This window comes from Tsukamurella sp. TY48, from assembly GCF_019656655.1.
Taxonomy (GTDB): domain Bacteria; phylum Actinomycetota; class Actinomycetes; order Mycobacteriales; family Mycobacteriaceae; genus Tsukamurella; species Tsukamurella strandjordii.
The window spans coordinates 2551923-2772494 of the sequence record NZ_BPMV01000001.1 but is presented as its reverse complement, the minus strand read 5'-3'; the positions used below and the strand labels follow the sequence as shown (position 1 = coordinate 2772494).

Sequence of the window (220572 nt, the reverse complement as noted above, 5' to 3'; positions counted from 1 at the left end):
GTCGAGCCCACTGCGGATCGACGCGTAGTCGTACTTGATGAAGTCGTCGCTCATTGGTTCTCCCCCTTCGATTCCTGGTTGTCGATCACATGTTCAAGGTGGCGCCGCCGACCGACTGCAGGTCGGCCTCGCTCTGCGCCTCGGTGGTGCCGTAGCTGGTGGTGTTGCCCGCCAGCAGCGAGCTGATCTCGTTGATCGCGTTGTTCAGCTTGGTGCTGCTCTCGTCCCACCGCGTCATCACGGTGCGGAAGGCGATCTGGGCGGTGCCCGCCCAGGCGCTCTGCGTCATCTCGACGTCGGTGCGCAGCTGGCTCAGGACGGCGTTCATCTGCGTACCCAGATCCTCGAGCGAGCTCGCACCGGCCTTCATCGCGGCCAGTTCAGCTGATGTCCCCATAGTTCCTTCTCCTCCCGCCGGCTGGGCCGGCATCGTCGAGCTGCGCCCAGGTGGCGCAGCCGTCCCCCGCTACGGCATCCAGCCGCCCCCGGGAAGTTCTTCGCAGGCGCGTCGCAGCGCCCTGCCGATGCGGTGGGCGGTGCCCTCCGCGATGGCGATCCAGCCCTCGCCCGGACCGTCGGTCGCCGTGAGTGCGACGATCCGGCCGGCCGGGCCGTCGATCACCGCCACCACCACTGCGATGCGCCGATCCCGCTCGTGGAAGGTGAATTCCACGCTGCGGCTCGACCGGGCGAAGGTGCGGCCGATCAGGCGTGCCGCCTCGGATTCGACGCCGATCCGGCGCAGTTCGGCCGCGATCTCGCCCGCGTCGCCGCCGCAGGCGAGGGCCGTACGCCCCGCCGCGGCCGGGAACGATGCGGCCACCGCCGGATCCGCTGCCGGCGCGGTGCCGATCAGCGGTTCGACGAGCCGCGCCAGCGTGCCGACCGAGCCGTCGCAATACGGCAGGTCGACGTCCGCGGTTCCCGCGGCGCGCACCACCCGCGCGGTGAGCTCACCGGCACGGGCCAGACACAGCTTCGAATCGAGATCGCCGGTGGCACGGCCCTCCTGCCGGACCTCCGGCACGGCGAGCACACGCAGTGCGGTGAGCTCGTCGTCGGACAGGTCGGTCTCGGGCCCGGGTGGCGCCGCCTCGATCCGCGGATCGGGCGGCGACCACAGGACCGGCGGAACCTCGGTGCCGAACCGGGATCGGAGGGCGGACACGGTATGGACGCTCACATGGCCTCCTCGACGAGCTCGTCGCCCTGGCCGCCGAGCACCCCGGGCGCGGTGTGCACCACGAAGGCCTCGGGCAGGTCGTCGTCCGATTCCGAGGGCACGGCGCCCGACGGGTGCGACTGAGCGCGATGACTCGCCGCGGCAGCGGCGCCGGCGCCCATCATCCCCGCGGGCATCATCGGGAAGCCCCGGCCCGTACCGCCGTTCGACGTGGTGGCCGCCGCGGGCCGGGTGGTGCTCCCGCCCTGATCGCGCTGCGGTGTGGTGGCCGCGTAACCTCCCAGCGGTGCGGCCGGGACCCCCGCGCTCACCGCGCCGGCGCCACCGCCCTTGCCCGCACCGGTGGACTTGCCCGTGTTCTTCTCCCGCGAACGGTCGGTGGTGGCCAGCTTCGGCGCCGTGGTGAACTGCCACGACTTGCTCAGCGGCTCGGCCGCCTTCTCGAAACCGACCATCACCGCGGCCGCGGTGCCGTGCGCCTGCTGCTCCACCCGTTCGGAATCGGCTGCGGCACCGGCCAGCGCGGCCACCGCGGGATCGGCGCCGCCGGCCGCGGCTGCGGCCTGCGCGTTCTCCCGGTCGCTGCGGAGGCGTTCGGCGTCGGCCACCGAGGGCATGGCCCGCGAGGCCGTCTCGTACGCCGCGGCCTGGCCTGCGAGCTTGGCCGCGTATTCCGCGAGCTCGGCGGCGTGCTTGGCCAACCAGCGGGCGTAATCCGGCAGTGGGCCGGTGCGCCGACGGGCACCGGTGCTGTCCGCCGCCGTGCGTCGCTCGGTCTCGACCGCGCCGTCGAGCTGCACGATGATGCGATCGAGCGCGACCGCGGCGGCGCCGTACGCGGAGGCGAGGCGCGCCGTCTCCTGCGCCGCGGTGGAGAGCGGACGCGCACCGGCGCCGCCGAGGAGATCCTCGGCGAGGCGTTCCGTGGGGCGTGAGTACCAGTCGACACCGGTGAAGCCCGGCGGCTGCGGGGCCTGCGGCGGCTGTGGGGCCTGCGGAGCGGGCACGTCAGATCTCCAGGCGCACCGTGGCTGCGAGTTCGGTGTCCTTCTGCTGCACCGTGTTCGCGTGCTTGTTCAGAGCCTCGCCGAGGGTGCGCAGGTCGTTCACCGCCGTCTCACCGAGGCGCCGCTGCGCGACGCCGATCTCGGAGGTGGTGCGCGCCACCGCGACCGACACCTCGTCGCGGCCGGTCGCGGCGGGTTCCGCGTGGGCGGCGAACCGCTCCTGCGCGCCACGCAGATCCTCGACGATCCTGTCGACCCCGCGCGCGATCTCGCGCACCTCCTGCAGATCCATGCTCAGCATGCCGTCACTCATGGTTCCTCAACTCCCCCCGAAGTCGTTCCTAGTCATTAGACGCACCGGGTGCCGGTGCGGTTCCGTCGGATCGGCGCACCGCTACAGGCGCAGTTCCACATCCGGCAGCTCATCGAATCCCGCGGACTCCGCATCCCCCACCACCTGCGGGCCGACCAGCGGGAGGTCGCCCACAACCTGCTCGCCGTTGTGCCCCGTCACGAGGTAGTCCGGCACGTTGTGGTCGGAGCCCTGGGTGGGCCGGGCGCCCGCCGCGGCCATCGGCATCATGCCGCCGCCGAGGCCGCCGCGGGTGACGACATCGCCGGCCGGGACCGTGCGTGCCCCGGCCTCCACGACCGGGGTGCGCGGCGCGGAGGCCTGCGGGCTCGCCGGGGAGAGCGCGGCATTGACCGCACTCGCCCCACCGAAGCCGCCGACGGCGCCGCCACCGCCACCGGACGCGCCGCCCGTCCCGGCGCCGCCGAGGCCACCCGCGGGATAGGTGCCGGTGGGCGTGGTGTCGGTACCGGTCGTGCCGAGGCCCGTCTCGTCCTTGCCCGCCTGGTTCTCTGCCATACCGCCGATCGCCTCGGCCGCCGAGCTCGCCAGACCCGTGGCGGTCTGCACCGCGCCGCTCACCGTGTCGGTCGCCAGCTTGCCGACCGCCGAGACCGCGCCCGTCGCGGCGGAGACCACGGCCGGGATCACGGTGCTCGCGACCTCCGCAGCCGCGGTCGCCGCGGCGGCCGGGGGCTGCGTGACCGGAACCTTCCGGCCCGCCGCGCCCACCTGAGCGGAGAGGCCGGACAACTGCCCCTTCACCCGGGACACCACGGCCAGAGCATGATCCGTGTGTTCCTGCGCCGCGGTCACCGCGGCGACCTGCCCGGGCGGCAGCCACAGGGACGGCCCCAGGGCCGCGATCACCGACATGAAGGAATCGATGATCGCCTGCAGTTCGGCCTCGCCCTGCCCCACCACGGCGGCCGCCTCGCCCACCGCGGTGGACAGCTCGGCCCCCTGTTCGGCCACCATGCCCGTGCCCGCCGCGGCCTGCATGCCCTTCCCGGTCGCGGCCGTCGCGGCCGGGCCCTGCCACACCTGGCTGAGCGAGCTGATCGCCTGCATCCCCGCGCTCATCCCCTGCTCCAACGCCTTGGAGGCACCGTCGAGCGCCTTCGAGGGGTCGAGACCGGAGAAGCTGCCGGAACCGAAGGTGGACAACAGGTCCGTCATCGGTTTGACCAGGCCGGCCACGTCGAATCCCGGGACCTGCGGCGCCTCCGGGACGCCCTTCGGCGCCTGTGGCAGCTCCTGCTGCGGCGGATTCTCCGGTGGCACCGGCACCGGTGGCAGCCCGAGCGCGGCGAGCACGTCGTTGACCGGGCGGTCCAGCAACGCACGGATCGCCGGATCGAGCTCGACACCCGGCGCCGTGGGGCCGGGTGTCACGGGTTCGGCCATCGCTACACCGCGGCGGACATCAGTCCGGCGGCGCCTGCGGCCTCGGTCGCCGTGTAGGCGGCCACCGTGGCGGTGGAAGAGGCGGCGATACCGGCGTAGACCGTCGCGAGCTCCGCGACCGACGTGGTGTAGCTGGTCTGCGCCGCGGTGAAGGCGGCCAGGAAGTCCTGGCCGATCAGGCCCAGGGCCGGATTGAGCGCCGCCACATTGGCTGCGGCGTTCACCGAACCCGCGGTCGCGACGGTGACCCCGACTCCCGCGTTCGCCGCACCGAATGCGGCGATCGCCGAATTGATGGCCATGAACATGGCATTCCCCCTCGAATCGATTGATCGTCTAGAAGTTGGACGCGCCGACGCGCGGTTCGGATCCCGGTTCGTCGAAATCGGTGTGGAAGCGCTCCATCACCGCGCCCCGCCGGGCCGCGACCTCCCGGGCCGCGACGGCGCAGGTGTCCACGATCCGACGGCCGAGGACCGCACCGCTGGAGCGCAGCGCCGACTCGGTGAGCGTGAGCCCGACGAGTGCGCAGACACCGTCGAGCTCCACTCGGACGGCGCCGTCAGGACTGGAGACCGTGACCCGGACGGCGTCGAGTTCGTCTCGCGCCGTGCGCATCACGCCCAGCTGATGCCGGACCCGGGCCTCGATCCGATCCATTTCCGCAGTCATGGTCAGCCCCTCCGCAGCCAGCTGCCGACATCGTCGTCCGGTTCCGCGGCCGGTGCTCGCGCCGGCGGTTCCGGGAGGCGCAGGGCCCGCAGCACGGGCTCGGCGACGCCCTCCCGTTCCAGCTGGGCGCGCCGCTGCAGTCCCGCGGACGTGGCCGCCTCGGCGCACAGGCGCACGATGGCATTGGCGAGTTCCTGCGGCTCCCGGCGCATTTCACCGGCCTCGATGGTGATGTTCAGCGGTGTGCCCTGATCGTTGGCGCGCACCCGCAGACCACCGTTGGTCGACGTGGCGATACTCATGAATCTCCCCCTGTCCGTGTCTCCCCCAAGACCCGAAGCTCCTTCACCGTAAACCCCGACGCGGCTTCGCGCGCGCCGAATCGGGCTAATCCCATCAATCCGGCCGCACCGATCCCACCGCCCGCTCGCAGGCACCGGCCAGCGGGGCGGCGGTGCGACCCGCCTCGCAACCCACGCTGAGCTGGGCATCCCCGGCAACCACCACGTACCAGTCCACCACCCGGTCCGCCGCGAGGCGCTCGCGGTAGCCGATCACATCGCGGCCCGCGACGGACCCCGCCGGGTCCAGATCGGAGATGCGATGGTCGCCGCGCCGGTCCAGCTCCGACTTCAGTTCCGCGGCCACCGCGGCCTGATCGGTGGACGCGCGCAGACGGGTGCGCACCACCGTGACCCGGCGGCCGTCGCCGGCCTGGGCGATACGCCGCCCCGGCGCGGGCTCGGTGATGTCCCACCCGCGCGGCAGGTCGACGACGGTGCCGTCGAAGGCCACCTGCACGAAGGACTCCGGCGGCGGTGCCGGGCGTTCGGGGGCGCCCGCGCCGCCGGTGCTCGGCAGGCAGGCGATCGCCGCGGCCGCGACGCCGGTCACGCCGGCCGCGGCCACCACGGCCCGTCGGACACCGCGCCGCCGTGGCTGATCGGCGCTGGGCCACGCCTCGAACTCGGACTCGGCCTCGGACTCGGCCTCGGGCGCGGCGGGCCGCGCCAGCGCGGGAAGAAGGTCGCCCGGATCGACCCGCACCACGCGCCAGAGTTTCTGCGCGGCGAGCTCCTCCCGCACCGCGGCCTCCACGTCGGGCGGACCGTCGATCAGGGCCTGGTCGATCCGGTCGTCGAAGACGGCCCGCGCAGCGGCCGCGGGATCGGGATGCGAGGCGGCGGCCACCGGCAGCCAGCTGCCGTCGACGAGGTCGAGCACGTGCGCCTGCGCCACCGGGCCACGACATTCCAGGACCAGCGCTCGGCGGCAGTACAGCAGGCCGCCGCCGCGGACCAGCGCCTCGGCGCGGGACACGACTGTGGCATCGACACCGAGCGCGGCGGCACCCGCGGCGACGATGCCGCGGCGTGGCGCCCCGAAGACGGTGGGCGCGAGGATCGTCCACGCGCGCACCGGCGGCCCGCCCGACACGGCCTCGGAGAGCCACGCCGCCCACCGGCGGGTGGCCTCGGCCGGCGCGACGAAATCCTCCACGTCGCCCGGGGCCGCGACGGTGCGCACGGCACCGTCGGGCCCACAGATGTACCAGTCGTCCCCCGCGCAGTCGATGACGATGCGCTCCGGGTCCCCCAACCCGATCATGCGACGCAGCGTAGCGCGCTAGCCCTCCGCGTGGGCGGCTTCGACACGTTCGCCCGCCGCCTCCGCGCGGCGGCGGGCCCGGCGACGGGTGATCACGGTGATGGCGATGGGCACGATGATGGTGATCGCCGAGCCGATGAACAGCACCTCGAGGTTGTCGCGGAGCAGCGGGATGCCGCCCAGGAAGTAGCCGAGCAGCACGATCCCGTCGCACCACAGCAGCGAGCCGATCACCGAGAACAGCGTGAACTTGCGGTGATCCATCCGCGAGAAACCCGCGAGCACCGGGACCAGGGTGCGCACGATGCCGATGAACCGGGCGAACAGCACGGTGAACGGCCCGTATTTGTCGAAGAACTCGTAGGTCTTGTCCACGGGCCCCTGGCCGATGAAGTTCATCACCCGGCCGCGCATCACCTTCGGTCCGGCGTACCTGCCGATCGCGTACCCGCACTGATCGCCGATGATCGCGGCGAGCGGCAGGAACACCAGCAGTTGCCACAGCTGCGCGAAGGGCTGCGGCTGCGCGGCGAAGATGCCCGCGGTGAACAGGATCGAGTCGCCCGGGAAGATGAAGCCCACCAGCAGGCCGGTCTCGATGAAGATCAGCACGATCAGACCGATCAGGCCCGCGGACCCGAGGAAGCCGGTGACGTCGAAGGGGTTCACGTCACCCGAGTATTCAGGGGCCCGGCTACGGGATCGTGAACTGCGGGAGAACGTCGTCTGCCCGCCGAGGAGATGCGTCAGTCGCCGCAGCAGCCGGCGGAGGGGCCGTCCACCTCGCGCCGCTCCCGAGTGATCAGGTTCCGCTCCGCGAGCTCGTGATCGGCGGGGTAGTCCACCCGCACCAGAGTCAGGCCGCAGGCGGCGGCCACGTTGATCGCGCTGGACCGCTCGCGCTCGTCGAGCAGCCCGGCGACCCACTCCACAGACCGTCTCCCCTCCCCGACGGCCGCGACGGCACCCACCAGGGACCGCACCATCGACCAGCAGAAGGCGTCGGCGGAGACCTCGGCGGTGCACACCCCGTCGGCGTCCCGGCGCCACGCGAAGCGCTGCAGCTCGCGCACCGTGGTCGCGCCCTCGCGGCGACGGCAGAAGGCCGCGAAATCGTGCAGGCCGAGCAGGGCATCGGAGGCGGCCTGCATCCGATCGAGATCGACGGGGCGCCGCCACGGCGCGGTATCGCGGGCCCGCAACGGATTCGCGCCGTACACGGCATCGGTGAGGCGGTACTCGTAGTGCCGGCGCAGCGCCGAGAACCGGGCGTCGAAGGCCTCCGGCGCCTCCGCGATCGCGGTGACCCGCACATCCTCCGGCAGCAACCGCGCCAGCCGGCGCACCAGGCCGTCGGGCAGCGCCACATCGGTATCGAGATGCGCGACCTGCCCGGTGGCGTGCACCCCCGCGTCCGTCCGGCCCGCAACGGTGAGCTGCACCTCGGTGCGCAGGATCGTGCGAAAGGACTCTTCCAGGACACCGCACACGGTGCGCCGCTCCGGCTGGCGGGCCCAGCCGCTGAAGTCGGTTCCGTCGTAGGCGATGTCGAGGCGATAACGAGTCATGACCGCAGCGATGCTACCCGCACCAGCTCGGGCCGCCTATCCGGTGGACGCACCGTCGGCTCCCGCTGCCGCGCGTGCCATCCGCGGCCGGTAATCGGCCGCGGATGAGGCGGGCGGAGGGGAGAATCACCTGCCCGGAATCGGTGCGGCTCCGTGCCCTTCTGCGTAGCGTCGCGATCATGAGCGAAGCCACCTCCCAGACCGTCACCGTGATCGTCGAGGGCGTGCCGCCCGAGGCGCTGTTCGCCGCACTCGCGCGGCCCGCGGCGCACGTGGCGGCCGACGGCTCCGGCATGCTCCGCGGGCTGTCGGAGGGCACGCCCGCGGTGATCACCGCCGCCGGCCAGACCTTCGGCATGGAGATGAGCGACGAGCAGGGCCGCCCCTATTCGGTGGACAACCACGTCTCCGCGTTCGAGCCGGGCCGCCGCATCGCCTGGCTCCCCGCGGGCCGCGGGCGCAGCCCGATCGGCGTCGAATGGTCGTGGGAGTTCACCCCGCAGGGCGATGGCACCCGGATCGACGTGACCTGCGACTGGTCCCGCGTCACCAGCGAGGCCTACCTCGCCAGGTTCACCCTGCCGCGGGTCTCCGCGGAGAAGGTGCGCGCCACCGTCGATGCCATGACGGCGCTCGCCGCCGACGAGCCGCGCTGACAAGCCCCATCGGACGGCCCCGCCCCGGCCCGGCCCGGCCCGGCCCGGAAACGACGAAACCCGCCGGACCTTGCGGCCCGGCGGGTTTCGTGGTGTTGCTGACTTACTCCGAGTCGGCGTCGGTCTGCTGCGACTTCGGCAGCGAGTAACCGGCGGCCTCGGCGGCGGCGTCGTCGGCGAACCAGATCTCGGCCACGGTCGAGTCGAAGAACCGGGTGCCCGGCTTGTGGTAGAGCTTCGAATCGGCGTTGCCCTTGATCGGGAAGCCCTCGGGCGCCTCGTTCGGGTCCTCCAGCGGCGCATGCGCACCGGCGGGGAGATCCGAATCCGACTTCGCGGGAGCGTCGTCGGCCTTGATGTCGTCGGCCTCGACGGCAGCGGCCTTGGCCGCGGCCTGCGAAGCGGCGACGCGAGTCGAGCGCGACGCCTCGGTGGCGGCGAGCTGCTCGGTCACGATCTCGATGACGGCCATGGGGGCGTTGTCGCCCTTGCGGTTCTCCGTCTTGATGATCCGGGTGTAGCCGCCCTGACGGTCGGCGACGGCCGGAGCGATCTCCGCGAACAGCACGTGCACGACGTCCTTGTTGCGGATCTCCTTCATGACCTCGCGGCGGTTGGCCAGCTTGCCGTGCTTGGCATGGCTGATCAGCTTCTCCGCGTAGGGACGCAGGCGCTTGGCGCGGGACTCGGTGGTCTCGATGCGGCCGTGCTCGAAGAGCGCGGTCGCGAGGTTCGCCAGAATGTGCTTCTGGTGCGAGGCCGAGCCGCCCATGCGGGCGCCCTTTGTGGGCCTAGGCATTGTTTCTCCTGTGGGGGTTTACGAGCTCTTCAGCTCAGAGCTGCTCGGTCTCGGCGTAGTCCTGATCGCCATCGGCATCACCCGAGAACGACGGCTCGTCGCTCCAGGTACCGGTGGCCGGGTCGTACCCGTCGACCTGCGACGGGTCGAACGACGCGGGGCTGTCCTTGAGGGCCAGACCCAGCGCGTGCAGCTTGACCTTGACCTCGTCGATCGACTTCTGACCGAAGTTGCGGATGTCGAGAAGGTCGGACTCGGTGCGGGCCACGAGCTCGCCCACGGTGTGCACACCCTCGCGCTTGAGGCAGTTGTACGAGCGCACCGTCAGGTCGAGGTCCTCGATCGGCAGCGAGAACGCCGCGATGTGGTCGGCCTCAGCCGGCGACGGTCCGATCTCGATGCCCTCGGCCTCGACGTTGAGCTCGCGCGCCAGGCCGAACAGCTCGACCAGGGTCTTGCCGGCCGAAGCCAGCGCGTCCCGCGCGGTCATCGAGTTCTTGGTCTCGACGTCCAGGATCAGACGATCGAAGTCGGTGCGCTGCTCGACACGGGTGGCCTCCACCTTGTAGGTCACCTTGAGCACGGGCGAGTAGATCGAGTCGACCGGGATACGGCCGATCTCGGCGCCCGAGGCCTTGTTCTGCACGGCCGGCACGTAGCCGCGGCCCCGCTCGACGACGAGCTCGATCTCGAGCTTGCCCTTGTCGTTCAGGGTGGCGATGTGCAGATCGGGGTTGTGCACGGTGACCGACGCCGGGGGAACGATATCGCCCGCGGTGACGGCGCCCGGGCCCTGCTTGCGCACGTACATGGTGACCGGCTCGTCGTCCTCCGACGAGACGACCAGGCCCTTGAGGTTCAGGATGATGTCGGTGACATCCTCCTTCACGCCGGGGACCGTGGTGAACTCGTGCAGCACGCCGTCGATGCGGATGCTGGTCACGGCCGCGCCCGGGATGGACGACAGCAGCGTGCGGCGGAGCGAGTTGCCCAGCGTGTAACCGAAGCCCGGCTCCAGCGGCTCGATGACGAACTTCGACCGAGCCTCGGAGATGACCTCTTCGCTGAGAGTGGGTCGCTGCGAGATGAGCATTGAGTATTTCCTTCTCTCTGGGCGTCCGCTATTTGACGCCCGTAGAAGGCCGCCGGCGGCGAATCCGCCGGCGACCCTGCACTACTTACTTCGAGTAGTACTCGACGATGAGCTGCTCCTGGAAGGGCACGACGATCTGCTCACGCTCGGGCACGCGGTGCACGAGGATGCGCAGGGTCGACGGGACCACCTGGAGCCAAGCCGGAGCGGTGCGCTCGCCGACGGTCTCACGCGCGATCTGGAACGGCGTGGTGCCGAGCGACTTCGGGCGGACGTCGATGATGTCGTACTGCGAGACGCGGTACGAGGGAACATCCACGCGGACGCCGTTCACCGTGAAGTGACCGTGGGTCACCATCTGGCGAGCCTGACGACGGGTGCGCGCCAGGCCGGCGCGGTACACGACGTTGTCGAGACGGGTCTCGAGGATCTGGAGCAGGGCGTCGCCGGTCTTACCCGAGGCGGTCTTGGCCTCCTGGTAGTACCGCGAGAACTGCTTCTCCATCACGCCGTACAGGAAGCGGGCCTTCTGCTTCTCCTTGAGCTGCAGCAGGTACTCGCTCTCCTTGACCCGGGCGCGGCCGTGCTGGCCGGGCGGGTAAGGACGACGCTCGAACGCCTCGGAGCCGCCGACGAGGTCGACGCCCAGACGACGGGACTTACGGGTGACAGGGCCGGTATAACGAGCCATGGTTTCTCTCTCCTACCTTCCCTAGACCCGGCGCCGCTTGGGCGGACGGCAGCCGTTGTGCGGCTGAGGGGTCACATCGGAAATGGTGCCCACCTCGAGGCCGGCGGCCTGCAGCGAGCGGATGGCGGTCTCACGGCCCGAGCCGGGGCCCTTGACGAAGACGTCGACCTTCTTGACACCGTTCTCCTGCGCCTTGCGGGCAGCGCTCTCGGCAGCGAGCTGCGCGGCGAACGGGGTGCTCTTACGCGAACCCTTGAAGCCGACGTGGCCCGACGACGCCCACGAGATGACGTTGCCGGCGGGATCGGTGATCGAGACGATCGTGTTGTTGAACGTGCTCTTGATGTGGGCGTGGCCGTGCGGGACGTTCTTCTTTTCCCGCCGACGCGAAGCGCCCTTCTTGGCGCCGGAAGCGGCGCGCGACTTCGGAGGCATTACTTCTTCTTTCCGGCGATGGTCTTCTTCGGACCCTTACGGGTGCGAGCGTTGGTCTTGGTGCGCTGGCCACGCACGGGCAGGCCACGACGGTGGCGGATGCCCTGGTAGCACTGGATCTCGATCTTGCGACGGATGTCGGCCTGCACCTCACGGCGCAGGTCACCCTCGACCTTGTAGTCCGTGCCCTCGATGAAGTCACGGAGCTTGGTCAGGTCCTCGTCGCTGAGGTCCTTGCTGCGCAGATCCGGGCTCACGCCGGTGGCGTCCAGAATCTCAGTCGCGCGGGTACGGCCGATGCCGTAGATGTAGGTCAGTGCGATCTCCATGCGCTTCTCGCGCGGGAGATCGATACCCATAAGACGTGCCATGTCTGGCTGTTTCCTTCTTCTTCGTCGGAGGTCTGCTCCCCGTCCGTCCTCGCGGGTTCCGGCGCTTTCACGCCGGCCGAGGCCCCGGCCTCCGAGCCGGGGGTCCTACAGGGGCTCGTATGCCCCCGCTGGTGCGGAGAGTTCATGTACTGCAGTTCAAGCGGCGAACCGCTCAAAGCGCTGACGATCCTGGGCGATTAACCCTGACGCTGCTTGTGACGCAGGTTGTCGCAGATCACCATGACCCGACCGTTACGGCGGATCACCTTGCACTTCTCGCAGATCGGCTTGACGCTGGGGTTGACCTTCACGTCAGTCCTATCCCTTGTGTTCAGTGTTTTCCGGCGCTGCACCGGGTACTCCGGCACAGCGTCACGGCGCACGCGGGAACCCGCGCACGCACGCGATGATCCAGTGTACGCGCCGATGGCCGCGCGCCCAAATCGTCGGAGGTCGGAGCCGTGCTAATCTCGGATTCGCCATCGCACAGCAGGACATTCCTATCCCGCCGCTGTGGCTTGACGACCCGTCGAAGACGTAAAGGACCAGCATGTCGCTCTCCCTTGCCCGCCGCCTCGGGGTCGCCGCCACCGCGACGATCGGTGCCGCGACCTCCGTGCTCATCGCCGCCGGTCCCGTGAACGCCGCCCCGATCGTGATCGGCCCCGGCTCCGAGATCGACGTGGTGCAGAAGGAGACCGCGCAGGGCATCGAGGTGCAGGCCTGCACGCTCGGCGTCATGGCCCTCACCCCGGACGGCCGCCGCGTGGGCGTGACCGCCGGGCACTGCGGCAACGCGGGCCAGACGGTGGCCGTGCCGGTCCCCGGCCGCGACCGCACCATCGCCGAGGTCGGCAAGGTCGAGAAGTCCGCCGCGCCGCGGATCTCCGCCGACGACCGGGTCGTCGACCCGAACGAGCCCGACTGGGCCACCCTCTCGTTCAAGCCGGGCGTTCCGCTGGTGAACCGGCAGGGCACCGTCCAGCCGCGCACCGTGGGCCGCGCCGTGGTCGGCGACAAGGTGTGCCGGCAGGGCCGCACCACCGGCTGGCAGTGCGGATCGGTGATCGACGTGGCCGGCAACCGCATCCTCTCGGACGTGCGCAGCGATCACGGCGACAGCGGCGGCCCGCTCGTGCGCCTGAACGACGGTGCCGTGCTCGGCATCGCCACCAGTTCCTTCAAGGACGGCAGCTCGGCCGGCCAGTCCCAGTACCTGGACCTCGGCTTCATCTTCGGCGCGGCCGGCGGCCTGCGCCTGGCCGTCTGACCGGCCGGGCACCAGGCCCCGGAGACGAGAAAAGGCCCACCCCGCCGGGGTGGGCCTTCGTCGTCTGCGCGACTACCGGATCACTTGTACCGGTAGACGATGCGCCCGCGGGTGAGGTCGTAGGGCGAGAGCTCCACGACGACCCGGTCCTCGGGCAGAATACGAATGTAGTGCTGCCGCATCTTGCCGCTGATGTGGGCGAGAACCTTGTGCCCGTTCTCCAGCTCGATGCGGAACATTGCATTGGGGAGCGGCTCGACGACGCGGCCCTCCACCTCGATGGCTCCGTCCTTCTTCGCCATACCCTCCACGATCCTGTGTCTTCGTCCCGGCGCCGGTTGCGCCCGGGGTGCGGGCTCGATCATCACTGACGAACGCCGCGCTACCTGCCCATTCTACGCGCTCACGACTCGTCGGACGAATCCTGGCCCAAACCCGCGCCGGGCGACGCCCCGTCGGTCACCAGGTGCAGGGCCGTCTGCACCGAATCCGGAACGAAGTCGCCGGGGTCGTCCGCCACGGCCGCGAGGAGCTCGGCGCGGGTCATCCACTCGCCGCCGGACACCTCCTCGGGCTGCCAGACGATGGGCCCGTCGTAGGTGCACACGTACTGGAAACACACGAACCTGGTGACCGCGTCGATGTAATCGGCGGTGCCCACCCGCAGCAGCGGGACGCCGTGCACGCCGAGTTCCTCGAAGGCCTCGCGGGCGGCACCGTCGTCCGGCGACTCCCCCGCCAGCAGCACCCCGCCCGCGCAGAAGTCGCGCAGCCCCGGGTAGACGTCCTTGACGGGGGTGCGCCGGTGCACGTAGATCCGGCCGGCCGGGTCGAAGACCAGGATCGCGGTGGTGGCGTGGCGCAGGTTCTCCGCGCGGACGCGGGCGCGCGTGGCGGACCCGTCCGGGCGCCCCGCGTCGTCGTAGAGCGCCACCACCTCGTCGTCGGCCATTTCCCTACTGTATGAGCCAAAGTCTTTACTCCGGCGGCCGGTTGCATTTGGATCGCACCCATGACCACTCCGGACAGCCCCGCCTGGCACTTCGAGACCACGCAGATCCACGCCGGGCAGACGCCCGACGGTGCGACCAATGCGCGTGCGCTCCCGATCTACCAGACCACCTCGTACACGTTCAACAACACCGATCACGCGGCGGCGCTGTTCGGGCTGGCCGAGCCGGGCAACATCTACACCCGGATCATGAACCCCACGCAGGACGCGGTGGAGCAGCGCATCGCCGCGCTCGAGGGCGGCGTCGCCGCGCTGCTGGTGGCCTCGGGTCAGGCCGCCGAGACGCTCGCGATCCTCAACGTGGCGGAATCGGGCGACCACATCGTCAGCTCGCCGTACCTCTACGGCGGCACCTACAACCTGCTGCACTACACCCTGGCCAAGCTGGGCATCGAGGTCACCTTCGTCGAGAACCCCGACGATCTGGAGCAGTGGCGCGCCGCCGTCCGCCCCAACACCCGCGCCTTCTTCGCGGAGACCATCGCCAACCCCCGCGGCCACGTGCTGGACCTGCCGGGCGTCTCGGGCGTGGCGCACGAGAACGGCGTGCCGCTCATCGTGGACAACACCGTGGCCACCCCGTACCTGCTGCGCCCGCTGGAGCACGGCGCCGACATCGTGGTGCACTCGGCCACCAAGTACCTCGGCGGCCACGGCTCCGCGATCGGCGGCGTGATCGTGGACGGCGGCACCTTCGACTGGACGCAGGGCCGGCACCCTGGTTTCACCACCCCGGACCCGTCGTACCACGGTGTGGTCTTCGCCGACCTGGGCGCGCCCGCCTTCGCGCTCAAGGCCCGCGTGCAGCTGCTGCGCGATCTGGGCCCGGCGATCTCACCCTTCAACGCCTTCCTGCTCAGCCAGGGCATCGAGACGCTGAGCCTGCGGGTGGAGCGGCACATCGAGAACGCGCAGAAGGTGGCCGAGTTCCTCGACGGCCAGGACGGCGTGACCTCGGTGATCTACGCCGGGCTGCCCTCGTCGCCGTACCACGAGCGCGCGAAGGCCTTGCTGCCCAAGGGCGCCGGCGCCATCGTCGCCTTCGAGCTGGCCGGCGGAGTGCCCGCGGGCAAGGCCTTCGTGGACGCCCTGCAGCTGCACAGCCACGTGGCGAACATCGGCGATGTGCGGTCGCTGGTGATCCACCCGGCGTCGACCACGCACAGCCAGCTCACCGAGCAGGAGCAGCTCGAAGCCGGAGTCACCCCCGGCCTGGTGCGCCTGGCCGTGGGCATCGAGCACATCGACGACATCCTGGCCGATCTGCAGCTGGGCCTCGCCGCTGCTGCCGCGGCGCAGGCGCCCGCCACGGCCGGCGTGTCCTAGGGGCTCGCGATGCGCGCACTGCGGTGGTTCCGCCAGGCGGTCCGGTCCGTCCTCACCGACGACGGTGCCTGGACCTCCGCAGTGCGCCGCGGCTGCACCTAGCCGCGGCTAGTTCGAACTCTCCAACGCTGCCCGCACCGCTCGCTCCAAGGCGACGGTGGCGGGCAGCGGCAGGTTGAGCAGCCCGTCGAGTTCCTTGCGGGCCCGCTGATAGGCCTGCTGCCGCTCGGCGCCCGTGGCGCCGCCGTCCAGCGCCACCGCCAGCAGCCGCTGCGCGCGGGAGAGCCGCTCCTGCTCGATCGGATCGAAGTCCCCGCGCCGCCGCCGGTGCGCCTCCTGCTCCGCCACGTCGAACGCGGCGACGTAGGCGTGCACGGCATCGCGGTAGTCGGCCAGTCCGCTCGTCTCGTCCGGCGTCGCGGGGCGCAAGCAGATCGGCCCGCCGCTTGGCCGTGTGGAATTCGACGGTGAGCGGCTCGCGCATGTCGATCATCATCGGGTAGTCGAGGATGGTGGCCAGGTCGGTCTCGTACTCGAACCACCGGGTGTCGACGGTGTCGTGTTCCTTGGTGACTCGGGACATCTCGCGGGCGGCCTGCTCGGCGTCGATCCGGCCCATCCCCTTGGCCTGCGCCAGCGCCACCTTGGTCTCCTGCTTGATGCGGTAGCGCTCCAGGCGGCGGGCGGCGCGGCGCTCGTTCCACGCGCCGATCGCGCGCCCGGTGCCGCCGAGTCCGGCAGCGATCGGGAACACGATCCACCAGTTGTCCAGGAACCACTGCACGTCGCCAGCGTAGCTCGCGGTACTTCGCGCCGCTCAGATGTCGGTGGACACCCGAGCGGCACGAATCCGCTACCGGCCCTCGGCGTTGGCGGCCACGAGGTCGTAGACGTACTGGGCCAGGCCCGGTGCGATGTCCTCGTAGTGCTTGCGGAACCGCGGGTCGTCGATGTACATCCGCGCGACGCACACGTGCATCGCGTGGTCGCAGTCGTACCAGCGGTCGATACCGGCCCGGTGCTGCTCCGCGAGGGCGTTGCCCTCCTCGGAGCCCGGCGCCACGCCGCGGGCCAGACCGTCGGCCAGCGCGGCCTCCAGGGCGTCGCCCTCGGCCTTGAGCTGCTTCCAGTCGTCCTTGCTCAGCTTCGCCGTGCGCTCGGCGCTCTGCTTCCAGGCGTCGGTGTCGCCCCAGCGCTGCTCCGCCTCCTCGGCGTAGCCCTCGCCGAGCCAGTCGTCGCCGAAGATCTCGGCCTGGTCCTGCGCGCTGAGCGTGATGCCACCCTTCTTCCTGTTCATCATTTCCTCCACTGCTGCGACCATGCGGTGCAAACGATCGATCCTCGTCGTCAGCAGCGTGCGCTGCTCCTCCAGATGCGCCATGGCATCGGCCGACGGATCGTCGAGCAGGGTCGCGATCTGCTCGAGAGGAAATCCCAGCTCCCGGTACGTCAGCACCTGGTGCAGCCGCTCGACGTCGGCGTCGGAGTACGCGCGGTACCCCGCGGCGGTGCGGCCCGAGGGCGGCACCAGGCCGATGTCGTCGTAGTGATGCAGCGTGCGGACGCTGACGCCGGTGAGGCGCGCGATCGCGCCCACCGTGTGGAACTGTTGCTTCCCGTCGTTCACACCGATCACCTTCTGGCCTCACGTCGCGTGAGGGTCAAGAGATATTCGTAGCGGGTGTCAGAAGTCGTAGGCGGGTTCATCGTCGACGATTCTCGCGAACAGCGATTCAAGGCCGGAGAGGTCACTGTGCGCACGCGCCTGATGGCACGCATCGTGTAGTTCCGCCATATCGGTTCGGTCCCACGCCAACCCCGCACCACGCTCCGCCAGCAACAGGTTGAAGAATTCTCTCGTGGCCCTGCCGTTTCCCTCGCGAAACGGGTGCGCGAAGTTGACGTAGTCGTACAGGTAGGCGACCTCGCGCGGTAGCTGCTCCCCGGGGATCTTCCGCAGTCGACTCGATTCGGCGATACGCCCCGCGACATGCTGCATCGCCTGCGCAATATTGCCGGGCGGGCAGAAGGACTCGTCGCCCTTCTCGATGCCGACGGTGCGCAGATGGCCCGCCCACTCGTAGACATCGCGGAAAAGGTGGCGATGAATCGCACTGAGGTGGTGCAGATCGTAGCGTCGTGCCGCGAGATCGGGTCGCTCTCGGAGCTCGATCACGCGGACCTCGACGAGGTCGTTCTCAGCGTCCTCCAGCTCGCGGGCAGTGACCGCTCCGACTCGATTCCGCAGCACGGAAGTCCCGGGAACGAAGTATCCGAGCCAATCCGCGTCGTGATCGCCCGTGTCCCACGGGTACTGCGCCACCGGTCACTGCACGTTGTATCGGCGACGAACGCGCTCGCCGAGTTCGGCCACGTCGATCGTGCCCCGGGCATAGGCCACCTGATCTGCGCGCGTAGCGACGGTGCTCTCGGCTCCTTCGAGCTCCGTACTGCGACGGATCGATCGGATCGCCTTCACACGACGACGGGTTCGTTCAATGTCAGTCATGCCACGTCCTCCCTGCTCAGCATCAATTCTAGCGCGATGGAGGACGGCACCGCTCGCGTCAGGGGCGCGGGGTGAGGATGCGGGGACCGTCGGCCGTGACGGCCACGGTGTGCTCCCAGTGGGCGGCGCGGGAACCGTCGTCGGTGACCACGGTCCAGTCGTCCTCCAGCACGGAGGTGTCGGGGGTGCCGAGGGTGAGCATCGGCTCGATCGCGAGGGTGGACCCGACGACGAGCCTCGGGCCCTTGCCCGGATCGCCCTCGTTCGCGAGGAAGGGGTCCATGTGCATCTCGCGGCCGATGCCGTGACCGCCGTAGCCGTCCACGATGAAGAAGTCGCGGCCCAGCCGCGCGGACTGCGCGTAGGTGGCCGTCTCGATGGCGTGCGAGATGTCCGTCAGGCGCGCACCGTCGACCATGGCGGCGATCCCCGCCTCCATGGCGAGCCGGGTGGCCTCGGAGAGGTCCGCATCGTCGTCGGCGAGTTCACCGACTCCGAAGGTCCAGGCGGAGTCGCCGTGCCAGCCGTCGAGGATGGCGCCGCAGTCGATGGACACCAGATCGCCCTGGGCGAGCACCGTGTCCCGGTTCGGGATGCCGTGCACGACCACCTCGTTGACCGAGGAGCAGATCGAGCCCGGGAAGCCGTGGTAGCCCTTGAACGACGGGACCGCGCCGGCCTCGCGGATCACGGTCTCGGCGACCTCGTCGAGTTCGAGGGTGGAGACGCCGACGCGGGCGGCATCGCGGACCGCGACCAGCGCGCGGCCCACGACGGCGCCCGCGGCGGCCATCGCGTCGAGCTCTCCCGCCGAGCGGAAGGGCACGGTCTTGTTGCGGCGGAACCTGCTCACTTATCGAGCGCGGCGGTGACCCGGCCGAGCACCTCGTCGACGGTGCCGACGGCGTCGATGTGGGTCACGAAATCGCCGTAGTAGTCCAGCAGCGGGGCGGTCTGCTTCGCGTAGACCTGCATGCGGTTGCGGATGACCTCTTCGGTGTCGTCCGCGCGACCGCGGGCCAGCATCCGCTCGACCACGGTGTCCTCGGGCACCTCGAAGGAGATCACGGCGTCGAGCTTCTCGTTGCGCGGCACCAGGATCTCGGCCAGCGAATCGGCCTGGTCCGTGGAGCGGGGGAAGCCGTCCAGGATGAAGCCGTTCACGGCGTCGGGCTCGTCGAGGCGCGAGCGCACCATGTCGACGGTGACCGACGACGGCACGAGCTCGCCGGCGTCCATGTACTTCTTGGCCTCGACACCGAGCTGGGTGCCCTCGCTGATGTTCGCGCGGAACAGGTCACCGGTGGAGATGTGAGGGATTCCGTACTTCTCCGACAGCTTCTCCGCCTGCGTGCCCTTGCCCGCCCCGGGAGGGCCGAGAATAACCAGTCTCACTTGAGGAATCCTTCGTAGTTGCGTTGCATCAATTGACTCTCGATCTGCTTCGTCGTGTCGAGGGCCACCACCACGATGATGAGCACCATCGTGCCGCCGAAGGGCAGGTTACTCATGTTCGATCCGCTACCGGTGAGTTCGATGAACAGGTTCGGGAGAATCGCGATGATGCCCAGGTACAGCGAGCCCGGCAGCGTGATCCGCTGCAACACGTAGTTCAAGTAGTCCGCGGTCGGCTTGCCGGGGCGGATGCCCGGGATGAAGCCGCCGAACTTCTTCATTTCGTCGGCGCGCTCCTCCGGGTTGAAGGTGATCGCCACGTAGAAGTACGTGAAGAAGATGATCAGCGCGAAGTAGACGCCGATGTGCACCCAGCTGCCCGGGTTCACCAGGTTGGTCTGGATCCACTGCACCCAGCCGGCGGTCGAGGCGCCGCCGGACACGAGCTGGATCACCAGCTGCGGCAGGTACAGCAGCGAGGACGCGAAGATCACCGGGATCACGCCCGCGGTGTTCACCTTGAGCGGGAGGTAGGTCGACGATCCGCCGTACATCTTGCGGCCGACCATGCGCTTGGCGTACTGCACCGGGATGCGGCGCTGGCCCTGCTCGACGAAGACCACGGCGATGATGATGAGGAACACCGCGAACAGGACGAGGCCGAAGGTGAGGCCGCCCTGGCTCTGCAGGATGTTCTGGCCGTCGGCCGGGAGGCGCGAGGCGATGCCGGCGAAGATCAGCAGCGACATGCCGTTGCCGATGCCGCGCTCGGTGATCAGCTCGCCGAACCACATCACGAGGACGGCGCCGGCGGTCATGGTGATCACGATGACGATCAGCGAGAAGATGTCGGTCTTGTCGAGGATCGGCTTGGCGCAGCCCTGCAGCAGGGCGCCGCGCGAGGCCATCGCCACGATGGCGGTGGCCTGCAGCAGCGCCAGCGCCACCGTGAGGTAGCGGGTGTACTGCGTGATCTTGGCCTGGCCCGCCTGGCCCTCCTTGCGGAGCGTCTCGAAGCGGGGGATCACCACCATCAGCAGCTGCACGATGATCGAGGCCGTGATGTACGGCATGATGCCGATCGCGAACACCGACAGCTGCAGCAGCGCGCCGCCGGAGAACATGTTGATCAGCGAGTAGACATCGGCGTTGGCGCCCTTGGAGACGTTGTCGACGCACTCGCTGACGTTACGGAAGTTGACGCCCGGGGACGGCAGCGTGGCGCCGAACCGATAGAGCACGATGATGCCCAGGACGATCAGGATCTTCCGCCTCAGATCCGGGGTCCGGAAGATCGGGACTAGGGCCGAAAGCACACATCCTCCTGGCAGCCGGGCGGCCCGGACGGGCGGCCCCACGCTCGTGGACACGCGCAACTCCCGCAGGCGGGAGCGGCGTGCCCTCATCGGTAATCCTGCAAACGTTAGAACTCTAACAGCCGCACCCATCGCGGCTGTTCACGGCCGTACCGCCCGACAGAAGTCGGGCCGCGCGACCTGGTGCGAAAGAAGAACCGCGGCAGGCACCGTTTCCGGCGCCTGCCGCGGTCTCCACGCTAGTCGATCGAGACGGTTACGCCTCGGCCGAAGCGGCGAGCTCGGTGACCGAGCCGCCCGCGGCGGTGATCTTCGCCTTGGCGGCGCCGGTGACCTTGGTCGCCGTCACGTCCACCTTGACGCTGATCTCGCCGTCGCCCAGCACCTTGACGACGCGGTTCTTGCGAACCGCACCGGCGGCGACGAGCTCGTCGATGCCGACGGTGCCGCCCTGCGGGAACAGGCGAGCGATGTCGCCCACGTTCACCACCTGGTACTCGACACGGTTGCGGTTCTTGAAGCCCTTGAGCTTCGGCAGCCGCATGTGCAGCGGCATCTGGCCGCCCTCGAACGCCACGGGGACGTTCTTGCGCGCCTTGGTGCCCTTGGTACCGCGACCGGCGGTCTTGCCCTTGGAGCCCTCACCGCGACCCACGCGGGTCTTCTCGGTCTTCGCGCCCTTGGCGGGACGGAGATCGTGCAGCTTGATAGCCATTGGTTACACCTCCTCCACTTCCACGAGATGCGACACGACCTGGATCAGGCCGCGGTTCTGCGGGGTGTCCTCGCGAACGACACTCTTACGAATGCCCTTCAGGCCGAGCGTCCGCAGGCTGTCGCGCTGGTTCTGCTTGGTGCCGATCGTGCCGCGCACCTGAGTGATCTTGAACTGTGCCATGAGTTACGCTCCCTGACCTGCACGCGCACGCAGCATGCCCGCCGGAGCGACGTCCTCGATGGGCAGGCCGCGACGAGCCGCGACCTCCTCCGGACGCTGCAGCTCCTTGAGAGCGGCGACGGTCGCGTGGACCACGTTGATCGCGTTGTCCGAGCCGAGGCTCTTGGCGATGACGTCGTGGACGCCGGCCGCCTCGAGCACGGGGCGCACGGCGCCACCGGCGATCACACCGGTACCGGGGCTGGCGGGACGCAGCAGCACGACGCCGGCCGCGGCCTCACCCTGCACGGGGTGCACGATGGTGTTGCCGATCATGGGGACGCGGAAGAAGTTCTTCCGAGCCTCCTCGACGCCCTTCTGGATGGCCGCAGGAACTTCCTTGGCCTTGCCGTAGCCGACGCCGACCATGCCCTGGCCGTCGCCGACGATCACGAGGGCGGTGAAGCTGAAGCGACGACCACCCTTCACGACCTTCGAGACGCGGTTGATGGTGACAACCTTCTCGATGTAGTTGCTCTTCTCGGCCTCGCGGCCTCCGCGCTGATCGCGGTCACGGCCACCACGGCCGCCGCGGCGGTCGTTGCTGTTGTTATCGGGACCGTTGTTGCCGGCGGGCCCATTGCCGCCGTCACGACGCTGACGTCCGGGCATCAGGCTGCCTTTCCTTCGGTGGAGTACATGGTGGTGGTCTGCATCAGAACGTCAACCCGCCTTCGCGAGCGGCGTCCGCGAGCGCGGCGATGCGGCCGTGGTACTTGTTGCCACCACGGTCGAACACCACGGCATCCACACCAGCGGCCTTGGCGCGGGCGGCGATGAGCTCGCCGACCTTCTTCGCCTGGGCGGACTTGTCGCCACCCGCGGCCTTGACGTCCGCCTCGAGAGTCGACGCCGAGGCCAGCGTGTGGCCCTTGAGGTCGTCGATCAGCTGCACGTGGATGTGCCGGCTGGAGCGCTTGACGGCGAGGCGCGGACGAACCGCGGTGCCCTCGATCTTCTTGCGCAGGCGGAAGTGACGACGGGCCTTCGACGTACGACGACGAGTCGAGACGTCCTTGCCCATCGGAATGCGCTTCTTGTTCTCAGTCTGAGTTGCCATGAGTTACTTACCCGTCTTTCCGACCTTGCGACGGATCTGCTCACCCTCGTAGCGAACGCCCTTGCCCTTGTACGGGTCGGGGCGACGCAGACGACGGATGACCGCCGAGATCTGGCCGACCTGCTGCTTGTCGATGCCGGACACGGAGAACTTCGTGGGGCTCTCCACCGCGAAGGTGATGCCCTCGGGCGCCGTGATCGGCACCGGGTGGCTGAAGCCCAGGGAGAACTCGAGGTCCTTGCCCTTGAGCGCCACGCGGTAACCCACGCCGTAGATCTCCAGCTTCTTGGTGTAACCCTCAGTTACACCGGTCACCATGTTGGCGACCAGGGTCCGCGACAGGCCGTGCAGCGCCTTGTTGCGCCGCTCGTCGTCGGGACGGGCGACCACAATGGCGCCCTCTTCATTCTTCGACACCGAGATCGGGTCCGAGACGGTCAGCGCCAGCTGGCCCTTGGGGCCCTTGACGGTGACATCCTGGCCGGCGATCTGCACGTCGACGCCCGCGGGAACGACCACGGGGTGCTTACCAATACGCGACATTAGTTCTGTCCCCTTACCAGACGTAAGCGAGGACTTCGCCGCCCACGCCCTGCTTGGCTGCCTGACGGTCGGTGAGGAGGCCCGAGGACGTGGAGATGATCGCCACGCCCAGGCCGCCCAGGACCTTCGGCAGATTGGTGGACTTCGCGTACACGCGCAGACCGGGCTTCGACACGCGGCGCAGGCCGGCGATCGAACGCTCACGGCTGGGGCCGTACTTCAGCGAAACGACGAGGTTCTTGCCCACCTCGGCGTCCTCGGTACGGAAGTCGGTGATGTAGCCCTCACGCTTGAGGATCTCGGCGATGTTCGCCTTGATCTTCGAGTGCGGCAGCTTCACCTCGTCGTGGTACGCCGAGTTGGCGTTGCGCAGACGGGTCAAGAAGTCTGCGATCGGATCAGTCATAGTCATGACAGATTCGTCTACCTTTCTCGCAGCGGTTCCCATGCAACGACGGCGCACTGGTGCCTTGAAATCAGGGCCTGATGCGTCCGACGGTGGGCCTACTACGAAGCAAACCGTCCTGCGAAGCCGTTGCCCCGCAGGGATTCCGGACCGTCCGGACGTATCCGTACCGGTTCGGGGAGGTGCGCCGGACGTGCTCACGCACGACAGGCAACCTCTCTAGTGTAGAGAAACTGCCGGTCAGAGTCGAATCGAGTCCGTCTCCCACCCCGTCTCCCCCACACGCCTCGGCCTCCCCCATGCAGGTGCACGGGGGAGGCCGAGGGATCACGGGGAGGCGCGCTCCCGGCGGGGAGCGGGCTGCCGGCTACTTCTGAGCGGGCAGCACGTGCTCGCCGGACTTGTCGCAGGACAGCGCCAGGGAGCTGATGTACTGCTTCTCGCCGTTCGGGCCGGGCACGTTCGAGGCGATCATGTCGGGCCGCTCGAACTCGATGCCGGTCACGCAGCACAGCAGCTTCTCGCCGGACGGGTTGCCGTCCTCGTCGAACATCGGCAGGTCGATGCCGTCATCGGTGCGCCGCAGGTAGTACTTGCCCTTGGTCGCCAGCGCCAGGATCGGCGGCAGCACCAGGGCCAGCACCAGGGCGACCAGCGGCGAGTACGGCTGCAGGGTGGCTCCGAGCAGGCCGAAGAACGCCGCGATCGACAGTCCGGCCGCCACGACCACCGAGACGAAGCCCACGGGGTTCACGTCGTAGAGCATGCCGCGGCGGAACTCAGGCACCTTGGGCGAGATCTTGAGCAGGTACTTGTTGATCGCGATATCGCTCGCGACCACCACGATCCAGGCGATGCCGCAGTTGGCGTAGAAGGCCAGCAGGCTGTTGAGGAAGCTGAACATGTCGGCCAGCATCAGGCCGAGGGCGATCGCCACGTTGAAGATGACGAAGACGAGGCGGCCGGGGTAGGTCTTGGTGACGCGGGTGAAGCTGTTGGTCCAGGCCAGCGAGCCGGAGTAGGCGTTGGTCACGTTGATCTTGATCTGGCTGATCACCACGAGGATCACGGCCAGGGTCATGGCGAGCCAGGCGGGCATGAAGTCCTTGTAGATCTCCAGGAACTGGTGCACGGGCTCGTTGGCGATGCCGGCGTTCTCGGCGGTCTGCGCGATCAGGTACACGGCCAGGAACAGGCCGACGATCTGCTTGATGGCGCCGAAGAACACCCAGCCGGGGCCGGCGGTGATCACGGCGATCCACCACTTGCGGCTGTTCTCGGGGGTCTTGGGCGGCATGAACCGCAGGTAGTCGATCTGCTCGGCGATCTGCGCGATGAGCGACAGGCACACACCGGCGGCCAGCATGGCGCCGGCGAAGGAGACGCCGTGGCCGGCGGGGGTCGCGGAGATCACGGTGCCGGAGGCGTCGCGGACGATGTCGGTGCCGCTGTAGGCGAAGAAGGACTCGATCGCCTCGGGGTGGCTGAAGAGCAGGTAGCCGAAGGGCAGCACCATCATGATCAGCCACAGCGGGGTGGTCCACACCTGCAGCTTGGCGAGACTCTTCATGCCGTAGATCACCAGCGGGATCACGATCACCGAGCTCACCAGGTACCCCAGCCACAGCGGCATGCCCAGGCCCAGCTTGAGGCCCTGCGCCATGATCGAGCCCTCGAGCGCGAAGAAGATGAACGTGAAGCTCGCGAAGATCAGGTTGGTGAGCACCGAGCCGTAGTAGCCGAAGCCGCTGCCGCGGGTGATCAGGTCGAGATCGATGTTGTACCGGGCCGCGTAGTAGGAGAGCGGGTAGCCGGTGAGCACGATGACCAGCGCGAAGAAACCGATGCCGATGAGCGCGTTGCCCGTGCCGCCCGCGATGCCGATGTTGGCGCCGATCGCGAAGTCGGCCAGGTAGGCGATGCCGCCGAGCGCGGAGGTGGCCACCACGGCCGGGCCCCACTTGCGGTAGCTGCGCGGGGCGAATCGCAGGGTGTAGTCCTCGAGCGTCTCCCGCAGTGCGCTCTGCTCCGCCGCGGGCATCGCCGTATCGGCGGTGTCCTTCGGTGTCAGCTGGTCGGTCATCTGTCCTCCGTTTCCGTGCGGCATCGCCGCCTGGCGGAAAACGTAGGAACGCGGTGTTGCGTCTGCGCCGCGCTGATGTTTCCGGCACGCTACGCCGGGTTAACTCCACGCCGAGATCTGTTTACAACCGCGGAGAACCGCAGGTCGGGGCGTATCTATTCGTTGCCCTAGCCATCGGTCCAGGCGGCGGTGACGCCGTCGAGGGGGCTGCGGTGGGTCTCATCGCCCAGGTATCGGGCCACGGCGCCGGGCCGGTCGAGGTCGAGCACGTCGAGCCCGGGCACCGTCGGCGGACGGAAGCCGAGGGCGGTCACGGTGTCGTACACGCGGCGTCCGCCGAGCACACCGGGTTCGGGGGCGTCGCCGCGCACGCGCAGGTCCTCGACGAGCAGGGGCAGCCCATCCTCGGCGACGAATTCGGCGCGCAGCTCGCCGCCGCGTTCGCCGGTGCGGCCCAGCACGCTGGTCTCGCGGAGCACGGCGGTCGCGCCCTCGGCGAGCGTCACGCAGGTTCGACGGTGCACCCGCGCACCGTCGGCCACCACGAGCGGCAGGCCGTCCCACCGCAGCCGCCCACCGGCCTCGACGGTGACGTGCACGGTCCAGCGGGACCAGGGGCCGCCGCCGTCGGCCTCGCCGTAACAGACGGTGCCGCCGATGTCCTCGAGCTCCAGGCTTGCGCCGGCGCCCACGGTGATGTCGATCCGCACCTCGTCGCCGGGCAGGAGCAGGGCGCCGCCGGCGACCAGGGCTATGCGGGCACCGTCGGGCGTGCGGGACACGAGCCGGGGCACGATGGTGCCCCCGACCAGGTCGACGTGCGCGCGCGGCGACGCGGCCCGGACCGCGACTGCTGCTGCGCTCACCTAGTGAGTATGCGGGTGCGCGTGATCGTGGTCGTGCGCGTGCTCGTCGTCCTCGGCGTGGAAGTGCGGGGCCATGGGGCCGGGGTCGACGGCCACGTGGTCGCCGCCGAGGTACTGCGTGCGCAGGCCCAGCAGCCACTCCCCCAGCTGCGTGACCGAGGTGGGATCGGTGCGGGAGAGCGCGAGGACGGGGCCGCCCTCGCGGGCGGCGGTGGCGTCGGCCACCATCTGCGGGACGTCGACGCCGACGTACTGCGCGAGGTCGGTCTTGTTGACCACCAGCAGATCTGCGCGGGCGATACCGGGGCCGCCCTTGCGGGCCACATCGCCACCGCCGGCCACGTCGAGCACGAAGATCTGGGCGTCGACGAGCGCGGGCGAGAAGGTGGCGGTCAGGTTGTCGCCGCCGGACTCGATGATCACCACGTCCAGCGGGCCGTGGTCGGCCTCCAGGTCTTCCACCGCGATGAGGTTGGCGGTCACGTCGTCGCGGATGGCGGTGTGCGGGCAGGCGCCGGTCTCGACGGCGCGGATCCGGTCGGCCTCCAGCACGCCCTCGGAGCGCAGGAAGCGGGCGTCCTCGTCGGTGTAGATGTCGTTGGTGATCACGCCGAGGCGCAGCTGATCGGCCAGGGTGCGGCAGATGGTGGCGATGAGCGAGCTCTTGCCGGTACCGACGGGTCCGGCGACGCCGAGCCGCAGTGCGCGCGTGGGGTTCTGGGTATCAGGCACGGAACAACCTCTTGTTCGTCACGGCGTGGGCCTGCGCCCACTCCTCGGCTTGCGGGGTCGATCCGGCGGGGATGTCCGCCGGATCCGTGAGCGCGGCGACGGCGCTCACCTCGGCTTCGGTGGCGGCGCACACGCGCAGCACCAGTTCGGTGGCGAGCACCGGATCGCCCGGCTCCAGTTTGAGCAGGGCGGCCGCCGCGCACGCGGCCTCGTCGTAGACCACGGTACGCACGAGTTCTTCGGCGCTGGTCGCGGCGGCGGCGGCCATCGCGCCGAGCACCACGGCCCGCGCGGGGGTGCGGGGCAGGGAGCGCAGCGCGGGGTCGTCGGGCCACAGGCGCAGCGCGAGCCTCAGGTAGCCGCGGCCCAGCAGCCGGGCCGCGTCGCGCATCGACGGTGCGGGGGTGCGTGCGGCCCACGCCGCCTCGACGGGGGCGAGGCTCTCGCCGGCGAGGGCGCGGTGTCGTGCGACGACGGCGGTGCCCGCCTCGACCAGTGAGGTGGTGCGGGCCCGGGACAGGGCCAGCGGCTCCGCCTGGGTGGCCGGAAGGCCGCCCAGCAGTGCGGGTTCCATACCCGCGGAGTGGGCGTGCCCACCCGAGGGCAGCCGGGCGTCGGCCAGCGTCATGGCCAGCACGCCGGCGGGGAGGGCGCCGACCATCAGAACATGCTGTAGAGCTGCGCCAGCGGCAGCTCGGTGGCGGGCGCGGGCACGATCTCGTCGCCGTCGACGGTGATCCGGAAGGTGTCGGGTTCCACCCGGATGTCGGGCAGTGCGTCGTTGCCGCCGAGCATCTGCGCCTTGGTCACGGCGCGGGTGGGTGCGAGCGGAAGCAGCCTGCGGCGCAGTTCGAGTCGCTCGGCGAGGCCGTCGTCGAGGGCGGCGGGCGAGACGAAGGTGACGGCGTGATCGGCTCCGGCGTCGGCGCCGAAGGTGGGGCGCATGAGCACCGGCTGCGGCGTGGGGATGGAGGCGTTCGGGTCTCCGAGTGCGGCCCACACCAGTGCGCCGCCCTTGATCACCACTTCGGGCCGGATGCCGAAGAAGCGCGGGTCCCACAGCACCAGGTCGGCCATCTTGCCCGGCTCCACCGAGCCGATCTCGTGGTCGATGCCGTGCGCCACAGCGGGATTGATCGTGTACTTCGCCACGTATCGCTTGGCGCGGATGTTGTCGGCGTCGCCGCCCAGGCTGCCGCGCCGGTGCTTCATCACGTGCGCCACCTGCCAGGTGCGGCTCACCACTTCGCCGATCCGGCCCATGGCCTGCGCATCGGAGCTGGTGATCGACAGCGCGCCCATATCGTGCAGCACGTCTTCGGCGGCGATGGTGGTGGCGCGGATGCGGGACTCGGCGAACGCGAGGTCTTCGGGCACAGCGGGATTGAGGTGGTGGCACACCATGAGCATGTCGAGGTGTTCGGCCACGGTGTTCACGGTGTGCGGCAGGGTGGGGTTGGTGGACCCGGGCAGCACGTGCGGCAGCGAGGCCACGGTGAGGATGTCGGGTGCGTGGCCGCCGCCGGCGCCCTCGGTGTGGAAGGCGTGGATGGAGCGCCCGCCGATCGCATCGATGGTGGACTGCACGAATCCGGCCTCGTTGAGCGAGTCGGAATGCAGCGCCACCTGCAGGCCCCAGTCGTCGGCGGCGCGCAGGGCGGCGTCGATCGCGGCCGGGGTGGAGCCCCAGTCCTCGTGCACCTTGTACCCGGCGGCGCCGCCGAGGGCCTGCTCCTTCAGCGCGTCGGCCGAGACGGTGTTGCCCTTGGCCAGCAGCAGCACGTTGAGCGGGATGCCGTCGAGGGCGCGGTGCATCGCGGACAGGTGCCAGGCGCCGGGGGTCACCGTGGTGGCCTTGGAGCCCTCGGACGGTCCGGTGCCGCCGCCCACCACCGTGGTGATGCCGGTGCACAGGGCCTCGTGCAGCTGCGACGGCGAGATCAGGTGCACGTGCGAGTCGATGGCGCCGGCGGTGAGGATCTTGCCCTCGCCGGAGATCACGTCGGTGGAGGGGCCGATCACGAGGTCGGGGTGCACGCCGTCGGCCACGTCGGGGTTGCCGGACCGCCCGAGCGCCACGATCCGGCCGTCGCGGATGCCCACATCGGCGATCTCGATGCCCCACCAATCCAGGACGATCGCATTGGTGATCACGGTGTCCAGGGCGCCCTGGGCGCGGGTGACGGCGGATTGGGCCATGGATTCGCGGATCGATTTGCCGCCACCGAACACCGCCTCCTCGCCGCCCACGGTGTGGTCCTTCTCGATCTCGATCCACAGGTCGGTGTCGGCGAGCCGCACCTGATCGCCCGCGGTGGGGCCGTAGATCGCGGCGTAGCGTTCGCGGTCGATGCGCATCAGAGGGCTCCCAGTTCGGGGTCACGGCCGATCTGCAGGCCGGGTACGCGGCGCAGGCCCCGGATCGTCACGGCGTCCAGGGTGCGGGAGGCGCCGGGTTCGAACCGCTGCGAGGTGCCCGACGGGATGTCGAGCCGGTAGCCGTGCGCCGCGGCGCGATCGAATTCGAGGGCGCTGTTGGCATCGGGCAGGTGCAGGTGCGAGCCGATCTGCACGGGCCGGTCGCCGGTGTTGACGAAGACCAGGGTGAGCCGCTCGTCGTCGGGCCGGGGATTGAGTTCAAGGGTGCCGGGCCGCACCCGGACGGCGCCGGGGCCGGTGTCGCTCGTGTGTGCCATCAGTGCGCCTCAGTCGATCGGGTGGTGCAGGGTCACGAGCTTGCGGCCGTCGGGGAAGGTGGCCTCCACCTGGACGTCGGCGATCATCTCGGGGACACCGGGCATCACCTGGTCGCGGGTGAGTACGCGGCGCCCCTCCTCCATGAGATCGGGCACGGAGCGGCCCTCGCGGGCGCGTTCGATGACCCAGGTGCTCAGCAGTGCGACGGCCTCGGGGTAGTTGAGTGCGACACCGCGGCTGAGCCGGTCGCGGGCCACCATCCCGGCAACGGACAGCAGCAGCTTCTCCGTATCGCCCGTGGTCAGATGCATGCGGAGATTCTGGCACCGCAACAGTCGAGGAACCCAGCCCGCAACAAGGCCTTAACGCGCGAGTAACACGGGCTGGCCGCGTACGGCTTCAGCCGGGGGCTCGCGGGGAATGTGACGGTTCCATGAAGCCCGGCGGGGCGCGCGGCGGAGCGCGTTACCGTAGCGTGACAACGGTTGTGTGCGCACCGCTATCGCAAACACGCAATCGGATGGACACCGGACTCCCCTCGTGTGAAGGAATCGCATGGCCAGCATCACCGCACCCCGGCCCACTCGCTCCCGCCGACCGCTCGGCATGTCGCTCGCGACGGCGATGATCGTGACCCTTGCGCCCGTCGCCGGTTTCACCTTGGCGCCGGCGGGGGCCACCACATCCACACCGTCGGCGAGCTGGGGTGACTGCCCCGCGGACGTCGCGGTCACCAACAGCGCGGGTGTCGCGGCGAAGTGCACCACCATCACCGTGCCGATGGACTACGCCAACCCCGCCGCGGGCACGTTCAACATCCTGGCCACCGGCTTCTTCCCGGCCGGGACGCCGAAGGGCGTGATCCTCGGCAACCCCGGCGGACCGGGCGGCTCCGCCCTCGACTTCTGGGGCAAGGGCACGGGCACCCCCGCGGAGATGTACCGCGACTACGCCCTCGTCGGCCTGCAACCCCGCGGCCTGAAGAACGCCACCAGTCTCACCTGCACCACTGCCCCCGAGTGCATCCAGCAAGCTGACGCGGCCTACCAGAAGACGCTCACGGCGGAGAACATCGCCCGCGATATGGACGAACTCCGCAAGGCCATGGGCGTGGACAAGATCAGCTATTACGGCGCCTCCTGGGGCACCGAACTCGGCGCCGTGTACGCCACCTTGTTCCCCCAGCGGGTCGACAAGATGGTGCTCGACTCGAATGTGAACCCTGTCAGCCAGGTGGGAGCCGGCAACTTCGCCACGGCTGCCTCGTACGTCACATTCGAACGGCGCCTGTATGACTTCTTCGACTGGGCCGCCGCCAACAACCAGGTGATCGGCCTCGGCGATACGCCCTACAAAGTGTACTCGGCATGGAACACCGCCCGTCTCATCGAAGACCCGAAATCCTGGGTGTACAACTACACCCCACCCGCGCTCCGCGAGGCCGACCTCCCCGAGAACCTGCGGCCCATCGCCGGCACTCTTCTCCCCAAGCTCGACTCCGTGATCCAGACCATGTCCAGGCGCGAGTACGCCGAACGCCTCGCCGCAGCCGCAAGGACCAAGGAAATCGCCAACGTCGGTGCCGCAGTCAGCGAGCCAACGTCGCCGATCATGCTCAACTCCATCACCGCGATGTACTCCCGCTCGGCTTGGTCGCCGTACGCTGGACAGATCGATGCGGTACTCCGGCCGATCGACCTCAAGCAAGTGAGCAAACTGGTCGACATCAGTACGCTCGACCCTGGCACCGTGGCGCTGATCAAGGGCATCGGCGGCACCTCGTCAAAAATCGGCTCCGTGAATGGCACAGACCTTGCCGCCATCCTGGAGAGCATTCAGGGTAGTGCAGTTAGCACGAACGCCGGAGTCCGTGCACGAGAGGGAAACCCCGTGTTCACCGCCGATCCGAGAATCCTGCAACTCAAGGAGATCGCCGAAAAGGACCTGGATCGAGCAATCGCTGCGGGCGAGTCATCCCTTTCGTTACGTGCCAGAGCCGCCATCATTCAAGGACTGACGGAAGTGAGTTGGGGCGGGAAGCCCGCTTCATGGTCCGGCGCAGGCCTCGCGACCGCTCCACTCCTCCTGCAGAGCCTCCTCGACCCCGCCACCACGGCACCCGGCGGCCGGGCCCTCGCAGAACAACTCGGCGGCAAGCTAATCATGGTTGACGGCGGTGACCACGGCGCCTTCCGGCGAGGCAACACCACTGTGGACCAGGCCGTGCTCAAGTACCTCACCACAGGGCAAGTCGACATCACCACCGCACCCGAAACTCCGATCACCCCTGTGAATTACCTCGCCTCAGTCCGGAAACTACTCACCGACAACGGGATCGTCGCGCCCACAGTCGTTGGCCCCACAATCCCCGACACCCCGTTCAATCGGCTCCTGAGTCGGCTCGGCCCGAACGTCGACACCAACTCCATCGTGCCCAAGCCGACTTTCGCCGCACCCAGCACACCGGCCCCGAGCCAAACCAGCACCGCTACCAAGGAACCCGCACCAGCCCTCGCCGCTAGCACGGCGCTCACCAGCGCACTGCCCACGGCGGCAAGCACACCCGACACCACCACCGCCCCGGCGGCAGTCGCGGCACCGGCGACCGCACCCGCGACCTCGAACCCGAAGCCCGACCGGCCCACCGTCACTGCCACCGAAACAGGCTCGCCGACACCGGGAACCGCCACCACCGGCACGCCCTCCACCAGCACGGCCGACACCGCACCGTCGACCACGGACAAGGCCACCACCACTGACTCCGCCCCCGCGGAGAAGACAACCGAGAAGTCAGCCACCACATCGGAGCCCACCGAAAAGGCGAGCACCGCCGACTCGGGAAGCACCACTAGCAAGTAGCCACCACCGGCGCCCCACGGCCCGCCCTCGTGTGAAGGAATCGCATGCCCAGCATCACTGCACCCCGGCCCACTCGCTCTCGCCGACCGCTCGGCATGTCGCTCGCCACGGCGATGATCGTGACCCTCGCACCCGCCGCCGGATTCACCCTGGCACCGGCGGGGGCCACCACCTCCACACCCTCGGCGAGCTGGGGCGACTGCCCCACCGACGTGACCGCCAAGGGCCCCAACGGCGAAGCCCCCAAGTGCACCACCATCACCGTGCCCATGGACTACGCGAACCCCGCCGCCGGCACCTTCAACATCCTGGCCACCGGCTTCTTCCCCACCGGCGCCCCCAAGGGCGTGATCTTCGGTAACCCCGGCGGGCCGGGCAGCTCCGCCCTGGACTTCTGGGGCAAGGGCGTGGGCACCCCCGCGGAGATGTATCGCGATTACGCCCTCATCGGCATGCAACCCCGCGGCCTCGAACACGCCGTCAGCGGCGTGTGCAGTACTGTGGACGAGTGCCGGGCCAAAGCCGACGAGGCGTACCGGAAGACGCTCACCACCGAGAACATCGCCCGCGATATGGACGAGCTCCGCAAGGCCATGGGACTCGACAAGATCAGCTACCTCGGCGTCTCCTGGGGCACCCAACTCGGCGCCACCTACGCCACCCTCTTCCCGCAACGGGTCGACAAAATGGTGCTCGACTCCAATATCAACCCCGCCACCCTCGAGGTGGGTGGTCGGTGGTTCGCCGCGGCCGAGAGCACTCTGGCGTCTGAGCGGCGGCTCTATGACTTCTTCGATTGGGCCGCTGCCAACAACCAGGTGATCGGCCTCGGCGACACCCCGTACAAGGTGTTCTCCGCCTGGAACACCGCTCGCCTGATTGAGAACCCGCAGGCGTGGATCGACAACTACCTGCCGCCCGCGCTCCGCGAGGCCGACCTGCCTCGGGAACTCCGCCCCCTCGCCACCAAGATCCTCCCCGACCTCAACACGGTGATCCAGGGGATGTCGAAGCTCGACTACGCCGAGCGCTTCGCCGCCGCCGTGAAGGCCGGCACGGTGTACAACACGACCCCCGCAACCGGTCAACAGTTCGGGTCGCTCACGGACGCCGCGTCTGCAGTGATGTATTCCAGGAAGGGGTGGTCAGCGTATGCCGCACTCGTCGATATGACCCTGCGCCCCCTTGATGTCGCGGGCCTACAGAGCCTGGTCGCCTCCGGCAAGCTGAGTGAAGCAGTCGTTCAGAGCCTCGTAGCAGAACCCGGTCAGGTGTCGGCAGCGGTCCGCAGCCAAGCAGGATTGGCCGGCTACCAAGGGGAGGCGGTGAACGCGGCCACGAATGCTGCTGCGTTCGACGCTGCCGCCCAACGCAATCCCGATCCCAAACTTATCGAACTGCGGAATGCGGCGGAGAAGTCCTACCGAGACGCCATTGCAGCCGGTGAGTCCAGCGCGACCATTCGATCCGCGTACGAAAATTTCCGAGGCTATTTCTCGATGATCACGGGATTCGTCAAGCCGCTCCAGTTTTCGGGTGCCGGCCTGGCGACCGCGCCGCTGCTCCTCCAGAGTCTCAAAGACCCGGCCACTGTCGCTTCCGGTGGTCGCGTTCTCGCCGAGCAGCTCGGAGGCAAGCTGATCACAGTTGACGGTGGCGACCACGGCGTGTTCCGTGGCGGCAGCACCGCGGTCGATCAGGCCGTCCTCCAATATCTCACCTCCGGCAAAGTCAGCATCACTACCGCCCCGGAGGCCCCCCAGGCTGCCACCAACCCGATCACCGAAGTACGAAATATACTTGCCAACAACGGAATTGTCGGACCACGGGTCACTGGCCCCACCATCCCTGACACCCCGCTCAACCGGATCCTCAGCTGGCTCGGCCCCAACGTGGATGCCAACTCCATCGTCCCCAAGCCGACCTTCGCCAAGCCCAGCACGCCGGCCAGCACTCCCACCACCAGCGAAACCAGCACCGCGACCAAGGAACCCGCACCCGCGCTCGCCGCCAGCACCACACTCGCCGGTGGACTCCCCACGGCGGCAAGCACACCCCACACCACCACCGCCTCGGCAGCAGTCGCGGCACCGGCGACCGCACCCGCGACCTCGACCCCGAAGCCCGACCGCCCCACCGCCGCTGCCACCGAAACAGGCTCGCCGACAACGGGAACAGCCAGCACCGGCACACCCACCACCAGCACGACCGACACCGCACCGTCGACCACCGACAGCACCCCGGCAACCGCCGGGACCGGCGCACCGTCGACCACCGACAAGACGACCGAGAAATCGGCCACCACATCGGAAGCCACCGAGAAGGCGAGCACCGCCGATTCCGGGAGCACCAGCGGCACGTAAACCTGTGCTAGCGAACGGCCGGTCCTGCGATCCACGCGGGGCCGGCCGTTCGCATACCTCCGGACCTGGACACCGGATGTGCAGGGCGGACGCATTTCTCGCCCGGACCGACATCGTTTGCTGCCAACCGGCCATATCGGACCATCCTTGTGCTTAGATCGCTACCGCAACATCGACGGCACACCCGCCATTAGCTTCCCCATGTGAAGGATCCGCATGTCCAGCCCCCGCGTCACCGCGCCCCGTCCCCCTCGCTCACGCCGATCACTCGGGATGTCCCTCGCAACCGCGATGATCGTCACCCTGGTTCCCTCCGTCGGCTTCACCCTGGCACCGGCAGCGGCCACCACCACCGCCTCCACGGCCACCTGGGGTGACTGCCCCGCCGATGTGGTCGTCACCGGACCGGACGGTGCGGCGGCGAAGTGCACCACCATCACCGTGCCCATGGACTACGCCAACCCGTCCGCCGGCACGTTCAACATCCTGGCCACCGGCTTCCTCCCCACCGGCACCCCCAAGGGCGTGATCCTCGGCAACCCCGGCGGACCGGGCGGCTCCGCCCTGGACTTCTGGAGGAAGGACTTCTTCGGCGGGACCCCCACCGAGATGTACCGCGACTACGCCCTCATCGCCCTGCAACCGCGCGGCCTCGAACACGCCACCAGCGACGTGTGCAGCACCAAGACCGAGTGTGAGGAAGTAGCCGATCAGGCCTACCGCCGAACGCTCACCACCGAGAACGTGGCCCGCGATATGGATGAACTCCGTAAGGCCATGGGCGTGGACAAGATCAGTTACTACGGCGCCTCCTGGGGCACCCAACTCGGCGCCGCCTACGCCACCCTGTTCCCGAGCAACGTGGACAAGATGGTGCTCGATTCCAACGTCAACCCCGCCACACTGGGAATCGGGGGTGGCACCTTCAAGATCGCTGCCAGCGCGCTCGCGATGGAACGGCGGCTGTACGACTTCTTCGACTGGGCAGCCGCCAACAACGAGGTCTTCGGCCTCGGCGACACCCCGTACAAGGTGTACTCCGCCTGGAACACGGCACGCCTCATGGAGGACTCGAACTCCTGGGTCTACAACTACCTGCCACCCGCACTCCGCGAGGCCGACCTCCCCGAGAAGCTCCGCCCCTCCGCCGCGGCGATCCTTGCCGACCTCAACACCGTGATCCAGGGCGTGTCCAAGATCGACTACGCCGCGCGCCTGGCCGCCGCCGTGAAATCCGGAGAGGTGTACTCACTCGACGCCGCCCGTGGGTACGGCGACAGCGGCCTGATGACCAACGCGCTCTCCATGGCGTACGACCGCTCCAGCTGGTCGGATTACGCCGCGCAGATCGACTTCGCCATGCGTCCCCTGGCCGAAGCCTCGGTCATGAAGCTCATCGAGGCGAACAAGGTGTCGGTGGAGGAGATCCAGGCCTTCGCGAAGCGACTCGCCCCGAGGTCGGCCATGGTCAGCGACGGCGCCGGACTGTCCGGCTACCAGGGGACCGCGGTGAACGAGAACTCGATTACCGCCGCCAAGAATCCTGCCGGCACCGAACCCGATCCGAAGTACGTCGCGCTTCAGGAGGCCGCCGAAAAGGCCTACCAGGATGCCATCGCGGCCGGCGAGTCCAGCGCCAGCATCCAGGCCAAGTACATGATCTCGGAAGGCTATCGCTTCATGGGCTACGGGTACGTGAAGACGCCGGAGTTCTCCGGCGCCGGCCTCACCACCGCTCCCCTGCTGCTGCAGAGCCTCAAGGACCCCGCCACCGTGGCTGCCGGCGGACGCGTCCTCGCCGACCAGTTGGGCGGCAACCTCATCACCGTCGACGGCGGCGACCACGGCCTGTTCCGCCGAACCGACGGCGTGCTCAACCAGGCCGTGCTGGATTACTTCGCCACCGGCAAGGTCGCGATCACCACCGCGCCCGAGACACCCGTCGTCGCCACCGCGAGCCCGCTCGCGCGATACCGACAGCTGATCGCCGAGATCGAGGGCGCCGCTCCGCCCGTCGTGGGGCCCACCATCCCGGACACCCAGCTGAACCGGCTCCTGAGCCTGTTCGGCCCGAACGTCGACGCCGACTCCGTGATCCCCAAGCCGGTGTTCGCGAGCCCCGTCACGCCGGCGATCGAGCAGCCCGCCACCGAACCCGCGCCTGCCATCGCCGCCGGCGTGACGGCGAACGCGGCGACACCCGAGGTCTCCACCGAGGCGGATTCGACCCCGGCTGCCGCGACCACCGAGCCGTCGGCCCCGGCCGCCACCACCACGCCGGCTCCGGAGGCATCGTCCACCACGCCCGCAACGGCCACCGCGCAACCGGAGACCCCGAGCACCGAGGCGACGCCCGCACCGTCGACCACCGAAACCGGCGCTACCGAAACCGGCGCTACCGCACCGTCGGCCACGCCGGCCGATGCCGGGACCGCCACGACGGCGGAGGCCACCGAGAAGGCGACCTCCTCCGCCGGCGAGGGCTCCGGCAGCTAGCCGACCACCAGCGTGGTGGTGACGGGCGTCGAGTTCTGGGTGAGGTCGAGCACCGGGCAGTGCGCATCGACGGTGTCGGTCAACTCGCGGTAGCGCTCCTCGGAGTCCGGGCCGGAGATGTTCACGGTGACGCGGACAGCGGTGAAACCGGGACGCACGCTCTCGTCGAGGCCGAAGAAGCCGCGCACGTCGAGATCGCCCTCGGCACTGAGCGCCAGCTCGTCGATCGTGACGCCGAGCTTGTCGGCGTAGAAGCGGTAGGTCACCACCTGACAGGCGAGCAGGGCACCGAGGTACGCCTCCACCGGGTTGATCGCGGTGTCCTCGCCGCCGAGGGTGGGCGGCTCATCGACGGCGAGCTTGTGCTGCCGGGCGGTGGTCACACTGCCGACGGTGCCCTGCGGCACCGCCGAGGCCGAGAAGACCACGTGGGCGTTGGCGGTGTTGCGGGTGACGGCGTCGCGGGTGACGTCGATGATGGCGGTGAGCGCGCCGGTGGTCGAAGCGGTCATGGTGGTCTCCTCGTTGGCCCGGGAGCCGGACGGCCCCGATAGCGCGACCGTAAGTTGCCTGCACTTGCGAACACACGCGTTGGGCTCACCCTGATTCGTGCACGACGGCGACGGATACCCTGATCGACGTGGCAGAGGGCGAGTTGACCGCGAAGCAGGCGTCGACGGCCGCCGTGGCGCTGGTGGCGGTGACCACGGTGGGTCTCGTGGGCGCCAGCGTGAGCAGCGGCACCGCGGCCACGATCTGGGCGGTGGGGACCGTGGCGGCGATCGTCGCGCTGGCCTACCGGCTGCGACGGGCACCGTCGGGCACCGTGGCCGTGAGCCTGCTGATCACCGGGATCCTCGTGCTGTCCGCCGGCATTCCCGCCGTCGCCGTGATCTCCGAGGAACGCAGCACCTCCGCGCTCGGGGCAGCGAAGCAGAAGGCCGTCGTCGACCCGTCGATGGAGCTGCGCACCGTGCTCGCGAAGGCGGAGGAGCTCTTTCCGGGCAGCACCAACGCGATCCTCCGCATCGAGATCGACGAGAACTGGACGCAGATCCGGCTGCTGGATCTGGCCAAGGGCCAATCGATCTGGTTCCAGTACTCCCGCCTGGGCACGCCGTCGTGGAACCAGCCGAGCCGCAGCTCCACCACGGATCGGGCCGATGCGGCCTTCCGCGCCGCCGATATCGCCGGCCTCGATCTGGCCGCGGCGGCGACGAAGGCGCGCGCCGCCGCGACCACACTCGGCGTGGATCGGTCCGACGACCGCTCCGACAAGATCGAGATCGGGCGCCGCAGCTCGGACAAGCGCCTCGTGGCCACGATCGCCGTCGCCGACTTCACGGCCGAGGCCGATCCGTCCGGGAACCTGCCCGACAACCTGGCACTCGCGAAGGTCGACGGTGCGCTCCCCGTCGCGCAGCGACTGCTGCGCGACAACGGGATCGACCCGAACCGGCCCGTGATCGACAGCTTCGAGTACAAGTCCTTCGGGAGCAATGTGGGCTCCGTCGGGCCGTCCGGCTCCGCGCGCGGCGTGCTCGAGATCCGCGTGGACGGTCCGGGCCGCAGCGGCACCCTCACGGAGGTCGTGGGCCGGTTCCCCGAGATCGCGCTGCGGCCCGTCGGCTCGACGAGTGCCACTTCGTTCGCGTTGACCGCGGTCGACCCCGCCGGGATCGAGCGGGCGCGGGCCGATGTGGAGCGACGCTTCTCAGTCCCGCCCATCGACGCGCACGCGATCGGACTCGAGATCGACCAGGACCGGGAGGCCCCGTCGTCGCGGGTCGCCGCGCCGATCATGCGGGTCAGCCTCGGGCCGGGGTCGAATGCGTCGGCCTACTACCGGCTCGACGGGGCCTTCGTCCGCACGGGCTGACCCCGATCGCGGCCGACGGCTACTGCGCGGCCGGGGGCGGCTGCTGCGGTGCCGGTGCGGGCGCGGCCTGCTGCTGCGGAGCCACTGCCTGCTGCGGAGCCGGGGCCTGGCCCGGGGCGGCCGGGGCGGCGGGAGCGGCCGGAGCCGCGGGGGCCGGCGGGACGGTGCCGGCCGTGAGCTGCCGGATCGTCGCGATCTCGGCGTCCCGATACGGCTTACCGTCGGGCCAGAGGATGTCGTGGAACCACTCCTGCGGCTGGCGCACGCCCACGTACGGCTGCTTCCACGAGTCCCAGGGGTAGTAGGTCTGGCTGCGGCCGGCCACGAATCCCCACTGCATGGCGTCGATCTTGAGTTCCTTGCAGATCGGCAGGATGGTCTCGATCCGGCTGCCCTGCGGGCGGGCCATGTACTCGGTGAGCAGCAGCGGCCGCCCCTGCTTCGCCAGATCGGCGGCCATGGCGCGGAACTTCTCCGGCGGATCGTAGCTGTGGAAGCTGATCACATCGGATTGCTCCAGCTGGATGGTGCGGATCTCCGGCCGGGTATCGGCCCACACGCCCGAGGTGAGCGGCTGCGAGGGATTGCCCGCCCGCGCCCACTCGAAGGCCTTGGGCAGCAACTGCGCCACGCGGGCCACCTTGTCGGGCGGGCTCAGCGGGTACGAATCGGCGAGGTTCTCCGGCTCGTTCCACACGTCCCAGGCCACCACGCGCGGATCCTGCGCGAACGCGGAGACCACGCCGGTGGCGTAGGCCTGCAGCGCGCTGGTGTCGGCATTGGTGAGTCCGGCCGCGCCGGGGCTCTGCACCCAGGTCGAGTTGTGCACGCCGGGCGTGGGCTCGCGCTGCACACCGGGCTTGGGGTTCGGGTCCCAGCAGGAGTCGAAGAGCACGAACATGGTGCGAATGCCGTTGGCGGCGGCGATCGACAGGAAGGTGTCGAGCCGCTGCTTGAACCCGGCCGGGTCGGCTGTCCACAGCTGATCCTGGAGGAAGACGCGGATCACGCTCATCCCCAGTCCGCGGGCCCAGGCGAGCTCGGTGTTGATCCGGTTGGTGTCGAAGGTCTGCGCCTGGAACATCTCGAACTGGTTCCCGGCGTTGGCGTTGATGAAGTTGCAGCCCACCATCCAGCCGACCTGCTGGCGCCACTGCTGCGCGCGCTCCGGCGTCCAGCGCGTCGCCGCAGCGGCGGGGGCCGCACCGGGAGTACCGGGCACCGTCCCGCCCGAGCCGGGTCCTGATCCGGGGTCGGCGGCCGCCCGCGCGGCGAGCATCGTCGCCGGAACGGTGGCTGCCGCCATGGCGAGCATCGCCCTGCGCGTCATATCCACACCAACACCATACGCAACATCAGTCACATGTGTAACAAACCTTCACACGCGCGTCGCATTCGCACGACGGTCGGTTCGAGGATCGAACGGACTATCCCTCGATGGCCTTGCGGGCGCGGCTCTCCAGTTCCGCGCGCAGAGCCGGGGTGCGGGTGATCACGCCGCGATCCACCAGCCGGTCCACCGTGGACACCACCTGATCGAGGTAGGCGGCACGTTCCTCGGCCTGCGCCGCCTGGGCGTGCCGGTACAGCTTGAGGCCGCGATCCAGATCCCGGGCATCCTCGGGGGCGAGATTGTCGACACCGGTGCTGCGGGCGTAGCGATCCGCGGCGAACCACGCGGCGCGCAGATCGGTGACGGCCTCGGCGTACTCATCGGCGCGGGCCGTATCGCCGGGGAAATCGTCGGTGCGCAGCGCTCCGGCGTGATCGAGTGCGTCGTGGAAGGCCATCACCTTCTCGGCACCGAGGTCCCACATGGCCGGGAAGCGCAGCAGCATCTCGGGATCGAGCTCGTAGGCGCCGTACTCCGAGAGCACCTCGTCGTGCCGGGTGCGGGCGCGGTCCCAGCGCTCGCGCCGGCTCGGCTTCGGTGCGGGCGCGGCTGCGCGCGCCGACGGACGGGGCCGCCCGGTGGGGGCCGCGTGGGGCTGAGCCAGACCCGCCGTCGGGCTCCCGCCGCCGGACACCCCGATGATCAGCGCCAGCGCCGCCACGCCACCGAGCAGCAACAGGGGTATCGGCCCCACCGGGCGCAGCACCATGAGGGCGATGAGGGCGGCGGCCGCGGCCACCGCGATGACCGGTCCCCGCCCGCGTCGCTGCCGATTCCCGCTCACCAGGAGAACCTATCGCGCGGTCAGGCGCGCAGACGAGGCGCCTGCGCCGAATCCGGCAGCACCGCGGGCACGGCACCGTCGACCACCGCGCCGAGGCGGGTCTCCGAGGCCTCCGGGTACGCGACCCGGTAGAAGGCGTAGGCCATCGCGGCGGCGGCACCGAGCAGCAGCATCGCCGCGACCGGGCCGCTCTGCGCCATGGGCACGCTGAGGTAGCGGGTGGCCAGCAGGATCACGGCGAAGGCGCTCGCTCCCCCGGCGATGGTCACCAGGCGCCGGCGATGCCAGCCGTCCTCGGGCCGCACCAGCGCCGTCTCCAGCGTGAGCGCGAAGATGAATCCGGCCACCAGGTCGATGCCGTAGTGGGCGCCGATGCCGAGCGTGGCCGAGATCGTGCACACGAACCAGAAGACACCGAAGGCCTTGAGCAGCCGCGGTCCGCGCAGCGCGTGCAGCAGGATGGCCGTGGCCCACGCGGTGTGCAGGCTGGGCATGCAGTTCCGCGGCGCCAACTGGCTGTAGTACGCGGAGATCGGTTCCAGCGAGCTGGGCACCACGTTGGGCCACACGTCCAGCCAGGCGGCACCGGGCACCTGATTGCCGAAGGCGTAGGCGGGACCGACCACGGGGAACAGGAAGTAGACGATCGGCCCGATGGCGCCGATCAGGATGAACGATCGCACGATGTGATGCCGCGGGAAGCCCTCGGTGGAGCTGCGGCGCAGCTGGAAGTACGCGACCACGGCCGCGCCCACGGGCAGGTAGGTGTACACCTTGGTGATCAGCCACAGGTACCACTGGTGCTCGTTCACGAACCGGCCCATCACCCACGACGGGCTGCCCAGCGCACGGTCGGCCACCTCCACGAACCAATCGGCCACGAAGGGCAGCGCCTGCATGGTGAGTTCGAGCCACACCCCGGCCACCCGGCTGGTCACGATGAGGATGGCGGCGATGCCGACGGCCTTGAGCACCGCCTCCTGCTCGCGGCCGGTGAGCTTCCACAGCGCGTAGATCGCGAGGCCGGCCAGCGCCCACATGACGCCGTTGCCGAAGTGCAGGTGCACGCCCGCGAGGTAGCGCTGGAGGTTGAACAGGACTTCGACGCCGGCGATGGTGCCGAGGAAGGGCCAGCGGAACCGCTGCGGCATGCACATGACGGCGAGCGCGAGGCCCGCGACCTTCACCTCACCCGCAACGGGGCGGCCCACGAAGTCGTCGCCCAGGAGCCGCACCGGCCCGCGGAGTCCGTAGGCCAGGGCGGCGGCTTCCACGGCGAGCACGAAGCCCACCATGACCACGACCACCCAGGTCCACTCACGCCGTCCCCACCGACGGTCGGGCCGCTCCCCACGCGGCTCGCGTGGTAGCGCCTGGTCTGCACGCACCAACATGAGGTGAAATACTAGTTAACCGATCGGTAACGGGGAAAGTCCGTTACCGGATTCGTGACGCATGTCGCCTGTTCGAGGCGCGTTTACGCCGTCCGCGAACCACGCGGGGCGCCCATGACGAAGGGCGCGCCCCCACCGAAGTGGAGGCGCGCCCTCGCGTGAATCGGGTTCCCGTTACCGGGAACTACTCACCAGCTGCTCTTGTGCACACCGGGGAGCTCGCCCGCGTGCGCCATCTCGCGCAGGCAGATACGGCAGAGGCCGAACTTACGGAACACCGAGTGCGGCCGGCCGCACTTGTTGCAACGGGTGTACGCGCGAACGGCGAACTTCGGCTTCTTGTTGGCCTTGTTGACCAGCGCCTTCTTTGCCATGGCTCAGTTCTCCTTGAAGGGGAAGCCGAGGTGCTTGAGCAGCGCGCGGCCTTCCTCATTGTTGGTGGCAGTGGTGACGACGGTGATGTCCATACCGCGCGGGCGGTCGATCTTGTCCACGTCGATCTCGTGGAACATCGACTGCTCGTTCAGGCCGAACGTGTAGTTGCCATTGCCGTCGAACTGGTTGCCGTTGAGGCCGCGGAAGTCGCGGATACGGGGCAGCGCGATCGAGGTGAGGCGATCGAGGAACTCCCACATGCGGTCGCCGCGCAGCGTGACGCGCGCACCGATCGGCATGCCCTCACGCAGCTTGAACTGCGCGATGGACTTGCGGGCCTTGCGGACCTCCGGCTTCTGGCCGGTGATCAGCTCGAGGTCCTTGATGGCGCCGTTGATCAGCTTGGCGTCGCGGGCGGCGTCGCCGACGCCCATGTTGACGACGACCTTGACCACGCCGGGGATCTGCATGACGTTGTCGTAGTTGAACTCGGTGTTCAGCGCGTCCTTGATCTCGGCGCGGTAGCGCGCCTTCAGGCGCGGCTGAGTCTTCTCAGAGGTAGTCATCTCAGATGTCCTTCCCGTTCTTGCGGGAAATCCGCACGCGCTTGCCGGTCTCCTCGTCGGTCCGGTAGCCCACGCGGGTCGGGTTACCGTCCGAGTCGACGACCATCACGTTGGAGACGTGGATCGGGGCTTCCTTGACCTCGATCCCGCCCTGCGCGGTGGCGGAAGTGCTGGTGTGCTTCTTGATCCGGTTGACGCCCTCGACGAGGACCTTGTCGGCCTTCGGGAAGGACTCGACGACCTTGCCCTTAGCGCCCTTGTCGGGTCCCGAGATCACGAGAACGGTGTCGCCCTTGTGCACCTTCATGGTTAGAGCACCTCCGGAGCCAGCGAGACGATCTTCATGAACTTCTTGTCGCGCAGCTCGCGGCCGACCGGGCCGAAGATGCGGGTGCCACGAGGATCGTTGTCGTTCTTGATGATGACGGCGGCGTTCTCATCGAACTTGATGTACGAGCCGTCCGGACGGCGGCGCTCCTTGGCGGTGCGCACGATCACGGCCTTGACGACCTCGCCGCGCTTGACGTTGCCGCCGGGGATCGCGTCCTTGACGGTGGCGACGATGACGTCACCGATGCCGGCGTAGCGGCGCGAGCTGCCACCGAGCACGCGGATGCAAAGGATTTCCTTCGCCCCGGTGTTGTCGGCGACACGCACTCGCGATTCCTGCTGAATCACTAGCTTGTCTCCTCAGACCTGGATTTTCATGCGCGCCGGATTACCGACCCGAACACGCGCGGTCCGTCACCCGACGCGCGAGGCGACAGGCAACCCGTCCATGATAGGCGAAACCGCAGGTCAGTTTCAAATCGTTCCTGGGCGGCACCGCGGCGCGCCCGCGCCCGCCGATCGGCGGACCGTCGACCCGCAATACCGGCCATTCGTCCGATGCCGGTGCACCCCCTGCCGCACCAGGCTCAGGACCATGAAACGCCACCGCTACGTACCGCTGACCCTCGTCGTCCTCGCCTCCCTGCTGGTCGGGCTGACCGCCGGATGCTCCACCATCGACGAACCCGCTCCCGCGCCCCCGCCCGCACGCAGCGACACCGTCGTCCAACCGCGCGCCTTCGATTCGAAGGTCTGGCAGAGCCTCCCCGAGACCGACCGGCAGTTGTTCACCCAGCTCGCGTTCATCACCCGCACCTTCACCGAGCGCGCCGGCGAGATCTGGGCGCCCGCGTTCCGGCCGGACCGGCAACCGCGGGTGCTCGGCGCCCTGCCTGCGGGCGCCAAGAAGCCCACGTACGCCTACGCCATCGGCCACCCGAACCCGACCGCCCTCGGGAAGGCCACCCCCGTCGACCTCCCGAAGGAGCTGGGCCTGCAGCCGGTGTACCGGATCGATTCCGGCCCCGGAATCGACGCCCTCGCCGAGGTCCCCTTCTTCGCCGTCGACAACGGCGTGATCAGCTACAACTACGGTCCCGGCGCCCGGGATACCTGGGACCCGACGAAGTGGCTGTTGTCCCGGGTGGACGTGCACGAGGCCTTCCACACGTACCAGGGCACCTTCGGCCTCGCCCCCGGCCAGGAGGACCCGATGACCTACCCCCGCGATCCCGCCTCCGTGCACGCTCTCGCCCTCGTGGAGGACCGCGTACTGGCGCAGCCCGCGACCACCGCCGACGATGCGCGCGCCACCCTGCGCAGCTTCCTCGCCCTCCGCGCCACCCGCTATCAGCAGCAGCCCGGCGTGCGCGCAGTGGAACGGGAGCAGGAGAGCTACGAGGGAACCGCCCGCTTCGCCGAGGACGCCTTCGTCACCGAGGGCGGCCAGGACGACGACCACCCGAACCGCGTTCCCGACGACTCGCGTGACCTGTTCAACTACCTCACGGGCAACCGCAGTTACCAGGTGGGGGCCGTCCTGGGACGCCTGCTGGAGCGCACGAACGGCACCGCGTGGCGCGACCGGATCGTCGCGGGTGCGAGCCCGTACGAGGCCGTGCAGCAGCTCATCGGCGATCCGGCGCCCGAGGAGCGCGACCGCCTGGTCGCCGCGGCGAAGCAGCAGTACGGCTACGACCAGCTGCTGGACAAGGTGATTCGGGCCGACCTGCCCTCGGTGCGGTGATCCGCTCGCCCGGGGCCCGCCGGACCGCGTAGCGTCGCCGGTGTGGGTCCGGGCGCGGCCGGCCGGGCCACGGACCATACTTTCCGGTGACGGGCGATCACGGGCGGACGCCGCCGAAGGGGGACGAGATGAGCGAGCTCACCGCGGGGCTCACCGGCACGGAGGCGTCGGCGCTGCTGGTGCTGGCCGCGGTGGCCGGCCCCGTCCGCAATCCCGATCTCAAGCAGCTCGGCCCGGCCCTGGAGGCACGCTCACGCGCCAAGCTGGTGCAGCGCGGCCTGCTGGAGGTGACCGACGGTGCGCGCCGGTCCACGGTGCTCGCCCTCACCGACCGCGGCTGGGCCGCCGCCGCCGAGCTGCTGGAGTCCGATCCCCCGGCGGGCAGCGCACCGTCGACCCGGGCACTGTTCACCCTGGCGGGCGGGCTGGGCCGGTACCTGCGCCGCGAATCCCTCGCCCTGGGCGAGGTGCTGTTGCCGGCCACCGGTGCGGGCGGCGCCGTGACCGGCGAGACGATCCGCGCCGCCTACCAGCGCGCGGCGGCCCGGCCCGGGGCCTGGCTCACCCTGCGAGAACTGCGGGCGAACCTGCCCGACCTGCCGCGCGACGCCGTCGATGCGGCGCTGCGCGAGCTGTATCCGGAACCGGGGGTCGACATCGTGGCCGAGGACAATCTCAAGGCGCTCACCGCGGACGATCGCGCCGCCGCGCTGATCCTGGGCGGCCGTGAGCTGCACGCGATCCGAGTGACCCGATGAGCCTCACCGACGACCAGCGCGCGGCGCTGCGTTCCGTCCGGCTGAACTGGGCGCCCACCTACGAGGAGGTGTGGGACTCAGCCACCGATCTGCACGTGGACGGCCTGCACACCGATGTCTGGGACGACCTCGAGGACTCGCTGGGCGACGCGGTGGCCTCCACCGGACCCTGCCCCACCGGCCTGGTGATCACCGGCAACGCGGGCACGGGAAAGACGCACCTGCTCACCCGGTTCCGCGACGAGGTGCAGAGCCACGGCCACTACTTCGTGCTGCTGGAGCTGCTGGACTCGTCGGACTTCTGGCGCGCGGCGCTCACCTCGCTGCGCAGCTCGCTGCTGCGGCCCGCCCGCGATCATCCGACCCAGCTGGCGCAGCTGATCTGGCTGCTGTCCGACGAGGCCGGGCTCTCCCGCGCGCAGCGCCGCGAGTTCTCCGGCGACGCCGCCCCCACCCCGGACACGCTCGACGCGCTCGTCACGGCCATGTCGAACCGGCGGCCGCAGGTGCGCCAGTACCACGGCGTGCTACGCGCCCTGGTGCTGCTGGCCTCCCCGGATTCGCGTCTGGCCGATCTGGGTTCGGCCTTCCTCGACGACATCGAGGTCGAGGAGACGGCGGCGGAGCGGCTGCACTGGGGCCTGCCCGCGCACGGCTTCCCGGCCGTGGAAACAGTGCGCGCGATCTCCGCCTTCCTCGCCGAGACCGGCGCCACCGTGTTCGCGGTCGACCAGATCGACACGCTGCTCGCGCAGTCCGCCGCCACCCTGGGCGCCCCCGGCGCCGAGGGACCGGCCGGGGAGAACGAGGTGGTCGAGCAGATCGGCCACGGCCTGATGGCGCTGCGGCAGGGCCTGTACCGCACCGTGACCGTGGCCTGCATGCTGCCCACCGCCTGGGAGACGCTGCAGACCCGCGCCACCGCCTCGGTGGCCGATCGGTTCCGCGTGGTGGGCCCGCTCAAATCGCTGCCCGACGGTGCCGTGGCCCGCGCCATCGTCGAGCGCCGGCTCACCGCCGCGTACCGGGCGAAGGAGTTCACGCCGCCCCACCCCACCTGGCCGGTGGCGCCCGAGGCCTTCGCGACCGCCGTGCACCACACCCCGCGCGACCTGCTGACCCGCGTCGACGGGCACATCCGCTCCTGTCTCGCCACGCATTCGGTGTTCGAGCTGACCTCCTTCGAGGACGGTGCCGCCCGCCCCGTACCGGCCGCGGCTGCGGTCCGTCCCGTTGAACCGGTGGCGGTGGCCCCCGAGGATCTGCTGACGAAGCTGGACGCCGAATTCGAGGCATTGCGGGTGCGCGCCCGAGTCGGCGAGGTCGCCACCGATCAGGCCGCGGCCGACGGTGCGATGGCCCACCTGCTCAATGCCGGACTGCGGGCGTGGACCCGCGAGGACGGTGGCGAAGGCTTCCAGATCGAGCGCGGCGGAAGGCAACTCGATGCGCGGCTGCGGCGGCGCCTCGCCGGCCGGACCGAGGACGAGCAGCACTGGGCCTTCCGCGCGGTGCCCGCGGCGAACCCGGTGGCGGTGACCAACCGGGTGCAGTCCGCGGCGATCGGCGCGGGCCTGGTGGCCGGGCAGGACCGCCGCCAACTCTTCCTGCTGCGCTCCACGCCGTGGCCCACCAGCCCCAAGGCATCGGCGGTGATCGCGGATGCGATCGAGCGCGGCGCCCAGCAATTACCCTTGGACGAGGGTGATCTCGCGACACTGGAGGCGCTCGGCCGGTTGATCGATCGCGCGCCCGATGGCCTCGACGAGTGGCTCACGGCGCGGCGTCCGGCGCACGGCCTGCGACTGTTCGCCGGGTTGGAGGCGAAACCCGGTGCGGTGCATGATCGGTCGAATGCGGCAACGAACGCCGCCCGCCGGGCCCGCGCACTGGTCCCCGGCGACGCCGTGGGCAAGGTGGGCGGACTGTCCAGCGCGATGGCCGATCTCATGTTCTCCGGCACCCCGGCACCCGCCCGCCCGGAACCCGTCCGCTCCGAACCGGCCCGCCCGGAACCCGCCCGCCCCGAGCCCGCGGCACCGTCGAGCGCCGGACCGGCCGGACCGCTGCCCGCCGCCCCGGAGCAGCCGATCGCGCTGGGCCTCGCCCCGGACGAGCGGGCTATCGCCGTGAACCCGGCCGACCTGCGCAAGCACGTCGCGATCTTCGCGGGCTCCGGCTCGGGCAAGACGGTGCTGATCCGCCGGCTCATCGAGGAGTGCGCGCTGCGTGGTACCTCGGCGATCGTGCTGGACCCCAACAACGACCTCTCCCGCCTCGGTGAGGCCTGGCCGCAGGCACCGTCGGGCTGGTGGCCGGGCGATGCCGACCGGGCCGACGCCTACCTCGGCGACACCGAGGTGGTGGTGTGGACGCCGAACCGCCCGTCCGCCAGACCGCTGGTGCTGCAGCCGATCCCGGACTTCGCCGCGCTGCGCGCCGGGATGGACGGCACCGACCTGGAGGCGCAGGAGGCCCGCGAGGGCTTCGCCATGGCCGTCGAGGCGTGCGCGAGCGCGCTGGAACAGCACGTGGGACTGTCCGGCCAGCGGCGCGAACAGCAGCGCGCGATCCTGCGCGAATCGCTCACCGCGTACGGGCGGCAGGCCGACCGGTCCACCGTGCAGGGATTCATCGCCTTCCTGCGCGACTGGGACGCCGACCGCAGCCAGTTGCCCAGCGCCGACAAGCTGGCACCGGATATGGCGAACAACCTGCAGGCGGCGCTGATCAACAATCCGCTGCTGGGCGGCGAGGGGCAGGCGGTCGACCCATCGGCACTGCTCACCCCGAGTACCGGCAATCGGGCACGGATCTCGGTGATCAGCCTGATCGGGCTGCCGGACGAGACGCAGCGCCAGACCTTCGTCTCGCAGCTGCAACTCGCGCTGTTCTCGTGGATCAAGCGGCACCCCGCGGGCGATCGTCCGCTGGGCTGGCTGCTGGTGATGGACGAGGCGCAGCAGATCGCGCCGTCGGGGGCCGTGAAGCCGTCCACCGAATCGACGCTACTGCTGGCCTCCCAGGCCCGCAAGTACGGGCTCGGGCTGGTCTTCGCGACCCAGTCCCCCACCGGCCTGCACAACAAGATCGTCGGCAACAGCGCCACCCACCTGTACGGGAAACTCAATGCGCCCGTGCAGATCCAGGCGGCGAAGGATCTGGCGGCGGCCCGCGGCGGCCGGATCGACGCCATCGGCGGCCTCGGCCCCGGCGACTTCTACCTGGGCACCGGCAACGACACCATCCGGCTGCACGCACCGATGTGCCTGAGCCATCATCCGGCCACCCCGCCCACCGAGGACGAGGTGCTCCGGATCAGCCGCGAGGGCTGAGTCCCGCACCCGGAAAACGCGAACGCACCCCGCGTACGGGGTGCGTTCGAGTGGAGCGGATGCGATGCGCGCCAGGCGCGTCGGATCAGCCCGCCGGGCGGGTGGCGCGACGACGCTGCTGCTGGCCGCCGCGCGACTGCTGCGCACCGCGGGACTGCTGCGTGCCGCGGGACTGTCCGGCACCGCTGCGCTGCTGGCCGCCGCGGGGCTGACCGTCGCGCGACTGGCCGCCACGGCCACCGGGGTGCGGCTCACCGCGACGCGACCGCGGCGGACGCGCCTGCTGCTGCCCACCGGAGGACCGACGACGCGGCTGCTGCTGCGGCGCGGGCTCGGGTGCGGGCGTGACGAACGGGGCGGGCTCCCCCACCAGATCGGTGACGACCGGCGCCGTGGCGGTCACGGCGACCGGGCGGGCGCTGATATCGGCCTTCTTCAGCAGCGCCACGGTGTCGCGCTTCTGCTCGGAGAGCATCACGGTGACCACGGTGCCGGCGCTGCCGGCGCGGGCGGTGCGGCCGCTGCGGTGCAGGTAGGCCTTGTGCTCGGCCGGCGGGTCGACGTGCACGACCAGCTCGATGTCGTCCACGTGCACGCCGCGGGCGGCGATGTCGGTGGCCACGAGCACGCGGGCGGTGCCGGTGCTGAAGGCCTCCAGGTTGCGGTCGCGCTGCGGCTGGCTGAGGTTGCCGTGCAGATCACGTGCGGGGATGCCCTGCGCGGTGAGCTGCTTGGCCAGCTTCTTGGCCTGGTGCTTGGTGCGGGTGAACAGGATGCGGCGGCCCATGCCGGAGGCGAGCACGCGCACCAGCTCGGTCTTGTCGTCCTTGCCGCTCACCTCGAAGACGTGGTGGGTCATATCGGCCACCGGCGAGTTCTCCGGGTCGACCGAGTGCATCACGGGCTCGGAGAGGAACTTGCGGACCAGCTTGTCGACGCCGTTGTCCAGCGTCGCCGAGAACAGCATGCGCTGGCCGTCGGACGGGGTGGCGGCCAGGATCCGGGTCACCACGGGCAGGAAGCCGAGGTCGGCCATGTGGTCGGCCTCGTCGAGCACGGTGACGGCCACGTCGGACAGGTCGACGATGCGCTGGCGCATCAGGTCCTCGAGGCGGCCCGGGCAGGCCACCACGATGTCGACGCCGTTGCCGAGCGCCTGCTCCTGGCGGGACTGCTTGACGCCGCCGAAGATGGTGGTCACGTTGAGGCCCAGGGCCTTGGCCAGCGGCTCGACGGTGGCGGTGATCTGGGTGGCCAGCTCGCGGGTGGGCGCGAGCACGAGGCCCACGGGGCGGCCGGGACGGCGCCGCGAGCCGCGGGCCTTGTCGACGGCCACGACGAGCGGGATGGCGAAGGCCAGGGTCTTGCCGGAGCCGGTCTTGCCGCGGCCGAGCACATCGCGGCCGGCCAGGGTGTCGGGCAGGGTGTCGGCCTGGATGGGGAAGGGCGTGGGCCGGTCCATCGCGACCAGGGCGTCGACGACGTCGGCGGGCACGCCGAGATCGGTGAAAGAGGGTGCGGACACAGTTGTAGTCAAGGTGCGCTTGTACCTAACGGTGGTGGGTGGCGAAGGCGGCGGTGGCCGCGTCCGTTCGCCGCAAGAAAAGAACCGGGAGGCGTCTTCGAACCGCGGGTGCGGCGAGACGGCTGGGGCCCGGGAGCCCTACGACGGCGCGGAACGTTAGCGTTCCGCATCACCTACCAGCATAGCACCCGTGCGAGCAGGTGCGTGCATCCCGAAAACCGGGAGTGGCAGGGCTCTCGCCTGCGCCGCCACCACCGTGACAATATGTGACGAAGGCGCGGCTTTTCCGCCGCGCCGGGGGAGGAACAACGATGACAACTGTGAAGGGCAGGGCGGCGGGGGCGCTGGCCGTGATCGGTGCGGTGGCCGCGCTGGCGGGGTGTGCGACGGTGCCGGGCACCGGCTCCGCGAATCCCAGCGATGTCGCGGCGTACCAGACCACGCTCGCATCCTCGCGCGCGGCGGCCGCGGATTCCGCGGGTAAGTCGGCGTGCCGGGCCTGGCGCGCGGGTTACGACACCCGCCGGCCCGCATCCGAAGCCACCATCACGTTCACCAAGGGTGATCCGTACTGGACCTGGGAGGGCATCGCCGGCCTGATGTCGGCGAACTTCGCCGCGATCGCCACCGAAACCGGGAAGCTGCCCGCGATCATCACGACCGCGGACCCGAATCCCAGCATCCGCGCGCTGCTCGTCGACTACAAGTCCAAGCTCGACGCCTACGCGGATGCGCTGCGAGCCGATCAGGCGGCACGCGGCGCCGAGGATCAGACCTGGCCCAAGACCAATCCCGCGAACAGTGCGCTCACCGCGGCGGCGAACGCACTCATCGCCTCCTGCGGCTGATGACAACGACGAAACCCCGGTTCTTCCTCGCGGAAGAGCCGGGGTTTCGAGTCTGTGCGGTGTGAAACCGGCCTTACTTGGCCTTCTCCAGCACCTCCACCAGACGCCAGTGCTTGCTGGCGCTCAGCGGACGGGTCTCCATGATCCGGACGCGGTCACCCACGCCGGCGAGGCCCTCTTCGTCATGCGCCTTCACCTTGGAGGTGGTGCGGATGATCTTGCCGTACAGGGCGTGCTTCACACGGTCCTCGAGCTCGACGACGATGGTCTTCTCCATCTTGTCGGACACGACGTACCCGATACGGACCTTGCGGCTGTTGCGCTGCTCGGTGGTCACATTGCTTCCGTTCTCGCTCATGCGGCGTCACCCTCCGGACCCGAGGCCAGGCCGAGCTCCCGCTCGCGCAGGATCGTGTAGATCCGGGCGATATCGGTACGCACGGTGCGCAGGCGACGGTTGTTGCTCATCTGTCCGGTGGCCATCTGGAAGCGCAGGTTGAACAGCTCTTCCTTAGCCTCGCGCAGCTTCTCCACCAGCTCGTCCGCGGTGAGACCGCGGAGATCAGCGGCGACGGTGTTCGACATCAGAACTGCTCCTCTCGGGTCACGATGCGGGTCTTGCAGGGGAGCTTGTGCTGCGCGCGGCGCAGGGCCTCGCGAGCGATCTGCTCATTGGGGTAGGTCATCTCGAACATCACGCGACCGGGCTTGACGTTCGCCACCCACCACTCGGGCGAACCCTTACCGGAACCCATGCGGGTCTCGGCGGGCTTCTTGGTGAGCGGGCGGTCCGGGAAGATGTTGATCCAGACCTTGCCGCCACGCTTGATGTGGCGGTTGATGGCGATACGAGCGGACTCGATCTGACGGTTGGTGATGTAGGCGGGCTCGAGAGCCTGGATGCCGTAGTCACCGAACGCCACAGTGGTGCCACCCTTGGCGGCGCCGGAGCGCTTGGGGTGGTGCTGCTTGCGGTGCTTCACCCGACGGGGGATCAACATGGCGTCAGCCCTCCTGGTTGGTCGTTGCCGGAGCCGCCGTCACAGCCTCGTCACCGGCGCGGCCGGCCTCGGTGCTGGTGGCGGTGGTGCCCGACGCGCCGCTACGACGCGGGCGCTGCGGGCGCTCGCGGCGCGGGCCACGACGGTCATCGTTGTTCGACGGGGCGGCCAGCTCGCGCCGGCCACCGACGACATCGCCCTTGTAGATCCACACCTTGACGCCGATCCGCCCGAAGGTGGTCTTCGCCTCGTGCAGGCCGTAGTCGATGTCGGCGCGCAGCGTGTGCAGGGGCACACGGCCCTCGCGGTAGAACTCGCTGCGGCTCATCTCAGCGCCGCCCAGGCGGCCGGAGCACTGCACCCGGATGCCCTTGACGTTCGGCTGACGCATCGCCGACTGGATCGCCTTGCGCATCGCGCGGCGGAACGCCACGCGGTTGCTCAGCTGCTCCGCGATGCCCTGCGCGACGAGCTGGGCGTCGGCCTCGGAGTTCTTCACCTCGAGGATGTTCAGCTGAACCTGCTTGCCGGTCAGCTTCTCCAGCTCGGAGCGGATGCGGTCGGCCTCCGCGCCGCGGCGGCCGATCACGATGCCGGGACGCGCGGTGTGGATGTCCACACGCACACGGTCGCGGGTGCGCTCGATCTCGATCTTGCTGATGCCGGCGCGCTCGAGGCCGTCGGTCAGCTTCTTACGGATCGCGACGTCTTCCTTGACGTACTCGGCGTACTGCTTGTCGGCGTACCAGCGGGACTTCCAGTCCGTGGTGATGCCAAGGCGGAAGCCGTGGGGGTTGATTTTCTGACCCATGCTTACGCTCCCTTCCGGCTGTTACGGCTGGCGGCGGGCTTCTTCGACTCCTGCGACTCCACCACGATGGTGATGTGGCTGGTGCGCTTGCGGATCCGGTACGCGCGGCCCTGGGCACGCGGCTGGATGCGCTTCATGGTCGGACCCTCGTTGGCGTACGCCTCCGAGACGACCAGGGTGCGCGGGTCGATGCCCAGGTTGTTCTGCGCGTTGGCGATCGCCGAGGCGAGCACCTTGGCGACCGGCTCGCTCGCCGCCTGCGGCGCGAACCGCAGGATGGCCAGCGCCTGCTCGGCGTCCTTACCGCGGACCAGATCGATCACGCGGCGCGCCTTCATCGGCGTGACGCGAACGAACTTGGCGGTCGCGGACGCGGTCGGGTTGGTGGTGGCTGCTTCGTTGCTCATTAGCGGCGCTTCGCCTTCCGGTCGTCCTTGATGTGGCCCTTGAACGTCCGCGTGGGCGCGAACTCGCCCAGCTTGTGACCGACCATGTTGTCCGAGACGAACACCGGCACGTGCTTGCGACCGTCATGGACGGCGAAGGTGTGACCGATGAAGTCGGGGATGATGGTCGAGCGGCGCGACCAGGTCTTGATGACCTGCTTGGTGCCCTTCTCGTTCTGGACGTCGACCTTCGCGAGGAGGTGGTCGTCGACGAACGGGCCCTTCTTGAGGCTGCGTGGCATTCTCTAACTCCCTCCTAGCGCTTGTTCTTGCCGGACTTGCGACGGCGGACGATCATCTTGTCGCTCGCCTTGTTCTTGCGGGTGCGGCCCTCGGGCTTACCCCACGGGCTCACCGGGTGACGGCCACCGGAGGTCTTACCCTCACCACCGCCGTGCGGGTGATCGACCGGGTTCATGACGACACCACGGACGGTCGGGCGCTTGCCCTTCCACCGCATACGGCCGGCCTTGCCCCAGTTGATGTTGCTCTGCTCGGCGTTGCCCACCTCGCCGACGGTGGCGCGGCAGCGCACGTCGACGCGACGGATCTCGCCCGAGGGCATACGCAGGGTCGCGTACGCGCCCTCCTTGCCCAGCAGCTGGATGCTGGCACCGGCCGAGCGGGCCATCTTGGCACCGCCACCGGGACGCAGCTCGACGGCGTGGATCACGGTGCCGGCGGGGATGTTGCGCAGCGGCAGGGCGTTGCCCGGCTTGATGTCGGCGTTCGGGCCCGACTCGACGATGTCGCCCTGCTTCAGGTCCTTGGGGGCGAGGATGTAGCGCTTCTCGCCGTCCAAGTAGTGCAGCAGTGCGATCCGCGAGGTGCGGTTCGGGTCGTACTCGATGTGCGCGACCTTGGCGTTGATGCCGTCCTTGTCGTGACGACGGAAGTCGATCAGACGGTAGGCACGCTTGTGGCCGCCACCCTTGTGCCGGGTGGTGATGCGGCCGTGCGCGTTACGGCCACCACGGCCGTGCAGCGGACGGATCAGCGACTTCTCCGGGGTCGAACGCGTGATCTCGTCGAAGGTCGAGCCCGACGAGCCGCGGCGACCCGGAGTGGTCGGCTTGTACTTGCGGATAGCCATTTAGCTTGCCCCTCCGAAGATATCGATGGGCTTGCTGTCGGCGCTCAGGGTCACGATGGCGCGCTTGGTGCTCTTGCGCTGTCCGTAACCGGCGCGAGTGCGCTTGCGCTTGCCCGGGCGGTTCAGGGTGTTCACGTTGACGACCTTGACGCCGAAGACCTGCTCCACGGCGATCTTGATCTGCGTCTTGTTCGCCTCCGGGTGCACCAGGAAGGTGTACGTGTTGTCCTCGATCAGGCCGTAGGCCTTCTCGGAGATCACCGGAGCGAGCAGGATGTCCCGCGGGTCGGCGGGGATGGTTGCGGTAGCCATCAGGCGTTCGCCTCCTCGGTCTTCGATGCGCTCGCGATGAACGAACCCAGAGCCTCGCGGCTGAACACCAGATCATCGGCGTCGAGGACGTCGTAGGTGTTGAGCTGGTCGGGGTAGATCCACTTCGCGTTCGGCAGGTTCTGCACGCTGCGCTGCGCGGTCAGGTCCTCGCGGCCGACGACCACGAGGAACTTCTTGCGCTCGGACAGCTGAGCGAGGAACTGGCGCGCGGTCTTGGTCGACGCCTCCTGGCCGGCCACCAGCTCGGTGACGACGTGGATGCGATCCTCGCGAACCCGATCGGTGAGGGCACCGCGCAGGGCGGCGGCCTTCATCTTCTTCGGGGTGCGCTGGCTGTAATCACGCGGCTGCGGGCCGTGGACGGTGCCACCACCGGCGAACTGCGGCGCACGGGTCGAGCCCTGACGGGCGCGGCCGGTGCCCTTCTGGCGGTACGGCTTGCGTCCACCGCCGCGGACCTCGCCGCGGGTCTTGGTGGAGTGCGTGCCGGCACGTGCAGCGGCGAGCTGCGCGATGACCACCTGGTGCATCAGAGCGATGTTCGGCTCCACGTCGAAGATCGCGGCGGGAAGCTCGACGGTGCCGTCGGTCTTGCCGTCGGCGGACTTCACATCGAGAGTCAGCTTGCTCATGCGCGAGCACCACCCTTCACAGCGGTACGGACCATCACGAGGCCGCCCTTGCGACCGGGGATGGCGCCCTTGATCAGCAGGACGCCGGCGTCGGCGTCCACCTTGAACACGGTGAGGTTCTGCGTGGTCACCTTGTCGGAGCCCATGCGGCCGGCCATGCGGACGCCCTTGAAGACGCGGCCCGGGGTGGCGCAGCCACCGATGGAACCGGGGGCACGGTGCACGGCCTGTGCGCCGTGGCTGGCGCCGAGACCGGCGAAGCCGTGGCGCTTCATGACGCCGGCGTAGCCCTTGCCCTTGCTGATGCCGGTGACGTCGACGAAGTTGCCGTCCTCGAAGACATCGGCACCCAGCTCCTGGCCGACCTCGTAATCGGAGGTGTCGGCGATCCGGAGCTCAGCGATGTGGCGGCGCGGGGTGACGCCGGCCTTGGCGAACTGGCCCGAGACGGGCTTGTTCACCTTGCGCGGGTCGATGGCGCCGAAGGCGATCTGGACGGCGTCGTAGCCGTCGGTGGCCTCGGTACGGATCTGGGTCACGACGTTCGGCCCGGCCTTGACGACGGTCACCGGGACGACCCGGTTGTTCTCGTCGAAGACCTGGGTCATGCCGAGCTTGGTGCCCAGGATTCCCTTGATCTTGTTCTCAGTCATTATCAGTTCTCCGCAGCCGCTTACTGGATGTTCACGTCGACGCTCGCCGGCAGGTCGATGCGCATGAGCGCGTCGACCGTCTTCGGCGTCGGGTCCAGGATGTCGATAAGCCGCTTGTGGGTACGCATCTCGAAGTGCTCCCGCGAGTCCTTGTACTTGTGCGGCGAGCGGATGACGCAGTACACGTTCTTCTCCGTCGGCAGCGGCACGGGACCGACGACACTGGCGCCGGTGCGGGTCACGGTCTCAACGATCTTCCGAGCAGACGCGTCGATCGCCTCATGGTCATAGGCCTTGAGCCTGATGCGGATCTTCTGTCCCGCCACGCTGTGTCCTCTTCCGTCAAGTGTTCACGTTTTGCCTGCACACTTCACAGCTCTTGCAACCGCCGCCCGTAGGCGGCCCGTCTCGCACTCGGCGAGAACGTTGAGTCGATCGACGCTGTTCATGTGTCAAATTGCTCCGGTCCACGCGGTCGGGCGTGTCGCACTGTCGCTCAAGTTCCACCCCGGGAATTTCCTTCTCAGGGCGGTCCCATCGGACCGGATGGCACCCGCGAGGGGGGCCAAGCGATACCTTCCCGCACACGTCGTAGCCGCAACAGACCACGCCGCCCGCGGAAGGCAACCTGACCAGTATGCACCGGATGCGCCTCAGGTTCAAATCCGCGGCTCTCCCCCGGCCGTGATCCACCGCACGTCGCCACCGCCGGGAGCCGATGCTCTGGAAGAATTCGAGTATGACCAAGCAGCGCGCCGCGCAGAAGCTCGGCGCGCTGATCCTGGTGGGGTCTCTGGGCGCCGGGATGTCCGGCTGCACTATCGGCCCCGTCGACCCGTCGGCGCCCAGCTCCTCCGCGGCGTCGGAGTCGGTCGCGCCGGTGCGCGACGATTCGGTGCGCTACACCTACCCGGCGCCGAACGCCGATCCCGCGCAGAACTACGGCCGGCTCTACCTGCCACCGGGCCGGCACGCCCGGGGCAGCGTGCCCGTGGTGGTGCTGATCCACGGCGGCGGATGGAAGGCCCGCGCCACCGAGCGCTACATGGCCGACGTGGCCCGCGCCCTGCAGTCCTCGGGACTCGCGGTGTGGAACATCGAGTACCGGCGCGTGGGCTCCGGCGGCGGCTGGCCCACCACCTTCACCGATGTGGGCAACGCGGTCGACTTCGTCCCCACGCTCGCGCACCGCGTGCGCGAACTGGATGCGTCGAACGTGATCTTCGTCGGACACTCGGCCGGCGGGCAGCTCGCCGCCTGGGCGGCGACCCGGCGCACCCTCCCCCAGGGCGCACCCGGCGTCACCTGGCCCCCGGGCGGAGCGCCGGCGATGGTGCCCCGCGGTTTCGTCTCCATGGCCGGGGTGCTGGACATGCGCACCTCGTCCCGGATGAACGACCACGTGAAGATGGTGCTGGGCGGCATGCCCGATCAGGTGCCGGACCGGTACGCCCTGGCCAATCCGATCCAGCGGCTCGATCCGGGGATGCCCGCGGTGGCGCTCACCGGCACCAAGGACGGCATCGTCCCGGCGCAGGAGTCGGTGGAGTTCGTCCAGGCCGCCCAGGCCGCCGGGGAGCCGGCGCTGCTGGTCTCGCTCGACGGTGCCACGCACGGCACGCCCGTCAACGTAAAGTCGCAGTGGTGGCCCACGATCCAGGACACCATCGTCCGGCTGGCCACCCGCGGCTTCGACGATCTGGCGGCGAATCCGCCGCGGTGATCAGGTTCCGGCGAACCAGGCCTTCGCCGAAGCGGTCCCCCACAGCAGGATCGGCACCGCGATCGTCGCCACGACCCCCCAGCAGGTGAACAGCATCAGCGCGGCGGCCACCGTCGCGAAGATCGCGGCGGCCTTGCTGCGCTTGAGCAGCAGCAGCGTTCCGCCGGCGATCCCGCCGATGGCGATCACGAGCGTGACGATCGCGGTGACGACCACGATCGTGGAGAGCGTGGACTCGTCGAGGCCCGGTGTCGCGAGGGCACTGCCGCCGATGATCAGGTTGGACACCTGCAGCAGGGTGACGATCACGCCGATGATGATGAGGATCAGTGCCGCCGCGAGCACGGTGCCGGGGCGCGTCATCGGCACCGGGCCGCCGAATCCGGGTGCCTGGGGGTAACCGGGCTGCGGGTAGGACGGGTAGCCGGGTTGCTGGCCGTAGGGGTTCTGCTCGTACGGCTGTCCGGGCTGCTGTCCGTAGGGATTCTGCTGGTAGGGCTGGCCGTACGGGTTCTGCTCGTAGGGCTGTTGCCCGTAGGGGCTCTGGCCGTACGGGTCCTGCCCCTGGGGCTGCTGGCCGTACGGCTGCTGACTGTACTGCGGCTGCCCGTAGTGGGTCGGGCCGTACGGATCGCCGCCCGGCGGAGTCCCGCCGTACTGATTCGGATCGCTCATGCCTGTCTTTCCTCCCCGTGTCGTCGACCAATTGTGCAGTACATCCGCCCGCGGCGCGCGAACTTACCGCAGAGTAAGGTAGGCGCCATGACTGACACCACCGGCACGTACAAGCTGTGGCGCAAGCTGAGCGATAAGCCGCTCGGCAAGCTCGCCTTCTCCGCCGGCGCCTCGCTCAAGGCGCCCTACTTCGCCTCGGTCACGCCCTACGTCTCCGAGCTGGAGTACGGGCACGCCGTGGTGAAGGGGCCGAAGTGGTGGTTCGTGCAGAACCACATCGGCACCTTCCACGCCATCGCCGCCTGCAACCTCGCCGAGGTCGGCATGGGCATGGTGATGGAGGCATCCACCCCGTCCACCCACCGCTGGCTGCCGAAGTCGATGAAGGTGGATTACCTCGCCAAGGCGGAATCGTCGCTCACCGCGACGGCCACCTTCCTGGAGCCGGTCGACTGGGACGCGATCACCGCCGGACAGGACGTGGTGGTCGACATCGCGATCCGCGACAACAAGGGCACCGAGGTGGTGCACGCGCAGATCACCACCTGGGTCACACCGAAGCCTGTGAAGTAGAGATTTTTCTTCACTCACGCAACACTCGCCTCTATAGTTAACAGAGGCAACTCGGTTTACACGCGGTGCGCGCTGTGGCACGCTACCGTCGCACAGCCGTGCCGCCACCGGCCCGATCCCGGGCCACCGCCGCCGAACCGAGGAGAATCATGCGCCGCACCCACGCGCCTCGCGCCCGGAGCGCCGCCGCGTCCCTCGCCGTCGCGGCGGCGGTCGCCGCACTCGTCCCGGCCGCCGCACAGGCCGAGCCGGTCGCCTCGGTCACGCCGGGCAGCTCCGTGCTCACGGTGTCCAAGATGGTCGGCAACGTGGCCGACGGCCGCGGCTGCACCGTGGGATTCATCGGTCAGCGCAGCGACGGCTCCCGGGTGGGTGTCTACGCCGGACACTGCGGCGCGCAAGGCCAGCAGGTGGTGGTCGACGGCCGGATCGCCGGCGTCAACATCGCCTCGTCGGCTCCACGTCTGACCAGCTCCGACACGTTCGTCGTGCCGAACGCTCCCGACTGGGGCGTCTTCGAGCTGGATCCGCGGGTCGCGCGGGCCACCCCGGGCGGCAAGATCCGCCCGACCAGTGTCGGCGTGGCCAAGGCGGGCGATCCCGTGTGCAGCCAGGGCGTGAGCTCGGGCTGGCGCTGCGGCAAGGTGATCAGCGTGGACAACGGCTACATCGCCACCACGATCCCGGTCCAGGTGGGCGACAGCGGCGGGCCGCTGGTCCGCAGCACCGACAACGCCGCCCTCGGGCTGGCCAGCCGCGCCGCCACCTTCAACGGCGCCGCCAAGCCCAATGGATCGCTGTTCTACGACGTCTCGGCCGCGCTCAACGCCGCCGGCCTCGCGCTCGTCGTCGGCTAGCACCCGCTCCCGAAACCGGCGTCATCCGCGGCGATACGACGCCCAGCGCCGTGAGGCCGCGGATTCCGCCGGTTTCAGAATGCGACTAGCGCCAGAGGGTGTCGGCGTCTGCGACATCCACCGACGGTTCCTGCGGCGCCGCGGCGGGCGTGCGGGAGAAGCGGGGTGCGGGAGCCGGAGCGGTCACGCCGCCCACCTGCGGCAGGTTGTTCCGCGCGGCCATGTGCGGATGCTTCGGGGCCTCCTCGAAGGTGAGGATCGGCGCCACACAGGCATCGGAATCGAGGAAGACCTCGGCCCACTCGTCGCGGGACTTGGTCTTGATCGCGGCCTCCAGCGCGGCCCGGAGCTCGGGCCACCGCGCCTGATCCAGCTGGTAGGGCAGGTCCTCCTGCTTGAGGCCCAGCTTGTCCAGCAGCTCGGCGAAGAACTGCGGCTCGATCGCGCCCACGGAGATGTACTTGCCGTCGGAGCACTCGTAGGTGTCGTAGAAGGGCGCGCCGCCGTCGAGGGTGTTCACGCCGCGCTCATCGCTCCAGATGCCCTGGCCGCGGAAGTCCCACTGCATCTGCCCGATGAGGGAGGCACCGTCGACCATCGCGACGTCGATCACCTGCCCCTTGCCCGAGGTGTTGCGCTCGTACAGCGCGGCGAGCACGCCGAAGACGAGGAACATCGAGCCGCCGGCGAAGTCGCCCACCAGGTTCAGCGGCGGCACGGGGCGCTCGCCCTTGCGGCCGATGGCGTGCAGCAGGCCGGTGAGCGAGATGTAGTTCATGTCGTGGCCGGCGCGCTGCGCGAACGGGCCCTCCTGGCCCCAGCCGGTCATCCGGGCGAAGACGAGGCGCGGGTTGCGCTCGAGCACCACGTCGGGGCCGAGGCCGAGGCGCTCCATGACGCCGGGGCGGAAGCCCTCGACGATCACGTCGGCGCGGTCGATCAGGTCGAGGATCTTCGCGATGTCGTCGGGGTTCTTCAGATCGGCCTCGACGATGGTGCGGCCGCGCTTGACGCCCTGTGCCTTGCCGGTGAGTCCGGCCACGCCCACGCCGGGTCGCTGCACCGAGACCACGTCGGCTCCCTGGTCGGCCAGCAGCATGGCCGCGTGCGGTGCGGGGCCCAGGCCCGCGAACTCGATCACCTTCAGGCCCGCGAGGGGGCCCTGCTTCGTCTGCGTCATGAATGCACGTTAACTTGCCCGTAGGCTGGCCGGGTGACCTGGCTCTCCATTCACGATCCCGACGGTCCGGTGCGCGCCACCCTGATCCTGGCGCACGGCGCGGGCGGCAATCGCGATGCGGCGATGTTGCGCCTGCTCGGCGAGGAATTGGCGCCGCGCGGGGTGCGCACCGTCCGCATCGATCTGCCTTATCGACGGTTGCGCCCGAAGGGGCCGCCGTCACCGTCGGGTCAGGCGGCCGATCGGGCCGCCTTCGCGGAGACCGCCGCGCTGCTCGAGATCGACGGTCCGGTGATCTGGGGCGGGCACAGTTACGGCGGCCGGATGGCGTCGATGGCGGTGGCAGAGGGCCCCGTCCGGCCCGATGCACTGCTGCTGTCGTCCTATCCGCTGCACCCGCCGGGGCGGCCGGAGAAGGCGCGCACGGCACACCTGCCCGAGATCGTGATCCCGACGGTGTTCGTGCACGGCAAGCGTGATCCGTTCGCCACTCCCGAGGAACTGGCGGAGGCGGCGGCGCTGGTCGCCGGACCCACCACGATCGTCGAGGTCAGCGCGGCGCACGATCTGGCACCGGCGAAGTCCGGGGCTCCGGCCAAGGCGGCCGAGGCGTTGATCGCCGCGCTCGATCAGTTGAACGCGTAGTCGTCGATCGGGAAGGTGCGGGCGTCGCGCCGCGCGCCGATCACGGAGCTGGGGCGCAGCAGCGTGGCCTCGCCGTGCGGATCGAAGTAGTAGCTGTGGCTGCCCTCGCACGATCCGAGCTGGAACACCGAGCGGCCCAGGCGGTCACTCATCGTGTCGAGGAATTCGGCGTTCGCCCGTTCGGTCACCTCGACGGTGCGTGCATCCCTGCGGCGCGCCTCGTCGAGCACGCGGCGCAGGTGCACCATCTGCGCCTCGATGGTCCAGAAGTACGACAGGCCGGTGTAGCTGTACGGGCTGTGCAGGCTGAAGAAGTTGGGGAACTTGGGGATCGCCATGCCCTCGTAGGCCTGGAACCGCGTGGTGCGCCAGAACTCGCCGAGGTTCACGCCGTCGCGGCCGGTCACATCGATGGCGGGGAAGTTCTTCTCCCACAGCGAGAATCCGGTGGCCAGGACGAGGGTGTCGATCTCGTGGACGGTGCCGTCGGCCATTTCGATGCCGCGGGGCAGCACCCGGCGGATGGCGCCGGGTTCCAGCGTCGTGTTCTCGCGGGCGAAGGTCGGGAAGTACGTGTTGGAGAAGGTGGGGCGCTTGCAGCCGAAGGAGTACTGCGGGGTGAGTGCGGCGCGGGTCCGCTTGTCGCGCACCTGAGCGAACATGTGCGCCTTGGCCAGGAGCGCGGCCACGGAGTTGAACCGGTGCCCGTACTTGTAGTTGAGAACGCCCACGGTGCTGAGGATTTCGAGTGCGGTGGAGTTCGCGAGCCGGGCCGCGCGCTGGGTCATGGGGAGGGCGCCGAACAGGCCGCGCACGGCGGCGGGTACCGCGAAGTCGACCTTGGGCACCACCCAGATCGGGGTGCGCTGGAAGACGGTGAGCCGTCCGGCCACCTTGGCCAGTTCGGGCACCAGCTGCACGCCGGTGGCGCCGGTGCCGATCACGCCGATCCGGCGGCCCGCGAGATCGGCGTCGTCGTCCCACTGGGCGCTGTGGATCACGGTGCCGGCGAAGTCCTCGATACCCTCGATATCGGGCAGTTTGGGCTGGCTGAGGAAGCCGGTGGCGGTGATCAGGTAGCGGGTGCGCAGCTTCTCCTCGAGCCCGCCGTCGCGCACCACGGTGACCTCCCACTCGGCGGCCTCGGCATCCCAGCGGGCGCCCTTAACGTCCACCCCGAAGCGCATCGTCCGGCGCAGGTCGTACTTGTCGGCGACGTGGCTCGCGTAGGCCTTGAGCTCTGCGCCCGGGGCGTACAGGCGCGACCAGTTCGGGTTCGGCTCGAAGGAGTACGAGTAGGTCACGGAGGCGATGTCGACGGCCAGGCCCGGGTAGTGGTTGACGTGCCAGGTTCCGCCCAGATCGTCCTCGCGCTCGAGGATCACCACATCGTCGATGCCCATCCGTCCCAGCTCGATCGCGGCACCCATGCCGCCGAAGCCGGCCCCTACGATGATCACGTCGTGCGTCATGGATACCGATGGTATTCGAATACCGTCGGATTTCAATACCGGACTACCCTGGGCGCATGAGCGAAGACGACCCGGCCACGCGGCTGCGGCGCGGGGCGAAGCTGGGCGGCGCGGTGGCGCGCCAGGCGGTGGACCGCACGGTGACGCGGGCCGCCAATCGGGCCACCACGCCCGAGCAGCGCGCCGCGGCGGAGGAGAAGGCGGCGCTGCGCGCGGCGGACCGGCTGGTCACGGTGCTCGGGTCCATGCGGGGCGCCGCGATGAAGGTCGGCCAGGCCCTGGCCACCGTCGACCTGGGGCTGGTGCCGGAGCACGCCCTGCCCGCCTTCCAGGAGAAGCTCACCGCCCTCACCGACCGGGCGCCCGGCGCCGAGTTCAGCGAGGTCAAGGCCGTGATCGAGGCGGATTGCCCGCGCGGCGCGTTCGCCGAGATCGATCCCGAGCCGATGGCCGCCGCGTCGATCGGGCAGGTGCACCGGGCGGTCACCGCGGACGGCCGCGATGTGGCGGTGAAGGTGCAGTACCCGGGTATCGAGGCCGCGATCCGCGCCGACCTGAAGAACCTCGGCCTGCTGCTCACCATGTGGCGCGGACGCCGCACCACCGCGATCCGCACCGAATCGGTGCTCCTGGAGATCAGCGAGACCATCCTGGCCGAGCTCGACTACCAGGGCGAGTGCGAGGCCCAGGCGACGGTGGCCCGGCGGTACGCGGGCCACCCCTTCATCCGGGTTCCCGCGCCGCTCCCGGAGCTGAGCGGCCCACGGGTCCTGGTGACCGAGTTCGTTCCGGGCGAGCGGTTCGGCTCCCTGGAGACGGCGCCGCAGGCCGACCGCGACCGGGCCGGGGAGATCCTGCACCGGTTCTACGTGGGCGGCGTCTTCGGCGACGGCGAGTTCTGCGGCGACCCGCACGCCGGGAACGTGCTCGTGTGCCCGGACGGCCGGCTCGCCTTCCTGGACTACGGACTCTACAAGACACTGGGCCCGGAATCGGCTGCGTTCGAACGGGATTGCTTCACGGCCGCCGACACCGGCCGAGGTGAGGATCTTGCGGATCTGCTGCGCGCGGTGGGTGCGCTGCGCGGCGAGGGCCCCTCGCCCGAGACTCTGCTGCGGTACTTCCGGCTGTCGGCGCCGTGGCACCTGCGGTCGGGCGTCACCACCATCACCTCCGCCGAGGTGAAGCGGGCGGTGGCCGTGGCGACCACGCCGCCCGAGGCCGATCCCCCGCTGCGCATGCCTGCCGCGCACACCTTCTCCCGCCGCGCGGAGCTGCTCACCTTCGGCATGATCGGCAGCCTGGAGGCCGCGGCCGATTGGCACGCGATCTGCCGTGAGTGGATCTACGGCGAGGCGCCGTCCACGGAGCTGGGCCGCGAGCACGCCGCCTGGCGGGCGATGCAGGTGTGAAACACCTCACGCCGCGCGAGCGATCATCCCCGCAGGAAGGGAGATCACCATGAACATCGCACGCACCATCGGTTCGGCCGGAGCCGCAAGCCTCGTGGCCGCCGGACTCCTCACCGCCCCCGCGCACGCGGAGGACCCCGTCGCCCAGACGGAGGTGTGCCGCGCCTACCCGAACGCCATCCTCGTCACCGCAGGTCAGGCCTGGCGCAGTGGGACCGACGGTAAGCCCGTCCCGGTTCCCGAGCAGATGGCGATGTCGGTGAGCCGCTCGGCCACCCTGGTCCCACCGCCCCCCGGATCGAACCTCGACGTCACCGTCGACTGGCGCAACACCCGCACCGGTGCCACCGGCACGCTGCACCAGGTGGGCGTCCTCGGGTCCGGCGGCGGATCGACCTACTTCCCGTTCGTCGCCACCGGCGCCGGCGCCATCGAGATCAAGGTCCGCGCCACCGCCAACATCGGTTTCCCGCTCCCCGGCTCCTGCCAGGGCACGCGCGCCGTGCGATGACGGAGCCCCGATAACCTGGAGGGCATGAGTCTCACCCCCCATTCGAGTCGTAGCCAGATCGTCACCGTCACGGACGTGATCGAAGAGACGGCGCTGGCGAAGTCCTTCGTCTTCGACGCGGAGTGGGACTACCGGCCTGGGCAGTTCATCACCGTTCGGGTGCCCTCGGAGCAGACCGGCTCGGTGGCCCGGTCGTACTCGCTGTACACCTCGCCCTTCGCCGCCGGCAGGCCCGGCGTCACGGTGAAGCGCACGGAGGGTGGGTACGCCTCGAACTGGCTGTGCGACAACCTCTCCCCCGGCACCGAGCTGGAGGTGCTGCCACCGTCGGGCGTCTTCGTGCCGGAGAGCCTGGACGTGCCCATCCTGCTGCTCGCGGCGGGCAGCGGCATCACGCCGATCATGTCGATCCTGTCGGCGGCGCTCACGGCGGGCACCCAGCCGATCACGCTGCTGTACGCGAACGCCGATCCGGCGGCCACCATCTTCCGGGAGGAGATCGCCCGTCTGGACGCCGAGAACGAGCGGCTCACCGTGATCTGGTGGATGGAGTCCGAGCGCGGCATCCCCGACGCCGATATGCTCGCCGCCCTGCTCACGCCCTATCACTCGCGTCCCACCTACCTGTGCGGCCGCGAGGAGTTCATGGCCGCCTGCAAGGAAGCGGCGAAGGTGATCGGCACCCCGCGTGAGCTGGTGCATCAGGAGATCTACGCCTCGCTGTCGGGCGATGCCTTCGCCGATATCGTGCCGCACGAGGTGGAGGTCACCGCGGATTCACCGCAGGTCACCGTCTACAACCTGGGTGCCACGTTCACCGTGCCGTGGCCCGAGGGCGAATCGCTGGTGGACGTGCTCATCAACAACGGCCACGATGTGCCCTACTCCTGCCAGTCGGGCGAGTGCGCCACCTGTCTGTGCAAGCTCACCAAGGGCACCGTCGAGATGGCCGTGACCGACGGACTCGACCCCGACGACGCCGAAGACGGCTACATTCTGGGGTGCCAGGCGAAGCCGACATCGCCGGAGTTGGAGGTCGAGTACTGATGCGCATCCGCGGGGCCGTGCTGGAGGAGATCGGTAGGGCCAGGCCCTATTCGGAGTCGCACCCGATCACCGTGTCGGAACTCGAGCTCGACGCTCCGGGGCCGGGCGAGGTACTGGTGCGGATCGAGGCCGCGGGCCTGTGCCATTCCGATCTGTCCGTGGTCGACGGCAACCGCGTCCGCCCCGTGCCGATGCTGCTGGGCCACGAGGCGGCGGGCATCATCGAGGAACTCGGCCCCCTGGCGCCGGGAGCGGAGCGAGCGGGCCCGATCGATGCCGCCGCCGACAGTCTCGCCGTGGGCGACCGCGTGGTGATGGCCTTCCTGCCCCGGTGCGGCGAGTGTGCCAATTGCCGTACCGACGGCCAACTTCCGTGCACCCCGGGCAGTGTCGCGAACAATGCCGGGGAGCTGCTGGGCGGCGGCCGGCGACTCTCCCGCGACGGCGAGGCGGTGCAGCACCACCTCGGCGTCTCCGGGTTCGCGACGCACGCCGTGGTGGACGCGCGCTCGGTGACCCGGGTCGACGGTGACGTACCCCCGGACATCGCGGCCGTGCTCGGTTGCGCGGTGCTGACGGGCGGCGGCGCGGTACTCAATGCCGGGGCGCCGTCGAACGGCGACGACGTGATCGTCATCGGCCTCGGGGGCGTGGGCATGGCCGCCGTGCTCACCGCCCTGTCGCTCAAGGCCGACGGTGCCGTCGGCCGCGTGATCGGTGTCGACGCGCAGGCGGCGAAACTGGACCAGGTGCGCGAGCTGGGCGCCGATGCCGCATACACGCCGGAAGAGCTTGCCGCGGAGGGTGTTCGCGCGCCCGTCGTGATCGAGGCGGCCGGACATCCGAAGGCCTTCGAGGCCGCCGTCGCCGCGACCGCGGTGGGCGGGAAGACGGTGACCGTGGGCCTGCCGAATCCCGCTGCGCGGTCCGAGATCAGCCCGCTGGTGCTCACCGCCGAGGCACGCACCATTATCGGTAGCTACCTGGGATCCGCTGTGCCGCAGCGGGACATCCCGCGATATGTGGACATGTGGCGCGCCGGCCGGTTGCCGGTGGAGAAGCTGATCTCCGGTGTGATCACCCTCGATCAGATCAACGAGGGCATGGACGCCCTTGCCGACGGCACAGCCGTCCGCCAGGTGATCCGCTTCTGATCCGCCCGCCTCCGCGTACTGCGGGATTCCTGGAACAATCGCAGAGGCTTCGATAGCATCCAGGAGAACAGGCGGTTCGGGACTGCGGGGAGGCAGGTCCGCCGCCGTACACGCTGGGGGGTGTGTGGATGACCGATGTCGATCCGCAGTGGTACTTCGATGCCGCCCACCTCGGTGCACTCCCCCGACGGCGTGGGACCGATGGGGGTACCAGGTCGATGACTGAAGATGACCTCTTCCACTACGTGCGTATGCCCAAGGGCGATGACTGGAAGAAGATCTTCGACCAGTATCCTCAGACTTACGTTCAGGGCAAAGGCGGTTTCGACCGCCGATTGGTCGACGATCTGGACGCGGTCGGCGTCCGCATGACACGGCTCAGCGATATCTCGGGGCTCCCCACCGTCCCTCCCGCGGTCGACGTCGCGGCAGACTGGCTGACGCACCTCGACGAACGCATTCCCGGTGACGAGACACGGCACCGGGAGGGGATCCGCTACGGTCTGATCAACCTTCTCAACGATCCCGCCGCGAAAGGCAACCGCGTCGCGATCGAGGCCCTCACACGGCAGATCAATCGAGCCGACCCCGCCCTGCCCGAATACGCCCAAATATGGTCCGTCATGAGCCTGGCCCGCATCGCCACCGAAAGCGACTACCAGCGCATGATGGACCTGTTCCACAGACCCGACATCGTGGACGGCGGCCGAGCAGCGATCGTGGCCTACTTCGGGCGATTCCGGCGCCCCGAATCCCGCGAGGCCGCGCTCGCGAGCATCGACCGCCCGGTCGTCCGCGCCGAGGCCATCCGCACCCTCGGCAAGATCGGGAACCCGGATGACATCGCCGTCATCGCCCCGTACGAGGACGACGACGACCCTCACGTCCGCCGGGCCGCCCGCACCGCACTGAAACGGCTCCGCTCATGACCGACGACTTCTTCGCATCCATGACCGAGGACCTGAAGGCGCAGGCAGCGACCTTCCAGACAGTCCGAGCGGAGCTGGAGGCCATGACCGCCGAGGTCAGATCACCGGACCAGGCCGTCACGGTGTGCGTAGCCGGCGACGGGACGGTGCGTCGGGTCACCCTGCACCCCATCAGCCGGCACCTGGAGCCCGCGGCACTCGGCTCGTCGATCGCCCTGACGACGAATCGTGCGTTGGAGCAGGTGCAGGAGAAGATGCACCGCCGCCTGTCCGCGGCGCAGGAGGCCCGCCGGCGCGTCACGGCCGGGCTGAACCGCGACGACATTCGCCTCGGCGACGCGATCGACGAGTTCGTGGCGGCCTCGGAGCGACCACCGTCGCCCGTCGAGCGAGTCGCTCCGGCGCAGCGTGGCGACCGCTACGCGGGCCGGCCTCTGGAAGAACGCCCCGGCGGCTTCTTGTCCCGCTGATGAGGCCACCGGGTACCGCCGTCACGCGCTCGGTGTAGCTCCGCTGGCACGCCAGAGTCGTTGCACACCTTGCGAAACCGTCATCGAATCGGAGTCGATCATGAAGGTGTCTTCGCGATCGACGTACGGCACCACGACGTCGAAGGCTTGCCCGTCGCGGTGCTCGACGATGATCTTGAGCGCGTCGGTGCCCGCCCCGACCACACGCACATCCAGGGTCACGGCGCGGGCACGGAGAAGCTCGCGGTCGTCAGCGAGGGTGAGCCGGCCGATATTGGTGTCCTCGTCGGTAGCGCTGACCGAGGTGTCGAGCTTGCGCATCGAACGACTCCCGTCGACCGCGATCGCCAAGCTGAACGGCGTAAGAGTATCGCCGCGTTCGAGTACCCCCGCGGCCGCTTCCACGCTATCGTTGAGGAGGGAGTCGAGATCGGCTTGAGTGTGCGGGGAGGCATCGTCGCGCCAGCTCATGTCGTTCCACCAATCGGTTGGGGGGCCGAGAATGAACACGAGACTACAGGTGAACCCTGCGGATCTGCGGACGGGCGGCACGAGGTTCGACGCCCAGCAGGCCCGGATCGCATCGATCCTCAACGCGGCCGAACGCGCCCACACGGACCTTCAGGGCACGTGGCAGGGTTCGGCGGCGGAGGTCATGCAGGAGCGCTGGGACGAGCACCTGCCAGGAGTCGGTGAGCACGTGGCGAAACTGACTGAGTACGCGCGGCTACTCACCTCCACGGCTGCCGACTACGCGGACACGGAATCGGGTAGCACCGAAGAGATCCGGGCTGCCGGCGAAGGCGGCGTCCTCGACCTGGAGGCGTAGCTGTGCGGTACAGGTACGACCTCGCCGCCATGGGTGATTTCGTAGACGCCCTGGACAAACAGATCACCGAGATCACCGACCGCTGCGCCGAGGTCCGTTCCGCCACCGGCGAGGTGCTCGCCACCTACAAGGGCACCGCCGCGGAGGCCTTCAACAGCACACAGTCGCAGTGGCAGTCGGATATGGAGGAGCGCATCAAGCAGCTCCAAGCGCTGCGCACCCACGTCGCAACCTGCAAACGCAACTACGAAGAAGCCGATCGCGTGATCTTGAAGATGTTCGGCTCATGAGGCGGATCGTCGGATTCCTGCTCGCGACTGCGCTTCTGGCCACGTCGTGCGGTACGCAGAAGCCCGCGATCAACGGCGGTCCCGAGCGGTCGACGTGCGATGCGACGAAACCGACGGGCGGAGCGGTCATCCTCGAGGCACCGATCACGGTGAAGATCCCGAAGCTGCCGCGGTGGTGGACCGCAGAACGCACCGTGCCCGACAGTCTCTCGGTCATCACCCGGCAGCCGGAAAGACTTCTCAGCGCCTCCCTCACTATCCGCGTCGGCCAGGCGACCCGCCAAGACGACGCCGAAAGCAGCCTCCAATTCCTGGCCGGATTGAGGATGCCGAGTTGGAAGGAGACGAGCCGCGAGGCGATCCGGGTGTGCGGGCTTCGCGGTATCGAGAGCGTCGGAGTGTACGAGGAGCCCCGCACCGTCCACAGCCGTGACTCCGACAAGCGCCCCTATAGCCGCCAGCTCACGAAGGCCTTCTTACTGGTCGGGGATCGGGTCGGCACCACCTTGTACATGATCCAGGCATCGGTCCGGATCTCCGACGAGACCACTGAATTCGACACCGATATCGCCCTCATGCTGGACAACCTGGAAATCGTCCGATCATGACCGACGTCGATCCGCAGTGGTACTTCGACACCGCGGCCGCGATGCGGAAGCTGGGCAAGGACATCGCCACAGAGCTGACCTCGCTCCAGGGGAAACTGTCCGGCATATCGAACTCCGCCGGCAATCACACATCGGCCGGACACACCTGGGCCACGGCCTACGATCAGGCGGCCTCCGACGTCTTCGAGGCCGCGTCCCTCACCGCGATCGCGGCCGACAACCTGGGCGAGATGGTCCACAAGGCCGGTACCGAGCGCCTCCGCGTGCAGAACGAGAACTCACCCGGCCGGCAGGCGGTCTCGGCCCCGGCGCTGCCCGCCGGCAGCGGATTGACCATCTCGATGCACCCGACGGTGCGCTCGACGGGCGGCCTCCACGACCTCCCCGAGGATTGGGACATCATCGAGGGGCGGATCGAGAAGAAGTGGGCCGACTGCGATGTCGGGAAGATCAAGTCTGCCGGCGAGGCGTGGACGAGCAGCGTGGGAAACCTCAACACGGCGATCGAGGCCGTCCCGCCGATGAATACGACGCCCGACCCACCGCCCGAGGTGCCGAAGATCGACAAGGCGGTCAATCGCGTGACCAAGACGCTCGACGAGGTGCGACTGTGGGGTCAGTGCATCGCGAGCTCGTGTGATCACACCCAGAGCAAGTCCGATCTCGAGCGGAAGCAGATCAAGGCCATCCTGCTCAATGCCCGGATCATCATCGCCGTGCTCGAGAACCTCCCCGGCGGACCCGCGGCCGGCGCCGCCGCGGACTACGCGGTGGAAAAGTTCAAAGATCAAGCGGCGAAAGACGTCACGACGCTGCTCACCGAGCTCGACGGCTTCGTCGCGCAGGCGGCGGACAATCTCAAGCTGATCACCAACAAGGGCAACGTGACCAGCCTGATCCAATTCAAACTCGCGCCCCTGCTGGGCCGCTACGCCCGGCCGGACAAACCCGTCGCCGGGAACGGGAACAACCGCCAGCGGGGCGCGGACGGCGAGCGCCGTGCTGGAATCCCGCCCGGCTACAAGAAGCGCCGGGTGTACCCGAGCGCGCCACTCGGAAAGGGCGGCTACCGCTACCCCGACCACATCAATGACGACACCCGCCAGATCACCGAGGTCAAGAACACCAACGACACCCGCGATAGCGACAACCAGATCATCGACGAGGCGAACTGGGCAGCTGAGAACGGCTATACGATGACGCTGATCACCGACCATCGAACGACGCTGTCTCCCGAGGTGGAGAAGCTGCAATCGGAGGGCAAGATCACTGTGCTACGGATGGAGCTGGACGAAAATCTGGGAGGGCAGAAGCCGACGCCCTTCATCCCGACGGACACGTGGGTGCCGCCGCCGTCCGACCCCACAAAGCCGAAGGACTCGATACGGACAGGAGTGCCGACGCCATGAGCTTCGAGTACGACGGTATGCCGCAGGGCGACGACTGGATGGACTTCATCACGCACGCAGGCATGGTCGACGGCAAGGACGGGTTCGAACGCCGCCTGGTCGACGATCTCGCGGCGGTGGGTGTGCGGGCATTCACTGTCGGACGACTGAAGTCAGCGGTGCGCAGTGTGCCGCCGGCGATTCCGGTCTTCATCGACTGGCTGAACAATCTCGATTCGCGGGTACCCGGCGAAGAGACCCGGCATCGGTCGGGTTTGCGCACCTCGCTCATCTTGGCGCTCGACGATCCCGCAGCGAAGGGCGACCGCGCGGCGGTCGACGCGCTGTTCCATCAACTCGATCGTCGATCACCTCCCCTTGCGCGGCCGGTCCAGATCTGGGCGACCGAGGTCCTCGGCCGTATCGCTACGAAGGACGACTACGAGCGCATGCTGGCACTCACCCGGCGGGCCGACCTCGAAGACGGAACCCGAATCGCCTTGGTTCGCTACCTCGGTCGCTTCCGCCGCGTGGAGTCCCGCGATATAGCCCGCAGCTACCTCGAACGTCCCATCGTCCGCCAGGAAGCGATTCACACTCTGGGCAAGGTAGGCACCTCGGACGACATCCCGATCGTCGAGAGCTTCCTGGACGACGAGAACCCCCGCGTGCGCAGGGCGGGCGAGACCGCCCTGAAGAAGCTCCGGGGCTAGCCGGCGCCGCCTACTCGGGCAGGGCAGCCGGACGCGGCCAGTCCTTCGGACGCTGCTGGGCGTCGAGACCACCGTCGGCGAAGATCACCGAGCCCACGATGTAGGCGGAGTCGGGACCGAGGAGAAAGCCTGCCAGGGCGGCGATCTCGTCGGGTCGCCCGGCACGCCCGGCCGGGATGAGCTTGACGTACTCGTCCATCGCCGCCCCCATCTGCGGGTCGGCCCGGCCGGCGCGGGTCATCGGGGTGTCGATGTAGCCCGGCGCCACGGCGTTGATGCGGATGCCGTGCCGCACGTAATCGGCCGCCTCGCAACGCGTGTAGTACGCGAGGGCCGCCTTCGACGCCGGATACGCCAGCACCGAGGCGTACTCGCCGTAGGAGTCCGCCAGACCCCGGGCCACCGCCTCGTCGCCGGCGAGGCAGGCGTCCGCGAGCTCGATCGGCCAACCCGGTTGCGTGGTGGTCGAATTCGAGCTGGCGAGCAGCACCGAAGAGGAGAGGGAGCGGGCCAGCAGGTGCCGAACACCTTCCAGCACCTCCACGGCGCCGAAGTAGTTCACCGAGACCACGGCCGAACCCGCGCGCCCCGCAGCGGGTCCGATACCGGCGAACGCCGCCAGCCCGTCGAGCGGGCAGTCCCCCACCAGCTCGCCGATCCGCGCCACCGCCTCCGCGCGCCCCGCGGGCGTCCCCAGATCCGCGTCGACATCGGCACCCGCGAGATCCACCCCGATCACGCCGTGCCCCTCGGCGTGCAATCGATCGGCAGTGGCGGCGCCCAGCCCCGACGCGGCACCGGTGACAACGTAGGTCCCCATGAATTCTCCTCCTCTGCCGAAAACCCGGTGACATCTTCCCCTGTCCGGTTTAGCGTGATTCCACGCCGACGAGAGGAGACACCATGACGACCGACGGTATCGCCGACAAGTTCAAGGAAGCACTCGAACGAAAGAACGCGTCCAATCGCAAGGGTTCCGCCCACCTGGACGGGGCTGTGAAGCCGCAGACCCCACACGGCTCCGAGAGCCACCAGCAGCAGTTCCGCCGCAAGAGCGGATAGCCGCGTTCTCCCCGACGCCCCGCGACCCCCAGGTTCGCGGGGCGTCGGTCGCTCCGGGTCAGCTCGCCCGGACACCCGCGAGGATCAGATCGACCCCGGCGAGGAACTGCTCGCGGTCGTCGTGATCCCGCAATCGCCCGGCCACACTGCGGGTGAACGGGAATTCGCCGGGATCCAGATCGCCCCAGCGGTCCGCCATCGCGCCCAGATGCTCCTCCCGGCCCGGACCGCCCACGGACGCACGCGCATTGGCGGCGTTCTGCACACCGGCCCCCACGATGTAGTTGAGCAGGGCCGTCGCGGCGTCGAACCGCGCACCGTCGGGCAGCCCGAGCCGCGCGATCCGGCTGCCGAGCGCCTCGAAGACACGCAGCGTGCCGTGCTGTGCGGGATCGCGGTACATGCTCGCCCCCACCCACGGATGCGCGTCCAGGGTGTCGAAGAGGCCGAGCGCCAGCACCCGGATGCCGTCGGCGGGATCGGACTGATCGGAGGCGTCCGCCAGCACCTCGCCGATCATCCGCTCGGCGGCCGCGGTGAGCAGCTCGTCCTTGCCGGCGACGTGGTGGTAGATCGCGCCCGGCCCCGTCGCCAGCCGTGCCGCGAGTGCCCGGAACGTGAGCCCGGCCTCGCCCTCCTCGTCGAGGATGTCGATCGCCGTGGTGACGATCGCGTCCCTGGAGAGCGCACTGCTCCTGCGCGCTGATCCCGCCATGGTCCCATCTTGACACACGTTGGAACGCCGTTCCATACTGGCGCCATTGGAACGTTGTTCCAATGCATCGAAGGGAGTGCACCATGACAGCACCGGTCACCATCATCGGAGCGGGCCTCGGCGGCCTCGCCCTGGCCCGCGTCCTCACCGTCCACGGCATCGAAGCCACCGTCTACGAGGCCGACCCCTCCCCCGAGGCCCGCACCCAGGGCGGGCTGCTGGACATCCACGAGGACGACGGACAGGCGGCCCTGGATGCGGCACGCCTCACCACCGAGTTCCGCTCCCTCATCCACCACGGCGGGCAGGCCTCGCGCATGGTCGACACCCGCGGCACCGTCCTGCTCGACGAACCCGACGACGGCACGGGCGGCCGTCCCGAGGTGCTGCGCGGCGAACTGCGACGGATCCTCCTCGACTCCCTGCCACCCGGCACGGTCCGCTGGGGCGCCAAGGTCACCGCGGTCCGTCCCCTCGGCGAGGGCCGCCACGAGGTGATCTTCGCCGACGGATCGTCGGTCACCACCGCCCTGCTGGTCGGCGCCGACGGCGCCTGGTCCAAGGTCCGTCCCCTCGTCTCCGACGCCGCCCCCGCGTACACCGGGATCACCTTCGTCGAGACGTACCTGACCGATGTGGAGGCGCGGTACCCGGCCACCGCGGCGATGGTCGGCGCCGGCTCACTGTTCGCGCCCACCCCCGGCCGCGGCATCGGCGCCCACCGCGAGCCCGGCGACATCGTGCACGCCTACTTCCAGCTGGCCTGCGACGCCGATCAGGCGGACCGGCTCGCCTCCGCCGCACCGGAATCCGTCCGTCACCAGATCACCGAGGCCTTCTCCGACTGGGCCCCCGCACTGCTGGCGATGATCGGCGACACCGAGACCGATCCCGTGGTCCGGCGGCTGCACGTGCTGCCGGTGGGCCACCGCTGGGATCGCGTTCCCGGCGTCACCCTGCTGGGCGACGCCGCCCACCTCATGCCCCCGGCCGGGGAGGGCGCGAACCTCGCCCTGTTCGACGGTGCCCGCCTCGCCCAGGAGCTCGTAGCGCACCCGGCCGACACCGAGGCCGCGATCGCCGCCTACGAGGCCGAGATGTTCGAGCGCAGCGCCGCGGCCGCCGCGGGCGCCACCGAGATCTTCGAGATGATGCTCGGCGAGGGCGCCCCGGGCACACTGCTCGACTTCTTCAGCACCGTCGCGGCCGCCGACTAGACTGCGATCGCACACACCGGCAGGGGAGGCGATCATCGACATACCGGTGCTCATCCCCGTCCCGATCGTCCGGTACATCGAGCCGGAGGAGAAAGCCACACCGTCACCGGCGGTGCTGCAGGCCCGCGCCGTGATCGCATCGATCCTCGGTTCCCTGCGCGACGGCCCGCACCTCCCGGAATCGGGACTGCACTGGGCGTCCGCGTACCTCTCGCGCCCCGGCGAGAACGTGATCGCGGTATCCACCACCGACGCCGGTTGGCTCCCGCCGGGCGTACTCGTCCCGTCCGGTGTGCGGGTGCTGTGGAACGCGCCCGCGGCCACCGCGTGGGCCACCGTCGACGATCCGGTGCGGCAACTCATCGAATACGCCGCGGGCAACGGCTACGCGATACGCGGGATCGCCACCACCCATCCGTCGCGGGTGCACTACGACCCCGCCGACCCCGGCCGTCTGGTCGGGGAGAACCGGCGCGGCCCCGTCTTCGACGGTGGCGCTGACCGGTTCGAGGTGGTGGCCTCCGCCGATCGCGTGGCCCGCATCCGAGGGCTCGACGACGCCCACGCCGACCGCCAATCCCGGGCGCTGCTGCGGGATCTGGAGCGGCTCACCGTCGGGCCCGGGTACGTGCCCGGCCTCGACGAGACCGTCGCGGAGGCCGGACGGTACCTGCGCGCGGGCCGGAAGGTCCCGGTCGCGGTGCGCGATCACCTCGCCTTCGCCGAGGACGAGCTCGTGGACGCCCTGCGCGCCGACCGGAAATCTCCCCGCGACCTCTCCGCGGACAGCCGCGCCCCGGACGAAAGCCGGCTGCGGCACCTGCTGCTGCAGCGCGCCGCCGTCGCGGCCACGCGCGCCGCGATCGCGCACGATGTGGAATCCGCCGTCTACGCCTGGACCTTCGCCCGCTACCTGATGCGCTGAACGGCCGTCATCCCTGGCCGGGCGTCGGGCGCCAGCCGTTCGGATAGGTCATGTACCGCGACCAGTTGCGGTTGCACAGGTACTGCGCGGCGTAGAACACCAGCTGCTGCCGCTCCCACAGCGGGTAGGCGCGCTCATCGTTGTACAGCGCCCGCGTCGCGGCGACGGTGCTCGACGGATTCCGGTCGAGCGCGGTGCACGCGCTGTAGCCGAACCGGACCATCTGGGCGTCGGTGGTCCGATCGCCGAAGGGCTTGGTGAAGTCGTGGAGGTTCTTCGAGGCCACGACGAACCGGCCCTCGTCGAGCCGACCGTCGGCCTGGGCGGGCGCCTGCACCAGCGCGGCGCACCCGAACGCCACGGCCGCGGCCGCCACCGCCCTCATCAGCTTCGGCATCGTCTCGCTCCTCACCTCCGGTGGGCCCGGCCCACGTGTCGTGGCGATTATCGCCGATGGCACGCACGCCGGGGCGCGAACCCGAGAAGCCAGGAAACGCGAAAACGGCGCCCCTCCCCGAAGGGAGAGACGCCGTTCACGGCTGGTTACCGAAGATCAGGCGATGATCTTGGTGACGCGGCCGGCACCCACGGTGCGGCCACCCTCGCGGATCGCGAAGCGCAGGCCCTCGTCCATGGCGACCGGCTGGATGAGCTTGACGCTCATCTCGGTGTTGTCGCCGGGCATGACCATCTCGGTGCCCTCGGGGAGGGTCACGACGCCGGTCACGTCCGTGGTACGGAAGTAGAACTGCGGACGGTAGTTGTTGAAGAACGGGGTGTGACGACCACCCTCGTCCTTCGACAGGATGTACGCCTGGCCCTCGAACTCCGTGTGGGGAGTGGTGGTACCCGGCTTCACGACGACCTGGCCACGCTCGACGTCCTCACGCTTGAGGCCACGGACCAGCAGGCCGACGTTGTCGCCCGCCTGGCCCGAGTCCAGCAGCTTACGGAACATCTCGATGCCGGTGACGGTGGTCTTCGTCGACTTCTCGCGGATGCCGACGATCTCGACCTCCTCGTTGACGTTGACGATGCCGCGCTCGACACGACCGGTGACGACGGTGCCACGACCGGTGATCGTGAAGACGTCCTCGACGGGCATGAGGAAGGGCTTGTCGGTCTCACGCTCGGGGTCCGGGATGGACTCGTCGACGGCGTTCATGAGCTCGAGGATGGACTCGGTCCACTTCTCGTCGCCCTGCAGCGCCTGGTAGCCCGAGACGCGGACGACGGGGGCGTCCTCGTCGAACTCCTGCGAGGCCAGCAGCTCGCGGACCTCCATCTCGACGAGCTCGAGGATCTCCTCGTCGTCGACCATGTCGCACTTGTTCAGGGCGACAAGGATGTAGGGCACGCCGACCTGACGCGCGAGCAGCACGTGCTCACGGGTCTGCGGCATCGGGCCGTCGGTGGCGGCCACGACGAGGATCGCGCCGTCCATCTGAGCAGCACCGGTGATCATGTTCTTGATGTAGTCGGCGTGACCCGGCGCATCGACGTGAGCGTAGTGGCGCTTCTCGGTCTGGTACTCGACGTGCGAGATGTTGATCGTGATGCCACGAGCCTTCTCCTCGGGCGCCTTATCGATCTGATCGAACGCCGAGGCCTCGTTGAGGTCCGGGTACTTCTCGGCCAGAACCTTGGTGATGGCAGCCGTCAGGGTGGTCTTGCCGTGGTCGACGTGACCGATGGTGCCGATGTTCACGTGCGGCTTCGTCCGCTCGAACTTCGCCTTCGCCACTTGATGTCCTCCTGGACGTAGGTGCTATGTGAGGCCGGTTGCCCCACAAGCGGGTGTATTTACTTCAGTTGTTTCGACGCCGCGGAATTGTTCTGAGGCGTCACGCTCCGGAGAGCGGGGAGAATTACTCCCCGTTCACCTTCGCGATGATCTCCTTCGAGACGTTCGCCGGAACCTCGGCGTACGAATCGAAAACCATGGAGTAGTTCGCTCGGCCCTGGGTCTTCGACCGGAGGTCGCCGATGTAGCCGAACATCTCCGACAGCGGAACCTGTGCCTTGACGACACGGGCACCACTGCGTTCCTCCATGGCCTGGATCTGGCCACGGCGGGAGTTCAGGTCGCCGATCACATCGCCCATGTAATCCTCGGGCGTGGTGACCTCGACAGCCATGATGGGCTCGAGGATGACGGGACCGGCCTTGCGAGCGGCCTCCTTGAAGGCCTGCGCGCCGGCGATCTTGAACGCCATCTCGGAGGAGTCCACGTCGTGGTACGCGCCGTCGAGCAGCGTGACCTTGACGTTCACCATGGGGTAACCGGCGAGCACGCCGTACTGCAGCGCGTCCTGGGCGCCGGCGTCGACCGAGGGGATGTACTCCTTCGGCACGCGGCCACCGGTGACGGCGTTGACGAACTCGTAGGTCGAGCCGTCCTCCGCGTCCTCCAGCGGCTCCAGCTTGATGATGACGCGCGCGAACTGGCCCGAGCCACCCGTCTGCTTCTTGTGGGTGAACTCGTGCTTGTCGACGGTCTTGCGGATCGTCTCACGGTAGGCCACCTGCGGCTTGCCGACGTTGGCCTCGACCTTGAACTCGCGACGCATACGGTCGACGAGGATGTCGAGGTGCAGCTCGCCCATGCCGCCGATGACGGTCTGGCCGGTTTGATCGTCGAGCTCGACGGAGAAGGTGGGATCCTCCTCGGCGAGCTTCTGGATCGCGACGCCCAGCTTCTCCTGGTCCGACTTGGTCTTCGGCTCGATCGAGACGTTGATGACCGGGTCCGGGAAGGTCATCGACTCGAGGACGATGGGATTCGCCGGGTCGCACAGGGTGTCACCGGTGGTGGTGTTCTTGAGACCGATCATCGCGTAAATGTGACCAGCGGTCGCATCCTCGACGGGCATCTCCTTGTTGGCGTGCATCTGGAAGAGCTTGCCGATGCGCTCCTTGTTGCCCTTGGTGGCGTTGAGCACACCGGTGCCCGAGTCGATGTGACCCGAGTACACGCGGACGAAGGTCAGCTTGCCGAAGAAGGGGTGCGCGGCGATCTTGAAGGCCAGGGCCGAGAAGGGCTCGTCCTTGCTGGGCTTGCGCGAGATGATCTTCTCCTCGTCGCCCACGGCGTGACCCTCGATGGAGGGCACGTCGAGCGGGCTGGGGAGGTAGTCGATCACGGCGTCGAGCATGGGCTGCACGCCCTTGTTCTTGAACGCCGAGCCGCACAGCACCGGGTACAGCTCACGGGTGATGGTGAGCTTGCGGATGGCGCCCTTGATCTCCTCGATCGAGAGCTCCTCGCCGGCGAAGTACTTCTCCATCAGAGCCTCGTCGGACTCGGCGACGGTCTCGAGCAGCTTCTCGCGGTACTCGGCGGCCTTGTCGACGAGGTCGGCGGGGATCTCCTCGATGGTCGGCTCAGCGCCGGTCGCGACCACGCCGCGCCAGGTGATGGCCTTCATCTCGAGCAGGTCGACGACACCGTCGAACTCGTCTTCGGCGCCGATCGGCAGCTGCAGGACCAGCGGCTTCGCGCCGAGGCGCTCCTCGATGGTGCGCACGGTGAAGTAGAAGTCGGCGCCCAGCTTGTCCATCTTGTTGACGAAGCAGATACGCGGGACGTCGTACTTCTCGGCCTGACGCCAGACCTGCTCCGACTGGGGCTCGACGCCCTCCTTGCCGTCGAAGACGGCGACGGCGCCGTCGAGCACGCGCAGCGAACGCTCGACCTCGACGGTGAAGTCGACGTGGCCGGGGGTGTCGATGATGTTGATCTGGTTGCCGTTCCAGAAGCAGGTCACGGCGGCGGAGGTGATGGTGATACCACGCTCCTTCTCCTGCTCCATCCAGTCGGTGGTCGAGGCACCGTCGTGGGTCTCACCGATCTTGTAGTTCACACCGGTGTAGAAGAGGATGCGCTCGGTAGTGGTGGTCTTACCGGCATCGATATGCGCCATGATGCCGATGTTGCGGACCTTCGTGAGGTCGGTAAGCACTTCCTGTGCCACGGTGGTAAGCCTCGTTCTCGTTAAAGGATGGTTGGAACTTCCGCCGCGGTAGCGGCAGCAGGTGCTCCGGTGTCCCGCAGGCCGGCCGGTTGCAGCCGGCCCGCGGGATCAGATCACCAGCGGTAGTGCGCGAACGCCCGGTTGGCCTCGGCCATCTTGTGGGTGTCCTCGCGACGCTTCACCGAAGCGCCCAGGCCGTTGCTCGCGTCGAGGATCTCGTTGGCGAGACGCTCGACCATGGTCTTCTCGCGACGCTGCCGCGTGAAGGTCACCAGCCAGCGCAGCGCGAGGGTGTTGGCACGACCGGCCTTCACCTCGATCGGCACCTGGTAGGTGGCGCCACCGACGCGGCGGCTCTTCACCTCGAGCGAGGGCTTGACGTTGTCGAGCGCCTTCTTGAGGGTGAGAACCGGATCGGTGCCGGTCTTCTCACGGGTGGCCTCGAGCGCGCCGTAGACGATGCGCTCGGCGGTCGACTTCTTGCCGTCCAGGAGCACCTTGTTCACGAGCTGCGTCACGACCTGCGAGCCGTACACGGGGTCATTGACGACGGGGCGCTTGGGCGCCGGTCCCTTACGAGGCATCAGCCCTTCTCCTTCTTCGCGCCGTAGCGGCTCCGCGCCTGCTTGCGGTTCTTGACACCCTGGGTGTCGAGCGAACCGCGGATGATCTTGTAGCGAACACCCGGGAGGTCCTTCACACGACCGCCGCGGACGAGCACCATCGAGTGCTCCTGAAGGTTGTGGCCTTCGCCGGGGATGTACGCGGTGACCTCGACCGAGCTGGTGAGACGGACGCGGGCGACCTTACGGAGAGCCGAGTTCGGCTTCTTCGGGGTCGTGGTGTAGACGCGGGTGCACACGCCACGACGCTGCGGCGAGCCCTTGAGGGCGGCCGTCTTCGTCTTAGACGCCTTGTCCCGGCGGCCCTTGCGGACCAGCTGGTTGATTGTTGGCATAGAAGCGCTGTTTCCTTCTTCGTTCGGCTGTCGCCGGCCGCGTGGCCGACGCTGTCCTACTGCTGCGGTTGTAGCTCCGGGCAAGTCCTGCGCCCCCGGTTCAGAGGGCCGGACTTCCGCAGCGCGGCCCCACCTGCGATCTCAACTTTCGCCGTTTTCGCAGGTCAGTCCCGGCTCCGGGAAGTAGCTACCCGCCTCGCACGTACCCCGAGGTCGGGCGTGTCGCGTGCCCGTACGTGGTTCCGGAGGTCCGGCCTGTCGTATGGACACGATGGATCGTCCTGGCTTTCACCAGGCACGGCGACCAAGCTTACCTGGATGAACTCACAGTGGTCAAAAGTGTTCGTCGCAGACCACCGTGGTCCCGCCTCACCACCGCCGATAGTCGCGCACCGAGACCCTCGGGCCACGCCGTTCCCGATCGACTCCGGCGCGGCTGAGCAGGCGGATCACGCGGCCGCGCTGGCCGGCGTACGGAGCGAGCGCTTCGAGCATCCCGGCATCGTCCAACGCTTCACCGACCAGGCCCATTCCCACGACCCGCGGCAGGTGGTAGTCGCCCACCGGGACGGCGTCGGGATCGCCGTGCGCGCGGCCGGTGACCTCGGCCACGGTCCAGGGTCCGATGCCCGGAAGGGCCGCGAGCCGCTCGGCGCGGTGTTCGACGGCGACGGCGCTGGCCCCGATGATGGTGCGCATCCGCACCGGTTCGACGCCGGCGCGATGCCACTCCCAGCTGGGAACGGCCGCCCAGTCCTCGCGGCGCGGCGGGACCCACAGCTCGGGCGCTCCCTGCTCGGGGCCCGGCGCGGGGGTCCCGGCGCGCCGAACGAGGTACCGCCAGGCCCGCCACGCCTCCGCGCCCACCACCTTCTGCTCCAGGACGGCGGGAACGAGCGCCTCCCAGACCCGGTCGGTGCGGGTCAGCCGCAGGCCGGGCGACGCCGCGATCGCGCGGGCGATCACATCGTGCCGCGGGATCAGGGCGGACGGGTCGTCATCGGCCCCCGCGAGTGCGGGCGCGTGGTCGAGCAGCCAGTGCGCGCCGCTCCCCCACGCCTGCGCGGTGACGGTCCCGGCGACCTGGCGGATCCGGATCGTTCCCGGCCCGTCGGGGGTGTGCACGGCGCGCCAGATCGCATCGTCGGGCGTGCGGGCGTACGTGGGATCGCGCGGCCCCCGGCGCAGTACGCCGACGGTGCCGTGCAGATCCAGGAGATGCCCCGGTTGCCAGGTGCGCTCGGACGTCACCCGCGCGAGGGTACCTATGCCGCACGATGCCGGTACTTCGCCGCGTACACCGTCGCGCGGCGCTCGTGTTCACGGAGCTGCGCGCCGCTCTCGATGTGCGGGTCGAGATCGTTGTCCGCCAACAGTTCCTGCAGATAGATGGACCGCATGCCGCCGATGAAAACGATGGCGGGCAGCAGCATCATGGCGACGAGCGCCAGTTTCACCCACAGCGGTGACGGGAGGAGAAGGGCCACCACGACGAAGGGCAGGAACATCATGGCCCCGCGGGTGAAGTAGCGGCGATTGTGCCCGGGGCCCGTGGCGTCCCGGATCACCCAGTCGCGCATCGAATCGGGAAGACGCATCCCCATCAGATACTTCATCCGCTGCACGAGATTCGGCGTGGATCGTTCGGTTGACGTGGACATGCCTCCACGCTACGCCGGTGTGATGCAGGTCACAACGGTCAGCGGGCGGAGCTGCGCCGGTACGCGGCGGTCGCGGCGGCACTGAAGATCGCGAGCCAGGCCACCGCGTTGAGCAGGGCGATGCCGAGCGCAACGTGCTCGCCGCTGAGCTGCAGGCCCGCGGTGAGCGGGTAGCGGGCGAGCGCGGCCACCCCGAACATCGGCGTGAACTCCGCGGCGGTGAGCGCGGCCCCGGAGAGCGGGATGAAGACGCTGCCGGCGAAGGCCAGCACGGTCAGCAGGAGCCCCGGGACGTGCATCACGATCTCCGGGCGCAGCGCCAGGCCGAGCGCGAGCCCGAGCGCCCCGAAGACGGCGGAGCCGAGCCACGCGAGCAGCAGCGATTCTGCCCATACCGCGGGCTCCGCCTGGGCGCCGGTCGCGGCGGCGAGCGCTCCGACCACCACGACGGGCAGCGCGGCCACCACGAGGGCGCCGAGCAGCTTGCTCGCGATGTAGGCCGGGGGACGCAGCGGGGTCAGGCGCAGCGTGCGCACCCAGCCGGTCGACCGTTCGGCGGCGACGGCGGCGGCCGTGGTGGTGGCCGCGGCGCAGGCGCCGTACACGGCCAGGCCGATCATCGTCCAGGCGGCGAAGTCGCCGTGCGCGAACCGCACCTCGACACCGCGTTGCCGCGACAGTGCCAGATAGAGGACCGCGGGCAGCAGGGTGGTGATGAGGAGGGTCTGCCGGTTGCGGAGCTGGCGGCGGATGTCCAGGAGCAGGTAGCGGGCGGTGAGTCCGCCGGTGAGGGTGGTCATCGGATCTCCTTGGTGAGGTGCAGGAAGGCGTCTTCGAGGCCGTGCGCCGCGGCCTCGATGTCGTGGGCGTCGGTGTGGCCGAGCAGGAATCGGAGCGCGTCGTCGGAGGCGTCGGGGTCGGCGGCGAAAACGGTGCGATCGCCGCGGACCTCGGCGACGCGCACCCCGGGGACGGCGGCGACCAGTCCGGCCGCACCGGCGCGGCCGACGGCGGCGGAGATGCGCCGCCCGCCCGAGGCCGCCCGGATGTCGGCGGTGGTGCCGTCGGCCACGATCCGGCCGCCGGCGATCATCACCACCCGGTCGGCGAACTGGTCCGCCTCTTCGAGGTAGTGGGTGGCGAAGACCACGGTGGTGCCGCGCCGCGCATCCTCGCGGACCGCGGCCCAGAACCGCCGCCGGGCTTCGACGTCCATACCGGCGGTCGGCTCGTCGAGGATCAGGAGATCGGGTTCCGCGAGCAGCGCGAGGGCGAAGCGCAGGGCCTGCTGTTGCCCGCCCGAGCACTTCCCGACGGTGCGCCGGCGCAGTTCGTCGAGGCCGGCGCGGGCGATCGCGGCGTCCGGATCGGAGCCCGGGTGCAGGGCGGCGATGAGGTCGACGGTGTCCTGCACGGTGAGGGTGGGCAGGAGCCCGCCGGACTGCTGCACCGCGGCGACGGTGCCCGTGTGGGTGGCGGTCCCGGAGTCGGGCGGGATGAGGCCGAGGATCATGTCGATCGTGGTGCTCTTGCCGGCGCCGTTGGGGCCGAGGAAGGCCACCACTTCGCCGTGCCGGACGGTGAGGTCGATGCCGTCGACGGCGGTGAATCCCTCCCCCGTCGGGGTCGCGAAAGTCTTGGTGAGAGACCTGAGTTCGAGTGCCGTGGATGTCATGCCAGGAACTCTGCTGCGGCGCGGACCCGGTCGGATCCACCCGCGGGTGGAGGCGGGGGTGGAGATCGCCGAACGGGACTGTGATTCACATCACAACAGGAGTAGATTCCCGGTCATGCGCATGCGGATTCCCGTCGGCCTGGCGGCCGCGGTGTGGCTGGTCGCCCCGTCGGTCGTGACCGCGGCGCCGCCGCCGGGCGCCCTGCTGGGGCAGTTCGCACAGAACCAGCTCCAGAACTGCGCGGCGATCTGCCCGTACGCCGCGCAGGGCGTGGTGACGGTGCCGATGGGTGCGGTCACCGCTCCGCTCGCCCTGCTGCAGACCGCCGCCGCCACCGGCGACCCCTTCCGGGCGGTGGGCGCCGCGGCCCGGTCGGTCACCGCGCCCGCCGATGCCGCGATGACGGGGATCATCGGCAACGATCTCAATCAGGTGGTGCCGCGGTTCCAGAACGGCGTGCTGATCGGGATGGTCCACGTCCTGCGGTTCGCGGACGGCACCGGCTCGGTCGACGGGATGCGGTCGGATCTGCTGGCCGCGCTGCAGGAGCCGCTCCCGCCCGTCGCGCCCACGCCGCCGCCGCTCACCACACCACCGCCGTTCGCGATCACTCCCACCCCCAGCGGCCCGCTGCAGGTAGCGGCCGTCGAGGCGGCGAACGCCTTCTTCGCCGCGGCCTTCTACGTCCCGGAGCTGTCGCTGCTCGGCGCGACGCAGACCGCGAACGCCGCCGCATCGACGCTGGCCTCGACCGGTGATCCGGTGGCCGCGGTGCGGGCGGGCGCGAACGCCGCCGGGGGCGTGGTCACGGAGAACGCGGCGATCCTGGAGCGGACGTTGACGCGGGCGTCCGCGGCGAGCATCGAATCTCCCGGCACCGGTGGGCAATCCGAACCGCCGACCGGATCGCCGCGCGAGTCGTCGACCGGATCGTCGGTCTCCGACGACGGCGGGGTGACGGGCGCGGGCGACTGACCGTCAGGCGGTGGTCGCGGCGCGGGCCGCGATGCGGGCCTGCACCTCGGGCCGCCGCAGGGGCGGCACCGTCTTCGGCGGTTGCCGCCGCTCGGGCAGCACGGCGAGCAGGTCGTGCGTGGCCTGCGTGACGGCGGCGACGGCCTTCTCGAAGGGTTCGCGGTTGTTGTCGCTCAGCTTCTGGATGCCCGAGACCTTGCGCACGTACTGACGCGCGGCGGCCTCGATCTCCTCGTCGGTCGCGGCGGGCTCGAGGCCCCGCAGTTCAGTGATGTTTCGGCACATACGTCGACGGTAGTCCCGTCCGGCGGCGGCGTCAGGCGATGAGCGCAGCGACCTCGTCGGCGCAGCCCCAGCTGAGGGTGACGCCGGCGCCGCCGTGCCCGTAGCAGTGGATCACGTCGCCCTCGCGTTCCAGGCGCACCGTCGGCCGGGCGGGCCGCAGGCCCACGTTGTGGCCGATCACGGTCGCGGCGGCGAGCTCGGGGACCAGTGTGCGGGCGCGGGCGAGGATCGCGTCGGCTGTCGCGGTGTCCACGGTGAGCTCCTCCTGCCCGTGGTCCTCGGTGCCGCCCACCACGATGTCGCGGCTGCGCGGCACCACGTAGGTGGTCACGCCCAGGTCGAGGGCGGAATCGTCGATCCACCAGTGCTTCAGGCCCACCTGCTCCAGGTACACCACCTGCCCGCGTACCGGTTCCATCGACTGATCGCGCACGAGTTCGCGTGCGCCGAGGCCGCTGGCGTTCACGACGAGGCCGTCGAGCGAGGCGATCTCCCGTTGCTCGACGGTGCCGCCCAGCTCGCGCACGCGCTCCTGCAGCCAGGGCAGGTACACGGGCATCTCGATGACGGGTGAGACGAAGCTCCAGCCCTCGGCGTAGCCGGCGCGCGGCTCGTCGACACGGCGCACCTCGGGGACGGCGGACGACCACCAGGGTTCGCCGACGGGCTCCCGGAAGATCTCGGTGCCCGCGGTCATCACGACTCCGTCGACGCCGCGGTCCGCGAGTGCGGTGAATTCGGCGAGCGCCGCGGCCGACCAGGCGGTGACGCGGTCGCGCGGTTCGGCGAGGTACGGGTACCAGACCGCGGCCGCGACGGCGGAGGTCAGATCGGGTGCCAGGTCCCGGCCGTGGACCTGCACGGAGTGTCCGGCCTCCAGGAGCCGCACCGCGCACGACAGTCCGATCACACCCGCACCCACCACAGTCACTTGCGCCACGGGAGAGATTCTGCCACTACGCAATCGACGTCGCGTAGGCATCCGCCGCTCGCGCCACCCGCGGTCGATCGGCGGTGGTCAGCAGGTCGAGGAGGAGTCCGCGGAAGGTTGCGATCGCCAGGGTCACGGCGGGATCGTCCGCCTGCCGCCCGGAGCTCTCCGCGAGGGCGAGCCGCCAGTCGTCGACCACCCCGCGCAGGAAGACCTCGAATCGCTCGGGGTGTTGCAGCGCCTGGCCGTAGGCCGCGAAGAAGGTGCGGAAGTAGGCCTCGTTCCGGGGATCCGAGCCGTGCCGCCAGATGCGCTCGAAGGCGATCGGCAGGGGCACCGGACCGTCGAGCGCGTCGAGCCGGAGGCGGTCCCTGATCCGGTCGAGGACGGCGTGCACGAGCCGGTCCTTCGAGCCGAAGTGGTGCGTGAGCGTGCTGGTCGAGACGTCGAGGGCCGCGGCCAGCGGTCGCAGCGACAGGTCGGTGAGACCGTTCGTCACGACCACGTCGACTGCGGCGTCGAGCAGTCGGGCTCGGCGCGCGTGATCCACGGGGCGCCCCATCGGACCTCCTCATCGATCGTCTCCCCGGATCCTCCCATTTCTGTCACGATCGTCATAGGAATTAGGGGAATCAGTGCGAGGAGTACCGGAATGAAGATCACCGAGGACGCGATCTACGCGATGGCGCCGTTCGCGCGCACCCTGGGCGCGCGATTCCCTTCCATCGCCGCCGACGAGGTCCGCGCCGAACTCGATCTCGACCCGAGCCTGTCCACGATGGGCGGCGGCCTGCACGGTGGCGCGATCATGAGCCTGTGCGATCTGGCGGCGGCCGTTCTCGTCGGCCTGAACCTCCCCGAGGGCACCGGCTGGACCACGGTGGAATCGCACACGCATTTCCTGCGCCCCGTGCTCGACCGTGCCGTCGCCGTCGCCGTGCCACTCAAACTGGGCCGCACGGTGCTCAGCGTGGAGGTCACGGTGACCGACGCCGGCGAACGCCTGTGTGCGCGCACATCGCAGCTGCTGATCGCGCGGGCCGCGGCGTAGTCCGCCGGGATCATTCCGGGGCGACTAGGGTCGGCCCCGTGACGAAGCCTGCTGCGACCCCGTCGACCTACGAGTTCCTCCAGGACACCCCGCCCGGACCGTCCTTCGAGCGGACGTGGCCGGTGCGTACGGGCGATGTGAACCCCGAACGCCGAGTACGGCTGGACGGTGTGGCCCGGTACCTGCAGGACATGGCGAACGACGAGATGTTCCACCGCGGTTTCGAGTCGACGGACCCGTACTGGCTGGTGCGGCGCACCATCATCGACGTGCTCGCGCCGCTCACCTGGCCCGCCGATGTCACGCTCACCCGCTGGTGCGAGTCGACCAGCTCGCGGTGGTGCAACATGCGGATCTCGCTGCACGACACCGCCGGCGGCCACGTGGAGACCGAGGGCTTCTGGATCCGGTTCAACGCCGATACCGGGATGCCCACGCACATCAGCGACGGCGGCATGGAGTACCTGAGCAAGTACGTCGCCGAAACCCGGCTGCGCTGGAAGGCGCTCAACACCGAGCCGGCACCCGAACCGTCGGCCTCCGATCACGAGTTCGCCCTCCGGACCACCGATTACGACCCCTTCCAGCACCTCAACAACGCCGCCTACTGGCAGCTCGTGGAGGACGATCTGGATGGCGATCCGATCCTGCTGAGCCCGCACCGCGCGATCATCGAGTACCTGGCCCCGCTCCCCCTCGGCTCGCGGGTGCAGGTGCGCGGCCGCCGCGACGATCAGGGCTACCGCCAGTGGCTGTTCCGCCTGAACGAGGAGGGCGAGCCGGATCCGAAGCCCGCCGCGGCGATCTCGGTGATCCCGCTTCCGGGCGAGCCCTTCGGCGCGCCCGCGCCGTTCCCGCCGGAACAGGGCGAAAAGATCGAATGGCGCGGCTGACCGGGGGCGGCCCTGCACACCCCGATCAGGACACTTAGACTGCCGAGATAAATACGAAGTTCTTCTAAATTAAGGACTGTGTCTTGGTGATCCACGACCTCGAAACCCGCGACGGATACAAGTGGATCGCTTTGTCCAACACCACTCTGGGCATGCTGATCGCCACGATCAACAGCTCGATCGTGCTGATCGCCCTGCCCGACATCTTCAAGGGCATCCACCTCAACCCGCTGGAACCGGGCAACACCAGCTACCTGCTGTGGATGATGATGGGCTTCCTCGTGGTGACCGCGGTGCTGGTGGTGGCGTTCGGGCGGCTCGGCGACATGTTCGGCCGCGCCCGGATGTACAATATGGGCTTCGCGATCTTCACCGTCTCGTCGGTCTTCCTGGCGGTCACCTGGTTCGACGGTGCGCCCGCCGCCCTGTGGCTGATCGGCTGGCGCGTGGTGCAGGGCGTGGGCGGCGCCTTCCTCATGGCGAACAGTTCCGCGATCCTCACCGACGCCTTCCCGCAGAACCAGCGGGGCCTGGCGCTGGGCATCAACGGCGTGGCCGCGATCGCGGGCTCCTTCCTCGGCCTGGTGATCGGCGGCGTGCTGGCGCCGATCAACTGGCACCTGGTGTTCCTGGTCTCGGTGCCCTTCGGCGTGGTGGGCACGATCTGGGCGTACCTCAAGCTGGAGGACCGCGGCGAGCGCGTCCCGGCCACGATGGACTGGTGGGGCAACGCCACGTTCGCGGTCGGACTGATCGCGGTGCTGGTGGGCATCACCTACGGCATCCAGCCCTACGGCGGACACGCCATGGGCTGGACCTCCCCCTTCGTGCTGTCCTGCCTGATCGGCGGCGCGGCGGTGCTCGCGGTGTTCTGCTACATCGAACTGCGGGTCCCCGCACCGCTGTTCGATCTGCACCTGTTCCGCAGCAAGGACTTCCTGTGGGGCAACGTCGCGAACCTGTGCGGCTCGCTGGGCCGCGGCGGCCTGCAGTTCATGCTCATCATCTGGCTACAGGGGATCTGGTTGCCGCAGCACGGTTACGACTACACGCAGACGCCGCTGTGGGCGGGCATCTACATGGTGCCGCTCACCGTCGGCTTCCTGCTCTCGGCGCCCGCGGCGGGCGCCCTGTCCGACCGGATCGGTGGGCGCAGCCTCAGCTCCACCGGACTGCTCATCACCGCGCTCACCTTCCTGGCGCTGATCGCGCTGCCGGTGGACTTCCCGTACTGGGCCTTCGCCCTGATCCTGTTCATCAACGGTGTGGGCATGGGCATGTTCGGCTCGCCCAACCGCGCGGTGGTGATGAACTCGCTTCCCGCCACCTCGCGCGGCTCCGGCTCGGGCATGATGACTACTTTCCAGAACGCGGCCATGGTGCTCTCGATCGGCCTGTTCTTCTCGCTGATGATCGCCGGGCTCTCGAGCTCGCTGCCGGGCGCGATGTCCACGGGGCTACAGGCGAACGGGGTGCCCGCGCAGTACGCGAGCGAGATCGCGGCGCTGCCGCCGGTGGCCGTGCTGTTCGCGGCGTTCCTGGGCTACAACCCGATCCAGGAGCTGCTCGGCCCGCATCTGGCCCAGCTCAACCTCACGGCGGAGCAGTCGCAGCACCTCACCGGTCTGCAGTTCTTCCCGCACCTGATCTCCGAGCCCTTCCGCTCGGGCCTGGAGCTCGCCTTCTCCTTCGCCGCGGTGGTCTGCCTGATCGGCGCGGTCGCCTCGCTGCTCACCGGCCGCAAGGAGCCCGACGGTGCGCCCGACGCCGAGACCCTGTGCGCGGAGGCGGACGAGGTCGACACCGAGGCGCTGTATTAGTCGGAGCTAGCGGCATACCGCCGCGACAGAGAACATTCATTTAACTGACTACGCGGTAAGAAGTTCTCGAAATTCAATCTATAACCAACCTCCTTCGTCGTATCATTGCCCTGTCCTTGCAGTAATGCGCAGATGCGCGAACAGGTTGGCGGAGACACATGCACGTTCCCGAATCGATGTTTGTGCGAAGTTCTGATCGGCCGCGGTCCAGTCGATCGCTCACGCTCGTGGCGCGGATAGCGCTGGTCGCGATCCTTCTCGCGCCGCTGGGGGTGGTCGCGGCGCAGGCCCAGGCGGCCCCCGCTGGATACAACCAATCGGTCGACGTCTGGGACAGGGCCGTCGGCAGGGCTGACTGTCGCGCCGGCGACCGGGCCGAGAAGGGGATTCAGGGCGATGTCCCGCTCGAGGACCGGAAGAGCGGCCGAAGCACCAAGGGCTACAACTGCAACATCGACCTCGTCGGGCAGTACCAGGGCGACGGCGCCGGAATCGTCAGCCCCAGCTACAAGAACTGCTCGTACGTCTCGACCACGTTCCCCACGAACTTCGCCGGTAGTCACGGTCCCGGCGTCCGGGTCATCGACAACTCCGTGCCGGAGAACCCGAAACAGACGGCCACGCTCAACGAGCTCGGTGTGGTCACCGGCACCTGGGAATCGCTCAAGGTCAACGCGAAACGCGGCCTCCTGGTCGGCACCTCGGTGCCGGTCGGTATCGGCTTTGGATATATCGCGATCTACGACATCGCCACGGACTGCACCCGCCCCCGACTACTCAATCCCGGCACCGGAACGGCGCTGGGTATGCCGATCCCGATCACCACCCACGAGGGCGACTTCTCTCCGGACGGGAAGACCTATTGGGCGTCCGGCCCCGTCGCCGGTCACCTCAGCGCGGTCGATATCACCGATCCCGCCAATCCGATGGTCGTGTGGTCCGGCAGCACCGGCATCTTCGGTCACGGCGTGGGCTTCTCACCCGATGGTCGCCAGCTGTACGCCTCGACGGTCGCCGGCATCACCGTGATCGACGTCTCCGCGATCCAGGACCGCAAGCCGCGGACCGTCGTCACCGCACCGGTGCCCCACGTGGGCCGGCAGTTCTGGCTCGACGGGATCATCACCCAGCACAGCATCTACGCCACCTACGGCGGCAAACCCTACGTGTACGTGGTCGACGAGGCCGGCTCCGGCGGGGTCAAGCTGCTGGCGCTCAGCGATCTGTCGAACCTGAAGCTGCGCAATCAGATCAAGTTGGAGATCAACCTGCCCAAGAACGCGAACCGGTGGGCGCAGAGCGCCACGTCGAACGGCGTCTTCGGCTACGACGCCCACTACTGTTCCATCGATCGACCGATCGAGCCGACCGCGATGGCCTGCGGCTGGATCCAATCCGGTATCCGCGTGTTCGACATCCGCGACCCCGACAGGATCCGCGAGATCGCCTATTTCAATCCACCTGCCCAGACCGGCAAGAACCTTCAACTCCCGAACTCCACGCATGCGCTGCTCGGCTCGATCGTGGCGCCGCCCATCCTGAACACCCTGCAAATCGCCCGCTCGATCCTGCAGGGGCAGGCGCCCGTGAACGGGATCATCAACGACCAGAGCCGCCTGCTCGGCGCGGACCTGTCCGCCGACTGGTGCATGTCGCCACCCGAATTCCGCGGCAACGATCTGATGGTGAGCTGCATGGACAACGGCTTCATGCGGCTGCGTATCGACCCGAAGGCTTACTCACCCCGATGAACTCGTCCACCACCGGTAATCGGCTCGCAGTTCTGCTCGTCGCGATGATCGTGGCGGCCCTCGCCGGGCTCACGGTCGGATGCTCGGCGTCCAGCAACGACGGACCGCGCACGCAGGCACCCGGAGGGCCCCAGCAACTGAGCACCTCCGATATCGGCTTCGCGCAGGACATGCTGATGCACCACCAGCAGGCGACGCAGATGATCGAGCTGCTGCGTCCGGACCTTGCGGCCGACGTCCGCGGCATCGCACAACAGATCAAGGACTCGCAGTCGCGGGAATCGGGAATCCTCATGGGCTGGCTGGAAATCCTCGGCCGGCCCCTCCAGAACCCGAACCCGATGGCCTGGATGACGACAACGCCGCCGAACGCCGCGCCCACCACCCACGACATGGCGAACATGCCTGCCGGTCACTCGATGCCGGGGATGGCGACGAGCGAGGACCTCACCACCATGGCGAATGCGTCGGGTGTCCAGCAGGAGATCCTGTTCCTGCAACTGATGACCCGGCACCATCAGGGCGGGATCGACATGGCCGCCGCGGTGCAACGCAGTAGCTCATCGCCCACAGTGCGTCAGCGAGCGATGTCCATGGTCAAAGAACAGACCGACGAAGTACAGGCGATGGCCGTGCAGCTCGGTATCCGCAACGCCGCCACACTGCCCTACCCCTGACGGATCCGAACCTCGGCCCGTCGACCGCTACTGCGCGGCGAGCAGGGCCAGCTGCAGGCGAGTGCTGGAGTCGGTCTTGGCCAGCAGGTTGGTGACGTGCGACTTCACGGTCGTCACGGCCAGGTGCAGTTCGGCCGCGATCTCGGCGTTCGACATCCCCTGCCCGATCAGCGCCAGTACCTCGCGTTCACGCGCGGTCAGCGAGTACTCGGCGGCGGGCACTGCCGGACTCGCCGGGGTGTCGGTACGGGCCACCAGCGCCTGCCCGATCAGTTGTTTGACGGTGGCGGGTGAGAGCGGAACATCGCCGGCCAGGGTGCGCCGCAGCGCATCCAGCAACTCCTCGGGGGCGATGTCCTTCGCGAGGAAGCCCGCCGCCCCAGCCTGCAGCGCGGGGTAGAGGTGATCGTCGTCGTCGAAGGTGGTGAGCACCACGACGGCGGCGTCCGGGTCCTGCGCCTTGATGTGCGTGATTCCCACGATGCCGTCGGCACCGGGCATTCGCAGGTCCATGAGCACCAGATCGGGCCGGGTGCGGGCGAATTCGTCCGCGGCCTGCTGGCCGTCGCGGGCCTCGCCGGCCACCTCGAAGTCCTCGGCACCGTCGAACAGCATGCGCAGGCTGTCGCGGATCAGCCGCTGGTCGTCCACGATCAGGACGCGGATCATCGTCGGGCCTCCTGCGTCGGGACGACGAGCCGGACCGACCAGCCACCGTCCTGCGGCCCGGCGTCGAGCACTCCCCCGGCCAGCCGGGCGCGTTCGGACATGCCGTCGAGTCCGTGCCCGGACCCGCGCTGCGGGGTGCCGGACAGATCGCTGTGCACCTGCGCGATCACCTCGGTGGGGGTCTGCGCGATCCGCAGCTCGACCGCGGATCCCGGTGCGGCGTGCTTCATCACGTTGGTCAGCGCCTCCTGGGTGACGCGCACCAGGGTGAGCGAGCCGATCGCATCCAATGCGTCGTCGTCGAGTTCGATGGAGTCGGTAACGGCGAATCCCGCTGCGCGGGTACGCTCGACGGCCCCCAGTAGTTCGCCGCGCACGTCCGCGATCTCGGTGGGCGAGCCCACCTGATCGGCGCGGATCGCGGTGAGCAGGCTGCGGATGTTGCCCAGCGCCTCGGAGGCGGTGGCGTGCACATCGTCGAGCACGGCCTTGGATTCGCCGTCCGGAGTGCGGGTACGGGCCACGCCCACCCGCATGATGATCGCCGCCATGTGGTGCGCCACCAGATCGTGCAGTTCCCGGGCGAGCGCGGCGCGTTCGGTCTGCTGTGCTCCGGTGAGTTCGGCGGCGATCCGCAGGCGATCCTGGTGCGCGAGCTGGATGCGGCTGCGCAGGTACAGGCCCGCGGCCAGGGGCAGTCCGACGTACGCCAGCACCTGCACCGCCAGCTGGGCGGCGCCGGATCGGCCGTACGGATCGGTCACGGCGTGGAGCACGACCGCCGCCGCCCACACCGCGGTGCCCAACGCGATGGAGCGGCCGTCGCGGCCCCGCGCGGCGAGGTCGAGCAGGGCGATCACAGCGAGGTACGGGACCAGCCCCGACATCCCCCACGCCTCCTGGGCGAGCAGCACGCCGCCGATCACCGACAGTGCCAGCGAGGTGGCGAGCGGGCGGCGCTCACCCACGGCGAAGATCGCCGCGGCGAGCAGCGAGAGCACCCAGTACAGCGGCGACACGTGGAATCGCCCCGGGTAGGTACTGGCCAGCAGCAGCACCGGCGTCACCACCAGCGGCACCCAGCGCACCCACCGCATCCGGCGGATCCCGTCCATGGCATCCATCACCTGACGACCGTACCGGCTCGATAGCAGATCGAGTAGCCGTCCACAAGGGGTCGCGGGGTGGGAATCGGCGGTCCGGGTCGGTACCGCGGGCGGAGGAATCAGGGGCCCCGGAAATCCGACGATGGATGCATGAACGAGATCACCACCGCCGCAGGCCGAACGGTCACGCGGCGCTCCCTGCTCACCGCGCTCGTCGCGGCGCCGGCGCTGGCCGGCGCGTGCTCGTTGGTGCGTTTCCCGTCGTCTTCGGCCAGGGACGGCACCGGGCCGGACGGTCTGCGGCGCCTACCCGTGCCGCCGCTGGCCCCGTCGCGCACCGATGCCGACGGTGCGCGGCTGTTCGAGCTCACCGCGCAGGCCGGCACCGCCGAGCTGACGCCGGGCCGGGCGACCCGCACCTGGGGCTTCAACGGCGCGGTGCTCGGGCCCACGCTGCGGGCCCGGGACGGCGAGAAGGTGCGCGTGCGGGTGCGCAACACCCTCCCGGAGGAGACCACGGTGCACTGGCACGGCATGCACCTGCCCGCGAAGAGCGACGGTGGGCCGCACCAGCCGATCGCGCCCGGCGCCACCTGGACCACCGAGTGGACGATCCGGCAGGACCCGGCCACGCTCTGGTACCACCCGCATCCGCACGGCGCCACGGAGCGGCACGTGTACCGCGGCCTGTCCGGCTTCTTCCTGCTCGACGGCGACGGCCCCGCCGGATTGCCGTCCGAGTACGGGGTGGACGACATCCCCGTGGTGATCCAGGACCGCCGGTTCACCCCGGCGGGGCAGCTCGACGAGACGCTCACGGAGGCCGTGGGGATGACGGGGCCGACGATCATCACCAACGGGATCGCGGGCGCGTACCTCGATGCGCAGCGGAGCCGGATCCGGTTTGCGGCTGCTCAACGGCTCCTCGGGTCGCAGCTACTTCCTCGGCCTCTCGGACGGCCGCGGCTTCACCCTGGTGGGCACCGACGGTGGCCTGCTGGCCGCGCCGGTGCGCATGGACCGGATCTTCCTGAGCCCCGGCGAACGCGCCGAGATCGTGATCGAGATGCGGGCGGACGATGCGGTGCGGCTGCAGTCCTTCCCCGCCGACGCCGCGCACCGCGGGCGGGTCGACCGGGACATCGCGGCCCGCTTCGGCTTCGACGACACGCTCGACGTACTCACGCTCCGTTCCGGCGGTGTCACGGCCTCCCCCGCCCTGCCGTCGACGTTGGCCGCGATCGCTCCACTCACCCCCGCCGCGACCGCGGCGCGCCGTCGGTTCGACCTGCAGTGGCACATGATCAATCGCAAGCAGATGGACATGAACCGCATCGATTTCACCGCCCGTGAGGGCGATACGGAGGTGTGGACGGTGCGCAACGTGGACAACTGGCCGCACAACTTCCACGTGCACGATGTGCAGTTGCAGGTCATCTCCTTCAACGACGGTGCGCCGCCGCCCGAACTACGCGGCTGGAAGGACACGGTGTACCTCGCTCCCGGTGACCGCGCCACGCTCGTCATGCGGTTCGAGGACTACTCGGATCCGCTGTACTCCTACATGTTCCACTGCCACCTGCTCACCCACGAGGACGCCGGAATGATGGGCCAGTTCCTGGTCACGGCGGACGGCACCTCGCCGCGCACCGCCGCCCCCTCCGCGCCCGCATCACACTCGAATTCGAACTGAGAGAAGACATGACCACACTCCTGCACCGCTCGCTCGCGGCCGGCTCGGCCGCCGTCGTCCTCGCCCTGGCCGTCGCGGCCCCGTCGGGCGCGCACGTCACCGTCCGTTCCCCCGACGGGACGCCCGGCCGCACCGGCACCGGCACCGTGATCGTCCGGGTGCCGAACGAATCCGCGACCGGCGCCGCCACCACCGCGCTCACCATGCAGCTCGATCCGAGCCTGAAATCGGTGCGTGCCGCGGTGATCCCCGGCTGGACGTCCACGATCGACCGGCGCGCCGACGGGACGCCGGCAAGCGTCACGTGGACCACCGCGCCCGGGGCCCCGGGCATCGGACCGGGACAGTACGGCGACTTCGCCGTCGCCGTGGCGCCGTACCCCGACCGCACCGTCGCCCTGCCCGCCACCCAGTCGTACTCGGACGGCACGCAGGTGCGGTGGGACCAGCCCACCGCCGCGGACGGGACCGAACCCGAACACCCGAGCCCGGTGCTGACGCCACCCGCGGACACCGCCGCGGCGGCCTCGGGTGCCGCGGATACGGCGCATTCGGCGTGGGTCCTGGCGGGTGTCTCGCTCGCGGTCGCGGCGCTCGCCGCGGCCCTTGCCTTCCGTCGCGGCGGACGGGGGCGCGCATGACCGGCCTCGCCCGCGGCTTCGCCGCGCTGCTGCTCGTGGCCTTCCAGATGAGCCTCGCGCTCCCGTCCGCCTCCGCGCACGCCACCCTGGTCGAGGCGACTCCGGCCGCCGGTTCCTCGGTCGCACAGGCCCCGAGCGCGATCACCCTGCGGTTCAACGAGCCGCTCGTGGACGGTGCGCGCCAGGTGCAGGTGACCGGACCCGATGCCGCCACCGATGTGTGGACCACCGGCTCCACGCAGCTGACCGGCGCGGAACTGCGGGCCGATCTCGTGGGGCTCGGCGGGCCGGGCGAGTACACCGTGACCTACCGGGTGACCTCCGCCGACGGCCACGCCGTGTCCGGCAGTACCTATTTCACGCTGACCACCGACGGCGGCGCCCGCCCCGCGTCCGGCGCCGAGTCCACATCCGGACGGGGCTCGTCGGTGCTCGGCATCGCGGTGGTAGCGGGTGCCGTGGCCGCGCTCGCCGCGGCCGGGGTGCGGTGGCGCCGTCGCCGCGCGGCCTCGTGACCGCCGTCGCCTTCCGGGCGGCCGCCGACCTGTGCGGCATGCTGGCGCTGGGGGTGCTGTTCCTGCGGACCTTCGCGGCCTCCCGCCGCGTGATGCCCGCTGGGTCACCCGGCTCGGGGTCGCCTGGGCGGGGTTCGCCGCGCTCAACCTGCTGGCGACCGCAGCCGGCCGGTCGGGGATCGCGCTGTGGCGGGTGGACCCGGCGGGCCTCGCCGCCGAGGTGCGCACGGTGCCCGCCGCCGCGGTCACGGCGGCCGCCGGGGTGTTGCTCGCCGGTGCCGGGCGCCGCATGCCCGTCGGGATCGCGCTGGGCGTCACCGCGATCGGCCTGGCCGCCGGCCCCGCGACGGGGCACCTCGGCCTCTCGCCGGTCGGTGCCGCCGTGGTCACGGTGCACGTCGTGACAGCGGCGTGGTGGTTCGGCGGACTGGCGGCGATGCCGCTGGTGCTGCGAGGCCGGGCCGAGTGGTCGGCGGCGCTCGCCGAGTTCAGTCGGTGGGCGCTCCCCGCGGTGGCGCTGCTGGGCGGGAGCGGGATCGCGGCGGCGGTGATCCGCTCACCCGCGGTGGATTCACGGTACTTCGTGCTGCTGGTGGTCAAGGCGATCGCCTTCGCGGCCCTGCTCGGCGTGGGATGGTGGCAGCGCCGGACCACCACGGCGCGGGCCCGGACCGCTCCGGTCACCCTGACCCGCCGGGCCATCGCCCTCGAAGCCGGCGCGCTCGCCGCGGTCACGACGCTGGCTGCAGCCCTGAGCTACTCCGCCTGACGGTCCGCGCCCGTCCGGTCGTCGACGGCCCTCTGGTGGGCACGGAGCTCATTGTCGAGTGCGGCGTCCAGGGCGCGGTCGAGCGCGGCGTGCGCGTTCTCCGTGCCGGCGCGCCGCATGGCGCCCAGCAGGCTCACGGCCCAGGCCACATCGTCCTCGGACTCCGGGAGCCAGCCCGGGCCCCGTCGACGGTCCACCTCGTCGTGCGCGGCGGTCATCAGGATCTCCGCCGCCTCGTTGATCTTCCGCGCGAACCGTTCCTGGACGTCGGCGAGCACGGCCAGGTCCATGCCGCGGTGCACCAGCCGGGCGAGGTTGCCGATGATGCCGCTGTCTACTGCCTCGTAGACGCCCGGATCCGTGGTCTCGGTGACGATGCCGGCCCGGATCAGCGTGGCGATGTCGTCGTCACCGAGCGTGCCGAACCGCTCGACGAGCTCGTCGCGCGTGTAGCGGGGGCGCTCCGCGGTGGCCCAGGGCTCGTCGAGGATCTCGTTGAGTTCGAGCGCGTCACCGATTCGGGCAGTGGGATTGGTGAGGAAGGTGGCGATGTGTTTGAGCGTGAACCCGCTGCTGAGCAGTTTGTTGATGGCCCGCAGGTTGCGCAGGTGCTTCTCGGTGTAGATCGCCACCCGGCCGCGCCGCAGCGGCTGGGGCAGCAGGCCGCGCTCCTGATAGCCCCGGATGTTGCGCGTCGTGGTCCCCGAAACGCGGGCCAGGTCGTCGATCCGGTACTCGGTCATCCCTGCACTTTATCCGGCGGCGACCGGCTGTCCGGCGTCCTCGCGCACCAGGATGCGGAAGTCGCGCAGATCCACCCGGCGCAGCTGCCCCACGTACTGGGTGGCGAAGCCCGGGAACATGGTGGCGTTGAAGCCGTCGTCGGTGAGGTACCAGCTCTGGCAACCCGAGTTCCAGGTGGTGGCGGTGAGCCGCCGCTGGATGTCGCGGTTGTACTCGTCCTGCACTTCCGGGCGCACGTCGAGCGCCTTCCAGCCGTTGCCGATGAGCTGCGCGATGGCATCGGTGATGTAGTCGATCTGCGCTTCCATGTACACCAGCGCCGAGCTGTGCCCGGGACCGGAATTGGGCCCGAAGGTGAAGAACAGGTTCGGGTATCCGGACACCGCCACACTGCGGTAGGCGTAGGCGCCGCGGCTCCATTCCTGCGCGAGCACGCGGCCGTCGAGACCGGTGATCGGGATGGGGGTGCCCGCCTTGGAGACGTCGAATCCGGTCGCGAAGACGATGCAGTCGAACTGGTGCTCAATGCCTTCCACGGTGCGGATTCCCTTGGGGGCGATCCGCGCGATGGGCCAGGTGACCAGCGTGCAGTTCTCCCGCTGCAGGGCGGGGTAGTAGTCGCTGGTCATCAGGAGGCGCTTGCATCCGGCGGCGAAGTCGGGGGTCAGCTGGCGGCGCAGCCAGGGGTCCTTGACCTGGGAGCGCAGGTGCAGCTTGCTCACGGCCTCCACCACACGGGTGAGTGGGGTGTTCCACACGACGCCGAGCGCCACGGACTCGTGCCCCCAGAACCACAGGGCGCGGGCCAGCTGCTGGGCGCCGGGGATGGATCGGTAGATCCGCTTGGTGAACTCGCCGGTCTCCGTGTTGATCCGGGGCAGTACCCAGCCGGGTGTGCGCTGGAAGACCTTCACCGACGCGGCCGAGCGCACCACCTCGGGCACGATCTGCACGGCGCTCGCGCCGGTGCCCACCACGGCCACCTTCTTGCCGGTGAAGTCGTAGTCGTGATCCCAGCGGGCGCTGTGGATCGTGTGTCCCTCGTAGTCCTCGATGCCGCGGATGTCGGGGAAGGAGGCGTTCGCGAGGGGGCCGGAGGCCACGATCACGGAGCGGGCCCGGACCGGCGCCCGGCCGCCGTCGAAGGAGACGGTCCACTCCCCCGTGTCGGCGTCGTACTCGACCCCGGTCACGGTGTGCTCGAACCGGATGTGTGGGCGCAGGCCGGCGGATTCGACCATGCTGTCGATGTACGACAGGATCTCCCCGCTCCCGGAGTAGGTGTGGGACCAGTCCGGATTCGGGGCGAAGCTGTAGGAGTACAGGCGCGACGGGATGTCACAGGCGGCACCGGGATAGGTGTTGTCCCGCCAGGTGCCGCCCACGCGGGTATCGCGCTCGAAGATCGCGAAATCGGTGATGCCCTTGTCCTGGAGTCGGATCGCGGCGCCGATGCCCGCGAATCCGGCGCCGATGATGGCTACGGAGATGCTCACGGAGTTCCTCTCAGGCCGTCGGCTCGTAGGTCAGTTCCTGCGACCACGTGGGGGTGCGGTGAACCAGGGGGAAGGGAATCAGGCTGGTAGCCTTCACCAGCGCGTCCGCGGGAACGTGGTACAGCCGGTTGGAGCGCTTGACCACCCAGCCGCCGTGCCAGGCCACCACCCGGAACATGGGGAGACGGCGGACGAACTCGCTGCGCTCGCCGACGCTCTTGTATCGCTTCATCGCTCCGTACAGACGCTCCTCGTCAACGCCCATGTCGACGATGTTGTCGCGCATCTTGTTCAGCAGCGGAACGTAACTGAGGAAGCCGATCAGCAGCGAGGGCTTGATCCACCCGCCCACGAAATCGATGGTGCGCTTGCGCAGGTCGGCGTGGCCCAGCATGTCCATGACTTCGAAATCGACGGCGAGGTGCCGGGATTCGTCGGCGTTGATCCGCTTGAACACCTCCTGCGCGATCGGATCCTTGACCTCATCGGTGATGAACTTGATCAGGGCACCGTCGAGCGCCACCTCGAGCATGGGGATCACCGTGCCCAGGAACGACAGCGACATGCCGTCGGAGTGCTTGTCCAGCCAGTTGATCACCAGCTGCACGTTGACGTTCGGCGAGGGGATCTCGTCGCCGTCGAGCATGCCCCAGCGGCGCATCAGCGCGAGCTCCGCGTTGGCGTGCTTCTGCTCCTCGGCGTGGAAGTGCTCGTAGATGCTCTTGAGCGTGGGTGTGGGGGCCTTCTTCGCCATGGCGGCGAAACCGCGGGCGCCCACGTTCTCGATCCACATCAGGTCGGAGAGGAAGGGCTTGAGTTTGGCGTGCAGCTCCGGGTCGATGAGCTCGGCGCCCGGCGCATCCCAGTCGATGTCGGCGAGGGACCACTGGCGGTCCTTGATCATCTGCAGCATGTTGTCGAGATCCATGGCCATGGTGAGTTCCTTTCGGGCGGAGTGAGTTCAGGAGGCGGGAAGCAGCCGGTTGATCAGGCCGAGACCGCGCGCGTAGGGGACGGGGAAGTGGCGCTTGAGGTGCCAGATCACGTTCGCGTCCAGCTGCGGGAGCACGTACAGGCGGCCCAGATCGTTCGCGTCAAGGGTCGAGGCGGCCACCTGGTCGGGCGAGAAGCCGGTGAGCGCCATCAGCTTCCCGGCGAGGTTCTGGCTGCCCTCGGTGATCCGTCCGTCCTTGGCCACGTTGGTCTTGACGAAGGTCGGGCAGAGCACGGTGACGGCGATCCCGGAACCCGCCAGTTCCGCGGCGAGCGTCTCCGACAGCGACATCACACCGGCCTTGGAGACGTTGTACGGCCCCATCGACGGTGCCGCGGCGAATCCCGCGGCGGAGGCCACATTGATGATGCCGCCCCGTCCGGCCTCGCGGAGCATCGGCGCGAACAGCTCGCAGCCGTGCACCACACCCCACAGGTTGATGCCGAGCGCCCAGCCCCAGTCCTCCAGGCCGATCTCGCCGACCGGCCGGCCGCCGATGCCGACGCCGGCGTTGTTGATCACCAGGGTGGGCGGACCGTCGAAGACGGTGCGCGTGAGGGCCGCCAGCGCCTCGACCTGCGCGCGGTCGGCGACATCGCAGGCGACGGGGTGCGCGGTGCGCCCCGTCTGCGCGGCGATCAGCGCAACGGTCTCCTTCGCGCGGGTCTCGTCGATATCGGCGCAGATCACCTCGCCGCCGCGGCGGGCCAGTTCGAGCGCGAAGGCGCGCCCGATGCCGCTGCCGGCACCGGTGACCACGGCGCGGGCCTCCGCGGAGACCGGGTTGCGCACCAGGCGGTGCAGGAGTCGATCGATGCCCGGGATCATCAGGAGACCGCCTTCGAATCGGTGGAGACCGCGGCGCGGTCGGTGCTGGCGAGGAAGTCGCGGACGCGGAGCAGCGCGGCATCGGCCTCGGGGGCCAGACGGGGCAGCGCCTGGAAGACGTGCATGAGGCCGGGCCACACCTCGAGGGTGCTGCTGCCGCCGTGTGCCCGCAGCTGCTCGTCCAGGTAGCGGGCGTCGGCGGAGAGCATCTCGGCGCCGCCCACCTGAATGAGGAAGGGCGGAAGCCGTTCGGCGAGAGCGAATTCCAGCCGGAGACGCGGGTGGTCCTCGGCGATCCCGGCGGTGTACAGGTCCACGAGCCCGCGCGCGGCCGCCGCCGAGATCGCGGGGTCGCGACGGATCCGTTCCTGCCGGGCCGCGAGCCCGAAGGTGAGATCGATGAGCGGCGAGAAGAGTGCGACCGCGGCGGGTTGTGGCCGCTCATCCGCGGCCCGGTGCAGGAGCAGGTCGCAGGCGAGATGCCCGCCCGCGGAGTCGCCGGCGATCACGATGTCGTCGGCGGCGTATCCCTGCGTGAGGAGCCAGTCGAAGCCCGCGGCCACATCGTCCGCCGCGGCCGGGAACGGGTGCTCGGGCGCGAGCCGGTAGTCCACGACGAACACCGGTAGTCCGGTCACCGTGCTGAGCCGGGCGGCGAGGCTGCGATGGGTGCGCGCCGAGCAGATCGCGTAGGCGCTGCCGTGGATGTAGTAGACGGCGCGGCGGCCGAACCGGACCCCGGGGCCGAGTACCCACTCGCCGGGGACGCTCGGGGTGCGGACGGCGGTGGCGCGGGTTCCCCGGGGCGTGGAGCCCAGGGCGCCCATGATGCTCGCCACCAGTCCGCGGGCCACGCGCACGCCGATCGGGTTCATCGGGATCAGGCCGCTGACCACGCCCAATCCGTATCGCGTGGCCAGTGCGGTCACCTCGGCGCGAGCGGTCGAACCGGTGGGGACCGGCGGAGCCGTTGCCTTGCTGTTCATCGCCTCAGACCACCAGATACCGTGCCAGTTGTCAATGGCACGGTAAGAAATGTACCGTTCGGCGCAGACGACAGAAGGGGTTCATCCGTGGAGTCACGCACCACCCGGGCGCATCCGCTCGAGATCATCGACGTCATCGAAGAGAGCGCCGAGGCGATCTCGATCGTCTTCGCCCGGCCGGAGGGCGATGCCTTCGCCTACCGGCCGGGACAGTTCCTCACCCTGCGGGTCCCCGGCACACCGGACGACGGGCGATCCTGGGCGCCGCGTTGCTATTCGCTCTCCAGCGCCCCCGGGCTCGACGAGCAGCTCCAGGTGACCGTCAAGCGGGTCGACGGTGGCTACGCTTCGAACTGGCTGTGCGACAACGCCAAACCGGGGCTGGTCATGGAGGCGCTCCGCCCCGGCGGCACGTTCACCGTGCGCGATCATTCCGCGGAGCCCGTGCTGTTCGCCGCGGGCAGTGGGATCACGCCGATCATGTCGATCCTGCGGACCGCGCTCGCCTCATCGCCGCTGCGTGTGACGCTCGTGTACGCGAACCGCGATGCCGCGTCGGTCATCTTCCGGGAGGCGCTGGCCGATCTCGCCGCGGCACACGGGGATCGACTCCGCATCGTGCACTGGTTCGAGGCCGACCGCGGCCTCCCCACCGCGGCAGCACTCCGCGACGCGGTTCCGTCGACCGCCGGGGCCGCCTATCTGTGCGGCCCCGCCGGATTCATGGACGCCGCCGCGGCCGCCGCCGAGGCGGCGGGGATCGGCGCGGGGCAGATCCACCGCGAGGCCTTCGCCTCGCTCGCGGTCGATCCGTTCGACGACCCCCTCCCCGCCTCAGCGGCCTCCGCCGACGGCGCGGCCACCGTCACCGTCGACCTCGACGGCGCGACCTCGACCCTGGCGTGGCCCCGCGAGCAGGTACTCCTCGACACGCTCCTGGCGGCGGGTCTGGACGCTCCCTACGTGTGCCGCGAGGGGAACTGCGGCGGTTGCGCGTTCACGCTCCGGCGAGGCGAGGTGCGGATGCTGGTCAACGACACCCTCGACGATTACGAGCTCGGCAACGGAGTCCGCCTCGCCTGCCAGTCCCTCCCGGTGTCCGACGACTGCGCCGCCGAGTTCACCTGACCGCGCGGGCGGCCTGCGCGGCGACCACCAGGGACTCGGACCGCGCGAGGTAGTCCTCGAGATCGGAGGCGGCGCCAGCACTGTCGCCGCTCTCGAACCGCTCGAGAATCCGGGCGTTGTCCGCCAGGAACGGAGCGTGCAGCGCCCGCGCATCGTCGACCACGCCGAAGGCCAGCCGCAACTCGGCGAGGAGCGATTGCAGCACCGCATCGAGTCGCGGACTGTCCGCGAGAGCCACGATCGCCCGGTGGAATTCGAGATCGCCGGTGCCCACCGCGCGCCAGTCATCGCGCGCGGCGGCGGCCATCGCCGTATCGACCGCGGTGCGCATCCGCGCCGCGGCGGGCTGCCCCGGATCGGCCGACCGCAGCGTGTACACCTCCACGGTGCGGCGCACCCGGTAGAGGTCGCGGATCGATTCGACCGTCGGGACGGTCACGGTGGCACCGCGATTCGCCGCATGCACTATGAGTCCCTCATGGGCCAGGACCCGCATCGCCTCACGCAGGGTGTTCCGCGAGACCTGCAACTCCGCCGCCAGCGGTTCCTCGCGCAGCCGTTCGCCGGGCAGCAGATCGCCACCCACGATGGCCGAGCGCAGGGCCTCGGTCGCCCCGATCGCGGCATGTCCGCGCCGTCGCTCGGTGTCCACGACCACCCCCGCTCCAGAAGTTGTTGAACAAATCCGACGATACAGCGCGCGGATTGTTCAACAATCGCCTACGGTGATCCCAACCGCCGACCCGTAGCGGACTCTCCTGGAGGAAGGCCACCCCTCATGACCAGCGTCGAACCCGCACAGAAACGGCCGCCCGGGGCCGTCAAGGCGTACATCGCCAGCCTCACCGGTACCTCGCTCGAGTACTACGACTTCGCGCTGTACTCGGTGGCCTCCGCCGTCGTCTTCCCCGCGGTCTTCTTCCCCTCCGACGACCCGTACATGGGCCTGGTGGCTTCCTTCTCCACCTTCGCGGTCGGCTACTTCGCGCGCCCCATCGGCGGCATCGTCTTCGGCCGCCTCGGCGACAAGATCGGCCGCAAGAACGTACTCGTGGCCACGCTCCTGCTGATCGGCGTCGCAACCGTGCTGATCGGCCTCCTGCCCGGGCACGCCACCCTGGGGATCGTGGCCCCGGTCATCCTGGTGCTGCTCCGCTTCACCCAGGGAGTCGGCGTGGGCGGCGAATGGGGCGGCGCGGTCCTGCTGTCCAGCGAGTTCGCCGATCCCCGCAGTCGCGGCTTCTGGGCCTCCGCGGCCCAGATCGGCGTTCCGGTGGGCAATCTCATGGCCAACGGCGTACTCGCCGCGCTCGCCGCCTTCCTCAGCGACCAAGCCTTCCAGGACTGGGGCTGGCGCGTCGGCTTCCTGGCCTCGGCCGTCCTCGTGGCCTTCGGCCTGATCATCCGCCTCAAACTCGAAGAGACGCCGGTCTTCCAGGCCCTCCTGGCCCGGGAGGAGCCGCCCGCCGCGCCCGTCACCGAGGTGGTCACCACCCATCCCCGCGCGCTCATCGCCGCCGCCTTCTCACGCGTGTGCCCCGACGTCCTGTACTCGCTGCTCACCGTGTTCCTCGCGACCTACGCCACCAAACAGCTGGGCTACCAGACCAGCGAGGTGCTCACCGCCGTGATGCTCGGCTCGGCCACGCAGATCTTCGTGATGCCCTTCGCCGGCTGGCTCACCGACCGGATCAACCGGCGGCTGGTGTACGGCATCGGCGCCGTGCTCACCGCCCTCTGGGTGCCGATCCTGTTCACCCTGATCGGCCAGGACAGCCGGGTACTGCTCACCGTGGGCATCGTGGTGGGCATGATGCTGCACGCACTGATGTACGGCCCGCAAGCCGCGTTCATCACCGAGCAGTTCCCCGCCCGCCTGCGCTACTCCGGCAGCTCACTCGCCTACACCTTCGCCGGAGTGGTCGGCGGCGCGATGGCTCCGCTGCTGTTCACCGTGATCTACAAGAACACCGGGACCTGGGTGTCGATCGCGGCCTATGTGGCCGTGGCCGCCGTGGTCACCGTGGCCGGCATGATCCTGGGCCGCGACCCCGACGAGAAGGAGGACCTCGAACTCATGGCCGGTGCACCGCACACCGATGCGGCCCACTGATATCCGCCGCCTCGGCGGCACCGCCCTCCAGGTCCGGGTACCGGCCGAATCGGTCGAATCCCTTCGCGGCGCACTCGTCGAGGCGCCGCTACCGGGACAGCGCGCGGTAGTCGCGGGCGGCGCCACCGTCACGGTGATGTTCGCGAGCGTCGCCGAGACCACCGCCGCCACCACGGCGCTGCGCGGGGTATCGATCCCGCCGCCCGCGCCACTGTCCGGCCCGGTGATCGACATCGACGTGGTCTACGACGGCGAGGACCTCGACGAGGTGGCCCGCACGACGGGCACCGACATCGACACCGTGATCCGCCGGCACACCGACCAGCAGTGGCACGTGGGCTTCGTCGGCTTCGCCCCCGGGTTCGCCTACCTGCGCGGCGATCTCGACGGTCCGGCGATCCCGCGACGCGCTTCCCCGCGCGTGCGGGTGCCGGCCGGCACCGTCGCGCTGGCCGGGGAGTACTCCGCCGTGTACCCCCGCCCCTCCCCCGGCGGATGGCAACTGATCGGCCGCACCGACGCGCCGTTGTGGGACCTCGATCGCGATCCGCCCGCCCTGCTGGTCCCGGGCACCCGGGTCCGGTTCCGCGCCGTGCGGGAACACCTCGTGGTCCCGCAGGCGACGCTCCCCGCCCCCGAGGCGCCCGACGGTGCGCTGCGCATCCACGCGACGGGAATGCAGACGCTGATCGAGGACCTCGGCCGCGAGGGCTACGCACCGCTGGGCATCACCCGCTCGGGCGCCGCCGACCGCAGCGCCCTGGAGCAGGCCAATCGCCTGGTGGGCAACCCCGCGGGGGCGGCGGCCCTGGAGAACACCGGTGGCCTCGTGCTCTCCTCGGAGGTCGATCAGGTGCTCGCGGTGACCGGCGCCGATGCCGTGGTGGCCGTGACCACCGATCAGGGCTACCGGATCGTGCCCCGCGCCACCGCATTTCCACTCTGGGCCGGCGAAGTACTGGAGATCGACCCGCCCGATGCGGGCCTGCGCACGGTGCTCGCGGTGCGCGGCGGCATCGACGTGCCGGCCGTGCTCGGAAGCCGCGCCACGGACGTCCTGTCCGGCCTCGGACCGCCGCCCGTCGCCACCGGCGACCTCCTCCCAGTGGGACCGCAGCCCCGCACCGCGGTCGGCGCACCCGAGGCCCCGGCCGCCGTCCCGGCGACGGAGGGCACCGTCGTCGACGTGATCCCCGGACCCGACGGCGAATGGTTCCCACCGGAATCCCTGGCCCACTTCACCTCCCACCCCTGGACCGTGACGCCCGACTCGAACCGGATCGGCGTGCGCTTCGCGGGCGAGCCCCTCGCGCGGCGCAACGGCGACCTGGAGAGCCAGGCCTTGGTGACCGGAGCCATCCAGGTACCGCCATCGGGCCTGCCGGTGGCCTTCCTCGCCGATCACCCGACCACGGGTGGCTACCCGGTGATCGGCACCGTTGCCCCGCACCATCTGGACCTGCTCGCCCAGTTGCCGATCGGCGCCGCGGTGCACTTCCGATTCACCGGCTGACGGGGTTCAGGAGGTCTACCGTGGAAGCGGGGGTCGACGGCAGGAGCGTTCCCGTGCAGATCCTCGACCTCGACGGTGTGCGCATCGCGATCGACCGGCGCGGCCCGGCCACGGCGCCCGCACTCCTGCTCGTCGCCGGCGGCGGCCAGTCGATGGACTGGTGGATGCCGCAGTTCTGCGACCTGCTCGCCGACGGCGATCTCCAGGTGATCCGCTACGACCACCGCGACACCGGCGCATCCTCGGCGTCGCCGCCGGGACGCCCCGAGTACACCGGCGACGACCTCGCGCGGGATCCGCTGCGGCTCCTCGATGCGCTCGGGATCGAGCGGGCGCACCTGATGGGGATGTCGATGGGTGGAGGCATCGCCCAGAGTCTCGCCGTCCACGCACCCGAGCGTGTGCTGTCGGTGACGCTGGTCGAGTCGAGCCCCAATGGAGGCGATCCCGGGCCGTTGCCGCCGCCGAGTGCTGCCGTGGCCGCCACCTGGGAGGAACCGCCGCCCGAGGTGGACTGGACCGACGAGGCGGCCGTGATCGACTACCGGGTGGAGGTCGAGCGTCCGTACGCCGCGCCCGGGCGGTTCGACGAGCCGCGCGTGCGGGCCCTTGCGACCGCCGAGGTCCGGCGCACGGCGTCGATGGAATCGTCGATGAACAATCATTTCGTGGCCGAGCAGGGCGCATCGGCCGATCCGTCGGCGATCAGTGCTCCCGCGCTCGTGATCCACAGCGCCGACGATCCGATGTTCCCGCTCGGACACGGGGAGGCTCTGGCCCGGATGATTCCGGGGGCATCGCTGCTCCGGCTCGACGGCGTGGGCCACGAGATCCCGCCGCCGGCGGTGTGGGGGTCGGTCGTGCCCGCGGTACGGCAGCACATCGCCGCAACCCGGCCGTAGAGACAAGAAGACCCCCTGAGAACAGGGGGTCTTGCTTGTGGCCAGAGCCGGGATCGAACCGGCGACCTACCGCTTTTCAGGCGGTCGCTCGTACCAACTGAGCTACCTGGCCGTGCCGGTAAAACCGTCACCGCCGAGTTCATAGAACTCGGATGGCGACCCTGACGGGACTCGAACCCGCGACCTCCGCCGTGACAGGGCGGCGCGCTAACCAACTGCGCCACAGGGCCATATGCAATTTTGCGTCTTGCGACGTACCCCCTACGGGATTCGAACCCGCGCTACCGCCTTGAAAGGGCGGCGTCCTAGGCCACTAAACGAAGGGGGCTCGCTTCGGACGGCTGAAAGCCGTTCTCCGCACCGCTTCCGTGTTCCGTTGGGAGCTGGGATAGCTTATGGCACATCCTAGCAACTTCCCAAATCGCCTGGTCAGGTCCTGGATATCCGCGATCAGCGTGAACCGCCCCGCCCCGCGCGCCCTGCTTCCGACCGTGCCCACTGAACCTGTCAGTGGTAGTCGCAACCATGAGAGGAGAGGCGGTGCCCCCCGTGGGACTCGAACCCACAACCAGCCGATTAAAAGTCGGATGCTCTGCCAATTGAGCTAGGGGGGCGCGAAGCGAGAGTACCAGTGCAGGGAGCCGCCCAGCGGAGACGAGGTCGGGATGGATCAGACACAGGTTTGCATCGACTGCGGGCAGGAACTGCCTCTCGCGAGCTTCTACTGGCGACGCGATCGTCCGAACCCATTCCGCTACTGCCGGCGGTGCCAGACTGCGCGTTCCCGTGAGTACCGCCGCCGCAACCCCGACACCGGAGCTGCCGAACGCGCGCGACAGGCGCGCGAGCGACATCGAGACCGCTACATCGCACGTGATCGGGACCGGAGCAGGACCGAAGAGTTCAAACGTCGCCGACGAACGCGGGCTGCCGCACAATCCGACTATTACAGGCGGTGGTACCGGGACAACCGCGACCACGTGCTCGCATTGCATCGTGCGTATCGCGACGACCCCGAACGACTCGCGGCGCTACAGGCACGCAAGCGTGACTGGTACCGAAACAACCCCGAGAACGGTCGTCGTGAACGCCACCGACGAGCCGCACGGCTCAGGGCCGCGCCGACCATCGAATTCACCGCCGAGCAGCTCAGTGCTCGAATGTCACTGTGGAGCGGGTGCTGGATCTGCGGCGCACCCTTCAGCCCGGAACGTCCGCGCACCGTCGACCACGTGAAGCCCCTGTCCAAGGGCGGTCCGGATTCCCTGAGCAATCTCCGACCAGCGTGCAGACCGTGCAACTCACGCAAGGGTGGCCGCTGGCCGTTCCCTCACACGACGGCGGGCCTCCGGGCCGTCAGCTCGCGGAGGCGTTGACCAACCACTTCACGCCGAACCGATCGACACACATGCCGAAGGTGTCGCCCCACGGAGCCTGCACGAAAGGCACCGTCACCTGGCCGCTGCCGGAGAGCTTCTCCCACCACCCGGTGAGCTTGGCCAGATCGTCTCCCGACAGCGAGACGCTGATGTCGTCACCCACGGTGCGGGGCATCCCGGCCGGGGTATCGGCGGCCATCAGAGTAAGACCGTCGGGTGTGGTGAGCTGGCCGTGCATCACCTTGCCGGTCTCGGACGGGTCGATCATCTCGGGCGGCATGCCCTCGAACGTGGAGATCTCCAGCTCCCCACCCAGCACCTCCCGGTAGAACTCGAGCGCCTCGCGGGCGTTGTCGGCGAAGCTGATGTAGGGATTCAGGCGTACGGTCATGGCCCGATTGTGCGCCTGTCCACCGACAAGTTCGAACAGTTCGCCCAACTGCTCCCGCACGTTCACCCCCGCGCCCGACCCCACGAGCAGCCTGGCGGAATGCACATCGTCCAACTCGCGAACTTCTACGGTCCCCGCTCCGGCGGCCTGCGGACCGCGGTGGATCAGCTGGGCGCCGGCTACGTGACCCACGGGCACCGCGTCACACTGGTGGTCGCGGGCGCACAGCAACGCGATGAGGTGCTCGAATCCGGCGTCCGGCGGATCACCGTGCCGGGCGCGAAGTTCTTCCGCGTCGAGGGCTACCGGGCCGCGAACCCCGTCCGCATCCGCAGACTGCTCCCCCGGCTCGACGCCGACAGCCTCGAGGTGTCCGACCGGCTCACCCTGCGCGGCATGGGCCCGTGGGCGCGCGCCCGCGGCATCGGCTCCGTGATGATCAGCCACGAACGCCTCGACCGGATGATCGCCCTCGGAGCGCCGCGCGTGGCGGTGTGGGCCTCCGACATCGCCAACCTCGGCACCGCACGCAGCTACGACACCGTCGTCTGCACCACACCCTTCGCCGGCGAGGAGTTCGCACGCATCCACGCCCCCAACGTGGCCACGGTGCCCCTCGGCGTGGACCTCGGGACCTTCCACCCCGGTCGGGCGACGGCCGCGGCACGTGCGCGCTGGGCCCAGGGCGCCGACATCCTGCTCACGCAATCCTGCCGGCTGTCGATGGAGAAGCACCCCGCGCGCGGGATCGAGGTACTGCGCGCCCTGCTGGCCGACGGTGCCTCGGCGCGCCTCGTGGTGGCCGGCGGGGGCGCCATGCTCGACGAGCTGCGACGCCAGGCGACCGGTCTGCCCGTCACCTTCACCGGACACCTCACCGACCGCGACGATCTCGCCGACCTCCTCGCCTGCGCGGACGTCGCCGTCTGCCCCGGACCGCACGAGACCTTCGGACTCTCGGCCATGGAGGCGCTCGCCTCCGGCACCCCGATCGTGGTGTCCCGCAACTCCGCTCTCGCCGACATCGCCCGCGCCGACTGCGGCCTCCCCGCAGCGGATACCGCGGCCGCGTTCGCCACCGCGGTCCGGTCCGTCCTCGACGGTGGCGACTACCGGCACGCCACCCGCGCCCGCGCCGAGGAGTTCACCTGGGACCGTGCCGTCCAGACGATGCTGGACCTGCACCGGCGCACCGCGCAGCGACGCGCCTTCCTCCGCGAGCGGCGCTCAGCGCAGCCGGTCGCCCGTCTCCGCGTGGAAGAACAGCGCCTGATCCGGCGCGGGCACGAGACCGGCCTCGTCGCCGGATCGTAGCGAGCTGGCCCGGTCCACCCGCGCCACCAACGGCTTGTCCTGGCCGTCGATCGTCACGTAGACCAGTGCCTCAGCGCCCAGCTCCTCCACCAACTGCACAGTGCCCTTCGCCGCGCCCGGGGCATCCGGGGACACCACATCGAGCGCCTCGGGCCGCAGGCCGACGGTCACCGTCTCACCCTCGACGGTGCGCGGCACCGCCACGGTGGCGCCCGCGAGATGCGCGCCGTCGGTATCGCGCTGCACCGTCACCAGATTCATCCCCGGCGAGCCCAGGAAGCCGGCGACGAAGGTGTTGACCGGATCGTCGTACAGCTCGCGCGGCGGCGCCACCTGCTGCAGCAGACCGTCCTTGAGAACCGCCACGCGGTCACCCATGGTCATGGCCTCGACCTGGTCGTGGGTCACGTACAGCGTGGTCACACCGAGCCGGCGCTGCAACGCGGAGATCTGCGAACGGGTCGAGACCCGCAGGCGCGCATCGAGGTTCGACAGCGGCTCATCCATCGCGAAGACCTTCGGATGCCGCACGATGGCGCGGCCCATGGCCACGCGCTGCCGCTGCCCGCCGGACAGCCGCGCCGGCTTCCGGTCGAGCAGCGGCTCCAGCTCCAGCATGGCCGCTGCCTCCGCGACCTGCTTGTTCGTGTCCTCCTTGGACACACCGGCATTGCGCAGGGCGAAGCCCATGTTCTGCGCCACCGTCATGTTCGGGTAGAGCGCGTAGTTCTGGAACACCATGGCCACGTCGCGCTTCTTCGGCGACACCGTGGTCACGTCCACATCGTCGATGAGGATGCGCCCGTCGGTCACCGCCTCCAGTCCCGCGAGCGCCCGCAGGCTGGTGGACTTCCCGCAACCGGAAGGCCCCACCAGCACCACGAATTCGCCGTCCGCGATGTCGAGGTCGAGCGAGCTGACCGAGGGCCGTTCGGACCCCGGGTACTGGACCGTCGCACCGTCGAAACGCACCGTTGCCATGGTGTTCCCTACTCCTTGTTCGCTACCGCCGGACTACTTCGGCAGCTTCGGCGTGATCTGCGAGTCGATCTTGCCCTGAATCGTGGTCTGCAGCGTGCCGAGCACCGCCGCCGGGTCGCCACCGGTGGCGATCTGCTGCAGGGCCTGGCCGATATCGCGGCCGCCGCCGGGCACGAAGACGCGGGCGTTGTCCTGGCTGCGGGTGTAGGGCAGCTGCTTGACGGCGGTGCCGAAGTTCGGGTTCTTCGCGATGAAGTCCTTCATCGACGGATCGTCGACCGCCGACTTGCGGACCGGCATGTACCCGGTGCCCTGCGAGAAGGTGGACGAGTTCTTCGCGTTGGTGAGGAACTCGATGAACTTCATCGCGGCGGCCTTGCGGTCGTCCGAGATGCCCGCGGCGATCGCGAGGCCGGCACCGCCGGTGGGGCACGACTTGCCCTGGGGGCCGGGCAGGAAGGCGGTGCCCACCTCGAACTTCGCGGTCGTGGTGATGGTCTTGAGCGAGCCCGTGGACTGCAGGGTGACCGCCGCGAGTCCGGCACCGAAGTCGTTCTCCGGCTTGCTGGTGAGACGACCCCACTTGCCGATCACGTCCTTGAGCTGCTGCGCCGCGGCGATGCTCTCGGGAGTGGTGAACTTCAGGTTCCAGCCGTCCGAGTAGGCGCCGCCCTTGGACCAGTTCCAGCCCTCGAAGACCCAGTCGATGTAGTTCGCCGAATCGGCGAGCACGATGGCCTTCTTATCGCCGCCGATGGCCTCCTGGATACGCGGCGCCCAGGCGACGAACTCGTCCCAGTCCTTCGGGCCGCGGTCCTCGAGGCCGGCCTTCTTCCAGGCGTCCTTGTTGTAGTAGAACAGCGGCGTCGAGCGGGCGAACGGGATCGTGTAGTACTTGCCGTCGAACTTGCCGTCGTTGAGCAGCGAGTCCACGTAGTCGGCCGGGTTCAGGCCGGCACCGGCGAACAGCCCGTCGAGCGGCTCGATCTGCTTGTTCAGCGCGAAGTTGAACCAGGTGACGTCCGAGACCACGATGATGTCGGGCTTGGTACCACCGGTCAGCGAGGTCTGGAACTTCTGGGCGACCTCTTCGTAGTCCTTGCCGCCGTCGAGCAGCTCGATCTTGATGCCGGCGTTGGCCTTCTGGAACTCGTCGATGATGCTCTGCTCGATGGCCTTCGAACTGCCCGGGTGGTTGGTGAGGAACTGCAGCTTGATGTCGCCGCCGCTCGATCCCGAGTTCGAACCGCCCCCACCGCTGCCGGAGCCCGAGCAGGCGGCGGCGAAGGCCGCGGTGGCGGCGAGGCTGGTCGCGAGGAATCCGCGTCTGCTGAGGTCGGCCATGAGTGCTCCCTTGGGTTTTCGGTGGATTTCCGGTGGATGAGTGATACGGCCCGGTCAGCCCTTGACGGCGCCGGAGGTGAGTCCCTTGATCATCTGCCGCTGCAGGATCAGGAAGACGATGAGCATGGGCAGGGCGGTGAGCAGGGTGGCCGCCATCACCGGGCCCCAGTTCACGCCCTGCTCGGTGTTCTGCAGCAGGGTGAGCCCCACGGGCAGCGGTGCGACGGCGGCGTTATCCGACATGAGGAAGGGCCACAGGTATTCGTTCCACTCGTTCACCAGGGTGATCACCGCGAAGGCCACCATGGTGGGGATCGAGATGGGCAGGATCACCCGGAACATCAGGCGCAGGTGTCCGGCACCGTCCATCCGCGCGGCCTCCACGATCTCCCGCGGCAGCGAAAGGAAGTGATTGCGCAGCAGGAAGGTTCCGAAGGCCACCCCCGCGAGCGGCAGGATGATGCCGACGAAGGTGTTGCGGTAGTTCGCCATCAGGGCGTAGTTCGAGATCACCGTGATCTGGTTCGGCACCATCAGCGCGGCGATGATCACCACGAACAGCACCTTCTTGAACGGGAAACGCAGGAACACCAGCGCGTACGCGCTGGTGACGCCCAGCACGAACTTGATGCCGCCGGTGACCGCGGTGATGATCACCGAGTTGCGCAGGTAGTCCCAGTACGGGATCTCCTGCGTCACATAGCTGTAGTTGTCCGGGTACCAGGTGGGCGGCCACCACGTGGCGGGCGAGACGAAGATGTCCGGCCGGTCCTTGAACGAGGTGATCACGATGAAGTACACCGGCACCGCGACCAGCGCCAGCGTGGCCAGCATGCCGAGGTAGCCGAGCGCCTTCTTCCCGACGCTGCTCGTGGGGTTCGCGCTCACTTCTCGTTGCCCCGATCCATCATCCGGACCTGCACCACGGTGACGATCAGCAGCACGAGGAACATGATCGTGGCGATCGTGGCGCCGTAGCCGGCCCGCTGGTTGCGGAAGGTCTGCCAGTAGATGTCGAACACCATGGTGGTGGTGCCGCCCTGCGGGCCGCCGTCCGGGAACATGATGTTGACGATGTCGAACACCTGAAGGCTGTTGAGCAGCACCGTGATCGACAGGAAGTACGTGGCCGGCCGCAGCTGCGGGAAGGTGACCCGCCAGAACTTGCGCCACGTGGGCGTCCCGTCGATCGCCGCCGCCTCATCGAGATCCTTGTTCAGGCCCTGCAGTGCGGCCAGGTAGATCACGAAGGTGTAGCCCAGGTTCTTCCAGATGTAGGTGAAGGTGACCAGGAACAGGGCCCAGCCGGGCTCCTGGTAGAAGTCCGGGCTGGTGATGCCGAACCAGCTCAGGATCGACGCGACCGCGCCGAACTGCGGATTGAAGACGAAGTAGAAGGCCGCACCGATCGCGGCACCCGAGATCACGAAGGGCGCGAAGACGGCCGACCGGACCAGGTTGCGGCCCTTGAGGTTCTGATCCAGCAGCATCGCCAGCGCCAGCCCCAGCACCATGGAGATCACCAACGCGCTCACGGTGAACACCAGCGTGACCGTGACCACCTGCCAGCTCTCCGCCTTGGTGAAGAACTCGCGGTAGTTGTCCAGGCCGATCCACTTCGCCGGCTCGGGGCTGGCCAGCGACCAGTCCTTGAAGCTCAGCGCGAAGTTGTCGATCAGCGGCCGGTAGGTGAACGCGGTGAGCAGCGCCAGGTTCGGCACCACGAACAGTAGGAACAGCAGATTGTCCCGCAGCTTGAGATTCGCGCGCACGCCCTTCTCCGCTGAGGGCTCCACGATCTCAGTCGATGCGGCCGTCACAGCGTGTAGGTTCCGGGACTCGTGCGTCGGGGACGCGAACTGGCGGGAACGATTCGGTGACGATGCGGTGTCCGCGCGGGGGCGCACCCCATGACGGATGTCATGGGCACCCCATGACGACCGCGGCGGAACTCATGACATCGCGCACTACTCGCGACCGCCCGGACCCACCAGGCTCGAAGACATGAACGCCACAGACCGTCACTTCGGACCACCTTCCCACGCACCGACACACCCGCCGCGCCACCCGGACGCGACCGGACCCCACGATCTGCTGATGGACGCCGTCCGGCTCGGACCGGCGCCCACCCGCTCCCGCGAGATCTTCGTGATCGTAATCACAGTCGTCGTCCTGGCGGCCGGGTTCGTCGCATTCCAGCCGCCCGCCGCCCTCGCGGCCGTGGTGGCCGCCGTCATCGCCGCCCACATGGCGGTGCGGTGGGTGCTCGGCAGCCGCAAGTGGGGACGCGCGTGACCGCCGTGCGGGCCGAGCCCGCCGTGACCACCGACACCGTCATCGCCGCGACCGGGCTGCGCCGCACCTATGGGACCGGCGGCAACGCCTACGAGGCCGTCCGCGGCGTCGATCTCGACGTCCGGCACGGCGAGGTCTTCGCCCTGCTCGGCACCAACGGCGCCGGCAAGACCTCCACCCTCGACCTCCTGGAGGGCCTGGCCGCCCCCACCTCGGGCGAGGTCACCGTGTTCGGCCGCGACCCGCTGCGCGACCGCCGTGACGTGCGCCCACTGTGCGGGATCATGCTGCAGGCCGGCGGCCTCCCCGCCGAGCTCACCGTGCGCGAGACCCTGCAGATGTGGCGCGGCACCTGCAGCAATCCCACCGACACCGACTCGGTGCTGGCCCGCGTGCACCTCACCGACCGCGCCGATGTGCGGGTGCGCGCACTGTCCGGCGGTGAGCAGCGCCGCGTGGACCTCGCCTGCGCGCTGATCGGGCAACCCCGGCTGCTGTTCCTCGACGAGCCCACCACCGGACTCGACCCGGAGAGCCGCCGATCCACCTGGCGGCTGCTCGCCGAGCTCAAGGCCGACGGCGTCACCATGGTGCTCACCACCCACTACCTCGACGAGGCCGAGGCCCTCGCCGACCGGATCGCGATCATGCACCGCGGCGAGATCGCCCGCCTCGGGACGCTCCGCGACATCGTCGAGGACCACCCGGCCGTGATCGCCTTCGACGATCCCGGGGTCCCGGTGCCGGTGCTGCCCGGCGCACGGGTCGGCACCGGACCCGACGGTGCGCGGCTCACCGTCGAAACCCACCGGCTGCAGGCCGATCTGCACACCCTGCTCGACTGGGCCGCCGACCGCGGCCTCACCCTGAACGGCCTGCAGGCCCACGCACCGTCGCTCGAATCGGTGTTCCTGTCCGTGGCCGACACGACGAACGGAGACCCCCGATGAGTACCGCGACCGCCACCCGTCCCGGCGTCGGCTACGGCCGCCGTCCCCTGCGCGCCCTCGCGCACGCCGAGTACCTGCAGTTCCGGCGCAACAAGACGCTGCTCTTCATGGGCACCGTGTTCCCCGTGGGGACGCCCCTGCTGCTCTTCTTCGCCGCGGGCGACGGTCCGCGGACCGCGCTCGGCGTGGCCAACACGCTGGAGATCTTCGCGCTGTCGGCGCTGCTGATGGTGCAGTACTACTCGGTGCTGTCGATGGTCACCACGCGCCGGTCCGAGGGCGTCCTGAAACGCCTGCGCACCGGCGAGGCCACCGATCTGCAGATCCTCACCGCACCCGCCGTGCCCGGGGCCGTGCTCACCCTGGTGGGCACGGTGATCGTGGCGGGCACCGTCTTCGCCGCGGGTGGCCCGCTGCCGGTGAACCCGCTGCTGCTGCTGGTGGCCCTGATCGGCGGCCTGCTGATCTTCACCCTGCTCGCGCTGGCCACCAGTGCCGTGACCAAGAACGCCGAGGCCGCGCAGATCACCTCCATCCCGGTGATGGTGCTGTCGATGGTGGGCCTGGCGAGCATCCGCCCCGTGCTCCCCGAGCAGCTCGGCCGGATCGCCGACTGGACGCCCTTCGCCGCAGTCGCCGACCTGATCCGGCTGGGCGAGGCGGGACTGGCACCGGGTGCCGCGAACGACGCCGCCGCCCTCGACTTCGCCGCCACCTTCGCCGAAGCCGGGCGACCTCTTGCCACACTGGTCCTATGGACGGCGATCTCAGTGGCTCTGGTTCTCCAGTGGTTCCGCTGGAACGATCGCGGGTGATCCCGGCGCCCCTGCGCCGGGTCGCGGCGTGGTGGGCCGGGATGTCGGGGCCCGACAAGTTCCGGCTGTACACCCGGTTGGTCCTGCAGAGCGCGGTGATCAGCGTGGTCGCGATGCTGGCCGTGACCGGCATCCGCCCGCTGCCCGTGATCGCGACGGTCATCGTGGGCCTCGCCGCGATCGCCGCCGTCGAATCCCAACCCGAACTGTCCATGCGCGCGGACGCCCGCCAGCGCCGTCTGGCCTGGCGCTTCGCGGTGACCTGCCAGGCCCTCGTCTTCGGCGGGGCGGTGGTGATCGCGCTCGCCGCGGGCGACGGACCGGTCCGCAACGGGGCCGCCGTCACCGCCTTCCTCACCCTGCTGATGGCCTCGGGTTCGGTCCTGCCCTTCGTGCGGCACCCGTGGCCGATCCTGATCGCGGGCAGCGTGCTGATCATGCTGCTGATGCGCGACGCCGACACGGCCCTCCGGCTGCTGATCGTCTTCCCCATCGGGGTGTTGCTCATGTGGACCACCCGCGCGACGGTGTGGAGCCTGCACGTCCTGTCCGAGCTCGAGGAAAGCCGCGATATGGCCGCCGAGTTGCAGGTGGCCGAGGAACGGCTGCGATTCGCCCGCGACCTGCACGACGTGGTGGGGCGCGGGTTCTCGGCGATCGCGGTCAAGAGTGAACTGGCCGCGACCCTGGTCCGCGCCGGCGCCGCGGACCGCGCGGCCACCGAGATGGACGAGGTGAAGTCACTGGCCGTGACCTCGATGGAGGAGATGCGCTCGCTGGTGCGCGGCTACCGCGATGTGGACCTCGCCGGCGAGGTGGCCGGGGCCCGCTCCCTGCTCGCCGCCGCGGGCTGCCGGCTCACCGTGACCGGCTCCCCCGACGACGTGCCCACCCGCTTCCACGAGACCGCCGCGTGGGTGGTCCGCGAGGGCACCACCAACATCGTCAAGCATTCGACCGCCTCCGCCGCCGAACTCACCCTGCGCGCCGACGGCCTGGAACTGCGCAACGACGGTGCGCCCGACGCACCGTCCGGCGCACCGTCGGGCCTGGCGGGCCTGGCCGAGCGCGTGCACACCGTGGGCGCGCAGCTGCGCACCACCGGCGAAGCCGGAGACTTCGTCCTGGCCGTGACCTGGGAGGAACGATGATCGACGTGCTGCTCGCCGACGACGAGCACCTGATCCGCACCGCGATGGCGGCCCTGCTGGACCTGGAGGACGATCTGCACGTGGCCGCCGAGGCCGGCTCGGGCGCCGAGCTGGTGGCGCTGTGGCAGCGCCGCGTGGAACAGGGCCTGCCACCCGCGGTCGCCGTCCTGGACCTGCAGATGCCCGGGATGGACGGCATCGACACCGCGGCCCAGCTGCTCGCTCTCACCCCCGACGCCGGCACCCTGATCGTCACCAGCCACGGGCGGCCCGGCTACCTCAAGCGGGCGCTGTCGATCGGCGTGCGCGGCTTCCTCCCCAAGACCGCGCCCGCGGCCACGCTGGCGCAGGTGATCCGCACCGTCCACACCGGCGGCCGGTACGTGGACCCCGAGCTCGCCGCGGAGGCGATCAGTGCCGGGGATTCGCCGCTCACGCCGCGCGAGGCCGACGTCCTGGAGTTCGCCGCCGACGGGGCCTCCGTCGACGAGATCGCCCGGCGCGCGCATCTGAGCCCCGGCACCACCCGCAACTACCTCTCCTCCGCGGTCGCCAAACTGGGCGTCGCGAACCGGTACGAGGCCACCCTCCGGGCGCGGGAACGCGGCTGGATCTGACACCGGTGCAGGATGTGGAACGAGTCACCCACCCCGCGATTCAGTGCGGTGAATCCTCCATCGGAGTTACCTTGGACACAGTCACGGCGCATTTCGGCAGGAAGATTGCCGGGCGCAGTAACACCGAGACCACGGTGTGCGAAATCCAACCGGACGTGTCTCGAGTCGGCCCCGTGCCGAGCGACGGAGGAACATGCAACGCGAACTCACTCACCTGGAGATGCTCACCGAGCTCTCCGGTGTGGCGGAGGCGAATGTCAATCGCCACCTGTCGATGACCAAGGACTGGAACCCGCACGACTACGTGCCGTGGGACGAGGGCAGCAACTACGCCGCCCTCGGCGGTCAGGACTGGGACCCGTCGCAGTCGCAGCTCTCCGATGTGGCGCGGGCCGCGATGATCACCAACCTGCTCACCGAGGACAACCTTCCCAGCTACCACCGGGAGATCTCCGAGAACTTCTCCATGGACCACGCGTGGGGCCACTGGGTGGGCCGCTGGACCGCCGAGGAGAACCGCCACGGCATCGCGATGCGCGACTACCTGCTGGTGACCCGCGCGGTCGACCCGGTCAAGCTCGAGGAGTTCCGGATGACCCACATGGGTAACGGCGTCTCCTCGCAGGGCCATTCCGGCGCCGGCCCCGAGGCCCGCAGCATCCTGCACCTGGTCTCGTACGTGACCTTCCAGGAGCTGGCCACCCGCGTGAGCCACCGCAACACCGGCAAGGCCTGCAACGACGCCACCGCCGACAAGCTGCTCCAGCGCATCGCGGCCGACGAGAACCTGCACATGATCTTCTACCGCAACATCTGCGGTGCGGCGCTCGATCTGGCCCCCGACCAGGCCCTGCGCGCGGTGACCGACATCCTCACCCACTTCGAGATGCCCGGCATCGGCATGCCCGACTTCCGCCGCAACGGCGTGCTCATGGCCAAGCACGGCATCTACGACCTGCGCCAGCACAAGGACGAGGTCGTCATGCCCGTGCTGCGCAAGTGGAAGATCTTCGAGCGCGACGACTTCGGCCCCGAGGGCCAGAAGGCGCGGGAGGAACTGGCCGCCTACATCGACGAGCTCGAACTGCAGGCCGGCCGCTTCGAGGAGATGCGCGACCGCTCGCTGGCCCGCGAGGCCGCCAAGCGCGAACGCGCCCTGGAAAAGGCCGCAGCCAGCGCATAACCCCCGGCTACGTTGAGTCCAGAGTGTGATTTGCGTAGTCTTGTCGGATAGTTCGAAGCAGAAATACGTCGGAAGAGGAATGATGTCGACCCGTCCACTCACTCAGCTCGAGCTCCTGCAGGAGCTGTCGGGCGTCGCCGAGGACAACGTCAACCGCCATCTCTCGATGACCAAGGACTGGAGCCCCCACGAGTACATCCCGTGGGCGGACGGCAGCAACTTCGCAGCGCTCGGCGGTCATGATTACGACCCCGAGGAGAGCCGCCTCGACGAGGTCGCCAAGGCCGCGATGATCACCAACCTCCTCACCGAGGACAACCTGCCCACGTACCACCGGGAGATCGCCGCCAACTTCTCCATGGACGACGCCTGGGGCCACTGGGTGGGCCGCTGGACCGCCGAGGAGAACCGCCACGGCATCGCGATGCGCGACTACCTCGTGGTGACCCGCGGTGTGGACCCGGTGAAGCTCGAGCAGGCCCGCATGATCCACATGACCAACGGCTGGGATCCCCAGGGCAAGGTCGCTCAGCACACCGAGCAGAAGATGACGATGCTGCACTCGGTGGCGTACGTGACCTTCCAGGAGCTGGCCACCCGCGTGAGCCACCGCAACACCGGCAAGGTGTGTGCCGACCCGATCGCCGACAAGATGCTGCAGCGCATCGCGGCGGACGAGAACCTGCACATGATCTTCTACCGCAACATCTCGGCCGCCGGCCTCGACCTGGTGCCCGACCAGGCGATCCGCGCCATCACCGACACCATCAAGCACTTCGAGATGCCCGGCGCCGGTATGCCGGACTTCCGCCGCAACGGCGTGCTCATGGCCAAGCACGGCATCTACGACCTGCGCCAGCACAAGGACGAGGTCGTCATGCCCGTGCTGCGCAAGTGGAAGATCTTCGAGCGCGAGGACTTCAGCGCCGAGGGCGAGCGGACCCGCGAGGAGCTCGCGGCCTTCCTCGACGAGCTCGAGGCCGCGGCCGTGAAGTTCGAGGAGATGCGCGACCGCTCGCTGGCCCGCGAGGCCGCCAAGAAGGAGAAGGCCGCCGCCAAGGAGAAGGCCGGCGCGAGCGCCTGACCTCCGCGATCGACCGCACTCACCTCCTGATGTCCTCCGGGCGTCGGGAGGTGAACGCGTTAAGGGAGCACCCATGACCACCGCCACGCAGCCGAAACTGACCATCGGCCGGTTCGAGCTCGACTCCCCCGTCGTGCTCGCGCCGATGGCCGGCGTCACCAATGTGGCCTTCCGCAGCCTGTGCCGGGAGTTGGAGCGCCAGCGCTCGGGCACCGTAGCGGGCCTGTACGTGTGCGAGATGGTCACCGCCCGCGCCCTGGTGGAGCGGCACCCCGTCACCATGCACATGACCACCTTCGCGCCCGACGAGGACCCGCGGAGCCTGCAGCTGTACACGGTGGACGCGCACTACACCTACGAGGCGGCCCGGATGATCGCCGAGGAGGGCCTCGCGGATCACCTGGACATGAACTTCGGCTGCCCCGTCCCGAAGATCACCCGCCGCGGCGGCGGGTCCGCGCTGCCGTACAAGCGGAACCTGTTCGCCAGCATCGTCGATGCGGCGGTCCGCGGGATCGAGGACGGCGGCGCCGGCGGCCGCATCCCGGTCACCGTGAAGTTCCGCATCGGCATCGACGACGAGCACCACACCCACCTGGATGCGGGCCGGATCGCCGCGGAGCAGGGCGCTGTCGCCGTGGCGCTGCACGCCCGCACCGCGTCGCAGCGCTACTCCGGTCAGGCCGACTGGGACGAGATCGCCCGGCTCAAGGAGCACGTGCACCACCACTTCGGCGATGCTGTGCCGGTGCTCGGCAACGGCGACATCTTCGCCGCCGACGACGCGGTGACCATGATGGACCGCACCGGCTGCGACGGCGTGGTGGTGGGCCGCGGCTGCCTCGGCCGCCCCTGGCTGTTCTCCGAGCTGTCCGCCGCCCTGAACGGCACCGCGATGCCGACCCCGCCGAACCTCGGCGAGGTCACCGAGATCATGTACCGCCACGGCGAGCTGCTGGCCGCGCACCACGGCGAGGACAAGGGCATGCGGGAGATCCGCAAGCACGTGGCCTGGTACCTGCGCGGCTTCCCCGCCGGCGGCGAGCTGCGCACCCGGCTGGCCACCGTCAAGACCCTGACCGACCTGCGCGCGCTGCTCGACACGCTGCCCCGCGACGTGCCCTTCCCGAAGGACGCGGAGGGTCCCCGCGGCCGCCAGGGCACCCCCGGCAAGGTGGTGCTCCCGGAGGGCTGGCTCGACGATCCGTGGGAGGCCGACGCCGCCGCGATGCCCGGCGCGGAGACGGAGACCAGCGGCGGGTGAAGCCGCGTTCACTTCGCATTCACCTACCGCTCAGCTGAGGACGACAAACCGTCAGAATCGGGCGTTATAATGCGCCCATGCGTACCGCGTACACACAGCAGATGGCTGCGTTCAATGACATTCTCGGTGACATCTGCGGCAAGTCGGGTGTGGCCATGGAGAAGGCCACCAACGCCCTGCTGCAGGCCGATCTCGAGCTCGCCGAGGAGGTCATCTCCGGGCACGACGAGATCGTCCGCCTGAGCCGCCGCGCCGAGGAGGAGGCCTTCTCCCTGCTCGCGCTGCAGGCCCCCGTAGCCAGCGATCTGCGCATCGTGGTGTCGGGCTTCCAGATCGTCGCCGATGTCGACCGGATGGGCGCGCTGGCGCTGCACGTCGCCAAGGTCACCCGCCGCCGCTTCCCGAACAAGACCCTCCCCGAGGAGGTCAACGGCTACTTCGCCGAGATGGGCCGGCTCGCCGTGGAACTCGCGAACTCGGCCCGCGAGGTGCTGCTCACGCAGGACCCGAAGCAGGCGGCCGAGATCGAGGAGCAGGACGATGCGATGGACGATCTGCATCGCCACCTGTTCACGGTGCTGATGGACCGGGATTGGAAGCACGGCGTGGCCGCCGCGGTCGACGTGACGCTGCTGGGCCGCTACTACGAGCGCTTCGCCGATCACGCTGTGGAGATCGGCCGCCGGGTGATCTTCCAGGCCACCGGCAACGCCGAGCCCACCGCCGACGTCTCGAACTGAATCAGCCGCCGGCGCCGTCCTGGAGCTGCAGGATCCTGCCGCCCAGGTGGATATCGGTGCCCGGCGTGAGCGGTACCGGCTGGCCGGGCGGTAGCCGCAGCGGCGCGGGTGTGGCCGGCGGGCGCACCCAGGTGCCGTTCGCCGATCCCACGTCCACCGCCAGCAGCTGCCAGCCGTCGATCCGGATCTCCAGGTGCGCGCGCGACAGTGCGCCCGTGCGGTCTTGGAGGACAACGGAATTGAGGCGTCCGGCACCGTCGAACGAGCGGCCGCCGCGCTGGGCCACGTAGCCCGACGGGTCGCGGCCGATCACCATATCGGCCTCCACCACGTAGGCGGCGCCGTCGTCGGCCACCAGCATGCCGAGCGGCGGCCGCGGCCCCGTCTCCAGCGGAGCGCGGCGATCCACGAGCGCGCCGCAGCGGCTGCAGTACGCGGCGAACGGGGCGTTGAGATGCCCGAAGGCGCAACGCCTTCCCTCCACCAGGGGCCCCGCGGTGGGCACCGACTCCGGCACCTCCACCTCGTGCTCGGTGGCGGCGAACAGCGGACTCACGCCCGTGGGTTCCTCGTTCGTCGGCGCATCGCCGGGGAAGACGTCGGTGGCGGCGTCGATCTCGCCCTGCGCTTCCAGTGATTCGTCGGACCACAGCACCGCGCCCGCGCCGGGGACGGCGCCGCGCAGGAGGTGCAGGGCGGTGGGCCCGCACACGGGGCCGGGCGGGGGCGGCGGCCCGACGGTGACGGTGACCACCGCGCCGGGCGGCAGCGGCGAGACCCGTTCGACGAAGCCGGCCTCCGCGTGCAGGGCGCTCAGCGGCGCGGCGGCGGAGGCGGATCCGAAGATGGCCACGGTGAGCGCCTGCTCGGGCGGGACCCCGGCGGAGCCGTGGATCAGCGCCCGGACGGTGGTCTCGGTCACCTGGAGCACCACGAAGGACGGGCCCGACTGCGCCGCCACCGCCCTGGTGATGTCGTCGTCGGTGTCGAGTGCGGCCATCAGGGCCGCGACCTCGGGCGGCGCGCCCACGGCGGGCACGTCCACCAGGAGCACCGCGTCGCGCACGCGGGCGACCGCACGGTCGCCCGGGAGCACGGTGCTGTACTGCGATGTCATTGCCTCACCGTACCGTCGGGTACCGGCGCGGCCGGTGCCGCGGTCGCGTGCGCAGCGGGATCAGCCGAACCGGCCCGAGATGTAGTCCTCGGTGGCCTGCTCCTCCGGGTTGGAGAACATCTTCTCGGTCGCGTTGATCTCGATGAGCTGGCCGGGCTTGCCGGTGGCCTCGAGGTTGAAGAACGCGGTCTGATCGGAGACGCGGGCGGCCTGCTGCATGTTGTGCGTGACGATGACGATCGTGTACTGCTGCTTGAGCTCGGCGATCAGGTCCTCGATGGCCAGCGTCGAGATCGGGTCCAGGGCCGAGCAGGGCTCGTCCATGAGCAGCACGTCGGGGCTCACCGCGATCGCGCGCGCGATGCACAGACGCTGCTGCTGACCGCCGGACAGTCCGCCGCCGGGCTTGTTGAGCCGGTCCTTGACCTCTTCCCAGAGGTTGGCGCCGCGCAGCGACTGCTCGGCCACCTCGTCCAACTTGTCCTTGCTGCGGATGCCCTGCAGCCGCAGGCCGGCCACCACGTTGTCGCGGATCGACATGGTGGGGAACGGGTTCGCGCGCTGGAAGACCATGCCGATGGTCTTGCGCACGCCCACCGGATCGACGCCGGGACCGTAGATGTCGGCACCGTCGAGGGTGATGTGGCCGTCCACGCGGGCGCCGGGCGTCACCTCGTGCATGCGGTTGATGGAGCGGAGCACTGTCGACTTACCGCAACCGGACGGTCCGATGAAGGCGGTCACCGAGTTCGGCGGCACCGAGAGGGTCACATCGCGCACCGCGTGGAACGCGCCGTAGTAGATGTTCAGGTCCTTGATATCAAGACGCTTGGCCATGGGACTCTCCTGTTACTTCGTCTTCGGCGCGAGCAGGCGCGACATGAGTGCGGCCAGGCCGCTGGCGATGCCCACCAGCAGCACCAGGGTCAGGGCGGCGCCCCACGCGCGGTACTCGCCGACGGCGCCGGGGTTGTTGCGGTACTGGTCGTAGATGAACAGCGGCAGCGACGACATGTTGCCGTTGAAGACGTCGTAGTTCATCCGGTCGCTGATGCCCACCAGCAGCAGCACGGGTGCGGTCTCGCCGACCACGCGGGCGATGGCGAGGAAGACACCGGACACCATGCCCGACGCGGCGGTGGGGAGCACGATGCGCACGATGGTCTTCCACTTCGGCACGCCGAGTGCGTAGGAGGCCTCGCGGAGTTCGTGCGGCACGAGTTTGAGCATCTCCTCGGTGGAGCGCACCACCACCGGGACCATGAGCAGGATCAGCGCCAGGCTCACCGCGAACGCGGACTGCGGCATGCCGAAGGTGGTGATCCACACACCGAAGATGAACAGGGTGGCCACGATCGAGGGGATGCCGGCCAGCACGTCGACCATGAAGGTGGTGATCCTGCCGAGGCGGGTGCCCTCGGCGTACTCGACGAGGAAGATGCCCACCATCACGCCGATCGGCACCGAGAACAGCGTCGCGATGCCCGCCTGGACGATGGTGCCGTACAGCGCGTGCCGGATGCCGCCCGAGTACGAGTCCGGCGCCACCCGGACCATCGACTTGGTCCACCATTCGGGATCGATGACGGCGGGCAGGCCGTTGGCGATCACCATGTACAGCAGGGAGACCAGCGGCGCGAGGGCGAGCAGGAAGCAGGCGCCGAAGATGAAGGCGGCGGCGTTGTTCTTGATCCGCCGCACCGTGGAGGTGCGGTGGAAGATGACGTCCGTCTTCGCGACGGAGTCCAGATCGGCGGCGGTCATCCGTTCACCCGTCCCCCGCCGATCCAGCGCGCGATCGCGTTCACGATGAACGTGAGCACGAACAGCACGAGGCCGGCGGCGATGTAGGCGCCGCGCTGATCGACGTTGTCGAACTCAGCGGCGGCGGAGGCGATCTTCGAAGCGAAGGTGTAGCCGCTGTCGAACAGCGACCAGATGGAGTTCTTGGTGGCGGCGAACAGGATGATCAGCACCGCGATGGTCTCGCCGAGGGCGCGGCCCAGGGCCAGCATGGAGCCGGCGACGATGCCGGACCGTCCGTAGGGGAACACCGTGAGGCGGATGACCTCCCACTTGGTGGCGCCCAGGGCCAGCGCGGCCTCCTGATGCGAGACCGGGGTCTGGCGCAGCGCCTCACGGGTGATCGAGGTGATGATCGGCAGGATCATGATCGCCAGCACGATGCCGGCGGTGAACACCGTGGAGCCCAGCGAGAGTTCCACGTTGCCGGTCTTGAACAGGAAGAACCAGCCCAGGTTCTCGTTGAGCCAGCGCTGCAGCGGCACCAGGAAGGGTGCCAGCACGAAGATGCCCCACAGGCCGTAGATGATCGACGGCACGGCGGCCAGCAGGTCGATCACGGCGCTGAGCGGGCGCGACAGCCGGGCCGGCACGTACTGCACCAGGAAGGTGGCGATGCCCACCGCCACCGGGACGGCGATGATCAGCGCCATCACCGAGGAGAGCACGGTGATCTTCAGCAGCTCGAGGATGCCGAAGCGCATGTTGCTCGGGTTGGTCTGCCACTCCGAGCTGGTGAGGAAGTTGACGTTGTTCTTGGTGAGCGCCGGGACGGCCTGCACGACGAGCTGGAGGAAGATCAGCGCGATCACGGCCACCAGCAGCACGCCGGAGGCGTAGGCGGTCCACTTGAAGATCTTCTCCATGCGGCCGGAGTCCGCCGAGGTCGCGAAGTCCACCTTGTCGTCCACGGCAACAGTGTCCGTGTCCAGCCGTGCCGGTGTCCCGGGTTCGGCGTCCCGCGTCGTCGAATCTTCCGTTGCCATCTGTCCCTGTCGTTCCGCCATCGTGTGGCTACCTTCCCGTGGGACGGGCGCCGCGCGCGGTGGTCACCCCGCGCGGCGCCTCGTCCGACGCTGTCCTACCGGTTGCCCGCTCGCTACTGGATCGAGTCGACCGAGGCGAGCAGGGTGCTCCGGAACGAGTCCGGGATGGGCGCGTAGCCCTGGCCGTCGAGCTGGTCCTGCGCCGACTTGCTGGCCGCGACCTTGAGGAAGGACTTGACGCCCTTGGCGACCTCGGCGTCCGAGTACTTCGAGCACACGATCTCGTAGGTGGCCAGCACGATCGGGTAGGCGCCGGTGGCGGTCGGCTTGTAGAAGCCCTCGGTGTCGAGGACGAGGTCCTTGCTGCCGGGGGTCTTGAACTTGGCGGCGTCGATGGTCTTGGCGACCGACTCGCTCGACAGCTTCACGGCCTCGGGGCCGGCGGAGGTGATGATGTTGGCGACCTGCAGCTTCTGCGCCTTGGCGAAGCTCCACTCGGCGTAGGTGATGGTGCCCTCGGCCTTGTTGACGGTGGCCGCGACGGCGGCGTTGCCGCTGGCGCCCTGGCCGATGCCGCCCTTGAAGGCCTTGCCCTTCTTCTCGTTCGCGTCCCAGTCGGCGGCCGCGGCGGAGCCGAGGTACTTCTGGAAGTTCTCGGTGGTGCCCGACTCGTCGGAGCGGAAGACCACGGTGATCGGCAGGTCCGGGAGCTTGGTGCCGTTGTTCTCGGCGGCGATCTCCGGGGCGTTCCACTGGGTGACCTTGCCGGAGAAGATCTTGGCGAGGGTGGACGCCGACAGGTTGACCTGGACGTTGTCCGGCAGCTTGTAGGCCACGGCGATCGGGCCGAAGACGAGCGGCAGGTTCAGCGCGGGGGCGCCGCACTTCTCCTCGGCCTTCTTGGCCTGGTCGGCGTTGAGCGGCGAATCGGAGCCGCCGAAGTTGGTGAGGCCGCTGGTGAACTCGGTGATGCCCTGGCCCGAGCCGTTGCCGCTGTAGTCGACGTTGGCGCCGGAGCAGTCCTGCGCGAAGGTGTTCTTGAACACCGTCATCGCATTGGCCTGTGCGGTCGAGCCGCTGCCCTTGAGCTGGAGCTTGCCGTCGCACTGGACGCCGGAGCCGCCGCCCGGTGCGCTGCTGGCCGCACCGGTCGACTCCTCGCTGCCGCAGGCCGACAGGGTCAGGGACAGTGCTGCAGCCGCGGCGATGGCCGCGACGGATCCACGCTTGATGTTCACCGAGAGTCCTCCGGGTTGGGGTGAGTCGGGCGCGCACCGTCAACGAGGGGCGCTGCTCTGAACCTAGGGATGCCGGGTGTCCGAATCGGGTGTCGCCGGTGAACTGCGGGGAAACACCGCTGGTCGAGTGATTTACGTTTGCGCGTACGCGACGTGTCTTTCGTGTTCCGAAAAACCGAGTCTCGTATAGGTGTGCAGCGCGGCGGTGTTGTCACCCTCTACGTACAGCTCCACGGTGTCGAGTGTGCGATCCGCCAGATAGTGCAGGCCGGCGGCGGTGAGCAGCCGTCCGAGGCCGCGTCCCTGCCCCTCGGGGGCCACCGCCACGATGTACACCTCGCCGATCCCGGCGGCGGGGTCGGCGACCTTGGTCCAGTGGAAACCGAGCAGCCGCCCCTGATCGTCGACGGCGAGGAACAGGCCCGCCGGATCGAACCAGGGCGCGTTCACGCGTTCGGCGATCTGCTCCGGTCCCCAGCCGCCCTGCTCCGGGTGCCAGGCGAAGGCGGCGTTGTTCACCGCGAGCAGTGCGGTGTCGTCGCTCGGGCCGGCGTAGGTGCGCAGCGTGACGCCGTCGGGGGCCGACGGTGCCGGATCCAGTCCGGTGAGGGGGCGGCGCAGGTTCAGCAGGGTGCGCACGGGCGTCAGGCCGAGCTTCGCGGCCACGGCGCGGGCGGGCGGCAGGTCGCCGTGGGCCCAGACGGTGGCGCCGTCCCCCGCCACGTCGAGCGCGGCGGCCACGAGCTCGCGACCCAGGCCCCGTCCGCGGCGACCGGGGGCGACGACGGCTTCGATCGCGCCGGCGCCGCCGGCGGGCGGGATCACGATCCCGGCGTAGCCCGCATCGTCGGGCGCGAGGACGTGCGGTCCGGGTCCGGAGACACCGAGGCGGAACTGTTCGGAGAGCGGGCCGATGCCGTCGATGGCGGCGGCCTCGGCGGCGAGGGCCAGCACCGCGCCCGGATCGGGGACCGGTCCGTGCAGCACCTCGGCGGCCATCAGCCCTCCTCGACTTCCTCGTACTCGTCGACGACGTCGTCGCCGGAGCGGTCGGCCTTGCCGCGGGCGGGGCGCACGGCCTTGTAGCCCACGTTGCGGACGGTGCCGATCATGCCCTCGTGTTCGGCGCCGAGCTTGGCGCGTAGGCGCCGCACGTGCACGTCCACGGTGCGGGTGCCGCCGAAGAAGTCGTAGCCCCACACCTCCTGCAGCAGCTGGGCGCGGGTGAAGACGCGGCCCACGTTCTGGGCGAGGAACTTGAGGAGCTCGAACTCCTTGTAGGTGAGGTCGAGCGGTTTGCCGCGCAGCCGGGCCGTGTAGGTGCCCTCGTCGATGAGCAGCTCGCCCAGGGTGATCTTGTCGGCGACCTCGTCCTCGGCGCCGCCGATGCGGCGTCCGGCCACCAGCCGCAGGCGCGCGTCGATCTCGGCGGGGCCGGTGCCGGGCAGCAGGAAGTCGTCGAGGCCCCAATCCGCGTTGGCGGCCACGAGGCCGCCCTCAGTGAGCACGGCGACCACGGGGACCTGTCCGCCGCCGGTGGTGCCGAGCAGGCGGCAGAGGCCGCGGGCGGCCACGAGATCGGTGCGCGCGTCGACCAGCGCGACGTCGGCGGGACCCACCTCGAGCAGCGACGAGACGTCGGCGGCGAGGGGGCGCACGGCGTGCGCGAGCAGCGACAGCGCAGGGAGCACACCGTCCGGGTTCGGGTCGGACGTGAGCAGGATGAGATCCAACGAGCCCTCCCCGGTGCATGACGGCGGACGAAACAACAGGTGTCAGAATAGCGGTGGTCAGAGCACCACGCGCCGCCGCACCGTCCGAGACGTGTGTCGGCGCGCTCACAGGCGACGAGAGGCGAGGCGTGGGACAGGCATCCGGACGGTCCTGGATCAGACGCGCACTGATCACGCTGGCGGTCCTGGTGGTGGCGCTGTTCCTCGCGGAGGTCGGCACCGCCGCGACCGCCGAGTACCGGCTCTCCCGCGAGCTGCGGGCGGCCGCGGGCCTCGACACCGACCCCGAGGTCACCATCGGCGGGTTCCCCTATCTCACCTCGGGCGGACAGCACCCGAAGCTGTCGATCGCGGTGCCCGCGCAGGTGGGCGACCCGAAGGACCCGAGGAAGGGACGGATCGAGGCCGAGCTCACGGACGTCGACCTGCCCGGCGGCGTGCTGCCCACGTTCACCGCGGACACCCCGATCCGGGCGGGGCACATCGAGTCGCGGGTGCGACTGGATCAGAAGACTTTCGGGCGGTACCTCGGGATCGTCGATCTGCAGGTGCACACGCCCGCCCCGAAGCGGGCCGGCGCGGGCAGTCCCGCCGACGGGTACGTGAAGTCGGCGACGGGCGTGGTGCTCACGGGCGACATCCCGCTGCCCACCGAGCAGGACCCGAAGCGCACGGTGCTGATCTCGGTGGCCGCGGACTTCTCCGCGGAGGGACAGGCGATTCACGTGCGGGCCACGGGGATCTACACCGGCCCCGAGGACCACGCGAAGGCCGATCTGCTGCCGGGTGAGGAGCCGAAGGTGTTGGCGGCGTTCACCAGGACGCTGCCCGCGATGGCTCTGCCCTTCGGGGTGCGGGCGACGGGCGCGCGCGGCGAGAACGCCGATGTGGTGCTGCTCGGTGAGGCCGACGATGTGACGGTGACGCCCGGCGCTTTCTACCGTCCCGTGGCGTGAGACGGACCTCCCATGACGCGATCATCGCGGGTTCGGTATTCTGGCGGCATGCGCAACCGCTGTGAGCTGCTGCTCACCCGCCGTCTGGCGGTCGACCTGTGCCGTATGGCCGGTTGTCGCTGTCTGGGCTAGTCCCGAATATCCCGGGCCGGGCGCGTGATCGTCGCAAATCACCGCATTCTCCCGTCCTCCCCAGCGCATCCGCGCACATTCGAAGCACGCGAATCCCCTCGGTTTCGCCCTTCACCCATACGTCCATGGAATCAACGAAAGGGATCCTCATGGCTCGCTCCGATGTCCTGGTCTCCGCAGACTGGGCTGAGCAGAATCTCGACACCCCGGGTGTCGTCTTCGTCGAGGTCGACGAGGACACCAGCGCCTACGACGGTGGCCACATCGCCGGCGCCGTGAAGCTGGACTGGAAGAAGGATCTCCAGGACCAGGTGCGCCGCGATTTCGTCAACGCCGAGCAGTTCGGCGCCCTGCTCTCCGAGCGCGGCATCGGCAACGACGACACCGTGGTGCTGTACGGCGGCAACAACAACTGGTTCGCCGCGTACGCGTACTGGTACTTCAAGCTGTACGGCCACCAGGACGTGAAGCTGCTCGACGGTGGCCGCAAGAAGTGGGAGCTCGACGGCCGCCCGCTGTCGGCCGACGCCGTCTCGCGTCCCGCCACCAGCTACACGGCGCAGGCCCCGAACAACGCGATCCGTGCCTTCCGCGACGAGGTCGTCGAGGCCATCGACGTCAAGAACCTGGTGGACGTCCGTTCGCCCGACGAGTTCTCGGGCAAGATCCTGGCGCCGGCGCACCTCCCGCAGGAGCAGAGCCAGCGTCCCGGCCACATCCCCGGTGCGATCAACGTGCCGTGGAGCAAGGCCGCCAACGAGGACGGCACCTTCAAGTCGGACGAGGATCTGGCCGCGCTGTACGCGGAGGCCGGCCTGGACGGCCAGAAGGAGACCATCGCCTACTGCCGCATCGGTGAGCGTTCCTCGCACACCTGGTTCGTGCTGCAGGAGCTGCTGGGCCACAAGAATGTCAAGAACTACGACGGCAGCTGGACCGAATACGGTTCGCTGGTCGGCGTGCCGGTCGAACTGGGAGCGTAATCAAGTATGTGTGGAGCACCGAAGCAGGGACAGAACCTGCCCGCAGGCGTCGACGTCGAGAAGGAGACCGTGCTGACCGGTCAGGTCCTCGACGGCACCGGTAACCCGGTGGCGGGCGCCTTCGTCCGGCTGCTGGACGGCACCGGCGAGTTCACGGCCGAGGTCGTGGCCTCGGGCACCGGCGACTACCGCTTCTTCGCGGCGCCGGGCACCTGGACGCTGCGCGCGCTGTCCTCCGTGGGCAACGGCGACATCCAGGTCTCGCCGGAGGCGAACGGCGTCTACAACCAGGACATCACCGTCTCGGCGTAGTCGCTATCCCTGCGAGAAGGGCGTGCATCCATCCGGATGCGCGCCCTTCCCGTTTTCGGGGCCTCGCGGGTTCCGGGCGAGTACCGTCCCATCAGTACCGAATCGGTATTACGTCGCGAAACCGCTACCCGAGGAGTCCCCGTGCCCGCTCCCACCGACGCCGACTACTTCGAACTCGGCGATTTCACCCTGCAATCCGGTCACACGCTGCGCGGTGCCCGCCTCGCCTACAAGACGTTCGGCACGCTCAACGCCGACAAGTCGAACGTGATCGTCTACCCCACCTGGTACTCGGGCTGGCACACCGACAACGAGTGGCTCATAGGCACCGATAAGACGTTGAACCCCGACGAGTACTTCATCGTCATCCCCAACATCCTCGGCAACGGCCTGTCGACCTCCCCGTCGAACGCGCCCTCGCCCTACGACCACGCCCGGTTCCCCCTGGTCACGTTCTACGACCAGGTGGAGGCGCAGCACCGCCTCCTCACCGAGAAGTGGGGCGTCTCCACGATCGCGCTGGTGACCGGCTGGTCGATGGGAGCCGGACAGACCTACCAGTGGGCGGTGAGCCACCCGGAGATGGTGCAGCGCGCGGCCCCGTTCTGCGGCTCCAGCCGCACCGCGCCGCACAACCAGGTCTTCCTGGAGTCCCTGCGCGAGGCGCTGCGCGCCGACGCGGCGTGGGCCGACGGCGACTACGACCCCGCGCGCCCGCCGATCAAGGGCCTGCGCGCCTTCGCCCGGATCTACTCCGGATGGGGCTTCTCCCAGGCCTTCTACTGGCACGAGACGTGGCGCGAGCTGGGCTTCACCTCGCTCGACGACTTCCTCTACGGCTTCTGGGAGCAGTTCTTCCGGGACGGCCGCGACCCCAACAATCTGATCGCGATGATCGGTACCTGGCACGCCGGGAACGTGGGCAACACCCCCGGGTTCGACGGTGATCACGAGGCCGCACTGCGCTCGATCACGTGCCCGCTGCTGGCGATGCCCGCGGAGAAGGACCTCTACTTCCCGCCGGAGGACGAGGTGTGGGCCTCGCAGTTCATCGAGCACGGCGAGGTGCGGGTGATCCCCGGCGTGTGGGGCCATTTCGCGGGCGGCGGCGCCAACCCCGTCGACACGGCGTTCATCGACGCGGGCCTGCGTGAGCTGCTGGCGCGGCCCGGTCGGTCGCAGGCGTAGATCCCGATCTCACGTTTCCCGCACCCGCGCGTCTCCGGGGTATCTCGACCTGGATCTGGCACTGTCGCAAGGCTTTCGGCGGCTCGTGCAGAGCCGCCTGCGCCACGAACCCGCTTCCCGTGGTGGCGCCCTGCCACCGGGCGGTGGAGTCCGGCGGCGGGATCGGGCAGTACGTGGGCGGGGCCGAGGCGAAGACCGCACTCCTGGCACTGGAGGCGGTGTGAAGCCGGTCCCCCGCGCCCGTGTGCACAACATGATCCGCAGGCGGTGTGACCCAGGTCATCATGAAGAAACCGTGAATTGCAGTTGGCAAATTGCATGTAGCCATGATTGAGTTCAGTTCGTCAAGACATCGAGGCCGTCCCCGGCCGCGTAGAGGAGTCGAACAATCATGCGTCGAATCAAGATCGGTATGGCAGCTGCGGCCGTCGCGGCCTGCGCCGTCTCGGTGATGTCGGTGGGGCCCGCCTCCGCTCAGATCACCCCGCAGAACCCGTCGGGCCCCGTCAAGGGTGGCAAGCAGACGATCTCGTCGTCGGAGGGCGTCGCGGGTCAGATCTCGCTGTTCGACCTCAAGGCGAAGCTGTTCCCGCCGCTCGCGGGCGATAACAAGTCGCGGTTGGCCTATGTCGACGGCAAGGCCGAGGGCACCATCACCCAGGCGCCGGGCGAGATCCAGGCGGCCACCGTCGAGGTGGGCTACGTGGTGGCCTGCGGCGTCAAGGACGGCGGCTTCGAGTCGTGGATCGGTTCCAACCAGTCCATCAGCGGCGGCGTGGGCGCCGTGGGCGCCATGGGCGGCCTGATCCCCGCCGGTGCGCTCGGCGGCGGCGTCGGCGGCACCCTGGGCCTGAGCCAGAACCAGGTCATCAAGACCGCACCGGGTGGCATCGTCTATCTCCCGGTGGGCACCAAGACGATTCAGAAGCCGAAGGTCGGCGAGAGCTTCGGCGTGCGCTTCGGTGAGAAGCGCGTGAGCATCGAGGGCTGCATCGGCAGCGTCGACGCCGTCGCCTACTCCACCCTCACGGTCTCCTCGCGGAATTTCGACGATATGAAGACCGTGTACAGCGAGGTCATGCGCTTCGCCTAGTCCGTGCGGAGTCCCCGGGAGGCCGGAGTGCGATCGTCGCGCTCCGGCCTCTCGTCGGTCATCGTCACGATCCGGTCGGCGCGAGCCGCGGTCGCCTCGATGAACACCGCGTTGGTCTCATCGGTGCCCAGCGCACGGGCGCGCGCCTCGTCGATCGATCGACCGAATCGCCTGTGCCGCGCGATGAGCCGCTCCCGGCGCAGGTCCGGATCGATCGCGAGGAACCACACCTCGTCGATCGCCGCGCGCGCCGTGGGCCACGCGCCGGTGTCCGCGAGCAGGTAGTTCCCCTCGGTCACCACGAGCGGGACCCCGGGTGCCACCTCCACGGCGCCCGCGATCGACGCCTCGAGGCTGCGATCGAACCGGGGCGCGTACACCGTGGCGTCCGCGGCCCGCAGCCGGTGCAGCAGGTGGGCGAAGCCGGAATCGTCGAAGGTGTCGATGGCCCCCTTGCATTCCCAGCTGCCGTGCGCGCGCAGTACGGGATCGTCGAGGTGGTATCCGTCCATCGGCACCAGTACCGCGTCGGCGCCCAGCGCCGCCACGAGCAGTTCCGCCAGTGTGGACTTGCCCGATGCCGGTGCGCCGGTGATACCCAGCACGGAGCGTCCCGGGCGGGCCGCCAGGGCGCGGGCGTCTTCGACGAGCGCCTCGAACGAGTCCGTCATCGTGTCCCCCTCACCGTCTGCAGCCACGCCCGCACGCCCGGGTGGCGGCACTTGTCCGAAGCCCGGGCCGCCGCGGAGCGCAGCGCCTCCGGCACCGGCGTCCCCCGGGCGATCTCGAACGCGTAGGCACCGTGCAGTACGTCGCCGGCGCCGAGCGTATCGACCACGGCCACGGACGGCACGTCGACGGTGCCCGGCGCACCGTCGAGCAGGTAGCGGATCGGGCCGCCACCATCGGAGACGGCGACCATCCGTGGGCCCGGGAAGGGTTCGGGCGCCTGGAAATCCGCCGAACAGATCACATGCGTGGCGCTCGGCAGCAGCTCGGCGAACACCGGCCGCCACCGGCCGGCGTCGATCACGGTGGGTGCACCGGCGGCCAGCGCCGCGGACAGGGCGGCGCGGGCCGCGTCCGGACCGTGCCCGTCGAGCAGCACGACATCGCACCCGGTGGCGTCGATCGGCGGGACCGCGGCGGGGTACCCGGAGCCGTCGTAGGAGACGATCTGCCGATCGCCCGATCCGGCGTGCACGGTGATCGCGGAGACCGGCGGCTCGAAGCCCGTGGGCGCCAGGTCGATCAGCTGTACACCGCACCGCGTCAGATCGTCGCGGATCAGGCGGCCGAGCGGACCGTCGCCCACCGGGGCGGCGAGCACCGCGGCCCCGCCGAGCGCGGCGAAGGTGGCGGCCGCGTTGAGCGCCGGCCCGCCGCCCGCGACGTCCTGCCGGGTGGCGGTGACCTTCGCGTTGGGGCGGGGCAGCTCGTCGACCCGCTGGATCACATCGACGGTGGCGAGCCCCACGAACAGTCCGCGCGGCGCGCCGGGTGGACGGGCGAGGTCAGGCCCCACCCGCTGCCTCCACGTCGGTCGGTTCCAGCGCGCCGGTCATCAGCGCCACGACATCGGCCATCGACCGCTGCTTCGGATCGACCACGGCGGCCCGCCGCCCCAGCCGGTGCACGTGGATGCGATCGGCCACCTCGAAGACGTGCGGCATGTCGTGGCTGATCAGGATCACCGGGGTGCCGCGGTCGCGGATCTCCCGGATGAGGTCGATCACCTGGCCCGATTCGCGTACGCCGAGTGCGGCGGTCGGCTCGTCCATGATGATCACCTTCTTGCCGAAGGCAGCCGCCCGGACCACCGCCACGCCCTGCCGCTGCCCACCGGAGAGGGTCTCGACCGCCTGTGTCGGTGACTTGATCCCGATCTTGAGGTCGGCGAGGTGCTGCGCCGCCGCATCGCGCATGGCCTTGCGGTCGAGCTGGCGGAAGACGCTGCCGAGCACACCGGGTTTGCGGATCTCCCTGCCCAGGTACACGTTCGCCGCGATGTCCAGCGCGGGGATCACGGCCAGATCCTGGTACACGGTCTCGATCCCCGCGTTGCGCGCATCGAGCGTGCTGCGGAAGTGCACCGGCCGGCCGTCGAGCAGGATCTCGCCCTCGTTCGGCACCAGCGCCCCGGACAGGGCCTTGATCAGGCTGGACTTGCCGGCGCCGTTGTCGCCGATCACCGCCAGCACCTCGCCCGCGCGGAGCTCGAAATCGGCGCCCGCGATGGCCTGCACCTGACCGTAGTTCTTCACCAGGCCGCGCGCCTGCAGCACCGGCGCGCTCATTGCAGCCTCCGTCGTGAGAGCTGGTCCAGCGCAACGGCTGCGATCACCAGGACGCCGGTCGCGATGTTCTGGTACAGGTTGTCGATCCCCACCAGGGTGAGGCCGTTGCGCAGCACGCCCACGATGAGCGCGCCCACCAGGGTGCCGAGGATGGCTCCCCGGCCGCCGAACAGGCTGGTGCCGCCGATCACCACGGCGGTGATGGTGTCGAGGTTCGCGGTCTGGAAGGCGTTCGGATCGGCGGTGGGGATGCGCCCCAAGGCCGCCCACGCGGCGATCGCCGCGATCACGCCGGACACCAGGTACACGCCGAAGATCGTCTTCGAGGTCTTGATACCGGCCAGCGACGCCGAGACCGGGTTCCCGCCCACGGCGTAGATGTGCCGGCCGGTGGCGGTGCGGTTGAGCACGTACCAGGCGGCCGCGTACACCGCGAGCAGTACCACCAACCCCACGGTGAGGGGGAACCCGAAGACGTCGAAGGAGGTTCCGAGCGCGGTGAGCGGACCATCGGCCACCCGGTAGGTCTGCGAACCGGCGTAGAGCTGGGTGGCGGCCGCGACAATGGTGAACATGCCCAGCGTCACGATGAAGGGCGGCAGTTTGAGCAGCGTCACCAGTGCCCCGTTCACCGCCCCGATCAGCATGCACACCGCCAGGGCGATCACCATGGCGAGCACGGGGTCGGTACCGGCCAGCTTGGCCAGGATCACCGTTCCCAGCACGCACGTGGCGCCGATCGACAGGTCGATCCCCGCGGTGAGGATGATCAGTGACTGCGCCACGGCCAGGATCCCGATCACCATGGACTGCTGCAGGATCAGCGAGATGTTGTAGCCCGTCGCGAAGCGCGGCGTGAGGATGAAGAAGATCACGCAGGCCACGATCAGGGCGGCGAGCGGCCCGGCGAGCGGCTCGCGCAGGGTGCGGGCCAGGGTGAGGCGGGACAGGCTCACGCCTGGCCCCAGCAGTTCTGGGCGCCCCACGCGGTGTCCTTGGATTCCACGCCGGCCACCGGCTTATCGGTCACCAGCTGCGAGCCGGTGTTGACGAAGCCGGTGGGCTTGGTGCCGTCCTTGGCGAAGGCGACCACGGCGTCCACGCCCTGTTCGGCCATCTTCGCGGGGAACTGCAGCACGGTGGCGCCGATGATGCCCTTCTTCACGTTGTCGACGCCGGTGCAGCTGCCGTCGATGGACCCCACGGTGAGCTGCTCGGCCTTGCCCGCCTTCTTCGCGGCCTCGTAGCCGCCGGCCGCGGCGGGTTCGTTGATCGTGTACAGCGCGTTGGCATCCGGGACGCGCTGCAGGAGGTTCTCCATCGCCGTCTGCGCCTTGGTCTGGTCGCCGTTGGTGTTCTCCTTGCCCACCACCTCGGGGCTGTTCTCGGCGAGCCCGATGCCCTGCAGGAAGCCCTGGTGCCGGTAGTCGGAGACGCTGCTGCCCGCGGTCCCGTCGAGCATGAGCAGCTTCGGCGCCTTCCCGGCGAGCGCGCCCTTGACCCAGGCGCCCTGGAGGCGGCCCGCCTCCCGGTTGTCGGTGGCGAAGGTGGCGTCCACGGCGTCCGCGGGCTCGGTGGCGGTGTCCAATGCGATCACCACGACGCCGGCATCGCGGGCCTTCTTGATGGCGGCGAGGATGCCGGTGGACGAGTTGGGGGTGATCAGGATGCCCTTCGCGCCCTGGCTCACCAGGTTCTCGATGGCGGCCACCTGGCCCTCGTTGTCACCGTCGAACTTGCCGGCGAGGGCCACGAGGTTCGCGCCCTTGGCGTCGGCCTGCGCCTTCGCCGCCTCGCGGATCTTCACGAAGAAGGGATTGGTGTCGGTCTTCGTGATGAGACCCACCGTGACCCCGCCGCCCGACGAGCCGCCGCCGTCGCGGTTGCAGGCGGCCACCGAGGTGAGACCGAGGGTGAGGGCGCAGCACATCGCTGCCACGCGGACGCTCTTGCGGCTGGACATGGGAACTCCGTTCGACGGTTCTTCGTGTGTCGTGGGTCACACGAGGGTTCTGATGCCGGACGCTATACCCGCCGATCAATCCCCCGCAAGGGTTTGCGCAAACGCTTGCGCGGGTCCGGCACTGGTGCACAATCGAGCCATGGGGACCATGGCCGACGTCGCCGCGGCGGCGGGCGTTTCGATCAGCACGGTCTCGCACGTGATCAACGAGACCCGGCGGGTCGACCCGCGCACCCGCGAGGCCGTGCTGGCCGCGATCGGGTCCACCGGCTACCGCCGCAACGCGCTCGCGACGGCGCTCGCCACCTCGCGGTCCGGCGTTCTGGCGCTGAGCATCTCGGCCGGGCGCAATCCGTACTTCGGGCCGCTAATGCGCGCCATCGAATCCCGCGCCACCGAGCTGGGATACACGCTCATGATGGGCGATTCGCACGACGACCCCGTGATCGAGAACCGGCTCGTGGAATCGCTGCTCGATCGCCGCGTGGACGGGGTGATCCTCGCGCCCGCACCGCGGTCGGAACGGGAGACCATCCCCACGGTCCGCCGCAGCGGTACCCCGATCGTGCTGATCGACCGGCTCTCGCCCGCCGACGTCGACCAGGTGGCCTCCGAGGGCGCCGAGCCGGTGGCGCGGCTCACCGCCCACCTCGCGGAGCTCGGCCACCGGCGCATCGGGGTACTCACCGGGCACCCGGGCATCCAATCGACGGTGGAGCGGATCGAGGGCTTCACCGCGGCGATGGCGCGAGCCGGGCTGCGTGCCGCGCCCCGGCACGTGCGCTGCGGCGATTCCCGTGCAGACGAGGCGCGCGCGCAGACCCTGGCGATGTTCCGCGCGCGGGGGCCGCGCCCCACCGCCCTGGTGGTGCTCAACAACGAGATGACGGTGGGCACGATGCGCGCCCTGCGCGAGCTCGACCTGCGCGTGCCGCACGACGTCGCGCTCGTCGCCTACGACGATTTCGAATGGTCGGACCTGTTCTCCCCCGGCCTGACCGCCGCCGCGCAGAACGTGGACGCGATCGGCCGCCGGGCCGTGGACCTGCTGGTGGAGCGGATCGACGGCTTCGACGGGCCGCGCAGGGTCGAGCGGGTGCCCACTGAGTTCCATCACCGGGACTCATGCGGATGTGAGCGCACGAGCGCCGGGGTTTAGTATCGAGCCATGGTCATCTTCTTCGAGATCCTGATGGCGGTGGCATCGGTCGCGATCTTCGCGTTCGCCATCTTCGTGATCTTCCGCGTCCTCACCGACGGCCAGTAATCGCCGTGAGTGACGAGCAGCAGCCCGAGGCGGTCCCCGGCGCTGGTCAGGAGGCGCTCGACGCTGCGATCGAGCGCGCCGAGACCACCTCGTCGCGGAACATCCCGAACCTGCCCGGCCTCCCGCTGGCGGATAACACCGCCAACCTGCGCCAGGGCCCCGATCTGCACCCCGGCCTGCTCGGCCTGCTGCCCCTGGTGGGCATCTGGCGCGGCGAGGGCGAGGGCCACGACGCCGCGGGCGACTACCACTACGGCCAGCAGATCATCGTGAGCCACGACGGCCAGAACTACCTGTCCTGGGAGTCGCGCTCGTGGAAGCTCGACGACAAGGGCGAGTTCTCGGAGCCCGACCTGCGCGAGTCCGGCTTCTGGCGGATCGGCGAGGACGACGAGATCGAGTTCCTCGTGACGCACGCCAGCGGCATCGTCGAGCTGTACTACGGCAAGCCGGTCTCGCAGACCGCGTGGGAGCTCGAGTCCGACGTGGTGATCCGCAGCAAGTCCTCGCCGCTGGCCGGCGCCGCGAAGCGGCTGTACGGACTGGTCGAGCAGGGCGGCGCGCTCGCCTACGTCGAGGAGCGCGTGGACGCAGACGGTGAGCTCATCCCCCGGCTCTCGGCGAAGCTGGGCCGCTACGCGGGCTGATCCGCACGGGCGGCCAGCCGCTCGAACTCCGCCTGCAGCTCGTCCGGATACTGCATCGGCAGTGAGTGGTTCCCCTCCGGCCATACCCGCACCGTCGCATTCGGCAGGGTTCGCGCCGTGCGGGCGGCGGCGTCCGCATCGGTGACCGCACTGCGCGCGCCGAGCCCCACGAAGACCGGCATCGCGAGCCGCGCGAGTGCCGCCGTGTCCAGTTGCACGGGCGTCGGCAGGGCCGCGCGGTACCCGGCCGCGCCGGCGTCGATCATCGCGCCGATCGCGCTCGCTCTCGCCTCACCGTCGTCCGCGCCACCGATCGTCTCGAGCCCCTTGCGGCGCCACGATCCGGGGAGGAAGGGCAGGGCGGAGGGCAGCGTGGCGACGTACATCTGCCAGCGCAGGCCGGCGAACACCAGCACGGGCTCCCACAGGGTCAGGCTCGCGACCCGGTGCGGGTGGTGCTCGGCGAGGTTCGCCGCGGTCCAGCCGCCGAAGGAGTGCCCGATCAGGTGCGCTCGGGTGATCCCGAGCGCCGTCAGCGTCTCATCGAGCCACGCGGCCTGATCGTCGGGGCCGCTCAGCGGACGGTCCTGCACGCTCATTCCGGCATCGCCGAGCGCATCGATCGCGTACACCTCCCGATCGCCGAGCCGGCGCAGCGTATCGGCCCACATCGGCACTCCCGAGGACCGGCCGGGAATGAGGACCACCGGCGCGGTTCCGGGCCTCGGCGCTCCGAACCGGTAGGCGCGCACGATGCCGAATGCCGTTCGCACGTCCCGCGTCTCGGCCGGCGCCGGTAGTGCGGCGAAGGCGCGGTCGTACTGCGCCAGGTAGGCCGTGCGCGCTGCGGCGGAACGCCAGTATCCGACGGGGCTCGGGTCCCGCACCAGATAGGCGCCGACGGCGGTCGTGACGGCGACCGCGGCGAGTCCGGCGGCCACCGTGCGGCGGATGCGCTGTCCCATGACGAACCCCTTTCCAATGCACTCGCATCGTAACAGTGTTGCAATGCGAGTGCATTGCTATGATCGACGCATGCCGAAGCGGGTGGATCACGCGGAACGTCGCGCCGAGATCGATGCGATCGTGTGGGCGATCATCGCCGAGGAGGGCATCGCCGCCGTCACGCTGCGGTCGATCGCGGCCCGCGGCGGCATCTCGATGGGCCGGGTCCAGCACTACTTCCCCACGCGCGAGGCGATCATCGCGCACGCGCTCACATCCTTCCTCGCCCTCGCCGAGCAGGCCCACCCCATCCCCGGCGACCGGAATGAGGCCCTGCTCGTCCTGCTCACCCACGCACTCCCGCACGACGGATCGCAGCCGCTCGGAGCCAAGGTCTGGTACGCCTACCTCGCCGAATCGATCACCGATCCGCAGATCGCCGAGATCGTCGGCGCAGCACTGCGCGGCAGCGAGGATCTCGCGACCGAGCTGCTCGACGGGGACCGCACCCGCGCCCGATTCCTGCTCGCCGCCGCCGACGGATTCGCCTACCGAGCCCTGGCCGGCCTCATCACGCCCGAGGCCGCCGAGGCGGCGATCCGCGAGCTCGTCGAAGCCCACGTTTGAACGCACCGTCAATCGGAGAACGTTCACTAACTTCGAAGACCGTGATATGTCCCGATTAAGACCGTTTCTCTTGTGAACTATCGCACACGAACGGCCCCCTGGAGTGCGTCTCGAAGACGGCAGTCTCACACTCTGAAACATGATGTCCGGTCTGACACAACAATGGGATTGCGCGTTGGGTGAATGGGTGGTGTGGGCTCCGAGCCGCCGTTCACGAGAGGCGATGAATGCGGCCGCACTGACCGATGGCGAACCGTCATTCATTCAGGAGGACCACCTCCGGAGCGGCACCGACGAGGAGCAGTCGATCCAGCGGCTCGTCTACGTCACCTTCACCATGAACGATGTCTACGACGAGGCCGTGATGGCGCGCGCGTTCACCGAATACGCACGCCGGCACAGCTCGTATCACGCGCAGTACGTCAAGTGCGACCGCGGCTATCGCGCCCGGTACATCGAGCCCGAGCAGATGGAGCTCGAGGTGGTCGCGACCTCGGAGTCGAACGGGCCCGGCGTCACGGCGAAGGACTACCTGCAGTCCGGCCTGCCCGGCCTCGACGAATGGTCGTCCTTCGCCTTCGGGGTCACGGGGATCGAGTCGGCGCGCGCGGATTCCGCGGCTCCGCAGTTCACGGTGCTCATCGCCGCGGACCACCTGTTCACCGATGCGATCTCCTTGTCGATCTCGTTCTACGAGTTGGTGTCCCGGTACTCCGCCTTGCGAGCGGGCCGGGAGTACGTCTCGCCGCCGGTGCGCTCGTATCGCGACTTCAGCAACGAGCAGCGAGCGCGGGCGCGGGCACTGAGCCCCGACCATCCGGAGGTCACCCGGTGGCGCGAGATCGTGCGCCGGGCCGGCGGGATGCCGCGGTTCCCGCTCCCGCTCGGTGTCGAGCCCGGACGCGGCGCGGCGCCGCAGATCGCGGTGGAGACGGCCTTCCTCGATCCGGACCGGGTCGCGGCCTTCGCGGCAGCCGCGAAGCGCTGTGGCGGCGCGATGGGCAGCGCCCTGCTGGCCGTGCAGGCGGAACTCGAACGCGAGCTGACCGGCAGTGATCTGTTCACCATGATGGCGCCGCGCTCGCACCGCCCGGATCCGACCGATCTGATGGCGGTGGGCTGGTACATCACCCTGGTCCCGGTGCAGTTCTCGACGGAAGGCGACTTCCCGACCCTCGTGCGCGCAGCACATCAGGCACTGGCCACTGCGCGCGAACTCGAACGGCTGCCCGTGTTCCCGGTGATCGACGTTCTTCGTGATGATCCGGAATTCCCGGTGGAACACGGATTCGATGCTCCGATGCTTTCCTACATCGATATCACGCGCACTCCGGGGGCAGAATTGGCGCGCAGTCACGATGTCTCCATCTTCGCCAATGCCACCCCGATGCGCGAGGTGTACATGTGGATCAATCGCGATGCCGGAGGTCTCGATTTCCGCGCGATGTATCCGGGGAACCCGACGGCGGAGTCGTCGGTGCAGACCTACTTCACACTGCTCCGGGATCGCCTCGGCGAGCTCTCGAACGCCTGACCCGGGCGGAGAACGCGCGTAAACTTATGGGATGGCAAGACGCGATGCCGTCCGGGGTGCCCGTCTCTTGGCGGCGGTGCTCGCCGCGGGGCTGGTGAGCGCCGCGTGCGCCGGGCCGGGTGCGCCGCCATCGGCCACCAGCACCTCCTCCGCGCCCGCCCCGGGGGCGCTGCTGGAGCAGCGGCCGCTCACCGGGATCGACCCGACCACGCTGTCGGCGGGGTCGATGACCTACCTGCGGTACCGCTCGACCGCATCGTCGGGCGGCCCCGCGGAGGTGTCCGGCGCGGTCTTCCTCCCCGTCGGAAGCCCACCGGAGGGCGGCTGGCCGGTGGCGGCCTTCGGCCATGGCACGTCGGGCGTCGCGAACACCTGCGCGCCCACCGCATCACCGGATCTGTTCGGCTCCGCTCCCGTCGTCGCGCAGCTGCTGGCGCGGGGCACCGCCGTGGTGATGACGAACTACCAGGGGCTGGACGGGCCGGGGCAGGCCCCGTACGGCGACGCCCTCTCGTCGGGATACGACGTGCTCGATTCCGTACGCGCGGCCCGCGCGACCGGGCTCCCGCTGGCGGGGCGGACGGTGCTCGTCGGGGTCTCCCAGGGCGGGCGGGCCACCGAATCCGCCGCGGAGTCGGCACCGGAGTACGCGCCCGAGCTCGACCTGCGCGGGTCGGTGCTCCTCTCCCCCGGGCTGATCACGAGGTTCGCCGAGGCCGTGTCCGCCGGGACGCTGAATGCGCCGGAGCAGTACCTGGTGCTCCCCTATCTGGTGGCGGGCGCGCGTTCCGTGAACCCCGGCTTCGGGTACGACCAGGTGCTGCGGGGTGACCTGCTGAGCGCGGCGCCGCGGCTCGCCGCCCAGTGCACCGGTCAGACCGGTCCGGCGGACCTCGCGATGGCGGCCGCCGCGCGCCCGGCCGATGCCGCTTTCGCCTCACCCGATGCGGAGCGCTTCTTCCGCGAGCGAGAGCAGCGCACGAACCTGCCGCGCACCAAGCATGCGCTGCCCACCTACATCGCGCGCGGCGATAGCGACCGGCTGGTGTCGACTTCGTGGACCGCCGAGGGCGTGGCCGCGATGTGCGCACTGGGCACGCCGGTGCAAGACGTGGTGGTGCCCGGGGGCCACGACGCGCCGGGGGCCATCGCCGACCGGTGGCTGGGCTGGATCTCGGACCTGCTCGGCCCGCAGCCGGCCTTCACCGCGACCTGTCCGGGGTGAGGGTACGGAAAACCCCTCCGGGCGTGAACCTCACGCGCCGAAGGGGTTTCCGTCATCTCAGGTGGGTGGCCGCCTAGCGGTCAGCCACCTCCTTGATCCTGAAATTCACCATTTCTCGGATCACCTCCTTTCCGTTGACATCTCCGACGGTACGCCCGCGCGAAACCCTCGGCAACGGAATTTATCGAAGGATGTAACCGCAGGTCAGGACCGGTTCTCGCCGTACCAGCCGGCGATCTGCTTCGACGAGGCCCAGCGGGAGTAGGTGGGCGCCTGCGGCCACCCCTCGGGCGCGTCCTGCCACTCCTCCTGGCGGCCGTAGGGCAGCACGTCGAGTAGGCCGAAGGTGTAGGAGAGCTGCTCGGCACCGCGACTGAAGGTCTGCCACACGTGGTACACCGTGTCGCCGTCGCGGATGAAGGTGTTGTAGGCGAAGCCCCCGCCGGGCCCCGCGCCCACCTCGGTGCCGAAATCCGAACCGGCGGTGGAGTACCAGGTCATCGTGTTCCCCACACGCTTCTTGTAGGCGAGGACCTCGTCCATCGGCCCGTTGGTGATCACCACCATCCGCGCGTCCCAGTTGTCCAGGAACTCGGTGCGCGCGTATTGCGAAGTGACGCCGGTGCATCCGGGGCACTGCCACTCGTTCCCGTCGGTCCACATGTGGTGGTAGGTCACCAGTTGGCTGTGGCCGTCGAAGACCTCGGCCAGGGTCACCTCGGAACCGTCCTCGGCGATGAGCCGGTACTCCGGAAGCTGCACGGCGGGCAGCTGGCGCCGCTGCGCGGCGATGGCGTCGAGCTCGCGCGTCGCCGCCTTCTCCCGGATGCGCAACGTGTCGATCTCGGCCTGCCAGGTCTCCCGGTCGACGACCGGCGGAACGGCGGTGGCGGTAGTGGTGGACGTGGTGCTCATGGCGGACTCCTCGAAATGTTCACAGCGTACACATCTGTTATGTTCACACCGTACACTTCAGAGTCGGGAGGCACAAGGGGATGGCGTATCACCACGGAGATCTGGCGTCGGCACTGGTGGAGGCGGGTCTCGAGGTCACCCGCACCGGCGGACCGTCGGCCCTGACCATCCGTGAGGTGACCCGCCGCGTGGGCGTGAGCCCGAACGCCGCGTACCGGCATTTCCCCGACCGCCTGGCACTGCTGCGCGCGGTGAGCGCCGCGATCGAGGACCGCATGGCCGGGGCGATGGATGCGATCGGCGCGGGCGCCGGCCCCGTCGAACGCCTGCGCGCCGTGGGCCTGGGCTACATCGCCTTCGCGCTCGCCGAACCGGGCTGGTTCTCGGTGTGCTTCTTCGGCGACGAGGCCCCCACCCCCGATTCACTCGCCGAGATCGCGCCCTACGCCGCGCTCTCCGATGCGCTCGACCTCATGGTGCACGCCGGCCTGCTCCGCCCCGAGGACCGGCGATCCGCCACCTGGACCTGCTGGTCGATGGTGCACGGCTTCGCCGAGATGGCACTGCGCGGTCCGCTGCACCACCTCCCCGGCGATCAGCAGTGGCCACTGGCCGAGGCCGCCGTCGACGCCTGCATCCGCGGCATCACGGGCTGACCGCTCACGAATTCGGGCTCAGCGCGCCTACGCGGGCAGATCTTCCCGTGTCGCGGCGCTGCGCCCCACATCGTGAACACGCACCCCGGCGGGTGGCGCCGCATGCCCCGCGACCACCACTGTGCGACCGGGGAAAAGCCCCGCCGGATCGAGGATCTCGCGCAGCAGCCGCGCCGCGTCGGCGCGGTCGAGGTGCTCGGTGGGCTCGTCCAGCAGCACGACGGGCGCCGTACTCACCAAGGCCCGGGCCAACAGCAGGCGGCGGCGTTGCCCGCCGGACAGTGAGTCCGCGCCCTGCTCCAGCGGCGTCCGCACACCGTCGGGCAGGCCCTCGATCCACTCCCCCAGGCCCACCGCCCGCAGTGCGAGCCGCACCTCCTCGTCGCTCACATCGCCCCGCGCCACCCGACAGTTCTCCGCGATCGAGGTGGCGAAGACGTGGGCGTCCTCACCGAAGAAGGCCACGGCCGCAGGGAGATCGGCGTAATCGGCGGCGGGCCGTCCGTCGACGAGCACCTCGCCGCCGCGGCCGTCCAGCCCGGCGAGCGCGAGCAACAGGGTGGTCTTCCCCGCCCCGGATTCGCCGCGCACCGCCAGCCGCTCGCCCGGCGCGAGGGCGATATCGCCCAGCCGCAGGCTCGGGTGAGACGGTGCCGGCGCGGTCCCGACGGGCACCGCCGGCAGGATCAGCAGGGGCGCGAGGCGCGAGGCGGCATCGGCCGAGCGCACGTACTGGCGGGCGGCGTCGGGCAGCGGGGCGAGGGCTTCGAAGACGCTGAGCGGCAACAGCACCAGGATCCCCAGCGTGGTGGGATCGGCGTGCCCCGCGCGGCCGAAGGCCAGCAGCAGCGCGGCGATCGCCGCGACACCGACGGCGAGCGGCAGCGCGGCATCGGCCAGCGCGCCGATCCGCGCGGACCGATCGACGGCGGACCGTCGGGCGCCCTCGGCGGCATCGGCCCGGTTCCGCACCTCGTCGAGGCGTCCGGCCACCGCGAGCTCCCCCGCGTGATCGAGCACCGCGGATGCGGCGGCACCGAAGTCCTCACTCCCGGCGGCCTCGGCGCGGGCGCGGTCCCCGCTCGCACGGACCACGAGCCGGGGTGCGAGCACGCCCGCCACCACCAGGCACACCGCCAGCACCGCCCCGGCCGCCGGATCGACGAACCACATCCACGCCACGGCGGCCGCGGAGACGGTCGCGGCCACGGCGGCGGGAATCAGCGTGCGCACGAGCACGTCACCCACCGCGTCGACATCGGCGCCCGTCCGCGCGAGCAGCTCTCCATCGGTGCGCCGCAGGGTGTCCGCGGGCGCCGCGGCGGCGAGCCGGGTGTACAGCGCCACCCGCAGTTCCGTCAGCCCCGACAGCGCCAACCGGTGCGTCGCGAGGCGTTCCACGTAGCGCATGAGGCCGCGGGTGATGCCCAGCGCCCGCACCGCGGTCACCGCGAGCGAGAGGGTGAGCACGGGCGGCATCGTCCACGCCTTGGTGATCAACCAGGCCGACAGTCCGGCGAGCGCCAGCGCGCTGCCGGCGGTGAGCACGCCCGCTCCCACCGCACCGGCCACCGCGATCGGGCGAACGCGCAGCGCGCGCAGGCACACGAGGAGATCACGCACGGCGCACCTCCAGCACCTGATCGGCGGCGGCGAGCACCTGCTGATCGTGCCCGACGATCACCACCAGCGCGCCGTCCTGGGCGCGGGCCCGCAGCGCCGCCAGTACCCGCTGTGCCAGCGCGGCATCGAGGTGGGCGGTGGGCTCGTCGAAGAGCAGCACTTCGCGGCCGAGCGCGAGGGTACGGGCGAGCGCGAGGCGCTGCCGCTGCCCGGCGGACAGTCCCACGCCACCGGTGCCCACGGGTCGCTGCCACCCGGCCTCGTCGACCACCTCGTCCAGGCCGGTCTCCGCGACGACGCCCGGCACCGTCTCCGGATCGGGGGCGCCGAGCAACGTGAAATTGTGTGCCAGCGTTCCCGGTTCGAGGTACGGGTGCTGCGGGCACCAGGCCACGCGGTCCCACCAGGCGGGCCCGCCGGCCAGAGGCGCACCGTCGACGGTCACGGTCCCGCCGTCGGCCGCGGTGAGTCCGGCGAGCACGGTCAGCAGGGTCGATTTTCCGGTGCCGTTGGGCCCGGTCAGCACGGTGACGGTGCCGGGGCGCAGCCGCGCCGAGAAGTCCGACGGTGCCGCCCCGTCGCGTCCGTGCACGGTGACGCCCCGCAGCTCGATGATCCCGGGCGCGGCGGTGCCCCGGCCGGTGACGGGCGACGGATCGTCGAGCAGCGCGAAGACCCGCGAGGTGGCCTCGAGTCCCTGCTCGGCGGCATGGAACTGCGCACCGACCGAGCGCAGCGGCCGGTACACCTCGGGCGCCAGGATCAGGGCGAAGACGCCGGGCAGCAGATCCATATCGCCGAAGACGAGCCGCAGGCCGATGCTCACCGCGACGAGCGCCACGCACAGGGTGGCGAGCAGTTCGAGCGCCATCGAGGAGAGGAAGGCGATGCGCAGGGCGCCCATGGTCTCGGTGGCGTTGCGGTCGCCGAGGTCGCGCACCGCGCGCTCGGGTCCGCGCTGGCGGCCCAGGGCGCGCAGCGTGGGGAGCCCCGCCACCAGATCGAGCAGTCGCGCCGAGAGCCGGGCCATGGCCTCGAGCCGGCGCCGGGTGCGCTCGCGGGTGAGCAGGCCGATCAACACCATGAAGATCGGCAGCAGCGGCAGGGTGCCCAGCGCGATGGCCCCGGAGATCGGGTCGGCGAGGAAGATCACGAGAACCAGTGCCGGGGTGGCGATCACGCTGAGCGCGAGCGCCGGGAGGTAGCCGGTGAGATAGGGCGGCAGCTCGTCCAGGCCGCGGGTGAGCGCGGTCCGCAGCTCCTCGCGGTCGGTGCCCCCGGGCAGCCGACCGGGACCGATCGCACCCAGCGCGGCGGAGCGCAGCTGCGAGACCGTGCGGTCTGCGGCGCGCCGTTCGATCCGACCGCGCAGGTACGCCACCAGCACGCGCACCGCCGCCGCCACCGCGGCCACGGTCAGCGGACTCCGCAGGTCCGCCATGGGTACCGCGCCGCTCACCAGGCGGGCGAGCACCGTCGCCGTGCCGTAGGCGAGCGCGATCAGCGCGAGCGTCTCCACCACCCCGCACGCCACCACCGTCGCCAGGAGCCCGCGGGAGGCCCGCGCGTACCGCAGCAGTCGCGGGTCCACGGGGCCCCGCGGAGCGGTGGCCGTCGGATCCGCGGCGGGAGCGGCGGTGTCAGACACGAGGACTGAGGCCGATCGAGGGCGGAATCTGCTCGGCGGAGATGCGCTTGCGGAAGACCCAGTAGGTCCAGGCCTGGTAGATCATCACCATCGGCAGCAGCACGATGGTGCACCAGGACATCACCACCAGGGTGTAGTGCGAGGAGGCGGCGTCGGCGATGCTGATCGACCGCGCGGGGTCGGTGGCGTTGAGGACGTTCGGCGCCAGCGAGCCGAACATCAGCACGCTCACCGCGGCCACCACGGCACAGGTCGACAGGAACGCCGCCAGCTCCTTGCCTCCGCGGATCAGCAGGCCGGCGGCCACCAGCCCGGCGGCGGCCACCGCCACGGCGGCCCAGGTCCAGCCCTTGCCGTGGGCGAGCTGCGTCCACACGGCGAAGCCGGCGCCGATCACCGTGACCGGCAACCACATCCGGCCGGCGATCCTGCGGGCGTCGTGGCGGACGGTGCCGTCGGACTTGAGCGCTACGAAGATCGCGCCGTGCAGCAGGAACAGGCCGAGCAGGGCGAGTCCGCCGAGCAGGCCGTAGGGGTTGAGCAGGTCCCAGACCTCGGAGGTCATCCGTCCGCGTTCGTCGATGTCCACCCCGGCGAGGATGTTCGCGAACACCAGGCCCCAGGCGAAGGCGGGGATCCAGGAGCCCAGGCCGATGCCGAAATCGGCCCAGCCGCGCCAGCGCGGATCGTTGATCTTGCCGCGCCACTCGATCGAGCACACCCGGGTGATCAGGCCCACCAGGATCGCGAGCAGCACCAGGTAGAAGCCGGAGAAGACGGTGGCGTACCACACCGGGAAGGCCGCGAACATGGCCGCGCCGGCGGTGATCAGCCACACCTCGTTGCCGTCCCAGACGGGGCCGATGGTGTTGAGCAGCACCCGTCGCCGGGTGTCGTAGTCCGTGGGGTGGCGACGCTTATCGCCCATGATCGGCATCAGCATGCCCACGCCGAAGTCGAAGCCCTCCAGCACGAAGTAACCGGTGAAGAGGAAGGCGATGGCGAGGAACCAGTAATCGGGGAGAGTCATGTCCGGCTCCTAGTACGCGAAGGAGAGCTGGTCCGAGGGCTTACCCGCGCCGGGTGGCGCACCGTCGGGATCGTCACCGTCCGGCCCGTCCGCGGGGGCGTCGTCCGGGTTGTGCAGGTGCGGTCCCTCGATCACGTAGCGGCGCAGCAGCGCGAACCACAGCAGGTACAGCACGCCGTAGACGGCGGCGAAGGTCACCAGGGAGAAGGCCATCATGGCCGTCGAATGGCCGGAGACCGCCTCGGCGACGGTGAGCCGGATGGTCTGATCGCCGTTCGGGTTCGGCACCACCACCCAGGGTTGGCGGCCCATCTCGGTGAACACCCAGCCCGAGGTGTTCGCCAGGAAGGGCGTGGGCAGGGCTATCAGGCAGATCCTGCTGAACCATCGCTGGTTCGGGATCCGGCCGCGGCGGGTGACCCACAGGCCGGCCAGCGCCAGCACGCCCGAGCCGATCGACCAGCCCATCATGGCGCGGAACGCCCAGTAGGAGACGAACAGGTTGGGGCGGTAGTCGCCGGGGCCGAACTTCTCGACGGCCTCGGCCTGCAGTTCGGTGACACCCTTGAGGGTGGAGTTGGGATCACCGTTGGCCAGGAACGAGGTGAGGTACGGGACCGAGAGCACGTGCTGCACGGATTCGCAGTCGTTGTGGGTGCCGATCGTGAGCAGCGAGAAGCTGGCTCCGGTCTCGGTGTGGCACAGCGATTCCGCCGAGGCCATCTTCATCGGCTGCTGCTCGAACATCAGCTTGGCCTGGGCATCGCCGGTGATGGCGAGTCCCACGGCCGATACCAGCATCACGCCGAGGCCGAACCGGGTGAGCGGGCGGAACATCTGCGCCAGCTCCAGTGCATCGGGGTCGCCGCGGCGCATACCGCGCACCATCCACCAACCGCCGATCGCGGCGACGAAGGTGCCGGCGGTGAGCCACGCACCGAAGACGGTGTGCGGGAAGGCCGCCAGCGTGGTCGAGTTGGTGAGCACCTCCCAGATGCTGGTGAGCTCCGCGCGCTTGGTCTCGGGGTTGTAGGTGGCGCCCACCGGGTGCTGCATCCACGAGTTGGCGGCCACGATGAAGTAGGCGGAGGCGTTCACGCCCAGGGCCACCAGCCAGATGCAGCCCAGGTGAACGAGTTTCGGCAGCCGCGTCCAGCCGAAGATCCATAGGCCGAGGAAGGTGGATTCCATGAAGAAGGCCACCAGGCCCTCCAGGGCGAGCGGGGCGCCGAAGACGTCGCCCACGAACTTGCTGTACTCGCTCCAGGCCATGCCGAATTGGAACTCCTGGACGATGCCGGTGGCCACGCCCAGGGCGAAGTTGATGAGGAAGAGCTTGCCGAAGAAGTTCGTGCCGCGCAGCCAGGCCTTCTTACCGGTCACCAACCACAGCGTCTGCATCGTCGCGACCATCGGCGCCAGGCCGATGGTCAGCGGCACCAGGATGAAGTGCATCACCGTGGTCATGCCGAACTGCCAGCGGGCGATCTCCAGTGCGGTCATGCTTCGCTCCCTGGGCCGAGGGGGCGGATCGGCGCCGTTGCCGACCCGTGTTACTACCACTCGTAGTATCTACTACGGATAGTAGTAGATACTCAGCGCTATCCCAAGCACTGAGGCAGGAGTCACCTCACGCCGCGGATCGCACTCTGCAACCGTTCGCCATCGCATACACTCCGGACAGATCACGTCTCCGGGGGGAGTCCAATGAATCCGCAGCGCTTCGATTCGCCGTACCGTCCGTGGCCACCGCAGCCTGGGCAGGCGCGACCCAGTCGGCCCGCTCGCTCCACCGGAGCGCTGATCGGCATTGTCGTCGCCGCGACGGCCGTTGTCATAGCGCTGATCGTCGTAGGGACGGCGGTCGCCCTGAACCGCGCCGAGCGCCCAGCCGCAGCGTCGGCAATGAGCAGCGGGCGCGCACCGTCGGTCACCACCCCGTCGAAGCCGATGGGCATCGGACCCGGCTTCGGACTTTCCGACCCTCCGCCCAAGGAACCGCTCATCACCACCGTCACGAACAGCACTATCGGCGGCGACAAAGACTGGCTACATTTCCAGACCGGCGGAGGTCGAACGATCGACCTCAAGGCCACGCTAGTCCGGCCCGGCCGCGACTACCCCGACTGCCGGACGCTCGACAGGTCCGGCAAGCTCGCGCGCCTCGGCTGCACGCAATCGGCTGACATGGTGCACTCCGCGGACGGCGGGCAATTGTTCCTCAACACGGTGGTCTTCTCCATGCGGGACGAGGCCGCGGCGCAGACCGCCGAATCCGGCTACCAAGACCACGACCTGACCGAACTCGACGGTACCTATCGCACCGGGTACGCCAAGGCCAAGTACCGGATTTCGACCGTTCGCAACTTCTTCGTCGTCACACTGGCCACCGCAGCAGCGGCAACACCCGAGGCCACGATGAGCCAATACCTTCGCGTTTATCACGGCAGTGTGGACGGCGTGTTGATCGCCATGAATATGGGCCGCAAGTGATCCTGGCCCAGCGGTGATGCCAGTTCACGGTGCCTGGGGAGGAGCCCTGTGAATCCATTGTCACCGCCCGGCGTGCCCGATGAGGAGCGCGCATCGTTCGACTCGGATCTGCCGCAGCCGGAGGGCGCGTTCGTCTCCGCGCACCGGCCCCGCAATCCGACCTACGACGAGCCCGATCCGGCCGAAGAGTCAGAGCCCTCGTGGGCCGAAGCGGAGGACATTGCCCCGGCTTCCACCCCCGAACCTGATGAGGCAGCAGCACCCTGGTCGGACGCCGGCGGCGAAGTCGACGACTACACCGACGACTACGTCCAGGCCACCGACGAGCCGTCGGTGTCGAGTGTTTTCATCGATTGGCTCGGAAAGCTCTGCATCGGCATCGTTCTCATGATGATAGCCATCGGTGCTGCCACCGGCTTCACCTCGTGGCGCGTCGGTCAAACGGTGCCCACTCCCACTGGGTCACCGACCGCGGCGAGCCGCGATGCGGGAAGAGCGCTCTATCAGGACATGGGCGGCCGCAAGGATTGGAACTACCGATCGGGGCCGGTGCAGTTGCAGGCGACCTGGGTCAGTGGCGTCGACTACGCCACCTGCGCCGACATCGACGCGACCGGGAGGCTGGCGCAGTACCGCTGCCGGAACGCGGCGGAATCGACGCACTCGGCGGAGAACGGCCAGCTACTGCTCACCCAGTACCTGTTCGCGCTGCCCGACGAGGCCCGTGCAGGTGCCGCCGCCACGAGCGTCATCCCGCCGGACGTCCGCACGCGTCCCGACACCACAATCGACGGCGCGACCACCCGCGACGCACGCGTCACAGCTGAGAAGAACATGGTCCTGCTCACCATCGTCACCGCGACCGCGGCGGTCCCACCCTCCACCGTGGACACCTATCTCACCCACCGCCACGGCGACACGCTCGGCGCCCTCAGCCTCCGGTGACCGCAGACCGTCGCTCCATGCGGCGCTGGTGCAGGACGCTGGCCGCCACCACGAACACCGCGAGGCCGGTCGAGAGGCCGACCGCGCTGCGCTGGCTGGGATCGACGATCATTGCCACGATGATGAAGACGATGAACGCGATCACCGCGTACGTGGCCCACGGGAAGAACCACATCCGCAGCGGCGAGGGCTCGGTGGCCCTGCGGCGCAGGGCGATCTGGCTGAGCGCGATCACCAGGTACACGAACAGCGCCACCGCGCCGGTGGTCGCCAGCAGGTAACCGAAGAGCTTCTCCGGCAGCACGTAGTTGCCGATCACCGCGAGGAAGCCCAGCAGCATCGACGCCAGCACCGAGACCGCGGGCACGCCGCGCTTCGTGGTGCGGCCAGCGGCGGCGGGAGCGTCGCCGCGCTGCGCGAGCGAGTACAGCATCCGGGACGCCGTGTAGAGCGCGCTGTTGAGGCACGAGGCCACCGCCACCAGCACCACCACGTCCATGATCCCCGCGGCCGCCGGGATGTTCATGCCCTGGAGCACCGCCTGGTACGAGCCGGTCGCCGAGTCCAGCGAGTTCCACGGCACCAGCGCGACGACCACGAAGATCGACCCGATGTAGAACAGGCAGATCCGCCACACCACGGAGTTCACGGCCTTGGTGATGCCCTTGGCCGGCTCCGGCGATTCGGCGGCGGCGATCGTCACGATCTCCGAGCCCATGAACGTGAACATCGTGGTGAGCATCGCCGCGATCACTGCGCTCGCCCCGTTCGGCATGAAGCCGCCGGTGTCCCAGAGGTGGTGCACGCCGGACACGCCCGAGCCGGGCAGCAGCCCGAAGATCGCGAGCACGCCCAGCGCCAGGAAGGCGGCGATCGCCAGCACCTTGATCAGGGCGAACCAGAACTCGAACTCGCCGTAGTTACCCACCGAGAGCAGGTTCGTCACCGTCAGCAGCACCACCACCAGCAGCGCCCACGACCACTGCGGGCCGCCCACCACCTTCGCCATGATCACCGCCGCGGCGGTGGCCTCCACCGGGATCACCAGCACCCAGAACAGCCAGTACAGCCAGCCGATGCTGCAGCCCGCCCAGCGGCCCAAGGCCCGCTCCGCGTAGGTCGAGAAGGAGCCGGTGTCCGGCTGCGCCGTGGCCATCTCGCCGAGCATCCGCATCACCAGGATCACCAGCAGCCCGGCCAGGGCGTACGAGATGAGAACCGCCGGACCGGCCAGTTTGATCGCGTTCGCCGAGCCCACGAACAGTCCCGCCCCGATCACACCCGCGATCGAGATCATCGTGATGTGCCGGGGCTTGAGGCTCGTCCCCAGTTCGTTACCGCCCGAGCGATCGGCGACCTGCGTGTTCATCCACGGGACACTAGCGCCGTGACGGAACCGCCGCAGGGCATGCCGGGATTGTCCGAATGATCCTCAAAAGCCCGCGCGCGAGCGATCTTTCAGGGGGTGTTCTCGATACCCGACTCCAGCAGCGAGCGCACCGTCTCGTCCATCGGGGCATCGGGCAGGGCCCGGCCGTTGAGGGTGTGCACCCGCGCGCACAGTGTGATCGACGAGATCAGCCACACCCCGTCGTTCATCACCAGGTCCACGGGGAACAACGGCTCGATCGCGGTGTCGACGCCCTTGTCGTGGGCGGCGTCGAACAGCGCGCGCACGCTGGTCCCGGGCAGGATGCCCTGCTCGTCGGGCGGCGTCACCAGCGTGCGGCCGCGGGCGATCACCACGGTGGCGCGCGGCGCCTCCAGGACCCGCCCCTCACTGGAGGTGAAGATCACGTCGTCGGCGCCCTGCTCCGCCGCGTACCGGGTGGCCGCCATGTTCACCGCGTACGAGAGGGTCTTGGCACCCATCAGCAGCCACGGCGCGTTCTGCGCGAGCTCGGTCGAGTAGCCGCGATTGAGGGTGATCGCCGAGACCCCGTCGCGCCGAGCCGCCAGCGCCCGCTCCGGGACCGGCGAAACGGTGACGTAGGCGGTCGGCGTCGAGGGATCGGACTCCCGCCCGCGGGTGTAGACGAGGCGGAGCGCACCGTCGACCCCCTCGCCCGCGGCCTCCGCGAAGAGCACCGCCGCGCGTTCCATCGCGGCCCACCAGGCACCGTCGTTCGGGGCCGGCAGGCCCAGCGCGGCGGCGGACCCGGCCAGCCGGTCCAGGTGCGCCCGCGCCTTGAGCGGGCGCCCGCCGCGCACGAGCACGGTCTCGAAACAGCCGTCCCCGCGGACGGCGCCGAGATCGTCGGCGTAGAGCAGAGGAGTCGAGGGATCGTGCGCGGAGCCGTCGAGGGTCACCACCACGGAAGCGTCGGCCATGGCCGCAAGATTAGGCCACGCGGAATCGGGCCGCCCGGGCGGCGGGCGTAGAGTCGAGTAGTGGTCGATTCCGAACATGTCACGTCCGGTATAGCGAATCCCGACGACACCCCGGATGCCGGTGTGACCTGGCATTTCGGTGACCCGTTCGGGGAGCAGCGCGCCGCCGAGCGCGGCGCCGCGGTGGTCGACCGATCGCACCGCCGCGTGATCACCCTGACCGGCCCCGAGCGGCTGTCGTGGCTGCACTCGATCACCAGCCAGCACCTCACTTCCCTGCCCGACGGCGCCTCGGTGCAGAACCTCAACCTCGACGGCAGCGGCCGCGTGCTCGACCACTTCTGGGTCACCGATGTCGACGGCACCACGTACATCGACACCGAGCCCGCGGCGCTCGCGCCGAAGGAGGCGCCGCTCTCCCCCGACCTCGCGACCTACCTGCAGCGGATGGTCTTCCGCGCGCAGGTGGAGGTGCGCGACCGTCCGGACCTCGCGGTGGTCACCGTGATCGGCCCCGACGCGGCCACCGTCGCCGAGGGGGTCTCCGGGATCCGTCGCGCCGAACCCGACGAGGTGAACCTCATCGTGCCCCGCGACGATCTCGCCGGCACCGTCGCCGCCCTCGTCGCCGCCGGGGCGCAGCCGGCCGGCACCTGGGCCTACGAGGCCCGACGGGTCGCCGCCGCCCGTCCCCGCGCCGGCCTCGACACCGACGACAAGACGATCCCGCACGAGGTGAACTGGATCGGACCGGCCGTGCACCTCGACAAGGGCTGCTACCGCGGGCAGGAGACGATCGCCCGCGTGCACAACATCGGCCGCCCGCCGCGCCGGCTGGTGCTGCTGCACCTCGACGGCTCCGCCGACGCCCGGCCCTCCACCGGTGATCCGGTGACGCTCGACGGGCGCACCGTCGGGCGGCTCGGCACCGTGGTCGAGCACGCCGACTACGGCCCCATCGCCCTCGCGCTGATCAAACGGTCGATCCCCGACGATGCGAAGCTCGACGCGGGCGGCGCCGCGGCGGCGATCGACACCGACGTCACCCCGGCGGCCGATTCCGGCGATCAGGCCGGACGGTCCGCCGTCGACCGGCTGCGCGGCCGGTGACACACCCCGGGACGCCGCCGATGCAGCAGGTGCTCGCGGTGTGCGTCGTCGCGCAGGAGCACCACCTCGATCCCCGCAGACCGGAGCAGCGCACCGCCATCGACAAGCGGCCCGCCGAGGGTCCCGTCGAGGTCGGCCCGCTGGGCCCGCTCACCGACCACGTCTGCGATCCCAAGCACCACGGCGGCGAGGAACAGGCCGTGTACGCCTACTCGCAGCACGAGGCCGACCGCTGGGCGCAGGAACTGGGCCGGGAACTGCCGTTCGGCTGGTTCGGGGAGAACCTCCGCGTGGACGGCCCCACCACCGACCTCGTGGTGGGCACCCGGCTCCGGGTGGGCGCGGTCCTCGAACTCGAGGCCACCATCCCGCGCACCCCGTGCCGGACCTTCGCGCTGTGGTCGAAGGAGGACGGCTGGCTCAAGCGGTTCACCGAGCGCGGCGACACCGGCGCCTACTTCCGGGTGCTCACACCGGGACCGGTGGCCGCCGGCGACCCGGTGGCCGTGGTGCACGTGCCCGAACACGGCGCCACCCTTCGAGATCTGTTCCATGCGACACGTCCCGAGCGACTCGAAAACCTCCTGACCGGCCGTGACCTGCCACCGAAGGTGGAGCGGGACGCCCGTCGGGCGCTCAATAGAGCAAAGTGACACCCAGGCGGCAGCAGCATCGCCGATCGCACGCTAAACTGGACCCCAGGAAGAATTTGTACACGGAGAAAGGGGCCGCCACCCGCCGGGCAATCCGGTAGCTGGCCGCCCCTTCATTGCGCAAGGGGGTCCCCCATGGGCCGCGGCCGAGCAAAGGCGAAGCAGACCAAGGTGGCACGGGAGCTGAAGTACAGCACGCCGAGCACCGACCTGAAGAGGCTGCAAGACGAGCTGGCGGGTGGCGGGCACGACGAGGCTGATGTACTCGCCTCTCACCCCGAGTGGAGCGATGTCGCAGGCGAGCCGTACCGCGAAGAGGAGTGGCGCCGCGCCTGAGGCGCGCCACCTCCGCTCACACCCTGAACGCCGAAGGGAACCGCAACCCGGATCGGGTCGCGGTTCCCTCGACGTTGTGCGCTAGAACTTGGGATGTGAGCCGCTCAGCACGGCACCGCCGGGCGCAGCCCCGCCGTCCTGGCTGGACTTCTTGATCGACCCCAGCACCCAGCTGTCGATGTGGCGTGCCGTGAGCACGGCCAGAGCGCGATCGACGTCCTCGGGCGCCACGATCGCGACCATGCCCACGCCCATGTTGAAGGTCTTCTCCATCTCGGCCTGCTCCACCCGGCCGCGCTGCGCGATCAGGGCGAAGACGGCGGACGGGCTCCACGTGTTGCGGTCGAGGTCGGCCACCAGGCCGTCCGGGATCACGCGCGCCAGGTTGGCCTCCAGGCCGCCGCCGGTCACGTGGCAGAAGGTGCGGACCTGGGTCTCCTGGGTGAGCCGCAGGCAGTCCAGCGCGTAGATCGCGGTGGGCTCGAGCAGCTCCTCGCCCAGGGTGCGGCCGAACTCCTCGACGTAGCCGCCGAGATCCATGTGGCCCCACTCCAGGAGCACCTTGCGGGCCAGGCTGTAGCCGTTGCTGTGCAGGCCGGAGCTCTTCATGGCGATCACCACGTCGCCCGCGCGCACGTTGTCGGGGCCGAGCACCTCATCGGCCTCCACGACGCCCACGCCGGTCGCGGACAGGTCGTACTCGCCCTCGCCCATCAGGCCGGGATGCTCGGCGGTCTCGCCGCCCAGCAGGGCGCAGCCGGCGCGCACGCAGCCCTCGGCGATGCCGCCGACCAGCTCGGCGACGACCTCCGGGACCACCTTGCCCACGGCGATGTAGTCCTGCAGGAACAGCGGCTCGGCGCCGGTCACCACGAGATCGTCGACCACCATGGCCACCAGGTCGATGCCCACGGTGTCGTGCTTGCCCATGGCCTGCGCGACGGCGATCTTGGTGCCCACACCGTCGGTGGAGGCGGCCAGCACGGGCTCGCGGTACTTCTTCAGGGCGAACAGGCCGGCGAAGCCGCCGAGACCGCCCATGACCTCCGGGCGGGTGGCGCGCTTGGCGTGCGGCTTGAACAGCTCGACGGCGCGGTCACCGGCCTCGATGTCGACTCCGGCGGCGGCGTACGAGGCGCCCTGCGGCGGCTGGTTAATGGAATCCGTCACGGGGTCATAGGCTACCGGACTCCGAGCCCCCCAGCCCCCGCCGGATTACGGCCGCCGCAGCGCCGAGGCGTTGTCGTTCTCCGCGCGCAGCGGGTCACCGTCGGGCGAGCCCGACTTGAGCATGTTCTCCAGCACGGCCTTGCCCATCGACGTGGACTCGGGCAGAGCGATGGGGTACTCGCCGTCGAAGCAGGCGCGGCACATCTGGCTGCCCTCGTGTTCGGTGGCGGCGGTCATCTCGTCCAGCGAGATGTAGCCCAGACTGTCGGCGCCGATCGCGGCCCGCACCGATTCGACCATGGCCTCCATGGAGTCGGCGCCGCCGCCGTTGGCGATCAGCTCGGCCGGGGAGGCGAAGTCGATGCCGTAGAAGCACGGCCACTTCACCGGCGACGAGGCGATGCGCACGTGGATCTCGGCGGCGCCGGCCTCGCGGAGCATCCGGATCAGGGCGCGCTGGGTGTTGCCGCGGACGATCGAATCGTCCACCACCACAAGGCGCTTGCCGCGGATCACCTCGCGCAGCGGGTTCAGCTTGAGCCGGATGCCGAGTTGGCGGATGGTCTGGCTGGGCTGGATGAAGGTGCGGCCCACGTACGCGTTCTTCATCAGGCCCTGGCCGTAGGGGATGCCCGATTCCTGGGCGTAGCCGACAGCGGCGGGGGTACCCGACTCGGGCACCGGGATCACCAGATCACCCTCGGCGGGGTGCTCGCGGGCCAGGCGGCGACCGATGTCGACGCGGGTCGAGTGCACCGAGCGGCCGTGGATCACCGAGTCGGGGCGGGCCAGGTAGACGTACTCGAAGATGCAGGTCTTCGGGGTGGGCTCGGCGAACTTGGTGGACCGCACACCGTCCTCGTCGATGGCCAGCAGCTCGCCCGGCTCGATGTCGCGCACGAACGAGGCGCCCACGATGTCGAAGGCCGCGGTCTCGGAGGCCACCACCCAGCCGCGGTCGAGGCGGCCGAGCGAGAGCGGGCGCACGCCGTGCGGGTCGCGCGCCGCGTACAGCGTGTGCTCGTCCATGAAGGTGAGGCAGAAGGCGCCCTTGAGCGTGGGCAGCAGCTCCATCGCGGCCTGTTCCAGCGTGCGGTCCGCGGCGGCGTGCGCGAGCAGGGCGCCCACCACATCGGAGTCCGAGGAGGCGGCGTTGCCGGGGTTGCGTCCGGAGATGCCCAGGTCGGCGGCGCGCTGGGCGAGCTCGGCGGTGTTCACGAGGTTGCCGTTGTGCCCGAGCGCCACGCCGTTGCCGGCGTTGGTGGTGCGGAAGATCGGCTGGCTGTTCTCCCACGTGGTGGAGCCGGTGGTGGAGTAGCGGCAGTGGCCGATGGCCACGTGGCCGGGCATCGAGCTCAGCGTCTGCTCGTCGAAGACCTGGCTCACCAGGCCGAGATCCTTGAAGACCAGCACCTGCTGGCCGTCGCCCACCGCGATGCCGGCGGCCTCCTGGCCGCGGTGCTGCAGGGCGTAGAGGCCGTAGTAGGAGAGTTTGGCGACGTCCTCGCCGGTGGCCCAGACGCCGAAGACTCCGCATTCCTCGCGGGGCTCCTGCTCGTCCTGGTCCTGCTCGACGACGGTAAGCGGAAGCTGCTGCACGGCGACTCCTGAGGCTGGCTGGGGCGGGCCGCTTCCGATTCTACGGGTGCGAAGGCCCCCGAATCGAATCGACGAGTAGGTTTTGCGCCATGGGGAACAAGATCGACCCCGCGCAGACGCGGGCGGCGGTGCTGGCGGTGCGGGATTGGATCGAGAACGACGATGCGCCGCAGCCGCCGCGGGCCGCGGTCGCGGCGGCCGTGCGGAGCACCGCGCGCACCCTCGCGCAGGACGCGCCGGGCGGTTCGGTGGAGGTCCGGGTGCCGCCCTTCGTCGCGGTGCAGTGCATCGACGGTCCGCGGCACACCCGCGGCACGCCCCCGAACGTGGTCGAGTGCGTGCCGCGGGTCTGGCTCCGGCTGGCCACCGGCCTGCTCGATTTCGACGATGCCACCGAGGCGGCGTCGGTGCAGGCCAGCGGCCTGCGGGCGGGTGAGGTGGCCCACCTGCTGCCGCTGCTGCGGCTCTAGCGCGCGGCGTTCACCTTGTTCACCGCGGCGGTGAGGGCCTTGGCGACGTCGCCGCGGTCGGCGACCGGGTTGGCGCCCGCGCCGGCGCCGGTGATCAGCACGGCGTAGCCGCGGGCGGTCGTACCGGCGAGCAGCTGCTCCTGCTTGATCGGCTTGGTCTTGCCGTCCACGGTCACGGTGCCGGTGGACTTCGCGAGCACGGCCTTGCTGCCGGCGGGGGCGCCGGGCAGCGTCACGGGCGACGACGAGACGTCCATGACCAGCTTGTCCTTGGTGCCGGCGATGTCGTTCATCTCCACCCGGACGTTGTCACAGCCGGGCGGATTGGCCAGCGCCTTGTTGATGTCGCCGCCCTCGGAGAGCACCTCGGAGATCGCGGACTTCTTGGCCTCGTTGACGCCCACCACGATCGGCTGGTTGCCGGCGCGCTCGAAGGCGCCCCGGTCGACCACGGGCGCGCACTGCGCGGGCGTGACCTTGGCCTTGGTGAGGCCGTCTCCCACATCGCGCAGGATGCTGGCGAGCTCCTTCGAGGACACCGGCTTCACCTCGTACCCGGCCGGGAATTCGGCCTGGGTGAGCAGCAGCTGGGCGGCCGGGGTGGTGGGCTTGCCGGGGGCCGGTGCGGCCTGGGCGATGCCCGCCGGGGCGGCGAGCGCCAGAGCGGCGACGACGACGGCGGTCCGTCGGAGTGCGTGCATGGGGGTTCCCTCCGGGTGGGTGTGAAAGCTGTGAGCGACGTTAAGAAATCTAACACCCGAAATGCACCACCACGAAGGACCCCGATACCGATCCGGCATCGGGGTCCCGTGCTCCCACGTCAGCGGGCGTCGCGGACCTTCGCGGTGGCCTTGGTGAGCGCCTGGGCGAATCCGGCGCGGTCCAGGCGCCCGCCCTGCGAGCCGGACGCGGTGACCACCACCGTGTAGCCGCGCACCTGCGCCACGCCCTCGAGCTGGTTCACGTTCACCTTGCGCTCACGGCCGGGCTTTCCATCCTTGCCCGCCACGACCACGGTGCCGGTGCCCTGGGTCGAGATCACGGTCGCGCCGGCCGGCTGGCCGGGCACCTGGGTGAGCGACAGCTTGATGTTGATGACCGCCTTGGCGGGGAGCTGCGCGGTGGGTTCGAGCTCGACCTTGACGTCGCTGCAGTTCTGCAGCGTGGTGCGGCTGAGCGCGGCCTGCTCGGTGGAGAGCACCTCCACCAGACCGGTCGACATCTGCTCGTTGAAGGCGCTGATCATGGGCAGGTTGGTGGCCTTGTCCTGCAGCGCGGGCGTCACCTTGGGCGCGCACTCGGCGGGCGTCACCTTCACACGGCTGGCGAACTGGCTCAGCGGTGCCACGATGTCGAGCTTCTCGGCCACGGAGAAGGGCATGATCTCGTAGCCGGCGGGGAATTCGCCCTCCCCGAGCAGCAGCTGCTCGACGGGCGTCGTCGGCTTGTCGCCCGGCGCGGCCTGGGCCACGGCGAGGGGAGCGATCAGGGCGGCGACGGCCGTGCCCGCGGCGAGGGTGGTACGCAGAGAACGCACGAGAACTCCTGAATTTCGTTGCACCGACTCATGAATTGCGTCAGCGCGAATGGTCATCCGCCTGCACTGTAAACCAGCGCTTGCAATTGCGAATAGGTGTCGGCCGGATCACCATTTCTCGCCCGGTTCTCCCCCGGCGGGCCCACGGGTTCTGTCAGGCTTCGGGCATGGGAGCCGATGTCGACGCCAGGGTGTTCACGCGCGAGGACCGGATGCGGTTCCGCCGGCAGGTGCAGCGCGGGACCGATGCGATCGCCCGCATGCTGACCGAGGGCCTGTTCACGGACGACGGTGCGCCCCCGGAGCCGCTGCTCGGCATGGAGGTGGAGCTCAATCTGGTCGACGACGGCATGGAGCCGGCGATGGCCAATGCGGAGGCGCTCGACGCCATTGCCGATCCCGATTTCCAGACCGAATTGGGTCAGTTCAATATCGAGATCAATGTGGCGCCGCGCCCCTTCGTCGATCAGCACACGATCAGCCTCGAGGATTCACTGCGCGCGTCGTTGAATCGCGCCGATGAACGGGCCCGCGCCTCCGGTTCGCATCTGGTGATGATCGGCATGCTGCCCACGCTCGGCGAGGAGCATTTCGCGAAGCAGTGGTTCTCGGCGAACCCGCGCTACGACCTGCTCAACGAACAGGTCTTCGCGGCCCGCGGCGAGGACATCGAGATCGATATCGAGGGCGCGCCGATGCCGGGGGCGATCGTGGGCGAGCGCCTCGACATCACCTCGGACACGATCCTTCCCGAGGCGGCGTGCACCTCGCTGCAGCTGCACCTGCGGGTGGCGCCGGAGGATTTCGCCGCCCATTGGAACGCGGCGCAGGCGATCGCGGGCGTGCAGGTGGCGATCGCGGCCAACTCGCCCTTCCTGGCGGGGAAGGCGCTGTGGCACGAGTCGCGGATCCCGTTGTTCGAGCAGGCCACCGACACCCGGCCGATCGAGTTGCGCAATCAGGGGGTGCGGCCGCGGGTGTGGTTCGGGGAGCGGTGGATCACCTCCACCTTCGACCTGTTCGAGGAGAACACCCGCTACTTCCCGGCGCTGCTCCCGGTATGCACCGATGTCGACCCGCTGGAGGTGGTCGACCGGGGCGAGGCGCCCGAGCTGCCGGAGCTGCGGATGCACAACGGCACCGTGTACCGGTGGAACCGCCCGGTGTACGACGTGGTCGACGGCCATGCGCACCTGCGGGTGGAGAACCGGGTGCTCCCCGCGGGTCCCACGGTGGTGGACACGATGGCGAACGCCGCCTTCTACTACGGGATGGTGCGTGCGCTGGTCGAGGCCGACCGCCCGATCTGGACGCAGATGAGCTTCGACGCCGCCACCGAGAACCTGCACTCCGGGGCCCGCGACGGCTTCGATGCGGGCCTGTACTGGCCGAACGTGGGGTGGATCCGTCCCGACGAGCTGGTCTTGCGCCGCCTACTGCCGCTGGTCGACGAGGGCCTCAAGGCCTACGGGGTGGGCTCGCGGTCGCGGGATCGGTACCTCACGCTGCTGGAGGGACGGTGCGTGCAGCGGCAGACCGGATCGTCCTGGCAGCGGGCCGCCGTCGCCGCCCGCGAGGCCGCGGGCGAGACCCGCGAACGCGCCCTGCGCGGCATGCTCGCCGATTACGTCGAGCTGATGCACGAGGGGGAGCCGGTGCACACCTGGGCGGTGTGACGGTCCTCAGCCCAGCAGGTGCCGCAGCGCGCCGCCGAGGTCCGGGGTGCGGAACGGATGGCCGCGGTCCTCGAGGACGGCGGGCCGCACCCGCTGGCTGGCGAGCGCGAGGTCCTGTGCGCCCTCGCGGCCGAGGAGCAGCGCGGGACCGAAGGAGGGCACGGGGAACAGGGTGGGCCGGTGCAGCACGTGGCCCAGTTCCCGGGTGTAGTCGGCGTTGCGCACAACGGACGGGGCGACGGCGTTGACCGGGCCGGAAAGCGTGGTGTCCCACAGGCTTCGGTGGTAGATGTCGACGAGGTCGTCGATCCCGATCCAGGGCTGCCACTGCTCGCCGCTGCCGAGACGTCCGCCGAGGCCGGCCCGGAACAGGGGCAGTTGCAGTTTGAGGATGCCGCCCTGCGGTGATTGGACGATGCCGGTGCGCACCGAGACCACCCGGGTACCGTCTCCGGCGCCCTCGCGGGCGGCGTCTTCCCAGCGGCGCACCACGTCGGAGAGGAAGTCGGCGGTGGCGGGCGGCGCGGATTCCTCGGTGAGCACCTCGTCGCCCCGGTCCCGGCCGTAGACGCCGACGGCGGAGGCGCTCACGAAGGTCCGCACGCCCGCTGCGGTGGCGGCGCGGGCCAGCAGCCGCGTGGGTTCGATGCGGCTGTCGGCGATGGCCTCCTTGTGCTCTCGGGTGAACCGGCCGGCGATCCCGGCGCCCGCGAGATGGATCACGGCGTCGACGCCGTCGAGCGCCGCCGGGTCGGGGGCCTCCGGGTTCCAGGTGCGCTCGGAATCCGCGCCGGGCTCCCCGCGCACCAGCCTGATCACCCGGTGTCCACCGGTGCTCAGAAACGCCGTGAGCGCCGTGCCGACGAGTCCGGACGCGCCGGTCACCGCCACCGTCGACGGGCCCAGTCCCGCCTCCGCGGCCCGACGGTGCGCGGCGAGGTCGGCCGCCAACTGCCGGTACCGGTACTCGATGACCTCCGAGAGGAGTTGCTCGGGCACCGGCGTCCGTACGTCGTCGCTCACCCGGGTGTGCTGCGGGTCCACGGGTTCGAAGTCGTGGATGTGCCGCCACGGGAACAGCCCGGCGGGCAGCGAGCGGGCGCCGTCCACCGCCACCTCGTCGACGAATCGGCGGCCGGGCACGTACGCGCTCGGATCATGCTTGGCGAACCACTGCAGGCCGCCCGGCAGGTCGATCACGGTGACTCCGTCCGCGAGCGAGGAGGCCTGCGAGTCCAGCCGCATCGGCACCCAGGGCGCCATCAGTCGGGTGAACGCCCCGGGCCGGGAGAACCACGCGAAGACCTCGTCGACGGGTGATTCGATGACTGCTGATCTCCGGATGCCCATGCTCCTCACGGTAGCCCCGCCGGGGGTGCGCGGCCATGCCGGAAATCTCACGCCATCGCGCCCCATCCGCACGGGCGTCGGCTCCGAATACGGGGCATGAGAACGGAGAACAGGCGGCTGGCGGTGGTCGGCAGCGGCGTGGCCGGGCTGGTCGCGGCGCACGTCCTGAGCAGGACCGCGGCGGTCACCCTGTACGAGCGCGATCATCGGCTGGGGGGCCACGCCCACACCCATCAGGTGGATCTCGGGGTGGGTCACCCGGTGTCCGTCGATTCGGGTTTCATCGTGCACAACGACACCACCTACCCCGTGCTGTGCGGCCTGTTCGACGAGCTCGGTGTGGCCACGCGCGACACCGAGATGTCGATGTCGATCCGCGACGATGCGCACGGCGTGGAGTTCGCGGGCGGCAAGGGCCTGCGCGGTCTACTGCCCACCGCCCGGCACCTCACGGACCCCCAGCACCTGCGCCTGCTCGCGGAGGTGCCGCGTTTCCACCGTGCCGCGCGCCGGCACCTGGACGAGGGCGGGGAGGATCTCCCCCTCGCCGAGTTCGTGCGCCGCGAGCAACTCAGTGATCGTGTGGTGCAGCACTTCCTGCTGCCCCTGGTGGCCGCGGTGTGGTCCTGCCCGCCCGGCCGGGTCGGCGAGTACCCGGCGCGCTACCTGTTCCGGTTCCTCGCCAATCACGGGATGCTGTCGGTGGGGAGATCGTTGCAGTGGCGCACCGTGGTCGGTGGTTCGGCGCAGTACGTCGAGAAGATCGCGGCCGGGATCGCGGATGTGCGCACGGGTGCCGGGGTGCGCAGCCTGCGCCGGGAGGCCTCGGGGGTGCGGATCCTGGACGACACCGGCCGCACCGAGCAGTTCGACGGTGCGGTGGTCGCCGTGCACCCGCACCAGGCGCTCGCCCTGCTGGGCGATCCGACTCCCGCGCAGCGCGCGCTCCTGAGCGCGATCGAGTACTCCCCGAATCCCGGTCTGCTGCACACGGACACCTCACTGCTGCCGCGCCACGAGAACGCCCGCGGCTCCTGGAACTACCTGGCGACCGGCGACGCGGGGCGGGTCTCGGTGACCTACGACCTCACCCGCCTGATGGGCCTGCCCACGGGCGGCGACCGCGCGCTGGTGACGCTCGGGGGCGACGAACTGGTCGATCCGTCCCGGGTGATCGCGGAATTGGACTACGAACACCCCGCGTTCACCACCGCATCGGTGGCCGCGGCGCAGCGCCTCCCGGAGCTGTCCGATGGGGTCCTCGCCTTCGCCGGGGCCTACCACGGGTGGGGCTTCCACGAGGACGGCGCGGCCTCGGGCCTGCGGGCGGCGGAACGGCTCACCGGAGCGAGATCATGAGGGCGGCCCTGTACGACACCGAGATCGGGCACGCTCGGCGCTCGCCGGTCCGGCACTCCTTCCGGCACCGGAGCGCCAGCTGGTTCATCGACGTCGACGCGCCACCGGACCTTCCGCGCTGGCTGCGGCCGCTCGCGACCTTCCGCGCCCGGGACCATCTCTCCCCGGTGCGCAGCGGCGCGGACACCCTGCGCGCGCGGGTCGAGCAGACCCTGCACGCGCACGGCGTCGCTCCCCCGGGCGGCAGCATCACCGCCCTGCTCAACGCGCGGTGCCTCGGCTACGTCTTCGATCCCCTCACCGTGTTCTGGTGTCACGACCGCGCGGGTTCGGTGCGGGCGGTGATCGCGGAGGTGCACAACACCTACGGCGGCCGGCACGCCTACGTCCTCGATGCCGGCGCCGAATCGGGCGCCGTGGTGGACAAGGAATTCTACGTCTCACCGTTCAACCCGGTGGAGGGCCGCTACCGGCTGCGGATGCCCGAGCCGGGTGCGCGGCTGGCGATCGACGTGGTGCTCGAACGTCCGGATCAGGCGCCCTTCGTCGCCACGTGGCGCGGCACCCGCAGACCCGCCACCGCGCGCGGCGTGCTCGCCTCCCAGCTGCGCGCGCCCCTGGCCCCGCTGGTGGTCTCGGCCCTGATCCGGGTGCACGGCATCCGCCTCTGGGCGGCCGGCCTCCCCCTCGTGCCCCGCGACCGCGCCCGGCCCACCGCCCGCACCACCACCGTCCCCGTCCCCGTCCCCGTCGAACAGGAAGCGAACCCGTGACCGCTGAACTCGAGGCCCGACGCACCGACCGTCCCCACCCGACCGTGCCCGCCCCCACCGGCGCGCGCGCCGCACTGCTCGGCCGCGGCGCGCGAATCCTGTTGACCCACGCCTGTGCACGCTGCGGTGTGTCGCTGTCGAGCACCGGAGACCCGGCACCGGCCGGGCCGGCCATCGTGCTGCACGATCCGGATGCGGTGGCCCGCCGGATCGGGACCTCCCGGCTGATCGGATTCGGCGAGGCCTATGTCGCCGGCGAGTGGGACTCCCCCGACCTGGCCGGGACGCTCACCGCGCTCGCGGGGCGCATGCCCCGCCTCGTTCCCCGCTGGCTGCAGGCACTGCGTCCACTCGCCGCGGTGCGGCGGCCGCGCACCGAGCTCGGTACGCCCGATCACGTGCAGGACAACGTGTCCCACCACTACGACCTGTCGAACGAACTGTTCGCGCGTTTCCTCGACGAGACGCTCACCTACTCCAGTGCGCTGTTCTCCGCCGCGGAACTCCCCGACGGCGCGCCCGGTGTCACCCGCGCTCCCGCGGTGGCGGAGGTCCCGCGGTCCGCCCTGCCTGACGCGCAGGCCGCGAAGATCGACCGGCTCCTCGACGCTGCGGGCGTCGGTCCCGGCACCCGGGTCCTGGAGGTGGGTACCGGCTGGGGCGAGCTCTGCCTGCGGGCGGCCCGCCGCGGCGCCGAGGTGCGCTCGGTGACCCTCTCGGTCGAGCAGCGCGATCTGGCGATGCAGCGGGTGGCCGAGGCCGGCCTGTCGCACGCGGTCCGAATCGACCTGCTCGACTACCGGGACGTCTTCGGCGAGTACGACGCCGTGGTCTCGGTCGAGATGATCGAGGCGGTCGGCGCCGCGCACTGGGACGAGTACTTCGCCGCGTTGGCTCGATTGCTCGCTCCCGGTGGACGGATCGCTGTGCAGGCGATCACCATGCCGCACGATCGCATGCTGGCCACCCTGCGCACGTACACCTGGATCCAGAAGTACGTCTTCCCCGGCGGCATGCTGCCCTCCACCGAGGCGATCTCCGCCGCCGCGGGGCGCGCGGGCCTCACCGTGCAGGCCCGGCACCGGTTCGGTGCGCACTACGCCGAGACCCTGCGGCTGTGGCGCGAACGCTTCCTCGACGATCCCGATTCACTGCCGCCGCCCGCGGATTCCACCGCCTTCCAACGCCTCTGGGAGTTCTACCTGGCGTACAGCGAGGCGGGCTTCCGTTCCGGGTACCTGGACGTGCAGCAGGTCGTGCTCGGTGCGCAGGTGCGGCGATGAACGGCTTCCTCCTCGTGACCGCGGCCTCCCTGGTGGTGCTGGCGGCGGTGCAGGCGATCACCTTCGCGGTGGGCCGGACCATCGGCAGGTACAACGTGGTCGATGTGGCCTGGGGCGCGGGGATCGTGGCGGTCGCGTGGATCGCTCTGCTCCTCGGCGACGGTGACCGCACCCGCGGCTGGATCATCACCGCGATCGTCACGGTGTGGGGCCTGCGCCTGTCCTGGCACATGTGGGTCAAATCCGCGGGCAAGGGCGAGGATCCGCGTTACACGGACATGCTGGACCGTGCCGGTGGCGGCGGCACCGGCACGGTGATCCGCAAGATCTTCGTGGTCCAGGGCGCCGCGCAGTGGTTCATCTCGCTGCCCGTGCAGGTGTCCGCGGTGAGTGGCCCCACGAGCGGAGCCGCGCTCATCGTGGCGGCCGCCGGGCTCGCTGCAGCGCTGACCGGCATCGGCTTCGAGGCCGTGGGCGATCACCAGTTGCGGGCCTTCAAGGCCGATCCCGCGCACCGCGGGATGATCATGGACCGCGGCCTGTGGGCGTGGACCCGGCATCCCAACTACTTCGGCGACGCCTGCACCTGGTGGGGCATCTGGTTGATCGCCGCGAGCGCCTGGCCGGGCGTGCTCACCGTGGCCTCGCCCGCGCTGATGACCTACTTCCTCGTCCACGCCACCGGCGCCCGCCTGCTCGAGCGGTTCATGAGTGCGCGCCCCGGCTGGGACGAGTACGCCGCCCGCACGTCCTTCTTCGTTCCGCGACCACCCCGCCGTGTGCGCCACTGATCCGGCCGCGGTGCGGTTCCCGGTTCCGTACCGTCCGGGTGCTGCCGCCGCCCGGGCCCGGTACCCTTCGGTGCAACGAAGGAGGGGCATCGATGGCCCGTGCTCGATCCGATGCGGATGCGCTGCTGCCCCGCGTGGCCGGCGGCGACGTCGGCGCCTTCCGCGATCTCTACGACCGGACCGCGCACCTGGTCTTCGGGACCGCCGTCCGGGTGATCGGAGATCGCGGCTACGGCGAGGAGATCACCCAGGAGGTGTACCTGGAGGCCTGGCACAAGGCGTCGGATTTCGATCCGGACCGCGGCTCCGCGCAGGCCTGGCTGGTGACCATCGCGCACCGTCGGGCCGTGGACCGGGTGCGGGCCGAACGCGCCCGCGGCGACCGGGAGAACACCTTCGCCACCGACGCCTACCAGCGCCCGCACGACACGGTCTCCGAGGCCGCGGAGCGCAACGAGGACGCGACGGCGGTGGTCGACTGCCTCGACACCCTCAGTTCCCCGCAACGCGATGCGTTGACGCTCGCGTACTACGGCGGGCACACCTACCGCGAGGTGGCCGAGCAGTTGGACGCTCCCTTGCCCACCATCAAGACCCGCATCCGCGACGGCATCGCCCGACTGCGACGGTGCCTCGGCCCGCTGGCGGGTGATCCGACGTGAACGCCACCCCGCCCCTTCCCCCGGACGAATTGCTGGACCTCGCCGAGCCCTACGCCCTCTACGCCTTGGAGGCGGACGAGATCCGCCGCGTGGAGGCCTCCCTCGATGCGACCGAGGCCGACACCCGCAGGCATTTCGACGGCCGGGTCCGCGACGTCCGCGAGACCATGGCCGCGCAGGCCGAGACCTTCGCGGAGCAGCCCGCCCCGGGCACCTTCGACCGCATTCTCGGCGGTCTCGTCGGCGAGTCCGGCGCCACACCGCTGCGTGCCCCGTCCACACCGGCGCGCGGCGCTCGCTCGCGGCGCCGGATGCAGGCGCTGGCCGCGGCGGCCATGGTGATCGTCGCCGTCGCCGTCGGCGTGCTCGTCGGCCGCGGCATCGGCACCGATTCCGCCCCGGGCGCACCGGACTCGAGTGCGGTGCTCGCCGCGCCGGACGCGCGGACCACTCAGGCGCGGGTCGGGAACGCCACGATCTCGCTGGTGTACTCGCGGGAGAAGAACGCGGGTGTGGTGCTCATGAACGACGTCCCGCCTCCGAAGGACGGCACCGTCTACCAGATGTGGCTGATGGATCCGGGCGGCGGCGCACGCTCGCGCGGCACGATGACGCAGCAGGACGTCCGGCCCACCACGACGGCTGCGGTGCCGGGGCTCGACGGTGCCACCACGTTCGGCATCTCGATCGAGGCGCCCGGCGGCGCGACGACACCGTCCGACCAGATCGTGGCGACGTTGGACATCGCCGGATCCTGACCGCGTCGGACCGGGGCTAGGGCACCCGGCTCACGCACACGTAGCCGTGGCCGCACCGCAGCTGCTCCGGCGACGGCGGCAGTTCCGGCCGCCACAGCGGGTGCCGGACGAAGCCCGGCTCCACCGGCTCGGTGCCCGCCAACAGGTCCCGTCCCTGCTGCGGCGTGTACGTGTACAGCCGGTCCGCCGTCGCCGCGTACTGCTCGCGCACCCAGTCGATCTCGCTGGCCACCTCGGCATCGGTGAAATCCTCGGTGATCACCAGGATCGCGACGTGACTCCCCGGGGCGAGCACCCGCAGGTAGCGCTGGATCATCTCCTGCGCCTCGTCCGGGGGAATGAACAGCAGTACTCCCACCAGGATCAGCCCCACGGGCCGCGAGAGGTCGAGTAGCCCCTGCGTGGTGGGATGTGCCAGTACGGATTCCGGATCACGAAGGTCGAGATTGATGACGGCCGCCGCCTCGTGGCCCTCCAGCAGGTACTGCGCGGTCTGGAAGGTGACGAGCTCCTTCTCGACGTACACCACGCGGGCGCCGGGATGGATGCCGCGCGCCACGTCGTGCACGTTGCCGCCGGTGGGGATCCCGGAGCCCAGGTCGAGGAACTGATCGATACCGGCGTTCGCCATGAGCTGCACCACGCGACGCACGTAGGAACGGTTCAGCCGGGCACCGATCGCCCAGTGCGGCGCGCGGCGCTCGATCTCGCGTCCCACGGCACGGTCGGCGATGGAGTAGCTGGTGCCGCCGAGGAAGTAGTCGTACAACCGGGCCGCGGTGGGGCGTTCGACGCCGAACATCCGCGGTCCGTACGGCGATCGGTCGGTGATCGGCTCGGGCTCTGTCATGATGAAGGCAAGTTAACCCACGGCGTCCGCGTGCGCCAGGAGGAGCCGGGATGTCGGAGTCTGTGCCACCGCTCAGCGGCCTGGTGCGGCGCGAGCGCATCGCCGAACACCTCGCGGACGAGTTCATCAGCGCCGTGGTCGATCACGTGTACCTGCCGATCGCCGCGTCGGCGTACCGGGCCGCTCTCACGGAGGGATTCGAGCGGGTGCTCGACGCGGTGGAGGCGGAGGAGTTCGTCCCCGATGCGGGGCGCGAACTCGGCGAGCTGTTGGTGTCCCTGCAGGTCACCAAGCCGGTGGGCGCCACGGCATGTGCACGGATCGTCGCAGCCATCCCCGATGTGCTCTCGCCCGAGCCCTCGGACCGGTCGCGGCGCCGCGCGGCGCTGCTCATCGCGGAATTCACCGGCGGCTACACCGCGGCGCTCACGGACAAGATCTTCGAGGGGCAGGCCCTGGTCTACGGGGCCGCGGAGCTCGCCCGCCGGTCGGCTGAGGAGGGCGCGCGCCAGGCGCAGGCCAGGACCCGAATCATGTTCGAGCACGCCCGCTCCCCCGTCTTCATCGCCGACGAGGACGGCCGGGTCCTGGAGGCGAGCCCGATGATGGCGACGATGATGGAGTCGAATCGCGCGCTGCTCGGTCCGGAGGGCGACGATGTGCGCCGCCTCCTCGCCGACGATCCCCGGGAGGTGGCGCACACGCTGGAGGAATTGGCCGCACTCGACGACGAGTCGGTGACGCGCTTCCTGGAGCACCGCACCCTGGTGAGCGGTGGCGACATCAGCGTCGGCCGGTGGGCGCTGAGTCGGGTGCGCTCCCACGACGACCGTCCCGCACTCATCGTGGGAGTGGGCCACGACGTCACCGAGCTGCGAGTGATGCACGCGCGGCTCGATCATCTGGCCCATCACGATCCGCTCACCGGGATCCCGAACCGGCGAAGCCTGGAGTCCGCCGTCGCCAAGGCCACCCGCACCGGTCCGGTGGGGTTCTGCCTGATCGACCTGGACGGTTTCAAGGCCATCAACGACAGGCTGGGGCACGCCACGGGCGATCAGCTCCTCATCGCCGCCACGCAGCGGCTGCAGGCGGCGCTCGCCGGGAAGGGCGCGCTCTACCGGGTGGGCGGCGACGAGTTCGCGGTCCTGGTGCTCTCACCGTTCGAGCCGCGCGACGCTGTCGGCGTGGTGCAGCGCGCCCTCGCGCGGCCACTGGAGGTGCAGGTGCCGGGTCCACGCGGCGACGACATCACGGTGCCGGTGCGCGTGGGCGCCAGTATCGGCATCACGACCTCCGCGCCGCAGCGCAGCACCGTCGAATCCCTCATCGCGGCGGCCGATCCCGGGCTCTACCGCTCCAAGGACGCGCGCCGCTCCTGATCGCCGGCCGCCGGGCGGCGGGCCATCACGGTGCCGATCGCGAACAGCACCAGCACGAGCACGGTGGTGCTGATGAACTGTCCGCGGGTCGCCTCCACCGTGAGCCCGAGCAGCAGGATCGCGAGCACCCCGATCAGCGTCGCGTACGACAGGTAGGGGAACAGCCACATCTTCAGCGGCAGCGGCGTTCCGTCCCGGTCGGCGCGGCGGCGCAGCACGATCTCCGAGGCGATGGTGGCCAGCCAGGTCACGATCAGGGTGCTGCCCACGAGGCTGAGCAGGTTGTCCAGGACCGCCGACCCCCAGAAGTAGGTGGCGGGCACGGCGAGGAAGCCGGGGATCACGGTGCAGATCACGCCGATCACCGGCACGGCGCGCCCGTCGAGGCGGCTCACGCTCCGGGGCGCCATGCCGCGTTCACTGAGCGAGAAGATCATCCGCGAGGCGCCGTAGAGGTTCGCGTTGAGCGAGGACAGCAGGGCCACCACGATGACGGCGCCCAGCATGGACGCCACGGCGGGCATCCCGGCCGCGTTGAGCACGGCGGTGAACGGGCCCTCCGCGACGGCGGGATCGTTCCACGGCAGCGCGATCACGATCACCGTCACGGTGCCCACGTAGAAGATCAGGATGCGCCAGACGATGGCGCGGATCGCTCGGGTCACACTGCGTTCCGGGTCGGCGGTCTCGGCGGCAGCGACGGCCACCAATTCGATGCCGCCGAAGGCGAAGGCCACCAGCAGCAGCGCCGCGATCACGCCCTGCCAGCCGGTGGGCATGAGCTCGGCCAGGTTCTCCAGGCCGGGCGACGGTGCGCTGGTCCAGCCGAGCAGGAAGGCGGTGCCCAGGATCAGGAAGAGCACGACGAAGGCGATCTTGATGAGCGAGAACCAGAATTCGAACTCGCCGAACTTACCGACGCCGGCCAGGTTGATCACGGTGAAGGTCACCATGAACACCAGCGCCCACACCCACGGCGGTGGGCCGCCGATCAGGCCGTGCAGGATGGCGGCCGCCGCGACCGCCTCGGCGGCCACCACCAGCGCCTCCTGCACCCACCACAGCCAACCCACGGCGAATCCGGCGCCGGGCCCCAGAGCGCGACCGGCGTAGTGGGAGAAGGCACCCGGGTTGGGATCGGCGGCCACCATCTCCCCGAGCATCCGCATCGTGAGCACCACGATGGTGCCGGCGATGAGGTAGGCGACGAGCACGGCGGGGCCGGCCGCGGCGACGGCTTTACCGGAGCCCACGAACAGGCCGGCACCGATGGCGGCGCCGAGGCTCATCATCACGAGGTGGCGCGGGCGCATGCCCTTGTGCAGACCGGATGTCATCGGAGTTCCTCCCGGATGGCGATGACGGCGTCGAGGGCCTCACCGTAGCTGGTGGACAGGGGCGAGAGGCCCAGGCGGATGCCGTCCGGGTTGCGGAAGTCGGGCACGATGTCCCGCTCCCACAGCCGGGCGGTCACCGCGCGGAAACCGGGATGCGCCACGGTCACGTGCCCGCCGCGGCGTTCGTCGTCGCGGGGAGACACCACGCGCACACCGAGATCGGCGAGCAGCGCGTCCGCGGCCTCGATCACGAAGCGGCCGAGGGTGATCGACTTCGCCCGGATCGCGGCGATGCCCACCTCCTCGATCAGGCCGAGCGCGGCCGTGAGCGGCACCATCGCGAGGATCGGGGGTGTGCCGGAGAGGAATCGGCGCATGCCCTCGGCGGGCCGGTAGCCCTGCGCCATACCGAAGGCGTCGGCATGCCCCATCCAGCCCTGGATGGGCTGGGTCAGCGCGGCCTGGTGCCGCGCGGCCACGTAACCGAAGGCGGGAGCGCCGGGTCCGCCGCAGAGGAACTTGTAGGTGCAGCCCACCGCGAGATCCACATCGGCGGCATCGAGGCGCACGTCGAGGACCCCGGCCGAGTGGCACAGGTCCCACAGCACCAGCGCGCCGTGCTCGTGCGCGAGGGCGGTCAGGCCCTCCAGATCCGCGATGTAGCCGGACTTGTAGGAGACGTGGCTCAGTAGCACCACGGCGACATCGGATCCCAGGACGGCGGCCAGATCATCCGCCGTGACACCCGCGGCGGGGTCCGGGTCGATCCAGCGCAGTTCGACACCCGTCTCGGCGGCGACGCCCTCGGCGAGATACCGATCGGTGGGGAAGTTCTCCCGGTCCAGCACCACCACGCGACGGTCCGCGGGGGCCGCGGCGATCGCGGCGCGCAGCAGCTTGTACAGGATCACCGAGGTCGAATCGGCCACCATGGTCTGGCCGGCGGCGGCACCGAGGACCGCTGCAGCGAGCCGGTCCCCGAGCGTCAGCGGGAGATCGAACCAGCCGTCATCCCAGCTGCGGATGAGCCCGGTCCCCCACTCGCCCGGCACGAACCGGGCGAGCGCATCGGCGGCGGCGCGCACGGGGCGGCCGAGCGAATTGCCGTCGAGATAGGCGCGGATCTCACCGTCGAACTCGCCGCGGCAGTGTGCCAGTGGATCGTGTGCATCGAGGTCGGCCGCGCGGGCGCGCAGCGCCGCCGCGGGGTCGGCGTCGGTCATCGGGCCTCCTGGGGGTCGCGGAACACGGGTAGGGCTTCGAGTGCGGCGCGCAGGCCCGGCGGCGCCGCCGTCGCGGAGACGGCGCGGCGGATGTCGTCGCGTCCGAGTCCCGCTTCGGCCAACAGGTCGAGCTCGCGCCGGTTGACGCCGGGCGGCAACGGCCCGTTGCCGAGGTCGGTGCCGTAGAGCACCTGCGCGCCCGCCTCGGCGAGAACCCGGAGATTACTGATCGCCGCCGCGGATTCCGCTGTGCGGGTGCCCCATCCGTGGATGTCCAGGGTACTGATCACGTACGGGAAGGCCTGTGCGAGCGCGGTGTCGAGAGCCTCGTCGAAGGGGGTGTGGGCGAGCACGTCCACACCCGCGTCCGCCGCGGTCCCCACGGTGCCGCCCTCGCAGTGGGCCACCACCTCGCGGCCCGCGGCATGCGCGGCGGCGACGATCGCGGTCAGCACCGCGGGCCCGGGCACCGGCCCGGCGGCGGCGTTGAGCGCCACCTTGATCACGGCGCTGCCGGATGCCATCTGTTCCGCGACGGCCTCCGCACCGTCGGCGGCGGAGCGCACCTCGCGCCAGCTCCCCGGCGCGGCCCATGCGCGGTCGCTCGGGTATCCGCCCGGGACCGTGAGGAACCGGCCCGCGTACACCCGGTCGGGGCGCCGCGGACCGTCCGGCCCACCGAGGTCGACGGCGGCGGCGACACCGGCGAGGTCGGCACCGCCGAGCAGCATCTCGTGGATGTGGAAGTCCACGATCGGCAGGTCCAACCAGTCGGGCGCGCAGGCGGTCTCGCCGTCAGGCATCCCGGACCTCGGTGCGCACCGCGTACAGCTCCGGGAAGAAGGTGAGATCGAGTGCCTTCTTGAGGAATCCGACGCCGGACGATCCGCCGGTGCCGTGTTTGAAGCCGATGGTGCGCTGCACGGTACGCAGGTGCCGGAACCGCCAGAACTGGAAGTTGTCCTCCAGATCCACGAGCTCCTCCAGCGCCTCGTAGACGTCCCAGTTCTCCTCGACGTTCTCGTAGACATCACGGAGCACCGTGACCAGGTCCGCGTTGAACTCCCAGGGTTGGGAGACGTCACGATCCAGGATCTCCTGCGGGATGGGCATTCCGCGCCGCGCGAGGTAGCGCAGGAACTCGTCGTACACACTGGGTTCCACCAGCAGCTCCGAGAGCAACGCGTGCCCCTCCGGATCGGCCTCGTGGATCGCGAGCATGCCCTCGTGCTTGTTGCCGAGCAGGAACTCCACGGCACGGTAGTTCACCGATTGGAAGCCCGAGGAATTCGCGAGAGCCCCACGGAACTGGGCGTATTCGGTGGGGGTGAGTGTCGCCAGCACCGACCACTGCTGAGTCAGGGTCTCCTGGATGTGCTTGACCCGCGCCAGCCGCTTCATCGCGACGTCCAGCCGGTCCTGTTTGAGCTGTTCGGTGACATCGCGCAGCTCGTGCACGGTCAGGTGCAGCCACAGCTCCGAGGTCTGGTGCTGGATGATGAACAGCAGCTCGTCGTGATGCGGCGGATCGCTGCGCGGGTGCTGCGCGGAGAACAGCGTGTCCAGGTCGAGGTACGAGCCGTAGCTCATCCGATCACTGAAGTCCCGGACGATGCCGTCTTCGATCTCCCGCAAATGTCACCCCTCTCGATCACCGTCCGCACACCTCAGTGGGCGAAATTGTGACCGTCGTCACATCAGTTCTCCGACGGTAGCACCGACGTGCGACGGCACCCCGTCGCGATCAGGAGAACAGCGCGGGCAGCGTGCCCTCGTGGGTGGCGCGCAGCTCGGCGAGCGGCACGGAGAACCGGCCCTGCACCTCGACGGCGTCGCTCCCCTGATCCACCACGCCGATCCGCGCCGCGGGCAGACCGCGGGCGGAGCACATCGCGGCGAACCGGGTCTCCTCGGTGCGCGGCACGGCCACCAGAACGCGGCCCGCCGACTCCGAGAACAGCTGCACGAACGCGTCCGAACCCTCGGGCAGGATCAACCGGCAGCCGGTCTCCCCCGCGAGCGCGCCCTCGACGACCGCCTGCCACAGGCCGCCCTCGGAGAGGTCGTGCGCGGCGGAGACGAGGCCGTCGCGCGAGGCGGCGGTGAGCACATCGGCCAGCAGCTTCTCGCGCTGCAGGTCCACCTTCGGCGGCACGCCGCCGAGGTGGTCGTGCTCGACCTGCGCCCAGATGGAGCCGTCGAACTCGTCGTGGGTGTCGCCCAGCAGATACAGCGTCTCGCCGGGTTCGGTGCCCAGGCCCGTGGGGATGCGACGGCGCACATCGTCGATCACGCCGAGCACGCCCACCACGGGGGTCGGCAGGATCGCGGTGGAGCCGGTCTGGTTGTAGAAGCTCACGTTGCCGCCGGTCACCGGGATGCCGAGTTCGACGCAGGCGTCGGCGATGCCGTGCACGGCCTGCTGGAACTGCCACATCACACCCGGGTCCTCGGGCGAGCCGAAGTTGAGGCAGTCGGTGACGGCCTTCGGGGTGGCACCGGTGACGGCCACGTTGCGGTAGGCCTCGGCGAGCGCGAGCTGTCCGCCGGTGTACGGATCGAGGTAGGTGTACCGGCCCGAGGCATCGGTCGAGAGCGCGATGCCCCGCTGCGTCGACTCGTCGATGCGCAGCACGCCGCCGTCCGCGTTCTCGGCGAGCACGGTGTTGCCGCGCACGTAGCGGTCGTACTGCTCGGTGATGAACTTGCGCGAGCACAGCGCCGGCGAGGCCAGCATCTTCAGGGCGGTGGCGCGCAGCTCGTCGTCGGACGCCGGGCGGCGCAGGCCCGCCGTGGTGTCGGCGATGAGCGCGTCCATGAACGCGGGCCGCTGCACGGGGCGCTCGTAGACGGGGCCGTCGTGGGCGATGGTGCGAGCCGGGGCGTCGACCACGGTCTCGCCGTTCCAGGTGATCACCAGGTGCGGGCCGTCGGTGACCTCGCCGATCACGGTGGCCAGCACGTCCCACTTGGCGCACACGGCCATGAACTCGTCGACGTTCTCCGGCGTCACCACGGCGCACATGCGCTCCTGCGACTCCGAGGAGAGCACCTCGGCCGGGGTCATGCCGGTGGCGCGGGTGGGCACCTTCTCCAGGTCGATGTGCATGCCACCCGAGCCGGCCGCGGCCAGCTCGGAGGTGGCGCAGCTCAGGCCGGCACCGCCGAGGTCCTGGATGCCCACCACCAGCTTCTCGCGGTACAGATCGAGACAGCACTCGATGAGCACCTTCTCGGTGAACGGATCGCCCACCTGCACGGCGGGAAGCTTCTTGGGCTTGCTGCCCTCCTCGAAGGTCTCCGAGGCGAGCACGGAGACGCCGCCGATGCCGTCGAGGCCGGTGCGGGCGCCGAACAGGATGATCTTGTTGCCCTGGCCCGAGGCGAAGGCCAGGTGCAGGTCCTCGGTGCGCAGCACGCCGGCACAGAGAGCGTTGACCAGCGGATTGCCCGCGTAGGACGCGTCGAAGACGGTCTCGCCGCCCACGTTGGGCAGGCCGAGCGAGTTGCCGTAGCCGCCCACGCCGCGCACCACACCGTCGAGCACGCGGCGGGTGTCGGGGGCATCGGCCGGGCCGAACCGCAGCTGGTCCATCACGGCGATCGGGCGCGCGCCCATGGCCATGATGTCGCGGACGATGCCGCCCACGCCGGTGGCGGCGCCCTGGTAGGGCTCCACGTACGACGGGTGGTTGTGCGACTCCACCTTGAAGGTGACGGCCCAGCCGTCGCCCACGTCCACCACGCCGGCGTTCTCGCCGATGCCCGCGAGCATGGTGGAGCGCATCTCGTCGGTGGTGGTCTCGCCGAAGTAGCGCAGATGCACCTTGGAGCTCTTGTAGGAGCAGTGCTCGGACCACATCACCGAGTACATGGCGAGCTCGGCATCGGTGGGGCGGCGGCCCAGGATCTCGCGGATCCGCTGGTACTCGTCGTCCTTGAGGCCGAGCTCCCGGTAGGGCTGGTCGACGTCGGGCGTGGAGGCGGCTTCAGAGACCGTGTCTACGTGCACCCACCCAGTTTAGAGGCCGCCCGCGGCGGCGTTGACCGCGAGCCACCGCGCCACCACGAGCCGTGCCTGCGCGGCGGGTTCGCCGTCCGAGGGACGGAGCACCAGTTCGGGCTCCACCGGCGCCTCGTAGGGTGCGCTGACGCCGGTGAAATCGGGCACCTCACCCGCCCGCGCCCGGGCGTACATGCCCTTGGGGTCGCGCCGTTCGCACTGCTCGATGGGGGTGTCCACGTACACCTCGCAGAAGGGCAGTCCCGCGGCCTCGTGCTCGCGCCGGATCCGCTCGCGGTCGGCGCGGTAGGGGCTGATCAGGGCCGCGACCGCCACCGTCCCGGCATCGGCGAGGAGCTGCGCCACGGCGCCCACCCGGCGCACGTTCTCCGCCCGGTCCGCGGCGCTGAAGCCGAGATCCGAGTTGAGGCCGTGGCGCAGGTTGTCGCCGTCCAACCGGTAGGCCGGGATGCCGCGGGCCACCAGGAGGCGTTCGACCTCCGCCGCGACCGTGGACTTGCCCGACGCCGAGAGCCCGGTGAGCCACAGCGTGCCGCCGCGGGTGGCACGCTCGGAGCGGTCGAGGGCGGCGCCGTGCCACACCACGGCGGAGTTCTTCAGGGTGGGCCCCGAGATCATGCCCGCCGCGACCGTCTCGTTGGTCTGCGGGTGCACGAGCACGAAGCTACCGGTCGTGCGGTTGCGCCGGTACGGATCGAACAGGATGGGACGCCGTGCGGCCAATTGCACCCGTCCGATGTCATTGAGCTGCAGATTCGTCGCAGATCTGTCGCGATGGAGCGTGGTGGTGTCCAGCCGGTAGTCCACCTCCTCGACGCGTACCAGTTCCGACGAGTTGGCGTGCAGCATCCGGTATTCGGCGCCCTGCGCCAGCTCGGCGGTGTCCGAGAACCAGCACACCATGGTGTCGAGGTCGGCGGCGGACTGCGGCCGGTTCACCGGGCGGCAGAGCATGTCGCCGCGGCCGATGTCGAGCTGGTCCGCCAGGCGCACACACACCGCCTCCCCGGCCGTGAGCTCCGTCGCCGGAGTGCCGCCGGGCCGGTACAGCTCGGTCACGGTCGTCGAGAAGCCGGACGGTAGGGCCACCACCTCGTCGCCCACGGCGAACGATCCGGAGGCGACGGTGCCGGCCACGCCGCGGAAGTCGTGCAGCGCCCGCGGATCGGTCCCGGGAGCGGCGGCGCCCTGCGGCCGGATCACGTACTGGATCGGCAGCCGGGCGTCGATGAGGTTCCGGTCGCTCACCACGTGCACGTTCTCCAGGTGGTAGAGCAGCGAGGGACCGTCGTACCAGGGCATGTTCGGCGAGCGTTCGGTGATGTTGTCGCCGAGCAGCGCGGAAACGGGGATCGACTCCACATCGTGCACCTCGAGCTTGGCGGCGAATTCGGTGAACTCGGTGCGGATCTGATCGAACCGCTCCTGCGCGAAGCCGACCAGGTCCATCTTGTTGATGCACAGCACCACGTGCTGCACACCGAGCAGCGAGGTGAGGAAGGTGTGCCGGCGCGACTGCGCGGTGAGCCCGTGCCGCGCGTCCACGAGGATCAGCGCCACATCGGCGGTCGATGCCCCGGTCACCATGTTCCGGGTGTACTGCTCGTGCCCCGGGGTATCGGCGACGATGAACTTCCGTGCGGGCGTGGCGAAGTATCGGTGCGCCACGTCGATGGTGATGCCCTGCTCCCGCTCGGCCCGCAGCCCGTCGGTGAGCAGCGCGAGGTCGACGCCCGCCTCGCCGCGCGCCCGGGTGGTCGCGGCGACCGCCGCGAGCTGGTCCTCGAAGACCGCCTTCGATTCGTAGAGCAGCCGTCCGATCAGGGTCGACTTGCCGTCGTCCACGCTGCCGGCGGTCGCGATCCGCACCATCTCCATCAGAAGTAGCCCTCCTTCTTGCGGTCTTCCATCCCGGCCTCGGAGATCCGGTCGTCGGCGCGGGTGGCGCCGCGCTCGGTGATCCGGGTCGCGGCCACCTCGGCGACCACGGCCTCGGCGTCGGTGGCGTCGGATTCGACTGCGCCCGTGCAGGTCGCATCGCCGACGGTGCGGAAGCGCACCGTCCGGACCGCGGGCGTCTCGCCCGGCTCGGGCTGCACCAGCGGGCCCACCGACAGCAGCATGCCGTCGCGTTCGATCACTTCGCGCTCGTGCGCGTAGTACAGCGCCGGCAGGTCCACCCGCTCAGCGGCGATGTACTGCCAGATGTCGAGCTCGGTCCAGTTGGACAGGGGGAAGACGCGGATGTGCTCGCCGCGTGCGTGCAGGCCGTTGAAGATGTTCCACAGTTCGGGGCGCTGCGCGCGGGGGTCCCACTGCCCGAACCGATCCCGGAAGCTGAAGATGCGCTCCTTGGCGCGGGCCTTGTCCTCGTCCCGGCGGGCGCCGCCGAAGGCCGCGTCGAAGCGGTGCTCGGCGATGCTGCGCAGCAGCGTGGCGGTCTGCAGCCGGTTGCGGGTGGCGCCCGGTCCGGTCTGCTCGACCACGGCGCCGGAGTCGATGTCGTCCTGCACGCTGCCGATCTCGAGGCGCACGCCCATCCGGGCGGCGAGATCGTCGCGGAAGGCCAGCACCTCGTCGAAGTTGTGGCCGGTGTCGATGTGCAGCACCGGGAACGGGATCGCGGCGGGCCAGAAGGCCTTGGCCGCGAGGTGCAGCATGACCACCGAATCCTTACCGCCCGAGAACAGCAGCACGGGACGCTCGAAGGAGGCGGCGACCTCTCGGAAGATGTACACCGCCTCCGCTTCGAGCTCGGCCAGATGGGCCGGCACCGTCGTGGGGGCCGGGGCGACGGGAGCGCTCATCACTCTCTCCAATGGTTCATATTTGGACCGCATCGGTCCATTTCTGATACCTGGAGATTAGAACGCGTTCTCGTCGCCTGTCAACGGGCCTGCGCCACCTCCGCGCCGCCGCCCGACGGTGCGCCCTCGGCCGCGGGCAGATCGTGGTCGTCGACCATGGTCTCCTCGTCGAAGGGCGCGCGGCCGTCCAGCACCTCCACCGTGCGATCACGGTCGATGGTCTTGGTCCAGGTGCCGATCAGCAGCGTCGCGATGGCGTTGCCGGAGAAGTTGGTGAGCGCGCGGGCCTCGGACATGAACCGGTCGATGCCCACGATCACCGGCACACCGTCGAGCAGGTCGGGGCGGTGGGTCTGCAGGCCACCGGCCAGCGTGGCCAGCCCGGCGCCGGTGACGCCCGCGGCGCCCTTCGAAGCGATCATCATGAACAGCAGCAGCGAGAACTGCTGCCCGATCGAGAACGGGGCGCCCATGGCGTCGGCGATGAACAGCGAGGCCATGGTCAGGTAGATCGCGGTGCCGTCGAGGTTGAAGGAGTAGCCGGTGGGCACCACGATCCCCACCGTCGACTTCTCGACGCCGGCGTGCTCCATCTTGGCGATCAGGCGCGGCAGCGCGGACTCGCTGGAGCTAGTGGCCACGATCAGCAGGTACTCCCGTGCCAGGTAGCGGGCGAGCTTGAACACGGACAGGTTCGCCACGAAGCGCAGCAGCAGGCCCAGGATCACGAAGACGAACACCAGGCAGGTGGCGTAGAAGGCCACCATCAGCCAGGCGAGCTGCTTGACCGCCTCGAATCCGGTGGCACCCACCACCGCCGCGATGGCCCCGAAGGCGCCGACCGGCGCCAGCCACAGGATCATCACCAGCACCCGGAAGACCAGCTTCTGCACCATCGCGACGCCGCGCAGGATCGGCTCACCGGCGCCACCCATGGCCTGCAGGGCGAAGCCCACGAGCAAGGCGACCAGCAGGGCCTGCAGCACGCTGCCCGAGGTCAGCGAGGAGAACAGGGTGTCCGGGACGATGCCGCGGATGAAGTCCCAGGTGCCGCCCGCCTCGTGCGCCTGATCGGCGTACTTGGCGCCGCCGCCCGCCTCGGCGGGCAGGTTCAGACCGGTGCCGGGCTTGAGCAGGTTGCCGACGACGAGGCCGATGCCGAGCGCGAAGGTCGACATCACCACGAAGTAGGCCATCGCCAGCCCGCCGATCTTGCCGACCGATGCCGCCGCGCGCACCGAGCCGATGCCCAGCACGATGGTGCAGAAGATCACCGGCGCGATCATCATCTTGATCAGGTCGACGAAGATGTCGCCGAGCGGCTTGAGCCCCTTGCCGAATTCGGGGAACAGCATGCCGACCGCCACACCGGCGATCACCGCGACGATCACGGCCAGGTACAGGTAGTGCGTCTTGTCCTTCTTGCGGCGCACCGGCCCGCCGGAAGTATCGTTGTCCGTTGCTGCCGTCATGGCGATCTCCTTCGTCGTGCTTGACGAGTTCTGATCGTGCGGCACACTGTGACTTGGAACACTCTTGTGTTCATTGTGTGCACGAAACCGGTGCATCGATCGGGACGGGTGGTGACGGCGCGCGTGGACTCACGACGGTCGCCGTCGCTCGCCACCCAGGTGTTCCTGGCGCAGGTCGCGCTGCTGATCACGGTGGCCGTTCTGGTGACGGCGCTGGTGGTGTGGGACGACCGCGGCGAGCGCGACCGGGCGGCGGAGCAGCAGACCACGGCGGTGGCGGTCTCGGTCGCCACGTCACCCGATACGGCCCGCGCGATCGCCTCCCCCGACCCGACGGCCGCGCTGCAGGACCGCACCTCGGCGCTGGCCCGCCGGCTGGGCGTGGACTTCATCGTGGTGATGGCGCCCGATCGCACCCGCTACACCCACGCCGATCCGTCCCGGATCGGGGAACCCTTCTCGGGCAACATCGACCGGGCGCTCGCCGGGGAGACCTTCACCGAGACCTACACCGGCACGCTGGGACCGTCGATCCGCGCCGTGACCCCCGTCTACGACGGGACCGGACGGCTCGTCGGGCTGGTCTCGGCGGGCGTCACGCGGGCCCGGCTCAGCGATCAGCTCGCCGCCACCCTGCCGGGCGTACTGCTGGTGTCCGCGCTCGCCCTGGCCGTCGCGATCGCCGCCTCCTGGTTGATCGAGCGTCGTGTGCGGCGGCAGACCCTCGGGCTGGCACCGGCCGATCTGCGGGAGCTGTACGAGCACCACGACGCGGTGCTGCACACCCTCACCGAGGGCGTGATCGTCTTCGACGACACCGCCCCCGGCGGCCCCGCCGCCGTGGTCAACGACGAGGCCCGCCGCCTGCTGGACCTGCCCGACGGGGCCGTGCGCACCACCGACCTCCCCGAATCCCTGCGCGGCGACACCGATCTCACGGACGAGCTGCACGTGACCGCCGACCGGGTGCTGCTGGTGAACCGTCGGCCGGTCTCGGGACCGACGGGGCGGGTCGGCGTGGTGACCACCGTGCGCGACCGCACCGAGCTGCAGGACGTACTGGGCGAACTCGATTCGGTGCGGTCCTTCGCCGATGCGCTCAGTGCGCAGGCGCACGAGAACGCCAACCGGCTGCACGCCGTGGTCACGATGATCGAACTGGGCCGCGGCGATGCGGCCGTGGAGGTGGCCACGGCCGATCTGGCCGCCTCGCAGGGGCTGGTCGACCGGCTCGCCACCGCGGCCGAACCGGCGGTCACCGCCCTCTTGGTGGGCAAGACCGCCGAGGCGGCGGCAGCGGGTGTGGAACTGACGGTGGCGGAGGGCTCCGAGCTCAACAGCGGCCCGGTGGACGCCTCCGAGATGCTCACACTGCTGGGCAATCTCATCGACAACGCGATCGACGCCGCGGGTCCCGACGGCTGGGTCGAGGTATCGAGCGGTGCGACGGGCCCGGAGTGGACGCTGGCGGTGGCGGACAGCGGACCGGGGATGGATCCGGGCGAGTTCGAACGCGCTCGGGCACGGGGCTACTCCACCAAGGATGCGACGGGGCGGGTGCAGGGCCGCGGGCTCGGCCTCGCCCTGGTCGACCGCCTGGTCGGAAGGTACGGCGGGACCATCACCGCCGCTGTGCATCCCGCGACCATCGAGGTACGACTGCCGATCGAGGGGGCACGATGACACTACGGGTACTGATCGTCGAGGACGAGCTGCGGATCGCCCAGGCACACGCGGAGTACGTCTCGCGGATCGAGGGATTCGCGGTGGTGGGCTCGGCCGCCACGGCCACCGACGGGCTGCGTGCCGCCGCTCGCGCCGCGGCTGCGGGAAACCCGGTCGACCTGGTCTTGGCCGATGTCGGGCTGCCCGACCGGAGCGGTCTCGACATGGCGCGGGAACTGGCCACGATGTCCCCGCGCCCGGACGTCATCATGGTCACCTCCGCACGCGATATCGAGACGGTGCGCGCGGCCGTGGCCCGCGGCGCGATGCTGTACCTGATCAAGCCCTTCACGTTCGCGGCCTTCGCCGCGAAGCTGGAGCGCTACCGCGAGTTCCGCCGCACCCTCGGCGCGGGCGATGCGGACCAGCGCGATGTCGATGCAGCACTGGCCGCGCTGCGCGACCCGGCCCCGTCACCGTCGACCCCGAAGGGCATGGCGCCGTCCACCCTGGCCCTGATCACCGCCGCGGTGCGCGACGCCGGTCAGCCGATCGGGGCGGGCGAGGTGGCGAGCCGGACCGGCATCTCCCGCGTCACCGCGTGGCGCTACCTGGAGCGGCTCGCCGACGACCGGGTGGTCGAGCGCGTCACCGATTACGGCGGACGCGGGCGGCCCGAGGTGCGCTACCGCTGGCTCTGATCGCCGCCGATCCGGGCCGAGATCCGGTCCGCCGCGGCCACCAGGGCTGCGGCCCGTTCGGCGATGCCGGCCTCGTCGAGATCGGCGCTGACGTACAGGCTGGCCACCATCGCCTGCGCACCCTCGCCGTCGTAGACGGGGGCCGAGATCACGCTCACGGTGTGCGCGCCCGCCTCGTTCTCGCCGCGCAGGTACACCCGGTCGCCGATCCCCGCCACCACCTCGCCGAGCACGGCGCGCAACTCGGCGGGAATGTCGCCGGGCACGCCGGCCATCAGCCGGTACAGCTGCTGCCCGGCGGGGGTGAGCAGCTCCACCAGGTAGCCGTCGGCGCGGCAGGCCTCGATCACGCGGGGCAGCCGGTCGCCGTCGGTTCGGGCCACATCGCGGGACAGCCACTCCTCGAGCCGCCCGGTGCGGTCCCAGAGCACGTACATCAGTCCGATGGGCGGGGTGAACGGGTAGCTGTCGCCCACCCGGACCATCGCCGGGCGATCGGGGTCGACGGCCACGTCCAGCACCGTGACCCGGTCGCCGACCACCCCCGACAGCGAGACCGGATGGCCGAATCGCGACCACAGCCCGGCCAGGATGTCGCCGCCCGCGGGGTCGGCGCGCAGGGACTTGCGGGCGGCCCTCCCGAGCGGGATCAGCGCCGGCCCCAGGCGGTAGCTCTTGTCCCGCTCGTCGCGAATCAGGTAGCCCGAATCCACCAGGGTGGTAACGATTCCCAGGCACGTGGGCTTGCTGAGGCCGACGCGGCGGGACAGTTCGGACAGGCCGAACCGCTCGGTCTCGTGCCGTGCCAGGAATTCCAGCACGGCCACCACCCGCTCGGCCGGCGGCGAGGTCCTGCCGGTTTCCGTCATTGCTTGACACCCTTCGCTCCGTGGGCCTACGGTTTTGGAACAAGTTCTACCACATTGGTCCATATTTGAACCACTTCCCGAGGTGTGAATGTACTCCCAGCCGCTCACCGAGGCGATCTCCGAGGCCGAGGGCCTCGTGGCCGCCGCCCCGCACATCGAGACCGAGGCCGACCTCCTGGAGGGGATGCAGTACCTCGCCCAGGGCATCGCGGCCTGCGTGCACGGCGCCTTCCACTTCGACAAGGACCATCCGTTCCTGCTCAGCGGCACGGGGCCGTTCACCAAGATGGGGCTCGACAACCCCGACACCCTGTACTTCGGCGCCCGGGTGGACGGCGCCCATGAGTACGTGGTCACCGGCCGCCGCGGCAGCACCTGCGATGTGAGCTTCCAGGTGCTCGGCGGGGGCGAGTACACCGACGACAACGTGCCCGCCAGCGCGGTGGCCTTCGACGACCGCGAGCTCACCGTGGACGCCGGCGGCCGGTTCGAGGTGCGCTTCGGTCCGGGCGAGCCCGGCCCGGACTACTACCGGCTACCACCGGGTAAGGCGCAGTTGGTGATCCGCGAGGTGTACGACGACTGGTCGGCGCAGCGCGGCAGCTTCGCCATCGCGCGGGTGGACACCGCCGGCACCGCCCCGGCGCCCCTCACGGACGAACTGATCCGCAAGCGGTACGCCGCGGCCGGCAAGCAGCTGGTGAACCGCGTGAAGACCTGGCTGCAGTTCCCCAAGTGGTTCTACGATCCGCTGCCGGTGAACACGCTGACCGCACCGCGGCTCACGCCCGGCGGCCTGGCCACCCAGTTCAGCTCGGTGGGCCACTACGACCTGGCCGACGATCAGGCCCTGATCATCACCGTGCCGCGCGGCGACGCACCGTATCTCGGCTTCCAGCTGGGCAGCCTGTGGTACATCTCGCTCGACTACATCAACCACCAGACCTCACTCAACGGCAGTCAGGCCCAGGTGGATCCGGACGGAAACATCCGGATCGTGGTCTCGGAGAACGATCCCGGCGTCGCCAACTGGATCGAGACGCTGGGCCACCGCCGCGGCTACCTCCAGTTCCGTTGGCAGCGCACCTGCGCCCCGATCACAGACGGTCCCACCGCGCAGGTGGTTCCGCTGGACGAGGTCGCCGGGCACCTGCCCTTCCACGCGCGGAACGCGATCGACGGGGCCGGGTGGCGCGCGCGGATCGCGGAGCGGCAGCGGCTCATCGGCGAGCGGATGGTGGGCTGATGTCCGGGCTGGGACTACAGGACGCCGTGGTCGTGATCGCCGGCGCCGGACCGGCGCTCGGCACCACGCTGGGCCGCCGGTTCGCCGCCGAGGGCGCCACCGTGGTGCTCGCCGCCCGCACGGCCGAACGGCTGGAGGCCACCGCCGCGCAGATCGACGGCGCCGTCGCGATCACCGCCGACATCACCGACGAGGCCTCCCTCGCCGCCCTCGCCGCGCAGGTGCAGGAGCGGTTCGGACGCACCGACGCCCTGATCAACAACGCCTTCACCTATCCCGCGATGCAGCGCCTGGTGAAGACCGATCCGGCGCACATCCTGGAGAGCGTGAACCTGATGGCGCTGGGCGCCCTGCGCACCGTGCTCGCCTTCCGCGAGGCGCTGGCCGCGTCGAAGGGCGCGGTGGTGAACGTGAACTCCATGGTGATCCGCCACTCCGACCTGCGCTACGGCGGCTACAAGGCCGGCAAGACGGCGCAGCTGGCCCTGGCCCAGTCGCTGGCCACCGAGCTGGGCCCGCAGGGCATCCGGATCAATTCCGTGGTGCCCGGCTGGATCTGGGGCGACACCCTGCGCGCCTACTTCGACTACCGCGCCGCACAGGACGGCGGCCCCACCCTCGATGACCAGTACGCCGAGGCCGCCGCCGGCTCCGACCTGAAACGACTGCCCACCGAGGACGAGGTGGCCTCGGCCGTGCTCTTCCTCGCCTCACCCGCCGCCTCCGGCATCACCGGCCAGACGCTCGACGTCAACTGCGGCGAATACCACGTCTGAAGGAGATTCCATGACCACCAGTCACCGCGCCGGCAGCGGCGTCGGCACCGTCGACGATCTGCACGAATCCGCGGTCCGCCGCACCGGACTCAGTGATTTCGGCGACCCGTCCGACGGCTACCGCGAAGCATTGCAGGTGCTCCTCGACGCCTACCGCGACGAGGCGGAGCTCACCGAGACCGGCTCCAAGATCTCCCGCGTCTTCCTCCGCGGCGCCCTGTCGGCGCGGCTGATCAGCGAGGCGGCCTTCGCCGCGAACCCGCAGCACGCCGATGTCGCGATCGACCGGCCCGTCTTCGTCACCGGGCTCCCCCGGTCCGGGACCACCGCGCTGCACCGCCTCCTGGACGCCGATCCCGGTAACCAGGGCCTGCAGATGTGGCTCGCCGAGGTACCGCAGCCGCGCCCCGCGCGCGAGACCTGGGCCGAGAACCCCGTCTACACGCTGCTCGATGAGCAGTACGCGCAGCACCACACCGAGCACCCCGAATTCATGGGCCTGCACTACATGTCGGCGTCGGAGGTCGAGGAGTGCTGGCAGCTGCTGCGCCAGTCCGTGCACTCGGTCTCGTACGAGTGCCTGGCGCACGTGCCGTCGTACGCGCACTGGTTGGCCGAGCAGGACTGGGCACCGGCGTACCGGCGGCACAAGCGCAACCTGCAGCTGATCGGGAGCAACGATCCCGGCAAGCGGTGGGTGCTCAAGAATCCGAGTCACCTGTTCGCGTTGGACGCGCTGTTCGAGGTGTACCCGGACGCGCTGGTGGTGCAGACCCATCGCCCGCCGGAGACGATCATCGCGTCGGTCTGCTCGCTGGCGCAGCACGCCACCGAGGGGTGGTCGACCGCGTTCACCGGCGAGACCATCGGCGCCGATCAGTTGGACACCTGGGCCCGTGGCCTGGCCGCCTTCGACGAGTCCCGAGCCCGGCAGACCGCCGCGGGCCGAGGCGGTCAGTTCGTGGATGTGGACTACCGGGACCTGGTGGGCGATCCGCTCGGCACCGTGGGCGGGATCTACGACGCCTTCGGCCTCGAACTGACCGACGCGGCGCGGGAGTCCATGTCGGCGATGCACGAGGCCAGCCGGACGGGGGCACGGCGCCCGAACCACAGTTACTCACTGGCGGACTACGGACTCACCGAGGAGCAGGTGAAGGACCGCTTCTAGCGGATCGTGGTGCCGTGCAGGTCGATGTACTTGTAGAGGTTCCAGTCCAGGCCCTTCACCCGCGCGGGCGAGACGTAGGTCGCGGGTGAGACGGCCAGGTCGATCACGAACTGCTGGTCCAGCAGGTAGTCGGAGTACTCCCGCAGCACCTCGGGGCGGCCGGTACCGTCCTGCAGCCGCGCGACGAGGGCCGTGTACTCGGGCGTGGAGAACTTCGACAGGTTGCCGGAGGGCTTGAACGGCGCCGCGCCGCCCGCGAGCGTCGCGGGGTCCGACTGACCGAAGCCGTGCGGGCCCAGCCACAGTTGGGCCTTCCCGGTGTGCAGGAAGGGTGAGAACGCGGCCTGCTCGCGCGGATCGAGCTCGACGGTGATCCCGGCTTCCGCGAGATCGTTCTGGACGATCGCCGCGATCGACGGTGCCACCGCCAGCCCCGTCGGGTAGCTCAGCGTGAGGCGACGGGGGCCGTCCGCCTCGGCCAGGAGGGCGCGGGCACGGTCGAGGTCGCGGCGGTAGTGATTGGCCGCGGCGCGATCGTAGGCGGGTGAGCTGCGTGCCCACGGTGCCGCGCTCGGCTCGGCCACCCCTGCGAACACCTCCGCGGCGATCCGCTCCCGGTTCACCGCGGACGAGATCGCCTGCCGCACCCGCTTGTCCGCGAGTGCGGGGTCGCCGGCGTTGGCACCCACGTAGTAGGCGGCGTCGAAGACGTCGCCCGTGGTGATCCGGTAGAGCGACTGGTCACGGAACTGGCGCAGCGCCTGCGGTGAGGCGTCGAGCACCAGATCGGACTGGCCCGCGCGGATGGAGGTGAGCAGCGCGCCGGGGTCGCGGACCACACGCAGCGTCACACCGTCGAGCCGGGCGGGACCGCGCCAGTACTCGTCGTTGCGCTCGAACCGAGCGTTCGCCGCCACCTCGCGGCCGGCGAAGCGGAACGGTCCCGTGCCCACGAAGGCGGTGCCCGCGCGCAGTTCCGAGGCGGATTCCGAGTCCACGAGGAGCATGAATTCGAGCAGGTCGACGATGTTCGGCACCGGCCGCGAGAGCCGCAGGACCGCGGTGTGCGCATCGGGTGTCTCCACCGATGCCACCGCCTTCGCGGCGCCCTGCAGCTGCGATCCGGCCGCGTCCGAGGCGTACACCGAGACCGCGTAGGCCACGTCCTTGGCCGTGAGCGGCCGCCCGCTGTGGAAGCGCACATCGTCGCGCAGGTGCAGGGTGAGGCTGCGGCCGTCCGGGCCGAACTCCCATCCGCGGGCCACTGCCGGACGTGGGGTGCGGGTCGTGCGGTCGTAGCGGATCAGGGTGTCCCACACCAGTAGCCCGATGGCCATGGTGGTGACCGACTGGCTGTAGATCGATTTGGGGTCGAGATCGGCGAGCGAGCCGAGCACCAGGGTGCCGCCGTCCGAGCCGGGCGCGGCGTTCGCTGCGCGGGCCTGTTCGACCGCGGACGTGCAGCCGCTCAGGGCGCCGGCCCCGAGCGCGCCGAGGCCCGCGAGCAGCACCGTCCTGCGGCTGATCCCGTTCATGCCCGCTCCTCCCGTCGTGCCCGCTGGGCCACCGGATCCGGCAGCGGTACCGCTTCGACGAGTTCCCGCGCGTAGTCCGACCGCGGCGACGCGAGCAGGGCCCGGGCGGGTCCCTGCTCCACCACCGCGCCGCGGCGCAGCACCACCGCGCGGTCGGCCACCTCGCCCACCACCGCGAGGTCGTGGGTGATGAACACCGCCGCGAATCCGAACTCGGCGTGCAGGTCCCGGAACAGATCGAGGACGGCGGCCTGCACCGAGACGTCGAGGGCACTGGTCGGTTCGTCCGCCACCAGCAGTTCGGGTGCAGCCGCGAGGGCGCGGGCGAAGGCCACCCGCTGCCGCTGTCCGCCGGACAGCTCGCGCGGGCGCCGCCGCAGCACCTCGGCGGGCAACCGCACCGCGTCGATCAGCTCGGCCGCGCGGGTGCGCAGCACGCCCCGGTCGCGCTCGCCGCCGATCCGCAGCGGCTCGGCGACGATCCGTTCCACGGTCCACCGGGGGTCGAGCGCGGCGTACGGGTCCTGGTGGATCAGGGCGACCCGCTCCGTCGCGACCTCGACGGTGCCGCCGGACGCTCGTTCGAGGCCGAGCAGCACGCGGCCGAGAGTAGTTTTGCCCGAGCCTGATTCGCCGACCAGACCCACCACCTCTCCGGCTCCGACGGTGAGGTCGACGCCGTCGAGGGCGGGCGCACCGTCGTATGCGACCCGCAATCCGCGCACCCGCACCACCGGTGCGGCGGGGGCCTCGATCGGGTCGACCGGCTCGCCCGCGCCCGAGGGCAGCCGAGGGACGGCGGCCAGCAGCTCGCGGGTGTAGGCCTCCCGGGGCGCCGCGAACAACTCGTCCACGGGAGCGGATTCGATGGTCTCCCCGGCCCGGACCACGGTGACCCGGTCGGCCAGATCGGCCACCACGCCGAGGTTGTGCGAGATCAGCAGCACCGCCAGGCCGCGCCGGTCACGCAGTTCGCGGAGGAGGTCGAGGATCTGTGCCTGCACGGTGACGTCGAGGGCGGTGGTGGGCTCGTCGGCGATCAGCAGTTCCGGCTCCGCCGCCAAGGCGAGCGCGATCACCACCCGCTGCTTCTGCCCGCCGGAGAGCTGGTGCGGGTACTGCTCCGCCCTGGTCTGCGGGTCCGGAATCCCCACATCCGTCAGGAGTTCGACGGTGCGCCGCTTCGCCTCGTCGCTGCTCACCTTCCGGTGCGCCCGCAGTACTTCGTGGATCTGCCGCCAGATCCGCTGGGACGGATTGAGGGCGGTCTGCGGTTCCTGGAAGACGAGTGCGGCGCCGGGGCCGCGCAGTGCACGCAGTTCCCGCTCCGACCGGCCGATCACCTGGTGCCCGGTCAGTTCGATGCTGCCGGTGGCGCGCACACCGTCGGGCAGCAGGCCGAGGATCGCGCGACCGGTGAGCGACTTACCGGAGCCGGATTCGCCGACCAGGGCCACGATCTCGCCCGCCTCCACGGTGAGGTCGAGACGGTCGACCAGCGGCCGTCCCTGCGGTCCCGTGAGCGTGAGGGCCGCGATGCGCAGCGTCGTGGGGGAGGTCATCGGCGCCACCCCGCGAAGCCCCGGGCCACCAGTAGCAGCGCCAGGGAGAGTGCGACGACGGCGATGAGCGGTCCCCATGCGTATCCGGCGTTGGCGTCCCAGTTGTGCACGGCTCCCGCGAGAACCGAGCCGAGCGAGGGCTCCGGCGGGCGCACGCCGACGCCCACGAAGCTCAGTCCCGCCTCTACGAAGACGCCCAGCGACAGCGCGAGCGCGGTTTGCACGGCGAGCGGTTCGAGCGCATTGGGGAGCACGTGCCGGGTGAGCACCCAGCCGCGCGACGCCCCGGCCACGCGGGCGGCCTCGGCGTACGGGGTCTCCCGCAGCCGCAGCACCTCGGCGCGGGTGAGGCGCAGGAAGACCGGGATCTCGGCGACGGCGATCGCGATCACCACCGTGACGGTTCCCGGCCCGCGCAAGGCGGTGATGAGGATGGCCAGGATCAGCGCCGGGAAGGCGAGCACCACGTCGGACAGGCGCGCCAGTACGGTGTCGAGCGCTCGGCTGGTGGTGCTCAGCAGGCCGAGCGCGATGCCGGCCGCCGCGGCGATCGGCACGGCGGTGAAGATCACGATCAGGCTGGTGCGGACGCCGTACAGCACGCGGCTGAGCACGTCGCGGTTGAGTTCATCGGTGCCCAGCGGATGGCCGCCGCCGGGCGGCAACAGATTCGCACCGGGGATCTGCCGGAGCGGGTCGAAGGGCGCGAGCAGCGGCGCCGCCACCCCGGCCAGCACCACGGCGGCCAAGAGGACCGCTCCCACCAGGAGCGTGCGCGGCGGCCTCATCCGGCCCTCCGCGTGGGATCGAGGAGGCGGTAGGTCACGTCGGTGAGCAGAGCTATCGCGATGAAAACCGTGACGGCGAGCAGCAGCACCGCCTGCACCACCGGGTAGTCGCGGGCCGCGATCCCCTGCCCGAGCAGTTGCCCCAGGCCGGGCCAGGCGAAGATCGCCTCGACCAGGACCGCGGAGCCGAGCAGTTGCCCGGCCTGGATGCCGAACACGGTGACCACCGACGGGAGGGCGTTGCGCGCCGCACCGCGCACCAGGATGCGTGCGGCGGGCACACCGGCGGCGCGCGCCGTGAGGACGTAGGGCTTGGCCCACTCGGTGCGCAGCGCCTCGGAGAAGAACCGGGTCAGCGTGGAGGCCACGGGGATTCCCAGGCAGAGCGCGGGCAGGAGGAGGTACTGCACCGTGATCCCGGGATCTGCGAAGTAGCCGGCCGGCGGCGTGCCTCCCGCGGGGAGCACCGGCCACACCACGGCGAACAGTTCCACCAGCAGCACGCCGGTCACGAAGGGCGGCACCGCGATTCCCAGTACCTCGAAGCCCGCGACCGCCGAGTGCACCCACCGGGCGGACGAGGCGACGGTGGCGAAGGAGAGCACCGTGGCGATGAGCACGGCGATGATCAGCGCAGCGAACCCGAGTGCCGCGGTGTTCCGCAGACCGTCGCCGAGCAGCGCATCGATGCGCCCGCCGATCACGTAGGAGGTGCCCAGGTCGCCGGTCGCGGCGCCCCCGAGCCAGTGCAGGTACTGCGTCACCAGCGGTTGGTCGAGTCCGAGCTCGGCGCGCAATGCGGCGAGCGTCGCGGGAGAAGCGTCCGCCCCGGCCAGGGCGACGGCGGGATCGCCGGGCACCGCGTGCAGCACGGCGAAGATCACCATGGACGCCAGCAGCAGGGTGAGGGCCGCGATGGCGACCCGGCGCGCGAGCCACGCGGTGCGCGCACGCCTGTCCCCCACCTCTGCCATGCGCTCAGTCAATACGCCGCGGGCCCGCTCCGCTACGTTTACGAGCCGAATGAATGGAACCCGAATGGATGGAACTCAGTCCGCATCGCCGAGCGCATCCCTTTCGTAGCCGGACCGGACGGCGCGATCGGCGGTCCGCACCTGATCGGGGATCAGGTACCCGTCCAGCAGGTCCTTGACCGGTTGCGGTGCGAGAGTCTGCAATCGGTGCAACAGCCCGACGGTGCGCGGCACGTGCACCTCGAACCGCGGGCGGGCCACGGTCGCACCGATCGCCGCCGCGATCGCCTCCGGGGTGAGGAGGGCGGCGGCGCCGGTGGTGGTTCCGGCCGCGAGGGCCGTGTCGACCACCGCGGGCATCACCACGCTGAGTTCGACTCCGGTGCCGCGCAATTCCCGGCGCGCGGCCTTGAGGAAGCCGTAGACACCGTGTTTGGTGCCGCTGTAGGTGGCCTCGCCGGCGGGGCTCAGCTTGGACGCGGCCGATGCCACCGTCACGATCAGGCCGCGTCCGCGCGGCACCATCCGGCGGGCGGCCAGCCGCGTCCCCGTGATCGGGCCGATCAGGTTCACGGCGACCTGGCGCTGCACCGATCCTGCGGATTCGTCCAGGAACGGTCCCACCCACATGACCCCGGCGTTGTTGACGAGCACGTCGAGCGGACCGTCGGCCTCCGCGGCGTCGAGGAAGGCGGCGAACGAGGCCTCGTCGGCCACGTCGAGCGGCGCCGTTCCCGCCGTACCGCCCGCGGCGCGGATCTCGCCCGCGACGGCGTCGGCGGCCGCGGGGTCCAGGTCACCGAGCCACACGGCGGCCCCGCGCGCGGCCAGCAGCCGCGCGGTGGCGGCCCCGATCCCCGCGCCCGCTCCGGTGATGGCGATCCGCTTACCTGCGATCGAGCGTTCCGGCATCCGCGTTCCCTTCGTCCCCATCGATCCTAGGACGCCGGACCGTTCTTGACCGTGCCGCAGGGGCAGCCCCTAAGTTGGCGGCATGACCACCCCGCCCCCGGTCGCGTCGGCACCCACCGCGATGACCGGCCGCAGCATCGCGCCCGATCTGGCCCGCGGGCTGATGCTGCTGCTCATCGCCATCGCCAATGCGCCCGCGTACCTGTGGGGCGTGCCGCGCGGCGCTTTCGGGTTGCACCCCGCCGACGGCTCGGTGGCCGACCGGGTGGCGCAGACCGTCGCACTCATCGGGATCGACGGCCGGGTGTACCCGATGTTCGCGTTCCTCTTCGGCTACGGCATCGTGCAGCTCTACCGGAGGCAAGCCGAGGCGGGCGTCGCGCAGGCCGATGCCCGGCGACTCCTGCGGCGGCGGCACTGGTGGATGGTGGCGTTCGGCTTCGTGCACGCGCTGCTGCTCTGGTTCGGGGACATCCTGGCGGCCTACGGCCTGTGCGGCCTGGTGCTGGTGGCGCTCTTCCTCGATCGATCGGACCGGACGATCCGCGCGTGGTGCGGCGCGCTGGTGGGTCTGCTCGTGCTGCTCGCGGTGGTGCCGGCATTGACCGCCGCGGCGGTGGGGACCGGTGGCACCGTCGCCGTGAGCGACACCTGGCCGCTCAACGCCAACGCCGAACCCGGGATCCTCGCCGCCGCCTGGGCGCGCATCGCCGCGTGGGCCCTCTACGGCCTGCCCACCGCCCTGTTCGGGGTGATCATCCCGGTCTCGATCCTGCTGGGCATCCTCGCCGCGCGCGCCCGCCTCCTCGACGAACCGGGACGCCACCTGCGCACGCTGCGGCGGATCGCGGTCGTCGGTCTCACGGTCGGATGGGGCAGTGGGCTGGTGGTGGCGCTGCAGAGCCTCGGCGCGCTCGGGATCGACCAGGGCTACGACTGGGCCTTCGTGGCCCCGCATTCGCTCGGCGGCTTGATCGGCGGCATCGGCTACGTGGCGCTGTTCGGCCTGCTGGCCGCGCGGATCGAGGCGGCCGGCTCCCGCCGGGACGCCGGTGCGGCCTGGGCGATCCAGGCCGTGGGCAAGCGCTCCCTGAGCTGCTACCTGTTCCAGTCGGTGATCTTCGCGCCACTGCTGTGCGCCTGGGGTTTCGGGCTCGGCGCACGGCTGAGCGGATGGTCGGTGGCCGTCCTCGCGGTGGCGGTGTGGGCGGCGTCGCTGGCGATCGCCGTCCGGCTGGAACGCGCCGGTGAGCGCGGTCCCGCCGAACGACTGCTGCGACGCCTTTCCTACCCCCGCCGGCCCTAGCCGACCGAAACACCCTTCGCCGCCGCGGAATCGGCGGTGGTCAGGTACTCCTGATGCAGGACGCGGCGGGTGAACCGCGGCGTGAAGGCGTGACCGAGTGCACCGAGGGCACCCAGCGGGGTGAAGACCTGCGTGGGCCGGCGGCGCATGGCGCTCATGATGATCCGCGAGGCCTTCTCGGTGCTGATCACACTGGCATCGTCGTAGGCCTCGGTGGGGGCGATCATCTCGGTGCGCACCAGCGGCATGTGGACGTTGGTGAAGGTGACGTGCTCGGACAGTGTCTCGGTGGCCGCCACGTCGGTGAAGGCGTCGAGCGCCGCCTTGCTGGCGACGTACGCGGAGAACCGCGGACCGCGGGCCAGCACACCGATGCTGGAGACGTTCACGACGTGCCCGAAGCCCCGTTCGCGCATGCTGGGCAGCAGGGCGAGGATCATGCGCACGGCCCCGAAGTAGTTGACCTCCATGGTGCGTTCGAAGTCGTGCATCCGGCCGGTGGAGGCGCGCACCGACCGCCGGATCGACCGCCCGGCGTTGTTGATCAGGTAGTCGACGTGGTCGTGCTCGGCGAGGATCTGCGCCACCGTCGCATCGACGGCGTCACCGTCGGTGACATCGCAGACGTAGGTGAAGGCCTCTCCGCCGGCGGCGCGGATCTGCTCGGCGGTGGCTTCGAGCTCGGCGGCGTTGCGGGCCAGCAGGATCGTCCGGGCACCGCGGGCGGCGAGGTCGATCGCCGTCTGCCGCCCGATTCCCGCGGAGGCGCCGGTGATCACCACATGCCGTCCGGCGAGACCATCCCGGCGGCGCAGCCGCGCGGGATCGAGGTTGTGCCGCCAGTAGGAGAACAGCTTCGGTCCGTAGTCCCGCAGCGAGGGAACATCGATTCCGGTTCCCGCCAGCGCCTTCCGGGTCTCCTCCGAGGTGTAGGTCGCGGTGAAACCGAGGTTCTCGAAGGCCTTCGGCGGAATGCCGAGCTGCTTGAGCGCGGTGTCCCGCGCGAGCCGCGTCCGGCCCCGGCCACTGGCCCGGATCGCCCGGTCCACGAGGCGGTGCGGCACCCGACCCACGGCGGGCGGCGCGCCCACCGGCCGGGCCACCGCGCGGTAGATGTCGAGCACGCTCTGCGGCTCCGGGTTCACGAGGTGATAGACCTCGCCGGTCCCGTCGGGCCGCAGCATCAGCTCGACCAGGGCCTCGGCGACGTAGTCGACCGGAACCACGTTGGTATCGCCCGTGTCCGGGAGCACCACCGGCAGCGCCGAGGGGACCCGGGTCATCGCCGCGAAGGTGCTGAAGAAGTAGTAGGGCCCGTCCACCTTGTCCATCTCGCCGGTCTCGGAATCGCCGACCACGATGGCGGGTCGGTACACGCGCCAGCGCAGGCCCTCGGCCTCGCGGACGAGCTTCTCGGACTCGAACTTGGTGCGGTGGTACGGCGAGGGGAAGCCCTGGCCCAGGTCGAAATCGTGCTCGCCGAACGGGCCGCGATGATCCCCGGCCACCGCGACGGAGGACACGTGGTGCAGTTCGGCCCCGAGGTCCAGGGCCAGATCGATCACCGACTGGGTGCCCGCCACGTTCACCCGCTCGTTCGCCGCGGCGTCGGCCGCCATGTCGTAGACGGCGCCCAGGTGCAGGATCGCGTCCGCGGCGGGCGGCGCACCGTCGAGGCCGAGACCGGGCGCGGCGAGATCGCCGAGCAAGGGGATCACGCGGTCCTCGCCGTACTGTTCGCGCCAGCCGTCGAGCTTGTGTGCGGAGGCGGGGCGCACGAGCAGGTGGACGACGGCGTCGGGGTCGCGCTCCAGTAGTAGCGGGACGATGCGGCGGCCCAGGAATCCGGTGGCCCCGGTGACCAGGTAGGTGTTCACATTCAGCTCCTCAAACGGGCGAACGGGTATCTGACTTGCGGGTAATCTTACTACAGAGTCAGTTCGATGATCCAGGTCGCTGAGCAGCACCGACACCGATCGTGTCACACCCCCGCGGCATCATCGCGGCATGCACATCGAACGGCAGGACCGCACGGAGGCCACGATCCTCCACGCCGACCTGGACTCGTTCTACGCCTCGGTCGAGCAGCGGGATCATCCGTGGCTGCGGCGCCGCCCCGTGCTCGTCGGTTCGGGCGTGGTGCTCGCCGCCAGCTACGAGGCCAAGGCCCGCGGCGTCCGCTCCCCCATGCCGCATCGCGAGGCACTGGCTCTGTGCCCCACCGCCACCACCATGCCACCCCGGTTCGAGGCCTACATGGAGGCCAGTCGGCGGGTCTTCGAGATCTTCCGCGACATCTCGCCGCTCGTCGAAGGCATCTCGGTCGACGAGGCCTTCCTCGACGTCGGCGGCCTGCACCGGATCGACGGGACACCCGCCCGGATCGCGGAGCGCCTCCGCGAGCGGGTCCGCCGCGAGGTCGGCCTGCCGATCACGGTGGGCGTCGCGCGCAGCAAGTTCCTCGCCAAGGTGGCCAGCGCCGTCGGCAAGCCCGACGGTCTGCTGGTGGTGGCCCCCGGCACCGAACTGCAATTCCTGCATCCGCTTCCGGTGCGGCGGCTGTGGGGCGTCGGGCCGAAGACCGAGGCCCGGCTGCACGAGGCGGGCATCGCCACCGTCGGGCAGATGGCGGAGCTCGGCGAACACGGCCTGTCCACGCTGCTCGGTCGCGGCACCGGCCGGCACCTGTACGCCCTCTCCCTCGCCCACGATCCGCGCCGTATCGATACCGGGCGGCGGCGCAAGTCGATCGGCGCACAGCGCGCACTCGGCCGCCGGATGAAGTCGGAGGCCGAGATCGAGGCCACCGCGCTCGCGATCGTCGACCGGCTGGGCGAGCGGCTGCGCGCCGCCGGGCGGGTCACGCGCACCGTCGAGCTCCGGCTGCGGTTCGACGACTTCACCTCGATCACCCGGTCGCGCTCCCTGCGCGAGCCCACCGACAGTACGGAGATCGTCCTGGCCACCGCCCGGGGGCTGCTGGACGAGGCGATGCCCCTGATCCGCGACCGCGGCTGCACGCTGATCGGGCTCTCGCTGGCGAACCTGGAGAACCACGGCGCCGTCCAGCTCACCCTCCCGTTCGACGGCGGCGAGCACGACGCCGATCTCGACATCGCCATGGACGAGCTGCGCACGAGATTCGGCCGGGCGGCGGTCACCCGGGGCTCGCTGCTGCACCGCCCGCTGGGTCCGGACGCCCCGATGCTCGCGGAGCAGGACTGAGAATGATTGCTAACATATTCGCCTCGCGAGAGCCCCGCTGCGTTTACCGTGGAGGGCAGACCGAGGAGTAGCCATGCCCACTACCACCCGTCCCACCCACTGCACTCTGTGCGAAGCGCACTGCGGAATCCTGGTCACCGTGGACGACCTTCAGCAGGTCACCAGGATCGCCGGCGACCCCGACGACGTGCTGTCGAAGGGCTACATCTGCCCCAAGGCGACGGCGATGGGCGGCCTGCACCACGACCCCGATCGCGTCCGCACTCCGATGCGGCGGGTGGGCGAGACCTTCGAACCGGTCGGCTGGGACGAGGCCTTCGACGAGATCGGCACGCGGCTGCGCGCGATCCGTAAGGAGCACGGCTTCCGCGCGCTCGCGATGTACCTCGGCAATCCGGCCGCCCACAGCACCGCCGTCGCGCACGGACTGATGCTGCGGATCGCACTGCTCACCCCCAACTTCTTCACCGCCTCGTCGATCGACCAGTACCCGCACGAGTTCGCGGCCTGGCGCATGTTCGGCTCCAACGCACTGGTCCCCATCGTCGACATCGACCGCACCGACCGGCTGGTGATCATCGGCGCGAACCCCGCCGTCTCGAACGGCTCCATCTCGACGATGCCGGGCGCCAAGAAGCGGATCAAGGCGGTCCGCGACCGCGGCGGCACGGTCGTGGTGATCGATCCGCGGCGCACCGAGACCGCCAAACTCGCCGACCAGTACGTGGCGGTGGCACCGGGCGGCGATGCGTACCTACTCCTGGGCGTGCTGCACGTCCTGCTCTCCGAGAACCTCTGCGACGAGGCAGTTCTCGCGCGCAGCGTCACCGGCGCCGCCGAACTGCGCGAGCTGGTCGCGCACGCCACCCCGGAGTCGATGGCCCCGCTGGCCGGTGTGGACGCCGCCACCATCACCGCCCTGGCCCGCGATCACGCCGCCGCATCGTCGGCGGCGATGTACTGCCGTATCGGCATCTGCCAGCAGGAGACCGGAACCCTGGTCACGTGGCTGATCACCGCGATCAACGTGCTCACCGGCAACCTGGACAGTCCCGGCGGGATGATGTTCACCACGCCGCCGATCGACGTGCCCCGCCTGGCCAGGTTCATCCCCGTCGGCTACGGACTGTGGACCGACCGATCGGGACGGCACAAGGCCTTCCGCAGCGAGCTTCCCGTCGCGGCACTCCCGGACGAGATCACCACGCCCGGCCGCGGCCGGATCCGGTCGATGATCACCTTCGCCGGGAATCCCGTCTCGTCGATCCCACATCGCGGCACCCTCGACGAGGGCCTCGCCGGGCTCGACCTCATGGTGTCGGTGGACATCTACATCACCGAGACCACGCGCCACGCGGATTTCATCCTCCCGCCGATCTCCCACCTGGAGCGGGGTGGACTGAACGTCCTGTTCCCGGTTTTCAGTGTGCGCAACAACATCCGGTACACGCACCCCGTCTTCGATCCGCCCGCCGACGGCCTCGACGACTGGCAGATCATCAACCGGCTCCTGATCGAGATCCTCCCGCTTCCCGCGCGGCGGCTGCTGGCACGGCCGCTGCGCAGGCTCACCGACCACTTCCCGCCGGACCGGCTGGTGGCCGCGGCCGTCGCCGCGGGACCGTACGGCGTGCTGCGCCGGGGACTGCGCCGCGGCCTCACCGTGGCCCGCATCCGGGACACGGCGGGCGGCGTCGACCTCGGCCCGCTGCAGCCGCGACTGAAGCAGGTCATCGCCACCCGCGGCCGGAGGATCCGGCTGGCGCCGGAGAGCTTCGTGGCCGAGGCGCGAGCCTTCCTGGAGTCGGGACTGCGCGGCGGCGGGAAGCGCGGGAGCGACGGCTACGAGCTCAAGCTCATCGGCCGGCGGCACCTCAAGAGCAACAACTCGTGGCTGCACAACGTGCCCACGATGGTCACCGGATCGAACCGGTGCACCGCGCTGATGCACCCCACGGACGCCGAACGGTGCGGCGTGAGCGGCGCAGACACCGTGCGGATCTCATCACCGTCGGGCGCGATCGAGGTCGCGCTGGAGATCTCCGACGAGATCCGGCCCGGCACGGTGGCGGTCCCGCACGGCTGGGGACACGAGGGCACCGGCTGGAGCGTGGCCGCCGCGCTCGCCGGGCAGAACGTCAACGCGCTGCACGATCCGGCGCGGGTCGACCGGTTGTCGGGGAACGCAGCGGTCAACAGCACCTGGGTGCGCGTCGAACCGGCCACCGGCACGGAGCCGGACCGGACCGTCGCGGCCGGCGCGGCACCGTCGGCCTGATCAGCCCTGCGCGGCCCGCCACTGCGCGGCGGCCTTCTTCTCCTCCTCGACGCGGGCCGCGAAGGCCTCGCGCGCGGCCTGGTGCTCCGGGTTGCGGCGCAGCACCAGGTAGGCGATGCCGACCACCAGGAACCACAGCGGAGTCACGAGCATGGCCTGCAGGGTGTCGGTCTCGCGGGTGAAGGCCCACAGCAGGAACAGGAAGAAGGCGAAGATCACCCACGGCATCACGGTGCCGAGCGGCATCTTGAAGGTGCTCTCGGCGTGCGCCTGCGGGCGACGCGACCGGTACACCAGGTAGCTGGCCAGGATGATCGTCCACACGAACATGAAGCACAGCGACGAGACGGTGGTGACCACGGTGAACCCGGCCGACTTATCGAGGCCGAAGCCGAGCAGCACCACCGAGGACAGCAGCATCACACCGGTGAGGAAGAGCGCGTTCTGCGGCACCTTGCGGCTGGACAGCTTGGCGAACATCCGCGGCGCATCGCCCTCGGTGGCGAGGCCGTAGACCATGCGCGAGGTGGAGTAGATGCCCGAGTTCGCCGACGACATGGCCGAGGTGAGCACGACCGCGTTCACCAGGTGCGCGGCGGCGCCGAGCCCGGCGAGGGTGAACAGCATGACGAAGGGCGACTCGTCCTTGCTGAACCGGTCCCACGGCACCACGGACATCAGCACCACGAGCGAGCCCACGTAGAACAGCAGGATGCGGATCGGGATCGAGTTGATCGCGCGGGGCAGGTTCTTCTCGGGATCCTTGGTCTCGGCGGCGGTGGTACCCACCAGCTCGATGCCCACGAAGGCGAAGACGGCGATCTGGAAGCCCGCGACGAAACCCATGAAGCCCATGGGGAACATGCCGCCGTTCTCCCACAGGTTCGTGAGTGAGGCCTTCGCGCCGTCGTGCTCGAAGCCGGTGATGATCAGCACGGCGCCCACGATGATGAGGGCGACGATCGCGATGATCTTGATCATCGCGAACCAGAACTCGGTCTCGCCGAAGGCGCGCACCGTCGGCAGGTTCAGGCCGATGAGGAGCACGATCACCACGACCGCAGGAATCCACGGCGGAATGTCCTTGGCCCAGAAGGTGATGTAGACGGACGCGATCACCACCACGTCGGCCACCGCGGTCACCACCCAGCAGAACCAGTAGGTCCAGCCGGTGAAATGCGCCGCCCACGGGCCGAGGATGTCGCCGGCGAAATCGGAGAAGTTGCGGTACCCGGTGCGGCTGAGCAGCAGCTCACCCATGGCGCGCATCACGAAGTAGAGCATGAAGCCGATCACCATGTAGACGATGATCACCGACGGTCCGGCCACCGAGATCGTCTTACCGGAGCCCATGAACAGGCCGGTGCCGATGGCGCCGCCGATCGCGATGAGCTGGATGTGGCGGTTGCTCAGGGCTCGGGTCAGGTGCTCACCGTCGTCCGGGTTCGACGGTGTCGCAGGCGTCTGCGGCGAAGAAGTCATGCCTCAGAACACTAATCGACGCGCCCGAGACCTACGTCACTCGGGCGCGAGGAAGGCCGCGAGGGCCGCGGTGTAGAGCGGGACGTCGGCGGCGCCCATGAGTTCGCGGGCACTGTGCATCGCGAGCTGCGGTGCGCCCACGTCCACGGTGGTGAGGCCGGTGCGCGTAGCGGTGATCGGGCCGATGGTCGAGCCGCAGGGCAGATCGGCGCGATGCACGTAGCGCTGCAACGGGACGCCCGCCTGCTGCGCGGCCTGCGCGAACACGGCCTCTCCCACGGAATCCGAGGCGTAGCGCAGGTTCTGGTTCACCTTGAGCACCGGGCCGCCGCCGATCTCGATGCGGTGGCCGGGCTCGTGCCGCTCGGGGTAGTTCGGGTGCGTCGCGTGCGCCATATCGCCGGAGGCGCACACCGAGACGCTCATCATCCGCAGGAAGTCCTCGCGGTCCAGGCCGAGCGCCAAGGCCAGGCGTTCGAGCACCGTCGGGAGGAACTCGGAGCCGGCGCCGCGGTCGGAGCTCGAGCCCACCTCCTCGTGGTCGAACAGCGCCAGCACGGGCACGGCCTGATCGCCGCCCGCCGCCGCGATGAGGGCGGAGGTGCCGGCGTAGCAGGTGCATTGGTTGTCCAGGCGCGGCGCGGAGACCAGCGACCGGCCGGCACCCACCAGCGCCGAGGGCGCCAGATCGTGCGTCATCAGCTCGAAGCCGAGCAGACCGCCGCGCGGTACCTCGAAGGTGTCCTCGAGGTACTCCAGGAATCCGGTGCCCGCCGCCGGGCCCCAGATCGCGTTCACGTGCCGCTGCGGATCGAGCTCGACGCCCTTGCGGTTCTCCGAGAGGTGGATCGCCAGCTGCGGCACCCGCAGCAGGGGCTGGTCGATGCGGACCAGCAGCTCACCGTCGGAGGTGGCGATGCGACCCGAGAGCCCCAGGTCGCGGTCGAGCCAGGAGTTCAGCCACGCGCCGCCGTAGGGTTCGAGCCGCACCTGCGCCAGTCCCTCGGAGACGAGGTCGGGGTGCTGCTTGAGCCGCAGGTTCGGGCTGTCGGTGTGACCGCCGACGATGCGCAGCGGCAGCAGCCGCTCGCCGCCGGCAGCGCTCGCGTCGAAGGCGATGATCGACCCGCCGCGGATCACGTAGTGTCGGCCCAGATCGGACCACGGATCGTGCTCGTAGAGGCGGGTGAAACCGGCCTCCTCCAGCATCAGCGAGACCGTCTCCACCACGTGGAAGGGCGACGGTGACGCATCGACGAAGGCGCAGAGTCCCGCCGCATCGGCCGATACCGTGGTGGCAGTCATCAGACCGAGAGCACCGCGTCCAGGGCGGAGTAGAAGATGCCGAGACCGTCGTCCGACGGGCCGGTGAGCGCCTCGGTGGCGTGCTCGGGGTGCGGCATCAGGCCGACGACGCGACCGTTGGCCGAGGTGATGCCGGCGATGGCCCGCATCGAACCGTTGGGGTTGCCGCCCGCGTAGCGGAAGGCCACCCGGCCCTCGCCCTCCAGCTCGTCGAGCACGGCCTCGTCGGCCACGTACCGGCCCTCGCCCGACTTGAGCGGGATCAGGATCTCGGCACCCGGCTCGTAGCGGGAGGTCCACGCGGTGTCGGCGTTGTCGACGCGCAGCCACTCGTCGCGGCAGATGAAGTGCAGGCCCTCGTTGCGCACCAGGGCGCCCGGGAGCAGGCCGGCCTCGCACAGGATCTGGAAACCGTTGCAGATGCCCAGCACGGGCATGCCCTTGCCCGCGGCCTCGATGACCTCGGTCATCACGGGTGCGAGCGAGGCGATGGCCCCGGCCCGCAGGTAGTCGCCGTAGGAGAAGCCGCCGGGCACGACGACGGCGTCGACGCCCTTGAGATCGTGGTCCTTGTGCCAGAGCGAGACGGCCTCGCCGCCCGCGCGCTCGACCGCACGCGCCGCGTCGACATCGTCGAGCGTGCCGGGGAAGGTGATGACTCCGACCCGGCCCCCTGCGGCGCTCATGCCTGGACCCGGGTGACGGTGAAGTCCTCGATCACGGTGTTGGCCAGCACGTCGGACGCGATCTGCTGGAGCTGCTCGTCGCTGAGGTCACCGTCGACCTCGAGCTCGAACCGCTTGCCCTGCCGCACATCCGCGACACCGGGGAAGCCCAGGCGCCCCAGCGCCCCCACGATGGCCTGGCCCTGCGGGTCCAGGATCTCGGCCTTGGGCATCACGTCCACCACAATCCGCGCCACGTGCGGCTCCTCACGAAGTATCGAACGCGCTCGGGTGTCGATCGCGCTTTCCCGGTCAGTTTACCGGCGCATACTGGGGCCATGCGACTCACCCACTTCCGCCATTCCTGCGTCCTCGTGGAGATGTCCGACACTCGGGTGCTCTTCGATCCCGGCAACTTCTCGCACGGCTTCGAGGGCATCACCGGACTGGACGCGATCGTGGTCACCCACCAGCACCCGGACCACATCGATCCGGCCCGCATCGACGCCCTGGTCGACGCCAATCCCGAGGCACAGTTGTTCGCCGACCCCACCACCGCGGCGCAGCGCGGCGGCCGGTGGATCGCCGCCGTCGCGGGGCACGACTACGGCATCGGCAATCTCATCGCCCGCGCCGTGGGCGGCAAGCACGCGATCATCCACCCGGACGTCCCGCAGATCGACAACACCTCGTTCCTGCTGGGCGACGAGACCCGGCCGGGCCGGTTCTACCACCCGGGCGATGCGCTGTACGTCCCGGAGGACGTGCACGTCGAGGTGCTCGGGCTGCCGGTGAGCGCGCCCTGGTCCAAGATCAGCGAGACGGTCGACTTCTTCCGTGCGGTGGCACCCACCGTGGCGGTGCCGATCCACGACGCCCTGCAATCGGCGGAGGGCGACGCCATCTACGGCGGCCGGCTCACGGACATGCGGCCCGACGGTGCCGAGGTGGTGCGGGTGGCCACGGAGGCCACCGCGGAGTTCTAGCGCCGGATCAGGCCGCGGCCAGTACCGCGCGGCGCGCCTCGTAGACGGTCGGTACCGCCCCGTGGTGCAGCGCGAGGTCGACGACGTCGAGCACGGTGCGCGAGACGGTCGAGGATTCGAGCCGCCGGGCGTCGACGCTCAGGCGCAGTACGCCGCCCCGGCGGGCGATGCGGTTCGCCTGCGCGAGCAGCGCGCGGCACCACCAGGGCTCGCTGAGGAATCCGTCTCCGATCCCCAGCACGCGGGCCTTCTCCTCGGCGCCGGTGGTGAGGTCGGTGATCGCGGTGTAGCCCAGGTTCACGCGGAATCCGGCGTCGGGCAGGGCGAGCAGCGCACCGGTCGAGGCGTTCCAGCGCGGCGCCGCGAAGACCCGGGTGCGCAGACCCACTCGCTCCAGCACCCGGTCCGCCGCCGCGAGCCGCAGCTTGGCCTCGTGCGTCCCCAGCGTCGAGAACTCGGCCCGGCGACGCTTCGTGGCGGCCTGGTCGTAGCCGTTGAGCACGATGGCATCGCCGGCTTCCCGGCGCGCACGCAGGAAGGCCTGGGTCGACGGATCGTCGACCAACCGGTACTTGCCCTTCAACCGGGGCGCGACCAGCAGCGAGACCGGCACGCCGCGGTCGTCCATCCGCTCGGCGAACCGCTCCGCCTCCGCCCGGGTGACGTCGGAGAGGGCGGAGACGGAGACGTACAGCGGCGAGCTCATGGCCGTAGTGTGGGCCGCTCAGATTTCTGTTCGGAGGCCGAAAGGTTGCGCGTCGCTGAACGGCAGCCTCAGTTCGGGAGGACGGCCTCGATCGCACCGACCACCTCGTCGGATTCGGGCTCCGTGCGCGGCCGGAAGCGCTGAACCGTGGCGTGATCCGGCGCGATGAGGAACTTCTCGAAGTTCCAGGTGATGTCGCCGGCCTCCCCGTCGGCATCGGGCGTCGTGGTGAGTTCGGCGTAGAGCGGGCTGCGGTCGTCGCCGTTGACGTCGGTCTTCTCCAGCAGCGGGAACGTGACGCCGTAGGTGGTGGAGCAGAAGGTGGCGATCTCCTCGGCGGTGCCGGGCTCCTGTCCGGCGAACTGGTTGCACGGCACGCCGAGCACGGTGAGGCCGCGGTCGGCGTAGCGGGTCGCGAGCGCCTCCAGCCCGGCGTACTGCGGGGTCAGGCCGCACTTGCTGGCCACGTTCACCACGAGCACGGCGCGGCCGGCGTAGTCGGCGAGCGAGGTGGGAGAACCGTCGAGCGAGGTCAGGGCGATGGAATCCAGGGCGGTCATGAGCGCCAGCGTACGCCGAATGTAACGCAAGACACATCTATCTCATTTGCGCAATGGTTGCGCCAGAGTTACCGTTTTGGGGTGCAAGCAACTTCCGGGAACGTGACTCCCGAAGCCCTCACCGAGGTCTTCGGCGAATTCATGGGCCGCCTCATGTGCAATGTCACGCAGGAGAGCCTGGGCACGATGCTGTCGTCGGACATCACCGCGCACCAGTTCCACATCCTGCTTCAGCTCACCGCAGCCGAGGAACCGCAGCCGATCAATCGGATCGCCGATGATCTGGGACTGTCCGTCGCCGCCACCGGACGGAACGTGGAGAAGCTTGTTCAGCTCGAGATGGTGGATCGGCGTGAGGACGCCTCGGACCGCCGGATCAAGAACCTGACCATCACCGACCTCGGCCGAAAAACAGTTGCGGCCGCGGTCAGCGACAAGCACCGTGAGGTGCTGGGTTTCGCGGAGCGCCTCCCCGAGGATCTGCGCGGACGACTGCACGACGTGATGGTCGAGATCCTCGACCAGGGACTGATCCCCCCGAACCCCTTCTTCACCGCAATGAAAGAGAACGCATGAGTACCGAGAACACGCTCGACAAGAGCGAGATCCCGCACGCGGGTGAGGGCCTCGACAAACGCGTCCTGATGGTGGCCGGTGTGGTCGTCCTCGGATCGATCATGGCCATCCTGGACATGACGATCGTGGCGGTCGCGCAGAACACCTTCCAGGCGCAGTGGACCGCATCGCCGGCCACCGTCGCCTGGACGATGACGGGTTACACCCTCGCCCTGGCCGCGATCATCCCCGTGACCGGTTGGGCCGCAGACCGATTCGGCACGAAGCGGCTCTACATGACGGCCACCGCGCTGTTCGTGGCCGGCTCCGCGCTGTGTGCCACCGCGGGCTCGATCGAAATGCTGATCCTGTACCGGGTGCTGCAGGGCCTCGGCGGCGGCATGCTGATGCCGCTGGGCATGATGATCCTGACCCGCGCCGCGGGCCCGGAGCGCATCGGCCGCGTCATGGCCGTGCTCGGTATCCCGATGCTGCTGGGCCCCATCGGCGGCCCGATCCTCGGCGGCTGGCTGATCGAGTCCTTCTCGTGGCACTGGATCTTCCTGATCAACGTGCCGATCGGCGCGATCGCCATCGTCTACGCCTGGTTCGTGCTCGATAAGGACGAGCCCGTCAAGGGGCAGAAGTTCGACCTCGTCGGCTTCATCCTGCTCTCCCCCGGCCTCGCCCTGTTCCTGTTCGGCGTCTCGTCGATCCCGGAGGCGCAGCAGGACACCTCGATGTACACCGGACGGGTCATCCCCGCCACGGCCGTCGGCCTGGTGCTGATCATCGCCTTCGTGTTCTGGGCACTGCGCGCCAAGCTGCCGCTGCTGGACCTGCGGCTGTTCAAGAACCGCAACATGACGGTGGCCATGATCACCTTCGCGATGTTCGCGATGGCCTTCTTCGGCAGCTCGATCCTGTACGCGCAGTACTTCATCGGCATCCGCGGCGAGTCCACCCTGATGGCGGGCCTGCTGCTCGCCCCGCAGGGCATCGGCGCCATGGTCACCATGCCGATCGCCGGTGTGCTCACCGACAAGATGGGCCCGGGCAAGTTCGTCATGACCGGCCTCGCGCTGATCACGGGCGGCATGATCGCCTTCACCCAGCTCACCCCCGAGACGCCGTACTGGTTGCTCCTGGGCTCGCTGTTCGTGCAGGGCCTCGGTATGGGTATGACGATGATGCCCACGATGTCGGCCGCGATCCGCACGCTGGCACCGGAATCCATCTCCCGCGGTTCCACGCTGACCAACATCGTGCAGCAGATCGCCGCGTCGATGGGTACCGCGATCTTCTCGGTGCTGTTCACCAACTGGCTCACCAACGCCGGTCCGGTGGACCCCGCGTCGGGCAAGCACACGGGTGCGCTCGCGTACGGCTTCAACGCCAGCCCCGAGATGCGGGAGAAGGGCCTGGCTCTGTTCCAGGGCGAGACCGGCTTCTCGAAGTTCCTGAGCGAGAACCTGCCCTTCGCGGCGACCGCGTTCGGTAACACCTACATGGTGGCCGCCATCCTGGTGGCGCTGTGCATCATCCCGGCGTTCTTCCTGCCCCGTAGCCACGAGGCGGACACCGAGGCCGCCGAGCGGCAGATGGTCATGCCGCACTGACCATCGCCTCACACGCAGAAGTGCCCGGTCCCCGTTGGGGGGCCGGGCACTTTCTTGTTCGCCTTCTTGTTCGCCGCTACTTGAGCAGGCTCTGCATGTCGAACTTGGACTCGACCGGGGCGATGTACCGCTTCAGGGCGTCGACGTTGCCCGCATCGCCCATCGCGCAGGTGTAGGCCACGGTCTCGCGGGGCGCGGCCTTCCCGATCTCGTACTTCACCTTGTAGGTCGATGCTCCCGGGCACGGGGCGCCGGTGGCGGACGGCGGCAATGAACCGGCGTTCTGGACCAGGGCGCGGATCGTCGGGTAGTCCAGCCGCTTGCTGTCGGTGGCGGTGGGCTTCTCCGTGCGGTCGACGGTGCCGTAGCTCCCGGCCAGCACCGTGGCGTTCGAATGGGTCTGCTGAAGGTCTAGTTGTCACCTGATCTGTAGCGGTCTGCGGACTGTTGCTGGAAGGATGATCGACCATGCCGAAGGCGTATCCAGAGGAGTTCCGTGCTGATGTGGTCCGCGTGGCCAGGTCGGGGCAGGTCTCGCTCAAACAGGTAGCGGAGGATTTCGGGATCGCGGAGTCGTGTTTGCGGCGGTGGCTGCGGCAAGACGATGTCGATGACGGTGTTCGTCCCGGTGTGAGCCGGGACGAGGCGAAGGAGCTGCGGGAAGCGCGGCGGCGGATCCGGCTGTTGGAGCAGGAGAATGAAGTCCTTCGGCGGGCGGCGGCGTGATTTGTCGCAGGCGAATCTGAAGCTCGGTTCGTCCCCAAAATGATGTTCCCGCTGGTCCGCGAGCTGGCCGCTGACGGGATTGCCGTCGCGGTGACCTGCCGGGTTCTGAAGTTCTCCCGCCAAGCCTTCTATGCCTGGAGCGCTGTTCCAGTCTGTGACCGTGATGTCGATGATGCGGTGGTGACTAATGCTGCGGTCGATGTCCATCGTGATGATCCGGAGTTCGGGTATCGGTTCATCGCCGACGAACTCGTCGCTGCCGGTCACAGTGTGTCGGAGCGGCGAGTGTGGCGGCTGTGCTCACAAGCTGGTCTGTTCTCCGCGCACAGCCGCCGGCGCGGCAGCGGCAAACGTCCCGGACCGCCGGTCCATGACGACCTGGTAGAACGCGAGTTCTCCGCTGAGGCCCCGAACCGTTTGTGGCTCACTGATATCACAGAGCACCACACCCGCGAGGGCAAGTTGTATCTGTGCGCGGTCAAAGACGTCTATGCGAATCGGATCGTCGGATACTCGATCGACGAACGGATGAAGACCCGCATCGCGGTCAACGCCATCAACAGCGCCGTGACCCGGCGCGGTGGCCCTGCCGCGGTTGCCGGATGCGTAGTGCACTCGGATCGAGGTAGCCAGTTCCGATCACGCCGGTTCACCGAGCAGCTCAACAGGTTTCAGCTCAGCGGTTCGATGGGCAGGGTCGGCTCCGCCGGGGACAACGCAGCGATGGAATCGTTCTTCTCGCTGCTGCAGAAGAACGTCCTCGACCGCCAGCAGTGGACCACCCGCCAGGAACTGCGGACGGCAATCGTCGTCTGGATCGAACGGACCTACCACCGCCGCCGGCGACAACGCACACTCGGCAAGCTCACACCCATCGAATTTGAGATGATCTACACAGCCGCCAACGCGGCCTAACAATCACTGAGCTGAAGTGACAACGAAACCTTCAGCAGACCCAATCGTGCACCACGATGGTGTACTCGCGGTGGTAGTTCGGCGCCGTCGACGGGCCGATGTAGGTGTAGGTCACCTTCGGGCCGACGGGGTTGGGCAGCGGCGTCGGCGAGGGTGCGGCGGACGCCGGGGCGGCGACCGCGAGCACGGCGGCACCCGCCAGGACTGTTGCGAATGCAGACTTCATGCAATCGAAGCTACTGCGCGGCACCCAACCTGTCGAGCACCCAGGCGTACTCGAAGGCGGTCTCCCGCCATTTCGCATAGCGTCCGCTCACGCCGGCGTGACCCGCCACCATCTCGGTCTTGAGCAGGATCGGCTCACCCGAGGTCGAGAGGTCCAGCAGCTTCGCGACCCATTTCGCGGGCTCGGTGGGGAGCACGCGGGTGTCGTTGAGCGAGGTGGTGACCAGGAGGGCGGGATAGGCCTTGGCCTCGACGTTCTCGTACGGCGAGTACGCCTTCATGTACCGGTAGACCTCGGCGTTCTCCAGCGGATTGCCCCATTCGTCCCATTCCCCCACCGTGAGCGGGAGCGACGGGTCGAGGATCGAGGTGAGCGGGTCCACGAACGGGACGTCGGCGACGATGCCGGAGAACAGCTCGGGTGCCAGGTTCGCCACCGCGCCCACGAGCAGGCCGCCGGCGCTGCCGCCCATCGCGACCAGCGCGTCGGGCGTCGCGCGCCCGGAGTCCACGAGGTGCCGGGCCACATCCACGAAGTCGGTGAAGGTGTTGTTCTTCTCCAGCTGCTTGCCGTGGTCGTACCAGGCACGCCCCATCTCGCCGCCGCCGCGGATGTGGGCGACCGCGAAGACCACGCCGCGGTCCAGGAGCGAGAGCCGGGCCACGGAGAACCACGGGTCCAGGGTGGCCTCGTAGGAGCCGTAGCCGTAGAGGAGCGTGGGGGCCGCTTCGGAGGCGGGGGGAGCCGACGGCGTCGATGCGTCCGGGGTGTCCTTACGGCGCACCACGGAGACCGGCACCTGCGCGCCGTCGCGTGCGGTGACCCACACCTGTTCCGCGGTGTACAGCGCGGCGTCGTAGCCGGGCACGTTCACGCGCTTGAGAACGGTGGACGCACCGGTCGCGGGGTCGAGTTCGAGGACCGTTCCCGGCGTCACGAAGGACTCGTAGGCCAGCCGCAGGCGGGGCGCATCCCACTCCGGGTTCGCGGCGGGGCCCACGTTGACGAGGGGCTCGCCCGGGTCCCACTCATCGAACGACGGTGCGCCGGTGGCCTGTGCGAGCGCCAGTCGCGGGAGGCCACCGCGCCGGTAGCCGAGTGCCAGGGTGCGGGCGTAGGCGTCGACGTACTCCAGCCGTACGTCGTCGCGGTGCGGCACGAGCACGGTCCAGTCCTCGGGCGATTGGACCGGGGCGGAGACCAGCTCGAAGTTGATGCCGGTGCGGTTGTGCAGCACCAGGAATCGGTCTTCGCCGTCGAGCACCGCGTGTTCCGCCGAGTACTCCACGTCCTCCTCGCGCGGGATCAGCACGCGGAAGTCGCCGGTCGGGTCGGTGGCGTCGAGCACCCAGGTCTCGGAGCTCAGGGTCGACGATGCCCCGATCATCAGGTACCGCTCGCTGCGGCTCAGGCCGATGCCCACCCCGAACCGTTGGTCGGTCTCGTGGAAGACGCGTACATCCTCCGCACCAGAACCGATCTCGTGCCGCCAGATGCTGTCGGCGCGCCAGGCGTCGTCGACGGTGGTGTAGAAGAGATGCCGGGAATCGGGGGCCCAGGTGGCTCCGTAGAAGACGCCCTCCACCACATCGGGGAGGGGCTCGCCGGTGGCGATGTTCCGGACCCGCAGGGTGAATCGCTCGTCGCCGGAGGTGTCCAGCGAATAGGCCAGCAGCTCACCGTCGGTGGAGATGGACGCGGCACCGAGGGCGATGTACTCGTGCCCCTCCGCCTCCACGTTGAGGTCGATGACCACCTGTTCGCCCGGGAGCGGCTGTTCGGACAGGATCGGCGGCGACCAATCGTCCGGTCCGGCGATCGGTGCGCGGCAGTGGATCCCGTACTGGGCGCCCTCCCGTGTCCGGGCGTAGTACCAGTAGCCGCCGCGGCGCTGCGGCACCGACATGTCGGTCTCCTGCGTATGCGCCTTGATCTCGCCGAAGATCTTCTCGCGCAGCGGTTCCTGCGCCGAGGTCGCCGCCTCGGTGTAGGCGTTGTGCTGCCGCAGATAGTCGAGCACCTCCTCGTTCGAGGTGTCGGCGAGCCAGGCGTAGTCGTCGGTCACGGTGTCGCCGTGGAAGATCCGCTGTGTGGGGACCTTCTTGGCGATCGGCTGCACGGCGTCGGTCATGCTGCGCCGCCCGGCCAGTCGCTGAACTTCAGACCGGAGATGCGTTCGTAGGCCTCGATGTACCGGGCGCGGGTGCGCTCGACGACATCGTCCGGGAGGGCCGGCGGCGGGGTGTCGGAGTCGGTCGACCAGCCGGAATCGGGTCCGGTGAGCCAGTCCCGCACGATCTGCTTGTCGAAGCTGGGCTGCGCCCGGCCCGGCTCGTACAGGGCGCCGTCCCAGTACCGGGAGGAGTCCGGGGTGAGCACCTCGTCGGCGAGCAGCAGCTCACCGTCGGGCGTGAGACCGAACTCGAACTTGGTGTCGGCCAGAATGATTCCGCGCTCGCGGGCGATGTCCGCGCCGCGCCCGTACACGTCGAGCGTCAGATCGCGCAGCTTCGAGGCGAGTTCGACGCCGACGTCCGCGGCCACGCGGTCGAAGGAGACGTTCTCGTCGTGATCGCCCACCGCCGCCTTGGTCGCGGGCGTGAAGATCGGCGGGTCGATCCGGCTGCCGTCCACGAGACCGGCGGGCAGTGGGACGCCGCACACCTGGCCGTTCGTCCGGTACTCCTTGAGGCCCGAGCCGGTGAGGTAACCGCGCGCCACGCACTCCACCTGCACCATGTCGAGACGCCGGGTGATCAGGGCGCGGCCGAGCACCGACTCCGGGATGCGCGGGTCGTCAGCCGGACCTGCGAGGTGGTTCGGCACTCCGAGTGCGTCGAAGAAGAACACCGACATCGCCGTGAGCACGCGCCCCTTGTCGGGGATCTGCGAATCCAAGATGTAGTCGTAGGCGCTGATCCTGTCGCTGGCGACGAGCAGCAGATGCTCATCGTCCACCGCGTACAGCTCGCGGACCTTGCCCGAGTAGATCGGCGTGTATTCGCTCAGTTCAGGACGCACTCCCCCAGCCTAGTGGGTTCAGTCGATTCCCTGGACGCCCCCGAAGCAGTAATGTAACGTCCGTTTCACTGAAACAGTCGTTTCAACCGAGAGGTACAGCATGCCGGAATCGACTTCGCAGAACATGACGGCCCGAAAAGCCGAGCTGCTCGAATCCGCAGTCGACTACATCTACCGTCACGGACTCGCCGATCTCTCGCTGCGGCCATTAGCAGCAGCGAT

General features: G+C 69.9%; 232 protein-coding genes, 4 tRNA genes and 4 pseudogenes (2 of these 240 running past the window's edge). 94 read left to right on the top strand and 146 right to left on the bottom strand.

All coding sequences use genetic code 11. The features are described 5' to 3' along the window. The 12 genes from TTY48_RS13600 to truA all read right to left on the bottom strand — a co-directional run. Positions 1–54 carry the 5' portion of a WXG100 family type VII secretion target gene (locus TTY48_RS13600; protein ID WP_220657991.1) on the bottom strand. It extends 246 nt beyond the left edge of the window, so 54 of the gene's 300 nt are visible here — the first part of the coding sequence; it begins with the start codon at positions 52–54; the stop codon falls past the left edge of the window. A 31-nt stretch (positions 55–85) separates the two neighbouring features. Beyond that, positions 86–397 (bottom strand): WXG100 family type VII secretion target, encoded by a 312-nt coding sequence (locus TTY48_RS13595; protein WP_220657990.1) that lies wholly within the window; start codon positions 395–397, stop codon positions 86–88. A gap of 69 nt (positions 398–466) precedes the next feature. Then, a complete protein-coding gene (locus TTY48_RS13590; RefSeq protein ID WP_220657989.1) occupies positions 467–1183 on the bottom strand; it encodes an ESX secretion-associated protein EspG in 717 nt (238 codons plus the stop codon). Beyond that, complete coding sequence (locus TTY48_RS13585) at positions 1180–2190, bottom strand: PPE domain-containing protein (protein WP_220657988.1); 1011 nt, start codon at positions 2188–2190, stop codon at positions 1180–1182. Before TTY48_RS13585 ends, TTY48_RS13590 begins: the two co-directional genes overlap by 4 nt. Before the next feature lies 1 nt (position 2191). Then, the gene (locus TTY48_RS13580) at positions 2192–2503 is read right to left on the bottom strand and encodes a PE family protein (RefSeq protein ID WP_220657987.1); all 312 of its coding nucleotides are present in this window, start codon (positions 2501–2503) and stop codon (positions 2192–2194) included. Positions 2504–2584: 81 nt separating this feature from the next. Further along, positions 2585–3949 carry a WXG100 family type VII secretion target gene (locus TTY48_RS13575; protein WP_220657986.1) on the bottom strand — a complete coding sequence of 455 codons (1365 nt, stop codon included), beginning with the start codon at positions 3947–3949 and terminating at the stop codon, positions 2585–2587. A gap of 2 nt (positions 3950–3951) precedes the next feature. Continuing rightward, positions 3952–4257 (bottom strand): type VII secretion target, encoded by a 306-nt coding sequence (locus tag TTY48_RS13570; RefSeq protein ID WP_220657985.1) that lies wholly within the window; start codon positions 4255–4257, stop codon positions 3952–3954. Between the two features lie 28 nt (positions 4258–4285). After that, positions 4286–4621: a YbaB/EbfC family nucleoid-associated protein gene (locus TTY48_RS13565; RefSeq protein WP_220657984.1), complete on the bottom strand. Its 336-nt coding sequence runs from the start codon at positions 4619–4621 to the stop codon at positions 4286–4288. A 2-nt stretch (positions 4622–4623) separates the two neighbouring features. Next, a complete protein-coding gene (locus TTY48_RS13560) occupies positions 4624–4923 on the bottom strand; it encodes a hypothetical protein (RefSeq protein ID WP_220657983.1) in 300 nt (99 codons plus the stop codon). A 94-nt stretch (positions 4924–5017) separates the two neighbouring features. Then, positions 5018–6229: a type VII secretion-associated protein gene (locus TTY48_RS13555; protein WP_220657982.1), complete on the bottom strand. Its 1212-nt coding sequence runs from the start codon at positions 6227–6229 to the stop codon at positions 5018–5020. An 18-nt stretch (positions 6230–6247) separates the two neighbouring features. Further along, positions 6248–6898 carry a DedA family protein gene (locus TTY48_RS13550; protein ID WP_220657981.1) on the bottom strand — a complete coding sequence of 217 codons (651 nt, stop codon included), beginning with the start codon at positions 6896–6898 and terminating at the stop codon, positions 6248–6250. A gap of 77 nt (positions 6899–6975) precedes the next feature. Next, positions 6976–7797, bottom strand: coding sequence for a tRNA pseudouridine(38-40) synthase TruA (truA, locus tag TTY48_RS13545; protein WP_220657980.1), 822 nt, complete (start codon positions 7795–7797; stop codon positions 6976–6978). 179 nt (positions 7798–7976) lie between these two features. Here truA and TTY48_RS13540 point away from each other — a divergent pair, with 179 nt between their 5' ends. Then, entirely contained in the window at positions 7977–8453 is a 477-nt protein-coding gene (locus TTY48_RS13540; RefSeq protein ID WP_220657979.1) for an SRPBCC domain-containing protein, read from the top strand. Positions 8454–8556: 103 nt separating this feature from the next. Here the strand turns inward: TTY48_RS13540 and rplQ are convergent, their stop codons facing one another. The 6 genes from rplQ to rpmJ all read right to left on the bottom strand — a co-directional run bounded on the left by rplQ (position 8557) and on the right by rpmJ (position 12153). Continuing rightward, complete coding sequence (gene rplQ, locus TTY48_RS13535) at positions 8557–9252, bottom strand: 50S ribosomal protein L17 (RefSeq protein WP_220657978.1); 696 nt, start codon at positions 9250–9252, stop codon at positions 8557–8559. A 34-nt stretch (positions 9253–9286) separates the two neighbouring features. Then, entirely contained in the window at positions 9287–10345 is a 1059-nt protein-coding gene (locus tag TTY48_RS13530) for a DNA-directed RNA polymerase subunit alpha (protein WP_220657977.1), read from the bottom strand. 85 nt (positions 10346–10430) lie between these two features. Further along, complete coding sequence (gene rpsD, locus TTY48_RS13525; protein WP_220657976.1) at positions 10431–11036, bottom strand: 30S ribosomal protein S4; 606 nt, start codon at positions 11034–11036, stop codon at positions 10431–10433. Positions 11037–11057: 21 nt separating this feature from the next. Next, positions 11058–11471, bottom strand: a complete 414-nt coding sequence (gene rpsK, locus TTY48_RS13520; RefSeq protein ID WP_220657975.1) for a 30S ribosomal protein S11 — start codon at positions 11469–11471, stop codon at positions 11058–11060. After that, positions 11471–11842 carry a 30S ribosomal protein S13 gene (gene rpsM / locus TTY48_RS13515; protein ID WP_220657974.1) on the bottom strand — a complete coding sequence of 124 codons (372 nt, stop codon included), beginning with the start codon at positions 11840–11842 and terminating at the stop codon, positions 11471–11473. The genes rpsK and rpsM overlap by 1 nt, the downstream gene beginning before the upstream one ends. Before the next feature lie 197 nt (positions 11843–12039). Continuing rightward, the gene (gene rpmJ, locus TTY48_RS13510; protein WP_013127970.1) at positions 12040–12153 is read right to left on the bottom strand and encodes a 50S ribosomal protein L36; all 114 of its coding nucleotides are present in this window, start codon (positions 12151–12153) and stop codon (positions 12040–12042) included. A gap of 239 nt (positions 12154–12392) precedes the next feature. Here rpmJ and TTY48_RS13505 point away from each other — a divergent pair, with 239 nt between their 5' ends. Then, complete coding sequence (locus TTY48_RS13505; RefSeq protein WP_220657973.1) at positions 12393–13112, top strand: S1 family peptidase; 720 nt, start codon at positions 12393–12395, stop codon at positions 13110–13112. An 80-nt stretch (positions 13113–13192) separates the two neighbouring features. On the opposite strand, the gene infA is transcribed toward TTY48_RS13505, so the two are convergent. Together infA and TTY48_RS13495 are read right to left on the bottom strand one after the other, a co-directional pair. Continuing rightward, a complete protein-coding gene (gene infA, locus TTY48_RS13500) occupies positions 13193–13414 on the bottom strand; it encodes a translation initiation factor IF-1 (protein ID WP_005140011.1) in 222 nt (73 codons plus the stop codon). 101 nt (positions 13415–13515) lie between these two features. Further along, positions 13516–14064, bottom strand: coding sequence for an NUDIX domain-containing protein (locus TTY48_RS13495; protein WP_220657972.1), 549 nt, complete (start codon positions 14062–14064; stop codon positions 13516–13518). Positions 14065–14124: 60 nt separating this feature from the next. Between TTY48_RS13495 and TTY48_RS13490 the strand changes: the two genes are divergently transcribed. Further along, positions 14125–15450, top strand: coding sequence for a bifunctional o-acetylhomoserine/o-acetylserine sulfhydrylase (locus TTY48_RS13490; protein ID WP_220657971.1), 1326 nt, complete (start codon positions 14125–14127; stop codon positions 15448–15450). A gap of 108 nt (positions 15451–15558) precedes the next feature. Here the strand turns inward: TTY48_RS13490 and TTY48_RS13485 are convergent. From TTY48_RS13485 to TTY48_RS13390, 20 genes and pseudogenes are all read right to left on the bottom strand, one after another. Next, a pseudogene (locus TTY48_RS13485) lies at positions 15559–16234 on the bottom strand (hypothetical protein). Between the two features lie 69 nt (positions 16235–16303). Further along, complete coding sequence (locus TTY48_RS13480; protein ID WP_220657970.1) at positions 16304–17077, bottom strand: MerR family transcriptional regulator; 774 nt, start codon at positions 17075–17077, stop codon at positions 16304–16306. Between the two features lie 57 nt (positions 17078–17134). Further along, the gene (locus tag TTY48_RS13475; protein ID WP_220657969.1) at positions 17135–17773 is read right to left on the bottom strand and encodes a Fic family protein; all 639 of its coding nucleotides are present in this window, start codon (positions 17771–17773) and stop codon (positions 17135–17137) included. 3 nt (positions 17774–17776) lie between these two features. Further along, complete coding sequence (locus TTY48_RS13470; protein WP_220657968.1) at positions 17777–17959, bottom strand: antitoxin VbhA family protein; 183 nt, start codon at positions 17957–17959, stop codon at positions 17777–17779. Positions 17960–18017: 58 nt separating this feature from the next. Then, positions 18018–18812, bottom strand: a complete 795-nt coding sequence (map, locus tag TTY48_RS13465) for a type I methionyl aminopeptidase (RefSeq protein ID WP_220657967.1) — start codon at positions 18810–18812, stop codon at positions 18018–18020. Then, positions 18809–19354 (bottom strand): adenylate kinase, encoded by a 546-nt coding sequence (locus TTY48_RS13460; RefSeq protein ID WP_220657966.1) that lies wholly within the window; start codon positions 19352–19354, stop codon positions 18809–18811. Before TTY48_RS13460 ends, map begins: the two co-directional genes overlap by 4 nt. Further along, the gene (secY, locus tag TTY48_RS13455) at positions 19351–20670 is read right to left on the bottom strand and encodes a preprotein translocase subunit SecY (protein WP_220657965.1); all 1320 of its coding nucleotides are present in this window, start codon (positions 20668–20670) and stop codon (positions 19351–19353) included. Before secY ends, TTY48_RS13460 begins: the two co-directional genes overlap by 4 nt. Positions 20671–20926: 256 nt before the next feature. Then, positions 20927–21385, bottom strand: a complete 459-nt coding sequence (gene rplO / locus TTY48_RS13450; RefSeq protein ID WP_220657964.1) for a 50S ribosomal protein L15 — start codon at positions 21383–21385, stop codon at positions 20927–20929. A gap of 3 nt (positions 21386–21388) precedes the next feature. Further along, positions 21389–21568, bottom strand: a complete 180-nt coding sequence (gene rpmD, locus TTY48_RS13445) for a 50S ribosomal protein L30 (protein ID WP_013127982.1) — start codon at positions 21566–21568, stop codon at positions 21389–21391. Positions 21569–21571: 3 nt separating this feature from the next. Further along, a complete protein-coding gene (gene rpsE / locus TTY48_RS13440) occupies positions 21572–22219 on the bottom strand; it encodes a 30S ribosomal protein S5 (RefSeq protein ID WP_220657963.1) in 648 nt (215 codons plus the stop codon). A 43-nt stretch (positions 22220–22262) separates the two neighbouring features. Beyond that, the gene (gene rplR / locus TTY48_RS13435) at positions 22263–22667 is read right to left on the bottom strand and encodes a 50S ribosomal protein L18 (RefSeq protein WP_304941250.1); all 405 of its coding nucleotides are present in this window, start codon (positions 22665–22667) and stop codon (positions 22263–22265) included. A gap of 3 nt (positions 22668–22670) precedes the next feature. Further along, positions 22671–23210, bottom strand: a complete 540-nt coding sequence (gene rplF / locus TTY48_RS13430; protein ID WP_220657962.1) for a 50S ribosomal protein L6 — start codon at positions 23208–23210, stop codon at positions 22671–22673. 13 nt (positions 23211–23223) lie between these two features. Further along, entirely contained in the window at positions 23224–23622 is a 399-nt protein-coding gene (gene rpsH, locus TTY48_RS13425; protein ID WP_220657961.1) for a 30S ribosomal protein S8, read from the bottom strand. Between the two features lie 361 nt (positions 23623–23983). After that, on the bottom strand, positions 23984–25699 hold the full coding sequence (locus TTY48_RS13420) for a cytosine permease (protein ID WP_220657960.1): 1716 nt from the start codon (positions 25697–25699) through the stop codon (positions 23984–23986). 167 nt (positions 25700–25866) lie between these two features. Then, positions 25867–26565, bottom strand: coding sequence for an urease accessory protein UreD (locus TTY48_RS13415; protein WP_220657959.1), 699 nt, complete (start codon positions 26563–26565; stop codon positions 25867–25869). Beyond that, positions 26566–27297 carry an urease accessory protein UreG gene (gene ureG, locus TTY48_RS13410; protein ID WP_220657958.1) on the bottom strand — a complete coding sequence of 244 codons (732 nt, stop codon included), beginning with the start codon at positions 27295–27297 and terminating at the stop codon, positions 26566–26568. Next, on the bottom strand, positions 27290–27958 hold the full coding sequence (locus TTY48_RS13405) for an urease accessory protein UreF (RefSeq protein ID WP_220657957.1): 669 nt from the start codon (positions 27956–27958) through the stop codon (positions 27290–27292). Before TTY48_RS13405 ends, ureG begins: the two co-directional genes overlap by 8 nt. Then, positions 27958–29655, bottom strand: coding sequence for an urease subunit alpha (locus tag TTY48_RS13400; RefSeq protein WP_374758692.1), 1698 nt, complete (start codon positions 29653–29655; stop codon positions 27958–27960). The genes TTY48_RS13405 and TTY48_RS13400 overlap by 1 nt, the downstream gene beginning before the upstream one ends. After that, a complete protein-coding gene (ureB, locus tag TTY48_RS13395; protein WP_220657956.1) occupies positions 29655–29993 on the bottom strand; it encodes an urease subunit beta in 339 nt (112 codons plus the stop codon). The genes TTY48_RS13400 and ureB overlap by 1 nt, the downstream gene beginning before the upstream one ends. Positions 29994–30002: 9 nt before the next feature. Further along, entirely contained in the window at positions 30003–30305 is a 303-nt protein-coding gene (locus tag TTY48_RS13390) for an urease subunit gamma (RefSeq protein WP_220657955.1), read from the bottom strand. A 244-nt stretch (positions 30306–30549) separates the two neighbouring features. Between TTY48_RS13390 and TTY48_RS13385 the strand changes: the two genes are divergently transcribed. From TTY48_RS13385 to TTY48_RS13375, 3 genes are all read left to right on the top strand, one after another. Continuing rightward, positions 30550–32853: an alpha/beta hydrolase gene (locus tag TTY48_RS13385; protein WP_220657954.1), complete on the top strand. Its 2304-nt coding sequence runs from the start codon at positions 30550–30552 to the stop codon at positions 32851–32853. A gap of 44 nt (positions 32854–32897) precedes the next feature. Next, on the top strand, positions 32898–35216 hold the full coding sequence (locus TTY48_RS13380) for an alpha/beta fold hydrolase (protein WP_220657953.1): 2319 nt from the start codon (positions 32898–32900) through the stop codon (positions 35214–35216). A gap of 273 nt (positions 35217–35489) precedes the next feature. Further along, entirely contained in the window at positions 35490–37712 is a 2223-nt protein-coding gene (locus TTY48_RS13375) for an alpha/beta fold hydrolase (RefSeq protein WP_220657952.1), read from the top strand. Here TTY48_RS13375 and TTY48_RS13370 read toward each other — a convergent pair. After that, positions 37709–38224 (bottom strand): OsmC family protein, encoded by a 516-nt coding sequence (locus TTY48_RS13370; protein ID WP_220657951.1) that lies wholly within the window; start codon positions 38222–38224, stop codon positions 37709–37711. The two genes, TTY48_RS13375 and TTY48_RS13370, sit on opposite strands and share 4 nt — an antisense overlap. 128 nt (positions 38225–38352) lie before the next feature. Between TTY48_RS13370 and TTY48_RS13365 the strand changes: the two genes are divergently transcribed. Beyond that, entirely contained in the window at positions 38353–39591 is a 1239-nt protein-coding gene (locus TTY48_RS13365) for a hypothetical protein (protein ID WP_220657950.1), read from the top strand. Positions 39592–39610: 19 nt separating this feature from the next. Here the strand turns inward: TTY48_RS13365 and TTY48_RS21470 are convergent, their stop codons facing one another. From TTY48_RS21470 to rplN, 7 genes are all read right to left on the bottom strand, one after another. After that, positions 39611–40921: a cellulase family glycosylhydrolase gene (locus TTY48_RS21470; RefSeq protein WP_304941253.1), complete on the bottom strand. Its 1311-nt coding sequence runs from the start codon at positions 40919–40921 to the stop codon at positions 39611–39613. Between the two features lie 97 nt (positions 40922–41018). After that, positions 41019–41768, bottom strand: coding sequence for a hypothetical protein (locus TTY48_RS13355; protein WP_255585669.1), 750 nt, complete (start codon positions 41766–41768; stop codon positions 41019–41021). A gap of 20 nt (positions 41769–41788) precedes the next feature. After that, entirely contained in the window at positions 41789–43162 is a 1374-nt protein-coding gene (locus tag TTY48_RS13350) for a phosphatase PAP2 family protein (RefSeq protein ID WP_220657949.1), read from the bottom strand. A 188-nt stretch (positions 43163–43350) separates the two neighbouring features. Then, on the bottom strand, positions 43351–43536 hold the full coding sequence (locus TTY48_RS13345) for a type Z 30S ribosomal protein S14 (protein WP_220657948.1): 186 nt from the start codon (positions 43534–43536) through the stop codon (positions 43351–43353). A gap of 3 nt (positions 43537–43539) precedes the next feature. Next, complete coding sequence (gene rplE / locus TTY48_RS13340; protein WP_220657947.1) at positions 43540–44103, bottom strand: 50S ribosomal protein L5; 564 nt, start codon at positions 44101–44103, stop codon at positions 43540–43542. Position 44104: 1 nt separating this feature from the next. Further along, the gene (gene rplX / locus TTY48_RS13335) at positions 44105–44410 is read right to left on the bottom strand and encodes a 50S ribosomal protein L24 (RefSeq protein ID WP_220657946.1); all 306 of its coding nucleotides are present in this window, start codon (positions 44408–44410) and stop codon (positions 44105–44107) included. A gap of 2 nt (positions 44411–44412) precedes the next feature. Beyond that, on the bottom strand, positions 44413–44781 hold the full coding sequence (gene rplN, locus TTY48_RS13330) for a 50S ribosomal protein L14 (protein ID WP_146561181.1): 369 nt from the start codon (positions 44779–44781) through the stop codon (positions 44413–44415). Positions 44782–45028: 247 nt separating this feature from the next. Between rplN and TTY48_RS13325 the strand changes: the two genes are divergently transcribed. The 3 genes from TTY48_RS13325 (at position 45029) to TTY48_RS21375 (ending at position 50273) form a co-directional block, all read left to right on the top strand. Beyond that, a complete protein-coding gene (locus tag TTY48_RS13325) occupies positions 45029–46180 on the top strand; it encodes a hypothetical protein (protein ID WP_220657945.1) in 1152 nt (383 codons plus the stop codon). 128 nt (positions 46181–46308) lie between these two features. Then, on the top strand, positions 46309–46938 hold the full coding sequence (locus TTY48_RS13320; RefSeq protein WP_220657944.1) for a hypothetical protein: 630 nt from the start codon (positions 46309–46311) through the stop codon (positions 46936–46938). Continuing rightward, positions 46935–50273, top strand: a complete 3339-nt coding sequence (locus TTY48_RS21375; protein ID WP_255585668.1) for a helicase HerA domain-containing protein — start codon at positions 46935–46937, stop codon at positions 50271–50273. The genes TTY48_RS13320 and TTY48_RS21375 overlap by 4 nt, the downstream gene beginning before the upstream one ends. 85 nt (positions 50274–50358) lie before the next feature. Here the strand turns inward: TTY48_RS21375 and TTY48_RS13310 are convergent, their stop codons facing one another. Beyond that, positions 50359–51735 carry a DEAD/DEAH box helicase gene (locus TTY48_RS13310; RefSeq protein ID WP_255585761.1) on the bottom strand — a complete coding sequence of 459 codons (1377 nt, stop codon included), beginning with the start codon at positions 51733–51735 and terminating at the stop codon, positions 50359–50361. Positions 51736–52109: 374 nt separating this feature from the next. On the opposite strand from TTY48_RS13310, the gene TTY48_RS13305 reads away from it, so the two are divergent. Then, the gene (locus TTY48_RS13305; RefSeq protein ID WP_220657942.1) at positions 52110–52646 is read left to right on the top strand and encodes a hypothetical protein; all 537 of its coding nucleotides are present in this window, start codon (positions 52110–52112) and stop codon (positions 52644–52646) included. A 73-nt stretch (positions 52647–52719) separates the two neighbouring features. Here TTY48_RS13305 and rpsQ read toward each other — a convergent pair whose 3' ends face one another. From rpsQ to rpsJ, 11 genes are read right to left on the bottom strand one after another with little or no spacing between them, the layout of a single operon-like run. Next, positions 52720–53004 (bottom strand): 30S ribosomal protein S17, encoded by a 285-nt coding sequence (rpsQ, locus tag TTY48_RS13300; RefSeq protein ID WP_220657941.1) that lies wholly within the window; start codon positions 53002–53004, stop codon positions 52720–52722. After that, positions 53001–53231, bottom strand: coding sequence for a 50S ribosomal protein L29 (gene rpmC, locus TTY48_RS13295; RefSeq protein WP_013128010.1), 231 nt, complete (start codon positions 53229–53231; stop codon positions 53001–53003). The genes rpsQ and rpmC overlap by 4 nt, the downstream gene beginning before the upstream one ends. Further along, complete coding sequence (rplP, locus tag TTY48_RS13290; protein WP_013128011.1) at positions 53231–53647, bottom strand: 50S ribosomal protein L16; 417 nt, start codon at positions 53645–53647, stop codon at positions 53231–53233. Before rplP ends, rpmC begins: the two co-directional genes overlap by 1 nt. A 4-nt stretch (positions 53648–53651) precedes the next feature. After that, the gene (gene rpsC, locus TTY48_RS13285) at positions 53652–54458 is read right to left on the bottom strand and encodes a 30S ribosomal protein S3 (RefSeq protein WP_013128012.1); all 807 of its coding nucleotides are present in this window, start codon (positions 54456–54458) and stop codon (positions 53652–53654) included. A 2-nt stretch (positions 54459–54460) separates the two neighbouring features. Beyond that, on the bottom strand, positions 54461–54865 hold the full coding sequence (rplV, locus tag TTY48_RS13280) for a 50S ribosomal protein L22 (protein WP_220657940.1): 405 nt from the start codon (positions 54863–54865) through the stop codon (positions 54461–54463). Then, the gene (gene rpsS, locus TTY48_RS13275; RefSeq protein WP_220657939.1) at positions 54865–55146 is read right to left on the bottom strand and encodes a 30S ribosomal protein S19; all 282 of its coding nucleotides are present in this window, start codon (positions 55144–55146) and stop codon (positions 54865–54867) included. The genes rplV and rpsS overlap by 1 nt, the downstream gene beginning before the upstream one ends. A 14-nt stretch (positions 55147–55160) precedes the next feature. After that, positions 55161–55997: a 50S ribosomal protein L2 gene (gene rplB, locus TTY48_RS13270; RefSeq protein ID WP_220657938.1), complete on the bottom strand. Its 837-nt coding sequence runs from the start codon at positions 55995–55997 to the stop codon at positions 55161–55163. Continuing rightward, on the bottom strand, positions 55998–56309 hold the full coding sequence (gene rplW / locus TTY48_RS13265; protein ID WP_220657937.1) for a 50S ribosomal protein L23: 312 nt from the start codon (positions 56307–56309) through the stop codon (positions 55998–56000). Then, on the bottom strand, positions 56309–56962 hold the full coding sequence (rplD, locus tag TTY48_RS13260; protein WP_220657936.1) for a 50S ribosomal protein L4: 654 nt from the start codon (positions 56960–56962) through the stop codon (positions 56309–56311). The genes rplW and rplD overlap by 1 nt, the downstream gene beginning before the upstream one ends. Beyond that, entirely contained in the window at positions 56959–57615 is a 657-nt protein-coding gene (rplC, locus tag TTY48_RS13255) for a 50S ribosomal protein L3 (RefSeq protein ID WP_220657935.1), read from the bottom strand. Before rplC ends, rplD begins: the two co-directional genes overlap by 4 nt. Positions 57616–57635: 20 nt before the next feature. Continuing rightward, entirely contained in the window at positions 57636–57941 is a 306-nt protein-coding gene (rpsJ, locus tag TTY48_RS13250) for a 30S ribosomal protein S10 (RefSeq protein ID WP_003883485.1), read from the bottom strand. 413 nt (positions 57942–58354) lie between these two features. On the opposite strand from rpsJ, the gene TTY48_RS13245 reads away from it, so the two are divergent. Beyond that, complete coding sequence (locus tag TTY48_RS13245) at positions 58355–59338, top strand: S9 family peptidase (RefSeq protein WP_220657934.1); 984 nt, start codon at positions 58355–58357, stop codon at positions 59336–59338. Here the strand turns inward: TTY48_RS13245 and TTY48_RS21370 are convergent, their stop codons facing one another. Beyond that, positions 59339–60013, bottom strand: a complete 675-nt coding sequence (locus TTY48_RS21370) for a hypothetical protein (RefSeq protein WP_255585667.1) — start codon at positions 60011–60013, stop codon at positions 59339–59341. An 87-nt stretch (positions 60014–60100) separates the two neighbouring features. Here TTY48_RS21370 and TTY48_RS13235 point away from each other — a divergent pair, with 87 nt between their 5' ends. Together TTY48_RS13235 and TTY48_RS13230 are read left to right on the top strand one after the other, a co-directional pair. Then, positions 60101–60586, top strand: coding sequence for a hotdog fold domain-containing protein (locus TTY48_RS13235; protein WP_220657933.1), 486 nt, complete (start codon positions 60101–60103; stop codon positions 60584–60586). A 149-nt stretch (positions 60587–60735) separates the two neighbouring features. Next, positions 60736–61443 carry a S1 family peptidase gene (locus tag TTY48_RS13230; protein WP_220657932.1) on the top strand — a complete coding sequence of 236 codons (708 nt, stop codon included), beginning with the start codon at positions 60736–60738 and terminating at the stop codon, positions 61441–61443. Positions 61444–61528: 85 nt separating this feature from the next. On the opposite strand, the gene TTY48_RS13225 is transcribed toward TTY48_RS13230, so the two are convergent. Then, positions 61529–62623: a CaiB/BaiF CoA-transferase family protein gene (locus tag TTY48_RS13225; RefSeq protein WP_220657931.1), complete on the bottom strand. Its 1095-nt coding sequence runs from the start codon at positions 62621–62623 to the stop codon at positions 61529–61531. Positions 62624–62656: 33 nt separating this feature from the next. Between TTY48_RS13225 and TTY48_RS13220 the strand changes: the two genes are divergently transcribed. Then, positions 62657–63268 (top strand): alpha/beta fold hydrolase, encoded by a 612-nt coding sequence (locus tag TTY48_RS13220; protein WP_220657930.1) that lies wholly within the window; start codon positions 62657–62659, stop codon positions 63266–63268. Here TTY48_RS13220 and TTY48_RS13215 read toward each other — a convergent pair. Further along, on the bottom strand, positions 63253–64740 hold the full coding sequence (locus TTY48_RS13215) for an NAD(P)/FAD-dependent oxidoreductase (protein WP_220657929.1): 1488 nt from the start codon (positions 64738–64740) through the stop codon (positions 63253–63255). The genes TTY48_RS13220 and TTY48_RS13215 overlap by 16 nt on opposite strands. A 56-nt stretch (positions 64741–64796) precedes the next feature. Here TTY48_RS13215 and TTY48_RS13210 point away from each other — a divergent pair, with 56 nt between their 5' ends. From TTY48_RS13210 to TTY48_RS13185, 6 genes are all read left to right on the top strand, one after another. Then, positions 64797–66152 (top strand): AarF/ABC1/UbiB kinase family protein, encoded by a 1356-nt coding sequence (locus TTY48_RS13210; protein ID WP_220657928.1) that lies wholly within the window; start codon positions 64797–64799, stop codon positions 66150–66152. 49 nt (positions 66153–66201) lie between these two features. Beyond that, positions 66202–66663 (top strand): hypothetical protein, encoded by a 462-nt coding sequence (locus TTY48_RS13205; protein ID WP_220657927.1) that lies wholly within the window; start codon positions 66202–66204, stop codon positions 66661–66663. A 24-nt stretch (positions 66664–66687) separates the two neighbouring features. Next, positions 66688–67710 carry a ferredoxin--NADP reductase gene (locus TTY48_RS13200; RefSeq protein WP_220657926.1) on the top strand — a complete coding sequence of 341 codons (1023 nt, stop codon included), beginning with the start codon at positions 66688–66690 and terminating at the stop codon, positions 67708–67710. After that, a complete protein-coding gene (locus TTY48_RS13195) occupies positions 67710–68864 on the top strand; it encodes an alcohol dehydrogenase catalytic domain-containing protein (protein ID WP_220657925.1) in 1155 nt (384 codons plus the stop codon). Before TTY48_RS13200 ends, TTY48_RS13195 begins: the two co-directional genes overlap by 1 nt. 128 nt (positions 68865–68992) lie before the next feature. Next, entirely contained in the window at positions 68993–69793 is an 801-nt protein-coding gene (locus tag TTY48_RS13190; protein ID WP_255585666.1) for a HEAT repeat domain-containing protein, read from the top strand. Next, on the top strand, positions 69790–70263 hold the full coding sequence (locus TTY48_RS13185) for a YbaB/EbfC family nucleoid-associated protein (RefSeq protein WP_220657924.1): 474 nt from the start codon (positions 69790–69792) through the stop codon (positions 70261–70263). The genes TTY48_RS13190 and TTY48_RS13185 overlap by 4 nt, the downstream gene beginning before the upstream one ends. 21 nt (positions 70264–70284) lie before the next feature. Here TTY48_RS13185 and TTY48_RS13180 read toward each other — a convergent pair whose 3' ends face one another. Next, positions 70285–70734: a hypothetical protein gene (locus TTY48_RS13180; RefSeq protein WP_220657923.1), complete on the bottom strand. Its 450-nt coding sequence runs from the start codon at positions 70732–70734 to the stop codon at positions 70285–70287. Between TTY48_RS13180 and TTY48_RS13175 the strand changes: the two genes are divergently transcribed. From TTY48_RS13175 to TTY48_RS13155, 5 genes are read left to right on the top strand one after another with little or no spacing between them, the layout of a single operon-like run. Continuing rightward, positions 70733–71092 (top strand): WXG100 family type VII secretion target, encoded by a 360-nt coding sequence (locus TTY48_RS13175; protein WP_308443060.1) that lies wholly within the window; start codon positions 70733–70735, stop codon positions 71090–71092. The genes TTY48_RS13180 and TTY48_RS13175 overlap by 2 nt on opposite strands. Before the next feature lie 2 nt (positions 71093–71094). Continuing rightward, the gene (locus TTY48_RS13170; protein WP_255585664.1) at positions 71095–71382 is read left to right on the top strand and encodes a WXG100 family type VII secretion target; all 288 of its coding nucleotides are present in this window, start codon (positions 71095–71097) and stop codon (positions 71380–71382) included. Beyond that, entirely contained in the window at positions 71379–71990 is a 612-nt protein-coding gene (locus tag TTY48_RS13165) for a hypothetical protein (protein ID WP_220657920.1), read from the top strand. Before TTY48_RS13170 ends, TTY48_RS13165 begins: the two co-directional genes overlap by 4 nt. Continuing rightward, on the top strand, positions 71987–73399 hold the full coding sequence (locus TTY48_RS13160; protein WP_220657919.1) for a putative toxin: 1413 nt from the start codon (positions 71987–71989) through the stop codon (positions 73397–73399). Before TTY48_RS13165 ends, TTY48_RS13160 begins: the two co-directional genes overlap by 4 nt. After that, complete coding sequence (locus tag TTY48_RS13155) at positions 73396–74091, top strand: HEAT repeat domain-containing protein (RefSeq protein ID WP_220657918.1); 696 nt, start codon at positions 73396–73398, stop codon at positions 74089–74091. Before TTY48_RS13160 ends, TTY48_RS13155 begins: the two co-directional genes overlap by 4 nt. A gap of 10 nt (positions 74092–74101) precedes the next feature. Here TTY48_RS13155 and TTY48_RS13150 read toward each other — a convergent pair whose 3' ends face one another. Further along, positions 74102–74911, bottom strand: coding sequence for an SDR family oxidoreductase (locus TTY48_RS13150; protein WP_220657917.1), 810 nt, complete (start codon positions 74909–74911; stop codon positions 74102–74104). Positions 74912–74994: 83 nt separating this feature from the next. Here TTY48_RS13150 and TTY48_RS13145 point away from each other — a divergent pair, with 83 nt between their 5' ends. Then, positions 74995–75153, top strand: a complete 159-nt coding sequence (locus TTY48_RS13145) for a DUF5302 domain-containing protein (protein WP_220657916.1) — start codon at positions 74995–74997, stop codon at positions 75151–75153. Between the two features lie 58 nt (positions 75154–75211). Here the strand turns inward: TTY48_RS13145 and TTY48_RS13140 are convergent, their stop codons facing one another. Then, entirely contained in the window at positions 75212–75868 is a 657-nt protein-coding gene (locus TTY48_RS13140) for a TetR/AcrR family transcriptional regulator (protein ID WP_220657915.1), read from the bottom strand. A gap of 83 nt (positions 75869–75951) precedes the next feature. On the opposite strand from TTY48_RS13140, the gene TTY48_RS13135 reads away from it, so the two are divergent. Together TTY48_RS13135 and TTY48_RS13130 are read left to right on the top strand one after the other, a co-directional pair. Beyond that, positions 75952–77085 carry an NAD(P)/FAD-dependent oxidoreductase gene (locus TTY48_RS13135; protein WP_220657914.1) on the top strand — a complete coding sequence of 378 codons (1134 nt, stop codon included), beginning with the start codon at positions 75952–75954 and terminating at the stop codon, positions 77083–77085. A 46-nt stretch (positions 77086–77131) separates the two neighbouring features. Beyond that, complete coding sequence (locus TTY48_RS13130; protein ID WP_220657913.1) at positions 77132–78010, top strand: hypothetical protein; 879 nt, start codon at positions 77132–77134, stop codon at positions 78008–78010. Positions 78011–78017: 7 nt separating this feature from the next. Here the strand turns inward: TTY48_RS13130 and TTY48_RS13125 are convergent, their stop codons facing one another. From TTY48_RS13125 to TTY48_RS13085, 9 genes are all read right to left on the bottom strand, one after another. Continuing rightward, complete coding sequence (locus TTY48_RS13125; RefSeq protein WP_220657912.1) at positions 78018–78407, bottom strand: DUF732 domain-containing protein; 390 nt, start codon at positions 78405–78407, stop codon at positions 78018–78020. 156 nt (positions 78408–78563) lie between these two features. Then, entirely contained in the window at positions 78564–79754 is a 1191-nt protein-coding gene (gene tuf, locus TTY48_RS13120) for an elongation factor Tu (protein WP_220657911.1), read from the bottom strand. Between the two features lie 124 nt (positions 79755–79878). Further along, entirely contained in the window at positions 79879–81984 is a 2106-nt protein-coding gene (gene fusA, locus TTY48_RS13115; RefSeq protein ID WP_220657910.1) for an elongation factor G, read from the bottom strand. A 113-nt stretch (positions 81985–82097) separates the two neighbouring features. Next, positions 82098–82568 carry a 30S ribosomal protein S7 gene (gene rpsG / locus TTY48_RS13110; RefSeq protein WP_220657909.1) on the bottom strand — a complete coding sequence of 157 codons (471 nt, stop codon included), beginning with the start codon at positions 82566–82568 and terminating at the stop codon, positions 82098–82100. Further along, positions 82568–82942, bottom strand: a complete 375-nt coding sequence (rpsL, locus tag TTY48_RS13105) for a 30S ribosomal protein S12 (RefSeq protein WP_013128047.1) — start codon at positions 82940–82942, stop codon at positions 82568–82570. The genes rpsG and rpsL overlap by 1 nt, the downstream gene beginning before the upstream one ends. A 369-nt stretch (positions 82943–83311) precedes the next feature. Continuing rightward, positions 83312–84193, bottom strand: a complete 882-nt coding sequence (locus TTY48_RS13100) for a DNA-3-methyladenine glycosylase (RefSeq protein WP_220657908.1) — start codon at positions 84191–84193, stop codon at positions 83312–83314. Positions 84194–84207: 14 nt separating this feature from the next. Beyond that, positions 84208–84603 carry a DUF5313 family protein gene (locus TTY48_RS13095; RefSeq protein WP_220657907.1) on the bottom strand — a complete coding sequence of 132 codons (396 nt, stop codon included), beginning with the start codon at positions 84601–84603 and terminating at the stop codon, positions 84208–84210. Positions 84604–84641: 38 nt separating this feature from the next. After that, entirely contained in the window at positions 84642–85403 is a 762-nt protein-coding gene (locus tag TTY48_RS13090) for an ABC transporter permease (RefSeq protein ID WP_220657906.1), read from the bottom strand. Then, positions 85400–86278 (bottom strand): ABC transporter ATP-binding protein, encoded by an 879-nt coding sequence (locus tag TTY48_RS13085; RefSeq protein WP_220657905.1) that lies wholly within the window; start codon positions 86276–86278, stop codon positions 85400–85402. Before TTY48_RS13085 ends, TTY48_RS13090 begins: the two co-directional genes overlap by 4 nt. Positions 86279–86393: 115 nt before the next feature. Between TTY48_RS13085 and TTY48_RS13080 the strand changes: the two genes are divergently transcribed. After that, positions 86394–87254 carry a hypothetical protein gene (locus TTY48_RS13080; protein WP_220657904.1) on the top strand — a complete coding sequence of 287 codons (861 nt, stop codon included), beginning with the start codon at positions 86394–86396 and terminating at the stop codon, positions 87252–87254. Positions 87255–87257: 3 nt separating this feature from the next. Here TTY48_RS13080 and TTY48_RS13075 read toward each other — a convergent pair whose 3' ends face one another. The 3 genes from TTY48_RS13075 to TTY48_RS13065 are packed head-to-tail and all read right to left on the bottom strand — an operon-like array spanning position 87258 to position 89032. After that, entirely contained in the window at positions 87258–87539 is a 282-nt protein-coding gene (locus tag TTY48_RS13075; protein WP_220657903.1) for a DUF2277 domain-containing protein, read from the bottom strand. Between the two features lie 31 nt (positions 87540–87570). Continuing rightward, a complete protein-coding gene (locus tag TTY48_RS13070) occupies positions 87571–88479 on the bottom strand; it encodes an FAD-binding oxidoreductase (RefSeq protein ID WP_220657902.1) in 909 nt (302 codons plus the stop codon). Positions 88480–88495: 16 nt separating this feature from the next. Then, the gene (locus tag TTY48_RS13065) at positions 88496–89032 is read right to left on the bottom strand and encodes a TetR/AcrR family transcriptional regulator (protein WP_220657901.1); all 537 of its coding nucleotides are present in this window, start codon (positions 89030–89032) and stop codon (positions 88496–88498) included. A 90-nt stretch (positions 89033–89122) separates the two neighbouring features. Between TTY48_RS13065 and TTY48_RS13060 the strand changes: the two genes are divergently transcribed. The 5 genes from TTY48_RS13060 to TTY48_RS13040 all read left to right on the top strand — a co-directional run bounded on the left by TTY48_RS13060 (position 89123) and on the right by TTY48_RS13040 (position 94662). Further along, positions 89123–89521, top strand: a complete 399-nt coding sequence (locus TTY48_RS13060) for a PaaI family thioesterase (RefSeq protein ID WP_220657900.1) — start codon at positions 89123–89125, stop codon at positions 89519–89521. 38 nt (positions 89522–89559) lie between these two features. Then, entirely contained in the window at positions 89560–90414 is an 855-nt protein-coding gene (locus TTY48_RS13055) for an acyl-[acyl-carrier-protein] thioesterase (RefSeq protein ID WP_220657899.1), read from the top strand. A gap of 152 nt (positions 90415–90566) precedes the next feature. Continuing rightward, positions 90567–92234 (top strand): MFS transporter, encoded by a 1668-nt coding sequence (locus tag TTY48_RS13050; protein ID WP_255585760.1) that lies wholly within the window; start codon positions 90567–90569, stop codon positions 92232–92234. 182 nt (positions 92235–92416) lie between these two features. Further along, complete coding sequence (locus tag TTY48_RS13045; RefSeq protein WP_255585663.1) at positions 92417–93985, top strand: LVIVD repeat-containing protein; 1569 nt, start codon at positions 92417–92419, stop codon at positions 93983–93985. Continuing rightward, positions 93982–94662, top strand: coding sequence for a DUF305 domain-containing protein (locus TTY48_RS13040; RefSeq protein ID WP_220657897.1), 681 nt, complete (start codon positions 93982–93984; stop codon positions 94660–94662). Before TTY48_RS13045 ends, TTY48_RS13040 begins: the two co-directional genes overlap by 4 nt. 27 nt (positions 94663–94689) lie before the next feature. Here the strand turns inward: TTY48_RS13040 and TTY48_RS13035 are convergent, their stop codons facing one another. Together TTY48_RS13035 and TTY48_RS13030 are read right to left on the bottom strand one after the other, a co-directional pair. After that, the gene (locus tag TTY48_RS13035) at positions 94690–95331 is read right to left on the bottom strand and encodes a response regulator transcription factor (RefSeq protein WP_220657896.1); all 642 of its coding nucleotides are present in this window, start codon (positions 95329–95331) and stop codon (positions 94690–94692) included. Then, positions 95328–96455: a sensor histidine kinase gene (locus TTY48_RS13030; RefSeq protein ID WP_255585759.1), complete on the bottom strand. Its 1128-nt coding sequence runs from the start codon at positions 96453–96455 to the stop codon at positions 95328–95330. The genes TTY48_RS13035 and TTY48_RS13030 overlap by 4 nt, the downstream gene beginning before the upstream one ends. 132 nt (positions 96456–96587) lie before the next feature. Between TTY48_RS13030 and TTY48_RS21365 the strand changes: the two are divergent. The 5 genes and pseudogenes from TTY48_RS21365 to TTY48_RS13010 form a co-directional block, all read left to right on the top strand. Next, positions 96588–97088 (top strand): annotated as a pseudogene (locus TTY48_RS21365) (multicopper oxidase domain-containing protein); the annotation flags it as partial. A 229-nt stretch (positions 97089–97317) separates the two neighbouring features. Continuing rightward, on the top strand, positions 97318–98130 hold the full coding sequence (locus TTY48_RS21360; protein ID WP_255585662.1) for a multicopper oxidase family protein: 813 nt from the start codon (positions 97318–97320) through the stop codon (positions 98128–98130). A gap of 8 nt (positions 98131–98138) precedes the next feature. Further along, entirely contained in the window at positions 98139–98771 is a 633-nt protein-coding gene (locus tag TTY48_RS13020; protein WP_220657894.1) for a DUF1775 domain-containing protein, read from the top strand. Further along, positions 98768–99286, top strand: a complete 519-nt coding sequence (locus TTY48_RS13015; protein ID WP_220657893.1) for a copper resistance CopC family protein — start codon at positions 98768–98770, stop codon at positions 99284–99286. The genes TTY48_RS13020 and TTY48_RS13015 overlap by 4 nt, the downstream gene beginning before the upstream one ends. A 31-nt stretch (positions 99287–99317) precedes the next feature. Continuing rightward, positions 99318–100055, top strand: a complete 738-nt coding sequence (locus tag TTY48_RS13010; protein WP_220657892.1) for a CopD family protein — start codon at positions 99318–99320, stop codon at positions 100053–100055. Here the strand turns inward: TTY48_RS13010 and TTY48_RS13005 are convergent. The 5 genes from TTY48_RS13005 to TTY48_RS12985 are packed head-to-tail and all read right to left on the bottom strand — an operon-like array spanning position 100043 to position 105103. Then, positions 100043–100798 (bottom strand): MerR family transcriptional regulator, encoded by a 756-nt coding sequence (locus TTY48_RS13005; RefSeq protein WP_220657891.1) that lies wholly within the window; start codon positions 100796–100798, stop codon positions 100043–100045. The genes TTY48_RS13010 and TTY48_RS13005 overlap by 13 nt on opposite strands. Before the next feature lie 9 nt (positions 100799–100807). After that, on the bottom strand, positions 100808–102295 hold the full coding sequence (locus TTY48_RS13000) for an NAD(P)/FAD-dependent oxidoreductase (RefSeq protein WP_220657890.1): 1488 nt from the start codon (positions 102293–102295) through the stop codon (positions 100808–100810). A gap of 10 nt (positions 102296–102305) precedes the next feature. Beyond that, positions 102306–103229 carry a ferritin-like domain-containing protein gene (locus TTY48_RS12995; protein WP_220657889.1) on the bottom strand — a complete coding sequence of 308 codons (924 nt, stop codon included), beginning with the start codon at positions 103227–103229 and terminating at the stop codon, positions 102306–102308. A gap of 27 nt (positions 103230–103256) precedes the next feature. After that, entirely contained in the window at positions 103257–104117 is an 861-nt protein-coding gene (locus TTY48_RS12990) for an SDR family NAD(P)-dependent oxidoreductase (RefSeq protein WP_220657888.1), read from the bottom strand. After that, positions 104117–105103: an alpha/beta hydrolase gene (locus TTY48_RS12985; protein ID WP_220657887.1), complete on the bottom strand. Its 987-nt coding sequence runs from the start codon at positions 105101–105103 to the stop codon at positions 104117–104119. Before TTY48_RS12985 ends, TTY48_RS12990 begins: the two co-directional genes overlap by 1 nt. A gap of 87 nt (positions 105104–105190) precedes the next feature. Between TTY48_RS12985 and TTY48_RS12980 the strand changes: the two genes are divergently transcribed. Then, positions 105191–106231 carry a ferredoxin--NADP reductase gene (locus TTY48_RS12980; protein WP_220657886.1) on the top strand — a complete coding sequence of 347 codons (1041 nt, stop codon included), beginning with the start codon at positions 105191–105193 and terminating at the stop codon, positions 106229–106231. On the opposite strand, the gene TTY48_RS12975 is transcribed toward TTY48_RS12980, so the two are convergent. Beyond that, positions 106224–106883: a GntR family transcriptional regulator gene (locus TTY48_RS12975; RefSeq protein WP_220657885.1), complete on the bottom strand. Its 660-nt coding sequence runs from the start codon at positions 106881–106883 to the stop codon at positions 106224–106226. The genes TTY48_RS12980 and TTY48_RS12975 overlap by 8 nt on opposite strands. Positions 106884–107009: 126 nt before the next feature. Here TTY48_RS12975 and TTY48_RS12970 point away from each other — a divergent pair, with 126 nt between their 5' ends. From TTY48_RS12970 to TTY48_RS12960, 3 genes are read left to right on the top strand one after another with little or no spacing between them, the layout of a single operon-like run. After that, positions 107010–108344: an MFS transporter gene (locus tag TTY48_RS12970; RefSeq protein WP_220657884.1), complete on the top strand. Its 1335-nt coding sequence runs from the start codon at positions 107010–107012 to the stop codon at positions 108342–108344. Further along, positions 108331–109857 carry a 5-oxoprolinase/urea amidolyase family protein gene (locus tag TTY48_RS12965; RefSeq protein WP_220657883.1) on the top strand — a complete coding sequence of 509 codons (1527 nt, stop codon included), beginning with the start codon at positions 108331–108333 and terminating at the stop codon, positions 109855–109857. The genes TTY48_RS12970 and TTY48_RS12965 overlap by 14 nt, the downstream gene beginning before the upstream one ends. A 20-nt stretch (positions 109858–109877) precedes the next feature. Further along, on the top strand, positions 109878–110759 hold the full coding sequence (locus TTY48_RS12960; protein ID WP_255585661.1) for an alpha/beta fold hydrolase: 882 nt from the start codon (positions 109878–109880) through the stop codon (positions 110757–110759). Positions 110760–110797: 38 nt separating this feature from the next. Here TTY48_RS12960 and TTY48_RS12955 read toward each other — a convergent pair. The 4 genes from TTY48_RS12955 to TTY48_RS12940 all read right to left on the bottom strand — a co-directional run bounded on the left by TTY48_RS12955 (position 110798) and on the right by TTY48_RS12940 (position 111373). Next, positions 110798–110871: transfer RNA gene (locus TTY48_RS12955), tRNA-Phe, on the bottom strand. A gap of 41 nt (positions 110872–110912) precedes the next feature. After that, a tRNA-Asp gene (locus TTY48_RS12950) sits at positions 110913–110989 on the bottom strand. A 25-nt stretch (positions 110990–111014) separates the two neighbouring features. Next, positions 111015–111087 (bottom strand) — tRNA-Glu (locus TTY48_RS12945). Between the two features lie 213 nt (positions 111088–111300). Beyond that, positions 111301–111373 (bottom strand) — tRNA-Lys (locus TTY48_RS12940). A gap of 51 nt (positions 111374–111424) precedes the next feature. On the opposite strand from TTY48_RS12940, the gene TTY48_RS21490 reads away from it, so the two are divergent. Next, positions 111425–112135 carry an HNH endonuclease gene (locus TTY48_RS21490; protein WP_220657882.1) on the top strand — a complete coding sequence of 237 codons (711 nt, stop codon included), beginning with the start codon at positions 111425–111427 and terminating at the stop codon, positions 112133–112135. Here TTY48_RS21490 and TTY48_RS12930 read toward each other — a convergent pair. Beyond that, positions 112116–112529, bottom strand: coding sequence for a VOC family protein (locus TTY48_RS12930; protein WP_220657881.1), 414 nt, complete (start codon positions 112527–112529; stop codon positions 112116–112118). The genes TTY48_RS21490 and TTY48_RS12930 overlap by 20 nt on opposite strands. Positions 112530–112628: 99 nt before the next feature. Here TTY48_RS12930 and TTY48_RS12925 point away from each other — a divergent pair, with 99 nt between their 5' ends. Then, the gene (locus TTY48_RS12925) at positions 112629–113843 is read left to right on the top strand and encodes a glycosyltransferase (RefSeq protein ID WP_220657880.1); all 1215 of its coding nucleotides are present in this window, start codon (positions 112629–112631) and stop codon (positions 113841–113843) included. Here the strand turns inward: TTY48_RS12925 and TTY48_RS12920 are convergent. The 4 genes from TTY48_RS12920 to TTY48_RS12905 are packed head-to-tail and all read right to left on the bottom strand — an operon-like array spanning position 113757 to position 117988. Then, positions 113757–114824 carry an ABC transporter ATP-binding protein gene (locus TTY48_RS12920; RefSeq protein WP_220657879.1) on the bottom strand — a complete coding sequence of 356 codons (1068 nt, stop codon included), beginning with the start codon at positions 114822–114824 and terminating at the stop codon, positions 113757–113759. The two genes, TTY48_RS12925 and TTY48_RS12920, sit on opposite strands and share 87 nt — an antisense overlap. 33 nt (positions 114825–114857) lie before the next feature. Next, positions 114858–116168, bottom strand: coding sequence for an ABC transporter substrate-binding protein (locus TTY48_RS12915; protein WP_220657878.1), 1311 nt, complete (start codon positions 116166–116168; stop codon positions 114858–114860). A 54-nt stretch (positions 116169–116222) separates the two neighbouring features. After that, positions 116223–117002 (bottom strand): carbohydrate ABC transporter permease, encoded by a 780-nt coding sequence (locus TTY48_RS12910; RefSeq protein WP_255585757.1) that lies wholly within the window; start codon positions 117000–117002, stop codon positions 116223–116225. A gap of 50 nt (positions 117003–117052) precedes the next feature. Continuing rightward, on the bottom strand, positions 117053–117988 hold the full coding sequence (locus TTY48_RS12905) for a carbohydrate ABC transporter permease (RefSeq protein WP_220657876.1): 936 nt from the start codon (positions 117986–117988) through the stop codon (positions 117053–117055). 277 nt (positions 117989–118265) lie between these two features. On the opposite strand from TTY48_RS12905, the gene TTY48_RS12900 reads away from it, so the two are divergent. The 9 genes from TTY48_RS12900 to phoU all read left to right on the top strand — a co-directional run bounded on the left by TTY48_RS12900 (position 118266) and on the right by phoU (position 126267). Then, positions 118266–118463 carry a hypothetical protein gene (locus TTY48_RS12900; RefSeq protein ID WP_220657875.1) on the top strand — a complete coding sequence of 66 codons (198 nt, stop codon included), beginning with the start codon at positions 118266–118268 and terminating at the stop codon, positions 118461–118463. Beyond that, positions 118460–119413, top strand: a complete 954-nt coding sequence (locus TTY48_RS12895) for an ABC transporter ATP-binding protein (RefSeq protein ID WP_220657874.1) — start codon at positions 118460–118462, stop codon at positions 119411–119413. Before TTY48_RS12900 ends, TTY48_RS12895 begins: the two co-directional genes overlap by 4 nt. After that, the gene (locus TTY48_RS12890; RefSeq protein ID WP_220657873.1) at positions 119410–120228 is read left to right on the top strand and encodes an ABC transporter permease; all 819 of its coding nucleotides are present in this window, start codon (positions 119410–119412) and stop codon (positions 120226–120228) included. The genes TTY48_RS12895 and TTY48_RS12890 overlap by 4 nt, the downstream gene beginning before the upstream one ends. Next, complete coding sequence (locus tag TTY48_RS12885) at positions 120225–121379, top strand: sensor histidine kinase (RefSeq protein WP_255585660.1); 1155 nt, start codon at positions 120225–120227, stop codon at positions 121377–121379. Before TTY48_RS12890 ends, TTY48_RS12885 begins: the two co-directional genes overlap by 4 nt. Beyond that, a complete protein-coding gene (locus TTY48_RS12880) occupies positions 121376–121996 on the top strand; it encodes a response regulator transcription factor (protein ID WP_220657872.1) in 621 nt (206 codons plus the stop codon). The genes TTY48_RS12885 and TTY48_RS12880 overlap by 4 nt, the downstream gene beginning before the upstream one ends. A 193-nt stretch (positions 121997–122189) precedes the next feature. Next, on the top strand, positions 122190–123179 hold the full coding sequence (locus TTY48_RS12875; RefSeq protein ID WP_220657871.1) for an acyl-ACP desaturase: 990 nt from the start codon (positions 122190–122192) through the stop codon (positions 123177–123179). 79 nt (positions 123180–123258) lie between these two features. Further along, positions 123259–124263 (top strand): acyl-ACP desaturase, encoded by a 1005-nt coding sequence (locus TTY48_RS12870; protein ID WP_304941249.1) that lies wholly within the window; start codon positions 123259–123261, stop codon positions 124261–124263. Positions 124264–124336: 73 nt separating this feature from the next. Continuing rightward, positions 124337–125527, top strand: a complete 1191-nt coding sequence (dusB, locus tag TTY48_RS12865; RefSeq protein ID WP_220657869.1) for a tRNA dihydrouridine synthase DusB — start codon at positions 124337–124339, stop codon at positions 125525–125527. 77 nt (positions 125528–125604) lie between these two features. Next, entirely contained in the window at positions 125605–126267 is a 663-nt protein-coding gene (phoU, locus tag TTY48_RS12860) for a phosphate signaling complex protein PhoU (RefSeq protein ID WP_220657868.1), read from the top strand. Position 126268: 1 nt separating this feature from the next. Here phoU and TTY48_RS12855 read toward each other — a convergent pair whose 3' ends face one another. The 7 genes from TTY48_RS12855 to TTY48_RS12825 form a co-directional block, all read right to left on the bottom strand. Beyond that, the gene (locus tag TTY48_RS12855; protein WP_220657867.1) at positions 126269–127384 is read right to left on the bottom strand and encodes an FHA domain-containing protein; all 1116 of its coding nucleotides are present in this window, start codon (positions 127382–127384) and stop codon (positions 126269–126271) included. 60 nt (positions 127385–127444) lie between these two features. Next, the gene (gene pstB, locus TTY48_RS12850) at positions 127445–128221 is read right to left on the bottom strand and encodes a phosphate ABC transporter ATP-binding protein PstB (protein ID WP_220657866.1); all 777 of its coding nucleotides are present in this window, start codon (positions 128219–128221) and stop codon (positions 127445–127447) included. A gap of 12 nt (positions 128222–128233) precedes the next feature. Beyond that, a complete protein-coding gene (gene pstA / locus TTY48_RS12845) occupies positions 128234–129148 on the bottom strand; it encodes a phosphate ABC transporter permease PstA (RefSeq protein ID WP_220657865.1) in 915 nt (304 codons plus the stop codon). Further along, complete coding sequence (gene pstC / locus TTY48_RS12840) at positions 129145–130194, bottom strand: phosphate ABC transporter permease subunit PstC (RefSeq protein ID WP_374758691.1); 1050 nt, start codon at positions 130192–130194, stop codon at positions 129145–129147. Before pstC ends, pstA begins: the two co-directional genes overlap by 4 nt. Positions 130195–130286: 92 nt before the next feature. Next, positions 130287–131411, bottom strand: a complete 1125-nt coding sequence (pstS, locus tag TTY48_RS12835) for a phosphate ABC transporter substrate-binding protein PstS (RefSeq protein ID WP_374758690.1) — start codon at positions 131409–131411, stop codon at positions 130287–130289. Positions 131412–131543: 132 nt separating this feature from the next. After that, positions 131544–132410: a mycothiol synthase gene (gene mshD / locus TTY48_RS12830; protein WP_220657863.1), complete on the bottom strand. Its 867-nt coding sequence runs from the start codon at positions 132408–132410 to the stop codon at positions 131544–131546. Beyond that, complete coding sequence (locus TTY48_RS12825; RefSeq protein ID WP_220657862.1) at positions 132410–133144, bottom strand: response regulator transcription factor; 735 nt, start codon at positions 133142–133144, stop codon at positions 132410–132412. Before TTY48_RS12825 ends, mshD begins: the two co-directional genes overlap by 1 nt. 128 nt (positions 133145–133272) lie before the next feature. On the opposite strand from TTY48_RS12825, the gene TTY48_RS12820 reads away from it, so the two are divergent. The 6 genes and pseudogenes from TTY48_RS12820 (at position 133273) to TTY48_RS12795 (ending at position 137808) form a co-directional block, all read left to right on the top strand. Continuing rightward, positions 133273–134100 (top strand): LmeA family phospholipid-binding protein, encoded by an 828-nt coding sequence (locus TTY48_RS12820; RefSeq protein WP_220657861.1) that lies wholly within the window; start codon positions 133273–133275, stop codon positions 134098–134100. A gap of 281 nt (positions 134101–134381) precedes the next feature. Further along, the gene (locus TTY48_RS12815; protein ID WP_220657860.1) at positions 134382–135215 is read left to right on the top strand and encodes a sulfurtransferase; all 834 of its coding nucleotides are present in this window, start codon (positions 134382–134384) and stop codon (positions 135213–135215) included. Positions 135216–135221: 6 nt separating this feature from the next. Then, positions 135222–135527, top strand: coding sequence for a DUF1416 domain-containing protein (locus tag TTY48_RS12810; protein ID WP_220657859.1), 306 nt, complete (start codon positions 135222–135224; stop codon positions 135525–135527). A gap of 141 nt (positions 135528–135668) precedes the next feature. Then, entirely contained in the window at positions 135669–136715 is a 1047-nt protein-coding gene (locus tag TTY48_RS12805) for an alpha/beta fold hydrolase (RefSeq protein ID WP_220657858.1), read from the top strand. Between the two features lie 95 nt (positions 136716–136810). Then, positions 136811–136939, top strand: a pseudogene (locus TTY48_RS12800) (MGMT family protein); the annotation flags it as partial. 167 nt (positions 136940–137106) lie between these two features. After that, positions 137107–137808: an MspA family porin gene (locus TTY48_RS12795; protein WP_220657857.1), complete on the top strand. Its 702-nt coding sequence runs from the start codon at positions 137107–137109 to the stop codon at positions 137806–137808. Here the strand turns inward: TTY48_RS12795 and TTY48_RS12790 are convergent. The 5 genes from TTY48_RS12790 to TTY48_RS12770 are packed head-to-tail and all read right to left on the bottom strand — an operon-like array spanning position 137805 to position 142068. Continuing rightward, positions 137805–138479 carry a nucleoside/nucleotide kinase family protein gene (locus TTY48_RS12790; RefSeq protein WP_220657856.1) on the bottom strand — a complete coding sequence of 225 codons (675 nt, stop codon included), beginning with the start codon at positions 138477–138479 and terminating at the stop codon, positions 137805–137807. The two genes, TTY48_RS12795 and TTY48_RS12790, sit on opposite strands and share 4 nt — an antisense overlap. Then, positions 138476–139333 (bottom strand): PfkB family carbohydrate kinase, encoded by an 858-nt coding sequence (locus TTY48_RS12785; RefSeq protein ID WP_220657855.1) that lies wholly within the window; start codon positions 139331–139333, stop codon positions 138476–138478. Before TTY48_RS12785 ends, TTY48_RS12790 begins: the two co-directional genes overlap by 4 nt. Next, entirely contained in the window at positions 139323–140105 is a 783-nt protein-coding gene (locus tag TTY48_RS12780; RefSeq protein WP_220657854.1) for an ATP-binding cassette domain-containing protein, read from the bottom strand. Before TTY48_RS12780 ends, TTY48_RS12785 begins: the two co-directional genes overlap by 11 nt. Further along, complete coding sequence (locus tag TTY48_RS12775) at positions 140102–141061, bottom strand: ABC transporter permease (protein ID WP_255585659.1); 960 nt, start codon at positions 141059–141061, stop codon at positions 140102–140104. The genes TTY48_RS12780 and TTY48_RS12775 overlap by 4 nt, the downstream gene beginning before the upstream one ends. Continuing rightward, entirely contained in the window at positions 141058–142068 is a 1011-nt protein-coding gene (locus tag TTY48_RS12770) for a substrate-binding domain-containing protein (protein WP_220657852.1), read from the bottom strand. The genes TTY48_RS12775 and TTY48_RS12770 overlap by 4 nt, the downstream gene beginning before the upstream one ends. Before the next feature lie 139 nt (positions 142069–142207). Between TTY48_RS12770 and TTY48_RS12765 the strand changes: the two genes are divergently transcribed. Both TTY48_RS12765 and TTY48_RS12760 read left to right on the top strand, forming a co-directional pair. Continuing rightward, positions 142208–143227: a LacI family DNA-binding transcriptional regulator gene (locus tag TTY48_RS12765; protein WP_220657851.1), complete on the top strand. Its 1020-nt coding sequence runs from the start codon at positions 142208–142210 to the stop codon at positions 143225–143227. A 113-nt stretch (positions 143228–143340) separates the two neighbouring features. Then, positions 143341–143982, top strand: coding sequence for an FABP family protein (locus TTY48_RS12760; RefSeq protein ID WP_220657850.1), 642 nt, complete (start codon positions 143341–143343; stop codon positions 143980–143982). On the opposite strand, the gene TTY48_RS12755 is transcribed toward TTY48_RS12760, so the two are convergent. Further along, a complete protein-coding gene (locus tag TTY48_RS12755) occupies positions 143970–144947 on the bottom strand; it encodes an alpha/beta fold hydrolase (RefSeq protein WP_220657849.1) in 978 nt (325 codons plus the stop codon). The genes TTY48_RS12760 and TTY48_RS12755 overlap by 13 nt on opposite strands. 70 nt (positions 144948–145017) lie before the next feature. Between TTY48_RS12755 and TTY48_RS12750 the strand changes: the two genes are divergently transcribed. From TTY48_RS12750 to TTY48_RS12740, 3 genes are all read left to right on the top strand, one after another. Beyond that, positions 145018–145554: a TetR/AcrR family transcriptional regulator gene (locus TTY48_RS12750; RefSeq protein ID WP_220657848.1), complete on the top strand. Its 537-nt coding sequence runs from the start codon at positions 145018–145020 to the stop codon at positions 145552–145554. A 223-nt stretch (positions 145555–145777) separates the two neighbouring features. Continuing rightward, positions 145778–147088 (top strand): condensation domain-containing protein, encoded by a 1311-nt coding sequence (locus TTY48_RS12745; protein WP_220657847.1) that lies wholly within the window; start codon positions 145778–145780, stop codon positions 147086–147088. Between the two features lie 31 nt (positions 147089–147119). Further along, positions 147120–148313: a lipase family protein gene (locus tag TTY48_RS12740; protein WP_220657846.1), complete on the top strand. Its 1194-nt coding sequence runs from the start codon at positions 147120–147122 to the stop codon at positions 148311–148313. A gap of 204 nt (positions 148314–148517) precedes the next feature. On the opposite strand, the gene TTY48_RS12735 is transcribed toward TTY48_RS12740, so the two are convergent. Then, positions 148518–149228 carry a DUF899 family protein gene (locus TTY48_RS12735; protein ID WP_220657845.1) on the bottom strand — a complete coding sequence of 237 codons (711 nt, stop codon included), beginning with the start codon at positions 149226–149228 and terminating at the stop codon, positions 148518–148520. Positions 149229–149308: 80 nt separating this feature from the next. Here TTY48_RS12735 and TTY48_RS12730 point away from each other — a divergent pair, with 80 nt between their 5' ends. After that, on the top strand, positions 149309–149884 hold the full coding sequence (locus tag TTY48_RS12730) for a TetR/AcrR family transcriptional regulator (RefSeq protein ID WP_220657844.1): 576 nt from the start codon (positions 149309–149311) through the stop codon (positions 149882–149884). A gap of 27 nt (positions 149885–149911) precedes the next feature. Here TTY48_RS12730 and cydC read toward each other — a convergent pair whose 3' ends face one another. Genes cydC through TTY48_RS12710 form a run of 4 tightly spaced genes read right to left on the bottom strand, consistent with a single transcriptional unit; the run spans position 149912 to position 155688 of the window. After that, positions 149912–151507, bottom strand: a complete 1596-nt coding sequence (cydC, locus tag TTY48_RS12725; RefSeq protein ID WP_255585658.1) for a thiol reductant ABC exporter subunit CydC — start codon at positions 151505–151507, stop codon at positions 149912–149914. Beyond that, positions 151500–153155 (bottom strand): thiol reductant ABC exporter subunit CydD, encoded by a 1656-nt coding sequence (cydD, locus tag TTY48_RS12720; protein WP_220657843.1) that lies wholly within the window; start codon positions 153153–153155, stop codon positions 151500–151502. The genes cydC and cydD overlap by 8 nt, the downstream gene beginning before the upstream one ends. Next, complete coding sequence (gene cydB / locus TTY48_RS12715) at positions 153148–154185, bottom strand: cytochrome d ubiquinol oxidase subunit II (RefSeq protein WP_220657842.1); 1038 nt, start codon at positions 154183–154185, stop codon at positions 153148–153150. Before cydB ends, cydD begins: the two co-directional genes overlap by 8 nt. 9 nt (positions 154186–154194) lie before the next feature. Next, entirely contained in the window at positions 154195–155688 is a 1494-nt protein-coding gene (locus TTY48_RS12710) for a cytochrome ubiquinol oxidase subunit I (protein WP_220657841.1), read from the bottom strand. A gap of 204 nt (positions 155689–155892) precedes the next feature. Here TTY48_RS12710 and TTY48_RS12705 point away from each other — a divergent pair, with 204 nt between their 5' ends. Together TTY48_RS12705 and TTY48_RS12700 are read left to right on the top strand one after the other, a co-directional pair. Then, positions 155893–156678 (top strand): hypothetical protein, encoded by a 786-nt coding sequence (locus TTY48_RS12705; RefSeq protein ID WP_220657840.1) that lies wholly within the window; start codon positions 155893–155895, stop codon positions 156676–156678. A gap of 48 nt (positions 156679–156726) precedes the next feature. Further along, a complete protein-coding gene (locus TTY48_RS12700; protein ID WP_220657839.1) occupies positions 156727–157623 on the top strand; it encodes a hypothetical protein in 897 nt (298 codons plus the stop codon). Here TTY48_RS12700 and TTY48_RS12695 read toward each other — a convergent pair. Both TTY48_RS12695 and TTY48_RS12690 read right to left on the bottom strand, forming a co-directional pair. Next, positions 157610–158992, bottom strand: coding sequence for an amino acid permease (locus tag TTY48_RS12695; protein WP_220657838.1), 1383 nt, complete (start codon positions 158990–158992; stop codon positions 157610–157612). The genes TTY48_RS12700 and TTY48_RS12695 overlap by 14 nt on opposite strands. 89 nt (positions 158993–159081) lie before the next feature. Then, the gene (locus tag TTY48_RS12690) at positions 159082–159954 is read right to left on the bottom strand and encodes an aminodeoxychorismate lyase (RefSeq protein WP_220657837.1); all 873 of its coding nucleotides are present in this window, start codon (positions 159952–159954) and stop codon (positions 159082–159084) included. 60 nt (positions 159955–160014) lie between these two features. Between TTY48_RS12690 and TTY48_RS12685 the strand changes: the two genes are divergently transcribed. From TTY48_RS12685 to TTY48_RS12675, 3 genes are all read left to right on the top strand, one after another. After that, the gene (locus TTY48_RS12685; protein WP_220657836.1) at positions 160015–161064 is read left to right on the top strand and encodes a folate-binding protein YgfZ; all 1050 of its coding nucleotides are present in this window, start codon (positions 160015–160017) and stop codon (positions 161062–161064) included. Between the two features lie 20 nt (positions 161065–161084). Then, complete coding sequence (locus tag TTY48_RS12680) at positions 161085–161717, top strand: MOSC domain-containing protein (protein WP_220657835.1); 633 nt, start codon at positions 161085–161087, stop codon at positions 161715–161717. 135 nt (positions 161718–161852) lie between these two features. Beyond that, positions 161853–162053, top strand: coding sequence for a DUF3073 domain-containing protein (locus TTY48_RS12675; protein WP_220657834.1), 201 nt, complete (start codon positions 161853–161855; stop codon positions 162051–162053). Between the two features lie 81 nt (positions 162054–162134). Here TTY48_RS12675 and purM read toward each other — a convergent pair whose 3' ends face one another. Together purM and purF are read right to left on the bottom strand one after the other, a co-directional pair. Continuing rightward, positions 162135–163223: a phosphoribosylformylglycinamidine cyclo-ligase gene (gene purM / locus TTY48_RS12670; protein WP_220657833.1), complete on the bottom strand. Its 1089-nt coding sequence runs from the start codon at positions 163221–163223 to the stop codon at positions 162135–162137. Between the two features lie 45 nt (positions 163224–163268). Continuing rightward, entirely contained in the window at positions 163269–164822 is a 1554-nt protein-coding gene (purF, locus tag TTY48_RS12665; protein ID WP_220657832.1) for an amidophosphoribosyltransferase, read from the bottom strand. Positions 164823–164911: 89 nt separating this feature from the next. Between purF and TTY48_RS12660 the strand changes: the two genes are divergently transcribed. After that, the gene (locus TTY48_RS12660; protein WP_220657831.1) at positions 164912–165292 is read left to right on the top strand and encodes a sterol carrier family protein; all 381 of its coding nucleotides are present in this window, start codon (positions 164912–164914) and stop codon (positions 165290–165292) included. On the opposite strand, the gene TTY48_RS12655 is transcribed toward TTY48_RS12660, so the two are convergent. Together TTY48_RS12655 and TTY48_RS12650 are read right to left on the bottom strand one after the other, a co-directional pair. Then, entirely contained in the window at positions 165289–165993 is a 705-nt protein-coding gene (locus TTY48_RS12655) for a hypothetical protein (protein ID WP_220657830.1), read from the bottom strand. The genes TTY48_RS12660 and TTY48_RS12655 overlap by 4 nt on opposite strands. Positions 165994–166112: 119 nt before the next feature. Further along, positions 166113–166829: a hypothetical protein gene (locus TTY48_RS12650; protein WP_220657829.1), complete on the bottom strand. Its 717-nt coding sequence runs from the start codon at positions 166827–166829 to the stop codon at positions 166113–166115. A 167-nt stretch (positions 166830–166996) separates the two neighbouring features. On the opposite strand from TTY48_RS12650, the gene TTY48_RS12645 reads away from it, so the two are divergent. Next, complete coding sequence (locus tag TTY48_RS12645; protein WP_220657828.1) at positions 166997–168505, top strand: glutamate-cysteine ligase family protein; 1509 nt, start codon at positions 166997–166999, stop codon at positions 168503–168505. A gap of 6 nt (positions 168506–168511) precedes the next feature. Here the strand turns inward: TTY48_RS12645 and TTY48_RS12640 are convergent, their stop codons facing one another. Then, a complete protein-coding gene (locus TTY48_RS12640; protein WP_220657827.1) occupies positions 168512–169855 on the bottom strand; it encodes a TIGR01777 family oxidoreductase in 1344 nt (447 codons plus the stop codon). A 96-nt stretch (positions 169856–169951) separates the two neighbouring features. Between TTY48_RS12640 and TTY48_RS12635 the strand changes: the two genes are divergently transcribed. From TTY48_RS12635 to TTY48_RS12610, 6 genes are all read left to right on the top strand, one after another. Then, entirely contained in the window at positions 169952–171214 is a 1263-nt protein-coding gene (locus TTY48_RS12635) for an NAD(P)/FAD-dependent oxidoreductase (protein ID WP_220657826.1), read from the top strand. Further along, the gene (locus TTY48_RS12630) at positions 171211–171987 is read left to right on the top strand and encodes a DUF1365 domain-containing protein (RefSeq protein WP_220657825.1); all 777 of its coding nucleotides are present in this window, start codon (positions 171211–171213) and stop codon (positions 171985–171987) included. Before TTY48_RS12635 ends, TTY48_RS12630 begins: the two co-directional genes overlap by 4 nt. Then, entirely contained in the window at positions 171984–173270 is a 1287-nt protein-coding gene (locus TTY48_RS12625) for a class I SAM-dependent methyltransferase (RefSeq protein ID WP_220657824.1), read from the top strand. Before TTY48_RS12630 ends, TTY48_RS12625 begins: the two co-directional genes overlap by 4 nt. Then, positions 173267–174061: a DUF1295 domain-containing protein gene (locus tag TTY48_RS12620; RefSeq protein ID WP_220657823.1), complete on the top strand. Its 795-nt coding sequence runs from the start codon at positions 173267–173269 to the stop codon at positions 174059–174061. The genes TTY48_RS12625 and TTY48_RS12620 overlap by 4 nt, the downstream gene beginning before the upstream one ends. A gap of 92 nt (positions 174062–174153) precedes the next feature. Next, positions 174154–174723 (top strand): ECF RNA polymerase sigma factor SigK, encoded by a 570-nt coding sequence (gene sigK / locus TTY48_RS12615; protein WP_220657822.1) that lies wholly within the window; start codon positions 174154–174156, stop codon positions 174721–174723. Next, complete coding sequence (locus TTY48_RS12610; RefSeq protein WP_220657821.1) at positions 174720–175481, top strand: anti-sigma factor; 762 nt, start codon at positions 174720–174722, stop codon at positions 175479–175481. Before sigK ends, TTY48_RS12610 begins: the two co-directional genes overlap by 4 nt. Positions 175482–175497: 16 nt before the next feature. Here the strand turns inward: TTY48_RS12610 and TTY48_RS12605 are convergent, their stop codons facing one another. Then, positions 175498–176331, bottom strand: coding sequence for an SAM-dependent methyltransferase (locus tag TTY48_RS12605; protein ID WP_220657820.1), 834 nt, complete (start codon positions 176329–176331; stop codon positions 175498–175500). A gap of 50 nt (positions 176332–176381) precedes the next feature. Between TTY48_RS12605 and TTY48_RS12600 the strand changes: the two genes are divergently transcribed. Then, positions 176382–177713: a sensor domain-containing diguanylate cyclase gene (locus TTY48_RS12600; protein ID WP_220657819.1), complete on the top strand. Its 1332-nt coding sequence runs from the start codon at positions 176382–176384 to the stop codon at positions 177711–177713. On the opposite strand, the gene TTY48_RS12595 is transcribed toward TTY48_RS12600, so the two are convergent. The 8 genes from TTY48_RS12595 to TTY48_RS12560 all read right to left on the bottom strand — a co-directional run bounded on the left by TTY48_RS12595 (position 177683) and on the right by TTY48_RS12560 (position 188576). Then, positions 177683–179050 (bottom strand): amino acid permease, encoded by a 1368-nt coding sequence (locus tag TTY48_RS12595; protein WP_220657818.1) that lies wholly within the window; start codon positions 179048–179050, stop codon positions 177683–177685. The genes TTY48_RS12600 and TTY48_RS12595 overlap by 31 nt on opposite strands. Then, the gene (locus tag TTY48_RS12590) at positions 179047–180273 is read right to left on the bottom strand and encodes a kynureninase (RefSeq protein WP_220657817.1); all 1227 of its coding nucleotides are present in this window, start codon (positions 180271–180273) and stop codon (positions 179047–179049) included. The genes TTY48_RS12595 and TTY48_RS12590 overlap by 4 nt, the downstream gene beginning before the upstream one ends. Further along, positions 180270–181076: a hypothetical protein gene (locus TTY48_RS12585; protein ID WP_220657816.1), complete on the bottom strand. Its 807-nt coding sequence runs from the start codon at positions 181074–181076 to the stop codon at positions 180270–180272. Before TTY48_RS12585 ends, TTY48_RS12590 begins: the two co-directional genes overlap by 4 nt. Continuing rightward, positions 181069–181863: a tryptophan 2,3-dioxygenase family protein gene (locus tag TTY48_RS12580; RefSeq protein ID WP_220658569.1), complete on the bottom strand. Its 795-nt coding sequence runs from the start codon at positions 181861–181863 to the stop codon at positions 181069–181071. The genes TTY48_RS12585 and TTY48_RS12580 overlap by 8 nt, the downstream gene beginning before the upstream one ends. Positions 181864–182017: 154 nt before the next feature. Next, positions 182018–184285, bottom strand: coding sequence for a phosphoribosylformylglycinamidine synthase subunit PurL (gene purL / locus TTY48_RS12575; RefSeq protein ID WP_220657815.1), 2268 nt, complete (start codon positions 184283–184285; stop codon positions 182018–182020). Positions 184286–184294: 9 nt separating this feature from the next. Further along, the gene (gene cysC / locus TTY48_RS12570; RefSeq protein ID WP_220657814.1) at positions 184295–186175 is read right to left on the bottom strand and encodes an adenylyl-sulfate kinase; all 1881 of its coding nucleotides are present in this window, start codon (positions 186173–186175) and stop codon (positions 184295–184297) included. Beyond that, the gene (gene cysD, locus TTY48_RS12565) at positions 186175–187104 is read right to left on the bottom strand and encodes a sulfate adenylyltransferase subunit CysD (protein ID WP_220657813.1); all 930 of its coding nucleotides are present in this window, start codon (positions 187102–187104) and stop codon (positions 186175–186177) included. The genes cysC and cysD overlap by 1 nt, the downstream gene beginning before the upstream one ends. 80 nt (positions 187105–187184) lie before the next feature. Beyond that, the gene (locus TTY48_RS12560) at positions 187185–188576 is read right to left on the bottom strand and encodes a cation:dicarboxylate symporter family transporter (protein ID WP_220657812.1); all 1392 of its coding nucleotides are present in this window, start codon (positions 188574–188576) and stop codon (positions 187185–187187) included. 111 nt (positions 188577–188687) lie between these two features. Here TTY48_RS12560 and TTY48_RS12555 point away from each other — a divergent pair, with 111 nt between their 5' ends. Continuing rightward, a complete protein-coding gene (locus TTY48_RS12555) occupies positions 188688–190259 on the top strand; it encodes a sensor histidine kinase (protein ID WP_255585656.1) in 1572 nt (523 codons plus the stop codon). Beyond that, positions 190256–190942 (top strand): response regulator, encoded by a 687-nt coding sequence (locus tag TTY48_RS12550; RefSeq protein WP_220657811.1) that lies wholly within the window; start codon positions 190256–190258, stop codon positions 190940–190942. Before TTY48_RS12555 ends, TTY48_RS12550 begins: the two co-directional genes overlap by 4 nt. Here TTY48_RS12550 and TTY48_RS12545 read toward each other — a convergent pair. Beyond that, the gene (locus TTY48_RS12545; RefSeq protein ID WP_220657810.1) at positions 190927–191811 is read right to left on the bottom strand and encodes an IclR family transcriptional regulator; all 885 of its coding nucleotides are present in this window, start codon (positions 191809–191811) and stop codon (positions 190927–190929) included. The two genes, TTY48_RS12550 and TTY48_RS12545, sit on opposite strands and share 16 nt — an antisense overlap. Positions 191812–191899: 88 nt before the next feature. Here TTY48_RS12545 and TTY48_RS12540 point away from each other — a divergent pair, with 88 nt between their 5' ends. The 3 genes from TTY48_RS12540 to TTY48_RS12530 are packed head-to-tail and all read left to right on the top strand — an operon-like array spanning position 191900 to position 195004. After that, positions 191900–193057 carry a hypothetical protein gene (locus TTY48_RS12540; RefSeq protein WP_220657809.1) on the top strand — a complete coding sequence of 386 codons (1158 nt, stop codon included), beginning with the start codon at positions 191900–191902 and terminating at the stop codon, positions 193055–193057. Next, on the top strand, positions 193057–193833 hold the full coding sequence (locus TTY48_RS12535) for an SDR family oxidoreductase (RefSeq protein WP_220657808.1): 777 nt from the start codon (positions 193057–193059) through the stop codon (positions 193831–193833). Before TTY48_RS12540 ends, TTY48_RS12535 begins: the two co-directional genes overlap by 1 nt. A 10-nt stretch (positions 193834–193843) precedes the next feature. Next, positions 193844–195004, top strand: coding sequence for a sulfotransferase (locus TTY48_RS12530; protein ID WP_220657807.1), 1161 nt, complete (start codon positions 193844–193846; stop codon positions 195002–195004). Here TTY48_RS12530 and TTY48_RS12525 read toward each other — a convergent pair. The 5 genes from TTY48_RS12525 to TTY48_RS12505 form a co-directional block, all read right to left on the bottom strand. Then, complete coding sequence (locus tag TTY48_RS12525) at positions 195001–196539, bottom strand: ABC transporter substrate-binding protein (protein WP_220657806.1); 1539 nt, start codon at positions 196537–196539, stop codon at positions 195001–195003. The genes TTY48_RS12530 and TTY48_RS12525 overlap by 4 nt on opposite strands. Beyond that, positions 196536–198101, bottom strand: a complete 1566-nt coding sequence (locus tag TTY48_RS12520; RefSeq protein ID WP_220657805.1) for an ABC transporter ATP-binding protein — start codon at positions 198099–198101, stop codon at positions 196536–196538. The genes TTY48_RS12525 and TTY48_RS12520 overlap by 4 nt, the downstream gene beginning before the upstream one ends. Beyond that, on the bottom strand, positions 198098–198889 hold the full coding sequence (locus TTY48_RS12515) for an ABC transporter permease (protein WP_220657804.1): 792 nt from the start codon (positions 198887–198889) through the stop codon (positions 198098–198100). The genes TTY48_RS12520 and TTY48_RS12515 overlap by 4 nt, the downstream gene beginning before the upstream one ends. Continuing rightward, on the bottom strand, positions 198886–199863 hold the full coding sequence (locus TTY48_RS12510) for an ABC transporter permease (protein ID WP_220657803.1): 978 nt from the start codon (positions 199861–199863) through the stop codon (positions 198886–198888). Before TTY48_RS12510 ends, TTY48_RS12515 begins: the two co-directional genes overlap by 4 nt. Positions 199864–199938: 75 nt before the next feature. Further along, positions 199939–200775, bottom strand: coding sequence for an SDR family NAD(P)-dependent oxidoreductase (locus TTY48_RS12505; RefSeq protein WP_220657802.1), 837 nt, complete (start codon positions 200773–200775; stop codon positions 199939–199941). Positions 200776–200857: 82 nt separating this feature from the next. Here TTY48_RS12505 and TTY48_RS12500 point away from each other — a divergent pair, with 82 nt between their 5' ends. Then, positions 200858–202081, top strand: a complete 1224-nt coding sequence (locus TTY48_RS12500) for a DUF418 domain-containing protein (RefSeq protein WP_220657801.1) — start codon at positions 200858–200860, stop codon at positions 202079–202081. Here the strand turns inward: TTY48_RS12500 and TTY48_RS12495 are convergent. Further along, a complete protein-coding gene (locus TTY48_RS12495; protein WP_220657800.1) occupies positions 202078–203958 on the bottom strand; it encodes an SDR family oxidoreductase in 1881 nt (626 codons plus the stop codon). The genes TTY48_RS12500 and TTY48_RS12495 overlap by 4 nt on opposite strands. Positions 203959–204088: 130 nt before the next feature. Between TTY48_RS12495 and dinB the strand changes: the two genes are divergently transcribed. Together dinB and TTY48_RS12485 are read left to right on the top strand one after the other, a co-directional pair. Then, positions 204089–205306 (top strand): DNA polymerase IV, encoded by a 1218-nt coding sequence (dinB, locus tag TTY48_RS12490; protein WP_220657799.1) that lies wholly within the window; start codon positions 204089–204091, stop codon positions 205304–205306. 73 nt (positions 205307–205379) lie between these two features. Further along, positions 205380–207584, top strand: a complete 2205-nt coding sequence (locus TTY48_RS12485; protein ID WP_220657798.1) for a molybdopterin-dependent oxidoreductase — start codon at positions 205380–205382, stop codon at positions 207582–207584. Here TTY48_RS12485 and TTY48_RS12480 read toward each other — a convergent pair whose 3' ends face one another. From TTY48_RS12480 to purS, 4 genes are read right to left on the bottom strand one after another with little or no spacing between them, the layout of a single operon-like run. Then, positions 207585–209066, bottom strand: coding sequence for an amino acid permease (locus tag TTY48_RS12480; protein ID WP_220657797.1), 1482 nt, complete (start codon positions 209064–209066; stop codon positions 207585–207587). Between the two features lie 36 nt (positions 209067–209102). Continuing rightward, entirely contained in the window at positions 209103–210371 is a 1269-nt protein-coding gene (locus tag TTY48_RS12475) for a M18 family aminopeptidase (RefSeq protein WP_220657796.1), read from the bottom strand. Further along, positions 210371–211057 (bottom strand): phosphoribosylformylglycinamidine synthase subunit PurQ, encoded by a 687-nt coding sequence (gene purQ / locus TTY48_RS12470; RefSeq protein ID WP_220657795.1) that lies wholly within the window; start codon positions 211055–211057, stop codon positions 210371–210373. Before purQ ends, TTY48_RS12475 begins: the two co-directional genes overlap by 1 nt. After that, a complete protein-coding gene (gene purS / locus TTY48_RS12465) occupies positions 211054–211293 on the bottom strand; it encodes a phosphoribosylformylglycinamidine synthase subunit PurS (protein WP_220657794.1) in 240 nt (79 codons plus the stop codon). Before purS ends, purQ begins: the two co-directional genes overlap by 4 nt. A gap of 81 nt (positions 211294–211374) precedes the next feature. On the opposite strand from purS, the gene TTY48_RS12460 reads away from it, so the two are divergent. Further along, positions 211375–212022, top strand: coding sequence for an MBL fold metallo-hydrolase (locus TTY48_RS12460; protein ID WP_220657793.1), 648 nt, complete (start codon positions 211375–211377; stop codon positions 212020–212022). A gap of 7 nt (positions 212023–212029) precedes the next feature. On the opposite strand, the gene TTY48_RS12455 is transcribed toward TTY48_RS12460, so the two are convergent. Continuing rightward, positions 212030–212728, bottom strand: coding sequence for a DUF2334 domain-containing protein (locus TTY48_RS12455; protein ID WP_220657792.1), 699 nt, complete (start codon positions 212726–212728; stop codon positions 212030–212032). Positions 212729–212796: 68 nt separating this feature from the next. Further along, the gene (locus tag TTY48_RS12450; RefSeq protein ID WP_220657791.1) at positions 212797–213288 is read right to left on the bottom strand and encodes a glutathione peroxidase; all 492 of its coding nucleotides are present in this window, start codon (positions 213286–213288) and stop codon (positions 212797–212799) included. A 102-nt stretch (positions 213289–213390) separates the two neighbouring features. Between TTY48_RS12450 and TTY48_RS12445 the strand changes: the two genes are divergently transcribed. Together TTY48_RS12445 and TTY48_RS12440 are read left to right on the top strand one after the other, a co-directional pair. Next, positions 213391–213864 (top strand): MarR family winged helix-turn-helix transcriptional regulator, encoded by a 474-nt coding sequence (locus TTY48_RS12445; RefSeq protein WP_220657790.1) that lies wholly within the window; start codon positions 213391–213393, stop codon positions 213862–213864. Beyond that, entirely contained in the window at positions 213861–215462 is a 1602-nt protein-coding gene (locus TTY48_RS12440) for a DHA2 family efflux MFS transporter permease subunit (RefSeq protein ID WP_220657789.1), read from the top strand. The genes TTY48_RS12445 and TTY48_RS12440 overlap by 4 nt, the downstream gene beginning before the upstream one ends. Positions 215463–215538: 76 nt before the next feature. Here TTY48_RS12440 and TTY48_RS12435 read toward each other — a convergent pair whose 3' ends face one another. Beyond that, complete coding sequence (locus tag TTY48_RS12435; protein WP_220657788.1) at positions 215539–215844, bottom strand: hypothetical protein; 306 nt, start codon at positions 215842–215844, stop codon at positions 215539–215541. Positions 215845–215930: 86 nt separating this feature from the next. Here TTY48_RS12435 and TTY48_RS12430 point away from each other — a divergent pair. Beyond that, positions 215931–217103: pseudogene (locus tag TTY48_RS12430) on the top strand (IS3 family transposase). A gap of 31 nt (positions 217104–217134) precedes the next feature. On the opposite strand, the gene TTY48_RS12425 reads toward TTY48_RS12430, so the two are convergent. Genes TTY48_RS12425 through TTY48_RS12415 form a run of 3 tightly spaced genes read right to left on the bottom strand, consistent with a single transcriptional unit; the run spans position 217135 to position 220350 of the window. Continuing rightward, the gene (locus TTY48_RS12425; RefSeq protein WP_220657787.1) at positions 217135–217329 is read right to left on the bottom strand and encodes a hypothetical protein; all 195 of its coding nucleotides are present in this window, start codon (positions 217327–217329) and stop codon (positions 217135–217137) included. A gap of 10 nt (positions 217330–217339) precedes the next feature. Next, entirely contained in the window at positions 217340–219460 is a 2121-nt protein-coding gene (locus TTY48_RS12420) for a S9 family peptidase (protein WP_220657786.1), read from the bottom strand. Further along, positions 219457–220350, bottom strand: coding sequence for a phosphoribosylaminoimidazolesuccinocarboxamide synthase (locus tag TTY48_RS12415; RefSeq protein WP_220657785.1), 894 nt, complete (start codon positions 220348–220350; stop codon positions 219457–219459). Before TTY48_RS12415 ends, TTY48_RS12420 begins: the two co-directional genes overlap by 4 nt. 100 nt (positions 220351–220450) lie before the next feature. Here TTY48_RS12415 and TTY48_RS12410 point away from each other — a divergent pair, with 100 nt between their 5' ends. Then, positions 220451–220572, top strand: partial view of a TetR/AcrR family transcriptional regulator gene (locus TTY48_RS12410; protein ID WP_220657784.1) — the start only. 493 nt of this gene lie beyond the right edge of the window; only the first 122 of its 615 coding nucleotides appear in the window; it begins with the start codon at positions 220451–220453; the stop codon falls past the right edge of the window.

Excerpts from the sequence above, each read along its gene's own strand:
- TTY48_RS13595 (WP_220657990.1), bottom strand. The coding sequence starts at position 397 with ATGGGGACATCAGCTGAACTGGCCGCGATGAAGGCCGGTGCGAGCTCG.
- TTY48_RS13580 (WP_220657987.1), bottom strand. The coding sequence starts at position 2,503 with ATGAGTGACGGCATGCTGAGCATGGATCTGCAGGAGGTGCGCGAGATC.
- TTY48_RS13575 (WP_220657986.1), bottom strand. The coding sequence starts at position 3,949 with ATGGCCGAACCCGTGACACCCGGCCCCACGGCGCCGGGTGTCGAGCTC.
- TTY48_RS13570 (WP_220657985.1), bottom strand. The coding sequence starts at position 4,257 with ATGTTCATGGCCATCAATTCGGCGATCGCCGCATTCGGTGCGGCGAAC.
- TTY48_RS13565 (WP_220657984.1), bottom strand. The coding sequence starts at position 4,621 with ATGACTGCGGAAATGGATCGGATCGAGGCCCGGGTCCGGCATCAGCTG.
- TTY48_RS13560 (WP_220657983.1), bottom strand. The coding sequence starts at position 4,923 with ATGAGTATCGCCACGTCGACCAACGGTGGTCTGCGGGTGCGCGCCAAC.
- TTY48_RS13555 (WP_220657982.1), bottom strand. The coding sequence starts at position 6,229 with ATGATCGGGTTGGGGGACCCGGAGCGCATCGTCATCGACTGCGCGGGG.
- truA (WP_220657980.1), bottom strand. The coding sequence starts at position 7,797 with ATGACTCGTTATCGCCTCGACATCGCCTACGACGGAACCGACTTCAGC.
- TTY48_RS13540 (WP_220657979.1), top strand. The coding sequence starts at position 7,977 with ATGAGCGAAGCCACCTCCCAGACCGTCACCGTGATCGTCGAGGGCGTG.
- rplQ (WP_220657978.1), bottom strand. The coding sequence starts at position 9,252 with ATGCCTAGGCCCACAAAGGGCGCCCGCATGGGCGGCTCGGCCTCGCAC.
- TTY48_RS13530 (WP_220657977.1), bottom strand. The coding sequence starts at position 10,345 with ATGCTCATCTCGCAGCGACCCACTCTCAGCGAAGAGGTCATCTCCGAG.
- rpsD (WP_220657976.1), bottom strand. The coding sequence starts at position 11,036 with ATGGCTCGTTATACCGGCCCTGTCACCCGTAAGTCCCGTCGTCTGGGC.
- rpsK (WP_220657975.1), bottom strand. The coding sequence starts at position 11,471 with ATGCCTCCGAAGTCGCGCGCCGCTTCCGGCGCCAAGAAGGGCGCTTCG.
- rpsM (WP_220657974.1), bottom strand. The coding sequence starts at position 11,842 with ATGGCACGTCTTATGGGTATCGATCTCCCGCGCGAGAAGCGCATGGAG.
- TTY48_RS13505 (WP_220657973.1), top strand. The coding sequence starts at position 12,393 with ATGTCGCTCTCCCTTGCCCGCCGCCTCGGGGTCGCCGCCACCGCGACG.
- infA (WP_005140011.1), bottom strand. The coding sequence starts at position 13,414 with ATGGCGAAGAAGGACGGAGCCATCGAGGTGGAGGGCCGCGTCGTCGAG.
- TTY48_RS13495 (WP_220657972.1), bottom strand. The coding sequence starts at position 14,064 with ATGGCCGACGACGAGGTGGTGGCGCTCTACGACGACGCGGGGCGCCCG.
- TTY48_RS13490 (WP_220657971.1), top strand. The coding sequence starts at position 14,125 with ATGACCACTCCGGACAGCCCCGCCTGGCACTTCGAGACCACGCAGATC.
- TTY48_RS13470 (WP_220657968.1), bottom strand. The coding sequence starts at position 17,959 with ATGACTGACATTGAACGAACCCGTCGTCGTGTGAAGGCGATCCGATCG.
- rplO (WP_220657964.1), bottom strand. The coding sequence starts at position 21,385 with ATGGCTATCAAGCTGCACGATCTCCGTCCCGCCAAGGGCGCGAAGACC.
- rpmD (WP_013127982.1), bottom strand. The coding sequence starts at position 21,568 with ATGGCACAGTTCAAGATCACTCAGGTGCGCGGCACGATCGGCACCAAG.
- rpsE (WP_220657963.1), bottom strand. The coding sequence starts at position 22,219 with ATGCCCGGACGTCAGCGTCGTGACGGCGGCAATGGGCCCGCCGGCAAC.
- rplR (WP_304941250.1), bottom strand. The coding sequence starts at position 22,667 with ATGGCAACTCAGACTGAGAACAAGAAGCGCATTCCGATGGGCAAGGAC.
- rplF (WP_220657962.1), bottom strand. The coding sequence starts at position 23,210 with ATGTCGCGTATTGGTAAGCACCCCGTGGTCGTTCCCGCGGGCGTCGAC.
- rpsH (WP_220657961.1), bottom strand. The coding sequence starts at position 23,622 with ATGACTATGACTGATCCGATCGCAGACTTCTTGACCCGTCTGCGCAAC.
- TTY48_RS13420 (WP_220657960.1), bottom strand. The coding sequence starts at position 25,699 with ATGACCGACCAGCTGACACCGAAGGACACCGCCGATACGGCGATGCCC.
- TTY48_RS13405 (WP_220657957.1), bottom strand. The coding sequence starts at position 27,958 with ATGGTCGGCGCCCTCCCCGCCGGCGTGCTGGCCATGACGCTGGCCGAC.
- TTY48_RS13400 (WP_374758692.1), bottom strand. The coding sequence starts at position 29,655 with ATGCGCATCGACCGCGAACGCTACGCCGCGATCTACGGCCCCACCGCG.
- ureB (WP_220657956.1), bottom strand. The coding sequence starts at position 29,993 with ATGGCACACACGAGCGACACCGGCCCCGGCGCCGTCCGGGTGCGGCCC.
- TTY48_RS13390 (WP_220657955.1), bottom strand. The coding sequence starts at position 30,305 with ATGCATCTGACCACGGGCGATACGGAGAAGCTGCTGCTGTCCGTTGCC.
- TTY48_RS13385 (WP_220657954.1), top strand. The coding sequence starts at position 30,550 with ATGGCCAGCATCACCGCACCCCGGCCCACTCGCTCCCGCCGACCGCTC.
- TTY48_RS13380 (WP_220657953.1), top strand. The coding sequence starts at position 32,898 with ATGCCCAGCATCACTGCACCCCGGCCCACTCGCTCTCGCCGACCGCTC.
- TTY48_RS13375 (WP_220657952.1), top strand. The coding sequence starts at position 35,490 with ATGTCCCTCGCAACCGCGATGATCGTCACCCTGGTTCCCTCCGTCGGC.
- TTY48_RS13370 (WP_220657951.1), bottom strand. The coding sequence starts at position 38,224 with ATGACCGCTTCGACCACCGGCGCGCTCACCGCCATCATCGACGTCACC.
- TTY48_RS21470 (WP_304941253.1), bottom strand. The coding sequence starts at position 40,921 with ATGACGCGCAGGGCGATGCTCGCCATGGCGGCAGCCACCGTTCCGGCG.
- TTY48_RS13350 (WP_220657949.1), bottom strand. The coding sequence starts at position 43,162 with ATGTTGGTGCGTGCAGACCAGGCGCTACCACGCGAGCCGCGTGGGGAG.
- TTY48_RS13345 (WP_220657948.1), bottom strand. The coding sequence starts at position 43,536 with ATGGCAAAGAAGGCGCTGGTCAACAAGGCCAACAAGAAGCCGAAGTTC.
- rplE (WP_220657947.1), bottom strand. The coding sequence starts at position 44,103 with ATGACTACCTCTGAGAAGACTCAGCCGCGCCTGAAGGCGCGCTACCGC.
- rplX (WP_220657946.1), bottom strand. The coding sequence starts at position 44,410 with ATGAAGGTGCACAAGGGCGACACCGTTCTCGTGATCTCGGGACCCGAC.
- TTY48_RS13325 (WP_220657945.1), top strand. The coding sequence starts at position 45,029 with ATGAAACGCCACCGCTACGTACCGCTGACCCTCGTCGTCCTCGCCTCC.
- TTY48_RS13320 (WP_220657944.1), top strand. The coding sequence starts at position 46,309 with ATGAGCGAGCTCACCGCGGGGCTCACCGGCACGGAGGCGTCGGCGCTG.
- TTY48_RS21375 (WP_255585668.1), top strand. The coding sequence starts at position 46,935 with ATGAGCCTCACCGACGACCAGCGCGCGGCGCTGCGTTCCGTCCGGCTG.
- TTY48_RS13310 (WP_255585761.1), bottom strand. The coding sequence starts at position 51,735 with ATGGACCGGCCCACGCCCTTCCCCATCCAGGCCGACACCCTGCCCGAC.
- TTY48_RS13305 (WP_220657942.1), top strand. The coding sequence starts at position 52,110 with ATGACAACTGTGAAGGGCAGGGCGGCGGGGGCGCTGGCCGTGATCGGT.
- rpsQ (WP_220657941.1), bottom strand. The coding sequence starts at position 53,004 with ATGAGCGAGAACGGAAGCAATGTGACCACCGAGCAGCGCAACAGCCGC.
- rpmC (WP_013128010.1), bottom strand. The coding sequence starts at position 53,231 with ATGTCGAACACCGTCGCCGCTGATCTCCGCGGTCTCACCGCGGACGAG.
- rplP (WP_013128011.1), bottom strand. The coding sequence starts at position 53,647 with ATGTTGATCCCCCGTCGGGTGAAGCACCGCAAGCAGCACCACCCCAAG.
- rpsC (WP_013128012.1), bottom strand. The coding sequence starts at position 54,458 with ATGGGTCAGAAAATCAACCCCCACGGCTTCCGCCTTGGCATCACCACG.
- rplV (WP_220657940.1), bottom strand. The coding sequence starts at position 54,865 with ATGAGCAACGAAGCAGCCACCACCAACCCGACCGCGTCCGCGACCGCC.
- rpsS (WP_220657939.1), bottom strand. The coding sequence starts at position 55,146 with ATGCCACGCAGCCTCAAGAAGGGCCCGTTCGTCGACGACCACCTCCTC.
- rplB (WP_220657938.1), bottom strand. The coding sequence starts at position 55,997 with ATGGCTATCCGCAAGTACAAGCCGACCACTCCGGGTCGCCGCGGCTCG.
- rplW (WP_220657937.1), bottom strand. The coding sequence starts at position 56,309 with ATGGCTACCGCAACCATCCCCGCCGACCCGCGGGACATCCTGCTCGCT.
- rplD (WP_220657936.1), bottom strand. The coding sequence starts at position 56,962 with ATGAGCAAGCTGACTCTCGATGTGAAGTCCGCCGACGGCAAGACCGAC.
- rplC (WP_220657935.1), bottom strand. The coding sequence starts at position 57,615 with ATGACTGAGAACAAGATCAAGGGAATCCTGGGCACCAAGCTCGGCATG.
- TTY48_RS13245 (WP_220657934.1), top strand. The coding sequence starts at position 58,355 with ATGACCAAGCAGCGCGCCGCGCAGAAGCTCGGCGCGCTGATCCTGGTG.
- TTY48_RS21370 (WP_255585667.1), bottom strand. The coding sequence starts at position 60,013 with ATGAGCGATCCGAATCAGTACGGCGGGACTCCGCCGGGCGGCGATCCG.
- TTY48_RS13235 (WP_220657933.1), top strand. The coding sequence starts at position 60,101 with ATGACTGACACCACCGGCACGTACAAGCTGTGGCGCAAGCTGAGCGAT.
- TTY48_RS13230 (WP_220657932.1), top strand. The coding sequence starts at position 60,736 with ATGCGCCGCACCCACGCGCCTCGCGCCCGGAGCGCCGCCGCGTCCCTC.
- TTY48_RS13225 (WP_220657931.1), bottom strand. The coding sequence starts at position 62,623 with ATGACGCAGACGAAGCAGGGCCCCCTCGCGGGCCTGAAGGTGATCGAG.
- TTY48_RS13215 (WP_220657929.1), bottom strand. The coding sequence starts at position 64,740 with ATGACGCACGACGTGATCATCGTAGGGGCCGGCTTCGGCGGCATGGGT.
- TTY48_RS13210 (WP_220657928.1), top strand. The coding sequence starts at position 64,797 with ATGAGCGAAGACGACCCGGCCACGCGGCTGCGGCGCGGGGCGAAGCTG.
- TTY48_RS13205 (WP_220657927.1), top strand. The coding sequence starts at position 66,202 with ATGAACATCGCACGCACCATCGGTTCGGCCGGAGCCGCAAGCCTCGTG.
- TTY48_RS13200 (WP_220657926.1), top strand. The coding sequence starts at position 66,688 with ATGAGTCTCACCCCCCATTCGAGTCGTAGCCAGATCGTCACCGTCACG.
- TTY48_RS13195 (WP_220657925.1), top strand. The coding sequence starts at position 67,710 with ATGCGCATCCGCGGGGCCGTGCTGGAGGAGATCGGTAGGGCCAGGCCC.
- TTY48_RS13190 (WP_255585666.1), top strand. The coding sequence starts at position 68,993 with ATGACCGATGTCGATCCGCAGTGGTACTTCGATGCCGCCCACCTCGGT.
- TTY48_RS13185 (WP_220657924.1), top strand. The coding sequence starts at position 69,790 with ATGACCGACGACTTCTTCGCATCCATGACCGAGGACCTGAAGGCGCAG.
- TTY48_RS13175 (WP_308443060.1), top strand. The coding sequence starts at position 70,733 with ATGTCGTTCCACCAATCGGTTGGGGGGCCGAGAATGAACACGAGACTA.
- TTY48_RS13180 (WP_220657923.1), bottom strand. The coding sequence starts at position 70,734 with ATGAGCTGGCGCGACGATGCCTCCCCGCACACTCAAGCCGATCTCGAC.
- TTY48_RS13165 (WP_220657920.1), top strand. The coding sequence starts at position 71,379 with ATGAGGCGGATCGTCGGATTCCTGCTCGCGACTGCGCTTCTGGCCACG.
- TTY48_RS13160 (WP_220657919.1), top strand. The coding sequence starts at position 71,987 with ATGACCGACGTCGATCCGCAGTGGTACTTCGACACCGCGGCCGCGATG.
- TTY48_RS13155 (WP_220657918.1), top strand. The coding sequence starts at position 73,396 with ATGAGCTTCGAGTACGACGGTATGCCGCAGGGCGACGACTGGATGGAC.
- TTY48_RS13150 (WP_220657917.1), bottom strand. The coding sequence starts at position 74,911 with ATGGGGACCTACGTTGTCACCGGTGCCGCGTCGGGGCTGGGCGCCGCC.
- TTY48_RS13145 (WP_220657916.1), top strand. The coding sequence starts at position 74,995 with ATGACGACCGACGGTATCGCCGACAAGTTCAAGGAAGCACTCGAACGA.
- TTY48_RS13140 (WP_220657915.1), bottom strand. The coding sequence starts at position 75,868 with ATGGCGGGATCAGCGCGCAGGAGCAGTGCGCTCTCCAGGGACGCGATC.
- TTY48_RS13135 (WP_220657914.1), top strand. The coding sequence starts at position 75,952 with ATGACAGCACCGGTCACCATCATCGGAGCGGGCCTCGGCGGCCTCGCC.
- TTY48_RS13125 (WP_220657912.1), bottom strand. The coding sequence starts at position 78,407 with ATGCCGAAGCTGATGAGGGCGGTGGCGGCCGCGGCCGTGGCGTTCGGG.
- rpsG (WP_220657909.1), bottom strand. The coding sequence starts at position 82,568 with ATGCCTCGTAAGGGACCGGCGCCCAAGCGCCCCGTCGTCAATGACCCC.
- rpsL (WP_013128047.1), bottom strand. The coding sequence starts at position 82,942 with ATGCCAACAATCAACCAGCTGGTCCGCAAGGGCCGCCGGGACAAGGCG.
- TTY48_RS13095 (WP_220657907.1), bottom strand. The coding sequence starts at position 84,603 with ATGTCCACGTCAACCGAACGATCCACGCCGAATCTCGTGCAGCGGATG.
- TTY48_RS13090 (WP_220657906.1), bottom strand. The coding sequence starts at position 85,403 with ATGACCACCCTCACCGGCGGACTCACCGCCCGCTACCTGCTCCTGGAC.
- TTY48_RS13085 (WP_220657905.1), bottom strand. The coding sequence starts at position 86,278 with ATGACATCCACGGCACTCGAACTCAGGTCTCTCACCAAGACTTTCGCG.
- TTY48_RS13080 (WP_220657904.1), top strand. The coding sequence starts at position 86,394 with ATGCGCATGCGGATTCCCGTCGGCCTGGCGGCCGCGGTGTGGCTGGTC.
- TTY48_RS13075 (WP_220657903.1), bottom strand. The coding sequence starts at position 87,539 with ATGTGCCGAAACATCACTGAACTGCGGGGCCTCGAGCCCGCCGCGACC.
- TTY48_RS13065 (WP_220657901.1), bottom strand. The coding sequence starts at position 89,032 with ATGGGGCGCCCCGTGGATCACGCGCGCCGAGCCCGACTGCTCGACGCC.
- TTY48_RS13060 (WP_220657900.1), top strand. The coding sequence starts at position 89,123 with ATGAAGATCACCGAGGACGCGATCTACGCGATGGCGCCGTTCGCGCGC.
- TTY48_RS13050 (WP_255585760.1), top strand. The coding sequence starts at position 90,567 with ATGCTGATCGCCACGATCAACAGCTCGATCGTGCTGATCGCCCTGCCC.
- TTY48_RS13040 (WP_220657897.1), top strand. The coding sequence starts at position 93,982 with ATGAACTCGTCCACCACCGGTAATCGGCTCGCAGTTCTGCTCGTCGCG.
- TTY48_RS13035 (WP_220657896.1), bottom strand. The coding sequence starts at position 95,331 with ATGATCCGCGTCCTGATCGTGGACGACCAGCGGCTGATCCGCGACAGC.
- TTY48_RS13030 (WP_255585759.1), bottom strand. The coding sequence starts at position 96,455 with ATGGATGCCATGGACGGGATCCGCCGGATGCGGTGGGTGCGCTGGGTG.
- TTY48_RS21360 (WP_255585662.1), top strand. The coding sequence starts at position 97,318 with ATGCGCAGCGGAGCCGGATCCGGTTTGCGGCTGCTCAACGGCTCCTCG.
- TTY48_RS13020 (WP_220657894.1), top strand. The coding sequence starts at position 98,139 with ATGACCACACTCCTGCACCGCTCGCTCGCGGCCGGCTCGGCCGCCGTC.
- TTY48_RS13015 (WP_220657893.1), top strand. The coding sequence starts at position 98,768 with ATGACCGGCCTCGCCCGCGGCTTCGCCGCGCTGCTGCTCGTGGCCTTC.
- TTY48_RS13005 (WP_220657891.1), bottom strand. The coding sequence starts at position 100,798 with ATGACCGAGTACCGGATCGACGACCTGGCCCGCGTTTCGGGGACCACG.
- TTY48_RS12995 (WP_220657889.1), bottom strand. The coding sequence starts at position 103,229 with ATGGCCATGGATCTCGACAACATGCTGCAGATGATCAAGGACCGCCAG.
- TTY48_RS12990 (WP_220657888.1), bottom strand. The coding sequence starts at position 104,117 with ATGATCCCGGGCATCGATCGACTCCTGCACCGCCTGGTGCGCAACCCG.
- TTY48_RS12985 (WP_220657887.1), bottom strand. The coding sequence starts at position 105,103 with ATGAACAGCAAGGCAACGGCTCCGCCGGTCCCCACCGGTTCGACCGCT.
- TTY48_RS12970 (WP_220657884.1), top strand. The coding sequence starts at position 107,010 with ATGACCAGCGTCGAACCCGCACAGAAACGGCCGCCCGGGGCCGTCAAG.
- TTY48_RS12965 (WP_220657883.1), top strand. The coding sequence starts at position 108,331 with ATGCGGCCCACTGATATCCGCCGCCTCGGCGGCACCGCCCTCCAGGTC.
- TTY48_RS21490 (WP_220657882.1), top strand. The coding sequence starts at position 111,425 with ATGGATCAGACACAGGTTTGCATCGACTGCGGGCAGGAACTGCCTCTC.
- TTY48_RS12930 (WP_220657881.1), bottom strand. The coding sequence starts at position 112,529 with ATGACCGTACGCCTGAATCCCTACATCAGCTTCGCCGACAACGCCCGC.
- TTY48_RS12925 (WP_220657880.1), top strand. The coding sequence starts at position 112,629 with ATGCACATCGTCCAACTCGCGAACTTCTACGGTCCCCGCTCCGGCGGC.
- TTY48_RS12920 (WP_220657879.1), bottom strand. The coding sequence starts at position 114,824 with ATGGCAACGGTGCGTTTCGACGGTGCGACGGTCCAGTACCCGGGGTCC.
- TTY48_RS12915 (WP_220657878.1), bottom strand. The coding sequence starts at position 116,168 with ATGGCCGACCTCAGCAGACGCGGATTCCTCGCGACCAGCCTCGCCGCC.
- TTY48_RS12910 (WP_255585757.1), bottom strand. The coding sequence starts at position 117,002 with ATGCTGGCCACGCTGGCGCTGGTCGCGGTGCCGGTGTACTTCATCGTG.
- TTY48_RS12900 (WP_220657875.1), top strand. The coding sequence starts at position 118,266 with ATGGACGCCGTCCGGCTCGGACCGGCGCCCACCCGCTCCCGCGAGATC.
- TTY48_RS12890 (WP_220657873.1), top strand. The coding sequence starts at position 119,410 with ATGAGTACCGCGACCGCCACCCGTCCCGGCGTCGGCTACGGCCGCCGT.
- TTY48_RS12880 (WP_220657872.1), top strand. The coding sequence starts at position 121,376 with ATGATCGACGTGCTGCTCGCCGACGACGAGCACCTGATCCGCACCGCG.
- TTY48_RS12875 (WP_220657871.1), top strand. The coding sequence starts at position 122,190 with ATGCAACGCGAACTCACTCACCTGGAGATGCTCACCGAGCTCTCCGGT.
- TTY48_RS12870 (WP_304941249.1), top strand. The coding sequence starts at position 123,259 with ATGATGTCGACCCGTCCACTCACTCAGCTCGAGCTCCTGCAGGAGCTG.
- dusB (WP_220657869.1), top strand. The coding sequence starts at position 124,337 with ATGACCACCGCCACGCAGCCGAAACTGACCATCGGCCGGTTCGAGCTC.
- phoU (WP_220657868.1), top strand. The coding sequence starts at position 125,605 with ATGCGTACCGCGTACACACAGCAGATGGCTGCGTTCAATGACATTCTC.
- TTY48_RS12855 (WP_220657867.1), bottom strand. The coding sequence starts at position 127,384 with ATGACATCGCAGTACAGCACCGTGCTCCCGGGCGACCGTGCGGTCGCC.
- pstB (WP_220657866.1), bottom strand. The coding sequence starts at position 128,221 with ATGGCCAAGCGTCTTGATATCAAGGACCTGAACATCTACTACGGCGCG.
- pstA (WP_220657865.1), bottom strand. The coding sequence starts at position 129,148 with ATGACCGCCGCCGATCTGGACTCCGTCGCGAAGACGGACGTCATCTTC.
- pstC (WP_374758691.1), bottom strand. The coding sequence starts at position 130,194 with ATGGCGGAACGACAGGGACAGATGGCAACGGAAGATTCGACGACGCGG.
- mshD (WP_220657863.1), bottom strand. The coding sequence starts at position 132,410 with ATGGCCGCCGAGGTGCTGCACGGACCGGTCCCCGATCCGGGCGCGGTG.
- TTY48_RS12815 (WP_220657860.1), top strand. The coding sequence starts at position 134,382 with ATGGCTCGCTCCGATGTCCTGGTCTCCGCAGACTGGGCTGAGCAGAAT.
- TTY48_RS12810 (WP_220657859.1), top strand. The coding sequence starts at position 135,222 with ATGTGTGGAGCACCGAAGCAGGGACAGAACCTGCCCGCAGGCGTCGAC.
- TTY48_RS12795 (WP_220657857.1), top strand. The coding sequence starts at position 137,107 with ATGCGTCGAATCAAGATCGGTATGGCAGCTGCGGCCGTCGCGGCCTGC.
- TTY48_RS12790 (WP_220657856.1), bottom strand. The coding sequence starts at position 138,479 with ATGACGGACTCGTTCGAGGCGCTCGTCGAAGACGCCCGCGCCCTGGCG.
- TTY48_RS12780 (WP_220657854.1), bottom strand. The coding sequence starts at position 140,105 with ATGAGCGCGCCGGTGCTGCAGGCGCGCGGCCTGGTGAAGAACTACGGT.
- TTY48_RS12770 (WP_220657852.1), bottom strand. The coding sequence starts at position 142,068 with ATGTCCAGCCGCAAGAGCGTCCGCGTGGCAGCGATGTGCTGCGCCCTC.
- TTY48_RS12765 (WP_220657851.1), top strand. The coding sequence starts at position 142,208 with ATGGGGACCATGGCCGACGTCGCCGCGGCGGCGGGCGTTTCGATCAGC.
- TTY48_RS12755 (WP_220657849.1), bottom strand. The coding sequence starts at position 144,947 with ATGGGACAGCGCATCCGCCGCACGGTGGCCGCCGGACTCGCCGCGGTC.
- TTY48_RS12750 (WP_220657848.1), top strand. The coding sequence starts at position 145,018 with ATGCCGAAGCGGGTGGATCACGCGGAACGTCGCGCCGAGATCGATGCG.
- TTY48_RS12745 (WP_220657847.1), top strand. The coding sequence starts at position 145,778 with ATGAATGCGGCCGCACTGACCGATGGCGAACCGTCATTCATTCAGGAG.
- TTY48_RS12740 (WP_220657846.1), top strand. The coding sequence starts at position 147,120 with ATGGCAAGACGCGATGCCGTCCGGGGTGCCCGTCTCTTGGCGGCGGTG.
- TTY48_RS12735 (WP_220657845.1), bottom strand. The coding sequence starts at position 149,228 with ATGAGCACCACGTCCACCACTACCGCCACCGCCGTTCCGCCGGTCGTC.
- TTY48_RS12730 (WP_220657844.1), top strand. The coding sequence starts at position 149,309 with ATGGCGTATCACCACGGAGATCTGGCGTCGGCACTGGTGGAGGCGGGT.
- cydB (WP_220657842.1), bottom strand. The coding sequence starts at position 154,185 with ATGACTCTCCCCGATTACTGGTTCCTCGCCATCGCCTTCCTCTTCACC.
- TTY48_RS12710 (WP_220657841.1), bottom strand. The coding sequence starts at position 155,688 with ATGACCGCACTGGAGATCGCCCGCTGGCAGTTCGGCATGACCACGGTG.
- TTY48_RS12705 (WP_220657840.1), top strand. The coding sequence starts at position 155,893 with ATGAATCCGCAGCGCTTCGATTCGCCGTACCGTCCGTGGCCACCGCAG.
- TTY48_RS12695 (WP_220657838.1), bottom strand. The coding sequence starts at position 158,992 with ATGAACACGCAGGTCGCCGATCGCTCGGGCGGTAACGAACTGGGGACG.
- TTY48_RS12690 (WP_220657837.1), bottom strand. The coding sequence starts at position 159,954 with ATGGCCGACGCTTCCGTGGTGGTGACCCTCGACGGCTCCGCGCACGAT.
- TTY48_RS12680 (WP_220657835.1), top strand. The coding sequence starts at position 161,085 with ATGCAGCAGGTGCTCGCGGTGTGCGTCGTCGCGCAGGAGCACCACCTC.
- TTY48_RS12675 (WP_220657834.1), top strand. The coding sequence starts at position 161,853 with ATGGGCCGCGGCCGAGCAAAGGCGAAGCAGACCAAGGTGGCACGGGAG.
- TTY48_RS12660 (WP_220657831.1), top strand. The coding sequence starts at position 164,912 with ATGGGGAACAAGATCGACCCCGCGCAGACGCGGGCGGCGGTGCTGGCG.
- TTY48_RS12655 (WP_220657830.1), bottom strand. The coding sequence starts at position 165,993 with ATGCACGCACTCCGACGGACCGCCGTCGTCGTCGCCGCTCTGGCGCTC.
- TTY48_RS12645 (WP_220657828.1), top strand. The coding sequence starts at position 166,997 with ATGGGAGCCGATGTCGACGCCAGGGTGTTCACGCGCGAGGACCGGATG.
- TTY48_RS12640 (WP_220657827.1), bottom strand. The coding sequence starts at position 169,855 with ATGGGCATCCGGAGATCAGCAGTCATCGAATCACCCGTCGACGAGGTC.
- TTY48_RS12635 (WP_220657826.1), top strand. The coding sequence starts at position 169,952 with ATGAGAACGGAGAACAGGCGGCTGGCGGTGGTCGGCAGCGGCGTGGCC.
- TTY48_RS12630 (WP_220657825.1), top strand. The coding sequence starts at position 171,211 with ATGAGGGCGGCCCTGTACGACACCGAGATCGGGCACGCTCGGCGCTCG.
- TTY48_RS12620 (WP_220657823.1), top strand. The coding sequence starts at position 173,267 with ATGAACGGCTTCCTCCTCGTGACCGCGGCCTCCCTGGTGGTGCTGGCG.
- sigK (WP_220657822.1), top strand. The coding sequence starts at position 174,154 with ATGGCCCGTGCTCGATCCGATGCGGATGCGCTGCTGCCCCGCGTGGCC.
- TTY48_RS12605 (WP_220657820.1), bottom strand. The coding sequence starts at position 176,331 with ATGACAGAGCCCGAGCCGATCACCGACCGATCGCCGTACGGACCGCGG.
- TTY48_RS12600 (WP_220657819.1), top strand. The coding sequence starts at position 176,382 with ATGTCGGAGTCTGTGCCACCGCTCAGCGGCCTGGTGCGGCGCGAGCGC.
- TTY48_RS12595 (WP_220657818.1), bottom strand. The coding sequence starts at position 179,050 with ATGACATCCGGTCTGCACAAGGGCATGCGCCCGCGCCACCTCGTGATG.
- TTY48_RS12590 (WP_220657817.1), bottom strand. The coding sequence starts at position 180,273 with ATGACCGACGCCGACCCCGCGGCGGCGCTGCGCGCCCGCGCGGCCGAC.
- TTY48_RS12585 (WP_220657816.1), bottom strand. The coding sequence starts at position 181,076 with ATGCCTGACGGCGAGACCGCCTGCGCGCCCGACTGGTTGGACCTGCCG.
- TTY48_RS12580 (WP_220658569.1), bottom strand. The coding sequence starts at position 181,863 with ATGAGCTACGGCTCGTACCTCGACCTGGACACGCTGTTCTCCGCGCAG.
- cysC (WP_220657814.1), bottom strand. The coding sequence starts at position 186,175 with ATGGAGATGGTGCGGATCGCGACCGCCGGCAGCGTGGACGACGGCAAG.
- cysD (WP_220657813.1), bottom strand. The coding sequence starts at position 187,104 with ATGAGCGCTCCCGTCGCCCCGGCCCCCACGACGGTGCCGGCCCATCTG.
- TTY48_RS12560 (WP_220657812.1), bottom strand. The coding sequence starts at position 188,576 with ATGACGGCAGCAACGGACAACGATACTTCCGGCGGGCCGGTGCGCCGC.
- TTY48_RS12550 (WP_220657811.1), top strand. The coding sequence starts at position 190,256 with ATGACACTACGGGTACTGATCGTCGAGGACGAGCTGCGGATCGCCCAG.
- TTY48_RS12545 (WP_220657810.1), bottom strand. The coding sequence starts at position 191,811 with ATGACGGAAACCGGCAGGACCTCGCCGCCGGCCGAGCGGGTGGTGGCC.
- TTY48_RS12540 (WP_220657809.1), top strand. The coding sequence starts at position 191,900 with ATGTACTCCCAGCCGCTCACCGAGGCGATCTCCGAGGCCGAGGGCCTC.
- TTY48_RS12535 (WP_220657808.1), top strand. The coding sequence starts at position 193,057 with ATGTCCGGGCTGGGACTACAGGACGCCGTGGTCGTGATCGCCGGCGCC.
- TTY48_RS12530 (WP_220657807.1), top strand. The coding sequence starts at position 193,844 with ATGACCACCAGTCACCGCGCCGGCAGCGGCGTCGGCACCGTCGACGAT.
- TTY48_RS12525 (WP_220657806.1), bottom strand. The coding sequence starts at position 196,539 with ATGAACGGGATCAGCCGCAGGACGGTGCTGCTCGCGGGCCTCGGCGCG.
- TTY48_RS12520 (WP_220657805.1), bottom strand. The coding sequence starts at position 198,101 with ATGACCTCCCCCACGACGCTGCGCATCGCGGCCCTCACGCTCACGGGA.
- TTY48_RS12515 (WP_220657804.1), bottom strand. The coding sequence starts at position 198,889 with ATGAGGCCGCCGCGCACGCTCCTGGTGGGAGCGGTCCTCTTGGCCGCC.
- TTY48_RS12510 (WP_220657803.1), bottom strand. The coding sequence starts at position 199,863 with ATGGCAGAGGTGGGGGACAGGCGTGCGCGCACCGCGTGGCTCGCGCGC.
- TTY48_RS12505 (WP_220657802.1), bottom strand. The coding sequence starts at position 200,775 with ATGCCGGAACGCTCGATCGCAGGTAAGCGGATCGCCATCACCGGAGCG.
- TTY48_RS12500 (WP_220657801.1), top strand. The coding sequence starts at position 200,858 with ATGACCACCCCGCCCCCGGTCGCGTCGGCACCCACCGCGATGACCGGC.
- dinB (WP_220657799.1), top strand. The coding sequence starts at position 204,089 with ATGCACATCGAACGGCAGGACCGCACGGAGGCCACGATCCTCCACGCC.
- TTY48_RS12485 (WP_220657798.1), top strand. The coding sequence starts at position 205,380 with ATGCCCACTACCACCCGTCCCACCCACTGCACTCTGTGCGAAGCGCAC.
- TTY48_RS12480 (WP_220657797.1), bottom strand. The coding sequence starts at position 209,066 with ATGACTTCTTCGCCGCAGACGCCTGCGACACCGTCGAACCCGGACGAC.
- TTY48_RS12475 (WP_220657796.1), bottom strand. The coding sequence starts at position 210,371 with ATGACTGCCACCACGGTATCGGCCGATGCGGCGGGACTCTGCGCCTTC.
- purQ (WP_220657795.1), bottom strand. The coding sequence starts at position 211,057 with ATGAGCGCCGCAGGGGGCCGGGTCGGAGTCATCACCTTCCCCGGCACG.
- TTY48_RS12460 (WP_220657793.1), top strand. The coding sequence starts at position 211,375 with ATGCGACTCACCCACTTCCGCCATTCCTGCGTCCTCGTGGAGATGTCC.
- TTY48_RS12455 (WP_220657792.1), bottom strand. The coding sequence starts at position 212,728 with ATGAGCTCGCCGCTGTACGTCTCCGTCTCCGCCCTCTCCGACGTCACC.
- TTY48_RS12450 (WP_220657791.1), bottom strand. The coding sequence starts at position 213,288 with ATGACCGCCCTGGATTCCATCGCCCTGACCTCGCTCGACGGTTCTCCC.
- TTY48_RS12440 (WP_220657789.1), top strand. The coding sequence starts at position 213,861 with ATGAGTACCGAGAACACGCTCGACAAGAGCGAGATCCCGCACGCGGGT.
- TTY48_RS12425 (WP_220657787.1), bottom strand. The coding sequence starts at position 217,329 with ATGAAGTCTGCATTCGCAACAGTCCTGGCGGGTGCCGCCGTGCTCGCG.
- TTY48_RS12420 (WP_220657786.1), bottom strand. The coding sequence starts at position 219,460 with ATGACCGACGCCGTGCAGCCGATCGCCAAGAAGGTCCCCACACAGCGG.